The organism is Phytopseudomonas seleniipraecipitans (assembly GCF_900102335.1).
GTDB lineage: Bacteria > Pseudomonadota > Gammaproteobacteria > Pseudomonadales > Pseudomonadaceae > Aquipseudomonas > Aquipseudomonas seleniipraecipitans.
Genome location: NZ_FNBM01000003.1, coordinates 1 through 230,686 on the forward strand (window position 1 = coordinate 1; position 230,686 = coordinate 230,686).

Below are 230,686 nucleotides of genomic sequence, written 5' to 3' on the forward strand. Positions count from 1 at the left end.
TTACAGCAGCCTCATTTCCTGTCAAGCTGTTTTTGAAGAATTTTTTCTTTCTTCTCAACACCTTGCAGCGCCCCACCAGATCATCTTCTCTCCAGCGGGAGGCGCATTCTACAGCGTTACAAACCGCTGTCAACACCCTCTTTACCGCCTTCGATCAAACCTGATCGAACCATCAACAGAGCCACCCAAACCACCCTGTCGATGCCGGCGCATTCTACTCGAATTCGCCGTCCGTGCAACCTTTATTTTCATCTAACTTCTTGTTTTACAAGGAGTTTTCAGATCAGGCCACGCCGGAAGTGGTGCGCATTATAGGCCGCCAGATTCCTAGGTCAACCGTTTATTTCAGGTTTATTCGAATTTCAGCGTAATACGCGCAAAAGCCTTCTTGCCGGCTTGGCAAACGTGAGTAGCACCTACCTTAAATAGGAACGCGCGATCCACGACCTGCCCATCCACCCGCACACCGCCAGACCCCAACAAGTCGCGAGCGACCGCAGCGTTCTTTACCAACCCTGCTTTATTAAGGAGAGCGGCGATCGGCATATCCTCAACCGAGACCAGCTCGACCTCAGGCAGATCTTCCGGCAACTCGCCCTCCTTCATACGGTTGCCGGCAGAACGATGTGCGCTGGCAGCGGCTTCGTCGCCATGGAAGCGTGCCACGATCTCCTCGGCCAGCTTGATCTTGATGTCACGCGGATTAGCGCCGCTTTCAACATCCACCTTGAACTGCTCGATTTCATCCATGGAACGGAAGCTCAACAATTCAAAGTAGCGCCACATCAGCGCATCCGGCATCGACACCAGCTTGTTATACATGACGCCAGGCGCTTCCTGGATCCCTATATAGTTGCCGAGGGACTTGGACATCTTCTTCACGCCATCCAGCCCCTCAAGCAGCGGCATGGTGACCACACACTGAGAGGCCTGGCCGTAAGCACGCTGTAGCTCACGCCCCATCAGCAAGTTGAATTTCTGATCGGTGCCGCCCAGCTCGACGTCAGCACGCAACGCCACCGAGTCGTAACCCTGCACCAGCGGATAGAGGAACTCGTGGATGGCGATCGGCTGATTGCTGGTGTAACGCTTGTCGAAGTCATCGCGCTCAAGCATACGTGCCACGGTGTACTGCGAAGCCAGACGAATGAAGTCGACCGGCGTCAGCTCATTTATCCACGTGGAGTTGAAAGCGACCTCGGTCTTCGCCGGGTCGAGAATCTTGAATACCTGCTGCTTATAGGTCTCGGCGTTATCCAGAACCTGCTCGCGGGTCAGCGGCGGACGAGTCGTGCTCTTGCCGCTCGGGTCGCCGATCATCCCGGTGAAATCGCCAATCAGGAAAATCACCTGATGCCCCAGCTCCTGGAACTGGCGCAGCTTATTAATAAGCACGGTATGCCCCAGATGCAGATCAGGGGCCGTCGGGTCGAAGCCTGCCTTGATACGCAGCGGCTCGCCACGCTTGAGCTTCTCGATCAGCTCCGCCTCAACCAGGACTTCTTCCGCGCCACGCTTGATCAGCGCGAGCTGCTCTTCAACCGACTTCATAAGGACTCACAACCACCGAATGCAAAAGGGAACTAACGATACAAGATCACCGACAAATGACAAGTTTTGCCCAGCGCAATAAAAGAGGTGCACCAGCCATCACCTTCAGGGTTGCCTCAGCCTGGATTTGGTTATATTTTATACAGTTACTGCAGATTCATGATTTTCTTCTTTTCCTCTTCATCTTTTCACTTCAAAAAGCAGCCCTATGACCTCTACAACTAAAGCGCCGCCGCTCTATCCCAAGACCCATATCCTGGCAGCGAGCGGCGTTGCCGCATTGCTCAGCCTGGCCCTTCTGGTGTTCCCCACTCGTGAAGTAGAAGCAAAAAAAACCTACCTTAATCTGGACATGGATAACGGCTCGGAACAGGTTCAACAGAGCCTGCCGCCGACCTCGCCAGAAATCTCCGCAGAACAGCCAGCTTCCGACTCGCCCTTCGCGAATATAGAAGGCGCGGATGACACGCAGAACGCCGCAGCCGACGCACAACCACAGGTGGCCGAGTTGCCGCCGGAAGACCCGCTTAACAAAACCATAGCGGTGGCCAACGGCGATACGCTTGGTACGGTATTCAGCAAGGTTGGCCTGTCAGCCAACACCTTGCATGACGTGATGAACAGCAGCAAAGACGCCAAGCAGCTCAGCCGCCTCAAAGTTGGTCAGGAGCTGCAGTTCACGCTCAGCGAAGACGGTCAATTGGAAAGCCTGCACAGCAAACTCAGTGACCTGGAAAGCGTCAGTCTGAGCAAAACCGACAAGGGTTATGACTTCAAACGCGAGCTGGTCAAGCCGGACGTGCGCGACGCCTATGCTCACGGTGTGATCAACAGCTCGCTGTTCGTGTCCGCCAAGCGCGCCGGTCTCTCGCACAACCTGACCATGGATCTGGCCAACATCTTTGGCTATGACATCGACTTCGCCATGGACATCCGTCAGGGCGACGAATTCGAGGTCATCTATCAAGAGAAGGTGGTCGCCGACAAGTCCGTTGGTACCGGCAATATTCTTTCCGCGCGCTTCACCAATCGCGGCAAGACCTACACCGCGGTGCGCTACACCGACAAGCAGGGCAACGTCAGCTATTACGATGCCGACGGCAACAGCATGCGCAAGGCATTCATCCGTACACCGGTAGACTTCGCCCGCATCAGCTCGCGCTTCTCCAATGGCCGCAAACACCCGATCCTCAACAAGATCCGCGCTCATAAAGGCGTTGACTATGCGGCCCCACGCGGCACTCCAATCAAAGCAGCCGGTGACGGCAAAGTGATTCTCGCCGGCCGCAAAGGCGGCTATGGCAATACCGTGGTATTGCAGCATGGCAGTCGCTATCGCACCCTCTATGCGCACATGCAGGGTTTCGCGAAAGGCGTACGCACTGGTGGCAGCGTGAAGCAGGGACAGATCATTGGTTACATCGGCACTACCGGCCTGTCCACTGGGCCGCACTTGCATTATGAGTTCCAGGTTAACGGCACCCACGTCGACCCCCTGAGCCAGAAGTTGCCGATGTCCGATCCTATCGCTCGTAACGAGAAACAGCGTTTCCTGCAGATGAGCAAACCACTGATGGCCCGCATGGATCAGGAAAAAGCCACCATGCTCGCACTCAACAAGCGTTAAGCCGATGCTATATATCGGCGTGATGTCCGGCACCAGCCTCGATGGGCTGGATATCGCGCTGGTCGAGCAAGGCGAGCACACCCAGTTGCTCGCCCATCATTACCAAGCCCTCCCCGACTCGCTCCGCGACCAATTGCTGGCACTTTGCAGCTCCGGCGCGGACGAACTCGCGCGCGCCGCCATTGCCGAGCAGCAATGGGCAGAGTTGGTCGCTGAGGGTGTGCACAGCCTATTGGCCGAGCAGAACCTCACACCTCAGGCCGTTCGCGCTATCGGTAGCCACGGCCAGACCGTGCGTCATGAGCCCGCGCGCGGCTTCACCATCCAGCTCAGTAATGCAGCATTGCTTGCCGAACTCACCGGCATCACGGTGGTGGCCGACTTCCGCCGCAGAGATGTTGCGGCCGGCGGTCAGGGTGCGCCACTCGTGCCGGCCTTCCATGAGGCGCTGTTCGCCAGCCCCGAGGGGGCACGCGCCATTCTGAATGTGGGTGGTTTCAGTAACCTGAGCCTGCTGGAAACTGGAAAGCCGGCGCGGGGCTTCGATTGCGGCCCTGGAAACGTCTTGATGGACGCCTGGATTCACCATCACAGCGGCCAGTCATATGATCGCGACGGCGCCTGGGCTGCCAGCGGCCAGGTGCAGGAGCCGCTGCTTCATGCACTGCTTGGCGATACCTTCTTCCAGGCCACCGGACCCAAAAGCACCGGCCGCGAGCTGTTCAACCTGCCATGGCTGGTGCAGCAGCTGGATACACAGCCCGGCTACCGACCGGAAGACGTGCAGGCAACACTGCTCGAACTCACTGCCACAAGCATTGCCGCTTCATTGCGACAGGCTCAACCCCATTGCAGTGAATTACTGGTTTGCGGCGGCGGTGCACATAACAAGGCGCTGGTTGGCCGACTGCAGGCGCTGCTTAGCACCGTCAAGGTTAGCCGCACTGATGATCACGGCGTGCCAGCCGATTGGGTAGAAGCGATGGCGTTTGCCTGGCTGGCCCATTGCTGCCTGAATAATATTCCCGGCAATCGACCCGAAGTCACCGGCGCGCGCGGCCTGCGTGTTCTGGGTGCGATCTATCCAGCCTAAGCGATACGGGCTAAACGAAAAACGCCGCGCAAATGCGCGGCGTTTTCATAGGTAATGCAGCTTAGATCGAGAACGACGAACCGCAACCACAGGTTGTCGTGGCATTCGGGTTCTTGATGACGAAGCGCGAGCCCTCGAGGCCTTCCTGATAGTCCACCTCGGCGCCCACCAGGTACTGGAAGCTCATGGGGTCAACGACCAAGCTGACACCCTCACGTTCGATGATGGTGTCGTCATCGGCAACGTCTTCATCGAAGGTAAAACCGTACTGGAACCCGGAGCAACCGCCACCAGTGACGAATACGCGCAACTTCAGACGTGGGTTGCCCTCTTCATCCACCAGGTTCTTAACCTTGCTAGCCGCCCCGTGCGTAAATTGCATCGCTGCTGTGGGGGTGAAGGTTTCGACGCTCATGTTCTATCTCCCGGCGCCAGGCGCCATACTGCGTTGTAGCGCTATATTATCCGCTTACCCTACAAAAGCGGTCAACTATTGTGAGTCGTCCACGCTTTCCGGCAGCTCCAGTGGCCTGCCCTGCTCCTTGATCGGTCGCAAACCGCCCTCTACTTGAGCGCCCATGGCCATCTCCATCAACCCATAGTAGAGATTGCCGCGAACGCGCGCACGCGGGCCAAGCTCGACATGCTGACTGGCATAGACATCGCCGATGATCTCGCCATCTATGATGATATGGGGAGCACGCACCTCGCCTTCAACCAGCCCGTCGACACTCACACGCACCAGCCCTTCCAAGGTAAGAAGATTGCCCAGCACTTTACCGTCGATCTGCACAGCGCCCTGAAATTCAAGATCGCCACGAAACGCTGCGCCTGCGGCGATCAAACTGGTTTTGCCAGTAAAACGCTGCATATCTGCCTTACTCTTGCCTTTATTCCACATCGCGTACCATCACTTATCAGTCAGTCCATTCGATTAGCCGCTCAACGGGTTTGCCACCCTCGACCTCGGCCTTGATACGTATTTGTACGGGTTCGAAACCTTCCGGGAGCCGCAGCTCGCCCAAACGACCGCCTTCTGGAATGACTTGCAAGTGCTTGAAGGCGAAAGGAATCGATTGTTCGGTCGCGCCACTCGGCAGATCATCGCTCAATTGCCGCAATTGCAGGCTTTTCGCCTCGCCAGCCTGACGACCATCCACTTGTACATGCAAGCGCCCCTTCATCGGTTTGTCATCCTTGCCGACGCGGCTGAGCATGATCTTGAAGCGGAACAAACCCGCCTGTTCGGTGGGGTGAATGTCGACACTCCGGATGAGCAACCCATCGGCCCGACTATCCGGTGCCAGAACGCCTTTATAGAAGGCTAGCTCCTGTTGCTGCTTGAAGTTCTGCTCTTCGAGTAATTTGATGGTCTGCCGGCTCTGCTCATTGGACTGCTGCGCCAGTTGTTCGCCGCTGCTGAGCACTGCCATGCGCTGACGTAACTCATCCAGCTCGCGCGCCTGCTCATCGAGCCGAACCTGCAATGCTTGCGAGTCGACACCCTCAACCTGCATCTCTCTGGCCTGCCACCAAGTTCCAAGATAAAAAGCGCAGGGCGCGGCGACCAAAAGAAGAATCAGCGCACTACGGAGACGCCGCTCATTGGAGCGGTTGCTGGGGCGCACTTCCCAACCCGACATCAGCGGTCGTTTCCTTGAAGGCAGCGCCAGCAGGCGGCCGAAGTGATTGAAAAGGTAATGGGTGCGGGCATCAGCTGCCTCTTGCAAGGTGCGTAAAGGTGACGATCATAAAGGTGCACCCGGCTGCGGCCAACCGCCATCATGACTATTGAGACCTCGCACACTAGTATCGAAGCCCCTATCACGTTTGAGGAATAGCAATGCTTTACCTGTGGATCAAAGCCTTACATATCATCGCCATGGTCTGCTGGTTTGCGGGACTGTTTTACCTGCCACGGCTATTTGTGTACCACACCATGAGCGAAGATGAAGCCAGCCGCGAGCGTTTCAGCGTGATGGAACGCAAGCTGTACCGCGGGATCATGACGCCGGCGATGATCGCCACGCTGGTGTTCGGCATCGCCCTGCTGGTCCTGGTACCCGGTTGGATGAGCCAGGGCTGGATGCACGCCAAGCTGACCTTGGTGGTGTTACTGGTCGGTTATCACCACGTCTGCGGGGCAATGTACAAACGCCTGGCCCGTGGCGAGAACACGCGCAGCCACGTGTTCTATCGCTGGTTCAACGAGGCACCGGTATTGCTGCTGATCGCTATCGTCATTCTGGTGGTGGTCAAACCGTTCTGAGGGTGCTCGGAGACCTATCTCGGCATCGCGCCTGCTTATGAAGCGAGACAACCCCTGCCAGGGATCAACGCCAGGTGACCCAGGATTGACGAGCATCAGCGATGCCGTAACGACGAACCGTTCAGCGAGCTGAGAACCACTGCCCAACTGCGGATGAAAGTCTCTACGGGCGTCTTGCCGATGGTCAGGCTGCGGGATAGGGTCGGCGGCATTCCTCCCGTGCAGACAAGGACGCGCGCATGAGCCAGCTTCGCTACAAAATCGTTTTCGATGGCAGTCTGATGCCCGACGCTTCGCTGGACGGGGTCAAGAGCAATCTCGCCAGTCTGTTCAAAAGTGATCTCACGCGTATCGACAGCTTGTTCGGCAAAGGTCCCATCGCGTTGAAGCGTGACCTCGCCGAAAGCGAAGCTAACCAGTATCTGAGTGTCCTGCAGCGAGCGGGCGCCCGTGCGCGCAAGGAGCCGGATCTTGCTGCTGCCCTGAGCCTCCTCGAGACGGACGAGGAAAAAGCTGCCATCGCCACCCCTGCCGAGCAAGCCTCACAGTCGATGGACTGCCCGAAATGCGGTCATCATCAGCGCGCCGCCGCTGAATGCTCAGCGTGTGGCGTGATCATCGAGAAGTATCTGGCACGCCAGGCACTGTTGGCTGAAAGCGCGCCTGCGCTAGCGACGACGCGTAGACCCGATACACAGCCAAGCCCGTACATGCCGCCACGTGCCGATATCGATCCGCAGGCGGGTCAGGTCGGCAGGTTGAAGGCCAATTCATTCAATGGCCGTATCGGCCGCTTACGCTATCTGGCCTGGTCACTGGTGCTGATGGCCGGGTTCGCTGTCGTTTTCGCCGCGCTGTCCGCCGTTACCCTGGTGTCGGAAACCCTCGGTGGCATCCTGGTGATCGCTGCCAGCGTCGGCATGTTGGTGATCAGCGTCCAGATCGGCGTGCAGCGGCTACATGACATGGGCTGGACGGGCTGGCTGTGGTTGCTCAATCTGGTACCGATCGTCAACAGCCTGTTCTGGATCATCATGCTGGTGGTGCCGGGCAGCGCCGGCAGTAACCGCTTTGGTCCCCAGCCACCGCCCAATAGCCTGGCAGTCAATATACTGGCTGGTTTGTTTCTCCTCCTGATAGCGGGCGGCCTGCTGGCAGTGTTCGCGAGCGGCTTCGCCATCCTGGCGATCCTTGGCCTGTTCTTCGATCAGCTCGTGAGCGGGTCATAGCCAGGCTGCATTTATTTGTGCCAGATGACGTTGCCAGTGCAGCGCACACCGGTGCGTTGCGGATAGGCTATACGCCCGTCATGGATCGCATCAGGAGTACCCCATGCCCCGCTACGCCCTGGTCACCGGAGCTTCCAGTGGTATTGGCCTTGCGCTGGCCGAAGCATTGGCACGCCGCGGGCGTAACCTGATCCTCGTTGCCCGCCAGCGCGATGCGCTCGAGAGCATCGCCTGTGAGCTGACTCAGCGATTTTCTGTCGACGTGCTATTTCGCACCTGTGATCTCAGCGAGCCCATGCAGCTGTCCGGGTTGCTGCATGAGCTGGAGCAGAATGGTCTGGTCATCGAGCTGCTGGTCAACAACGCGGGTATCGGTAGCGGTGGCGCCTTCGTCACCCAGGATTGGCGCCAGGAGCAACGATTGCTGGAAGTAAACGTTCTGGCCCTTGCGCGACTGTGCCATGCGATTGGCACGGTGATGGCAGGGCGGGGTCATGGCCAGATTCTCAATGTGGCCTCGATCGCCGCATTCCAACCGGGGCCGTGGATGAGCAACTATTACGCGAGCAAGGCGTATGTCCTGCATTTCTCCGAGGGCTTGCGCGAAGAGCTGCGGCCTTACGGCGTGAAGGTCTCGGTACTGTGTCCGGGCCCCACTCACAGCGCGTTCTTCCGCACAGCTAAGCTGGACGCCAGCTCATTCGAACAAGGCAAATTGATGCTCAGCGCCGAAGAGGTTGCCTTGATCGCCCTGCAGGGTTTGGCAAAAAACCGCGCAATCATCATTCCGGGCTGGCGTAACCGTTTACTGTGTCTGGCACCGCGCTTTTCCCCACGGTTTCTAGTCCGGCGCCTTGTCGCTCGCCTCAACCGGCGCTTCGGACGCCCCTGAAGAGACCTCTCAGTTCGCGCTGACCGTACGCCCCCGTGCCCAGTCGCGCAGCTCTGCCAAGCGCTCCGCCATGATCACCGAAAGCGGCGACGTCGTCTGGATTCCGCGCATCAACAGACCATGATCCACCGATTGCTGCTGCGCCTGGGCGGCATACAGCGCGCTGACCACAACCTGCTCGATCTCCGCGCCGGAGAATCCATGGCTGGCAGCGGCCAACTGGGTCAGGTCGAATGCGGAAGCCTCTAGCTCACGGCGCTGCAGATGGATACGAAAGATCTCGGCACGGACGTCGGCTTCGGGCAGGTCGACGAAGAAAATTTCGTCGAAGCGCCCCTTGCGCACCAGTTCCGGCGGTAAGCGGCCGATGACGTTGGCAGTGGCGACCATGAACACCGAAGATTTCCGCTCGGACATCCAGGTCAGCAGCGTGCCGAGCACGCGTTGACTGACACCGCCGTCCTGATCACCGCTGGCCAGGCCCTTTTCGATCTCGTCGACCCACAGCACGCACGGCGACATTTGCTCGGCAAGCTTCAATGCCTCACGCAGATTACGTTCGGTTTCGCCAAAGAACTTGTTGTACAGACAGGCGAAGTCCAGCCGCAATAACGGCAACCCCCACAACCCCGCCACCGCTTTGGCTGCCAGGCTTTTGCCTGAGCCCTGCACACCGACCAGCATCATCCCCTTGGGCAGATCGACGCCGGCGCCGTCGAAGAATATCCGCTGCCGCTCACCGAGCCAGCGCTTCAGATTGTTCAAGCCACCGACGTCGGCAAAGCGTGCCGTGTCGTATTCATAGCTGAGCACGCCATCGAGATCGAGCAGCTCGAACTTGGCTTTGTTGAGTTCTGGCAGGTCTTCCTGGGTGATGGCGCCGTCATCGCAGATCAGATTGCGCGCCAGCAGACGGGCTTCGGCGTGACTCATGCCACGCAGGTTTTTCACCACCTGCTGCAGGGTGCGGTTATCGGTACGCACGCGACGATTGCGGTTGCGCTCGCTCCAGCGTGCCGCCTCGTCTCGGACGATGCCCAACAGCTCATCCTCGCTCGGCAAGGCGAGGTTGAAGCGCGCCGCGTAACGCTGCACTTCCGGCGGCAACTTGCACGCATGAGACACCAGCACCACGGTGGGCGCGTGGCTGCCGTCGGCCATGGCGATTTCCTTGAGCAGGCGCACCAGCTTGGGATTGTCGACCAGGAAGGGATGCAGGTCGCAGAGCACGTAGAGGTTCGCCTGCGGATCTGCCTTGATCAGGCGCAGCGCCGCCTCTGGCTCCTGGCTACCACTGTCAGCATAGGCTTCGCCAGCGAAGCCGCCGCGCTGCAAGCCTGCCGTGATAGACCAGGTGAACAGCCCAAGCCCGCGGCGCACCGCCAGGCTGGTCAGCGTTTCCAAAACCCGGCGCTCATCCCACGACTCGATCAGCACCAACTTGACCTTGGAATCGAGCACTAGGCTCAGGTCGTGAATATCGTTCTTCACAGCAACTCCTTATGCGTTAGGCAGCAGCATAGTCCCGCCTGGCGGCAGGCCGGGCAAGCAACGGATTCTGCTGGGGAGACGCAGCACACGCTAGCAGGCGTTGGCCGCACCAGCTGCCGAACACGCCCGACCTTTTACGGTAAACTGGCGGCTCATATCTTCGCCGGAGAAGCCCCATGGCCAACGACCGCCATTATTCGCCCGTCGACCGCCTGCTGCTGCAAGCCGATATGGCGCTGCGCACCCTGCTGCCCTTCAGCGGCCAGCCGAGTCGCCCGTCGCCCGCCATCGTCGAACCCGAAGCCGAACTCGACAGCAAGCAGACGCGCCACATCGCTGGTCTCATGCGCATCAACCATACCGGTGAAGTCTGCGCCCAGGCGCTGTATCAGGGCCAGGCACTGACGGCCAAGCTACCCAAGGTTCGCGCGGCCATGGAGCACGCAGCGGACGAGGAAGTTGACCACCTGGCCTGGTGCGAACAGCGTATCCGCCAGCTCAACAGCCATCCGAGCGTACTCAATCCGCTTTTCTATGGATTGTCATTCGGTGTCGGCGCCGTGGCCGGGCTGGTCAGTGATCGCGTCAGCCTGGGATTCGTCGCTGCTACGGAAGACCAGGTGGTCAAACACCTGGACGAGCACTTGCAGCAAATCCCCGAGGAGGACGGCAAATCCAGAGCCATCCTTGAGCAGATGCGCAACGATGAGCAGGAGCACGCCAACAGCGCCCTGAACGCCGGCGGCGCTCGCTTCCCCGCGCCCGTCAAACTGGGCATGACGATGCTGTCCAAGGTCATGACCAAAACCGCTTATCGAATTTGACGACTAGCAGAAGGGCGGCCCGCGGGTCGCCCTTTTGCTTCAAGCACCGAGTTCGACGATCTCGTAGTCGTGGGTAATTTCCACACCTGCGCGACCGAGCATGATCGACGCCGAGCAGTACTTCTCTGCAGACAGCTCCACAGCACGTTTGACCTGAGCCTCTTTCAGACCGCGCCCCTTCACCACGAAATGCAGATGGATCTTGGTAAATACCTTGGGATCCTCACTGGCGCGCTCGGCGTCGAGAAAGGCTTCGCAGCTTTCGACCGGCTGACGGGACTTCTTGAGAATGCTGACGACGTCGAAGTTGCTGCAGCCCCCCAGGCCGATCAACAGCATTTCCATTGGCCGGACGCCGAGATTGCGGCCACCATTTTCCGGCGGGCCGTCCATTACCACGGCGTGGCCACTGCCCGATTCGCCGAGAAACAACGCTTCGCCTGCCCACTGAACACGCGCCTTCATCGCTGCCGCTCCTCTTAACTGAAAGCCGCAAAGCTTATCACAGGCCCGCGATTTCGCTGCTCACGGCGACGATGACTAGAGTTCCCCGCCGGAACGTGGCACGTCTCACAAAACGGACCAATGGCCGCTCACCTGCCCAATAATGATGCCGAATCAATGGCACAATCTGCCGGCACCGAGATAAACCGGTTCGTTACCTCGGTTATAAGAACAAGACAGTTACCAACGCGCTATCGACTCCACTACGTTGCACACAACGTCATTTCGCTACAGAACAGGTAAGGTTCTTTTGCTTTCATGGCCAATCCAGCCATCGCCTGAGAACCCACATCCCATGCGAAATAGTCGAGCATTTGGGTCTGGACAGCGTCACTCATCACGCCTGTCACGGGCTTATATTTCTATATTCGGGATTCAGGCATGGTCGCAATTACCCTCACTCCGAAAGTCAAAAACCTCGACAAACTTCTCGCCCATTGTCATCGCCGCCGCTATACCGCCAAGAGCACCATCATTTACGCAGGCGATCGCAGCGAAACCTTGTACTTCATCGTCAAGGGATCGGTCACCATCCTGATCGAAGACGACGACGGCCGCGAGATGATCATCGCTTATCTCAACCCGGGAGATTTCTTCGGTGAGATGGGCCTGTTTGGTAAGGAAGGCGCAGAGAAAGAGCGCAGCGCCTGGGTCCGGGCAAAAACCGAATGTGAGGTCGCGGAACTGACCTATACCAAGTTCCGCGAGCTGACCCTGCAGGATCCCGACATCCTGTTCGCCCTGGGCACGCAAATGGCCGAGCGCCTGCGCAATACCACCCGCAAGGTAGGTGACCTCGCATTCCTCGACGTTACCGGACGTGTCGCGCGCACCCTGCTGGATCTGTGCAAACAGCCAGATGCGATGACCCATCCCGACGGCATGCAGATCAAGATCACCCGTCAGGAAATCGGCCGCATCGTTGGTTGTTCGCGAGAGATGGTTGGCCGTGTGCTCAAGGCACTGGAAGAGCAGGGCCTGGTCCACGTCAAAGGCAAGACCATGGTGGTGTTCGGTACTCGCTGAATCGTCGGCTCGGTATTCAAGAATACCGGGCTCCCTTCTCAGGCCTTGGCGGCAACCGTCAGGGCCTCGACTTCAGGCCGCTTGATCAGCGCGTAGACCACGCCGGTCACCAGGCTGCCCGCCACGATCGCCAGCAGATACAGCAGCGCATGATTGATCGCGTTGGGAATCAGCAGCACGAACAACCCACCGTGCGGGGCCATCAGCTTGCAGCCGAAATACATCGACAGCGCGCCGGTCAGGGCGCCACCAGCGATGCTGGCCGGGATAACCCGCAGCGGGTCTTTCGCGGCAAAGGGAATCGCCCCCTCGGATATGAAGCACAACCCCAGCACCCCTGCAGCCTTGCCGGCCTCTCGCTCGGTCTGGCTGAACTTGCGTCGCGCCAGCACCGTAGCGATGGCCATACCAATGGGCGGCACCATGCCCGCGGCCATGGTAGCAGCCATCGGGGCATAGCTCTGCGATGCGAGCAGGCCAACAGAAAACGCATAGGCCGCCTTGTTGATCGGCCCACCAAGGTCCACGCACATCATGCCGCCGAGTAGAAGCCCAAGCAGGATGGCATTGGTGGTGCCCATGTTTTGCAGGAACACCTCCAGCGCCGCCATGATCCCGGCGACCGGGGTGCCGATCACATAGATCATTGCCAGCCCCGTGACCAAACTCGCCAACAATGGGATCAGCAGGATCGGCTTGAGCGCTTCGATGCTCTGCGGCAGGCGCAACCAGCGATTGAGCGCCAAGGCCAGATACCCGGCGAGGAAACCGGCAATGATGCCCCCGAGGAAACCGGTACCCAGAGCGCTGGCCAGCATGCCGCCAATCATCCCCGGCGCTAGCCCCGGACGGTCCGCAATCGAGTAGGCGATGTAACCGGCCAGCACCGGAATCATGAGTGCGAAGGCAGCCTCGCCACCGATTTTCATCAATGCCGCAGGTAGCGTACCTTCCTGCTTGAACGCCTCGATGCCGAACACGAAGGACAGAGCGATCAACAGACCACCCGCCACCACCATCGGCAGCATGAACGACACGCCGGTTAATAGATGCTTGTACGGCCCGCTCTTGCTGCCCGACTTGGCACTGTCGGCAGTTTGCGACTGCCCTGTGCCCTGTAGCGGCGCGGCTTCGGCCAAGGCTTTTTGCAGAGTCTGCTTAGGCTGTTTCAGCGCGACACCGGTGCCACAGCGGTAAACTTTCTTACCGACGAAGCGATCCGTCTCGACTTCGATGTCAGTCGCCAGCAGCACCACATCGGCGGCCGCGATGCTGGCCTCGTCGAGCAGGTTGCGCGCACCGACCGAACCGCGAGTCTCCACCTTAAGGTCGAAGCCCAATTGCTCGGCAGCTTGTTGCAACGCCTCTGCCGCCATGAAAGTGTGGGCGACGCCGGTCGGGCAGGCAGTAATTGCTACCAGTCTCGGTTTGTCCGATGCCGATGCAGCAGCCACCGGTGCCACGTTCTCCAGTACCTGAGCCTGTTCGGCAGCGACCCGTAAAAACTGCTTGGGGTCGGCCAGCGCTTCGGACGGCGTGGATTGCACCACCCGCTTGCCGACAAAGCGCTGCAGATCCAGCTCACCGGTCTTGACCACGAGCACCAGCTGCGCCGCGGCAATATCGGCGTCACTCAGCGGCGAGCCGATGGCCTTGGGGTCATGCACTTCAACCTGGGTCGACCAACCCAGACGCTCCGCAGCAGCCTGCAGCAGGCGCGAACAGAGAACGCTGGTGACCTGGCCGTTGGGGCAGGCAGTAATGATCAGCACATTCATTGCAACGACCTCTTGTTATTGTTTCGACGTCACAGCCACCGCCGCTTCCAGGCGGGCGAGCTGTTGCCGATCATGAATACCGAAACCGATTTGCGTGACCGCCTGAGCCGCCACTGCCGTCGCCAGGCGCAGCGTGCGCTCGGCCGGCCAATCGCTGAGAAGACCGTGCAGCGTCGCGGCAAGCAGCGAGTCGCCGGCTCCCACGGTGCTGACCACCTCGACCTGTGGCGGCTGCGCATGCAGCACGCCATGAGGGCCGAACCAATCGGCGCCCAGGGCACCGCGCGACAGCAGCACATGGTCGATACCGCCATCACGCAACGCACGGACGGCGTCATCGAGACGCTCCGTTGAAGGCGACTCCAGGCCGCAAACCTCAGCCAGTTCTTCCTCGTTGGGTTTGATCAACCAGGGACCGGCGGTCAGTCCGACACGCAACGCCGCCCCACTGGTATCCAGCGCCAGCGGCAAGCCAAGCCCCGCCAGGCGCTTCAGCAGCGCACCGAACCACTCGACCGTCACACCGCGCGGCAGGCTGCCAGCGACGACCACCGCGTCGTGCCCTAAGGCAATCTGCTCGAGCTGCTCCAGCAACTGCGCCTGGTGCGCTGCGTCGACGTCCGGCCCCGGGCCGTTGAGATCGGTAACGCAGCCGTCCCGCTCGGCAAGCTTGATATTGCTGCGGGTCTCGCCTGGCACACGCACGAACGCATCGATGAATCCGCGCCGGTGGAACAGCTGCTCGAACGGCGCAGCATTGGCCTGGCCAAGAAAGCCACTGACGGTGACCTTGTGACCGAGATCGGCCAGCACCTGGGAGACATTGAGCCCCTTGCCTGCGGCATGGCTGGTCATGCCCAGGCTGCGATTGACCGCTCCGGGCTGCAGGGTGTCGAGGCTGACGGTAAGGTCCAGCGCCGGGTTCAGGGTCAGAGCAAGAATGCGCGCCATCAGTGGGTCTCCTCGACCAGCGCACGCACTGCGGCGGCGCTGCCCAGCGTCAGTGCCTGCTGAGCCTGAACCTGGCTGTGATGAAGATCCAGCTCGCGCACCCGCGCTTTGACCAGGGGGATACTACGAGCCGCAACGCTCAGTTCATCCACGCCCAGACCGACCAGTAGCGGAATGGCGAGCATGTCAGCCGCCAGTTCACCGCACACGCCAACCCATTTGCCTTCGGCATGGGCCGCTTCGACAGTCATGCCTATCAAACGCAAAACTGAGGGATGCAGGCCGTCCGCCTGGGCCGACAGCGTGGGATGGCCACGGTCGATGGCCAGGGTGTATTGGGTCAAGTCATTGGTGCCGATACTGAAAAAATCCACCTCGCGGGCCAGGACCGGGGCCATCAGGGCAGCTGAGGGCACTTCGATCATGATGCCCAACTGCAGGTCATCCAACGGAATATCCTGACGCAGTTTCTCGACCATCTCACGCGCCGCGCGCCATTCTTCAAGCTGCCCGACCATCGGGAACATGATCCGCAAGGGGCGACCGTCGGCCGCCTGCAGCAAGGCACGCAGCTGGGTTTCCATGATATCCGGGCGCTGCAGGGTCAGCCGGATGCCACGCACCCCGAGGAAGGGATTTTCTTCTTCCGGCATCGGCCAATAAGGCAACGGTTTGTCGCCGCCAACGTCCAGCGTGCGCACCACCAGCGGTCGGCCTTGCAAGGCATCGAGTACACGACGGTACTCGGCCTCCTGAGTTGCCACGTCCGGCGCCTGGGCGTGGTCCATGAACACCAGTTCGGTGCGCAGCAGGCCAACCGCTTCGGCGCCCAGCTCGACCGCGGCAGCAGCCTCACCACTGGCACCGATGTTCACCGCGACCTCGACCGCATGTCCATCACGTGTGCGCGCGGGGTGCATGCGCTCGCCATGGGCACGCTCGCGACGCAGCTCGCTGGCCTGCCGCTCACGGTCGGCCTGTGCCAGCGTGGCGGCGTCTGGCGCCACCCACACATGGCCTCGTTCACCGTCGAGCAGCAGCGAAATACCTTGCGACAGAGCCAGCAAGCCTTCACCGGCGCCGACCACACAGGGAATGCCCAAGGCGCGAGCGATAATCGCGCTGTGCGCAGTGGCCCCGCCCCGCGCGGTGACGATACCGGCGACGCGCTGGCGGTCGAGACTGGCGACATCCGAAGGGCCGACCTCGCCCATTACCAGGATGTAGGGCTCGCTCGGTTCCTGAGGCGCCTCGACGCCACACAGCTGTGCCAACACGCGGCGGCCAACATCACGAAGGTCGGCGGCGCGCTCGGCGAGCAGCGCATCGTGCAGGGATTCCTGCTGTGCAGCGGCTGCCTCGATCTCGGTGATCCACGCTGCCTGAGCGCTGGCCCCCGCAGCCAGCCGCGCGTCGACATCCTCACGCAGGGCCGGATCACGCAGCATCGCCTGATGAGTAACAAAGATATCGCGAATGCTGGCTTCCTGGCTGCGCTCGACCAGACGCTGAATCTCGCCATCGATATGCGCCAGAGCAGCATCAAGACGCGTGCGCTCGACAGCCTCGCCCTCACCCTCAGCGGGATAATCAAGGCGCGGCACGCGCCGCACAAACGCCGGACCGCTGGCGATACCAGGCGACGCCGGCACCGCCTGCAACCGTGTGCCGGCCGCTGGAGCGAGCGATGCTTTGGCGGTTTCGGGTACGGCGGTTTTTTCGACGACCGCCTCGCCAGTCTGCGGCGGCAGCGGCTCGACCTCTTCACCCAGGCCAGCGCGAACCGCCGCCTCGATGGCTGGTAGAGCATCGTCAGCGATAGACGGGTCGGCGCTGAACTCCAGCACCTGACCACGGCGCGCACCGAGGGCCAGCAGCTTGCTCAAGCTCTTCGCCGAGACACCGGAGGCAGCACCCTCAACGAGACGAACGCGAATGTCGGCGCTGTATCGCTGAGCGAGCTCACTCAACGCCTTGGCAGGGCGCGCGTGTAGCCCATGAGCGTTGGCCAAGGTGATGCGCAGCGCGGGCCAGTCGGGCGGCAGCTCGGCGCCAAGTGCTTCGAGCACGCCACGGCTGCTGCTGGCATGTGCCAGCGCGTCACCCTGACCGGCAATCAACAGATCGCAAAGACGCTCGAGCACCTTACGGTGCCCTTCACCCAGGCATGCGAGGCAGAACAGCCCGGCCACCGGCTGACCGCCGTGTTGCAGCGGTTGCACCGGGGTAACGAACGCCAGCCCTGGGCGTTCGACACTCTGCTCGCTGCTCAGCCACCACAAGCCATTGCCCAGCGGCAAGGGTTCACCTTGCACCAGGCTGCCGGAAAAGCCGGAAGACGTGCAGCCTGCTTTCTTCAACAAGCGAGCGCCCTGCCAGGCCAACTCGTCGAAATCCTCAGCGCTGACGCCCAGCCCTACCAGCTGGCTATCCAGCGCCAGTTCCTGAGGAGCACCCTGCAGCAAGGCGAGGATAGCGTCGGCATCCTTCGCGTCGCGCAGGGCCTGGCTCAAGTCACCTTCGCCAAGGGCGCGGGTCAATAGCTGCAACAATCGCAGGTGTTCATCAGAGCGCGCGGCAATCGCAATGGCCAGGTACACACGCTGTCCGTCGCCCCAGTCCACACCCTCGGGATACTGGATCAGGCGCATACCGGTCTGAAACACCTGGTCGCGGGTTTCCGGCGTGCCGTGGGGAATGGCGATGCCCTGTCCCAAATACGTCGAGCCCTGCTGCTCGCGAGCCTGCATACCGGCCAGGTAACCGGGTGCGACCAAGCCATCGGTGACCAGGCTTTCGGCCAACTCGGCCAACGCCTGCTGTTTGTCTGTGGCTTGCCTGCCCATCTGGATTTGCGAAGGGTGTAGTTCGAGCATGGTGTTCTCCTCGAGCAAGGCCGTCGTGGTGGGCGGGCTTGGCGGACATTCTTGTTAGCTTAGTCGACTTGCTTGCTGAATCGTTTCATCTAGTACTGGCACGTTACCTGATAATGGGTAATCCTTGAAGTCTGCCAGAGGAGACGCTTCGTGAAATTGACCGATATTGCCCGCCTGGCTGGCGTCTCGTTGACCACCGCCAGCTATGTGATCAATGGCCAGGCTGTCCAGCGCCGTATCAGCCCGGCCACCGTGCAACGGGTGCTGGAAGTGGTCGAGAAACACGACTACCGACCCAACCCCCAGGCCGCCGGACTGCGCCGCGGACAAAGCCGTTGCCTTGGTTTCATCCTGCCGGATCTGGAGAACCCCAGTTACGCGCGCCTGGCCAAACTGCTCGAACAACGCGCACGGGAAGCCGGCTACCAATTGCTGATCGCCAGCTCCGATGATCGCCCTGACAGTGAGCGGCAATTGCTCGAACTGTTCCGCTCACGCCGCTGCGATGCACTGATCGTCGCCAGTTGCCTGCCACAGGACGCACCGGAGTATCGTCAGCTACTCGCCTCCGGCACGCCCGTCATCGCGGTAGACCGCGCCCTCACGCCGGAACACCTGTATTCGGTGATCAGCGATGACCGCCAGGCTGGCGAACAATTGACCCGCAGCCTGCTGCAACCGGTACAACATCGAGCAGCATTGATTGGCGCACGCCCGGAGTTACCGATCAGTCAGGCGCGTGAGCAGGGCTTCCGTGACGCATTGGCGGGTTTCGATGGTGAGATAAATGTCAGCCATGGTGAGCAGTTCAGTCGCCAGTGGGGCTACCGGCAGATGGTCGCGTTGATGACTGAAGGCGAGTTACCTGACGTACTGGTAACCACTGCCTACGTGCTGCTCGAAGGCGTGCTCGATGCCCTCCAAGAACGCCCCGAAGCGGCTACCAAACGCTTACGGCTCGGCACCTTCGGTGATGCCCAGCTGCTGGATTTTCTGCCCATGCGCGTCAACGCCATCTCACAGCAACATGAGCAGATCGCTGAACGGGTCTTTCAGCGTCTGCTCGAGGCGCTCGAGGGCACCTATGCGCCTGGCCTGGATGCCATCGAGCGTAACTTGAAGGTCCGTTTCAACGGCTAGCGCCTTGACGCATTTGCTCGAGCAGCGGCGCACATTCGTTAGGCTCATCACCGCTGGGCACGACCAATGCGACCAGCGCGGCGGCAGGCGCCACCAAGGCGCCCAACGCCAGCATACCGGCACCGCGCAGCACCAAAGGACCGGCCTCCACGCCTGGGCGCGGGTTCTTGAAGGTCCCACGCACATAGAGCGGCGATCGCAATGAGAACACCCGGAAGCCCTTGGACTCTGGGGTAATGGTCAGGTCGAGCTGCTCGTTAGCGAAGTTCACCGTGCCGTCCATGCCGATCAAGGCATTTTCGGTATCGATGACCATCAGCTCCGGCTTCAACACCCCCTGTTTGATATTCAGGTTGGCGGCGGCGCAATTGATCTCCACCTCGTTATCACCGAACAGACGGCCGACCACGTAGTTGCCCACATTCAAACCGGCAATTTCCATCAGGTTGCGGCTGACCCGACCGTCGTTGATCAGCAGTTTGATCCGGCCGTTGGCGCTGCCCAGCAGGGTCGCCACCGAGTTGCCGGTACCGCTGATCGTCGCATCACCGTTCAACGCACCCAAACTGCTCTGCATCACTTCTACGCTGGGGAACAACTGGCGCAAGCGGAAATTGCGAGCACTTAGCTGGGCCTGGGCCTTGAGCGGAGTGCCGCGGCCATCCAGACGCAGGCTCGAATCGAGACGCCCTCCGGCTACGCCGAAGCGCAACGGTTCAAGGCTGAGTTGGCCTTCGTTGAGCACCACATGGGTGTACAGGTCGGTGAACGGCAAATCGTCGCTGTGCACGATACGCTTGCCGGTGAAACTGACGTCAGCATCCATGTCACGCCAGCGCTCGGTCTTGAATTCCTCGACCGGCAGTACCTTGTCGCTCGGCTGCGTACTGGCGGCGCCTCGCTGTTTTTTCTCGGTGTTCGAATCGGCACCGATCAGCGGGGCCAGGTCGGCGAAGCGCAGCTGGTTGGATACCAGCGCACCGGACAGTTTTGGCCGCGGCTCACGCGCCACGAATGTCAGGTCACCATGAATATCGCTGTCACCGATACGCCCATTGAACTTCTCATAGCGAAACAGCGGGCCATCCGGGTCCTGCAATTGAGCGATCAGTCGGCCATCGGTCGAGTAGGCTGGGGTGTCCGGCAGCGTCACGCCGGTCAATGGGTGCAGGTTGCCCAAGCTGGTGCCGGACAAGCGCAGGCGCAGATCCAGCGCACCCAGGTTCTTCGGGTCGGTCAGCGTGCCGGCAACCTGCACGCGGGTGGTGCCGGCGCGCACGTCGGCCTGCACCGGGAATGGCTGGCGAGCATCCTGCAACGCCAGCAAACCGCCAATGCGGCCATTACCACTGAGCGCCTGCCCTTTGTAGCGTCCCTTGGCTTGCCAGGCGAATGCGTAGTCTTGCGGTGTCACGGCGGTGTCATCGCCTGGCTGGCTAGCGGCTTTAGCAACGATTTCATTGAACGCGATGGGTTCGCCAAGTGGCTCGACCTGTAGGTTGACGCTGGCCGGCAACGTCTGGTCGTCGAAGCGCACCCGCGCCGTATCGAATCCGATGGTGCCGATGTCCATGACCCACGGCGACGCCGGCGCTTCCTCGGGTTGTTCCTGTTCGCCAAGATCCAGCGTCCAATTGTCCCGACCGTCAGCGAGTCGCTCCAACGCCGCATCGGCGCCAGTCAGCTGAATACGCGGGATCGACACGGTTTTCCACAGCAGCGGCAATGGTGAGAGGCTGGCCTCGACACGCTGCAGGCTGACGAAATGCTCGCCCTCTGCCCACTCCGGGTTGCCCAGACTGAGCTGCTCAGCTGATACGTGGGGCCAGGGAATCCAGGCGCGCAGACCGGGCTCATCGCGCTCGCGCTGCCAAGTCACGGCGAGGTTGCCTTCAATGGCGAAAGGACGGTTGAGCGCCTCGGATACGCGCGCGTTGATTGTCGGTTTGAGCAGGTTCCAGTCGAACAGCACCAGAAATAACATCAGCGCTGCGATCAATAACAACAGGCTGGCAAAACACCAACCTACTATCTTACGAAGACGCGTCATGCGGTCGCCCCTTGCTGTTGGCGATCCCCACAACCGCCTTGCCTAGAGATTCGACTGGCCAAGACCGATAATGACTCACCGAATCTTGCATCAGATATGTACACCGGCCCTCATTATCCAACTATCCGTCACCCTGGTAGCGCGCCATGAATCTGATCGACACCCACACCCATCTCGACTTTGAAGACTTCGACGCCGACCGCAGCGACGTTATCGGCCAGGCACGCGGGCGTGGTGTTCAGCGCATGGTGGTGCTGGGCGTCGCTCAGGACAATTGGCAGCGCGTGTGGGATCAGGTTCAGCAGCACGACGGCCTGTATGGCGCATTTGGCCTGCACCCGGTTTACCTCGACAAGCATATGCCGGACCACCTGCAGGCATTGCAAGGCTGGCTGGAACGCCTCCACGGCCATGCCAAGCTCTGCGCAATTGGCGAGTTTGGTCTCGATTACTACGTGGAAGAGTTAAACCGTGAGCGCCAGCAGACATTATTCGAAGCGCAACTGGCTCTCGCCGAGCGCTTCGAACTGCCGGTATTGCTGCACGTACGGCGCGCTCATGCGCCGGTGATCGCCACCTTGAAACGCTTCAAGCTGCAGCGCGCCGGAATCATCCATGCTTTCGCGGGCAGCTATGAGGAAGCCAGGGAATACCTCAAGCTAGGATTCAAGCTTGGCCTGGGCGGTGCGCCAACCTGGCCACAGGCCAAACGCCTGCGTCAGATCATTACCCGGTTGCCGCTGGAGGCGCTGGTGCTGGAGACCGACTCACCGGACATGGCGCCGGCCATGTACCCGAATGTGCGCAATAGCCCCGTTCACCTGCCTGACATTTGCAGCAACCTGGCGCAGTTACTGGACATTGCGCCAGAACGGCTGGCCGAGGCCAGCAGCCGGAACGCGATGGAGCTTTTCGGCTGGCGCAGCCTCTAGGCGAGCCTCAGGAAAACAGCGTCCACAAGGCGATAGCCGCGTACCAGAGGATCGCCGCGCGCACCAGCAATTGCCAGAGGCTGTCGAGGGTCGCGACACCCGCCTCACCGAGCGTCGGACCTGGTGTTTCGGCTGCGGCGCGGGCAGCGCCGGACGCCAGTTGCGCTGCGGAGATATCCCAGCTCAACGCCTCGTGAAGAAGTGCGCGGCTCACCGCAATGAAATTGCCGACCAGTGCAAAGCTGGCCGCCAGCACCCGCACTGGCAACCAGTCGAAGGCATGCCGCAGCTGCCCTGCCCGCTCACGCAGTGCATCGGCCTGCGAATGCTCGACGAGCAACGCCAGCAATCGATAGGCAAGCGCAGCCACCGGGCCAAGCAGGACATACCAGAAGATCACCGCAAAGAAGCTCTGGTAGGCCTGCCAGACCATGAACGTCTGCACGTTTGGCAACAAGGTAGCCTCACCTTCGCCATCCACGCCGAGATCACGCTGCGCTACCAGATAAGCCGCCTCACTGTCACCGCGCCGCCAGCTGTCGCGGAAGGGCCCCAGAGCGGCCAGCAGGTCGCCACGACCCAGGCTGTAGATCACCACCAGCAGATGCACCGGCAGCAACAGCCAGCCATAGGCCAACGGGGCCAGCAGCTTCAATAGCAGCGCAAGTAATACCAATGGGATGCCGACCAGCAAAACGATCGCCAGCCAGGGCGAATCGCTCGTCGTGCCGCTCCGCTGCAGACGCCCGAGCGCGCGCAGCCAGGGCTCATCCTGCTGAACACGCTGGCGCCAGGATGAGAACTTTTCAATCCACACCACCAACAGCAACACCAGGAAACTCATCATGCCTCCTTATCAGTCATCAATGCCGAGCGCAGCCGCGCCCAGTCGAATTCGGGCCCGGGATCGGTCTTGCGCTCGGGCGCGATATCGCTGTGCCCGCAGATGCGCTGGTTGGTAATCGCCGGATAGGCACGCTGCAGCGCACGGGTCAGTTCTATCAGGGCAGCGTACTGGGCGTCCGTGAACGGCAGGTGATCGGTGCCTTCGAGTTCGATTCCCAGGGAAAAGTCGTTACAGCTGTCTCTGCCCTCAAAGCAGGAAACACCTGCATGCCAGGCGCGATCCAGACAGGACACGAACTGAGTGACCGTGCCGTCACGCTCGATCAGGAAATGTGCCGACACCGTCATGCTGGCGATACCGGCGAAATACGGGTGAGCATCGGCCTGCAGGCAGTTACTGAAGAACGCCTGCACCTGCCCGGTACCGAACTGGCCAGGCGGCAAGCTGATGTTGTGAATCACCAGCAGGGATATTTCACCCAGCGGGCGCTCATTGAAATTGGGTGAAGGACAACGCTGAATCCCGTGATACCAGCCGTCGTCGAGTGACCTGTGCATAAGCGCTCCCGAACGAGCGCACACTCTAGGGGCTGATTGCATTTCAGCGCAAGCGGCGTGGCAGCGGCATTAACAGGTGGTCTGAAACGACTCGCGGCCCGATTAGGCCGCGAGGGAGTGACACCGAGCAATGGCAAGAGCCTAACGACTCATGCGCCCTTGAGGCGACGCAGATTGCCAATCACCGACTCTAACGCACGGTCGAACAGCAAGGCATCGTCCAGCAGGCGGATGGCATCGCGACGGAACTCGAGAGCCAGGCCTGTGCGAGTCTTTTCCAGCACCTTCATACCTGTGCGGTTAACGAAGATGAACTTGCCGGTCGGCTTGATGATGGCTGCAAGCTTGCAGCGCAGCTTGTGCTCTTCATCTTCCTGGAACTCGACCCAGCTCCCCACGCGCAGGGAATCGACCTGCTGCAGTGCTTCGTCGTCATCGGCCAGAACGGGCTCGTCTTCCTGGGCGCAGGCCTGACCAGGCGCCAGCAGGACAATCTGATCAACCACCTCGACCATCGCCGAGACGCTCTCTTCGTCTTCAGGTGGCAATTCCAACAGCGGCAATTCCAGCCCCAGGGAAGACAGCGCTGAGCGCTGAACCTCTTCGGAGTCGTTAGACGCAGAGCGCTCGCTGTCGAACTGGGCACGTTTGAAGCGCTGGAAGGCCTGAACGTGCAGCGCTTCCAGCTGGGCGAAAAATTCGCTGGTAGAGAACGGATCGAATGCCGCGCTGGTCATGCCTTCGCGTAACGCTTTCAGCAAGCCGGGCACCAGTTCGAGCAAGCGCAGGCGAGCTTCGGGGCTTTCCTGAGGTTCGACGCTCCAGATCAGCTCATCCATGGTCGCCAGCGAAGCCTGCCATTGCTCGGAGTCGGTGCCGTGCTTGAGGCAAGTCAGCATCATCACCTTGCTCCACGCTTCGCGCAGCAGACGCACCACTACTTCTGGCAGGGTCTTGCCGAGCAGGCGTTCGTTCAGCGCATGCTCAACTTCGCGGCGGGCAAGCTCCGCACGGGCACTGCCCTCTTCGGCATCCCGGGTGCGCTGCTCGAGCAGCTCACTACGCCGACGTTCGTCGCCGATAAAGGCAAGGAAGTCGGTCAACAGTTCGGAGAAGATCGCAGGATCATCGGTGAAGTCGTTGAGCAGCCGCTGCACCACCTGTTCGATCTTCTGATAAAGGCTGTCACGCTGGTTGTGATCATGATCACCCCAACCCAGTGCGGCCGTCGCAATCTCATTGAGCAGGCGACGCGCGGGGTGGCTTCCGCGGCTAAAGAAGGTTTTGTCGAGCACCGCGACCTTGAGCATCGGAATCTGCAGACGCGCGATCAGCGCCTTCAGCGAGTCGGGCAGGCTGCGGTCGTCGAGAATGAATTCGAACAGCATCGATACCAGGTTGATGACGTCTTCGTCGACCTCACCGACCACCCGCACGCGACCGCTCTTGACGCTGGCACGGGTTAGCAGATGCTCCAGCTGTGCGCGCAGATCAACATCCATCGGCGCTTGAATCGGCGCACGCTGTTGCATGTGCGACAGCAAGCGCATCAGGTCATTGGTGGAAATCGGCATGGCGTCTGCCGGCGCCTGGCGGCGCGAGGGCAGGCCATCGCGGCTCTGCGAAAGCAGTTCCTGCAACGCGCCGAACACTTCACGCACATCATCGTCCAGGTAAGCGGGCGAAGCGCGCTCCGCGCTATCTGCCTGCTCGTGACGATCGGGACGGGAATGGCTGGAACTGCGGCGCGGTGGCGCAGATTTCAACTCGGGCAACACCCCGGCTTCGACAAGCATTGCATTAGCGTCGCTGTACAGCTGCTCGAGTCCGCTGAGCACGTATTTCTCGAACAGCTTGAGGATGATCAGCTTGACCTTGATCTCGACGCCCAGACCGCTGCAAGAATCCAGGAACAGCTCGCTGAGCGAGACAGGGCCAAGCGGATTGGATTTATCATCGAGTTTCTTGCTGACCACGACGTTGAGCCGCGTGGTCAGGTGCGTCAGCGCGACATGATCACGGCTAAGCACCTTGGCGATCATCGAGTCCAGCGCGACGGTTTCTTCCAGCTCATCGTTCTGCACCAGAGACAGGCTGTCGAACGACACCGCGTCGAGCGTCGGCGGCTTACCGACTACATAGTGATTGAGGCTGGAAAAGGATTCGAAGACCTTCTGCAGGAAGCCACGCTCGATGCCCTTGCGCTTGAGACGCAAGTCGCGCATGGCTTCAAAGAAGGCGTTCTGTTCAGCGTTGCTGGTGGCACGGTCGGCCATGTCGAACAGGGTGTCGTCGGCATTATCGAACAACGCCTGCAGCGCCTGCTTGAGCTGATTGGCAGCCCGGTCCCGAACCTGAATCAGAGACGCGGGTAGCCTGCCGGCAGCGGAGTGAGCCGTATCAGAAACCATTTTGTTCAGATGCACTACGTTGGCATCGGTTTTCATCACGATCTCCTGCGCACGGCGCTGGCGGAGCAAGCTGTAACGGGGATGCGAACATCAGATTGGCGACCTCATGTCGCCAATACTTCCGTATTAAAACATTATAGGAATGCCGCAAGACTACAAAGCCGGATTTCCGCAAATATGACCAGCGTCACACGCGCGCGGAAAGCGGGCGTGTCAGGCTCCGGCATGTGACCAAAGGTTACCATCAGGGTTCATTTTTAGCCGATGAACGTAACAACCCTACCCACTGCCTCTATAATCGGCTCCCTCATCTATGGGAGGCCCCATGCCGAATCTAGTGCTTACTGAGCTCAGCGCCGAAATCGAGGCCAACGTCCGCCGCAGCCTGCGTGAGGATATTGGCAGTGGCGATATCACCGCACAGCTGATTCCCGAATCGCGCCTCGCCCATGCCACGGTGATTACCCGGGAAGATGCGGTGATCTGCGGTACCGCTTGGGTAGACGAGGTGTTCCGGCAATTGGACCCACGCGTGGCGGTGCATTGGCAAGTCCAGGATGGGCAGCGCGCAAGCCCAGATCAGGCGTTGTTCCACCTGGAAGGACCGGCGCGTGCGCTGCTGAGCGGGGAGCGCAGCGCCCTGAACTTCTTGCAGACCCTGTCGGCCGTGGCAACTCGCTGCCAACACTATGCGAATCTGGTGCACGGCACCGAGGTAAAGCTGCTCGATACCCGCAAAACTCTGCCCGGCCTGCGCCTGGCACAGAAATACGCCGTGACCCAGGGAAGCTGCCACAACCACCGGATCGGATTGTTCGATGCCTTCCTTATCAAGGAAAACCACATTGCTGCATGCGGCGGCATTGGCGCCGCAGTGAGCGCTGCGCAGCAAATCGCACCTGGCAAGCCGGTGGAAGTGGAAGTCGAAAGCCTTGACGAACTGGAGCAGGCGCTGACCGCGGGTGCCGATATCGTCATGCTCGACGAGTTGTCGCTGGATGATATGCGCCGCGCCGTGGCGATCACTGCCGGCCGCGCCAAGCTCGAGGCGTCGGGTGGGGTGAATGAAAGCACCTTGCGCAGCATCGCCGAGACGGGGGTGGACTACATTTCCATCGGCACCCTGACCAAGGATGTGAAGGCGGTGGACCTGTCGATGCGCCTGTCGCTGTAAGCAGCAGATGAAACAACAACGGCGCCTTAGGGCGCCGTTTTGTATTCAATCAATTAATCCACGTCGGGACTGACGACAAACCGCTTACGTTCGGGGAAAAACAGGCGTTCCAGCTCAGCGCCGGGATTTTCAGCGCGCATGAACGCTTCCCCCACCAGAAACGAATAGACGTTGCTGATTTCCATCAGCTCCACGTCCGCCCTGTTGAGGATACCGCTCTCGGTCACCACCAGACGATCACGGGGAATGCGCGGCAGCAGGTCCAGGGTGGTTTCCAGGCTGACCTCGAAGGTGTGCAGGTTACGGTTGTTCACACCGACCAGCGGCGTATCCAGCACGTTGAGGGCGCGTTCGAGTTCATCGCCGTCATGCACCTCAACCAGCACATCGAGATTGAACGCCTTGGCCGTGGCCGCCAGCTCGCCCATCTGTGCATCGGACAATGCCGAGACGATCAGCAGCACGCAATCGGCGCCCAATGCCCGCGCCTCGACGATCTGGTAAGGATCGATCATGAAATCCTTGCGAATCACTGGCAGCGAGCAGGCGCTGCGGCCTTCCTGCAGGTAGCGGTCGGCGCCCTGAAAAAAGTCGATGTCGGTAAGGATCGACAGGCAGGTTGCCCCGCCATCCTCGTAGCTTTGGGCGATTTCTGCCGGTACGAAGTTTTCGCGCAGCACACCCTTGCTCGGCGAAGCCTTCTTGATCTCGGCGATCACCGCCGGCTGCTTGCTCTTTGCCTTCTCGATCAGCGCGGCAGCAAAACCACGGGGCGCATCGGCCGCGCGCGCTTCGCGCTCGACTTCAGCCAGACTGACGACCGCGCGTCGGGCCGCGACTTCCTCGGCCTTGCGAGCGAGGATCTTCTCCAGAACGGTGGGAATGCTCACCCTTCATTCTCCTGTTTGAATACGGCGGTAAAGGACACCAGCTCTTCCATTTTCTCCCCGGCCAAGCCGGTGTGCAGCGCGTCGTGGGCGAGGCTCATGCCATCACGCAGGTTATCGGCATGGTCGGCGGCGTAGAGTGCTGCACCCGCATTGAGCACAATAATGTCCGCAGCTTTCTGGCCGACTTCGCTTTTGCGCCGGCCGAGGGCATCGCGGATCAGCTCCAGGGACTGCCCGGCACCCTCGACGGTGAGACCAATCAGGCTCTGGCTCTTGATGCCGAAGTCTTCAGGCTGGATGCGGTATTCACTGACCACGCCATTCTTCAGTTCGGCCACAAAGGTCGGCGCAGCCAGGCTGATCTCGTCGAGGCCATCCTGCGCATGTACCACCAGAACGTGCTCGCTACCGAGCCGCTGCAGCACTTCGGCCATCGGCCGGCACAGCGCCTGGCTGAACACGCCCACGACCTGATGCTTGGCGCCTGCCGGATTGGTCATCGGGCCCAACATATTGAACAGCGTACGCAGGCCGAGCTCACGGCGCGGGCCGATGGCATGCTTCATCGCGCCGTGATGCGACGGGGCGAACATGAAGCCAACGCCGACGGTCTCGACGCAGCGCGCCACCTGCACCGGCGTGAGGCCTAGATAAACGCCGGCCGCTTCAAGCAGGTCAGCGCTACCGCTCTTGCCCGACACCGCGCGGTTGCCGTGCTTGGCCACCTTGCCACCCGCCGCGGCGACCACGAAAGCAGCCGCGGTGGATACGTTGAAGATGTTCATGCCGTCGCCACCGGTACCGCAGGTATCGACCAGCCGCTCGGCAGCGATCTCGACCGGTGCCGCCAGTTCACGCATCACACTGGCGGCCCCGACGATTTCGTCGATGGTCTCGCTCTTCATGCGCATGCCCATGAGAAATGCGCCAATCTGCGCGTCAGTGCATTGCCCGGTCATGATCTCGCGCATCACTGCACGCATTTCCTCGGTGGAAAGGTCGAGCTGGGCAACGATGCGATTGAGGGCTTCCTTGATATTCATGCGCGCACGCCTCCAGTCTGCTTGAGGAAGTTGGCGAACAGTTCATGGCCCTGCTCGGTAAGAATCGACTCGGGGTGGAACTGCACGCCTTCGATGTTCAGGGTCTTGTGACGCAGGCCCATGATCTCGTCGACGGAGCCGTCTTCAGTACACGTCCAGGCGGTGATTTCCAGACAATCCGGCAGGGTATCGAGCTTGACCACCAGGGAGTGGTAACGGGTCACCGTCAGCGGGCGATTGAGGCCGGCGAATACGCCTTTGTCCTCATGAAAAACCGGGCTGGTTTTGCCGTGCATCACCTGACGGGCACGCACCACATCGCCGCCGTAGGCTTGGCCGATACTCTGGTGGCCCAGGCAGACGCCAAGAATTGGCAGCTTGCCGGCGAAGTGTTTGATGGCCTCGATGGAAACACCGGCTTCGGTCGGTGTACACGGGCCAGGAGACACGACGATGCGCTCGGGCTTGAGGGCCTCGATCTGCGCGATGGTCAGTTCGTCGTTGCGGATTACGTGAACGTCGGCACCCAGTTCGCCCAGGTACTGCACCACGTTGTAGGTAAAGGAGTCGTAGTTATCGATCATCAGCAGCATGTTGTAGTTAACCCTTTGATGTACTGCTCTTCAGCCAATCGCCTTGTTTTCAAAGCCCTCATTCGCACCGACCTGCGGGGAAGTCGGAAGCGTCACTGTGTGGGGCTGTGCAAGGCAGAGAGAATCGTCCGGCATAGCCGGAGAACAAAGATCAGGCGCGCCAACGCCAACGGGCGTGGGCTTTGATGACTCGCATCAGAAGGGTGCTGCTGGCATTCACGGGGAAGTCTCGCGTTTATCTGCCCGCACAGTAGCCCACAGCGCTATCGCGTGCAATATCACCCTGCCGGTTCGCAGGCCGATCAGCGGCCCTCGCGCCACCGACGTACGGTGCCTTGGCCACTGTAAAGTTCGGTGAGACGAAAAGGCGACTGCTGTACCCTGAGCGCTTTGCAATCGGAACGGCCAAAATGTCGACGATAAATTTTGGCCCCGACCTTCGCGCAGTGGCGAAGATCGAGGCGGTTCCGATGATTCTGCGCATGGTCAAGCACGTCACCGGCATGCGCTTTGCGGCAGTTGCCCGGGTGACGAACAAACAGTGGGTGACCTGCGCGGTCGATGATTCGATCGAGTTCGGCCTCGCGCCGGGTGATGAGCTCGCCCTCGAGACGACCATCTGCGACGAGATCCGTCAGCACCGCACGCCCGTCATCTTCGGGCATGCGAGTGAACACCCGGTGTTCTCCAAGCACCACACGCCCAAGCTGTATGGCCTGGAAAGCTACGTGTCGATCCCGATCGTGCGCGCCAACGGCGACTTCTTCGGCACGCTCTGTGCGATCGACCCCTCCCCGGCCGACCTCGATGTGGCCACGGTCACTGAAACGCTCACGCTGTTCGCGCAACTGATCGCGGCCAACCTGGACATGCAGGCATCCGTTGACCAGAGCCGTAGAGCACTGGAAGACGAGAAGGAAACCGGACACCTGCGCGAGCAACTGATCGCGGTGCTCGGCCACGACCTGCGCACACCGCTGAGTGCCATCCGCATGGGCGCCGACCTGCTGGAATCCAAGCTGGTGGAGCGCCCCGAGCGTCGCCTTGCCGTGGCGATTCAACGCAGTGCGAAAAGCATGGGTTCGCTGATCGAGAACATCCTCGACTTCGCCCGGGGCCGTCTGGGCGGCGGTATTCCGGTCGAGCCACGCATCGTGGACACTCTCCAGGCTGACCTTGAGCGCGTCATTGGCGAGATCGCTACCGCCCACCCGCTCGCCAGCATCGAGCACTCGGTGCAGGTGCCGCCACTCAACCGTTGCGACCCGGTACGCGTCTGCCAACTGCTGTCCAACCTGCTGGCCAACGCAGTCACCCATGGCCGTCGCGGCGCACCGATCAAGGTCATGATCAGCTGCGACGATTATCAGTTGGTGATCTCTGTCTGGAACCAGGGCATGCCGATCGAACCGGCACTGATGCCACGCCTGTTCCTACCGTATACCCGGTCGGAACTGGGCCAGCGCGAAGGACTGGGTCTGGGGCTGTATATCGCCTCGGAAATCGTCAAAGGCCACAAGGGCACCATTGCCGTCACATCCAGTGAAGCGGACGGCACCCGCTTCACTGCCACGCTACCGAGCGCAGCGCCTGATCAGCCGCAGGCGCTCATCGCACCGACCGAGCCCAGCACGCCGGACTCTCACCCCTAGCCGGGATCGTGACTGACCGCCTGCACATACGCCTGGCACATGCCTAGGGCGATGATGGCGCGGTCGCCGCGCTCGGCGATGCCGACAATTCGTTGAGCAGCACCTCTGTCAATGTCGGCTCGACCGCCGCCATCCACCAGGCATCCGGCGTGGGCGGCGGCAGGCAGTCGGCCGCGATGATGTGCGCCGGCGGCGTCTGGGTTGGCGAGAAGGACTGACAGCCGTAACTCAGCAGTAGCGAGACGGTCACGCAGACGGGCAGCAATCTGTTCGGCATCGGTGAGCTTCCTGTGCTGGTGTTGTGATGAAGCCTGCAGCTGATGTTCCAGCGTAAGGCGTTTTTCCTGCGCACGGCGGGCCTCGCCAATGGCGGCGTTCTGAGCCACCGCCAGGCTGTCGGCATGGCGCTTGTCGCGCACCGATATCTGCCGCTCAAGCTCCCGGCCCTGATCGGCCAGCTCCTCACCCAAGCGCCAGCCCTGGACAAGCCAGCCAACAGCTGCGGCGCTGAGCAGCGCCGTCACTGCCAGACTGCCGATGACCACCACGCGGTAATTGAGCGGGGTCAGTGGCAGGCCGTTCACGCCGCCGCCCGACCGCCGTACGCGGTATACATGGCCAGCAGATCGTCCGGGGCGCAGGTATCGACGCCGCGCTCGGCGTTATAGATACCCAACAGCGCGCGGAGTGGATGCTCGTTCTGACCATAGCCAGCGCCGGGCAGGCTGGCCCAGATTGGCGCAGCGGCAGCAATCGCCCGTTCGATATGGCCGGTTTTGATCGCGACAAGCGCAGCGCATTCATCCAGTAGTTTCACGGCAGCGAGATCCTGAGCCTGGGGCGTGAAACGCCCATGGAAGCCGTAAAGCCTGACGATGGCATCCCAGGTGCGGGCAAGAAATTGGTAGCGCCCGGCTGCCGAGGACTGAATACCGTAGCGCGGCAAGGCGATCAGTCTTCGCGGGTGCGCGCTGTAGTCGGTGAAGAGCGTTCCTCCCACCAGTACGTTGTAGCCGTCGTCGCTGTGGGTGACGGTCGAGGTGCCTTCGCTCCAGGCGAGCATGTCGAGAAAGGCGAGTACGTTGGTGCCACCCGCCTGGGTAGCAGTAAGACGTGCCATGAGGGATTCTCCGGAATGGAATGGCCCGCCGAAGCGGGCCATACGGGTGGGTTAGCGGGGCCCGTAGGCCGTGGTGGTATTGCCAATGCGGGCCATCAGCGACCGCGTGTTGGGCTTCAGCGTGCCGTCGTTACGGTCCATGCCGTTGGGGTCGTCGTCGGCATCACCCGGCCCGGCGAGCCACTGGAAGCGCAGCATGTGGTTGTCGTCGAAGTACTTGTGCAGCTCGGTGAAATAGGTGCGCATGCCCGGCACGTGATCCGGCCCGCCGTATTCACCGGCGATGCCGCGCTTGCCGTTGGCCTTGAGCCAGTTGATGAAGGGATGCCAGTCAGCCACCCGGTCCCGGTAAGTGATCGATTCGCTCGCCTGGGTCCACTTGCCGCCGCCCTGCCCCGCCTTGTCTGGGTACTGGTGCGCCTCGTAGAGCAGCCGGCCTCCAGGGTCCTGAAGATTCTTGAGCATGTCGGAGCGGCGCGGCCATTCCAGGGCCGAGCTGAATGCATTGCCCGCCACGGTGATGAAGTGCCGAGGATCGACCGTGCGAACCGCAGTGATGAGGCCCTGCACGTTGCTGCTCCACAGTGCTTCGACGTTGACGCCGCCGTCAGGCACGCTGCCCATGTTGTGGGGCTCATTCATCAGCCCGTAGCCGAACAGCCCCGGCTCATCGCGGAACTCGCGGGCGATGGCCGCCCAGATGCGCCCCAGCAGCCCGTAGTTGACCGGGCAATCGGCCGCGCCGATCGCCGTCCACAGGGCGAAGCCTCCACCCCAGGCCTGCACCACTCGACCGCTTACCGGGCCATTGGCCCGCACGTACCAGCGACAATAGTTGTGCATGTCGAGCAGCGAGAAACCGCCCCAACTGTGCACATGGCGGATGGCGCGGCGAATCTCCTCGACATAGCCTTGGCGCAGCGTAAAACCGCCTGCACCGTCGAGAATCACCATGCGCTCACCCGCGAATGGCAACCGAACCGCGAAGGGCTTGCCGCCAATGCCACCCGCGTAGGACTTGATGTAGTCCGGCTGGTGGCCACGGGGAGCGATGGTGCGGTAATGGGTGTCCAACCGCGCAGTGGTGATGGGGTCGACATACGGGTTGTTGCCCAACCCTGCCGCGTTGAAGCCGATCAGCGGGAATTCGCCGGCAGCGGCCATTTGGTCAAAGGTTTTGATAGCCATGGGTGTTTCCTCCAGACATGAAAAAGCCCGCACGATGGCGGGCCAGGTTTTTTCCAGCGGCACGGGTGCGCCGCTGGACGGGTTCGGAAATCAGTACGTGCGAATCGGGTAAACGGTCGAGTTATTCCTCCCCGCCTTTCGGCGCTTTGTTGCGCGGCGCATCGGCACGCCGGCGAATTGCCGCGAGCATCAGCGTGACCACCAGGCCGGCACCAGCGAAGCCGGCGGGCCCTGGGTAGGCGAACGGGTGAATGCCGTAGAACTGGAAGTCGGTAATCGCCGGGGCACACAGATAGCCCATCACCGCCGACGTCATAAAAAACGCCAGGCGATTCCAGGTAGGCAGCTCTTGTGTGGTGGTGAAATACACCAACGCTCCGCATAACGCCCCCAGCGCTGCTTCGCGGTCGATGGCCGCGAGCAGCGCTGAGAGGTTGGCGCCAAGCATGCTTAGCAGCGCGCTGCTGCTGAACTCGTTCATTGTTGTTGTCCTCCCCGCGGCCCCGTGACCGCGACGAAATTAGGGTTACCCCGCCCCCTGAAACGACAAAGCCCCGCACGGTGGCGGGGCTTTGCTAACGGAGGGTCGGTTTGTTGCAGCGCGCCTTTAGAGCACGCAATCAGCAGAACGCTGTCGCAAGGCTGGCTGACTGCTCGCCCACCTCGTTGACGTTGATGACTTTATATCTGCCGATTCTCACGGTCACAAGAGACCGGGAGCCATCAGCGGAAACGCACCGAGAAACAGCGGAAACGATCGGGGTTGAAGCATCACCTGGGCAATTGAACGGGCACAGTAACGTGCTGGGCGCAGCGACGACTCCTTTCGGGGCAAGCACATGAACAGAGCATGAGCCAACATTGCGGCTGGCTGCCGCTGGCAATCGGTAGCGTGCAGAACTGAGGCATATGGAATTAAAAAGCGCGCTCAGGCGGCGCGCTTCAGGAGCTGGAGTTGGATGGCCTTGTGGGCCTGACTCAGCCTTCGATAGTACTGGGCGCGGCTGCAGCCACAGGCCGCCCACTTCTGTGACGGCGAGGTCGAGTGGCCACAATATTGCTCGATGACTACCTGCCTTTGCTCGGGCGCCAAGTGCTTATCGACGATCCATTCGATCTCCGCAGATCTGTCGAGCAGCACACGGCTGCCGCGAGCTCCGCGAATCAATACGCCCTGTGATGCCATCAGCGAGGCAATCACATTGCCGCCCAGCCCCAAGGCAGGATCGTTAGCCCCGCGTTCGTCAGCCCAACGCTCTAATGCTTCATCAATATAGGTAATCATGCTGCCCCTCCCCGCCGCCCTAAGACGGCGTCATTGCTGGTGGCGCCTTCAATGCTGTAACGCGCCGAGTTGATGACAGGCGCCACCGCCCGGTGATCGCCTAAAAGAAAAATAATCACGATACGTGTTTTATTCAAGGCACGAGTTGCGCTATAAATATTTCACAACGTGATTAACGGAGAACCGACATGGAAACCCTTGGGCAACGCATCAAGCACCTGCGCAAAAGCCGGGGCCTCAGCCAGCAGGCACTGGCCGAAGCGTGCGGCTGGTCGTCCCAGTCGCGTATCGGCAATTACGAAAGTGATCTGCGCGAGCCCAGCCTGGCGGATCTGCTGCTGCTGGCTCCTGCGCTTGGCGTGAGCATCGCCGAACTCGCCGGCAGCGAGGCGCTGCCAGTGGCGACGGACACCCTGGATGTGGGCCACGCCCGCGGCGGAGCAGTGCCCGTGGTGGGTCATGCGCAGCTGGGTACTCAAGGCTATTTCGAGGAAATCGATTTCCCTGTCGGCCACGGAGACGGCTACCTGCGCATCCACAGCGATGACCCCAATGCCTACGGCTTGCGGGTCAGCGGAGACAGCATGCACCCGCGGATCAAGAACGGCGAATACGTACTGATAGAGCCGAACAAGCCCTTCCACGCAGGCGACGAGGTGATGGTTCGCACGCTGGATGGCCAGGCGATGATCAAGGAATTCATCTACCTGCGTGACGGCATGTACCGCTTCGATAGCGTCAACCAGAATCACCCACCGATTCACATCCCCCAGGGCGAAGTCAGCAAGGTTCACCTGGTCGGCGGCATCCTCAAGTCGTCGCGCTTCGCCGAAGAATGATCACCAGTCCCATCAACTCGATCGAGCGTACTTACCCATACCGAGCCCCTATCATGACCACTCAGCCTGAGCAGCCACTGCCGCTCCAGACGCTGGAGCTCCTTTTCCGCACCCACGGCGACGTGCTGGTGCCCATCGACCGGGTGCGCGCGGTGTATTTTCGTCACCTGAGCCCCGACAACTTTATCCGCGCCATTGCCTCCGGGCGACTGAACCTGCCGGTGACCACCCTGGACAGCAGCGCGAAAGCGCCGAAGTTCATCGAGTTGCATCACCTGGCGACCTACATCGACAGCTGCGCAACGGCCGCCAACGGCGCCGGGGCGCTATGCGCCGAAGAGCGCAGCACCTACGCGGTGGACTGACTCTCAGGCGCCGCGCCGCGCATAGGCCGCGAGGATGGTGCGCTCGGACTGCACCAAGTAGGCATCAAGGGCCTTGGCTGCCTCGTCCGGGCGCCCGGTCTCCAGGTGTTGAAGGATCGCCGCATTCATGTCGATGTACGGCGCATGCAGGAACTCAGCGTCGTTGAGCAGCCCGAATACCAGGCGCAATTCAGCGGACAAATGCCCGTAAAAGGTATTCAACCGCTGGCTGTCGGCCAGCTCGACGATAGCGGCATGGAACGCCATGTTGGCAGTACCCACCGCTCCCCATTCGGGCACCTCGGCGCTGCGTTTGGCGGCGGCAACGGCCTCGCGCATGCGCTTGACCGCTGGATGCTTGGGATACGCCTGGGCCAGCGCCTGGCACTCGACGAAACGGCGCGCACGGTAGATCTCGATAATCGACGCCATGTCGGGCACCGACACGAACACGCCGCGGTTGGGCTCGTGCTTGAGTAACCCTTCCTGAGTCAGCACGCGAAAGGCCTCGCGAAGGGTATTGCGGGAGATAGCCAGGCTCTCGCTAAGCGCCGCCTCGGACAGCCGCTGTCCGGGCACCAGCTCGCCATCGACCAGCTTGCGGCGGATCTCCGCGGTCACGGTTTCACCGAGAGTTCGCGGATTGTCAGGTAGTTGTTTATTCATCAGTGTTTCACCAGGTACTAGCCGCGCTCCACACAGACACATGAGAGCCATAGAGCACCGATGGTCACCGAGCGGAACGCTTCAGGCAAGCGAATGCAGTGTCACCTGCCGCACCAGAAGCAATCACAACTGGGTAATGAGGTAACAAAATGGTGCGCTTCAACCACCAATACATTATTGATTGTTGAACAATATATGCGCCTAGAATCAACAAATGAGGCAATTTGGTCTGATCTGGCATGCCGATTGCCTTATCCATGTAGCACGTTACCCAGCCATCAGGAGTGTTCCATGCAAGCCCAGACCACCGGCGAATTCGCCCGATCACGTCGTTCCTCCTTGCTCGCGGCCATCTTCCTGATGGCGACTTCGGCCATTGGCCCGGGCTTCATTACGCAAACCGCTACCTTTACCGCCAACATGGGCGCGGCATTCGCGTTCGGCATCCTGGCGTCGATCCTTATCGACTTCGTGGTGCAACTGAACGTATGGCGCATCGTCACCCTGACACGCATGCGCGCTTCCGATATCGCCAACGCGGCAATTCCTGGCAGCGGCTATCTGCTCGCCGTACTGGTGATCTTCGGCGGTCTGGTGTTCAACGTGGGCAATATTGCCGGTGCCGGATTGGGCCTCAATGCCTTGATGGGGCTCGATACCAAATGGGGCGGCGGCCTGAGTGCCCTGCTGGCCATCGGCATCTTCATGTCGCACCGTGCCGGCGTCGCCATCGACCGCCTGATCGTGGTGCTCGGCGTGCTGATGATCGTGCTGACGCTGTTCGTGGCCTTCGCGTCCAACCCGCCATTGGGTGAGGCGCTGCGCCAAACCGTACTGCCGGATGAAATCAACTTCGCCACCATCACCACCATCGTCGGTGGCACGGTGGGCGGCTACATCACCTATGCAGGCGCTCACCGTCTGCTCGATCGCGGCCTGGTCGGCAAGGAGCATGTCGGCGAAGTTACTCGTGCGGCCCTTAGCGGCATCGCGGTAACGGGCGTGATGCGCTACGTGCTGTTCCTGGCAATTCTCGGTGTGGTTGCCAGTGGCGTGGTCATCGACACGTCGGGCCAAGGTGCAAACCCGGCGGCCCAGGCATTCCAGGCTGCCGCGGGCGACCTCGGCCTGCGCACCTTCGGCCTGGTGCTCTGGTGCGCGGCGATTACCAGCGTGATCGGCGCGGCCTACACCTCGATGTCGTTCATCACTACCTTCAAGCCCGGTATCGGCGAACGCGGCCGCAACCTGGCCACCGTAGGGTTCATTGCCGTGTCCATGAGCGTCTACCTGGCGCTCGGCACGGCGCCTGCGGCCCTGCTGCTGTTTGCCGGTGGTTTTAACGGCCTGATCCTGCCCATCGGCCTGACCATTTTCATCTACGTGGGCTGGCGCCGCTCCGACCTTATGGGTGATTACCACTATCCACGCTGGCTGCTGGTTGTCGGGGCTATCACCTGCATCCTGACCTGGTACATGGCCATCAAGTCGGTTGGCCCTATCCTGGCCTTCGTGAATCTCTAGGAGACCCAATATGCCCACCATCGATCTGAACAGCGACCTGGGCGAAAGCTTTGGCCAGTGGCGCATGGGCGACGATGCCGCAATGCTCGACATCGTGACCAGCGCCAACGTCGCCTGCGGTTTTCACGCCGGCGACCCGGCCGGCATCCTGCGCACATTAAAAGCCGCCAAGGCCAAGGGCGTGACCATCGGTGCACATGTTGCCTACCCGGACCTGGTCGGCTTTGGCCGCCGCAACATGGACGTAGCCAGCGACGAGCTGACTGCCGACGTGATCTACCAGATCGGTGCGCTGCAGGCACTGGCCCACGCAGCCGGCACCCCGGTCCGTTACGTGAAGCCCCATGGCGCGCTGTACAACACCATCGCCCACGACAAGCGTCAGGCCTTGGCAGTAATCGAGGCGATTCGTGCCGTCGACCCAAATCTGGTGCTGGTCGCCCTGGCGGGTTCCAGCCTGATCGAGCTGGCCCGCAATGAAGGCCTGACCTGCATCGCCGAAGCCTTTGCCGACCGCGCTTACACGCCACAGGGCACTCTGGTATCACGCCGCGAAGCGGGCGCCGTGCTGCACGACGCCGAGCAGGTCGCCCAGCGCATGCTGCGCCTGGTGAAAAGCGGTACGGTTGAAGCCATCGACGGCAGCATCACGCGGATCGAGGCCGAGTCGATCTGCGTGCATGGCGACAGCCCTGGTGCCATTCAAATGGCCCGCGAAGTACGCCAGCTGCTGGAGCAGTCCGGCGTGTCCCTGCAAGCCTTTGCCGGAGCCTCCCAATGAATGCCCTCCAACGCGCCCAGCAGGCGGCGATTGCTGCTGCCCGAGAAGCCCGTGCCGAATACCGTAACGGCCGCGTCGCGCCGTCGGCCGGCGTCGCCCCCGGTATGACCCAGGCCAACCTGATCGCCCTGCCCCGCGACTGGGCCTATGACTTTCTGCTCTACGCCCAGCGCAACCCGAAAGCCTGCCCGGTGCTGGACGTCAGCGACGCCGGCAGCCCACACACGGTATTGGCCGAAGGTGCCGATTTGCGCACCGACATTCCGCTGTACCGCATCTGGCGTGACGGCAAACTCGCTGAGGAAGTCAGCGATGCGACCCAGGCCTGGGCCGAGCATCCGGACCTGGTGGCGTTTCTGATCGGCTGCAGCTTCACCTTCGAGACTGGCCTGCAGGAAGGCGGCATCGAAGTGCGCCACATCGCCGACGGTTGCAACGTGCCGATGTACCGCACCAACCGTGCCTGCCGACCAGCGGGTCGCCTGCATGGCGAAATGGTCGTGTCGATGCGGCCGATCCCGGCGGATCGGGTCGCCGAAGCGGCTGCTATTTCCGGGCGCTACCCCTCGGTGCACGGCGCCCCGGTGCATGTCGGCGAACCGCAACGCCTGGGCATCGCCGACCTGCAGCAACCGGACTTCGGCGACCCCGTGCGCATCGAGGCGGGTGAGATTCCGGTGTTCTGGGCCTGCGGCGTGACGCCCCAGGCAGCGGTCATGGCGTCCGGCGTGCCGTTCGCGATCACCCACTCGCCAGGTCATATGTTCATCACCGACGTGCCCGACAGCACGTACCACGTGTAGGAGCTCCCAGTGCGTTTTCTCCCCGTCAATCTGGATGCGCTGCTGGTGGAACTGGCCGATCTGGACGAAACCCTGGCGCTGTTCGACTCTCTGCAAGCCGAGCCCATTGCCGGCATCGAGGAAATCGTCCCCGCTGCACGAACCCTGTTGATCCAGTACCGGCCCAGCGCGGTTGATCGCCAGGTGCTGATCAACACCATCGCCCGCCGCGACCTGAGCACCCGCAGCACGCGGGAAAGTCGCCGCGTGGAGATTCCCGTGCATTACAACGGCGAGGATCTCGATGAGGTGGCCGGTTTGCTGGGCATCAGCCGTGAAGAAGTAATCAGACGCCATACCAGCGCAGACTACGAGGTCGCCTTCTGCGGCTTCGCGCCGGGCTTCGGCTATCTCAATGGCGGCGCGGGCTTTGAAGTGCCGCGTCGGCAAACCCCGCGCACGCGCATCCCGGCGGGTGCCGTGGCGCTGGCGGGCAACTTCAGCGGCGTATACCCCAAGGCCAGCCCCGGTGGCTGGCAGATCATCGGTGTTACGCCGCTGCAGATGTGGGACCTGCAGCGCGCCGAACCGGCCCTGCTACGCCCCGGCTTCAAAGTGCGCTTTCAGGATGCCGGGCCGCTGCCAGCTGGTGGTCTGCCTATGCACCCGCAGCCGACTGCCAGCGAAACCCCCACTGGCAACCACCTGGAAATTCTCACGCCAGGCCTGCAAAGCGTGCTGCAGGACCTCGGCCGCGCTGGCCACACCGACCAGGGCGTATCGATGTCCGGTGCGCTGGATCGTGGTGCGCTGCGTGCGGCCAATCGCGTGGTGGGCAATGCGTCGTCCAGTGCCTGCCTGGAGGTGGTGCTGGGTGGTCTGAGTTTCGTCTGCCATGGCCGCGCGATCGTCGCCGTCACCGGTGCGCAGACACCGGTCACCGTCACCACCGCCGGCGGCCTGCAATGGCAGCCCGGTAACTACCAGCCCATCGAGCTGGACGATGGCGACCAGGTCAGCCTCGGTGCGCCCAACGCCGGGCTGCGCAGCTACCTGGCGATTCGCGGCGGCTTCGCTGTCGCGCCCGTGTTGGGCAGCCTGGCCACCGACACCCTGGCCCAGGTCGGCCCGCCGGCCCTGGCAGCGGGCGACCGGCTGGGCTTCAACGCCAGCGCCGCCGGCCCCAGCGTGTCGGTGACTGAGGCGCCTGCCTTCTCGCCCCCAACGGCCGCCGACATCGTCACCCTCGACGTGGTGATGGGCCCGCGCAGCGACTGGTTCACCCAGGCCGCCATCGAACGCCTGAGCAGCCAGCTATGGCGCGTCACCCCGCAGTCCAACCGGGTCGGTATTCGCCTGGCCGGTGAGGTGCCACTGGAACGTCGCAACCATGATGAGCTGCCCAGCGAAGGCACCTCACTCGGCGCCATCCAGGTGCCGGCCAGCGGCCAGCCGGTGCTGTTTCTCGCCGACCATCCGCTGACCGGCGGCTACCCGGTGATCGCCGCCGTGGCCAGCCATCACCTGGACCTGGCCGGGCAGATACCGATCAATGCGCAGATCCGCTTCAACCCGATCGATGCGTTTGCCGACCTGCAGGCCGACGCCCTCCTTTCCACTGCCGACGCGAAAGAGATCCCATGAAAAAAGTACTGATCGCCAACCGTGGTGAAATCGCCGTGCGCATCGCTCGCGCCTGCCGCGACCATGGCGTGGCCTCGGTGGCCGTGTATGCCAATGCCGACATCGACGCCCTGCACGTGCGCCAGGCCGACGAAGCCTATGCCCTGGACGGTGAGCGCCCCGCCGACACATACCTCGACATTGGCAAACTGCTGGCCATCGCCAAGCGCGCCGGCGCCGATGCTGTCCATCCTGGCTACGGCTTCCTCTCCGAGCGTGCCGACTTCGCCCGCGCCGTGCAGGCCGCCGGCCTGATCTGGATCGGCCCCAACCCGGAAACCATCGATGTGCTCGGCGACAAGGTTGAGGCGCGCAAGCTCGCCCAGCAGGTCGGCGCGCCCCTGGTCGCCGGCACGCCCGGGCCGGTGGAAAGCGCAGCCGAGGTATTGGCCTTCGCCGAGCAGCACGGCCTGCCCATCGCCATCAAGGCCGCGTTCGGCGGTGGCGGGCGTGGCATGAAGGTCGTCTGGCGGATGGACGAAGTCGCCGAGCTGTTCGCCTCGGCGGTACGTGAAGCGGAGGCGGCGTTCGGTCGCGGTGAGTGCTTCGTCGAACAGTTCCTCGACCGCCCACGGCACATCGAAGCGCAGGTGATCGCCGACACCCACGGTACCGTGGTAGTGGTCGGTACACGCGACTGCTCGCTGCAGCGGCGCAATCAGAAGCTGGTGGAAGAAGCGCCAGCGCCGTTCATCAGTGACGAGCAGCGCCAGCGCATCCACCAGTCGGCCCACGACATTTGCGCCAAGGCCGGTTACATCGGCGCCGGCACCGTGGAGTTCCTGCTCAGCGCCGACGGCACCCTGTCGTTCCTGGAAGTGAACACCCGCCTGCAGGTCGAACACCCGGTGACCGAAGAAACCGCCGGCGTCGACCTGGTGATCGAACAGCTGCGCATTGCCGATGGCTTGCCGCTGTCGTTCAGCGAGACGCCAACGCCGCGTGGCCACAGCTTCGAGTTCCGCATCAACGCTGAAGATGCCGGCAAGGGCTTTCTGCCCACGCCGGGAAAAATCGACGCGTTCCGCCCACCGTCCGGTCCTGGCGTACGCCTGGACAGCGGCGTGGAAAGCGGCTCGACAGTGCCCGGCACCTTCGATTCGATGATGGCCAAGCTGATCGTCACCGGTGCCACCCGCGAGCAGGCCATCGTCCGCGCCCGTCGCGCATTGGCCGAGTTCCAGATCGAAGGCATTGCCTCGGTGCTGCCGTTCCACCAGGCGGTGATGGATCACGATGATTTCACCGGCCCCGAGCGCTTTGCCGTGCATACGCGCTGGATCGAGACCGACTTCGCCGAGCAGATCACCCTCGCGCCGCGCAGCCTTCCGGAGGCGGGTGAGACGGTGCTGCGCACCTTTATCGAAATCGACGGCAAGCGTCATGAGCTGGGCCTGCCCAGCGCCCTGCTGCAAGGCCTGGCGCCGTTGGCCGGCGGATCGCAAGCGGCTCCCCAGCCAACAGCACCTGCAGTGGAAAAAGGCCTAGTGACAGCACCGATTTCCGGCAACCTGCATGCCTGGCTGGTCGAAGACGGCGCGAAGGTCAGCGCCGGCGAGGTAATCGCCGTGATGGAAGCCATGAAGATGGAAACACAGATCACCGCACCCGCCAGCGGCAAGCTGGCCATCCGCGAACAGGCCGGCGCGTACCTGGATGCAGGCGCAGCGCTGGCCAAGCTGGAGGGCTGAGGCCGACGCTGCGGATCGGGTGACTAGCCGTAGGGTGGATCGGGGCGCGTAGCCGACGCTCTTTTCATCCACCGCCTTGCACCTCATGGTGGACGGATAAAGCGACGTCCACCCTACGGCCTGGGGTGAAGCGCCGCAATACCCGGGAAGCCAAACGCAAAGGGGCAGCCTAAGCTGCCCCTTTTTACATCTGCCCGGATCAGTGCGAACCCTGCTCCGCCAGCGCCACGGCGCGGAACATAGCGCGGCGCTTGTTAAGGGTCTCTTCCCACTCCAGCGCAGGAACCGAGTCGGCGACGATGCCGGCACCAGCCTGCACATGCAGTTCGCCGTCCTTGATCACCGCAGTGCGGATGGCGATGGCGGTGTCCATGTTGCCGTTCCAGGCGTAGTAACCGACCGCGCCGCCGTACACGCCGCGCTTGACCGGCTCGAGCTCGTCGATGATCTCCATCGCCCGGATCTTCGGTGCACCCGAGAGCGTGCCGGCCGGCAGGATGGCGCGCAGAGCGTCCATTGAGGTGAGGCCCTTCTTCAGCTCGCCGGTGACGTTGGAGACGATGTGCATCACGTTGGAATAACGCTCGATGACCATCTTCTCGGTCAATTTCACCGAGCCGATTTCCGAGACGCGGCCGGTGTCGTTGCGGCCCAGGTCGATCAGCATCAGGTGCTCGGCGACTTCCTTGGCATCGGAAAGCAGGTCTTCTTCCAGCGCCAGATCGGCCTCTTCGGTGGCGCCGCGCGGCCGGGTGCCGGCGATGGGCCGCACGGTGACCAGGTTGTCTTCAACGCGCACCAGCACTTCCGGCGAGCTGCCCACCACGTGGAAATCACCGAAGTTGAAGAAATACATGTACGGCGTCGGGTTGATGCAGCGCAGCGCGCGGTACAGGTCGATCGGCGCGGCCTTGAAGGGGATCGACATGCGCTGGGAAATCACCACCTGCATGCAATCGCCGGCGAGGATGTAATCCTTGATGGCATTGACCGAGCGCTCGTAGTCCTCGCGGCTGAAGCTGGAGCGGAACGCCGGCTCTGCGCCTGCGGCCTTGTTCAGGTCCACGCCCAGGCGCGGGGTGAACGGCTGGCGCAGCTTGTGAAGGATGTCCTGCAATTGCGCCTGGCCGCGTTCGAACGCCTCCGGCTCGGCCGGGTCGACGAGCACGATGGCGTGCATCTTGCCGGCCAGGTTGTCGAACACCACCACGGCATCGGACACGTTGAGCAGGATATCGGGGGTGCCCAGCGCATCCGGGTTGACCCCGGCGGCCAGCTTGGGCTCCACGTAACGAACACTGTCATAGGCGAAGTAACCGACCAGCCCGCCGTTGAAGCGCGGCAGCCCGGCTATCGTCGGCACCCGGTAACGGGCCTTGAAGGCCTCGACGAAGTCCAGCGGATCGGTGCAGTGGTGGCGCTCGACCTCGACGCCGTCGGTGCTGATCACCACATCATGGCCGTGCACACGCAGCACGGTGCGCGCTGGCAGGCCGATGATCGAGTAACGGCCCCACTTCTCGCCGCCCTGTACCGATTCGAGCAGGTAGGAATTGGGCGCGTCGGCCAGTTTCAGGTAGATCGACAGCGGCGTGTCGAAGTCCGCGATGGTTTCGCAGGCGAGCGGAATGCGGTTGTAGCCTTCAGCGGCTAAACGCAGGAATTCTTCATGGGTCATGATCAGCCTCGTGGCTTGGAAAATCGGTCAGTGCGAAACGAGCCGCCAGGTGCGGCAGAAGAATGTCAGGTGCGCCAACGCCAACGGGCCAGGGCCTTGATGACCTTCATCCAGAGTTTGCAGGTGACCGCCACGGGAGCATCTCGAAGAGGGGAAATAACGAGCGGCCAAGGTAGCTTAGCCGCTCGTTTCAGGCAACCACATGGCGCAAGCGCCCGCTCAGTTTTCAAGCCCGCTCTTACAGCAGTTCAGCAAGGCTATCGACAACACGATCCGGCTCTTCCTCGGCCACCGGGCGGCCGTGGTTATAGCCGTAGCTCACTGCCACGCAGGGCACGCCGGCCGCGCGAGCGGCCAGCACGTCACTGCGCGAATCGCCGACGAACAGCGACTGCAAGTTGCTGACGCCAGCCAGGTGCATCACCTGCAGCAAGGCGGCCGGGTCTGGCTTTTGCTGTGGCAGGGTGTCGCCACCGATGATCCAGCGGAAATACCCGCCTAGGCCAACCTGCTCGAGCAGCGGCGCGACGAAACGCTCCGGCTTGTTGGTGACCACGGCCAGCTCGACGGCGGCGGTGCTCAGCGCTTCCAGCAATTCGTGCACACCGGGATACAGCGTGATCAGCTCATGGCAATCGGCGTAGATGTCGAGAAAACGCGCCAGGGCGACCTCCGTCTCGGCATCACTGACCGCGCCATGCTCGATGCCGCCAGCCAGCGCCCTGCGTACCAGCACCCGCGCGCCGTTACCGACCCAGCGGCGCACCTGTTCGACGCCAGCCGGCTCACGCCCCAACTCGGCCAGCATGCGGTCGACGGCGGTGGCCAGATCCGGCACCGAATCGACCAGCGTACCGTCCAGGTCGAACATCACCAGCCGCGGCAGCTCACCGGCGCACAGCGCGCGCAGCGGTTTCATCCACGCACCTGGGCCAGCTCGGCACGCATGGCGTCGATCACGGTTTTGTAGTCCGGCTGATTGAAGATCGCCGAGCCGGCGACGAAGGTATCGGCGCCAGCTTCGGCGATCGCGCGGATGTTCTTGGCACTCACCCCACCGTCGATCTCCAGGCGGATATCACGGCCGCTGGCATCAATCAGCGCGCGGGCTTCGCGCAGCTTGTCGAGGGTACCGGGGATGAACGCCTGGCCACCGAAACCGGGGTTGACGCTCATCAGCAGGATCATGTCGACCTTGTCCATCACGTACTTCAGCGACTCCAGCGAAGTCGCCGGGTTGAACACCAGGCCGCACTTGGCGCCGCCATCCTTGATCAACTGCAGGGAACGGTCGATGTGCAGGGTGGCTTCGGGATGGAAGGTGATGTAGCTGGCGCCAGCTTCGAGGAAGTCGCCGATGATGCGGTCCACCGGGCTGACCATCAGGTGCACGTCGATGGGCGCGGTCACGCCGTGCTTGCGCAGCGCCGTGCAGACCATCGGGCCGATGGTCAGGTTGGGCACGTAATGGTTGTCCATCACATCGAAGTGAACGATATCGGCGCCAGCGGCGAGCACGTTATCCACTTCCTCACCCAGGCGGGCGAAGTTGGCGGAAAGGATCGACGGGGCGATGGCGAAGGGTTGCATGGCGCACCTCTTGGGGGGCATGGATCACGGTGGCGCGCATTGTACCGACTGGCACGCCGTTGATCGACAGGCACTCGGCTCGAGCCTGCACCGCTCGTAGCCTGTGGTTGAGCGAAGCGATACCCAGGAGCGCATTCCCGGGTGTCGCTGCGCTCTACCCGGCTACATGCTGGCAAGCCAGATCCTACGGGGCGCGATCCGAGTCGTAGGGTGGACGACGCGTTACCCGTCCACCGCGCACCACCCACGAGGGTGGATGAAAAGAGCGTCAGCTACGCGCCCCGATCCACCCTACCTGCTAGCGCAGCCGTGATTGGCGTTCTTCGACGGGGCGCGCCATGCAACGATGGCCTCTACAAGAACCTATGCCCGTAGCCTGTGGTTGAGCGAAGCGATACCCAGGGCGCTCCCGGATTGTCAGCGCGCTCGATCCAAGCTGGCTTTTCTATCAACGCCTCGAAAGAGCCGCTCAAATACCCAGGCAGAGGTACTTGATCTCCAGGTACTCATCGAGGCCGTACCTGGAGCCCTCGCGGCCCAGCCCGGAGGCCTTCATGCCGCCGAACGGCGCCACTTCGTTGGAGATCAGGCCGGTATTGATACCGACCATGCCGTACTCCAGCGCCTCGGCTACCCGGAAGGTACGGCCCAGATCACGGGTGTAGAAGTAACAGGCCAGACCGAACTCGGTGTCGTTAGCCTGGCGTATCACGTCGGCTTCGTCACTGAAGCGGAACAGCGGCGCCAGCGGGCCGAAGGTTTCCTCGCGGGCCACGCACATCTCGGTGGTCACACCGGTCAGCACGGTCGGCTCGAAGAAGTTGCCGCCCAGCGCATGGGCCTTGCCGCCCTGCAGTACTTTTGCGCCTTTGCTCAACGCGTCGGCCAGGTGCGCCTGCACCTTGGCCACCGCATTGCCATCGATCAGCGGACCGGTGGTTACGCCCGCCTCGTCACCGTGCCCCACCTTCAACGTGGCCACCGCCGCGGCCAGCTTCTCAGCGAAGGCGTCGTACACCGCGTCGTGCACGTAAAGCCGGTTGGCGCATACACAGGTTTGCCCGGCATTGCGGTACTTGGACACCATGGCGCCTTCCACGGCCGCATCCAGGTCGGCATCTTCGAAGACGATGAACGGCGCGTTGCCGCCCAACTCCAGGGACAGCTTCTTCAGGGTGGGCGCGCACTGCTCCATCAATTTGATGCCGACACCCGTAGAGCCGGTGAACGACAGCTTGCGCACGGTGGGGTTGGCACACAGCTCAAAGCCTACCTCTCGGGAGCGCTCGGTGTCGGCTGGCAACACACTGAACAGCCCTGCCGGAATGCCGGCACGCTCGGCCAGCACAGCCAACGCCAAGGCGCTGAAAGGCGTTTGCGGCGCAGGCTTGAGCACCATCGCGCAACCGGCAGCCAGGGCCGGCGCCACCTTGCGGGTAATCATCGCGGCCGGAAAATTCCAGGGCGTGATCGCCGCCGTCACACCGACCGGTTCCTTGGTCACGATCAGGCGTTTATCTGCCTGATGGCCGGGAATGGTGTCACCGTAGACGCGCTTGGCCTCCTCGGCGAACCACTCGATGAACGAGGCGGCGTAGAGCACTTCGCCCCGCGCTTCGGTCAGTGGCTTGCCCTGCTCGGCGGTCATGATCTGCGCCAGGTCTTCCTGATTGGCGAGCATCAGCTCGTACCAGTTGCGCAGGCGCGCAGCGCGTTCCTTGGCCGTCAGTGCCCGCCACGCCGGCTGGGCAACGCGGGCGGCCTCGATGGCGGCGCGGGTCTGCTCGGCGCCCAGGTTCGGCACGCGGCCGAGGGAATCACCAGTGGCCGGGTTGAAGATTTCCGTGGTCGCGCCGTCGACGGCGTCGCACCACTGGCCGTTCATGTACGCCTGATGGCGCAGCAGATCCGGATCGTTGAGATGCATAGTCACTCCTGTAGCCGGGGCGCTCGGCTCCCGGCGCTGGTCTCTAGTCTTTAGCAGCCGGCTCGGTCGGCAGGTCTTTACTGAAGGTCTGGTCGTTCTCGCCGCGGAAGAAGCGGGTGCCGTAGATCAACAGGCACAGACCAAGACCGATGGCGAACGCCCAGCCGGCGCCCTTGATCGCCAGCACGGCGCCGATCACCCCGGCGATGCCCAGATCACGCTGGCTGCGTGCTTCCATGATGCCCAGGCGCACGCTCACGTAGCCCTGGATCAGCAGGGTAAGTGCCAGGGCCACGCCAAGAATGGGCTGCACAAAGGTCACCACCGGCAATAGCAGCAGGCCGGTATTGGTGCCCCAGCGGAACGAGCCGACGCCGCCGTAGATGGACTTCATCGCCTTCGGGCCACCCTTGAAACGTTCGGTAATCACCACCTGCATGGCCGACCATTGCGGCCCGCACATGGCGACATCGGGGCCGAAGAAACTCATGAAGGCATTGCGCCCGCCAAATATCAGGTGGGAGCGATTGGGGTCGAAATCGACTTTCTCGTCGCGGCGAACGTCATCCGCCTCGGAGAGAATGGCCTTGGCGCCCAACACATCACCGAATACCACTAGGTAGGCTGCAAATACCGTGGGAATGGCCGTTACGAACATCATCAACGGCGGCATACCCAGGCCGAATACCGTGTACTCGTTCCACAGGGTGACGAAATCCGGCCGGCTGAAGCCCCACTCGATGCTTGGCCAGGCCGCTTCACCGAAAAGGGGAGCGACGATCACCGCCAGCAGAATGATCGGAAAGATGCCCAGCTTGGCGAAGTTCCACCAGAAGCGGTTGCGCTTCTTCAGCTCCTGGAAGTGGATGGAGAACACCAGGTAGAACGCAATGCCAATGGCAATCGAGATGGTCCAGGGGAAGCTATCGAAACGACCGCCTTCCTTGAACACGGTGACCACCGCGCTGAGCCCGGCCCCCATGATGATCCCGGCCTTGAGTGCTGACGGCACCAGCGACACCACCTTGCGCGCCATGCCGGTCATGCCCAGGCCGATGGAAAATACTCCCAGCATCAACTGGAAGGCGATTAGCGCATGCACCCGCTCCGGGCCCTCCGGAAACTGGCTGCAGTAGGCCATCAACAGGGGAATCGCCGGGGTAATCCACCCCGGCACCACCGGATCGCCCAGCAGATGGTGAGTGAGGTACAGCAGGCCATTGAGCATGACCACCGCCAGCGCCACCTCGAACGGCATGCCAAGAAATTCGGTCATCAACGGGATGGCCGCCAGGTCCACTGCACACATGAGCAAGCCCTGCATGTAGTCGGAAATCTCGAAACGGTAGTGAATGAACGGCAGGCGAAGTTTGAACGGGCCAAGTGCGGTGTACGGCGCTTCCGGGCCTTGTTGTTGGAGTTCGGACATGTGGATTACCTGGAGTTATTAGTATTGGTCGTAAACCAGCGCGCCCCGGCGGATCACCGGGGCGCTTCATCGCGTGTTGCTGAATCAGTAGGCAGCGCGGTAGATCTGCTCGATGTCGCCGGCCGTCAGGCGGCGCGGATTGTTGCGCATGAGGCGATCAATCTTGCTGGCCTCTTCGGCCATTGTCGGAATCGCCTCTTCCGGCACGCCAAAACTGCGCATGCCCTTGGGAATGTCGACGCTGGCACACAGCTCGGCCATGGCCTCGACCGCAAGATCGGCAGCGGCCTTGTCACTCAGCCCATGTGTCTGCACGCCCATGGCGGTGGCAATCTCGGCCATGCGCTCGACGCACGCCAACTTGTTCCAGGTCATCACGTAGGGCAGCAGCAAGGCATTGCTGATGCCATGAGCGATGTTGAAACGCCCGCCCAATGGATAGGCCAGCGCATGCACCGCACCCACGCCCGCGTTGCCGAAGGCCATGCCGGCCATCAGGCTGGCAGTGGCCATGTCTTCGCGCGCGGCAAGGTCCGCCGGATTGGCATAGGCCTTGGGCAGCGCCTTGGCGATCAACTTGATCGCACCGATGGCCAGGGCGTCGGTGATCGGCGAAGCATTCACCGACAGGTACGACTCCACGGCGTGCACCAGGGCATCGACACCACTGGCGGCCGTCACGCTGCGCGGGCAGGTCAGGGTCATCAGCGGGCTGACCAGGGCGACGTCGGGCAACAGGTAGTCACTAACGATGCCTTTTTTCAGTTGCGCCTTCTTGTCGGACAGAATGGACACATTGGTCACTTCCGACCCGGTACCGGCCGTGGTTGGGATAGCGATCAGCGGAGGGCCTTTGCGTTTGACCTGATCGACGCCGAACAGCTCTTCCAGCGCGCCGTCATGACCGACGTAACCAGCTACCGCCTTGGCGATGTCGATGGCGCTACCACCGCCGACGCCGATCAGGCCATCGTGGCCGCCAGCCCGATACGCCTTGGCGCACGCCTCGACGATGGCGATTTCCGGTTCCGGTTCGACACCATCGAAGATGCCGTAGGGTCGCTCGCCCAACTGTTGAAGAACGTGATCGACGGTACCGGACTTGATCAGGATCGCATCGGTGACGATCAGCGGGTTGTGCATGTTCAGGCGGGGCAGCTCGTTCGCCAGTTGCTCGACGGCACCTTGGCCGGTCAACAGCTTATTGGCGATCTTGAAGGCGGCAACACTCATCATCAGGCCCTTTTTTGTGATGTCTAACTGGACGGGTTCGGGCCTGTCATAGCGATTCCTGTGCCAGCCTGACGAAACCCTCGCCGTAGACGGGTTGCGTCGATTTGCCACAGGCTATCGGAGCATCGCAGCGATCAGCAAATGGATCAAAAAGCCATCGCTTGATCCATTTTCCAATCAGCCTTGCTCCCAACGTTTCATCTTCTGCACCAGGGTGGCCTGGCTCAGACCGAGCGCACGGGCTGCTTCACGGGTGGTCTTGTGCTGCACCAGGGCCTTGCGGATCAGGCGCCGCTCGAGCTGTTCGACCTGCTTGCGCAACGGCAGCAGGCTGTCGTCATCGGCGTCTCGCGCACGGCTACGCATCTCTTCGGGTAGGTCGAACAGCTCCACGACTGCGCCGCTGCAGGTGACCACCAGGCGCTCGACCAGATTGATCAGCTCGCGGATGTTGCCCGGCCAGCAATAGTCGGTCAGCGCATCCAGGGCCTCCAGCCCCCACTCGAGCTCGCGCCCGTAGCGCTGATTGAATTCGGCCAGATAAAAGTCGAGCAACGGCTGAATTTCCTCGCGCCGCTCGCGCAAGGCGGGAATGTGGATCGGTACCACATTGAGCCGATAATAGAGGTCGGCGCGGAAGCGCCCTTCAGCCACCATGGCGCGCAGGTCATGGTGGGTGGCGGTGATGATGCGCACGTCCACTTCCTTCAGCTCCAGGCCGCCGACTGCAATGAAGCGGCTTTCCTCGATGACCTTGAGCAGCTTCACCTGCAGCGCCAGCGGCAGGTCGCCGATCTCGTCGAGAAACACCGTGCCGTGGTTCGCCAGCTCCAGCAACCCGCGCTTACCCTTGCTGCCGGCGCCCGTGAACGCGCCTGGCACGTAGCCGAACAGCTCAGCCTCGATAAGGTTCTCCGGCAGCGCACCGCAGTTCAGCGCCAGGAACGGCTGCGCGGCCCGCGGACTGCTTTTGTGGATGTACTGGGCGATCAGCGTTTTACCCACACCGGTTTCGCCCTGCAGCAGGACTTTCACATCGCTGGCCGCGACTTGGCGGGCCTGGGCAAACACCCGGCCCGAGACCGGCAGGCTGGCGACCGGCGATGCATCGAGCAGATCGTCACGCTGGCCGGCATGCAGCTTCGCGGTGCTGTTGCGCAGCTGCTTGAGCTGTTGCAGCTCGTCGCGCTCGTGCTTCATGCGCAGCAATTCGGTCATGTCGCGCACGGTGCTGACCACGTAACGCACCCGGCCCTCAGTAGTGAAAATCGGCGTACCGCTGACCAACAGGCGCTTGCCCTGGCTGACGCTCTGCATCAGCGACAGCGCCCTGCCCTCCTTGAGCACGCGCAGCGACACCGACTGGGAAATTACGCCCTGTTCGACCAGCGCCTGCATGTGCTGACCAACCACATCCTCACTGCGCAGCCCGGTGAGCCGCTCATAGGCGCTGTTGACCTTGAGGGTAATGCCATCGGCATCGGTGATGTAGACGCCGTCGTGCAGCGCATCGAGCAGCTCGCGAAAACTGGGATCGTCGAAATCCATGGGGCTTTCCGGGAAACGCGGGAGAGCGCGCAAGTTTACTCCGCTCGATCCCCGGCCATAAAAAAACCGCCGCAACCGAGGGTCTGTTGGCGTTTCAGCGCGAGCCGTGTTGCTGCGAGAAATCTCGCCAGGCTAGGCGGAGGACGCAGGGAATGGTTGTTCCCTTGCCAAGTCCTCCAACGACGCATGGCGAGATTTCCCGCGCAACCCGCAGGGCCGGGCCCGTTTTGCCGCGATGCTGCGTTTCTCGCCGGCTCATTTAGCCAGCTAAACTTCACGGCTCGCGCCTTGCCTCGCGACAAAACGGGCTCCGGCGCGGCCGTGCGTGAAACGTCAACAGACCCTAGAGGGTGCGGCGGTTACGGCAGCGCCGTATAACCTTATTCAACCTGGGTGCGCAGCTTCTCGCTACGCCCGCGCAGCCATTCCAGCGTCAGCAGCAGCAGGATCGAGAAGCCGATCAGCAGGGTCGCGGCGGCAGCGATGGTTGGGCTGAGGTTCTCGCGAATGCCACTGAACATCTGCCGAGGCAGGGTGACCTGCTCGGGGCCGGCGAGAAACAGGGTCACCACCACTTCATCGAACGAGGTGGCGAAGGCGAACAGCGCACCGCTGATCACCCCGGGCGCGATCAGCGGCAGGGTTACCCTGCGAAAGGCGGTGATCGGCGAGGCGCCGAGGCTGGCAGCGGCGCGCACCAGGTTGTAGTTGAAGCCCTGCAGCGTGGCGGACACGGTGATGATCACGAACGGCACGCCCAGCACCGCGTGCACCACGATCAGCGACAGGTAGCCGTTGGCCAGGCCCAGCGGCGCGAAGAACAGGTAGCTGGCAACGCCGACGATCACTACGGGCACCACCATCGGCGAGATCAGCAGGCTCATCACCAGTGCCTTGCCGCGGAATTCCGAGCGGGTCAGGCCGATGGCCGCCAGGGTACCGAGCACCATGGCCAGAACGGTCGCCGCCGGTGCAATGATCATGCTGTTCTTCAGCGCACGCATCCAGCCAGCCGAGCCAAAGAAGTCCTCGTACCAGCGCATCGAGAAGCCCTGCATCGGGTAGATCAGGAAGGTGCCGGAGTTGAACGACAGCGGCACGATCACCAGGATCGGCAGTACCAGGAACAACAGCACCAGACCGCAGAGCAGCCGTAGGCCGTAGTACCAGGCGCGCTCGACGGGAGACATATAGGGACTCAGCATTTTCTATTCTCCGCTCATTAACCCAGACGCAGGCGACCAGCGCCCACCAGCCAGCTGTACACCACGTAAAGCAGCAGCGTGGCGACCAGCAGCAGGCCGCCCAACGCGGTGGCCATGCCCCAGTTGATGGTGGTGTTGGTGTAGAAGGCAACGAAGTAGCTGACCATCTGATCGCTCGGACTGCCGAGCAGCGCCGGGGTGATGTAGTAGCCGATGGACAGGATGAACACCAGCAGGCAACCGGCACCGACACCGGCCAGGGTCTGCGGGAAATACACTCGCCAGAAGCTGGCGAACGGGTGACAGCCGAGGGAAATCGCCGCACGCATGTAGCTCGGCGAGATGCCCTTCATCACGCTGTAGATCGGCAGGATCATGAACGGCAGCATGATGTGCACCATGGAGATGTACACGCCGGCGCGGTTGAACACCAGTTCCAGCGGTTGGTCGATCAATCCCAGCTTGATCAGCGCCGAGTTGATCAGGCCGCCCGACTGCAACAGCACGATCCAGGCGGCGACACGCACCAGGATCGACGTCCAGAACGGCAGCAGTACCATGATCATCAGCAGGTTGCCCTGGCGAGTCGGCAGATTGGCCAGCAGGTAGGCCAGCGGATAGGCCAGCGCCAGGCAGATGGCGGTGATCACCGCGCCCATCCAGAACGTGCGGGCGAAGATGTCCAGGTAAATGGCCTGGTCCGGGGTGGTCTTGACCACGGCGCCGGTGTCGTCGACGCGATGGTCGAGCGAAGCCAGCAGGTAATAGGACGTCCAGGAACTGGTGTTGCGACGGATCACCTGCCAGTAGGCGGGGTCACCCCAGCGTTCGTCGAAGGATTCCAGGGCGTCCTTGTAGGATGCCGGCTCGGCTTCGAACGGCAGTGCACGTCCCGTCTTGGCCAGCAGGCTGCGGTAACCCGCCAGCTCCATGTTCAGGCGCTTGGACAGATCGCCCAGCTTCTGCTGTTCACGGGCCTCTGCCAGATCCAGCGCCAGCGCCTGGTACACCGGCTCCGCCGGCAGGCCACGGCCATCCCACGACTCGATGGCGGTGACGGTTCGCGGCATCGAGCCGATCACGTCCGGGTTATCCACGCTGCGATTGAGCAGCGCCACGATCGGCACTAGGAAGGTGAAGACGAGAAACAGCACCAGCGGCAGGATCAGCGCCTGCGACTTGAGGCGGTTCATCCGCTCGGCGCGCGCCAGACGCTGCTTGAGCGAGGGGCCGGCGACCTCGGCATGGGGCACTGCTAGGGCCATGGGGCTAACTCCGGTGAAGCGAATAAGGAATTCGGGGGTGAAGCCAGAGCGCCTGCACGCAGGCGCTCCTCACAACCTTGCTCGTGTAACGACGACTTGCTCAGGCGTTACTTGGCAGCCCAGGAGTTGAACCGCTGCTCCAGCACTTCACCGAAGTCAGCCCAGAAGGTCACGTCCATGGCCACCTGGTTGGCAATGTTCTGCGGGGCGGTCGGCAGGTCGGCAGCGACCTTGGCGTCCAGCAGATCGACGGCTTTCGGATTGACCGGGCCGTAGGCGATGTTTTCCGAGTAGGTCTTCTGGTGCTCGGCCTGCAGGGTGAAGGCAATGAATTTCAGGGCTTCGTCCTTGTTCTTCGCGCCCTTCGGGATGGCCCAGGCGTCGAAGTCGTAGATGCCACCGTCCCACACCACTTTCAGGCTGCTGCCTTCTTTCTGGGTAGCGGCGATGCGGCCGTTGTAGGCCGAGCTCATGACCACGTCACCGGAAGCGAGATACTGCGGCGGCTGAGCGCCGGCCTCCCACCACTGGATGTACGGCTTGAGTTCGTCGAGTTTCTTGAACGCGCGCTCCTGGCCGTCCTTGCTCGCCAGCACCTTGTAGACGTCTTTCGGCGCAACGCCGTCGGCCATCAGGGCGAATTCGAGGGTGTATTTGGCGCCTTTGCGCAGGCCGCGCTTGCCGGGGAATTTCTTCACGTCCCAGAAATCCGCCCAACTGGTCGGCGCGGTGGTCAGTTTGTCGGCGTTGTAGGCCATGACGGTCGACCAGACGAAGAAGCCGACGCCACACATCGACGCAGCACCTGGCACCAGGGCGTTCTTGTCGCCGACCACCGAGTAGTCGATTTCTTCGAACAGGTCTTCGTCGCAACCGCGAGCCAGCTCGGGGGATTCAACCTCGACCAGGTCCCACGAGACGCTGTTGGTGTCGACCATGGCTTTGACCTTGGCCATTTCACCGTTGTATTCGCCAGCGATGATCTTGCCGTTACCCGCCGCTTCCCACGGCTGGTAGTAAGCCTTGACCTGGGCGTCTTTGTTGGCGCCCCCGAAGTTGACGACAGTGAGGTCCGCGGCGTGAACCTGTGCAGCACAGACCAGCCCAAGGGTCAGCGCGGAAAGGGAGAATAGCTTCGACATTTTTATGTTGGCTCCGAGTGCTGTGGTAAAGCGGATAACGCCGATCATTCCGCCAACTGCGGATCAAGGGCGCGAACGTGCTCGACCTGCCAGCCGAGCGGGATCACATCACCGACGGCGAGCGCAGTATCGAGCTCGGCAATCGGTTGTTTGACGAAGAAGTCGGTCTTGCCGCACACCTCAAGGCGCACGCGCACGTGGTCACCGAGGTAAATGAACTCCGATACACGACCGGAAAACCGGTTGTCGCAGCCTTCGGCCGCGGCGTTCAGGCGAATGCGCTCGGGACGGATCGACAGGCTGACCGAGTCACCCGGCTGACCGACGTTGACGGCCAGGGCCTGAACCTTCTCGCCGCGGCTCAACTGCACGGTGCAGTTGTCGCCGTCGCGCGACACCAGCTCGCCGGCGAAGCGGTTGTTCTCGCCAATGAACTGGGCCACGAAGGTATTGCATGGCGCCTCGTAGAGTTCGCGCGGCGGAGCGATCTGCTGGATCTCGCCCTGGTGGAACACGGCGACGCGATCGGACATGGTCAGCGCTTCGCTCTGGTCGTGGGTCACGTACACCACGGTCACGCCGAGGCGCTGGTGGATGTGCTTGATCTCCATCTGCATGTGCTCGCGCAGTTGCTTGTCCAGCGCGCCGAGGGGTTCGTCCATCAACACCAGTTGCGGCTCGAACACCAGCGCGCGGGCCAGGGCCACACGCTGCTGCTGACCACCGGAGAGCTGCGCCGGGTAACGGCCGGAGAAAGCGTCGAGTTGCACCATGGACAAGGAGCGCTTGACCTTCTCGGCGACGTCGGCCTTGCTCATGCCGCGCACGGTCAGGGGAAACGCCAGGTTCTCGGCCACGGTCATGTGCGGGAACAGCGCGTAGTTCTGAAACACCATGCCAATGTCACGCTTGTGCGGCGGCACGTTGTTGAGGCGCTTGCCAGCCAGGGTGATTTCGCCGGCCGTGGGCGTTTCGAAACCGGCCAGCATCATCAGGCTTGTGGTCTTGCCGGAGCCGGACGGCCCGAGCAGGGTCAGGAACTCGCCTTTGCGAATATCCAGATTGAGGTCTTTGACGATCAGGTTCTCGCCGTCATAGCTTTTCTGCACGCCACGAAAGCTGACCAGGATGTCGTTCGAAGAAGTGTCGCCCATCACCGCACCTGCCTGTTTTTCTACCGTGGCTCAAGCCTAGAACCGGGGTTAGAGCCTGAAAATCGGGCGTGCTGACAGTTTGATATAAGGCGGTCGGACACCTGACTGTAGGGCGATCCCTACAGCGATGTCGTGGATGGGCAAGAAGCAGACGCGCAGACCTCATGGGCCGGCAGCGCGGCCCGAAAGGTGTGTCGCGAACAGATATGCCGGGCTGTCAGACCAGCTTGTGCTCGACGGCGTAACGCACCAGGTCGGCGACCGAGTGCAGGTTGAGCTTCTGCATCAGCCGCGCCTTGTGGGTGCTGATGGTCTTGCTGCTGAGCGCCAGGTGCGCGGCAATCTCGTTGACGCCCTCGCCCTGCACCAGCCGCTCGAACACCGAGAACTCACGCTCGGACAGGCGCGCGTGGGGCGGTCGCGAGTCGGTCAGCCCCACCTCGAAAACCATCCGGTCGGCCAGGTCCGGGTCGATATAGCGCCCGCCTGCCGCCACCTTGCGGATCGCGGTGAGCAGCAGCGCCGGGTCGCTGTCCTTGGTGGCGTAACCGGCCGCGCCAATCTTCAGCGCACGGGCGGCCATCTGCGCCTCGTCGTGCATCGACAGCACCAGGATCGCCGGTGGCTGGGCCAGGGCGCGAATCCGCGGAATCGCTTCCAGGCCATTGACGCCAGGCATAGAGATATCCAGCAGCACCACCTCGCAGGGCGTATTGCGCAGGGTTTCCAGCAATTGCTCGCCGTTACTTGCCTCGCCGACTACCTGCAGGTCGCGGGCCATGCCGATCAGCTGCTTGATGCCCTCGCGGACGATGGTGTGGTCTTCCGCCACCAGTACTCGGATCACGTGCTCAGCCTCTGCTCAGTCATTGGATACACACTCCTGCAGCGGCACCCTGACGCGCAACAGCGTACCTTCGCCAGGGCGGCTGTCGAGGGTCAATTGCCCACCCAGCATCAACACGCGCTCGCGCATGCCCACCAGGCCGAAGGAATCGGCGCGCACCGCGGCGGGATGAAAGCCACTGCCGTCGTCGCTGATCGACAGATGCAGGCTGTCGCCCAGCCACTCCAGACGCACGGTCACGGTGTGCGCTTGGGCATGGCGCATCACGTTGGTCAGCGACTCCTGCAGGATGCGAAACAGCCCGGTCGCCTTGGCATCGCTGAGTGGCGGCAGGTGTTCGGGCACCTCGACCAGGCAGGGAATCTGCGTGCGCGCTTCGAAGCGCCGCGCCTGCCATTCGATGGCCGAGGCGATACCGGCATCGAGAATCGGCGGGCGCAGCGCAGTGGCCACGTCACGTACCAGCTGGAACAACTGGGCGATCAGCTTCTTCATGTTGTCCAGGCGCTCGCGCAGCCCGGGATCGAGATCGGCAAAGCCCAGCTCACACATCGAGGTCTCCAGCTTGAGCACGGTCAGCACCTGGCCCAGCTCGTCATGCACCTCACGGGCAATGCGCGCCTTTTCCTCTTCGCGCACGCTCTCCAAGTGCGCCGACAGATCGCGCAGGCGCACCTGGGAGTCGGCCAGCGCCAGCTCGTTGCGCTTGTTGTCGCTGATGTCCCAGACCACGCCATCCCAGATCAGCCGGCCATCGGCCATGCGCCGGGCCATGGCCTTGATGTCGACCCAGCGCGACTCGCCAGTGTGGGTCAGCATGCGTCCCTGCCAGTGCCAGTCGCTGTCGCTATCGAAGGCCTGGTCCTGAACACGGTGGTAGTCGGCCTTGTCATCGGGGTGCACCAGGCTGCGCAGGCCATGATCCGGCGCCAGCAATGTCGCCGCCGGATAACCGACCAGGCTATCGCTGCCCTCGCCGATGAACGCGAACAGCGCCGGGTCGCCCGGGCGGGCGCGCTCCAGGCGGAACACCACGCCAGGGACGTTGGACGCGATGCCCTGCAGCCGTGCCTCACTCTCCTGCAACGCGGCCAGGGCGCGGCGGCGCTCGGTGACATCGGTGATGAACACCACCAGGTATTCGGTATCGCGGTACTGCAGAAAGCTCAGCGATACGTCCACCGGCAGGCGGCTGCCATCAGCGCGCAGGCACTCGGTTTCGAAACGTGGCGGTCGCTCGTCGCCCTTGCGCGCCAGCCGCCACAGGTTGAGCCAACGGTCCATGTTCAGGCTCGGCTCGAAATCGCTCAGCGGCCGGTCGACCACGCCACCACTGCGACAACCGAGCATCGTCTCGGCAGCGCGGTTGGCGTACCGCACGTGGCTGTCCCAGTTGACCCAGAGGATGCCCACCGTGCTGTTGTCGATGGAGAACTGCGACAGCCGCAGCGCATCGCGGGCCACCTCGCGCAGCTCGATTTCGTGGCGCGCGGCGAGCAGGCGAAACTCCAGGGTGTCCCGCTGGCGGCGCATCCATAGCGCCAATAACAGCGCGAACACCAACAGCAGGCCGAGCAGCAGACTGATCCCGCGCCAGAAGCTCGACGAGTTCTCCTGCTGCAGATAACTCGGCGGCAGCCAGCGGTTGTGCAAGTCGTCCAGCTCGCGGGCCGATACACTGCGCAGCGCGACATCGACGATGCCGGACAGCGCCGGCCAGTCACGCCGGGAGGCGACCCGCAGCAACTGCGGAAAGCCGATATCGCCGACGATGGCCAGGCCGAGGAACTCCGGCTCGCGGGACAGCCGCCCCAATTGCGCCTCATCGAGCACCGCGTAGCTGGCCTGCTGATTGAGCACGCGCTGCAGCGCCTGACGCGGTGAGCTGGCGATCTCCAGCTTGAGCCTCGGGTAGCTGCTGCGCAGGTAATCGAGCACGGCGTCGGATACCTTCAAGGCCACCGGCGAGCGGCCGTCGAGCTGTTCCAGATCGACCGAGCCGCCGCTGTCACGCTCGCCAATCAACAGGTGCGACACACGCAGGAAGGGATCGGAAAACACCCATCGGCGCAGCCCGGAGGGCGTCTGGCCAAGACCGCTGGCCAGATCGATCTGGTCGTTGTGCAGCGCCTGCTCCAGCTCCTCGACGCTCTGGAAGGTTCGCCAGCGCAGCTGCACGCCCATCAGCGTGGCGAGGGTGTTCATCATCTCCACATTGGCACCGGTAAGACGATGCAATCGCCGGTCGAGCTGGGCGTACGGCGCCTGCAACACGACGCCGGCACGCAGTACCGGATGCTCGGCGAGCCACTGCTGCTGGGCAGCATCGAAAATCGCCGCAGGTGCGGGCGGCGGCTCGTCGGCCCACAACGCAGGCGACGCGCTCAGCAGCAGAAGAAACAGCCAGCGGTGGATCATGCTCGGGCACCGAGAAAGCGCAGGAAGGTAGCGCGGCGAGACCGCCGCTAAAGCCGCATTAAGCTACACCAGCAGCAAACAAATCCACGACAACGTGCTGCCGCCCGCGTATCGCCAGCGGCCGTCTTGTAGCTTGCACTGCAACGCCAACAGCCCCTAGGCTCATCACCATCCATTATTCGGGCAACACGATGACGCGCTTTCGATATTCGCCCCGCCACTTGCTGGGCCTGACGCTGCTGAGCACTGCCCTGGCTACAGCGGGCGAGCAGCCTCCAGCGACCGAAACAGGCAAGAAAGATGATGCCGCTGTCGAGCAGCGTGCGCCGCTGGCCGAGCGCAGCGAACTCGAGGCGCTGGCGCTCGAACGTCAGCTGGCGGCCGCTGAGCAACAGCGTCTGGATGCCGCCGGAGCGCCATTTCTCGCCCTCTGGTTGCCGGCCAACGACCCGGCGCCCAAGGGTGCGGTGATTTTGCTGCCGGGCGATGAGGAAAACGCCGATGCGCCGCGGACCATTGGCCCACTGCGGCACAAACTGCCGGATGCCGGCTGGCACAGCCTGAGCCTCAGCCTGCCTGATCCGCAAGGCGCCAGCCTGCCGGTGCGGGTCGCCGAGCCGCCAGCAGCCAAGGTTGAAGCCACCGCCGAGCAATCGCCAGAAGCAGCCGCAGCCGCCGAACCGGCGCCACCAGTCGAGTCAGCCCCCAGCGCCGAGGCCGTGCGTGCCGCTCATGTCGAGCGGGTGTTCGCCCGCATCGACGCCGGCATCGCCTTTGCCGAGCAGCAACAGGCCAAAAGCGTAGTGCTGTTGGGGCATGGCAGCGGCGCCTATTGGGCTACCCGCTACATGGCCGAGCGCAAGCCGGCGACCATTACCCATTTGCTCTTGGTGGACATCCGCCAGCCAGAAGGCTTCGCGTCGCCGATCAATGACCTGTTGGCACAAATCACCGCAAGCGTGGGTGATTTCTACTACCGGGACAGCGTGACAGCACGTGAGGCGGCACTGCAGCGCAAGCAGCTCAGTCAACGGCAGAAGCAACCCACCTTCGTGCAGGTTGGCCTGGATGCGTTACCAGGCAACCCCGCAGTCGGCGAGGAGCAGCTGTTCCGTCGCCTGCGCGGTTGGCTCGACAAGCAGACCGGCGGCAACAAGTAGACGCCCGTCTCGCCTCCGCCCCTGCTATCCCATATGAGTGACACTGCACTCAGCGGAAGCCCTGACGCTGGCGGATCAGGGCATAGGCGTTGTGTAGCTCGCGGGTTTTCTCGGTGGCTTCGCGGACCTTATCGGGCGCGGCACCGCTGCCGGCCAACTTGTCCGGATGATGACGACTCAGCAGCCGCCGGTAGGCCTTCTTGATCTGCTGCGCGTCGCTGTCGGCGGTCACACCCAGCAGGCGCAGCGCCTGCTGGTAGCTGTCCGGCGCTGCGGTCGGCGGGCCTCGACGGGGTGAGTAAGCGGCATTGAGCGCTTCTTGCGACTGCGCCGAAACACCCAGCCATTGGCCCCATAACAGAATCAGCTCGCGCTCGGCCTGCCCGACCCGCCCGTCCGCCCAGGCCATGCGCCAGCAGGCGCGTAGCAGCGCATCCGCATCGCTACGTCGACGCTGCAGGGCGCCACGCAGGTTGTCCTGACCGGTCTTGCCGCGGGAAAAGGCCTCGATGGCAGCAGCCTTACCCGCCTCACCAGCAGACAGTCGCTGCATTTCGGCACGCGCCTGACGGATATGCGCCTGCTGCACCACACCGTCACTTTTCGCTAGGCGACCCAGCATCACGAACAACAGCTGCTCATCGTCCACCGCCGGCCGACTGCGCAAGCGTTCACCCAGCGCGCGCCAGCCGCGCAGGCCAAGGCGCCGGTCAAGCACCTGCCCCAGCAAGCCACCGAGCAACAGGCCAGGAATACTCGCCAGCGCATAGCCTGCCACGGCGCCGAGCAACGTCAGGGGCCAGTACATTTCAGGCCTCGTCCCGGAGCAGGCGTTCGACCTCGGCCAACCGCTCATGAGTGCCGACATCCACCCAGCGACCGGCGAAACGCTCACCGCTCACCGCCCCCGCGGCCATGGCCGAACGCAGCAGCGGCGCAAGCTTGAACGCCCCCGGCTGGATGCCCGCGAACAGCATCGAATTGAGCACGGCAATACCGCTGTAGGTCAGGCTCGCGTGGCCTGCCACGGCATCCGCGACCTGCCCGTCCTGCAGCAGGAAATCCCCGCTCGGGTGATGGGGCGGGTTGTCCACCAGCACCAGATGCGCGCGACCCTGCAATGGCCGCCGCAAGTTGGCGAAATCGTAGTCGGTGAAGATGTCGCCGTTGACTACCACAAACGGCTCCGCACCCAGCAAAGGGAGCGCCTTGAAGATCCCGCCACCGGTTTCCAGCGGCTCGCCCTCCGGCGAGTACTGGATACGCAGGCCGAAACGCTCGCCATCGCCGAGATAATCCTCGATCTGCTGGCCCAGCCAGGCGTGATTGATCACCACATCCGTGAACCCCGCCCGCGTCAGCGCTCGCAGGTGATACTCGATGAGCGGCACGCCCGCCGCGCGCACCAAGGGCTTCGGCGTATGCAGGGTCAGCGGTCGTAGGCGCTCGCCTTTGCCCGCCGCGAGGATCATGGCCTTCATTGCGCAGCCTCTGACGCGCGCTTGAGCTGGTCGATCAACTCGCCCAGTTCGGCCAGCTCCGGCCGCCGCTCGAGCACTGCCTCTATATAGGTGAAGAACCGAGGCACATCAGCCAGGTAGCGGGGCTTGCCGTCACGGTGGCAAATGCGCGCGAAAATGCCGATCACCTTGAGATGGCGCTGCACACCCATCAGGTCGCTGGCACGCAGGAAGTCCTGCAGATCGCCGTGCACGGGCACGCCGGCGACCCGGGCCTGCTGCCAGTAGCCTTCGAGCCAGCTGCGCACGCGCGCTTCCGGCCAACTGAGGAAGGCGTCCTTGAACAGGCTGGTGATGTCGTAGGTGACCGGACCGTAGACCGCATCCTGGAAATCCAGCACGCCGGGATTGGGCTCGCTGATCATCAGGTTACGGGGCATGTAATCGCGGTGCACCAACACCTTGGGCTGCGCCAGGGCACTGTCGATCAGCAGCGCACAGATGCGTTCCCAGGCGGCCTGCTGCGCGGCATTGAAGGTGATACCCAGCGCCTTGGCAACATACCAGTCGGGAAACAGCTGCAGCTCGCGGCGCAGCAAGGCGTCATCGTAGTGCGGCAGCGGTGTGTCCATCGGCAGTTGCTGGTAGGCCAGCAGTGCATCGATGGCCGGGCTGAACAGGCTGTCTGCATTACCGGCGTCGATCACATCCAGGTACGTTTGCCGGCCCAGGTCGCTGAGCAGCAAAAAACCCTGTTCAAGATCCGCGGCATGGATATACGGGACATTGAGATTGGCGCGCGCCAGCAGGCGGGCAACATCGACGAACGGTCGGCAATTCTCCTGCGGCGGCGGCGCGTCCATCACGATCAGGCTGCGACCCTCGGCCTCCCAGCGGAAATAACGACGAAAGCTGGCATCACTGCTGGCCGGCTGCAAAGCAGCCTGGGGCACCTCCCCCCAGAGTTTGGAGGCGAATAATTCTCGCAACTGCGGCTCGAGCCACTGCTGCAGGCGTTGCAGACGTACATCTTGATCAGGCATTACAAGGGTCTCCGACGGCGCTAGCCGTTGTGCGGGTCATGCTTTATTATCCAGCATCTTTTTCAGCCCATCGAGAGGCGTGCGGCCCCTGGGCCAAAAGCGCACAGGAAGCCCGGAAAACAAGATGGCAGTAAAATACCCCGCTTTTCGAAAGAAATTCCCGCTTCTGGTAACGGGCGGCCTGTTGGCCCTACAGCCCTTCGCCAGTCCATTCGCCACCGCTGCCGAACAGTTCGACTGCCAGGCATCGCCAACTGGCGGCTGGGCCTGTGCGCCGAAATCCAGCGCTGCCAATCTGCCTGTTCGACCGACTCATAGCAGCAATGCGGTGAGTGCCGGCACGGCGGGCACGGCGGTTGCCAAGCCTGAGACCAAGGCCGCGCCAACGCAAGTCACCGAAAGCGGTGGCCGAGCATTGGCGTCGCGTAGCGCCGACTACAGTCACCTCGACTGGGTGCCACGCGAGCAATTGACCAGCGCGCAGTTGGCCGAGATCGGTCCGTCCTGCTCCGGTGCTTATATTGAGCCGAGCCGCCCGGGCATGAATGACACCACGCCGATGAGCGAAGCGCCGATGTTCGTATCGGCCAAGGCCTCTCGCTATCAGCAGGAAGAGCAAGTCGCCACGCTCGCGGGCGATGTGGTCGTGCGCCAGGCCGGCATGCAGGTCGAGGCTGACGAAGCCAACCTGCATCAGGCAGAAAATCGCGGCGAGTTGATCGGTAATGTGCGCTTGCGTGACAAGGGTGCACTGGTCGTCGGTGATCGTGGCGAGCTGCAGCTCGACAATGGCGAGGCGCGCATCGACAACGCCGAGTACGTGATGCACGCTGCGCACATTCGTGGCAGTGCGGCTTACGCCAAGCGTGAAGAAACCGCGATCATCCGCCTCAAGGACGGTACCTACACCAGCTGTGAACCGGGCAGCAACGCTTGGCACCTGACGGGTAACAACATCACTCTGAATCCGGCCACCGGCTTCGGTACCGCGACCAACGTCACGCTGCGGGTCAAGGATTTCCCGGTGTTCTACACACCGTACATCTACTTCCCGATCGATGACCGTCGGCAATCCGGCTTTCTGCCGCCGAGCATCGGTAGTTCGAGCGACAACGGACTGACCCTGCAGACACCGTACTACTTCAACCTGGCGCCGAATTTCGACGCGACCCTGTACCCGACGTACATGTCCGATCGCGGCCTGTTAATGGAAGGCGAGTTCCGCTACCTGACGCCAAACAGCGAAGGTCAGGTTGGGGCTGCTTATCTCGACGACAGCAATGACGATCGCAAGCGCCAATCTGATTACAAAGACCAGCGCTGGATGTATAGCTGGCAGCATAAGCAGGGGCTCAATGACCGCTTGCTGGCAGAAGTTGATTACACCGACATCAGCGATCCTTACTATTTTCAGGACCTGAAGACTGATCTCGGTATCGAGACGTCTACCTATGTAAATCAACGAGGTACGCTCACCTGGCGTGGTGATAGCTATACGGCGCGGCTTAACGCTCACGCCTATGAGCTGGCTACGATCACAGATGTAACGCCGTATAACCGCCTGCCACAGCTCACGCTCGATGGTAAGTTGCCGTTCGAGCCGCAAGGCTTGAACTTTACCTACGGCACTGAGCTGGTGCGGTTTGACCGCGATCTGCGTAGCGGCAACTTCACCAATGAGGATGGCATTGATGAAGGCCCTTGGAATGATGCCAACATCCAAGGTATAGCTCGCGCCAACGGCACGCGCATGCACGTCGAACCTGGGGTCAGTTTGCCGCTGGACTGGACATGGGGTTTCATCAAGCCTCAAGTCAAGTACCTGCAAACCAACTACGATCTGGATCTCGATCAGCAGGGGAAAAATACCCTGCTCGCCGATGAACAGTACAGCAGCAGCCAGAACCGCGGAGTCGGCATGTTCAGCGTCGACAGCGGCCTGTACTTCGACCGCAACACCTCGCTGTTCGGCCGTGAAGCTCGCCAGACCCTGGAGCCTCGACTGTTCTACCTTTATGTGCCCGAGGAAGACCAGACCGATATCCCGGTATTCGATACTGGCGAAAGCAGTTTCAGCTATGCCTCACTGTGGCGCGAAAATCGCTTCAGCGGCAAGGATCGCATCGGTGACGAGAACAAGATCTCGCTTGGTGTGAGCAGCCGCTGGATTGAGCCGAACGGTTTCGAACGCCAGCGTTTCAGCATTGGCCAGGCGTTCTACTTCGAAGACCGCAAGGTACAGATGCCCGGTATCGACTACCGCACCCGTGATGAAGCGCAGTCGTCAGTATCGCCCTACGCCCTGGAATATATGTATCGCTACAACCAGGACTGGCGCTTCACCTCTGACTTCAACTGGGACCCGGATGCTCACCGCACCCGCTCCGGCAGCGCGATGTTCCACTACCAACCTGCTGATAACCCACGCAAGATCGTCAACGCCGGCTACCGCTACCGCAACGACACCCTTAACTACGACCAGAGTACCGGTCGCTGGGGCTTCGGTACTGATTACGGAACGCCAGGCACCGACACCTACATCAAGGACTACTACAAGATCAGTCAGCATGACTTCTCCGTCATCTGGCCGCTCGGTCCGCAGTGGAGCGTGATCTCTCGCTGGCAGTACGACTACGGTCGCAATCGTACGCTGGAGGCCTTTGGCGGCTTCGAGTACGACAGCTGCTGCTGGAAACTGCGCGTCATCAACCGCTACTGGATCGACTACGACGAGGTCAGCCTCAACCCCTCGCGCAACGACGAGCCGGATACCGGCATCTTCCTGCAGATCGTCCTCAAAGGCCTGGGCGGCGTGACGGGTAGCAACGTTGAGACATTCCTCGACCAAGGCATTCAAGGTTATCGTAAACGTGAAGATGAAGCTTTCTGATTGCGTGCGCCCGCTGTTGTTGGGCGCGCTGTTTCTGGGTACCGCGGCACATGCCGAGGTACAGCCCCTTAACCGCGTGGTGGCGATCGTCGATAACGACGTGATCATGCAAACCCAACTCGACGCCCGCGTCCGCGAGGTTCAACAGACCATCGCCAAGCGCGGTGCCGAGGTACCGCCAGCCAATGTGCTGACTCAGCAAGTGCTGGATCGCCTTATCATCGAGAACATTCAGCTGCAGATGGGCGAGCGCTCCGGCATCCGCATTAGCGACGAAGAGCTCAACCAGGCCATCACCACCATCGCCCAGCGCAACGGCATGAGCATCGAGCAGTTCCGTGCAGCACTGGCACAGGATGGCCTGTCGTTCAACGAGGCTCGTGATCAGGTCGCTCGCGAGATGGTCATTAGCCGTGTACGCCAGCGCCGCGTGGCGGAACGCATTCAGGTGACGGACCAGGAAGTGAAGAATTTCCTGGCCTCCGACCTGGGCAAGATGCAGCTGTCCGAAGAGTTCCGCCTGGCCAACATCGTTATCCCAGTGCAGGAAGACGCCTCCTCCGATGCACTGCAGACGGCTGAGCGTCGCGCTCGGGCTATCTATGAGCAAGCGCGCCAGGGTGCTGACTTCGGCCAGTTGGCGATTGCCAACTCGGCCAGTGAAACTGCACTGGAAGGCGGCGAAATGGGCTGGCGTAAAGCCGCTCAGCTGCCGCCACCTTTCGATAGCATGCTTGGCGCGATGAGTGTGGGCGATGTCAGCGAGCCGATCCGCACGCCGGGCGGTTTCATTCTGCTCAAAGTGCTGGAGAAGCGTGGCGGCGAGTCAGCTGCGGTACGTGACGAAGTGAACGTGCGCCACATTCTCATCAAGCCCAGCGAAATCCGCAGCGACGATGAAGCCAAGGTTCTGGCTGAGCGTCTTTATCAACGCATTCAGGCGGGCGAAGACTTCGCCGAACTGGCGAAAAGCTTCTCTGAGGACCCAGGTTCTGCCCTCAACGGCGGCAGCCTGAGCTGGATCGACCCTAACGCGCTGGTGCCCGAGTTCCGCGAAGTGATGAACAACACCGCCAGCGGTGAAGTCTCCAAGCCGTTCAAGAGCCAGTTCGGCTGGCACGTGCTGCAAGTCATGGGCCGTCGCGCCACCGACAGCAGTGAGCAGATGCGCGAGCAACAAGCTCTCAACCTGCTGCGCAACCGCAAGTACGAGGAAGAGCTGCAGACCTGGCTGCGCCAGATCCGCGACGAAGCCTACGTGGAGATCAAGCTGTAACAACAGCTTGATGCTGCACCAGGAAGCCCGGCCGATGCCGGGCTTTTTCATTTGTGCCTGCGCTAGAATCGCCAGCGCCCTACCTTCGAGATACCGATCATGCCCCCTAGCCTGCGCTTCGCCCTCACTCCCGGAGAACCCGCCGGCATCGGCCCGGACCTGTGCCTGCTGCTCGCCCGCGAGCGCCAGGCGCATCCACTGATCTGCATCGCCAGTTCAGCGCTGATGAAGGAGCGCTCGATGCAGCTGGGATTGCCTATCAAGTTGATCGAAACAGGTCCGGGCGACTGGCCTGCACAACCCGCACCCGCCGGCAGCCTGTATGTCTGGGATACGCCACTGGCACGGCCGGTAAAAACGGGTCACCTGGACCAAGCCAACGCCGCTTATGTACTGCAGACTCTGACCCGTGCAGGTCAGGGCTGCCTGGACGGCAACTTCGCCGGCCTGATCACCGCGCCGGTCCATAAAGGCATCATCAATGATGCTGGAATCAGTTTTTCCGGCCACACCGAGTTTCTCGCCGAGCTGACGCAGACCGAGCAAGTGGTAATGATGCTGGCGACACGCGGCCTGCGCGTTGCCCTGGTGACCACCCACCTGCCGCTCAAGGATGTGGCGAGTGCGATTACCAGCGAACGCCTGGAGCGGGTGACGCGCATCCTGCATACCGACCTGCGCGACAAATTCGCTATCGCGGCTCCGCGCATTCTGGTCTGCGGTCTGAATCCGCATGCGGGTGAAGGCGGTCACCTCGGTCGCGAGGAAATCGACATCATCGAGCCGGCGCTGCAACGCCTGCGTGACGAAGGGATGAACCTGATCGGTCCGCTGCCAGCCGATACACTGTTTACTCCCAAGCATCTGGAGCACTGCGATGCGGTGCTGGCCATGTATCACGACCAAGGGCTGCCGGTACTCAAGTACAAAGGCTTTGGCGCGGCCGTGAATGTGACCCTGGGTATACCGATCATCCGCACCTCCGTGGACCACGGCACTGCCCTGGATTTAGCGGGCACTGGCCGGATCGACTGCGGCAGCCTGCAAGTCGCGCTGGAGACCGCCTATGAAATGGCTCAGAGCAGTCTCACGGCGAAGTCCGCGCGACCATGAGCGGCTAGTGGGCGAGTGGCGACGCGCTTGGTGGTCGTTCCCTGCTAAACTGCGGGTTTTCGCCTGATCGCTTTACGCGCTTGCTTGACGCTTGCAGCTTGAAGCCTGGAGCTGCTTTTCCGATGTCCGAGCCTTACCAACACCGTGCGCGCAAACGCTTTGGCCAGAATTTTCTTCACGACGCCGGGGTGATCCACCGCATCCTGCGCGCTATCCATGCACGCGATAGCGACCACCTGCTGGAGATTGGCCCAGGTCAGGGCGCATTGACCGAAGGGCTACTCAACAGCGGCGCTCAGCTCGATGTGATTGAGCTGGATCTTGACCTGATCCCCATTCTGGAAGCCAAGTTCGGCAGCGAGCCGCGCTTCCGCCTGAATCAGGGTGATGCCTTGAAGTTCGACTTCTCCCGCCTGGAGGCCGAGCCCGGCAGCCTGCGCGTGGTCGGCAACCTGCCCTACAACATCTCCACGCCGCTGATTTTCCACCTGTTGGCCAATGCCCACCTGATTCGCGACATGCACTTCATGCTGCAGAAGGAAGTGGTCGAGCGCCTCGCAGCGGGCCCTGGTGGTGGAGACTGGGGACGCCTGTCGATCATGGTGCAGTACCACTGCCAGGTGGAACACCTGTTCAACGTCGGCCCCGGTGCCTTCAATCCGCCGCCCAAGGTCGACTCGGCGATTGTCCGCCTGACGCCGCACAAACAGCTGCCACACCCAGCCAAGGACCACCAGCTTCTCGAGCGCGTGGTGCGCGAAGCCTTCAATCAGCGTCGCAAGACCTTGCGCAACACCCTAAAAGCGCTGTTGCCGGCCAGCGAGATAGAAGCAGCCGGTGTCGACGGCAGCTTGCGCCCCGAACAACTGGATCTGGCCGCCTTTGTGCGCCTGGCCGACCGGTTGGCAGAACAACCCGCCCCTTCGCTCACCTGACTTGCCGAGTGCCCATGTCCGACCCTCGTTACCAGATCGACGTCAGCATCGTCACCCGCTACCTGGCGGAGCAATCACAGCCGCAGCAGAACCGTTTCGCGTTCGCCTACGACGTAACCATCGCCAACAACGGCAGCCTGTCCGCACAGCTGCTGTCGCGCCACTGGTTGATCACCGATGGCAATGGTCAGGTTCAGGAAGTGCGCGGCGCCGGCGTGATCGGCGAGCAACCGCTGATCGAGCCAGGCGACAGCCACAGCTACAGCAGCGGCACGCTGATGGCGACGCAGGTGGGCACCATGCAAGGCAGCTATCAGATGATTGCCGACGATGGCCAGCGTTTCGACGCCCCCATCGCGCCCTTCCGCCTCGCCGTCCCCGGTGCCCTGCACTGATGACGACTTACTCCGTTGGTGATCTGCACGGCTGCCTGAAGCCGCTGCAGCGCCTGCTCGAGCGCGTCGCTTTCGACCCTCGGCATGACCGTCTGTGGCTGGTCGGTGACCTCGTCAACCGCGGCCCTGAGTCACTGGAAACCCTGCGCTTCCTGTACCGCATGCGTGACTCGCTGGTTTGCGTGCTCGGCAACCATGACCTGCACCTGCTCGCCGCGTCTCGCCATATCGGGCGCTTGAAGCGCGGCGATACGTTGCGCGAAATTCTCGAGGCGCCGGACCGTGACGACCTCCTCGACTGGCTGCGTCAGCAAAAGCTGCTGCATTACGATGAGCCACGCAATATGGCCCTCGTGCATGCCGGCATTCCCCCGCAATGGAACATCGCAAAGGCGCTCCGACGGGCAGCGGAGGTCGAACATGCCCTGCGCGATGACGCGCTCTACCCGATGTTCCTCGATGGCATGTATGGCAACGAGCCGGCCCGCTGGGACAAGGAACTGCAGGGCGTCACGCGCTTGCGGGTGATCACCAACTACTTTACCCGCATGCGCTTCTGCAAGCCGGACGGTACTCTGGACCTGAAAAGCAAAGAAGGCCTAGGCACCGCGCCCGTCGGCTACCTACCCTGGTTCAGCCATACCCAACGCAAGACTCGCGGCCAGAAGATCCTTTTCGGCCACTGGGCTTCGCTGGAGGGGCGCTGCGACGAGCCGAATGTTTTCGCGCTGGATACCGGATGTGTGTGGGGCGGCAGCATGACGCTGATGAATATCGACAACGGCGAATACCATCGCTGCGACGCTAGCGAGGAGACAATATGAGCGAGTTCAAACGAATCCCCCCGGAGCAAGTCCAGGCTCTACGCGAGAATGGCGCAGTGGTGGTCGACATTCGTGACCCACAGAGCTTCGCTGCAGGGCACATCAGCGGGTCGCAGCACCTGGATAATTTTTCACTGCCCGATTTCATCGCCAAGGCCGATCTCGATGGGCCGGTTATCGTCGCCTGTTATCACGGCAACTCCAGCCAAAGCGCTGCGGCGTACCTGGTCGGCCAGGGATTCTCCGACGTATATAGCCTGGACGGCGGCTTCGAGCTATGGCGTAGCACGTTCCCTCAGGAAACTGCCTCCAGCCAGCCGGACTGAAAAACGCCACCGACGCCACTTTCCAATGTCGCTTGCGACCCTCCGCTGAGCGCCTTCAAGCGACGACCGGCTATAAAAAATTTCCACAGCCAAGCCCGCGTCGATGCTGGGCTTGGCTGGTACGTGAGCGCTGCAATGGCGCTACGGTTGTCGATTGCGCCTTGACCTTGGCGATTCCGAACTATCCTTACCTCAGGCCATCCCAATTCAGGTAGCCGGCCAATCGGCCGAACGGGCCATCGGTAACCACCTTCAGCAGACAGTCAGGCCATGCAATGTTTGGTCATGGCGGGAGAAGGCAGCCGATACGCCGCGGGTTACACACCCGGCGGCGGCTGTCCTAACCTGCTTACGCCACGGACGGGCTGACCACCAGGTTCTGACCAGCTGCGGGGTGCTCGGGGGATTCATCCCGGTTGCGCAAGCGCCGGAGCTGCATGCACCCGCTCGACCGATCCCGGCCGGTTCCAAGCATCGAGCGAGGTGAAGTCATGAGCATTTTCAGTCACTTCCAACAACGATTCGAGGCGACCCGCCAGGAGGAGTACTCGCTGCAAGAGTACCTCGAGCTGTGCAAACAGGATCGCAGCGCCTACGCCAGTGCTTCCGAACGGCTGCTGATGGCGATTGGCGAACCGGAATTGGTCGACACCTCAAACAACTCACGCTTGTCACGGGTCTTTTCCAACAAGGTGATCCGCCGGTATCCCGCATTCGCCGACTTCCATGGGATGGAAGAGTGCATCGAACAGATCGTGTCGTATTTCCGCCACGCGGCCCAAGGTCTGGAAGAGAAGAAACAGATCCTTTATCTGCTCGGCCCTGTCGGGGGCGGCAAATCGTCGCTGGCAGAAAAGCTCAAGCAACTGATGGAAAAGGTGCCCTTCTACGCCATCAAAGGCTCGCCGGTATTCGAATCACCGCTTGGGCTGTTCAATGCTGCGGAAGATGCGGCGATCCTCGAAGAGGACTACGGCATCGAGCGGCGCTACCTGGGCAGCATCATGTCGCCATGGGCCAGCAAGCGCCTGGCCGAATTCGGTGGCGACATCAGCCAGTTCCGCGTGGTCAAGCTCTACCCTTCGATCCTTAACCAGATTGCTATCGCCAAGACCGAGCCGGGCGACGAGAACAACCAGGATATCTCCGCACTTGTCGGCAAGGTGGATATTCGCAAGCTTGAAGAATACCCGCAGAATGACGCCGACGCCTACAGCTATTCGGGCGCGCTGTGCCGGGCCAACCAGGGCCTGATGGAGTTTGTGGAGATGTTCAAGGCACCGATCAAGGTGCTCCATCCGCTGCTCACCGCGACTCAGGAAGGCAACTACAACAGCACCGAAGGCCTGGGGGCGATCCCCTACAGCGGCATCCTGCTGGCCCACTCCAATGAGTCGGAATGGCACACCTTCCGCAACAACAAGAACAACGAGGCGTTCATTGACCGTATCTACATCGTCAAGGTGCCTTACTGCCTGCGCGTCAGCGACGAGATCAAGATCTACGACAAACTGTTGATCAGTAGCTCGCTGGCTAACGCCCATTGCGCGCCAGACACCCTGAAGATGCTTGCGCAGTTCTCGACACTGTCGCGCCTCAAGGAGCCGGACAACTCCAACATCTATTCGAAAATGCGTGTCTACGACGGCGAGAATCTCAAGGACACCGACCCCAAGGCCAAATCGATTCAGGAATATCGGGACGCGGCTGGCGTCGATGAGGGCATGAACGGCCTGTCGACCCGCTTCGCCTTCAAGATTCTTTCCAAGGTGTTCAACTTCGACCCCCATGAAATTGCTGCCAATCCGGTACACCTGCTCTATGTGTTGGAACAGCAGATCGAGCAAGAGCAGTTTCCCGGCGAAGTGCGCGAGCGTTACCTGCGCTTCATCAAGGAATACCTGGCGCCGCGCTACATCGAATTTATCGGTAAAGAGATCCAGACTGCTTATCTGGAGTCGTACAGCGAATACGGCCAGAACATCTTCGACCGCTACGTGCTGTACGCCGATTTCTGGATTCAGGATCAGGAGTACCGTGACCCGGAGACCGGCGAAATCCTCAACCGCGTGGCCCTTAACGAAGAGCTGGAGAAGATCGAGAAGCCGGCCGGCATCAGCAACCCGAAAGACTTCCGCAACGAGATCGTCAACTTCGTGCTACGCGCCCGGGCCAACAACAATGGCAAGAACCCGACCTGGCTCAGCTACGAGAAGCTGCGCGTGGTGATCGAGAAAAAAATGTTCTCCAACACCGAGGACCTGCTTCCGGTCATCAGCTTCAACGCCAAGGCCAGCAAGGAGGATCAGCAGAAGCACAACGATTTCGTCAACCGTATGGTCGAGCGCGGCTACACCGAGAAACAGGTGCGCCTGTTGTCCGAGTGGTATCTGCGCGTACGTAAATCGCAGTAAGCGGCCTCGGACGCCGGGCCACTGTGCTGTTGTGGCCTGACGTCTGCAGTGCCCGGAGGGCTTGTATGAGCTACGTGATCGACCGTCGCCTGAATGGCAAGAACAAGAGCACGGTGAACCGCCAGCGGTTCATCCGTCGTTACCGTGACCACATCAAGAAGGCCGTGGAAGAGGCGGTCAGTCGCCGCTCCATCACCGACATGGAGCATGGCGAGCAGATCAGCATCCCCGGCCGCGACATCGATGAGCCGGTGTTGCACCACGGCCGTGGCGGCAAGCAGACCGTCGTGCACCCCGGCAACAAGGAGTTCGTTGCTGGCGAACGCATACCGCGGCCGCAGGGTGGCGGCGGTGGTCAGGGCGCCGGCAAAGCCAGTAACTCCGGCGAAGGCATGGACGAATTCGTCTTCCAGATCACCCAGGAAGAGTTCCTCGACTTCATGTTCGAAGACCTTGAACTGCCCAATCTGGTCAAACGTCACCTGACCGGCGCCGAAACATTCAAGACCGTTCGCGCCGGCATCAGCAACGAGGGCAACCCGTCACGCATCAACATCATCCGCACCCTGCGCTCGGCTCACGCCCGGCGTATTGCGCTGTCCGGCAGCAGCCGTGCAAAGCTGCGTGAAGCCAAGGCTGAGCTTGAGCGCCTGCGCCGCGAAGAGCCAGACAACTTCGGCGACATTCAACTTATCCAGGCAGAAATTGAACGCCTGAGCGCACGCATTCACCGCGTGCCGTTTCTCGATACCTTCGACCTCAAATACAACCTGCTGGTCAAACACCCCAACCCCAGCTCCAAGGCTGTGATGTTCTGCCTGATGGACGTATCCGGCTCCATGACCCAGGCCACCAAGGACGTCGCCAAACGCTTTTTCATCCTCCTGTACCTGTTTCTCAAGCGTAACTACGACAAGATCGAGGTGGTGTTTATCCGCCACCACACCAGCGCCAAGGAAGTCGACGAGGAGGAGTTCTTCTACTCACGGGAAACCGGCGGCACCATCGTTTCCAGCGCCCTGAAGATGATGCAGGAGATCATGGCCGAGCGTTATCCGGTCAACGAGTGGAACATCTACGGCGCCCAGGCTTCCGACGGCGACAACTGGAACGACGATTCGCCGGTGTGCCGCGACATCCTGATCAAGCAGATCATGCCCTTCGTCCAATACTTCACCTACGTGGAAATCACCCCACGTGAGCATCAGGCGCTGTGGTTCGAATACGAGCGAGTCTCCGAAGCCTTCGACGAAACCTTCGCACAGCAGCAACTGGTATCGGCAGGCGATATATACCCCGTGTTCCGCGAACTGTTTCAGCGGAGGCTATCGACATGAACGCCAGCAGCAAGAAACGTCAGCCCCTCTCCACCGGGTCGGAATGGACGTTCGAGCTGATCCGTGACTACGACCGGGAGATCAGCCGCCTCGCCGAGCGCTATGCGCTGGATACCTACCCCAATCAGATCGAGGTAATCACCGCCGAACAGATGATGGACGCCTACGCCTCCGTCGGCATGCCGCTGGGCTATCACCACTGGTCATACGGCAAGCAGTTCCTCAGCACTGAGAAATCCTACAGCCGCGGGCAGATGGGCCTCGCCTACGAGATCGTGATCAACTCCGACCCGTGCATCGCCTACCTGATGGAGGAAAACACCATCACCATGCAGGCGCTGGTGATCGCCCACGCTTGCTATGGGCACAACAGCTTTTTCAAGGGCAATTACCTGTTCCGCACCTGGACCGACGCGGCGTCGATCATCGACTACCTGGTGTTCGCCAAGCAGTACATCACCCAGTGCGAAGAACGCCATGGCATCGATGCGGTCGAGGACCTGATCGATTCCTGCCACGCGCTGATGAACTATGGCGTGGACCGCTACAAGCGCCCCTACCCGATCTCCGCCGAGGAAGAGCGACGCCGCCAGAAGGACCGCGAGGAACACCTGCAACGGCAGATCAACGACCTGTGGCGAACCATTCCCAAAAGCGCCAGCAAGACCGGCGACCAGGACAGCAAGCGCTTTCCCGCCGAGCCCCAGGAAAACATCCTGTACTTCCTGGAGAAACACGCGCCGCTGCTCGAACCCTGGCAGCGCGAGGTGATCCGCATCGTGCGCAAGATCGCCCAGTATTTTTACCCGCAACGCCAGACCCAGGTGATGAACGAAGGCTGGGCGACGTTCTGGCACTACACCCTGATGAATGATCTCTACGACGAAGGCCTGGTCACCGATGGCTTCATGATGGAGTTTTTGCAGTCGCACACCAGCGTAGTGTTCCAGCCGTCATTCGACAGCCCTTACTACAGCGGCATCAATCCCTACGCCCTGGGATTCGCCATGTACCGGGATATCCGTCGCATCTGCGAGGAGCCTACCGAAGAGGACCGCCACTGGTTCCCGGACATCGCTGGCAGCGACTGGCTGAGCACCCTGAAATTCGCCATGACCAGCTTCAAGGATGAAAGCTTCATCCTGCAGTACCTGTCACCCAAGGTGATCCGTGATTTGAAGCTGTTCAGCATTCTCGATGATGATCAGAAAGACGAACTCAGCGTGCCCGCCATCCATGACGAGCCCGGTTACCGCACCATTCGCGAAACCCTGGCCGCTCAGTACAACCTGGGCAACCGCGAGCCTAATGTGCAGATCTGGAATATCGACCGCCGAGGTGACCGCTCCCTGACCCTGCGGCATTTCCAGCACGACCGCAAACCGCTCGGCAGCTCTACCGAAGAGGTGCTCAAACATCTGCATCGCCTGTGGGGTTTCGATATCCACTTGCAGACGTTGCATGGGGAGCAGATCGTCAATACCCAGCACGTACCGCCTAAGAGCGACAAAGCGGCCGACCCTGAATTCCCACGCCTCGACCTGCACATTCCACCGCTTTGAAACCGGGCCCGAGATGGACCCGGTACCTCCACGCAACGACAGCCTCCGGCGCAGCGGTTATTCTTTGCCCATGACGGAGAACCCTATGCACATCTACAAAGTTGGCGGCGCCGTGCGCGACCGCCTGCTCGGCCGCCCGGTTACCGAAGTGGACTGGGTGGTTGTCGGCACCACTGCCGAGGCCATGCTGGAACAGGGCTTCCGCCCAGTTGGCGCGGATTTTCCAGTTTTTCTGCACCCGCAAACCGGCGAGGAATACGCCCTGGCGCGTACCGAGCGCAAGAGTGGCCGCGGCTATGGCGGCTTCACCTTCCACGCCAGCCCGGACGTGACGCTGGAACAGGACCTGATTCGCCGCGACCTGACCATCAATGCCATTGCCGAAGATGAGCACGGGCAGCTCATCGACCCCTACGGCGGGCAACGCGACCTGGCCGACAGGCAATTGCGCCACGTATCCCCGGCGTTCGCAGAAGATCCACTGCGGGTGCTGCGCGTAGCCCGCTTCGCCGCTCGCTATGCCGAGCTGGGCTTTGTCGTGGCGGGCGACACGCTGGCGCTGATGCGCCAGCTTGCCGAATCGGGCGAGCTGGATGCACTGACACCCGAGCGCAGCTGGAAGGAAATCTCCCGAGCCCTGATGGAGCCGCGCCCCGATGTATTCATTCAGGTGATGCGCGACTGTGGTGCGCTCGCAGCCCTGCTGCCGGAGGTCGACGTGCTTTTCGGCGTGCCGCAGCCGCCGGCTCATCACCCGGAGATCGACACCGGCGTTCACGTGCTGGCCGTACTGCAGCAGTGCGCCGAACATCAGCAACCGCTACCGGTGCGCTGGGCCTGCCTGCTCCACGATGTGGGCAAAGGGCGGACCAAGCCTGCCGACTGGCCGCGGCACATCGCACACGAGCACCGCGGCGTCCCGCTGATCAAGGCGATCAACAGCCGCTGCAAGGTGCCCAGGGAATGCCAGGAGCTCGCCGAGCTGGTTGGCGAACTGCACACCCATGCCCACAGAGCGCTGGAGCTACGTGCGACCACGCTGCTGGAGCTGATGCAGCGCTTCGACGTGTTCCGCAGACCGCAGCGTTTCGAGGCGTTCGTCTCGGCCTGCGAGATGGACGCACGCGGCCGTCATGGGCTGGAGCAGCGCGATTACCCGCAAGCCGCTTATCTGCTGGACGCCATGCACGCAGTACGCAAGGTGGCGGTGCAACCGCTGCTAGAGCGCGGCTACAAGGGCGCAGAGCTCGGCGAGGCGTTGAATCGTGAACGCCTGGCTGCACTCAAGGTGTTCAAGCAGTCAGCTCAGGCGGGCTAAGGCGAAGGCAGCAGATCGGCGGGTGTCAGCTCGGCACCGCGCCATTGGAAGGCCACCGGCCACAGTTGCTGCTCGATGCGCGCCTCACGCCACAACTCGCCGAAGCTGCGTTGCACGCCCGGATGCAGCGCATCCGGCACCAACAACGCCAACGGCCTGAGCACGAAGGCGTTCTTGAGAATTTCTTCGCGGGGCAGCACCAACCCATCGAAGCTGCCAACCAGCCCGTCGTACATCAGCACGTCGATATCCAGCGGCAAGCCCTTGCGGTCAGGCGCATAGCGGCCGTTATCGGCCTCGATGAACTTCAATCGGCGGTCCAGCTCGGGCAGTGGCAAGGCCGTTCGTCCGGCGATCACCAGGTTGAAGAACGGCCCACTCTTGATGCCGACAGCCAGACTCTCGAAGACCGGCGAGCAGCGCATGTCAGTGACCATATCGGCCAAAGCATCGAGCCCGGCACGCAGATGCACCTCGCGCTCGATGTTGCTGCCCAAGCCCAGCAGTATCGGGGTTAGCGACATCCGCGCTCGATCTCCACGCCGACACCGCCACGGGCCGCGGGCACAGCACCCGGTTTGGTCAGCCGCAGGCGCACCCAGGGAATGCCGAACTCGTTCATCAGCAACGCAACCAGGCGCTCGGCGAAAGTTTCCACGAGGATGAATTGAGACTCGCTGGCGAACGCCTGGATGCGCGTGGAGACCGACGCATAATCCAGCGCCTTGCTCAAGTCGTCACCCTCGGCTGCGGGACGGTTGTCCCAACCCAGCCATAAATCCAGTTGCAGGCATTGGCGGATGGTGCGCTCCCAGTCGTAAGCACCGATGACGGTATCGACTTCCAGGCCCGCGATAAACACTGTGTCCAAGCACGCTCTCCACGGCACGACAAGCTGGCCGTACCTCGTTAGAATCGGGCATCCCCCGGCGCGGAATGGATACCATGTTTTGGTTACTGGCGATCCTCGCCTACCTGCTCGGCTCGCTGTCCTTCGCTATCCTGCTCAGCCGCATGAGCGGTCTCGCAGACCCGCGCGCCAGTGGCTCGGGCAACCCCGGCGCAACCAATATGCTTCGGGTAGCCGGTAAACGCCTGGCCATTCTCACGCTGATTGGCGATCTATTCAAAGGTTTGCTGCCGATCATGGTTGCCGCGCACCTCGGTTATGGGCTGCAGCAGCAGGCCTGGTTGGGGCTCGCGGCGGTGGTCGGCCACCTGTATCCGCTGTATTTCCGCTTCCGCGGCGGCAAGGGCGTGGCCACCGCCGCCGGCATGCTGTTGGGTCTGTACCCACCAGCCGCACTGTTGGCCCTCTGCACGTGGCTCCTGACCTTCGTACTGACCCGCACCAGCTCCCTCGCCGCCTTGACCGCCGCACCACTGACACTGCCCCTACTCGCTTGGCAGCAACCGGCCGCGCTGTTGCCGATGTGTGTGCTCAGCGGGCTGATCGTCTGGCGGCACCGCAGCAATCTGCGTGACCTATGGGCTGGCCGTGAGCGGCATTTCTGAATCCATCTGATGAGCGGATCTGATGCGATGGCCTGCAGCGCGCTCACAGCGGCGGCAGTTGCTCCATCGGCCAGCGCGCCTGCACGGTGATGGCCAGCCCCTCATGCTGCCCGGCCAGCAGCCGCTGGCAACCGGCGTAAGCGATCATTGCGCCGTTGTCTGTACAGAATGCCGGACGAGCATAAAAAACCTTGCCCTTCAACGCTGCCAGCATGTCCTCCAACGACAGACGCAGCGCCTTGTTGGCACTTACGCCACCGGCGATCACCAAGCTGTTCAGACCGGTCTGCTTGAGCGCCCGGCGGCACTTGATGGTCAATGTCTCGACCACTGCCTGCTGGAACGCGAGGGCCACGTCGCAGCGGGTCTGCTCGCTGTCGTCGCCATTGGCGCAGCACTGCTGCCAGGTATTCAGAGTGAAGGTCTTCAAACCACTGAAACTGAAGTCGAGCCCAGGGCGATCGGTCATCGGCCGCGGAAAAACGAAGCGCCCGGGCGTGCCGCGTTCAGCCAGCCGAGCGATTTCCGGGCCGCCGGGATAGCGCAGGCCCATCAGTTTGGCAGTCTTGTCGAAGGCTTCACCGGCCGCATCGTCAAGCGACTCACCGAGCAACTGGTATTCACCGATGCCGTCGACGCGGACCAGCTGGGTGTGCCCGCCCGACACCAGCAGCGCTACGAAAGGAAAAGCAGGTGGCGTTTCTTCCAGCATGGGTGCCAGCAGGTGGCCCTCCATGTGGTGCACACCGATTGCCGGCACATCCCAGGCAAACGCCAGCGCCTGCGCGCACGAGGCGCCAACCAGCAGCGCGCCGACCAGGCCGGGGCCTGCGGTGTAGGCGATCGCATCGATGTCGGAAGCCACGCAGCCGGCCTCGTCCAGCACCTGGCGGATCAGCGGCAGCATGCGTTTGACGTGATCCCGTGAGGCCAGCTCGGGCACTACACCACCGTAGGCACGGTGCAGATCGATCTGGCTGAACAGTGCATCGGCGAGCAGCCCGCGCTCGCTGTCGTAGAGCGCGACACCGGTCTCGTCGCACGAAGTTTCCAATCCCAGCACCAGCATGGTTTCGCCTTGAATTAAACAGCCCACAGGGCGTGAAAGGCCGGCATAATAATCGCCGCCAAGCGGCACAGACCAGTGCTTTTCGATCAGAGGCTTTGCATTCCGCTTGCGTAGGCGGTAACATCCGCAACCCTTAAAAACCTGTGATCTTTCCGCGCTGTTGCCAGGAAGACACAAACCTCCGTAATAAAGAAGGTAGCCCTGGATGCCAGCCGTCAAAGTTAAAGAGAACGAACCCTTCGACGTAGCTCTGCGTCGTTTCAAGCGCTCCTGCGAAAAAGCCGGTGTTCTGGCTGAAGTTCGTAGCCGTGAATTCTACGAAAAGCCGACTTCCGAGCGTAAGCGTAAAGCAGCTGCTGCTGTTAAGCGTCACGCTAAAAAAGTGCAGCGCGAACAGCGCCGTAGCGTTCGCCTGTACTAATACAGTACTCGCAACGTCTGAATGCCCGGCTTACGCCGGGCATTATCGTCAAAGACTCCGCATCGCCTTCCGGCGAATGATCGGAGTTTTTGCGTTTTTGCCGCTACTGTTTCGCACAGCTCTGCGGCACTATTGAGCACCTATGGCCGGCCTTATCCCGCAGTCTTTTATCGATGACCTGCTCAACCGCACCGACATCGTCGATGTGGTGAGTTCGCGCATCCAGCTGAAGAAAACCGGTAAGAATTACAGCGCCTGCTGCCCGTTCCACAAGGAAAAATCCCCCTCCTTCACCGTCAGTCCGGACAAGCAGTTCTATTACTGCTTCGGCTGCGGCGCTGGCGGCAACGCCCTGGGCTTCGTGATGGATCACGACCAGATGGAGTTCCCCCAGGCGGTCGAGGAACTGGCCAAACGCGCCGGCATGGATGTTCCGCGCGAAGACGGAGGGCGCGGTGGCAAACCCCGCCAGCCTTCCGACTCGCCGCTCTACGCCCTGCTCCAAGCCGCTGCGGACTATTATCGCCAGGCACTAAAGAGCCATCCGCAACGCCGCGCCGCGGTGGATTATCTGAAAGGCCGTGGCCTGTCCGGTGAGATCGCCCGCGATTTCGGCCTCGGCTTCGCGCCACCGGGCTGGGACAACCTGCTCAAACACCTGGCCGGCGACAGCCTGCAGCACAAGGCGATGATCGATGCCGGACTGCTGGTAGAGAATCCCGACAGCGGCAAACGCTACGACCGCTTCCGTGACCGGGTGATTTTCCCCATTCATGACAGCCGCGGTCGGGTCATCGCCTTTGGCGGTCGGGTGCTGGGAGACGACAAGCCCAAGTACCTGAACTCGCCGGAAACGCCGGTGTTTCACAAGGGCCAGGAGCTGTACGGGCTGTTCGAGGCGCGCAAGCACAACCGTAACCTCGATGAAATCATGGTGGTCGAAGGCTACATGGACGTCATCGCTCTCGCCCAGCAGGGCCTGCGCAACGCCGTTGCAACCTTGGGCACCGCGACCAGCGAAGAGCACCTCAAGCGCATTTTCCGCCTGGTGCCCAGCGTACTGTTCTGCTTCGACGGCGACCAGGCCGGCCGCAATGCGGCATGGCGCGCTCTGGAGGCAGCCCTGCCGAACCTGCAGGATGGCCGCCGGGCACGGTTCCTGTTTTTGCCTGACGGCGAAGACCCGGACACCCTGGTGCGCAGCGAAGGCACCGACGCTTTTCGTGCGCGCATCCAGCAGCACGCTCAGCCACTGGCGGATTATTTTTTCCAGCAGCTCAGCGAGGAAGCCGACCCACGATCACTGGAAGGCAAAGCGCACTTGGTCACCCTGGCCGCGCCGCTGATCGACAAGATTCCCGGCAACACACTGCGCGCACTGATGCGCCAGCGCCTGACACAGATTACCGGCCTCAGCGTCGAGGCCCTGAACCAGATGTCAGCACCTGCAGGCCGACCAACGCACGCCCCAGCCCAGCAAGCCGACACCAGCTTTGCGCCACCCCTTGAAAACATCCCGGATAGCGCCTATTACGATGTGGCGCCAAGCTATGAGGCGCAGCCACCCGCATCGGCTTTCGAGCGCCCAGCCAGAAAACAGGGCAAAAGCGAGTGGAAAAAGGAAGGCGGCAAGTGGAGCAAGAAAGGCCGCGACGACTATCATCCGCCGCGTACGGCAGTGAGTGTCGAGTCGCCCCACCTGGCTGCGCTGCGCAGCCTGCTGCATCATCCCGAACTCGCGCAAAGAGTCGATGATGTCAGCAACTTTGCCGCAGAAGGCGATACGTACGCTCAATTACTTGTAGCACTGGTGGGCACCCTGCAGAAACAACCAGGGCTGCGTTCGCTGCAGCTGATCGCCCGCTGGCACGGCACCGACCAGGGTCGCCTGCTCAAGGTACTGGCAGAAAAAGAATGGCTAATCGATCACGACAACCTTGAACGGCAGTTTTTCGACACCATTACTACACTTGCCCATAGCCAGTCGTTAAGACGACGCGAAACCGCTCTGCGCAGCGTCATGCAGAAAAGCCCGAGCGAACTCACCGACGAGGAAAAGGCACTGCTCCGTGAGCATTACAGCAGCCTTAACTCGCCCAGCAAGACCCCAACTGGCGCCTGAGCGCCGAGCTGAGGTATAATCCTCGGCTTGTTTTCAGCCCGCCAAGACCTTCAGTGGATAGGGTGTTATGTCCGGAAAAGCGCAACAGCAATCTCGTATCAAAGAGTTGATCACCCTGGGTCGTGAGCAGAAGTATCTGACTTACGCAGAGGTCAACGACCACCTGCCTGAGGATATTTCAGATCCTGAGCAGGTGGAAGACATCATCCGCATGATCAATGACATGGGGATCCCGGTACACGAGAGTGCTCCGGATGCAGACGCCCTGATGCTGGCTGATGCCGACACCGATGAAGCCGCCGCTGAAGAAGCTGCTGCTGCGTTGGCTGCGGTTGAAACCGATATCGGTCGCACCACGGACCCAGTGCGCATGTACATGCGTGAAATGGGCACCGTGGAACTGCTGACCCGTGAAGGCGAGATCGAAATCGCCAAGCGTATCGAGGAAGGCATCCGTGAAGTCATGGGTGCCATCGCTCACTTCCCCGGGACCGTAGACGGCATTCTTGCCGAATACACCCGCGTCACCACCGAGGGCGGCCGTCTGGTCGAGGTACTCAGTGGTTATATCGATCCGGATGACGGCATCGTTCCTGCTGAAGCTGCTGCACCCGTGCCTGCCACGACTGATGCCGCTACTGAAAAGGACGATGAAGAAGAAGACGGCGATAGCGACGACGAGGAAGAAGAAGGCGACGGTGGCCCGGATCCTGAAGAGGCCCTGCGCCGCTTCACCGCAGTCGCTGATCAGCTGGAAATCGCCAAGAAAGCGCTGAAGAAGCACGGCCGCAGCAGCAAGCAGGCGATCGCCGAGCTGCAAGCGCTGGCCGAGCTGTTCATGCCGATCAAGCTGGTGCCCAAGCAGTACGAAGCGCTGGTTGTGCATGTTCGTGGTGCACTGGATCGTCTGCGTGGTCAGGAACGCGCCATCATGCAACTGTGTGTGCGTGATGCCCGCATGCCGCGTGCCGACTTCCTGCGCCTGTTCCCAGGCAATGAAGTGGACCTGGGTTGGGCTGCCAGCCTGGCCAAAGGCAAGTCCAAATACGCAGAAGCCATCGGCAATCTGGAAGCGGATATTCAGCGCTGCCAGCAGAAGCTGATTGCCCTGCAGGACGAGAGCGACCTGACGCTTGCAGAGATCAAGGACATCAACCGTCGCATGTCGATCGGTGAGGCGAAAGCCCGCCGCGCGAAGAAAGAGATGGTCGAAGCCAACCTGCGTCTGGTGATCTCGATCGCCAAGAAGTACACCAACCGTGGCCTGCAATTCCTCGATCTGATCCAGGAAGGCAACATCGGTTTGATGAAAGCGGTAGACAAGTTCGAATACCGTCGCGGCTACAAGTTCTCGACCTATGCCACCTGGTGGATTCGTCAGGCGATCACTCGCTCGATCGCTGACCAGGCACGCACCATCCGTATTCCGGTGCACATGATCGAGACGATCAACAAGCTCAACCGCATCTCTCGTCAGATGCTTCAGGAGATGGGCCGCGAGCCTACTCCGGAAGAGCTGGGTGAGCGCATGGAAATGCCTGAGGACAAGATCCGTAAGGTATTGAAGATCGCCAAAGAGCCGATCTCCATGGAAACCCCGATCGGCGACGACGAAGATTCACACCTGGGCGACTTCATCGAGGACAGCACCATGCAGTCCCCGATCGACGTAGCCACCGTGGAAAGTCTCAAGGAAGCCACGCGCGACGTGCTTTCCGGTCTGACTGCCCGCGAAGCCAAGGTCCTGCGTATGCGCTTCGGTATCGACATGAACACTGACCACACCCTTGAGGAAGTGGGCAAGCAGTTCGACGTTACCCGTGAGCGTATTCGTCAGATCGAGGCCAAGGCGCTGCGCAAGCTGCGTCATCCGACCCGTAGCGAACACCTGCGCTCGTTCCTCGACGAGTAAGGATTCACGGGCAGAAAAAATGCCGGTCAGCGTGAGCTGCCCGGCATTTTTTTCGTCGGCTTATAGCAGGGTCTCAGGCTGTGAGCGCTGCAAAGCTTTCCTGAATCGCCTCGTTAGGCAGGCTGTCGCCGATGAAGACGATCACGCTCTCGCGCGCCTCATCGACGCCCCACTCCTCGTCCCAGTCGAAGCCATACAGCTGCAATACGCCCTGAAACACCATGCGCCGCGACTCTCCGGCGATATCGAGCACGCCCTTGTAACGCAGCAGAGCGTTGCCGTGATCGTGTAAAAGGGTCTCCATAAAGCCACTGAGCCGCTGCAGATCGATTGGCGTGGTGGTGGTCAGCACCAGTGTAGCGATGCGGTCGCTGCTTTTGCCAGCCGCCACGGGGCGCAGCCTTGGCGTGGCGTTACCGTTCAACTCGAAGCCCTGTACACCAAACAACTCGCCCAGGTCGACAGCCCCGTGCTCGACCACATGGATAGGCGCCTGCCGATTGATGCGTTGCAGCCGCGCACTCAATGCCTCAAGGGTCGCCGCATCAACCAGGTCGGTCTTGCTCAGCAGGATACGGTCAGCGAACCCAACCTGAGCCTGGGCGATGGGTTCCTGAAGGTGGCGCCCGGCATTGACGGCATCTACCAGGGTGATGATGCCGTCCAGGCGGTAGCGCTCGCAGAGCTCCGGCGTGGCGAGAAACGTCTGGGCTACCGGCGCGGGATCAGCCAGGCCGGTGCACTCGATCACCAGCCGATCAAATTGCAGCTCACCGGCATCACGCTTCTCCAATAACAGCAACAGCGCCTTTTCCAGTTCGCCGAGAATGGAACAGCACACGCAACCGTTGGCGAGCGTCATGACCTTGACCGGCGCATCGCCCAGCAAACGACTGTCGATCGGCGTATCGCTGTATTCGTTTTCGATGACCGCAAGCCGCAGCCCATGCTCGGTTCTCAACATGTGGCGTAACAGGGTGGTCTTGCCAGCCCCGAGAAAACCACTGAGCACGGTGACCGGGATGGGCGTAACAGGCATAAACACAGCTCTCTGAATGAAGGGTGCAGCAACCCGGGTGCCGCAAAAAAAGGTGAGCCTCGTGAGCATGCCGCTGATAAGCGAGGCCTAAAACCTAGCGATCAAACATCAACGTCTGCTCGCAGCAAAGGTCTGATCCGCATGCATCATCCCTGCGAAGCGGGTTCACGTCACTCATCCCCCACTGAACAATTGCACGATGAGTGCGCTTCATCAGCGTCGTCGCGCTCACTTGGCTATAGTGAGCGAACCAATAGAGGACATTTTTCCATGAGCGACAACCACGAACGCCGGCGCTTCCAACGCATCGCTTTCGATGCCCCTGCGGAAATCATCCAGGGCGAGCAGACCTGGCAGGTAGAACTGCACGATGTTTCCTTCAAGGGCGTGCTGGTACGGCGCCCTTGGAACTGGGAAGGCGAGACTGGCCAGGACTACCTACTGCGCATCATCCTTGATGACAAGCTGCAGGTGAGCATGCAGGTGGAGTTGGTGCATCGCGAGGAGCGCGTGCTCGGTTTTCTCTGCCACCACATCGATCTCGACTCCATGAGCCACCTGCGTCGTCTGGTCGAGCTAAACCTGGGCGATGAACAATTGCTTGAGCGCGAGCTGGCTGCGTTGTGCGAGGAAGACTGAGGGTGTGCGGCGTACTGCCGCGGTGGCGCTGCGGCGATTATTGACCTCGATCAAACGCCGGCAAGGCGGCAGGTCGCAGGATAAAGACGAACCCAACAGGGGAACATTCCCCAGGAGGCACCGTCATGATCAGCGCCGCGCTTACCCAAGCAGTCAATTTTCCCTCGCCTCGCCCTGCCAAATCCCAACAGGGTGCAGCGCGCCCGGCGCGGGCCAGCAGCTGGCTGGCGCTGATCGGCCAGCGTGTAGAACGTCGCAAGCAGGCCGATGCCAACTGCCTGATTCACTGACCAGGCAATGAATGCCGGACGCGCCTATTCGAAGAGCGCGTCCAGCGCCTGCTCCAGACGCGTCACAGCCACAACCTGCAAACCAGCCGGTGCTTCTTTAGGCGCGTTGCCCTTTGGCACGATGGCGCGCTTGAAGCCGTGCTTGGCGGCCTCCTTGAGACGCTCCTGACCACTCGGCACGGGACGTATCTCGCCAGACAACCCCACCTCACCAAACACCAGCAAATCGTGCGGCAGCGGCCGGTTGCGCAAGCTGGAGATCACGGCCGCCATCAGTGCCAGATCAGAGGCGGTTTCCAGCACCTTCACACCACCCACCACGTTGAGAAACACATCCTGGTCGTAGGTGGGAATGCCGCCGTGGCGATGCAGCACGGCCAGCAACATGGCCAAGCGGTTTTGATCCAGACCGAGCGTGACCCGGCGCGGATTGCCCATATGGCTGGTATCGACCAGCGCCTGAACTTCTACCAGCATTGGCCGCGTGCCTTCCCATGTGGCCATGACGATGCTGCCCGGCACTTCCTCTCGCGCTCGTGTGAGGAAGATTGCCGAGGGATTGCTGACTTCCTTGAGGCCCTTGTCGGTCATGCCGAACACGCCAAGCTCGTTGATCGCGCCGAAACGGTTCTTCACCGCGCGCAGCAGGCGCAGACGGCCATCGGGGTCACCTTCGAAATACAGCACGGTGTCGACCATGTGCTCGAGCACTCGCGGCCCGGCCAGCGCGCCTTCCTTGGTGACGTGGCCGACCAGAAAGATCGCCGTACCGCTCTGCTTGGCAAAGCGCACCAAAAGCGCAGCACTCTCGCGCACTTGGGCAACTCCGCCGGGCGCCGACTGCAGCTGTTCGGTGAAGATGGTCTGGATCGAGTCGATCACCATCACCTTGGGCTTTTCCTGGCGAGCCGTGGCGATGATGCTTTCGATGCACGTCTCGGTCATCACCTTGAGCTTGTCTTCAGGCAGGCCCAGACGCCGGGCGCGCATCGCCACCTGCTGCTGGGATTCTTCACCGGTGACGTAAAGCGCAGGGAACCGCTGGGCAATATTGCACAACGTCTGCAGCAGGATGGTCGACTTACCGATGCCTGGGTCGCCGCCGATCAACACCACCGAGCCATCGACCAGGCCGCCACCGAGCACTCGGTCGAGCTCTGCAGACGCGGTGGAAAAGCGCGGCGTCTCCTCGACACTCACCTCGGCCAAGGTCTTCAGCTGAGCCTGCGCACCCGTCCAGCCGCCTCGCCCGCTGGGGGTCGCCGCGCCCGCGTCGATCATGGTTTCGGTTAGCGTGTTCCAGGCGCCGCACTCGCCGCACTGCCCGGCCCATTTGGGGAAGGTCGCGCCGCACTCGGTGCAGCCATACAAGCGTTTGGCCTTGGCCATGGGGGTCGTCCTGCTGAAAAGCGAAGGTCGAAACGATACCGAACAACTGGATAAATTTACAGACTTTCGGCAGCCGGGCTACCCGCTGGTCCCGCGTCCATCGATAATGCGCCGCTCACCTGCGAGATACCCACCATGTCGATCGAACTCGTTCCTGTCAGCGCCGAGCAATTGCCGCTGATCCGCAACCTGTACCAGTTCTACGCCTATGAGTCGTCGGATTGGGAGCAGGAGGATGTCGAGCTCGACGGGCGCTTTTACGTCCACGAGCCGCACCTGCAGCGCTACTGGCAGGACGCCGGCTGGAGCGCGCAACTGATTGTGGTCGATGGCTTTATTGCCGGCTTCCTGCTGCTGGAAACCAGCGAAGACCTGAATATCGCCGAGATGGAGTTCGCCGATCTGTTTCTGCTGCGCAAATACCGCCGCCTGGGCATCGGCCGCGCGGTGCTGCAGCAAACGGTCAGCGATGGGCGCCGCTGGCTGATCTGCTGCTACGAGCAGGATGCCCTGGCCACGGCCTTCTGTAGCCAGGTACTCGCGGCGTTGCCCTTGAAGATGCAAACGCTGCACGCCGATAAAAACGAACCCGGGCTGCACCGCTTCGTCCTGCATCCGTAGCCTGCGAGAGGGATTGCGCCGCCGAGAAATCCCCAGCGGCGCGGTTTCATAGCCTGCGGTTGAGCGTAGCGATACTCAGGAATCGCTATCGATCAGGCGACCTGCCAAGCCCCAGGGATTACTGCGTTCAAGGCAGGGCTACGTTAGTGATCGCTGGAGCGAGGCCATCAGGCCGCTGTCAATTGCTGGACGATCTTGTCCTTGAGTAGCACGCGCTCGCGGCGCAGCCTCCCCAGCGTTTCGTCATCGAACGGCTGGTCGCCGGATTCGAGATCGACGATCTGCTTGTCCAACTCCTGATAGCGGCCTACCAGGCCATCGAAGCCCGGATCGCTTTTGCGCCGCTCGGTCAAAGCGTCTCCGTACTCACGAAATTCCTCACGTAGATTGTGCTCGGCAGTCATGGGTCACTCCTGTTCACAGAGGGTGTTCAAGGATTGACCTCAGGCTACCGTGGCCTATTCAGCCCCCCGACGAGCTGCGTCAGCCCGCGCAGTTCTTGCCGCAATTGCAGCAGCCGCTCTCGGACTTGCGCAGGTGTCGCGCCAAGTCTTCGCGCAAGCCGGAACGCCGCAGTTTAAGCGCAGCAAGCGGCAACCCGTCGGACCGCTCAATACCGTTTTCGATGCGCGCGATACGTCGGTCGACATCATCGTACTGCTCGGCCAGCGCGGCATAGGTCGGGTTGTCGCGGTACGCCTTTTCTGACTGAGCGGAATAATCGATGTGCATGGCCGAGCCTCGGTTAATGGGTTTGAGGCGACTTTAATCGTGCCACTGGTATCCGATGTTGACCCGCATCAACGCAGGCGAGGTCAGGTCCGTCACGCCAAATAGGCTAACGGCCAACCTTGCGCGAAGAACCAGCCCTGTAATGAATTCGGACAATTTCACAACGACGGGGTCACAAGCGATACGCCTGGCCCGGCAGCGGCGCATGGCAAACGAGCAGGAGTGACTTACACTTCAGCGCACGAATTAGACCAGTGGGAGTTGCACATGGGCATGATCAATGAATTCAAGGCGTTTGCCGTCAAAGGCAATGTCGTCGACATGGCGGTCGGTATCATCATCGGTGCCGCGTTCGGCAAGATCGTCTCATCGTTCGTCGGTGACGTGATCATGCCGCCATTGGGCCTGCTGATCGGCGGCGTGGATTTCTCCGACCTGGCGATCACCCTCAAGACGGCCGAGGGCGATCTGCCTGCCGTGGTGCTGGCTTACGGGCGCTTCATCCAGACGGTTCTTGACTTCGTGATAGTCGCGTTCGCCATCTTTATGGGCGTCAAGGCCATCAACCGCCTCAAGCGTCAGGAAGCCGTGGCACCGTCGGTGCCGCCAGCACCGAGCACTCAGGAAGTCTTGCTGACGGAAATTCGTGACCTGTTGAAAACCCAGCAGCACAAGGACTGACCGTACCGCACAACGAAAAACGGCGCCCCATGGGGCGCCGTTTTTGTTCAGCCAATGATCGTCACTGGATGGTTTCGCTATCGACACGCTTGAGCAGCACGCGTGTAACCCGACGCTCCTTGACCTCGATGACCGTCAACTCCCAGCCCAGGTACTCGACCTTGTCACCAATCAGCGGCAGACGATCAAGCAGGCTCATGGCCAGGCCCGCCAGCGTCTGATAGTCGTCGGTCGGCCGTGCAGAAAACTCCAGGCGATCGCGCAGCACCGCCAGATTGACCGCGCCATTGACGCGGAAACCACCCTCCACTTCCTCGACGTCGGGGCCATCCACTTCGCTGGCGTCGGGCAGCTCGCCGGCAATCGCCTCGAGAATGTCAGTGAGGGTCAGCAACCCTTCAAAGCCGCCAAACTCGTTGACCACGAAGGCCACGTGGGTAGACGCCTGGCGCATCTGCTCCAGGGCCGTAAGCACGGTCGAGCTGTCCGGCAGGTTGATCGGTGCACGTACCAGGCTCTCGATATCCGGCTGCTGGCCCTTGAGCAACTCCTTGAACAGCTCCTTCTTGTGGATATAGCCCAGCGGCTCATCACGGGAGTCGTTACGGGTGACCACGAGGCGCGAATGTGGCGAGTCGAGCAGCGCCTGGTGGATCTTCTCTGGCGCGTCGTCGAGGTTGATGCGGTCGACTTCCATACGGTCGGTCATGACCTTCTGGATCGACAGTTCGGCCATGTTCAGCACACCGCTGATCATCACCCGCTCACGGCGGTCGAACAGCGCGGTTTCGCCCTGCTCGCCGTCGAGCATGTCGGCGATGTCCTCACCCACTTCGTCGGCCTGCACCTTGCCGCCGAGCATGCGCATTACCGCGTGTGCCGTGCGGTCACGCAAGCCACGCTGGCCCTGCAGGCTGCGCTTGCGGCGCGAACGAGCGATCTGGTTGAACAGCTCGATCAGAATCGAGAAACCGATGGCCGCGTACAGGTAGCCTTTCGGAATGTGAAAGCCCAGGCCTTCAGCAGTCAGGCTGAAACCGATCATCATCAGGAAGCCCAGACACAGCATGATCACCGTCGGGCGCGCGTTGACGAACGCAGTCAGCGGCTTGCTGGCGACGATCATCAGACCCATGGAGATCACCACAGCGATCATCATCACCTGCAGGTGTTCAACCATGCCCACAGCAGTGATCACCGCGTCCAGCGAGAACACCGCGTCGAGCACGATGATCTGCGCCACAACCGGCCAGAAACGCGCATAGACCTTACTGCCACCATGCTGGTGGGTGCGGCCCTCGAGGCGTTCGTGCAACTCCATGGTGGCCTTGAACAACAGGAACACACCGCCGAACAGCATGATCAGGTCACGGCCGGAGAAGGTCTTGCCGAATACGTCGATCAGCGGCTCGGTCAACGTGACCAGCCACGCGATACTCGCCAGCAGGCCCAGGCGCATGATCATCGCCAGGCTCAGGCCGATCAGACGGGCACGGTCACGCTGCTCGGGGGGCAGCTTGTCGGCGAGGATGGCGATGAACACCAAGTTGTCGATGCCCAGGACAATTTCCAGGACGATCAGGGTCAACAGGCCCAGCCAGGCCGTAGGATCAGCGATCCATTCCATTTAGTGTGTAGCTCTCTTTAGGGGAAAACGAAGGCAGCCGAAAGCATCGCGCAGGCACAAGGCAAGCGCGTGGAAGCTCGACTGAAGGGAAATAGGCGCAACGTTCTGCTGCGCGGAAGACTGGCACCGGGCGGCGCTGCCTTTGGGAAGTAACGCCCTCGTCCAAGTTGGCGAGGGCGGTCGTCTACTGTCGCTGTCCATGAAGACCGAAAAATGGGAAACAGACTCGGCAATCTACTGGAGCGCGAGTCACACTGAAAGCGGCAAGTTTGTAACCGCGCTTTACCAGTAGTTTTCCACCGCCACCTGACCGGGCCGCCGCGTCAGGCTTAGGTTGAGGTTGCGGGCCTTCAGGCGCTGGCGAATGTCGTCGATCATCTGCGGGTTGCCGCAGATCATCAGCCGTGAATGCTCGGGCGTCAGCTCCAGACCGGCGGCACGCTCCAGCTCGCCACTGTCGAGCAGATCGGTGATACGCGCGTTCAGGCAACCCGGCGCCTGCTCGCGCGTCACCACCGGCAGGTAGGTGAGCTTGTGGGTGTACTCGGCCAGGTGTTCCAACTCGGCGAAACCGTGGATCATCGGCTGGTAGGCCAGCTCGTCGAGCGACCTCGCGCTGTACACCAGCACGATGCGCTCGAAACGCTCCCAGACCTCGAAGTCCTGCAGCATCGACAGGAACGGCGCGATGCCCGTGCCGCTACCGAGCAGCCAGAGGTCCCAGCCATCGACAAAGCGATCAAGGGTCAGGTAACCGGTGGCCATCTTCTCCACCAGCAGCGTATCGCCGACGCGCAAGCGGCTCAGTTCGCTGGTGAACTCGCCGCCAGGCACCACGATGGAAAAGAACTCCAGGTGCTCGTCATGGGGCGCCGACACCAGCGAATACGCGCGCCAGACCACCGAACCATCGGCCTTTTCCACGCCCAGACGCACGAACTGCCCGGCGCGAAAACGAAACCCGGCGTCACGGGTGGTGCGCAAGGTGAACAGACTCGGGGTGAGCGTCTGCACCTCGAGCAAGGTCTGGCGGGTGAATTTTTCTTCGCTGACGCTCATACGGGGCTCCTGGGCGATCATGACGGCAGTGTCGCGCAAAAGCTGCGCAACAAAAACCGCTAAATCGCAAGGACATCCACTGTAGAGCGTTCCCAGGCTACAGCGTGGGAACGCAGCTCAGGACGCTCTGCGTCCGTGTGCCTGGCAGCCGAGCCGCAACATGACATGACACGGAGCGTGATTGACGAGACTCCCGTACAGCGCATGGGAATACTCATCACTGGTAGGGGTCAGGCACGACGGGCGAGCAGATCCAGCGCGACATCGACGATCATGTCTTCCTGGCCGCCGACCATGCGCCGTTTGCCAAGCTCGACGAGGATGTCGAGAGTTTTCAGCCCATACTTCTCGGCAGCCACTTCAGCGTGACGCAGGAAACTGGAGTAGACGCCGGCATAACCCAGGCCGAGGGTTTCGCGATCAACCCGCACCGGGCGATCCTGCAGCGGACGCACCAGATCATCAGCGGCGTCCATCAGCTTGTAGAGGTCGGTACCGTGGTTCCAACCAAGGCGCTCGGCGGCGGCGATAAACACTTCCAGCGGCGCGTTGCCAGCGCCCGCGCCCATGCCGGCCAGGCTGGCATCGACGCGATCACAGCCTTCTTCTACAGCGACGATGGAGTTGGCCACGCCGAGGCTGAGGTTGTGGTGGGCGTGCATGCCGGTCTGAGTTTGCGGGTTCAACGTCGCCTTGAACGCACGCATGCGGTCGCGGATGTCGTTCATGTTCATGGCGCCACCGGAATCGGCCATGTAGATGCACTGCGCCCCGTAGCTCTCCATCAGCTTGCCCTGGCGGGCCAGCTCGTCGGCCGGAATCATGTGGCTCATCATCAGGAAGCCTACGGTGTCCATGCCGAGCGAACGGGCGTATTCGATGTGCTGTTTAGATACATCCGCCTCGGTGCAGTGGGTGGCCACCCTTACGGTGCGGGCACCTGCATCGTAGGCGGCTTTGAGGTCATGCACGGTGCCGATACCCGGTAATAGCAATACGGCGATACGCGCATGTTCGATGACATCGGCCGCCGCTTCGATCCACTCAAGGTCGCTGTGGGCGCCAAAGCCGTAGTTGAAGCTGGAGCCTTGCAGACCATCGCCATGGGTGACTTCGATGGAGTCGACCTTGGCTTGGTCCAGGGCACGGGCGATGTCCTGCACGTTCTGGATCGAGTACTGGTGGCGGATTGCGTGGCTGCCGTCGCGCAGGGTCACGTCGGAGATATACAGTTTCTTGCTCATGCCGAGGCTCCCATCGACAGCGCCATACGCTCGGCGGTGGCCAGCGCAGCGGAGGTCATGATGTCGAGGTTGCCGGCGTAGGCCGGCAGATAGTGGGCGGCGCCTTCCACTTCGAGAAAGATCGAGGTCTTCAGCCCGCTGAAGCGACCATGGCCGGGAATGTTCAGCGGCGCCGATTCGGGGATCACGTCGAACTGCACCCGCTGCTTGAGGCGATAGCCTGGCACGTACGCCTGCACGGCGGCCGCCATCGCCTCGACGCTGGCTTCGACCTTGGCCTGATCCACCGCCTCCGAAAGCACGAATACGGTGTCGCGCATCATCAGCGGCGGCTCGGCGGGGTTCATGACGATGATCGCCTTGCCCTTGGCCGCGCCGCCGATCACTTCGATGGCCTTGCTGGTGGTTTCGGTGAACTCGTCAATATTGGCGCGCGTGCCGGGGCCAGCCGACTTGCTGGCGATCGAGGCGATGATCTCGGCGTAATGCACCTTGGCCACTTGAGATACGGCAGCGACCATCGGGATGGTCGCCTGGCCGCCGCAGGTGACCATGTTGACGTTGAGCTGCGCCAGGTTCTGCTCAAGGTTGACCACCGGCACGCAGTAGGGACCGATAGCCGCAGGCGTCAGATCGATCAGGCGGATACCGGGCTTAACGCTGCGCAGAAAGGCATCGTTCTTCACGTGGGCACCGGCGCTGGTGGCATCGAAGACGAAATCGATGTCGGCGAATACCGGCAGCCGGGTCAGGCCTTCGACGCCTTCATGGGTGGTGGCAACGCCCAGGCGGGCGGCACGCGCCAGGCCGTCGGAGTTGGCGTCGATGCCAACCATCGCCCCCATCTCCAGATATTTGGCGTTGCGCATCACCTTGATCATCAGGTCGGTGCCGATATTGCCCGAGCCAACGATGGCGACTTTCAGCTTTCTGCTCATTTATATTCTCCAGAACACGGGCGTCCTGCCCGCCGGTAATTAGGACGTCTGCTCGACCGCCACGCCAGGAGCGCCAGGGCTTTTCTTTTCGAGCTTGCGGTAGACGATGTAGGTCAGCAGCACACCGCTAATCATCACGAGCGAGAGGAAGTACAGACCCGAGGACAGGGTGCCGGTGTACTCCTTGAGAGCACCGATCCCGAAGGGACCAATATAGCCGCCAAGGTTGCCGAAAGAGTTGATCAGGGCAATGCCGGCTGCCGCGCTGGCGCCTGTGAGGAAGCGCCCTGGTAGCACCCAAAAGATCGCGGTGACCGAGAATAGGCTGAAGGCAGTCAGACACAAGGCGGCCAGTTGCAGCACAGGCGAGGCCAGCCAGGCGCTGAGGAACAGTCCAGAGGCGCCAAGAATGTAAAGCAGGGTCAGGTGGCCATAACGGTCGTTCAGACGATCCGAGCTACGCGGCACGACCAGCAGGCCGATGATCCCGAAGATGTACGGAATAGAAGAGATGAAGCCAGTTTTCAGGTCACTGCCGCCAAACTGGTGGACGATGGTCGGCAGCCACAGGCTTAGGCCATAGGTGCTCAGCGTGCTGGGCAGGTACAGCAGCGCCAGCAACAGAACCCGTCGATCGGTCAGCGCACGTAGCGGATTAGTGTGCTCGGTTTGACCGTACTCCTTGCGATCCTTACCCAACTCCCCCTGCAACCACTGGCGATCCGACTCGGTCAGCCAGGTGGCGTCTTTGGGCGTATCTGGCAGCACCCGCAGGGTGGGCCAGGCCAGTATGACGGCCGGCACGCCGATGATGATGAACAGCCACTGCCAGCCGGCCAGACTCCAGATACCATCCATGCCCAGCAGCGCCCCGGCCAGAGGTCCGGTGACCATCAGTGCGATGGGCTGCGAGAGGATGAAGAAGCCAAGCACCTTGCCGCGATGGCGTACCGGATACCAGCGGGTGATGTAGTAGAGCACGCCTGGGAAGAAACCTGCCTCGGCCGCACCAAGCAAAAAACGCATCAGGTAAAAGCTGTACGGCCCGGTCACGAAGGCCATGCCGACGGTGATGACGCCCCAAGTAATCAAGATGCGGGCGAACCAGCGACGCGCACCAAAGCGTTCAAGCATCAGGTTGCTGGGTACTTCGAAGATGAAATAGCCGATGAAGAACAGGCCGGCACCGAAGCCGTAGGCCATGTCGCTGAGGCCGATGTCCGCGTTCATGTGCAGTTTGGCGAAACCGACTGCGGAACGATCAATGAAGGCGACCAGGTAGAGCAGGATCAGGAAGGGAATCAACCTGAGTGTCAATGTACGAATAATCCGAGCTTCCGCATTCATGGCGGCTCTCCATATTGTTTTTGTTATGGACTTTTGTCAGTCAGACCAAGGGAAACCTCAAGCCGCCAACTGACACGGACAATATAGTAATACTTTTTAAAGCACAACTATTTGAAATTCAGTCTTTATAGGGTAGATTCGATCAACCAAAACGAATTAGTCATACTAATAAGAGTTGACCGCGCCATGACTGAGAAGAAGACCAACCTCCGCTCCGCCCAGTGGTTTGGCACCGCCGACAAGAACGGCTTCATGTATCGCAGCTGGATGAAGAATCAGGGCATTCCCGATCACGAATTTCAGGGCAAGCCGATCATTGGTATCTGCAACACATGGTCGGAACTGACCCCCTGCAACGCGCACTTTCGCAAGATCGCCGAACATGTGAAGAAGGGTGTGCTGGAGGCAGGTGGCTTTCCTGTCGAGTTCCCGGTGTTCTCCAGTGGCGAATCGAACCTGCGCCCCACAGCCATGCTCACCCGCAACCTGGCCAGCATGGACGTCGAGGAAGCTATCCGCGGAAACCCGATAGATGCCGTGGTGCTACTCACCGGTTGCGACAAGACCACCCCTGCTCTGCTGATGGGTGCCGCCAGTTGTGACGTGCCAGCCATCGTGGTCACCGGCGGGCCGATGCTCAACGGCAAGCACAAGGGCAAGGATATCGGCTCAGGCACCGTGGTCTGGCAGATGCATGAAGCCTATAAAGGTGGGCAGATCAGCCTCGACGAATTTCTCAGCGCCGAAGCCGGCATGTCGCGCTCGGCCGGCACCTGCAACACCATGGGCACCGCTTCCACCATGGCCTGCATGGCTGAAGCTCTGGGCACCTCGCTGCCTCATAACGCGGCAATACCCGCAGTGGACTCGCGTCGCTACGTGCTGGCGCACTTGTCCGGTATGCGTATCGTCGACATGGTGCATGAGGACCTGCGCCTGTCGAAAATTCTCACCAAGGCCGCCTTCGAGAATGCCATCAAGGTCAACGCCGCCATCGGCGGGTCGACCAATGCGGTGATTCATCTCAAGGCCATCGCCGGGCGTCTCGGTGTCGAATTGGATCTGGAAGACTGGACACGGGTAGGCCGTGGCACGCCGACGCTGGTCGACCTGCAACCGTCCGGGCGTTTCCTCATGGAGGACTTCTACTACGCTGGCGGCCTGCCCGCGGTGATCCGCCGTATCGGCGAAGCAGGCCTGCTGCCTAACCCCGAAGCCCTCACTGCCAACGGCAAAAGCCTGTGGAGCAATTGCCAGGCCTCGCCGCAGTACAACGACGACGTAGTACGCCCGCTGGACAACCCCCTGGTTGCAGACGGCGGCCTGTGCATTCTGCGTGGCAACCTGTCGCCACGCGGTGCAGTGCTCAAGCCTTCAGCAGCCACCCCGGCATTGATGCAACATCGAGGTCGCGCCGTGGTATTCGAGAACTTCGATGACTACAAGGCACGCATCGCCGACCCGGATCTGGATGTCGACGAAACCTGCATTCTGGTCTTGAAGAACGCCGGGCCCAAGGGCTACCCAGGCATGGCCGAGGTCGGCAACATGGGCCTGCCGCCCAAGGTACTGGCCAAGGGCGTGACCGACATGGTGCGGATTTCCGATGCCCGCATGAGTGGCACCGCCTACGGCACCGTGGTACTCCACGTGGCCCCGGAAGCCGCCGCCGGTGGGCCACTCGCAGCGGTGCGCAATGGCGACTTCATCGAACTGGACTGTGCTGGCGGTCGCCTGCACCTAGATATCAGTGACGAAGAGCTGGCTGGTCGGCTGCTCGACCTGAAACCCGATACCAGCGCCAAGATATTCGACAGCGGCTATGCGCGCCTGTACGTCGACCATGTATTGCAGGCCGATCAGGGCTGCGACTTCGACTTTCTGGTCGGCTGCCGGGGGTCTGCAGTGCCTCGCCACTCGCACTGATCACCCATGCAAAACGCGCAACATTGACGCGCGCCTTAATCTGGACAGGACGTCCGGCGGGTGCATGGAGCGGTGCTATGATGCGCGGCATTCAGTCGGATCAGTGTCGGATACATGGATTACCAGACCCCCAAGCCGCGCAAGAGCATGCACGCCCAGATCGTTCAGGAGCTGGGCGTTCGTATTGTTTCCGGGCGTTTCAAACCAGAAGAGAAGCTGCCTCTGGAAGCGTCGCTTTGCGAAGAGTACAAGGTCAGCCGACCGGTATTACGCGAGGCCACACGAGTACTCAGCGCAAAGGGCCTGGTCCACTCCAAGCCACGCGTCGGCACCGTGGTACGCCCACGCAACGAATGGCACCTGCTCGACCCCGATGTACTGTTCTGGCTGGTACAGAGCACCCCACAGAGTCAGTTCTTCAATACCCTGGCCGGCGTGCGGCGGATTCTCGAACCGGAGATCGCGGCCCTGGCAGCGACTACTGCCACCGAGGAAGATATCGCCGCTATCGAAGATGCCTACCTGCGCATGGAACGGGCACAAACCCGCCAGGAACTGCTGCAACCAGACATCGACTTCCACCGGTGCATCGCCGAAGCGACCCACAACGACCTGCTCGCCTATATGTGCAACATGCTTTCGTCACCATTGCGCGAATCGATCAATGTCACCAACTTGCGCCCGAACACCCAGCAACTCAGCCTGCCGCGGCACAAAGCAATTCTCACCGCTATCAAGAACCGCGATGCTCTTGGCGCCCGGCACGCCTCTCTGGTACAGCTCGACGACACTCGTCTCGCCCTCGACACCGTGATGAACGCGCTTACGCCGTTGTAGCGTCCAGCTGGGACTGTTTCAGAAGGAGCCTGCCATGAATGCCCACGCCCCACTTCTCCCGTCCCGCGAACTGCCCGTAGCGTTGCTCGAAGCCCTGACGCAATTGCTCGGCGAGCGCTTCAGCACCGCCCAGGCGGTGCGTGAACACCACGGCCGCGATGAATCCATGTACGACCCGGTACCGCCGGACGCCGTGGCCTTCGCTCACAGCCAGAACTAAATCAGTGCGGTGCTGCGCCTGTGCAATGAGCACCGAGTGCCGGTGATTCCCTACGGCAGCGGCTCGTCCCTGGAAGGCCATCTGCTGGCAGTCAACGGCGGCATGTGCGCCACCCGTGCCTCGGGCACCAACGCCGTGCGCTACGGCACCATGAGCGAGAATGTACTTGGGCCTGACCGCAGTACTAGCCAGCGGCGAAGTGATCAAGGCCGGCTCGCTGGCCAAGAAATCCGCTGCCGGTTATGACCTCACCCGATTGTTCATTGGCAGCGAAGGCTGCTCTGGGCGTCATCAGCGAGATTACCCTCAAGCTGCATCCGCAGGCCGAGGCAATCAGCGCTGCGGTGTGCAGCTTCCCCAGCATGCATGCCGCCGTGCAGACAGTAATTCAGACCATTCAGATGGGTATTCCGATTGCCCGCGCTGAACTGATCGACACGCTTACCACACAGGCGCTGAACGGCTACTTCAAATTGGGCCTGACCGAAGCACCGACCTTATTCTTCGAGTTTCACGGCAGCGAAGCCGGGCTCGCCGAGCAGGTCAGAATGGTCGAGGCGCTGGTCGAGGAGAACGGCGGCAGCGGCCTGCAGTGGGCCACCGCCCAAGAAGATCGCAACAAGCTGTGGAGCGCCCGACACAATGCGCTGTTCGCCATCTTACAGCTCAAGCCCGGCAGCCGAGCGTGCTCCACCGATGTCTGCGTACCGCTGTCACACCTGGCCGACTGTGTAGTAGCGACCGACGAGGATGTGCGCTGGTCGAACATTCCGGCACCGATCTTCGGCCATGTCGGCGACGGCAACTTCCACGTCTGCCTGCTGCTCGACCCCCGCAATGCCGACGAACGGGATGAAGCCGAACGCCTCAACCGTCGTATCGTCGAACGCGCCCTGGCCGTCGGCGGCACTTGCACTGGCGAACACGGCATCGGTCTGCACAAGATCGACTACCTGATACAGGAACACGGCGAGCCAGCTATCGACGTGATGCGCTCGATCAAGCGCGCTTTGGATCCGCATAACCTTATGAACCCGGGCAAGATCTTTCGCACGGAGTGATTGCCCTGAGTGCAACGAAAATGCCGACCCGAAGGTCGGCTTTTGTTTGCTGCCTGCGGCCAGAGCCTTTTAACGCCGCAGAGCCGGCGCGCAGCAGACTTTAAATGAACACCTACAGCATGTCGCGGCTACTGGCCCCATCCACCAGACGGGCGATGCCCAGCGGGTTGGCGTTCTTCAGCGCATCGGGCAGCAGAGCGTCCGGGCAGTTCTGGTAGCACACCGGCCGCAGGAAGCGGTCGATGGCGAGAGTGCCCACCGAGGTACCACGGGCATCGGAAGTCGCCGGGTACGGGCCGCCGTGCACCATCGAATCGCAAACTTCCACACCAGTCGGGTAGCCGTTGAACAGCACGCGGCCAACTTTCTGTTCAAGCAGTGCGAACAGTTCTTCGCTGCCTGCCAGATCGCCCGGTTCGGTGATCAGCGTGGCGGTCAGTTGGCCGTGCAGGCCCTTGATGGCAGCCAGCAACTCAGTCCGATCAGCCGCTTCGACGACGATGGTAGTCGGGCCGAAAACCTCTTCCTGCAGCCGCTCGTCACCGTTCAGCAACAAGTTGACATCGGCCTTGAACAACTGCGGTCGAGCCTGGCTGCCTTCCTGCGTGGCGCCACTCAAATGGGTGATGCCAGGGTGCGCGGCAAGTGCAGACACACCTTTGCCGTAGCTTTCCAGGCCGGCGGCGTTGAGCAGGGTCTGGGCCGGTTGTTCGGCCATGCGGGCAGTGAGGTTCTCCAGAAAAATGCTGAATTCTGGCGAACGTATACCAATCACCAGGCCCGGGTTGGTGCAGAACTGGCCGGCGCCCAGCACCACCGAAGCGGCCAGCTCGCTGGCAACCTTGTCGCCACGAACCCGGAGGGCTTCGGGCAGCAGGATCACCGGATTGATGCTGCTCATCTCGGCGAACACCGGGATCGGCTGCGGGCGCGCCGCTGCCATGTCGCACAGCGCGCGACCGCCACGCAGCGAACCGGTGAAGCCGACGGCCTGAATGGCCGGGTGCTTGACCAGTGCCGCACCAACGCTGCCACCGTAGATCATGTTGAACACGCCCGTCGGCATGGCGGTTTTCTCGGCAGCGCGAAGCAGCGCCGCACCAACCAGCGCGGTGGTGGCCATGTGGCCAGGGTGCGCCTTGAACACCACCGGGCAGCCGGCAGCCAGGGCGGAGGCGGTGTCGCCGCCAGCGGTGGAGAACGCCAGCGGGAAGTTGCTGGCGCCAAACACGGCCACCGGGCCGAGGCCGATGCGGTACTGGCGAATATCCGGGCGCGGCAATGGCTGGCGATTCGGCAACGCACGGTCGATACGCGCGCCGAAGAAATCGCCACGACGCAGCACGGTGGCGAACAGGCGCATCTGGCCGCTGGTACGGCCACGCTCGCCCTGAATGCGGCCGGCAGGTAGCGCGGTTTCGCGGCACACGGTGGCGACGAATTCGTCACCCAGGGCGTCCAGCTCGTCGGCGATGGCGTCGAGGAAATCGGCGCGCTTGGTGGCCGGCAGGCTGCGGTAAATCGGGTAGGCCGCCGCGGCCGCTTCGGCAGCAGCGTCGACTTCATCGGGGGTGGCTTCGACGAATGCGTAAGGCAGCGCTTCGCCGGTCGTGGCATCGACGCTCTGCAGGTTCACCAAGCCTCGGGCACTGTAGGCGCCGCCGATGATGTTATGGCCGTTAACGGACATGAATATTCCTCCAGTGCAGAAACCAAGCGGGGCCTGAAGGCCCCGGTGAATGCTGTTTAGAGGGCGGTAACACCGCCCGGCTCGAGCGGCTCGTCGGCCGCCACCAGCCCGTTGCGCAAGGGTGCGCCGAACTCGTTCATTTCGATCTCGAAGGTATCGCCAGGCTGGGCCTTGATACCGTCGGCATAAGACAGCGTAGCGGTTCCGAAGTAATGCACATGCACATCACCCGGGCGCAGGAACTGCTGGTACTTGAAGTGGTGGAACTCCAGGTTCTCCAGGCTGTGGCACATGTTTTCCTCACCGCTGAGAAACTCCTTTTCCCACAGCACGGCGCCATCGCGGTGAATGCGGCTGGTGCCGGACAGGTGCGCCGGTAGCTCACCAACGCGCAACTCCGGGCCGTAGGCGCAGAAGCGCAGTTTGGAATGCGCCAGGTACAGGTAGCTGCGGCGCTCCAGCACGTGGTCGGAGAACTCGTTACCCAGCGCGTAGCCGAGGCGATACGGCTTGCCGTCGTCACCGATCACATACAGCCCGACCAATTCGGGCTCCTCGCCACCATCCTCGGCGAACACCGGTACTGGCAGGTCGGCTCCGGGGCGCACGACGATGCTGCCATCGCCCTTGTAGAACCATTCCGGCTGCGCGCCAACTTTGCCCGCGCCCGGTTTGCCACCGTCGACACCCCAACGGAACATGCGCATGGTGTCGGTCATGGTGGCTTCGTCCTGGCCCTTCTGCTGGTGCATCTTGTCGCGGGTCGAGGCGCTACCGAGGTGGGTCAGGCCGGTGCCGGTGATCAGGCAATGCGCCGGGTCTTCATGATCCAGCGGCGGCAGGATGTGGCCGCCTTTCTGCAAATCGGCATATGCCGGCCCCGTGTCGGTGCCGCGGCTATCGACTTCGCCCTGCAGGCTGCGCCCGGCGCGGATCGCCGCCAGCGCCAGCTCACGGGTGCTGGCAACACCATGCACGGTACGGATGGTGTCGCCATCGACAACGCCAACCTGGCGCTGGCCTTGGGTGGATTCGAACTGGATCAGTCGCATGGCTTATCTCTCTTGTTTGGCGGTTGGCCCGAACGGGTATGAAGCAGACTTTACGAACTGCGCGCCAGCCTGCCTAATGACAGGCTCTGATCAAGCAATAACTACTGGTTATCCCCATGATCGCTTCCCTGCCCGCCCTGGTTTCCCGACTGCGCCTGAAACAGCTGCGCCTGCTGATCGCCCTCGACGAGCAGGGCTCGCTGCACAAGGCCGCAGAGGCCGTCGCCATCAGCCAACCCGGCGCGACCAAGGCGCTCAACGAGATCGAGTCGGCGTTCGGCATGCGCCTGTTCGTCCGCACCAGCCAAGGGCTGGAGGCCAATGATCTGGGGCGTTGCGCGATCCGCTACGCGCGGCTGATCCACAGTGATCTGGCGCACCTGCGCGAGGAGATGCTGGGCATCCTGCAGGGCCAGGGTGGGCGTTTGGTGGTGGGCGTGATCATGGGCGCGGTGCCGCAGCTGACCCGCGCACTGTCACGCTTGCGGGCGCGCCAGCCGGAGCTGTCGGTGGAGATCGTTGAAGACACCAGCGCGCGGCTGCTCAGCCTCATCGACCAAGGCCGCCTGGATCTGGCGATCTGCCGTACTAGCGTGAGCCGCCGGCCGGACGACTACGACTGCCTGAGCCTGCATCAGGAACAACTGAAGGTGGTGGCCAACCCACGGCATCCGCTGGCCGCCAGCAGCAGGCTGACCCTGGCACAGTTGGCCGCCTACAGCTGGGTGGTATTCCCGGCGAACATGCCGATGCGCCTGGTGCTAGAGCGTGCATTCAGCGACGCCGGCCTGGAGTTTCCGCGCTACCCGCTGGAAACCGCCTCGACCTTTGCCACGCTGATGCTGCTGCAGGAAGATCCCAACCTGGTCGCCCTGATGCCACGGGAAACCGCGCAGTCGGCGGCGCGCTTCGGCACGCTGGCGTGCCTGGAGCTGGATCAGGTGTTGCGTAGCGAGCCCTACGGCGTGATCAGCCGGCGCGGCGCGCCGCTCTCATCGCCAGCACGCTTGCTGCTGGAAGAGTTGCGCGCTTCGTAGTTGTAGGGTGGATGACGCTTTTTTCATCCACCATTACGATTGCAGCGGTGGACGGGTGAAGCGTCGTCCACCCTACGAACTGCGTGCCGAGCCGACAGAGGTGCTCAACGCCGATTGACGGTCTGCGCCGCACGCAGCACATCAGCCCCGATCTCCGCCTCGAACCGCTGCCACACCGGGCGCATCGCTTCGCGCCAGGCGTCGCGCTGCTCCGGGGTCAACGACAAAATTTGCGCGCGACCGGCGGCAGCGATCTGCTCGCGACTCTTGCGGTTCAGCTCTTCGGCATCCTGGTTCACCTTGAAGCTGACTTCCTCGATGATCGCTTCCAGTTGCGTACGCACCTGATACGGAATGCTGACCCAGAACTTGGAGTTGCTGATCAGCATGTAGTTGAGCGAGCCGTGATTGGTTTCGGTGATGAACGGCTGCACGCTGTCGAGCTTCTGGCTGGCCAGGTTCGACCAGGGGTTTTCCGCACCCTGCACGGTGCCCTTCTGCAGCGCCGCCAGGGTTTCACTGAAAGCGATCTTGCTGGTAGTCGCACCAATCTGCGCGAACTGCGTCTCCAGCACTGGCGACGGCTGAATGCGGAACGCGAGGCCCTTGGCATCGGCAGGCAGCTTCAGCGCGCGATTGGCGGAGAGCTGCTTCATGCCGTTGTTCCAGTACGCCAGGCCATAGATGTCATAGGCGGCCATGGAGCGCAGCAGTTCGCGGCTCTTTTCGCGTTTCTGGAAGCGCTTCACGGCCTCCAGGTCATCGAACAGGAACGGCAGGTCGTACACCTGCAGTTGCTTGGTGTAAGCATCGAACTTGGAGAGCGACGGTGCCAGCAGCTGCACCTTGCCATCGCGCAGGGCCTGCAGCTCATCGTCGTCACCGAACAGCGTGGAGTTCGGGTACACCTCGACCTTCACTTTGTCGCCCAGGCGCTCTTCCACCAATTGTTTGAACAGCAGGGCGCCGCGGCCCTTGGGCGTGTCGTCGGCGACCACATGGGAGAACTTGATGACGATGGGTTCGGCGGCAACAGCCGAATTCGTGCAGACCAGCATCAACGCTGTCAGGGCAATGTAAATAACGGGCTTGAACATGCAATACCTTGGCAATGGCAGACACAGGCGCATGCGCGAGGCAGGCACCTGAAGGAAATGGGGTTATCGAGTGACCTCAAGCGAGGCATCGGTTAAGCGCTGTCGGCTGCGCCCAGCGCATGGCGCAGGGGTCCGACTATTATTGGAGGGGCTGCGGCAACGGCCCGGGCTAACGGGTGCGTTTTGGCAGGGGCGCGATTCTTGTCGATCCCCCGCCGCCGAACAAGCTGCAATTACGCCAACTGCTGCACAGCTTGAAGATTCAATAGCCGTGCCGTGGCAGAATGCGCGCCGCCACACCATCACGAGATCAGCATGTCGTCGTCTTTCGTCACCCCGTTCGCCACCCTGGAACTGCAGCGTCAGCCCGAGCAGCCCGGCATGCCGCTGCAGGCCTTCGACGCCGCCGACGCCTACCTGCTCGAGCAGGCTCAGGCGCTGCCTGCCACCACCCGCGTGCTGGTGCTCAACGACAGCTTTGGCGCACTGGCCTGCGCCCTGGCTGGGCGCGCCCAAGTCACCAGCAGCGGTGACTCGCACCTCGGCCACCTGGCGCTGCGCCTGAACCTCGCGCGCAACGGCCTGGCCGATGATGCCGTGACCTTCGTGCCGGCCAGCGAGCCGATACGTGGGCCCTTCGATCTCGTACTGATCCGCGTGCCGAAAACCCTGGCACTGCTGGAAGAACAGCTGATCCGCCTGCACGGCCAACTGGCGCCGGACGCCCAGGTGATTGCCGGCGGCATGATCAAGCACCTGCCGCGTACGGCGGGCGATCTGCTGGAAAAATACATCGGCCCGGTGCAGGCCTCGCTGGCGGTGAAAAAAGCCCGCCTGTTGCATGCCACGCCAGAAGCCAAAGCCGCGCCGACATCCCCCTACCCGACCCGCTACCGCCTCGACAAGCCGGCGCTGGAACTGAGCAACCACGCCAACCTGTTCTGCCGCGAAGGCCTGGATATCGGCACCCGTGCTTTTCTGCCTCACGTGCCAAAGCATCTGGACAACCGGCGAGTGGCCGACCTGGGCTGCGGCAACGGTGTGTTGGGCATCGCCTACGCACTGAGCAGCCCTGGTGCCGAGCTGACTTTGGTGGACGAGTCCTACATGGCCGTGCAATCCGCCACTGAGAACTGGCGGGCCGCGCTGGGCGACCGCCCGGTAACCGTGCGCGCCGGTGACGGCCTGGCCGAACAGCCGGCCGACTCGCTCGACCTGGTGCTGTGCAACCCGCCGTTTCACCAGCAACAGGTAGTCGGCGACTTCCTCGCCTGGCGGATGTTCCAGCAGGCGCGTAACGCCCTGGTCACTGGCGGCGAGCTGTGGATCGTCGGCAACCGCCACCTGGGTTACCACGCCAAACTGGCGCGCCTGTTCCGCGGCGTCGACCAGGTAGCGGCCACGCCGAAGTTCGTGGTGCTGAGGGCGACCAAGTAAGCGCGTCGGGTCAGCTTGCCGACTGGGTTTCACTGCGCTCGATCCAGGCTGCAGTTCGAGCTCGAATGTTTGGCGGACTCACTACCGCTCCCCGGGTATCGCCGACCTACAGCGTCAAGGTAAAGCGCGACAGCAACGCCCCCGGCAACGCCATCGAGCCGGCCGGGCTACCAGAGTCATCGCGCAGTCGTAGCCTGCGGTTGAGCGCAGCGATACCCAGGAGCGTGCACCGCCGACCTACAGCGTCAAGGTAAAGCGCGACAGCAACGCCCCCGGCAACGCCATCGAGCCAGTCTGCCGGGCGCCATAGGTGCCGTTCGGCAACAGAAGCTCCGGCTCACGGGTCAACGCTTCCAGATTCGGTCCGAGGAAATCGAACAGCGAATCGTCGAAACGCATGGTGCCTACCGGCGCCTGGATACGGCCGTTTTCGACCCAGAAAGTGGCGAAGCGGGTCATCCCGGTCAGGCGCCCGGCCGGCAGGTCGGAGAAGTTGCTGTACCAGAGGTTGCCGATATACAGCCCGGTGCCGAGGCGTTGCAGGATCTCGCCCTCCTCCAGCTCGCCGCCGTGCAGGTGTAGCGCGAACGGGTACTCGCCGCTGCCCGCGCCGTTGGCGATCAGCCCGTGTTCGGCGGCGCTGCGTGAGCTGACCAGGCGCTCGCCCGGCTGCCCCTGGCTAAGCAACCGCAACCGCTGGCGCGGCCCTTCGCGGGTAAAGGCCGGCGCCAGGCCGCCTTCGATGCGTTCATCCAGCGTCACCTTGTCGCTCAGGCTTGCGCTGCCGGCGAACAGCCGCTGCAGCGGGCTGCCACCGGTGGCCAGCGCTTCGGCGGAAAAGCCCCAGGCGAACAGCCCGAACAGTTCCTCCAACGCCGCTGGCGTCAGGTAGGCCCGGTAAGCGCCGGGCTTCAGCTCATGGGCAGGCTTGCCCAAGTGTTCGAGCTGCTCGCGGGCGAACGACAGTTTGCGGGCAAAAGCCTGAGCATCCCACTGCTCGCCGGCGTAGATACTTTTCACTGCCTGGCCGTTCTGGTGGAACAGGCTAAATTCGAAGTTGAAGCTGCTCGCCGCGTGCCAGCCAAAGGCGCCCCAGGAACTGGCGAAACCCTGGTACTGCGGCCCGGCGGCGTAGAAGCCGACCAGATCCAGCCCGGCCGAGGCCTCGACGATTTGCGCGATGGCCGCCTCGCTGTGCTGAACAGCCTCGCCCGCCGCCGTCTCGCTGCGCCAGGCCTCGCGGTTCAGGCGCAGGTAAGGGTCGTCAGCTAGCGTCGGCAATACCGCGCGCAGCCGCTGCAGCGCCAGGTCGAGGTGCGGGCGGTCATCGTCGATAGCCCCGCTCAGGGCCAGTTCGAAGTCGCCATGCCGTTCGCCCTGATACAGCGCCAGCGTGGCGTACACCTGCTGCACCTGGCCGGCCTGGCGCACGCGGGCGTGGTTGAAGCGGATAAAGTCCGACGCCTCGGCCTGGTACTCCAGGGTGAACCCTTCGCCGGCCTGCAACTGGGTTTTGATGTAAGTGAGCAAATCCTCGAAATGCTGACGTGCGTTCATCAGGCGGCCCCTCCAAATACATCGATATCGGCGAACACGCATGCTGGCGTGGCGTGCCCGACGCGGATCACCTGATTCGGTTCGCCCTTGCCGCAATACGGCGTGCCCAGCACCTCGAAGGTACTGGCGTCGCCGACCGCCTTGAGGTTGCACCAGAAGCGCGCGGAGATGCCGCGATAATTGGGGTTCTTCACCACGCCCTTGAGTTCGCCGTTCTCGATCAGCTGGCCCCACTCGCAGCCGAACTGGAATTTGTTGCGCGCATCGTCGATCGACCAGGAGCGGTTATTGCTCATCAGAATGCCGCGCTCGATGCCGCCGATCAGCTGCTCCAGGCGCTGCGTGCCGGGCTCGACATTGAGGTTGGCCATACGATCCAGGGTCGGCCGGTTCCAGCTGCAGGCACGGCTGTTGGCCACGCCCTCAAGCCCGCTGCGCCACTGCGACAGCGCGCCACCGAGCGGTCGCTGCAGGATGCCCTCGCGAATCAGGTAGTCGCGCTGCGCCGCCGTGCCGTCGTCGTCATGCCGGTAGCTGGCCAGCTCGCCCGCCACCGTCGGGTCGAAGGTCACGTTGAGCAGCGGCGAGCCGTACTGGTAGCTGCCGAAATCTTCCTGGCGGATAAAACTGGTACCGGCAAAATTGCGCTCGTCACCGAGGATGCGATCCAGCTCCAGCGGATGGCCGATGGACTCGTGGATCTGCAGGATCATCTGGTCCGGCATCAGCAGCAGGTCGCGATGGCCACTCGGCGTATTCGGCGCCAGCAACAGCTGCAGCGCCTCGTCGGCGATACGACCGGCAGTGCCGACTACGCCCAGCTCATCGATCACCTCGGCACCGCCCTGGCGCGCCAGGTGAGTGCCGCCGAAGCTGCGGCTCTGGCTGTCAGCGCCATCGCTGGCGGTGACGCCTAGCTGCGGGAATACATAGTGCTGAGCGCGGCGCAGACGGGCGCCGACGCTGTTCAGGTAGATTTGCTCGGTGGCGGTAAAGCTCAGGCCGGCGTACCAGTCCACCAGCCGTTCGTCCCGCGGCACCCGCGCCGACTCGGCCGCCAGCAACTCGTACCAGTGCGCCGGGCTGGCCAGGCTGCGTTGGTAGCCGGGCATCACGTCATCGGCCTGCTCATGGGGCACCGGCAGCTCGTGCAGATCGAGCAGATTGCGCCCCGCCAACTGCCGCGCCAGCCGCTCGGCCTTGTCGAGCGCCGCCTGCAAGCCGGCCTGACTGAGATCGCTGGTCGCCGCATACGCCTCCACCCCGGCCACCCGCACACTGAGCATGGCGCCAGCATCGTCACCGAACGACGGCGCCCGCGCCACATTGCGGCGCACCCAATAGCGCTCGGTGGTTTCCCGCACATGGCGCAACGACCAGAAATCGGCGGTGGAATGCAGGGCGGCGAAGCGGCGTTCTAGGGTCTCGCTGAAGGCGAACATGGGGGCTCCCTTGGTAGGCGGCATTAAAGAGGCAGTATGGGAAGGATTGGCGGGATGGGGCAACCAGAGCGGCGGGCATGGTATCGACAGACGGCTATTTGAGGGCGCACTGTCGGAGCCGATTTTGTATTCAGCTCGATTAACAACAGGTCGCGCCTTGTAGCGAAGGTCTATCTGTTATCGCTATGGTGGATGAGAAAAGCGTCATCCACCCTACTTGCTCAAAGTACCTACGTCAGAATAACAACTAAAAATTCCCCGCCTTCCTCTAGGTCTTGCCCCACCAAGCCCCAGTCCTTACCTTGTCCCCTCGCTACCCCCGCCTTCAATCGCGAGTTCGACCCACCATGAAAAATCTAAAAATCAGCGCTATCACCACCTTGCTTATCGGGCTATCGGGTTTTGCCCAAGCTCAGGAAACGCCTTCACACCTAGACAAGGTGCTGGAGAAGGGACAGCTGGCGGTGTGCACCACCGGCGATTACAAGCCCTACACCTTCCTGCGCCAGGACGGCGGGTACGAGGGTATCGATATCGAGATGGCCCAGTCGCTCGCACAGAGCCTTGGGGTGAAGGTGCAGTGGGTGCCGACCACTTGGAAAACCCTGATGCCGGATATGGTGGCGGGCAAATGCGATATCGGCATGGGCGGTATTTCGGTGACGCTGGAGCGCCAGAAGAAGGCCTTTTTCAGCAGCATGCTGGATGTCGACGGCAAGATTCCGCTGGTGCGCTGTGAAGACGTTTCGCGCTACCAGACCATCGAGCAGATCAACCAGCCTTCGGTGCGTTTGATCGAACCGGCCGGCGGCACCAACGAGGCCTTTGCGCGGGCCTACCTGCCAAAGGCTCAGCTGAATTTCCACGATAACAAGACCATTTTCCAGGAACTGCTGGATAAGCGTGCCGATGTGATGATCACCGACTCGTCCGAGGCCCTGTATCAGCAGAAACGCATGCCCGGCCTGTGCGCCGTCAACCCGACGGACTACATGCAATACGGCGAGAAGGCCTACCTGTTGCCCCGCGACGATATGGCCTGGAAGAGCTATGTGGATCAGTGGCTGCACTTGAGCAAGGCCACCGGCGCCTATCAGAAAACCCTGGGGCACTGGCTGGCGGTGCCGGGGCAGTAACGGGACACCGGATCGTTCCCACGCTCTGCGTGGGAATGCATCAGCAGGACGCTCCGCGCCTGACTCCTCGGTAGCCAAGCCTGCATATGCGGCGCGGAGCGCCACGGGAGGCGTTCCCACACGGAGCGTGGGAACGATCAATGGTGGATGGATAAAGCGTCATCCACCCTACGCCCTACCGACAAGTAGGGTGGACAACGCGAAGCTTGTCCACCATTCGTAACCCGAACAGCCCCACTGAGACCGCTCCTAAGCGGAGCGTGGGAACGATCAGCCCTCCTACGGGGTACTCAACCCCGCCGCATTCATAAATAGCCGCAGCAGATACGACACCAGCCCCAGGCTCAGCACGCTGACCGTCCAGATGCCGGCCAGCCAGGCGATGCGTTGCCAGAGGGGTTTCTTTTCGGTGGGTTTGCCTAGCATCAGTGGTACCCCTGATCCGGTGTGACCTTGCCGCGGAACACGTAGTAGCTCCAGGCGGTGTAAACGAGGATGATCGGGATGATCAGCAACGCGCCGACCAGCGCGAAGCCCTGGCTTTGCGGCGGTGCGGCGGCCTGCCAGATGGTCAGCGAGCCGGGCACGATGTTCGGCCACAGGCTTATACCCAGGCCGCTGTAGCCGAGGAAGATCAGCGCCAGGGTCAGCACGAACGGCTTGCTGTTGTCGTAGTTGGCCACCGAGCGCAGCAGGTAGAAGAAGCTCGCCAGCACCAGCAGCGGCACCGGGGCGAACCAGAACAGGTTGGGCAGGGTGAACCAGCGCTCGGCGATGCTCGCCTGGGACAGCGGCGTCCACAGGCTGACGATGCCGATCACCGCCAGCAGGGCCAGCGCCAGCGGGCGGGCCATGTCGTGCATCTGTTGCTGCAGGCGGCCTTCGGTTTTCATGATCAGCCAGGTGCAGCCGAGCAGCGCGTAGGCGGCGATCAAGCCCAGGCCGCTGAACAGCGGGAACGGCGCCAGCCAGTCCAGCGAGCCACCGGAAAACGCCCGCTCCTCGACCGGAATGCCTTCGATGAAGGCGCCGAGCGCCACGCCCTGGAAGAAGGTCGCCGCCACCGAGCCGCCGATAAAGGCTTTGTCCCAGATATGCCGCTTGTGGTCGCGTGCCTTGAAGCGGAACTCGAAGGCCACGCCGCGGAACACCAGCCCCAGCAGCATGAAGATCAACGGCAGGTACAGCGCGCTGAGCACCACCGAATAGGCCAGCGGGAACGCTGCGAACAGCCCGGCGCCGCCGAGCACCAGCCAGGTTTCGTTGCCGTCCCAGACCGGCGCCACGGTGTTCATCATGATGTCGCGCTCGCCCTTGTCCGGCACGAACGGGAAGAGGATGCCGATGCCCAGGTCGAAGCCGTCCATGATCACGTACATCATCACGCCAAAGACGATGATCACCGCCCAGATGATCGAGAGATCGATACCCATGGTCATGCCCTCCCTTCTGTGTTTTCACCACCGTGGTCACTGTCGTGCGTCCCCTCCTTGGGTGCAGACAGCGGCCGCGCGGGCGTATGCCGAGTGCCCGGCCCGCCTTCGTGCTGATGGTCACCTTCGCCGGTGACCGGGCCTTTGCGCACCAGGCGCATCACGTAGCTCATGCCGGCGCCGAACACCGCGAAGTAGATGACCACGAAGAGCACCAGGGTCAGGCCCAGCTGCCCGGCGCTGTGCGCCGACACCCCGTCGGCGGTGCGCATGATCCCGTAGACCACCCACGGCTGGCGGCCGATCTCGGTGGTGAACCAGCCGGCGAGGATGGCGATCAGCCCAGAGGGCCCCATCCACAGGCAGAAGTACAGAAACGCCCGCGACTCGAAGAGCCCGCCGCGCCAGCGCAGCCACAAACTCCACAGGCCGGTGAGGATCATCAGCATGCCCATGGCGACCATGATGCGGAATGACCAGAAGATGATGGTCGAGTTGGGCCGGTCTTCCTTGGCGAACTCCTTGAGCGCCGGCACTTGCTTGTCCAGGCTGTGGGTGAGAATCAGGCTGCCCAGGTAGGGCACCTCCACCTTGAAGCGGGTTTCCTCACGCTCCATGTCCGGCCAGCCGAACAGGATCAACGGGGTTGGCTCACCGGAGCTGTTGTCCCAGTGGCCTTCGATGCCGGCGATCTTCGCGGGCTGGTGCTCAAGGGTGTTGATGCCATGGAAGTCGCCGATCACCGCCTGCACCGGCGCGACCAGCAAGGCCATCCACAGCGCCATGGAGAACATCTTGCGCATTGCAGGCGTGTTGCGGCCACGCAGCAGGTGCCAAGCCGCCGAGGCGCCGACGAAGAACGCGGTGGCGAGGAACGCGGCGGTGGCCATGTGCGCCAGGCGGTACGGGAACGAAGGGTTGAACACCACGGCGAACCAGTCCACCGGGATCACCCGGCCGTCGACAATCTCGAAACCCTGGGGCGTCTGCATCCAGCTGTTGGAGGCGAGAATCCAGAAGGTCGAGATCAGCGTGCCAACCGCCACCATGATCGTCGAGAAGAAGTGCAGCCCCGGCCCGACGCGGTTCCAGCCGAACAGCATGACGCCCAGGAAGCCCGCTTCGAGGAAGAACGCGGTAAGCACCTCGTAAGCCAGCAGCGGCCCGGTCACCGAGCCGGCGAAATCCGAGAAGGCGCTCCAGTTGGTACCGAACTGGTAGGCCATCACCAGGCCGGAGACCACGCCCATGCCGAAGTTGACCGCGAAGATCTTCGCCCAGAAGTGGTAGAGGTCGCGGTACACCGTTTGCCCGGTTTTCAGCCACAGGCCTTCGAGCACCGCCAGGTAACTCGCCAGGCCGATGGTGATGGCCGGAAAGATGATGTGGAAGGAAATGGTGAAGGCGAACTGGATGCGCGCAAGATCCAAAGCCTCTAGGCCGAACATGTAGGCGTCCTCATCAGGTTTGTCGTTGACCGACTTCTGGTTGTCTGCAACGGCTCGAGCAGGTCCGGCAAATGCCGCCTTGACCTGGATCAACCGCTCTGCAGAAGACTACGCCCCACCGCGCGTCTTGCCGCCGTGGTGGGTTGCCGCGCGACAGGCCGTCACGTGCGGCGTTCTGACTTAGTTCCATGAGCCTGGTCGCTGTGCGGACTATCGGACGAAGGGAAGACGTGGCTTATCCTGCGCGGCGGCCGTCCTATCCGGCGCTGCCTGCTACAACCGCTGCCAGCTGTTCCCATGGAGATTCCCGATAATGCGTTCCCTGCCCCCCTTTGCCCTGCGCCCGTGCCACCTGCTGGCAGCCAGCCTGCTGACCTGTGCGGCGCTTCCCGTCGCCCATGCCCAGACCACACCGGGCGCCCTTCAACTGGACGGCATACGGGTATCCGACCAGCCGCTGACCGAACAGCAGGCGGCCGAGGAGCAGCTCAAGCGGGTACCGGGCGGCACCAACCTGGTTGATCTGCAGCGCGTCGAAGAAGGCCGCGTGGCTGGCGATCAGGATGTATTGGCCTACCAGCCGGGCGTGTATGCGCAATCGCCCGGCAACGAGGGCATCAAGATTGCCATCCGCGGCTCGGGCATCAACCGCGGCACCGGCTCCCACGCCTCCGGTAACCACATCATGCTCGACGGTCTGCCGTTGACCGGTTCGGGCGGCACGCCCTATGAGTTGCTGGAGCCGCTGTGGCTGAGCCGCGCCGAAGTGCTGCGCGGCGCCAATGGTTTCGACAAGGGCTCGCTGGCCCTGGGTGGCGCCATCGACTACATCACCCGCACCGGCCGTGATGCCGACAAGTTGCAACTGCGCTATGAAGCCGGCAGCCACGGTTACCAGAAACGCAGCATCAGCTCCGGCCAGGTGCTGGGCGACTTCGATTACTACATCAATGTTACCGACAGCCGTTACGACGGTTATCAGGATCATTCGTCGGGCAAAGGCCAGGGCGTTGCCGCCAACGTCGGCTATCGCCTCAACGAGAACCTGGAAACGCGCTTCTACCTGCGCTACCGGGAGACCGAACACGAAGTACCAGGCCGCCTGAGCAAGGCACAGATCGAGCACGATCCACGGGCAGCCGCCGCCAACAACCTGCGCATCGACGCGCACCGTGACCAACCTGGCAGCACCTGGCTGGCCAACAAGACCACCTGGCAGATCGATGACGATTCCACCCTGGTGGCCGGCCTGGCTTATCACCATTACCCGATGGATATCGTCGAAAACAGCTCGCCCAACGGCAACACCTACCGGGTGCGCGTGGACTACAGCGATGTCAGCGGCACCCTGAACTACACCCGTCGCCACAGCCTGTTCGGGCTCGACAGCACCACCACCGTCGGCTTTCGCAGCACCACCAACCTGCCGAGCAGCAAGTCCAAGGAAAATGCAGCGCTACCGATCAGTGTCGGTGGCACCGATTACCCGGCCGGCACCCTGATGCGCGCTTACGAGCACCTGGGTTCGGACAACGTGCTGCACATCGGCAACGAAACCGAACTGGCGCCCGATCTGTGGCTGACCAGCGGCCTGGCGTTGATCTACACGCGCCGTGAAGTACAGGTGACCTGGCCGGCCACCGACGACAAGCTTAGCGAACATACGTGGGACTACGCGCCGCGCATCGGCCTGCGCTACCAACTCAACCCGGACGTACAGCTGTACGGCAATATCAGCCGCTCGGTCGAGCCGCCTCACGCCTGGTCGATGCTCTGGAGTTCGCCGCTGCGCTTCCCGAACAGCAATCAGCCCTACAGCGCTCGCCAGCGCGCGCCGATCTCGCTGGACAATCAGACGGCTACGACCTTTGAAATCGGCGGCCGTGGCGACTCCGTGCTGGGCCAGTGGGATCTCGCTTACTACTACTCGCTGGTGCGCAACGAATTGCTGACGGTGGAAATCACTCCTGGGATTCCTCCCTCTGAGGCCAACGCCAGCCCGACCATCCACCAGGGCATCGAACTGGGCCTCGACAGCCCGCTGTGGAACGGCGGTGCGGCGGGCGCCCTGGCCCTGCGCCAGGCCTACACCTTCAGCGACTTCCACTACCGCGACGACGATGCCTTCGGCGACAACCGTCTGCCGGGCCTGCCGCGCCATTACTACCAGGCCGAGCTGCGCTACGACCACCCGAGCGGCTTCTACGCCGGGCTCAACAGCCAGTACGCCTCCAAGGTCGCGGTGGATTACGCCAACTCCTACTACGCCGACGCGTACGCGATCTTCGGTGCGACCTTTGGGTACGCCTCGCCGAAAGACGACTGGCAGACCTGGCTGGACCTGCGCAACCTGACCGACAAACGCTACGCCGCCACCGTCACGCCGGGCTACAACGACAACGGCGCCGACGTTGCCCGCTCGACGCCGGGTGAGGGCTTCGGGGCGTTCGTCGGCGTGTCGTACAGCTTCAATTGAGCCCGGCGCCCTACCCAGTAGCCTGGGTCGAGCGCAGCGACACCCGGGAGCGTTTCCCGCATAGCGCGACGCTTCACTAGGCGCCGCGCTATGCGTTGGGTTGATCAGAAATCCAGGGTGGCCGATACCTTCAACGTACGCGGCTCGCCCTGAGTCAGATAACCGCCATTGGTGGACGCCCAGTAGGCCTTGTCGGCAACGTTTTCGAGGCCGGCGCGCAAGGTCAGCTGGCGCTCTTCATCCAATTTCAGGGCGTAGCGGGCACCCAGGTCCACGCGGGTCCAGGCGGGGATGCTCAGGGTGTTGGCGGTGTCGTAGTACTGCCCGCCGGTACGCAGTAGCAGGCCGTTGAAACTCAGGCCGGCAACGCCAGGCACGTCCCAGTCAGCGCCCACGTTGTACTGAAACTCGGGCACGCCAACGGCGCGGTTACCATCATTGGCGCCATTGGCCGTACCGCTGAGTTCGGTGTCCATCAGCGTCGCGCCCGCCAGCACGCGTAGCCCGGGAAGTGGCTCGCCAAACAGGTTGAGTTCCACACCGCGGTTACGCTGCTGGGCGTCCACGCTGAAGGCGCCGTTCTGGGTCACGCCCTGCGGCTGTTCGATCCGGTACACGCCAAGGCTGCCGCCAAAGGTGCCCCAGTCCAGTTTGACGCCGGCCTCGATCTGCTTGGTGCGATAGGGCGCGAACATCGTTCCGCGGTTGCTGGCGGCAGCCGGCGCAGTCGGCCCCTGCTGCAGAGACTCGATGCGGTTGGCATACAGCGACACGACATCGGTCGCCTTGAACACCAGGCCGTAAGCAGGCGTGGTGATGCTGTCCTGGTAGTTGGCGGTGCGAGCGCCGGTGCCCGCGCTCCAGGCATCCGCGCCGATGGATTGGCGGCGCAGCCCCAGCGTCACCAGCAGCCGGTCATCGAAAAAACCCAGCGTGTCGGAAACGGCCACACTGCGAGTGATCACCTTGGCGGTCTTGCGCGGGTCGTGTAGATCGCCACTGACGCTGGCGACCGGTTCGCGCACCGGTTGCGGATCATAAAGATTGCCGGGCACACGGTTGTTGACTGGGGTCGTTGATGTCGATTCAAAAGCGTTGCGCCGCTCTTGCCAAAGCCCATTCATGGAAACGTTAAGCTGATGGCTCACCGGACCGGTCTGCAGGTTGCCACGCAGGCCAGCCACGCTGCTGAAAGTTTCCTGATCGAGGGGCGAATACAGCCGGCCAACCTGACCGCGGCCATCCGGTGATGCCACGTACACCGAGGAATACACACCGTTCTCACGCGTGTATTTGCCGCCACCAGCCAGGTACGCCGTCCAGTTTTCACCCAGGTCGTATTCGGCGTTGAACATGCCGTAGGTGTCTTCCAGCTGCGACCAACTCCAGGGCTGCGAATAGTTGGCGTCGGAGTCAGGCACCTTGGGCACCTTGCCGCCCAACCCGTCCGTGGTCAGGTAGACCACCGAGCGGCCTTCGTTGATGCGCTGTTTCTGGTAGCCGAAATCAGTCGACAGGCGCAGACGCTCGCCGCGGTAGTCCAGGCCGACGGTGGCCAGGCTGAAGTGCGAATGCTCGCCGTCGACGGCCGATTCACCGTCGCGCTTGGCCACATTGACGCGGGCCCCGAAACGGTTGTCTTCGCCGAAACGGCGGCCAAGGTCGACATGGCCGCCAGTGCGCGAGTCGCTGGCGTAGTCCAGTGTGATGCTGCGGTTGGGCGTGTCCTCGGCCCGCTTGGAAACCACGTTGATGGCCCCTCCCACCCCGCTACCACCTGGCGCGACACCATTGAGAAAGGCGTTGGCGCCCTTGAAAACCTCAACGCGTTCTACTGCTTCGGTGGAGATGATCTGCCGCGGCAAAATGCCGTACAGGCCGTTGAAAGCAATATCGTCGGTGTACAGCTGAAAGCCGCGCACCACGAATACCTGGGAGAAATTACCGAAACCATTGGACTGGCGAATCGCCGGGTCGCTGGCCAGCACCTCGCCGAGGCTGCGCGCCTGGCGGTTCTCGATCAGTTCGTTGGTATAACTGGCGGCGCTGAACGGCACGTCCTGCATATCCTGATTGCCCAGCATGCCGATGCGCGCACCGCGGGCGACCTGGCCACCGGCGTATTCCACCGGCAGGTCGAGGCGCCCCTCGGCCTGGCCGTTGACGGTGGTGGCATCGAGCTGCAGTGAAGTCGCGTCGCCGCTGAGTGGCACCAGACTGACCGTGCCGTCGGTGCCGATCAGGTAGCTCAGGCCACTGCCCTGCAACAGCCGCTGAAGGCCTTCGGCAACCGAATAGTCACCCTGCAGCGCCGGCGCCTGACGGTCGCCTTCGGTCAGGCTGGCGTCGTAGAGCAGGCGTACATTGGCCTGCTCGGCGAAATCGGTGAGCGCCACGTCGAGGCGCTGGGCCGGAAGGTCGAACTCCACTGCCGACGCGCTGGCGGCGGCGAGCAACAGGTGGGCGGCAGCCAGTGCCTGGAAAAGAGGAGAACGCGTCATACGCATGCGGGTGTCCTGTTCTGCGAAGGTTCATGCGAAAAAGTCGCATTTGCAGAAACGGAAGACGAAACAGCCAGGCACTTCTGAACCGCCAATGAAAACTATTTTTCATCGCGCGCGCTTCAGAGGCGCGCAAAGCCGCTCAACTGCGGCTGACCAGCAGCAGACCAGGCAGGCGCACGAGCCGCACCGGCAGGTTGCTTTCGATGGCACGCAGCACCGCCTGCGGGTCATCGTGGGCGAATACGCCAGTCACCTTGAGGTCGCGCACACTCTGGTCGAGAAAGATCACCCGCTGGCGCTGGCTGCGCTCCAGCTCAGTGAACACCTCGCTCAGCGGTTGCGCGCGAAACACCAGCTTGCCACGCTGCCAGGCCAGTTGCTGACGGGCATCGAGGGCTTGTAGCGGCTGCAAGCGCTCGCCGCTCCAGCGCACCTGCTGGCTGGCACCGACCAACAGCGGCGGCGCCTGGGCATCGCTGGCCTGCACCTGCCCTTCGGTCACTGCAAGCAAGACGTCCTGGCCGTCGTAGTCGACATCGAACCGCGTGCCGGTGACGCGAATGCGCGCCGGGCCGGCCTCGACGAAAAAAGGCCGCGTGGAATCTTTGGCCACCTGGAAGTCCGCTTCGCCGCGGTACAAACGAATCTCCCGGCGGCCCTCGCTGATCGTCCAGTCCAGCGCGGTCGCGCCGTTGAGGGTGAGGATGGAGCCGTCTTCCAGTTCGACGCTGCGTATCTCGCCCGGCGCGGTGGCGAAGTCGGCGTTCCAGCTCATCCACGCGCCCTGCGGCAGCCAAAGCGCCAGCACCAACAGCGCGGCGCTCGCCAGCGGCACGGCCCAGCGCAATGATCGTCGCCGACGCAGCGGGCGCACTTGCGCAGCGGCTGGTTCGCTGGCCGGTTGTTCACCCAGCTGCCCAAGCAACGCCCACAACCGCTCCACGTCCATGGCGGCCTGCTCGTGCGCAGGCGAGGTGCAACGCCAGGCACTGGCGGCGGCGCGATCAGCGGCAGTGGCGCGGCCGGAATGCAGCAGCACGTGCCATTCCCTGGCCTGGGCGAGAAGCGACGAATCGGCGGTCACGGCATCACATCCATTTTTTGCTGACACTGCTCCAGGGCCTTGAGGATATAGCGCCCGGCCATGCTTTCGGAGACGCCGAGACGCAGGCCGATTTCCTTCTGGGTCAGGCCCTCGAGGCGGTTCCACAACAGGGCCTGACGCAGGTGGGGTGGCAGATCCTGAAGAATATCCTGCAGGCGGGCAAGCTGTTGGCCGCCTTCGACGATCTGTTCGGGCCCTGGCTGATCCGACTCCAGTTCGACCGACACGCTTTCCTGCACCGGCCGCGCCTGCTGCTGGCGCCGGTGGTCGATGATCAGGTTACGGGCGATGCGGTAGAGAAACGCGCGCAGGTTCTCCACATCGCCGCTGCCACGACGCTGAAAGCGCAGCCAGGTTTCCTGGCGCAGGTCAGCGGCCAGCTCGTCGCACTTCACCTGGCGGGTAAAGAAGCGCAGCAGCTCACCGGCATGGCGCTGAAACTGGCCGTCCTGGGCATCGGAGTCGTGGGGCGGACGCACTCGAGAAATCTCGTGCAGGGGAACGGGTTGCGAACATATCGCCGCTGATAACTATTTTCAACAAAAGGCGACCGCCAACCGCTTGCATGAGCGCTGGGGCACCGGGCGCCGCATCCAGGCGCCCGGTGCCCAACGGCTCAATCGACCGCGTACCCCAGAACCCGCGGCAACCACAGCGCGATTTCCGGAAAAACGGCGACCAGCACCAGCGCACAGCCCATCACCGCAACGAACAGCAGCGCCCAACCGATGGTCTGCTCGAGGCGAATCTTCGCCACTTCGGCGGTGACCATCAGGTTGATCGCCACCGGCGGGGTGAACTGGCCGATAGCGATGTTCATGGCCAGCAAAATGCCGAACCACACCGGGTTCCAACCGAAGTGCTGCATCACCGGGATGAGGATCGGCATCAGGATCAGGTAGATCGAGATGGCGTCCAGCAGCATGCCGGCCAGCAGCACGGCGATCATCACCAGCACCAGCAGCACCGTGCCGTTATCGGACAGCGAGATCAGCCACTCGGCCATGTGCCGGAATGTGCCAAGCATGGTGCCGGCCCAAGCGAAAATCCCGGCCAGGGCGATGATCAGCATCACCACCCCGGAAATCACCGCGGCCTCACCACACAGGCGCCACAGGCTGCGCCAGTCCAGTTCACGGGTGACGAACAGCCCGACCGCTACACCGTAGGCAACGCCTACCACGGCAGCTTCGGTGGGTGTGAACAGGCCGCTGCGCAGGCCGCCGAGAATCAGTATTGGCGCGAACAATGCCGGTAATGCCTGCTTGAAGCTCGGCCACAACGGCGGCCGCTCGACGCCTTCAGGCGACTCCCAGCCGTAGCGGCGCGCCAGCAGCCAGACCGGCAGCAGCAGCACCGCACCGGCGAGGATGCCGGGAAACAGGCCGGCCGCGAATAGCGCACGCAAGTCGACGCCCGGCACCACGATCGAATACAGAATCAACGCGATCGACGGCGGAATGAGGATGGCGGTCGAGGCTGATGCGGCGATCAGGGTCGCGGAAAACGGCTTGGGGTAGCCCGCCTTGGTCATGCTCGGCAGCATCACCATGGCCACCGCGGCCGCGTCCGCCGGACCGGAGCCGCTCATGCCGCCCATGATCAGACAGACCAGCACCGCCACCATCGCCAGGCCACCGTGGCGCGGACCGATCATCGCCTGGGCGAAACGCACCAGACGCAGCGCCACTCCGGCCTTCTCGAATACCAGGCCGGTGAGAATGAACAGAGGGATGGCGATCAGCGGGTATTTGGCCACGCCGTTGTAGGTGTTGGTGCCGAGGGTCGCGAGCATCTCCGGCGACAGCCCGGCGATGATGCCGATAGCGCCAGAAAGCCCTAGGGCAAACGCCACCGGCACGCCGAGCAGCAGCAACACCAGAAAACTGGCGATCAACCACAGATCAGGACTCATCGTGTTCGCCCCCGCGCAGCCGCTCCAGGGTCATCTGGCACAAGCGCACGAACATCAGCAGGCTGAGCACCGGTAGCCAGACCACGTACCACCAGTTCGGCAGCCCCAGGCCTGGCGACTCGGATTGCCACTGGTATTCCTCCAGCGCGAATTGCCCGCCGAACCACAGCACCAGCCCCAACACCAGCGTCGCCGCCAGCCATTGCAGGATGATCAGCGGCGTGCGCAGCGCCGGGCACAGCCGTTCGAGAAACCCGATGCGAATATGCCGATTGCGGCGCAGCGCCACCGAGGCGCCCGCGAACGTCAGGACGACCAGAAGGAACACCGACAATTCTTCGGTGAAGGCAAAAGAGGCGTTGGTGAAGTAACGCACCACCACGTTGGCCAGGCTGATCAGGCCGATGATCAGCAGCGCCAGGGTGGCGAGCCCGCGCTCGAGCGGCGCGTCCGCTTGTTTGTTCATGAGGTTCTCGCAGCAAAACGGGAGCCGGGGCCGGCTCCCTCACACTTATCAGGGCTGGGCAATGGCGCTGCGGGCAGTGTCGAGCAACTTGTCACCGATTTTCGGTGCCCACTTTTCGTGGACGCTCTGGGTCGCATCGACGAACGCCTGGCGTTCGGCCTCACTGAGCTCGACCACTTCAACGCCGCGGCTGCGGATGTCTTCCAGGCGCTTCGCCTGCTGACCACGCGACAGCTCGACTTCCCACTTGCCGGCATCGATCGCCGCCTGTTCGAGCAATTCACGGTCGGCTTCCGGCAGGGTTTTCCACACGCGCTGGTTGACCGCGAAGATCAGCGGGTCGGCCATGTAGTGCCACAGCGTCAGGTACTTCTGGCCGACCTGATCGACCCGCGCCACGTCGAACACCGACAGCGGGTTTTCCTGGCCGTCGACGGCGCCGGTGGTCAGCGCTGGCTTGGCATCGGCCCAGCTCATCTGCGTCGGGTTGGCGCCCAACGCGCTGAAGGTATCCTGGAACAGCGGCGAGCCGACCACACGGATCTTCAGGCCCGCCAGATCAGCCGGCGCACGCACGGGCTTGCGGGAGTTGGAAACTTCACGGAACCCGTTCTCGCCCCACGCCAGCGGGACGATGCCGCGCTGCTCGATGGCGGCGAACGCCAGCTTGCCAGCCTCGCCTCCGGTAATGGCATCGAGATCCGCGTTGTCGCGCATCAGAAACGGCAGGGAGAACAGGTTCAGCTCAGGCACTTGTGGCGACCAGTTGATGGTCGAGCCGACGGCCATGTCGATCAGCCCGGAGCGCATCGCCGAAAACTCCTTGGTCTGGTCACCGGCGACCAGCTGGGCGTTGGGGTAGACGCGCAGAGTGACGCGCCCCTCGGATCGTTCGTTGACCAGATCTGCCCATTTCTGCGCAGCCTGGCCCCATGGGAAAGCATCCGACAGGACGGTAGAAACGGAATATTCGCGAGCCTGGGCAGCGAAGCCGGCCGACAGTGCAGCAGTTGCGGCCATGGCCGCAAAGAAACGAGTGAATTTCATGGGGCATCCTTGAATGGATCGCGGTTCTAGTTGTTTTAAGTGCGTGCGCCTCGACCAAGGTCAACAGCGCAGCAGATCCAGCGGCGAGCGGATGGTTCGCCAGACGTGCCGGGGTCGGCACGGAGAACGGCACCCTGGGGCGCCAGCGCAGCCAAGTCGTCTTGTGGACGAGCGGGCCACCTTGCAGTGATACGACGTGTGGCAACTATCCCAGAAGCGCGGCGTGCATGCCATATCATCGTGAGCGCTGCATGCGCACCACCAAGCCCGCGGCATGCGGCGGTTCTGCCCCTATAATGCGCAGCCCAAAGGAAGCCCTGCATGTTTCGTGATGCCTGGCGCGACGCGCCGACCCACCGCAAGGTGTGGGCGCTCGCCGCGCCGATGATTCTCTCCAACCTCTCCGTGCCGCTGGTGGCACTGGTCGACACCGCTGTGGTCGGCCACCTGCCCCACGCCCATCAGCTGGGCGCGGTGGCAGTGGGCAGCAGCCTGTACATCCTGATCGTCGGGCTGCTCGGCTTCCTGCGCATGGGCACCACCGGGTTTGCCGCGCAGGCATGTGGGCGCGGCGATGGCGGCGCGTTGCGCCAGGTGTTGGTGCAGGGTCTGCTGCTCGCCGCAGTATTGGCGCTGACCCTAGGCGCGCTGGCAGTGCCGTTCAGCGGCCTGGCCCTCGGGCTGATGAACCCGTCGGCGGAGCTGGATGCGCTGACCCGCGAGTTCCTGCAGACCCGCCTGCTCGGCCTGCCTGCTGCGCTGGCCAACTATGCGCTGATCGGCTGGCTGCTCGGCGCGCAGAACGCGCGCGCGCCGCTGGTGATGCTGCTGGTCACCAACCTGCTGAACATCGTGTTGTCGCTGTGGTTCGTGCTCGGCCTGCATTGGGAGGTGGTCGGCGCGGCGCGCGCTGCGGTGCTCGCCGAGTGGGGCGGCCTGCTGGTCGGCCTGGCGCTGACCCGCGGTGCGCTGCGCCGTCACCCTGGCCGTACGCAGTGGGCGGCGATGGGCAAGTGGCAGAGCTGGCGAGCACTGCTGGCAGTCAACCGCGACATCTTTCTACGCTCGCTGGCGCTGCAGGCGGTGTTCCTGCTGATCACCATCCAGGGTGCGCGCCTCGGCGATGCCACGGTGGCGGCCAATGCGCTGCTGCTCAACGGCCTGCTGGTCACCGCCTACGCGCTGGATGGCCTGGCCCACGCGGTCGAAGCGCTGTGCGGCCACGCCATCGGCGCGCGTGATCGCCTGGCGCTCAGGCGCAGCCTGATCGTCGCCGGTCTCTGGTCGCTGCTGGCCAGCCTGCTGTTCGCGCTGTTCTTCGCCGCGGGCGGCCACCTGTTCGTGGATCTGCAGACCAACATTCCCGCCGTGCGCGAAACCGCCATGCAGTACCTGCCCTATCTCGCCCTGCTGCCCCTGTTCGCGGTGTGGAGCTACCTGCTCGATGGCCTGTTCATCGGCGCCACCCGCGCCCGCGAAATGCGCAACGCGATGCTGGTGGCCCTGGCCCTCGGCCTGCCCATTGCGCTGGCGCTACAGGGCTTCGGTAACCACGGACTGTGGATCGCCTTCCTGATCTTCATGGCACTGCGCGGCCTGGCACTCGGCGCCCTGGCCTGGCATTTGGCGCGTCGCGATCGATGGCTGGCGGCGCCCGGCGGATAAGCGCGCCACGCCCGCAGCCGCCTACCCATAAAAAAGCCCGCCTGAAGAGGCGGGCTTGCGGGTCACGCTGCAGGGCTCAAGGCACCAGCGGCAATTCGCGCTTGTGCTGGGTCTTGTCGTAGGTCTGCACGATGGCCTGGTAGACCGTGTCGCTGACCGGCTTGCCTTGCAGGAAGGCGTCGATGTCTGCGTAGCTGACGCCGTGCACCTGCTCGTCGGGGATGCCCGGGCGCTCGTCTTCCAGGTCGGCGGTCGGCACCTTGGAGAACACCGCGGCAGGTGCGCCGAGGCGCTCGGCGATCTGCCGCACCTGGCCTTTGACCAGGCCGCTGAGCGGCGCCAGGTCACAGGCGCCGTCACCGAACTTGGTGAAGAAGCCCATCACCGCTTCGGCCGCGTGGTCAGTGCCGATGACCAGCCCGTTACGGGCGTTGGCGACCGTGTACTGGGCCAGCATGCGCATGCGCGCCTTGGTGTTGCCGAGCACGAAGTCGCGGCGTGACGATGCCAACTCTGCCAGCTCACCGATCTGCCCCGCCAGCCCCGCTACCGCCGGAGCGATGTCGATGGTCTGCACTTCGTCGGCGGCGATGAAAGTCAGTGCGGCCTGGGCGTCGGCCTCGTCGTGCTGCACCTTGTGCGGCAGGCGGATGGCGATGAAGCGGTAGTCCTGATCCTGTTTTTCATCACGCAGCTGCTCCACCGCCAGCTGGGCCAGGCGACCGGCTGCGGTGGAATCCACCCCGCCACTGATGCCCAGCACCAGCGCCTTGGTGCGCGAGGCGATGAGGGTGTCCTTGATGAAGGCGATGCGCCGGGCGATCTCGGCGTCCACGTCGGCGTCCGAGGTGAACGGGGCGATGACGCCCAGGGCGTTGGCGATTTCAGCTTGTCGATTGCTCATGGTGTCTCCCTTGGTTCGCTTCAGTTGGCTTCGAGGCGAAAAACATGTTTCAGGTAGGTCACGAAGTTGGGATCGCGGCACTGGGTCTTGCCGGGCGTATCGGAGATCTTCGCCACCGGCTGGCCGTTGCAGTCGATCATCTTGATGACGATATTCATCGGCTCTACGCCGGGGACGTCGCAGGTCAGGTTGGTGCCGATACCGAAGCTGACGTTAATGCGATCATGCAGCGCGCGATACAGTTCAAGCGCCTTGGGCAGCGTCAGACCGTCGGAGAAGATCAGCGTCTTGCTCTGCGGGTCGATGCCCAGGCTCTCGTAGTGGGCGATGGCCTTTTCGGCCCACTGCAGCGGGTCACCGGAGTCGTGGCGCAGGCCGTCGAATAGCTTGGCGAAGTACAGATCGAAATCTTCGAGAAAACTCGACATGCCGATGGTGTCGGTCAGCGCGATTCCCAGCAGGCCACGGTACTCCTTGACCCAGCATTCCAGCGCCGCCTTCTGGCTGTCGATCAAGCGCGGGCCGAGCTGCTGGTGCGCCATGAACCATTCGTGGGCCATGGTGCCGATCGGCCTCAGATCGAGCTCACGCGCCAGGTGCACGTTGCTCGTACCGACAAAGCGACCTGGGAAGTCACGCTTGAGGATATGCAGCACTTCCTCCTGCACGCGGTAGGAAAAGCGCCGCCGGGTGCCGAAATCGGCCAGCTGGAAGCCCGCCAGTTCGGACGCGGTGGCCTCACCCTTGAGCCAGTCGAGCTTCTCGTACAAGCGCTCGCGCACCTGCTCGATCACCACTTCGCGGTAGCGATAACGGTTGCGCACTTCCGAGACGATGGCCAGCAGCGGGATCTCGTAAAGAATCACGTGCAGCCACGGTCCGCGCACGCGAATCGCCAGTTGGCCGGCGTCGTCGGTGCCGACGTGCACGTAGCGCATATTGAAGCGAAACAGGCTGAGGAAGCGGATGAAGTCCGCCTTGATGAAAGGAATCTTCTCCAGGTAGGCCAGTTGATCCGGGGTGATCGAGGTGTTGACCAGTTGCTCGATCTGGTAGCGAATCTCTGCCAGATACGGCGTCAGGTCCTCGTTGCTGCGGCAACGGAATTCCCACTCCACTTCGGCGTTGGGGTAGTTGTGCAGCACCGCCTGCATCATGGTCAGCTTGTAGAAATCAGTGTCCAGCAGGTTCTGGATGATGCTGGGGGCGAATACGCTCTCACTCATGGTCACTCTCCTCGAGGCGGGCCAGCTCGCTGTCGAGCGCTCCGCTGCCTTCGCAGATGATGATGCCCTGCGCGCGCATCTGGTCGATGGCTTGCGTCGCGCCGGCCTCGGAAATGGCCCGGCACGCCGGAAGATACAGCAACACCTGAAAACCGGCGCCGCGCAATTGCAGCGCTGTGTTCTTTACGCAGAAGTCCAGCGCCAGGCCACCAACCACCACCGCGCCCACGCTGGCGACCTTAAGGTATTCGATGACGCCGGTGCTGCGCGCGCCCGCCAAATCATGGAAGCAGGCGCCGTAGGGGTGCAGGTCGGGCTCGACGCCCTTCCAGACAAAGAAATCGTAGTCGATCGGTGCGGGCAACTCGTCCAGCAGCTCGAAGCCCGGCGTGCCCGGTACGCAGTGGCTGACCCACGTCAGGTCGGCGTTGGCGTGGGTCAGCGGCTGGAGCATCTGCGCATGGCTGTCCACCACCCAGATGGCGTTGGGCGCGTGGGCGTCCTTGCTGCCCAGACGCAGGGTGCCACGACGCGCCATGTCGTTGAGCGGCGCGGCGATCTCATGGCCGCCGGCCACTGGCAGTTCGTCGGGGCACAGGCTGGTGAAGCCTTTCTGCGCATCGACATCGAACGTGGCGATCTTCATCTAACACCTCCTGCTGGTGGAGCCGCATCGCTGCGGGGTGGAAACATATTCCACCAGGTGTATTATATCTGTCAACACCTTCCCTTCAGGAGCGTCGCGATGCTGCCGTCATCCCTTCATACCTTCGCTGCCGATTGCGCCGAGCCCGCATCACAGCGCTTTGCCGTGGCCGTCTATGGCGGCGCCTTCGACCCGCCTCATGCGGGCCATGCCAGCGTGATCCGCCGCACCCTGGAGACTTGCGATCACGTGGTGGTGGTACCGAGCTATCGGCACGCCGATGCCAAGCGCATGGCCGACTTCGATTTGCGCTGCGCCTGGGTCGAGCGTATGGCCGCGCGCTTTGGTGGGCGGGTAACGTGCTCGCCCGTGGAGCGCGAGCTGGGCGCTGACGGTCGGGTGGTCTACAGCTACGACCTGATGTGCCGGATCGCTCAGGATCACGCCCTGACCTCGCAGCGTCTGGCGCTGGTGATCGGCGAGGATAACCTGACGCGGCTCGGCACCTTCCACCGCGCCGCCGAACTGCGCGAGCGTTTTGGCCTTCTGGTGGCGAACGAGGAGATGACCGTGCACAGCAGCGCGATTCGCGCGATGATCGCCAGCGGACAAGCGATTCCCGCGGCCTGGCAACTGCCGGAAATCCAGGCTGACATGACGATTTACAGGAGGACGATGTGAGTGCTGCGGAAGTATTGGCGAGTGTCGACCTGGTCGCCCTGCGCATGGATGCCGAGAGCCGGCAATTGCACCTGTTGCTGCACTGCCGTGAGCGCGATCCCTTTGTCGGCCAGTGGGCATTGCCGGGGGTGATCGTCAATGGCAGCACCCGCGATGCCAACCTCGAAGAAGCGGCCCACCGCGTGCTGCGCGACAAGGCCCAGGTGATGCCGCGCCACCTCGAGCAGGTCGGCACCGAAGGCAGCGCCAGTCGCGATCCGCGCGGCTGGTCGATGAGCACCTATTACCTGGCCCTGCTGGCGCCGGAGACCGAAACAGCGGATGACGGCCTGCGCTTCGTGCCACTGGCCGAGGTACTGGACGGGCGCATCGCCCTGCCCTTCGACCACGCGGCGCTGACCCGATTGAGCGTCGAGCGCCTGGCTGGCAAGGCGGTGTATACCAGCCTGCCGCTGTACCTGGCGCCGCCGCGCTTCACGGTGCTCGACGCCCTGAACGCCGCCCAAGCCTGCCTGGGCACGACAATCAATAACACCTCACTGCGCAAGCGCCTGGAGCGGATGAAAGACGCCAACTGGATCCGCGACACCGGCGAAAAGAACTTCCCGAAGATGGGCCGCCCGCAGCAGCTCTGGGAGCTCACCGAGCAAGCCAGCGGCGTGTTTATCTTCGACCGCAGCCTGCTGGCGGACCGCGCCGGTAGTTGATCGTGCTGCTCGAAGCGACTGCGATGCTGCAGATATGAAGGGCAGCAGAGCGGCGATAGTGGACGGTCGTAGGGTGGACGACGCCTCACCTACGCGGCCCGACCCGTCCACCGCTCTGCGATTGCAATGGTGGATGAAAAGAGCGTCATCCACCCTACGGTTGCTCTCGCTTTTTAGCGTCTCTGCGAGCTACTGGCGCATGCCGATCGCCAGCCGGTTGAAGGCATTCATCAGCGAGATGGCGAAGGCCAGGTCGCTGATCTGCGCATCATCGAAATGGGCTTTGAGCGGCTCGAAAACTTCGTCCGGCGCGTTGGTTCGTGCCACCTCCGTCAACGACTCGGCCCACGCCAGGGCAGCTCGCTCGGCCTCACTGAAATGCCCGCTGATCCGCCAGCCGGCCAGACTGTCGAGTTTGCCCTGGGCCATGCCGCCCTGGCGCAAGGCCTTGGCGTGCATTTCCAGGCAAAAGGCGCAGCCATTGATCTGTGAAATGCGCAGGTAGACCAGCTCGATCAGCGGCAACCCCAGGCTGCTGGCAGCCAGGGCGTTCTTGGTGGCCAGCAGGCCCTTGTAGGCGTCTGGTGATAACTGGCTGTAAGGCAGGCGCAAGGTGCTCATGAGGCGATCTCCGTGGACAGGCTGAGGGGAAAGTAAGCGGTGCGTTCCAACTGCGCCAACGCGCCCTGCAGAGCAGCATTCGCCGCATCGGCACCGTGGGCCATGCCCTGCAGATGGATGAACTCGACCTGCGTGATGCCCAGCGTGCCGAGCACGTGGCGCAGGTAAGCGGTGAGAAAATCCGGCTGCCGCGCACGCTCACCCTGGTAGAAACCGCCTGCGCTGACCAACACCAGCGTCGGTCGATCCTCGAGCAGGCCGACTTTGCCCTGCGGCGTGGCGGCGAATGTGCGGTGGATGCGCAACACGTAATCGATCCACAGCTTGAGCGCCGCAGGCACCGTAAAGTTGTGCATGGGTGTGGCGATGATCAGGCAATCGCTGCGCTCCAGCTCCCCAATCAACGTCTCCGAACAGGCGAACGCCGGGTCATCGAAGGGCGCGGAGCCGGTAAGCGCGGTTGCGTAGTCGCCGCTCAAGGGCGGCAGCGGTTGGGTGGCCAGGTCGCGCTCGATCAGTTCGGCGGCTGGCCAGCGTTGCTCGATTACCTGGCGAGCCAGGCGATTGCCGCGCGCATGCTGCCCATGAGGGCTGCATTCGAGTAACAGGATGCGTTTCATGCGCCGATCTCCTGCAGCGATTGGGCGAAGTGCATGCCGCGCGCCAGCAAGCCGTTCCGAAAATAGAAACGTTGCGCCAGCGCATTGCCCAAGCCGGTATCCAGTACCAGATATGCACAGCCCGCACGCAGCGCTTCGCCGCGCACCGCCTCGATCAACTGCTGACCGACGCCGCTGCGCTGTTCCGATGCGCGGGTCACCAAGTCATCAAGATAGACGAACCGCCCGTAGAGGGTGTTTTCCTGCAGCCGGTAGCCTGCCAGGGCGACCACTTCATCGCCTCGCCAGGCAGCCAGCAGCCGATAGCCCTGAACAGCCTGACGGCCGATCTGCTCGACGAATGCCTGCGCATCGTGAAGGTGGGGTCGTAGTTCGCACATGACCGCGAAGCACGCGAGGGTTTGGGCCTCGTTCTCCACGGCCTGAAGGGTGATAGGGCTCGACATGGCAGCGTCCTCGGTAATCGATGGACGCTACTTTAGGGAGAGACTGGACTTGCCAATAGAGCCAAGATTGCGCAAACGCATTGATCCATCAGCAGATCATTCACTCTGGCGCATCGGCATGCGGTCGATGGTATTGAAGATTGCCTGCAGGTCGGCATCGGCGCCTTCCTGAATCTTCTTACCGCCGTCCTTGCCGACCAGAATCACTTGCGGTCGGTTGTTGCCGGCGTCCAGCGCCAGCAGCAGGCGCTTGGTGGCGATGCTGTCCAGCGGCTGGTCGTTGCGGCTGCCGTGCTGGCCAACCACGGTGTACAGCACCATGTCGCGTTCGACGAACGCCTCACGGTTGGCAGGCTCTTGCAAGGCCTGCCGCACGCGCGCCAGCAAGGGATCATCGGCAGAGGCAGCCAGCACGATCAGCGGGCGGGTTTTCCAACGTTCGGCCTGCAGCGGGTCGTCAGCCGCTTGCGCAAGCAATGGCAACGCCGCCGACAGTAAAGCCACAAAGGTCTTCATCACGGGTCTTCTCTCCTGTGTTGGGCGCCTGAGTGCTGCCGCCGTGCCTGAAGCCGCCAGCGCCTGCTCGACCGAACATCCGCGTCGGTCGAGCAGGCACCGCCGTGTCAGTACGACAGGTACGAGGAGCGCGTCAGGCCCAGGCGCAGCGCGTCGAGGTACTGGGTACGCTCACGCGCGGTGATCTTGGCGCTGGCCACTTTGTCGCGGTAATGGGTCATCAACTCCTCGGGCGACAGGTGCACGTAGCGCAACATGTCCTCGATGGTGTCGTGGGTCTCGATACCGGCGTGGTAGATGCTGCCGTCGGCGTTCTGGTAGATGTTTACCGAATCGGTGTCACCGAACAGGTTGTGCATATCGCCGAGAATTTCCTGGTAGGCGCCGACCAGGAAGATGCCCAGCACGTAATCCTCGCCGTCGCGCAGTTCGTGAACCGGCAGGCTGGTTTCGATGGACTGCTCGTCGACGTACTGGTTGATCTTGCCGTCCGAGTCGCAAGTCAGGTCCTGCAGCACGGCACGGCGCAGCGGCTCCTCGTCCAGGCGGTTGAGCGGCAGGATCGGCAGAATCTGGCCGATCGCCCAGGTGTCCGGCAGGCTCTGGAACACCGAGAAGTTGCAGATGTACTTGTCGGCCAGCTTGTCGTTGAGCTCGTCGAGCACCTGGCGGTGCGAACGCTGGCGCGCCTTCAGCTGGTTGTACAGACGACGGCAAATGGCGAAATAGCATTGCTCGGCCAGGGCTTTTTGCGGCAGGTCGAGCTTGCCCGCGGAATACTGCGCGGCCACTTCACTGACGTAATGGGTTGCGCGCCAATAGCTTTCAGCGACCATTTCCGGATCGCTGTCACCGAGCAGATCGATCAGTACCTGCAGCACTTCCGGCTGCTCGATGCTGCGATCGATTTCCGGCACGTCGTCGTTGTGGCGCTCGACGTCGGTCACCTGCACCAGCAACACGGCGTGGTGCGCGGTCATCGCCCGGCCGCTCTCCGAGAAGATGTGCGGATGGGGGATTTCCTGGCGGTCGCAGAACTCCTTGAGCATGTCGACCACCGCGTCGGCGTAGTCTTCCATGTCGTAGTTGATCGAGCTGGCGTTGCGCGAGTGGGTGCCGTCGTAGTCCACGCCCAGGCCGCCGCCGACATCGATGTGGTCGACTGGCAAGCCGAGCGCGCGCAGCTCGCCGTAATAACGAATCGCCTCACGGAAGCCCTTGCGATAATCCGCGATGTTGGCGATCTGCGAGCCCATATGAAAGTGCAGCAGGCGAATGCCCTGATCCAGGCCGGCCTTGCGGAAACGCTCGACCACCGACAGCAGCTGCGCCGCGGACAGACCGAACTTGGACTTCTCGCCACCGGTGTCGGCCCACTTGCTTGAAGCCAGCGACGACAGGCGTACACGCAGACCGATCTGCGGCGCGACTTTGAGCTCGGCGGCCTCTTCGATCACCAGGGAAACTTCCGATTCCTTCTCGATGACGATGAACACGTTGTGGCCGAGCTTCTGGCCGATCAGCGCCAGGCGGATGAACTCGCGGTCCTTGTAACCGTTGCAGACGATGGTGCCGCCCTTCGGCGCCAGCGCGAGCACAGCCAGCAGCTCGGGCTTGGAGCCGGCTTCGAGGCCGATGGCGACGTTCTGCGTGGCGATGATGTTCTCGACCACCGCTTCCTGCTGGTTGACCTTGATCGGGTACAACGCGGTGTAGCGATTGTTGTATTCGAGGCGCGCGATGCTGGCATCGAACGCGCCGGTCAGCTTGCGTACGCGGTCTTGCAGAATGTCCGGGAAACGCACCAGCAAGGGCAGCGACAGGCCGCTCTGGCGCAGCTCGTCGACCTGCTCGTAGAGGTCAATGGGTGTGCTGTCCGGCCCGTTGGGGCGAACTTCGACACGGCCTGCGTCATTGATCGAGAAATAACCCGCGCCCCAATGGCGGATGCCATAGACACTGCGGCTGTCGGCCACGGTCCATTGGCTTCCATCGTCCTTGCGTGTGCGTCGTGCGGCCATCGAGGTCTCCCCTGTAGCGGATTGGCTGATGCGGTCGATCAGGTCGACGAGCATAAGGCCTGAAAATGACGGTTGCTCGGCAATGGACTGGCCGGACAATCGGTAAGTTTAGAACGTTGCCTGCCGGCGGCTTTCAGCCACCGGATTTCTTGGCCTTGAAGCCGCGCTTGAGCAGCTCGGCGAGCAGCAATTCAACATGGTCGCCCTGAATCTCGATCACCCCGTCCTTGAGCGAACCGCCGCAACCGCAGCGTTTCTTCAACGCGGTGGCCAGCTCCTTGAGCGGCTCTTCGGCCAATGGCACGCCGCTGACGGTGGTGACCGTCTTGCCGCCACGCCCCTTGGTCTCGCGGCGTACACGGGCAATGCCGTCGCCTTCCGGGATCGCCGTGCGCGAGCAGATGCAGGCATCCACAGGCTGACCGCAATCAGGGCAATGCCGTCCGGCATCGGTGGAATACACCAGGCCACCGAGACCGGCGAGTGAAGACGTTTTCTTGGCCACCGCGTTTTTCCTCAGTGGATTGGCAAAGCCGCGCAGTGTAACGACAAAGGCCGCCCGTGCTAAGAAGCGAAATGCGCCACTGGCTGATGGATTGGCGACCCGCCAGGCCTCGCGCCGCGGTGACGGAGTTATCGACGCGCCAGATAATGCTGCAGTGCCTGCAGCGAGTCAGGGCAATAGGGATTGTTGCGGGTATCTTGCAGCGCTGCCTGCACCGTCACGAAACGGGCTTCGAGCACTTCCTCGGGCTGCAGCACCAGCGGTGCATCGGACACGGCAGTGAACACCGCGCACCACAGACGGTTGTCCGGTTGTTCGAAATAGAAGCGGCCCTGGTCATGCAACACCGCGTCACGGATGCCCAGCTCTTCGGCCAGCTCACGCTCGGCCGACTCCAGATAACCTTCGCCCGCCGCCACCATGCCGCCCGCCGCCACATCCCAATACCCAGGATAGACCGCCTTGCTCAGGGTGCGCCGATGCACACAGAGTTCACCGGCAGCATTGAACAGCAGGATGAACGTGCCGCGACCGATCAAACCACGATTACGTAATTCGGCGCGTGGCAGTGCACCGAGGAGTTGATCCTGCTCGTCGACCCAGGCGATCAGCTCGGCGTCCGAGGCGGCGCGGTGCGCCACCTCGGCTTCGGCGATGGCCATCAATCAGCCCTGGGACAGCAGTTGGCGCAGGTCGATCACTGCGGCATTGGCACGCGAGATGTAGTTGGCCATGACCAGCGAGTGGTTGGCGAGAATGCCGTAGCCGCTGCCGTTAAGCACCATCGGGCTCCACAAGGTGGCTTGCGCCGCCTCCAGCTCGCGGATGATCTGTCGCACGCTGACGGTGGCGTTCTTCTTCGCCAGCACATCGGCAAAGTCCACTTCGATGGCACGCAGCAGGTGCGACAGCGCCCAGGCCTGACCACGCGCCTCGTAGAAGACGTTGTCGATCTGCAGCCACGGCGTTTCGTAGGTGCGCTCGGTCACTTCCGGCACCTGGCCTTCAGCCAGCTGCGTGGTTTCGGTGATTTCGGTGTTCAGGCGTACCTGACCGACACTGGCCGACAAACGCTGGGACAGCGAGCCCAGGCGCGTGGCGACGTCACCAAACCAGTTATTCAGGTTGTCGGCGCGGGTATAGAAGCGCGCACCACCCTGGCCCTGCTCGGACAGCCTGCCCAGGTAGCGATCCAATGACTTGATGCCTTCGCGGTACTCCGACTCGGCCGCTGGCAACGCCCAGCTGCGGTGGTCAAAGTTGAAGCGCGGCTCGGCACGAGCCAGGTCGCCATCTTCGGTCGACTGCGACTGCGAACGGGCGAAGTCCTTGCGCAACGCGCGGGAGAAATCACGTACCTGGACCAATACGCCGTATTCCCAACTCGGCATGTTGTCGAGCCAGAGGCCCGGCGGCGCCAAATCGTTGGCCAGATAACCGCCCGGTTTGTCGAGCAGGGTTTCAGCCACCTGCTTGAGCGTTTCCACCGTGGTGTAGCCGGCCACCACCTGGCGTCCACTGCCTTCGGCCGCCGCCTGGATGCGCTGCTGGACGGGAAACAAGCCCGGCTCCTGGCTCCAGTACCAGCCAACCACCAACGCGACCAGCAGGTAGACGCCCAGCAGAACGCCGACAAGGCGACCCACTCGACCACCGACACGGCGGGACCCGGGCGCAGCGCCGTCGTCGGCACTGCGCGTGCCGGAGGTGCGGTTTTTCCAATCGAGCATGGCGTTTATCCTTTGATCTGCGACGTACAGGGCTTCGACCACAGGCCGTTAGCAGGGTTGCGCTAATACTTACCGGTCTGAACGGAGCCAGCCTACGCCGGCCACTATAAGGGAAGGCTACTTCACTGCGCAGCGCAGCAAGCTGTTCACGACGTGACGCGTAACAAATCCATTCAGCGCCACGGCACGGCAGCGGACGGCATCTCTGCCCAGCATGCGGGGCGATTCACAGCTTTGCCGGCCCGAGAGTGGCAAAATGCGCCACTTGATAGCAGGAAGCCACCAATCGGTAGCGATCACCGCCCCATATAGATTGAAGGCCAATGAGCGACCACGAAGATCCCAGCCGCGACCGACTCAAGCAGCATTTCGCGCAGCGCGTGATCCATCAGGCCCGTCAGGTACTCGAGGTCTGGCAACGCCTGCAGCGCGTGGAATGGAACGACTCCGGTATGCAGGAGCTGCGCGAGGCCGCGCAATTGCTGCAGCGTTATGCCGAGCGCTTCGAGCAGACCGAGCATTGCCAGCTGGCCCTGCAGATCGTCGCTTGCCTGAGCACCGTAGGTGCCAACCGCGGCCGCCTCAGCAGTGAGGTGATCAGCGAGCTCAACCAGTTGATGCAGCGCCTGTCGCGCACCGGTCTGCGTCACGGCGACCGCTTCGAGCAGACCACCTTGCCACCTCTGCGCAAGCCGGTGTACCTGGCGTTGCAGCACTTGGAGCGCGCCGAGCGCCTGGCGCAGCAGCTGGATTTCTTTGGCATGAACGCCAAGCCACTGGATACCGCCAACGCGTTCCGCGCCGCCATGCTCGAACGTCATCCAGCGGCCATTCTCATGGAGATCGACTTCGCCGGACCCGGTAACGGGCTACTCCTGGCGCAGGCCGTGCAGGAAGGGCTGCAGGAGAAAATCCCGCTGTTGTTCTACAGCCATGAAGACACCGATACGCCGACCCGCCTGGCTGCCGTGCGTGCCGGCGGCCGCGAGTTCTTCACCGGCACGCTGGATGCTTCCAGCCTGCTGGAGCGTATCGAGGTGCTGACCCACGTTGCCCAGTACGAGCCCTACCGGGTACTGATCATCGACGACTCCCGCGCTCAGGCCACCCACACCGAGCGTGTACTCAACAGCGCCGGCATCGTTACCCGCACCCTGACCGAGCCGATCCAGGCGATGGCCGAGCTGGCTGAATTCCAGCCAGACCTGATCATTCTCGACATGTATATGCCGGCCTGCAGCGGTACCGAGCTGGCCAAGGTGATCCGCCACAACGACCGCTACGTCAGCGTGCCGATCATCTACCTGTCGGCCGAGGACGATCTCGACAAGCAGCTTGACGCCATGAGCGAAGGCGGTGACGACTTCCTCACCAAGCCGATCAAGCCGCGTCACCTGATCGCCACCGTGCGCAACCGCGCCGACCGCGCGCGCAACCTGAAGGCACGCATGGTCCGCGACAGCCTCACCGGCCTGTTCAACCATACGCATACCCTGCAGTTACTTGAGGACGCGCGCTTTCGCGCCGAGCGTGACGGGCAGCCGCTGAGTTTCGCGATGCTCGATATCGACTTCTTCAAAAAGGTCAACGACAACTATGGCCATCCCATGGGCGACCGGGTGATCAAAAGCCTGGCGCTGTTTCTCAAGCAACGGCTGCGCAAGAGCGATTGCATCGGCCGCTACGGTGGCGAGGAATTCGCGGTGGTGATGCCCAATACCGACGCCCGCACAGCCGCCACCGTGCTTGACGAAGTGCGCAAACGCTTCGCTGAAATCCATTACCCGGCCCAACCCCACGACCTCAGCTGTACCTTCAGCTGCGGTATCGCCGAACTGCGTGACGGCTTGGATGGCAAACATCTCTCTCAGCAGGCCGACGAAGCGCTGTATCGCGCCAAGCATGCGGGCCGCAATCGCGTCGAGGTGCATGGCTGAGGCGCGAGATCGCCTTTACCACTGCCGCCCGGATAGGCGGTTGCCGTCCGATCGCGTGATCAATACGGCGACCGCCAGTCGCCTGTTTGACGCCATAAGGGTGACGCATAGCTCGTCGTCATAGCCCTGTAATGAAAGCGCAATAACTTACCGACTTCGCGGCACTGCATGGCGCAGTGCCAGCACCGTTAAGCCGTCGGTCGAGCCCTCATGCGCCTTAAATCGCTTACCAATCTCAATACGCTGCTGCTGGTCGGTGTCGGCATCGCCCTGGCCTGCACGCTGTGGTGGTCGCAGCGGGCGCTGGAGCGCCCATATGTACTGATGGAGCAGTATCTGGGGCTTTCCCAGCACTTCCAGCGCGAGGCCGCAGGCAACATCCTGGGCTATCTGGACAGCGGCGATGCGCTGCGCCACAGCGCCGCCGTGCAGAGTCTCGATGCGCTGCAACAGGACGTCGCCCAGTTACCTGCCAACCTCACCGGCGACCTGATCAGCAGCCTCGGTGAACTGAAAACCTTCGCTGCCGACCAGTTGCTCGCCGCCGGCAAACTCTCGGGTGATCCGCAAGGCCTGTTGATCCAGGCGGAGCGCGAACTGGCTGGCGCCCTGTCGCAACTCGCGCGCTATGCCGACGACGGCCAGGGCGAGGCGGCGCAGGCTTACCGCCGACCGCTGTTCGAAGCGGCCCAGCACCTCGCGCGGCTGGCTCTGGCACGCGACAAGCTGGTCAGCAGCGGACGCGGCGAGCTGGCGGCCGAAGTCGAGCGCGAAGTGCAAGCCTTGCAAGAGCAGGCGAAAACACTCGATGGCCTGGCGCTGCTTGGCGTCAGTGATGAAGCCGCGTCAGGCGGCAATGCCTTTGCATCGTTGATGGGCCTGGAAAGCGACAGCCAGGCAACCGAGACGGGAGATCGCGGCATCGCCCTGAAACGCGAGTTCAACAGCCTGCTGAGCCGCTACCCGGCAGAATTGGCCCGCACTCGCACGCTTATCGAACAACGTGGCCAGCTCGCCGCAGCCACACGCGCCCGACTCGATGCCGTGCAGCAGTCATTCAATACGCTGGAACCGCAGGTGCGCGGCGAGCATGGCCGCATCCAGGGTGAGGTGCGCCTGATCCTCGGCGTCATGGTGGCGCTGATTTTGCTCATCGCGCTGATCATCGACACCTTGCAGCGTCGTCTCAGCCGCTTGTTAGAACGCCTGGTGCCAGCACTCTCGGCCTGGGCCGCTGGGGATTTCAGCGGCGAGATTCATCTGGATACCAACACCCGCGAGCTGCGCGATATCGAAGAGTCGCTCAATCGCCTGCGCGCCTATCTGGTCGATCTGGTCGGCACCATCCGTCAACATGCCGGCCAGGTCTCGGCGTCCAGCCACACCTTGGCCGACCTAAGCGGCGGCCTGCATGAGGGTGCAGAACGCCAGGCCAGCGATACCGCGCAGATCCGCGACGCCCTTGGCGAACTGGAAGCGACCATCCTGCAGGTCGCCGACGATGCCAGCCAAACCGCTACCGCGAGCAGCGACGCCGACCGCGCCCTGGCGCGAGGCCAGCTGGTAATTGGCAACAGCCTGACCGGCCTGCATGCGCTGGTCGAGGAAGTACAAGGCAACGCCCAGACCATTGAGCGCCTCGCCGAAGAGACGGGCACCATCGGCAGCGTGCTGACAGTGATTCACAGTATCGCCGAGCAGACCAACCTGCTTGCCCTCAATGCGGCCATCGAAGCCGCACGTGCCGGTGAGGCCGGCCGGGGGTTCGCCGTGGTGGCGGACGAAGTGCGCACGCTGTCGCTACGCACCAGCGCGGCTACCACGCAGATTCAGGATGTGATCGGCCGCCTACAGAAAGCGGCGAATGGCTCGCTGGTAGCGATGCGCAGCCAGGTCGAACATGCCGAAGCCACAGCCAGCCAGGCGAAAGCAGCCGATGGCGCGCTGGATGAAATTGTCGGTGCGATTCGCACCATCATCAGCATGGCCGGGCGTATCGCCGATGCCACCGCCTACCAGGGCGGCGCCGTCAGCGAAATCCGCGACCACAGCGAACGCATCCACCAGTTGGGCGGCGACAACCTGCAGCGCATCAGCCGGGGCCGCGAGCAGAGCGGCGAACTGCAGGAGCTGAGTGGCCAGTTGAACCAGGCGGTACAGGCGTTTCGGGTGTAGGCCGGCAAAAGGCGAGAGTAGCCGTAGGGTGGATGACGCTCTTTTCATCCACCATTGCAATCGCAGAGCGGTGGACGGGTCGGGCCGCGTAGGTGAGGCGTCGTCCACCCTACGACCGGCCGCTCTCGCCTTAAACCAGCCAACGCTATTTCGGATAATGCTCGCGGCCTTATGCCGCACAATTTCCCCTCAGGCCAGGCGACACCCCGCCAGTGCAACGCTCACTTACCGCGTGGTTCATGCCGCAGAGCGCCAGCTCCGCTATCATGCTGCGATTGCCGCCTCACGAGATGCCCATGCCACGCTTCCTTTGCCTGCTGCTGTTGCTCGTCGTTCTGCCCGCGAGCGCCGGGGTTTTCGACAGCCGCCCGAATGCCGCGCCACTTGGCCAGGCGCTGAACAACAGCGCGGACTTCCTGCCGGTGCGCGAAGCGTTCAAGCTGAGTGTGGTCAACAGCTCGCCGACCTCGGCGACTCTGCGCTTCGTCGCCGCCGAGGGCTATTACCTCTATCGCCACCAGTTCAAGTTCAAGATCGAGCCCGCCGAACTGGCAGGCGCTGCGGTCGAGGTGCCGGAAGGGCTGCACAAGAACGATCAGTACTTCGGCGATGTGCAGGTGTTCTACGAAGTACTGGATGTCGAGGTACCACTCAACAACCCGGACAACAGACCACTCAACCTGGCCGTCACGTACCAGGGCTGCGCCGACAAGGGTCTGTGTTATCCGCCGGAAACCGAGACGCTGGCCATCAATGGCGGTGTAGCCAGCGTGGCGAGCGCAACCGTGCCGGCCAAGGCAGGTTGGAACTGGGTCGACCTGGCGCTGATGTTCGCCGCAGGTTTGACGCTTACTTTCACCCCTTGCGTGCTGCCGATGCTGCCGATCCTTTCCGGCGTGGTGTTGCGCGGCCGACCGAGCAGAGGCCGCGGCCTGGCGCTTTCGCTGGCTTACGTGCTGCCGATGGCCGCCTGCTACGCCGCCCTCGGTGCGCTGATGGGGCTGTTCGGTGCCAAGCTCAACCTTCAGGCGATGCTGCAATCGCCGTGGATTCTGGTGCCGTTCGCACTGTTCTTCGCAGTGTTCGCGGTGGCCATGTTCGGCGTATTCGAACTTCGCCTGCCGGCGTTCATTCGCGAGCGCCTGGACCGCAAAGCGGCGCAGACCCAAGGCGGCACGCTGGCTGGCGCAGCGACTCTGGGCGTGCTGTCCAGCCTTATTGTTTCGCCGTGCATAACCGCGCCGTTCACCGCGCTGCTGCTCTATATCAGCAGCACGGGCGATGCAGTAGGTGGTGCCCTGCAACTGTTCGCGCTGGGTTTGGGCATGGGTACGCCGCTGGTGATTTTCGCCGCAGGCGGCGGTGCGCTACTGCCGAAATCCGGCACCTGGATGGTCGCGGTGCGCAATGCCTTTGGCGTGATGCTGCTGGCAGTGTCGGTGTGGCTGCTTGAGCGCGTGCTGCCCGGCAACCTGGCCTTGGCGCTGTGGGGCCTGCTGGCCGCCGGTATCGCGCTGTTCCTCGGTGCGCTGGAGTTCACCCCGAAATCGTCGCGCGGCAAGCTGGCGCAACTCGCCGGCCTGGCGCTGCTGGTCTATGCCCTGGCCGCCTGGACAGGCGCTCTGCAAGGTCGTGACGATCCGCTACGGCCTCTCGGCAGTGGCTTTGCAGCCGCTCAGCAGGGCAGCGCAACGGCCGGCAGCTGGCAGACCGTCAGCGCCCCCGCCGAGCTGGATGCCGCCCTGGCGCAGGCGAAGAATACCGGCCAGCCACTGCTGCTCGACTGGTATGCCGACTGGTGCATCAGCTGCAAGAAGATTGAGCGCGAGGTGTTCAACTCACCGCAAGTCGGCCCGCAACTGGCTGACTATCATCTGGTGCGCTTCGACATGACCGACAGCACCGCCGCGCAACGCGCGCTACTCGATCGCTACCAGCTGTTTGGTCCGCCAGCCATTCAGGTATTCGCCGGTAACGGCGAGGAAATGCACGACCTGCGCGTGGTCGGCGAGATCGACGCTGCGGGGTTTTCCGAGCGACTAAGTCGGGCCCGAGAACGATTTTAGGCAATTCGGTCACATATCCGGCCAACCCTGCACTGATCGTGCTGACTACTCCCGAAAACTGGACAGCCCTACGGCACTTCTGGCAGAGTCCGCGCAGCTAAAAAGAAGGAAGCCCGGATCATGTCGACCCTGTTGGTTTTGCACGGCCCCAATCTGAACCTGCTCGGTACCCGCGAGCCAGGCACCTATGGCGCCACGACCCTCGAGCAGATCAACCTCGACCTGGAGCAACGTGCCCGCGAGGCCGGCCATCACCTGCAGTATCTGCAGAGCAATGCCGAGTACGAGCTGATCGACCGCATCCATGCTGCCAGGGGCGAGGGTGTCGACTTCATCATCATCAACCCGGCCGCCTTCACCCACACCAGCGTCGCATTACGTGACGCATTGCTGGCGGTGAGCATCCCATTCATCGAAGTGCACCTCTCGAATGTGCACAAGCGCGAGCCTTTCCGGCATCACTCCTACTTTTCCGACGTGGCAGTGGGCGTGATCTGCGGTCTTGGCGCCAGCGGTTATCGGCTGGCCCTGGATGCCGCTTTGGAAAACCTGGCAAGCAAAAACACCTGAAACCGGCGCCATTACAGATCGTGTGAAAGCATCGCGAGCGAAGGTCAGGCAAGGCAAAAAACGGCGAGAAAGCGCAGTTTACGAGGTGTAAATGAGCATTTTGAGCCGGTTTTTAACGCAGCATGACCGAGCGCAGTAGCTTTCACACAATCTGTTCAAGCGGCGGTTCATTCCCACAACTTGAACGACCCTGACCAGACTGGGAGTTGAACACCTATGGATATTCGCAAAGTCAAAAAACTGATCGAGCTGCTGGAAGAATCCGGCATCGACGAACTGGAAATCAAGGAAGGCGAAGAGTCCGTACGCATCAGCCGTCACGGCAAGCAGCCGACCTACGTGCAGCCTAGCTATGCACCAGCTCCTGCGCCAGTCGCTGCCGCCGCTCCGGCTGCCGCTGCTGAAGCTGCTGCACCTGCCGCTGCCAAGCTGAACGGCACCGTCGTACGCTCGCCAATGGTCGGTACCTTCTACCGCGCCGCTTCGCCAACCTCGGGCAACTTCGTTGAAGTCGGTTCGACCGTGAAGAAAGGCGACATCCTCTGCATCGTTGAAGCGATGAAGATGATGAACCACATCGAGGCCGAAACCAGCGGCACGATCGAATCCATCCTGGGCGAGAACGGCCAGCCGGTGGAATACGATCAACCGCTGTTCACCATCGTCTGATGCACGGGGAACCCGTAATGCAGAAGCTGGAAAAAGTTCTGATCGCCAACCGCGGCGAGATCGCTCTGCGCGTCCTGCGTGCCTGCAAGGAACTGGGCATCAAGACCGTAGCCGTGCACTCCACTGCCGACCGTGAATTGATGCACCTGGCCCTGGCCGACGAGTCGGTCTGCATTGGCCCGGCGCCTGGCAACCTGTCCTACCTGAACATCCCGGCGATCATCAGCGCCGCGGAAGTCACCGGCGCGACCGCCATCCACCCCGGCTACGGCTTCCTCGCGGAAAACGCCGATTTCGCCGAGCAGGTGGAAAACTCCGGTTTCGCCTTCATCGGCCCGAAAGCCGACACCATCCGCCTGATGGGCGACAAGGTGTCCGCCAAGCACGCCATGATCAAAGCCGGCGTACCGGTAGTCCCCGGCTCTGACGGCCCGCTGCCGGAAGATGAAGACACCGCGCTGGCGATCGCCCGCGAAGTCGGTTACCCGGTGATCATCAAGGCCGCTGGCGGCGGCGGTGGCCGTGGCATGCGCGTGGTCTGGAAGGAAGAGGACCTGATCAAATCGGCCCGTCTGACCCGCAGCGAAGCAGGCTCGGTGTTCGGCAACCCGATGGTCTACCTGGAGAAGTTCCTCGGCAATCCGCGTCACGTGGAAGTCCAGGTACTGTCCGACGGCCAAGGCAACGCCATTCACCTGTATGACCGCGACTGCTCGCTGCAGCGCCGTCATCAGAAGGTACTAGAAGAAGCGCCAGCGCCGATGATCGACGAAACAGCCCGCGCCGAAGTACTGCAGCGCTGCGTCGATGCCTGCATCGAGATCGGCTACCGCGGTGCCGGCACGTTCGAGTTCCTCTATGAAGATGGTCGTTTCTACTTCATCGAAATGAACACCCGCGTGCAGGTCGAGCACCCGGTTACCGAAATGGTCACGGGTATCGATATCGTCAAGGAGATGCTCAGCATCGCCGCTGGCAACAAGCTGTCGTACAAACAGGAAGATGTGAAGCTTCTGGGCCACGCCCTGGAGTGCCGCATCAACGCCGAAGACCCGGATACCTTCATGCCTTGCCCCGGCAAAGTGAAGCACTTCCACGCACCAGGCGGCTTCGGCGTACGCGTCGACTCGCACCTGTACAGCGGCTACACCGTACCGCCGAACTACGACTCGCTGATCGGCAAGCTGATCACCTACGGCACCACCCGTGACGAGGCCCTGGCCCGCATGCGCAACGCCCTGGAAGAGATCGTCGTCGACGGCATCAAGACCAACGTGCCCCTGCACCGCAATCTGGTTGTGGACAAGGGCTTCTGCGAAGGCGGCGTGAATATCCACTACCTGGAAAAGAAACTGGGTATGGATAAGCACTAAGCAACGAGCAGTATGTTGTGTGCATGACAGGGAGCGGCCAAGGCCGCTCCCTTGTTTTTTCCGGTCGTATTATCATTGACCGCCTATTTTTTGCAGCCCGAGCCTCAACTCTCGGCGCTGCCCTCACGGGAGTCTTCCATGCCCTGGTTACAGCTGCGCCTCGCCATCACCCCAGAACAGGCGCCGACCTATGAAGACGCCCTGCTGGACGTCGGCGCGGTATCGGTGACCTTCATGGATGCCGAGGATCAGCCAATCTTCGAGCCCGACCTGGGCACCACCCCACTGTGGAGCAATACCCACCTGCTGGCGCTGTTCGAGGCGGACACCGATGCCGACGCCCTGCTCGCCCACCTGCAACTGCTGACCGGCGGCGCACTGCCCGAGCACCAGGTGGAGCACATCGCCGATCAGGATTGGGAACGCAGCTGGATGGACGGCTTCGCGCCGATGCGCTTTGGCCAGCGGCTGTGGATCGTGCCGAGCTGGCACGAAGCGCCGGAGCCGGATGCCGTCAACCTGCTGCTCGACCCTGGCCTGGCGTTCGGCACCGGTACGCATCCGACCACCTCGCTGTGCCTGCAATGGCTCGACGGGCAGCCGCTGGACGGCTGCAGCGTGCTCGACTTCGGCTGCGGTTCGGGAATCCTGGCTATCGCCGCGCTGCTGCTCGGCGCTCCGCACGCCGTCGGCACCGATATCGATCCTCAGGCCCTGGAAGCTTCCCGCGATAACGCCGGGCGCAATGGCATTGCTGCCGAGCGTTTCCCGGTCTACCTGCCGGCGGACCTGCCGCAGGAGCCGGCTGATGTAGTGGTCGCCAACATCCTCGCCGGCCCGCTGGTCAGCCTGGCCCCGCAGATCACCCGGCTGGTGAAGAGCGGCGGTCGCCTGGCGCTGTCGGGCATTCTCGCCGAGCAAGCCGAAGAAGTCCGCGCCGCCTATGCAGCCGACTTCGTGCTCGACCCCACCGCTACGCAGGACGGCTGGGTGCGCATCAGCGGTATTCGTCGCTGAGCCAGCGCCCGCTTTGAGGGCGCGGCACTTAATGCTGCATTTGCAATCTGTTGGGTTAGACTATCGCCCCGTTTTTGCCGCCCCGCGGCCGTCGGAATACGCATGACCGAAAGCTTCGTCACCCAATGCCCGAACTGCAGCACCAGCTTCCGCGTGAACCTGGCGCAGCTCGGTATTGCCCAGGGTTCGGTGCGCTGTGGCGCCTGCCTGCAGGTGTTCAATGCGGCTCGCCAGCTGCGCGAGCAGGGTCATCACATTCCCGACATGCGCGCGGCCGCGCCGGCAGCTGCCAAGCCACCTGCACCTGCACCTGCACCTGCACCTGCACCTGCACCTGCACCTGCACCTGCACCGAGCGTTGCCCCAGAAGCGGCGCCTGCCAAGCCGACCGGCAAAGCCGACGACGAAACCCTGTGGATTCACGACGATCTGGACCTCGATGACCTGGACCTGGATGAAGAGCTGGCCAAGCTCGAGGCCCAGGAGCAGCAGTTGTCCCGCCAGTTTCTGGAGCTGGATCAGCCCTCGCGGCAGACGCCCCGCTTCGAGCAGCCAGAAGACGATGACGAGCCGACCGATGACGAACGCTGGGCCGAAGCCCTGCTGCGCGACGATCCTCCGGCCGGCAAACTGGCGCTCGAACCGCTGACCGAGCAGCCGTCACTAAGCTCGACCGACTTCGGCCAGCCACCGCCCAGCACCTACAAGCCGGAAGACCTGCCGCCGATCCCCAAGACACCGGGCATTCGCGACCTGGTCGATGCGCCAAACAAGGCGACCGTGACGCGTGAGGATAACGAGCCGACGTTCAGCCTCAGTGCCCAGCGCGACGAAGAGCCAGCAACCATCGAGCCGCTGCCGGAACACGACGATGCGGATGAACCGCCACCGGCAAAGGCGAAGCCTGCCGCACGGGGGCGCTCACGCAGCGAGCCGAACCTGCGCGACGATCCCCTCTTCGAGCTTGAAGAGGAGCCCCTGCAGCTAGACTGGCAACCCGCGCGCAAGCCGTGGGGGCGCTGGTTCGGCTGGGCTCTGCTCAACCTCTTGGCCGCTACCGCGCTGGCCGGCCAATACGTGATTTATCACTACGCCGAACTGGCTCGCCAGGACCAATACCGGCCGTGGTTCGAACAGGCTTGCCCAGTGATCGGCTGCACGCTGCCGTCCAAGGTGGATATCGAGCAGATCAAGAGCAGTAACCTGGTTGTGCGCAGCCATCCAGAGTTCAGCGGGGCGCTGGTCGTCGATGCGATCCTCTACAACCGCGCGCCCTTCTCCCAGCCGTTTCCGCTGCTGGAGATGCGTTTCGCCGACCTCAATGGCCAACTGATCGCCAGCCGGCGTTTCAAGCCCAGCGAATACCTGGCGGGCGAGCTGGCCGGCCAGGCAGAAATGCCGCCGCAGATACCTATCCATATCGCCATCGACATTCTCGACCCTGGCGCCCGCGCAGTGAATTACAGCCTGAATTTCCACTCGCCGGAGTAGTGCGCGGCTCCCGGATAAACGGCACCTGCGCGGCAGCCGTCTGCAATGCGCTCGCTGGCTAGCGCGACCAGAGACCACAGGTCAACTGTTCAGATTTTGTTCAAAACGATCTTTATCCGGTCATTCAGAGCGGGTATGATCTCCACCCTTTTTCGCACTCTGTTAGGGTCTTTTTCCATTTCGGCACGACCGCGCCGGAGCCAGTTTTGCCGCGAGGCAAGGCACGAGCCGCGAAGTTTGGCTGGCCGAATGAGCCGGTGAGAAACGCAGCGTCGCGTCAAAGCTGGCCCGGCTCTCCGGGTTGCGCAAAAAATCTCGCCATGCGTTGTTGGAGGACTTGGCAAGGGAACGCCATTCCCGGCGTCCTCCGCCTAGCCTGGCGAGATTTTGTGCAGCAACTCGGCTTGCGCCGAAATGGAAACAGACCCTAATGGCCTCAACAGTACTGCTCTTGAGCAGGGAAGCCCTATGTCGGCGCTAAGCATCGGCCCCTACACATTGCCCAATCGACTGATCCTGGCCCCCATGGCCGGCGTCACCGATCAGCCATTCCGTCAGCTTTGCCGCCGCCTGGGCGCCGGCATGGTGGTGTCGGAAATGGTCACCAGCGATGTACGCCTGTGGAATACGCGAAAATCGAGCCTGCGCATGATCCACAGCGGTGATGCGGAGCCACGCTCCGTGCAGATTGCCGGTGGCGACCCGCAGATGCTCGCCGAGGCAGCCCGCGCCAATGTGCAACTGGGCGCCCAGATCATCGACATCAACATGGGTTGCCCGGCCAAGAAGGTGTGCAACAAGGCCGCTGGCTCCGCGTTGCTCAAGGATCAACCACTGGTCCAGGCCATCCTCGAAGCAGTGGTAGCCGCCGTCGATGTGCCGGTAACCTTGAAGATCCGCACCGGCTGGGACCGCCAGAACAAGAACGGTGTAGAGGTGGCGCGCATCGCCGAGCAGTGCGGCATCGTCGCCCTCGCCGTGCATGGCCGCACCCGCGCCGACCTTTACACCGGCGAGGCCGAATACGACACCATCGCCGCGATCAAGCAGGCCGTGTCCATTCCGGTACTGGCCAACGGCGACATCGACTCGCCGGAGAAGGCTGCCCATGTGCTGGCTGCGACTGGCGCCGATGGCCTGCTGATCGGCCGCGCGGCTCAGGGCCGCCCATGGATTTTCAGAGAAATTGAGCATTACCTGCGCACCGGCGCCCACTGCCCCGCCCCTGCGCTGAACGAGATTGAACGCATTCTGCTCGAGCACCTGGCCGCCCTTCACGTCTTCTATGGCGACGTGATGGGTGCGCGCATCGCCCGCAAGCACGTCGGCTGGTACCTCGCGACGCTGCCCGGCGCCCGTGAATTCCGAGCCGAGTTTAATCGTCTGGACAGCCAGGAGGCGCAGTGTGCAAGCGTTCGCCAGTTCTTCGGTGAGCGCTACAACGACGAAAAAGGGGTGGCCGCATGACCATGTTGAACGAGACTTTAGGAAGTGGGATTGCACCCGTGAGCGACAACGCCAGTTTGAAACAGCACCTCAACACACCGAGCGAAGAAGGCCAGACCCTGCGCGGCAGTGTCGAGAAAGCCCTGCACAACTACTTCGCTCACCTTGAAGGGGCTGACGTCACCGACGTCTACAACCTGGTGCTCACCGAAGTGGAAGCCCCGCTGCTGGAAACCGTCATGAATTATGTGAAGGGTAACCAGACCAAAGCCTCGGAGCTGCTCGGCCTGAACCGCGGCACGTTGCGCAAGAAGCTCAAGCAGTACGATCTGCTCTGATCCCGAACTCCTGAAAAGGGCGGCTCTAACGAAGCCGCCTTTTTTGCTAATACTCTGCTCTGATGGATTCTGAAATGACCGACCAGACCACCCGCCTCCCCGTCCGCCGTGCGTTGATCAGCGTCTCCGACAAGACCGGCATCCTTGAATTCGCCCGCGAGCTCGTTGCCCTCAACGTGGAAATTCTCTCCACCGGCGGCACCTACAAGCTGCTCAAGGACAATGGCGTGGCGGCAGTGGAAGTGGCCGATTACACCGGTTTTCCAGAGATGATGGATGGCCGGGTGAAAACCCTACACCCGAAGATCCACGGCGGCATCCTCGGTCGTCGCGCCCTCGACGGCGCGGTGATGGACGAGCACGGCATCAAGCCGATCGACCTGGTGGCAGTCAACCTGTACCCCTTCGCCGCCACCGTGGCCAAGCCGGGTTGTGACCTTGCCGACGCCATCGAGAACATCGATATCGGTGGCCCAACCATGGTGCGTTCGGCTGCGAAAAACCACAAAGACGTGGCCATCGTGGTCAATGCCGGCGACTATGCCGCGGTCATCGACTCCCTGAAAATCGGCGGCCTGTGCTACGCGCAGCGCTTCGACCTGGCCCTCAAGGCCTTCGAGCACACCGCGGCCTATGACGGCATGATCGCCAACTACCTGGGCACCATCGACCAGGGCCGCGACACCCTGTCCACCGAAGACCGCAGCCTGTTCCCGCGCACCTTCACCACCCAGTTCATCAAAGCGCAGGACATGCGCTACGGCGAGAACCCGCACCAGAAGGCCGCGTTCTATGTCGAGCATGCCGATGAGGCGTGCGTGGCCACCGCCGTGCAGCTGCAGGGCAAGGAGCTGTCGTTCAACAACGTGGCCGACACCGACGCCGCACTGGAATGCGTGAAGAGCTTCGTCAAGCCGGCCTGCGTGATCGTCAAGCACGCCAACCCGTGCGGCGTGGCCGTGGCCCTGGACAGCGAAGGCGGCATTCGCAAGGCCTATGACCTGGCTTACGCCACCGATACCGAGTCGGCATTCGGCGGCATCATTGCTTTCAACCGCGAGCTGGACGGCGAGACCGCCAAAGCCATCGTCGAGCGTCAGTTCGTCGAAGTGATCATCGCCCCGAAAATCAGCGCCGCCGCCCGTGAAGTGGTTGCCGCCAAGGCCAACGTGCGCCTGCTCGAATGCGGCGAATGGCCGACCGATCGCGCCCCGGGCTGGGATTATAAGCGTGTCAACGGTGGCCTGCTGGTACAAAGCCGCGATATCGGCATGATCACCGCCGATGACCTGAAGATCGTCACCCAGCGCGCACCGAGCGAGCAGGAAGTCCACGATTTGATCTTCGCCTGGAAAGTGGCCAAGTTCGTTAAATCCAACGCGATCGTGTACGCCAAGAATCGCCAGACCGTTGGCGTCGGCGCCGGCCAGATGAGCCGTGTCAACTCGGCGCGCATCGCAGGCATCAAGGCCGAGCACGCTGGCCTACCGGTACCGGGTGCCGTGATGGCCTCCGACGCCTTCTTCCCGTTCCGCGACGGCATCGACAACGCCGCCAAGGCCGGCATCACCGCGGTGATCCAGCCAGGCGGCTCAATGCGTGACAACGAAGTCATCGCTGCCGCCGACGAAGCCGGGATTGCCATGGTGTTTACCGGCATGCGCCACTTCAGGCACTAAATCGGCCTCACTCGGACAGGCATCTGCCGCGTTGCAGCTGGCTCCGATCGCGACCTCGGAATTCGTAGGGCGGATAACGCTTCGCTTATCCGCCGAAAGGGCACTCGGCCCGCCTCCATAAGGAGAGAGACATGAACGTATTGATCATCGGCAGCGGCGGTCGTGAGCACGCCCTGGCCTGGAAAGTGGCACAGGACAAGCGCGTCGAGAAGGTCTTCATCGCCCCCGGCAACGCGGGCACGGCCACCGAAGCCAAGTGCGAGAACGTCGCCATCGACGTGCTGGATATTCAGGCACTGGCCGATTTCGCCGAGAAGAACGTGCAACTGACCATCGTTGGCCCGGAAGCGCCGCTGGTCAAAGGCGTGGTCGACCTGTTCCGCACCCGCAAGCTGGATATCTTCGGCCCGACGGCAGCCGCCGCCCAGCTGGAAGGTTCCAAGGCGTTCACCAAGGATTTCCTGGCTCGCCAGAACATCCCAACCGCCGATTACCAGAACTTCACCGAGATCGAGCCAGCGTTGGCTTACCTGCGTGAGAAAGGCGCACCAATCGTGATCAAGGCCGACGGCCTGGCAGCGGGCAAAGGCGTGATCGTCGCCATGACCCTGCAGGAGGCCGAAGACGCGGTACGCGACATGCTCGCCGGCAATGCCTTTGGCGAAGCCGGTTCCCGGGTGGTGATCGAGGAGTTCCTCGATGGTGAGGAAGCCAGCTTCATCGTCATGGTCGATGGCGAGAACGTGCTGCCGATGGCCACCAGCCAGGACCACAAGCGCGTAGGCGACGCCGACAGCGGCCCGAACACCGGCGGCATGGGCGCCTACTCGCCAGCCCCGGTGGTGACTGCCGAGGTGCACAAGCGGGTGATGGACGAAGTCATCTACCCGACGGTGCGCGGCATGGCGGCCGAAGGCAACGTCTACACCGGCTTCCTGTACGCTGGCCTGATGATCGACAAGGCTGGCAAGCCCAAGGTCATCGAGTTCAACTGCCGCTTCGGCGATCCGGAAACCCAGCCGATCATGGTGCGCCTCGAGTCGTCGCTGGTATTGCTGGTGGAAGCCGCGCTGGCCAAGGCGCTGGACAAGGTCGAAGCCCGCTGGGACCCACGCCCGACCGTTGGCGTGGTGCTGGCTGCCGGTGGCTACCCGGGCGACTATGCCAAGGGTGATGTGATCGAAGGCCTGGACCACGCTGCAGCGCTCGACGGTAAGGTATTCCACGCTGGCACCGCCTTGAAAGACGGCCAGGTGGTCACCGCTGGCGGCCGCGTACTCTGCGCCACCGCCATTGGTGCCAGCGTCGCCGATGCACAGCAACAGGCCTACCGCCTGGCGGAAAAGATTCGCTGGAACGGCATGTTCCACCGCAACGACATCGGCTATCGTGCGATCGCTCGCGAACGTGGCGATAAGTGATGTAACAACGCGGCGGCACAGTTGAGTGCCGCTGGTCAGCAATACCCGGGCCTCGTTGACCTTCAACTGTGCCCGGCGGTCAGGATAGCGTCTAGGTTTCATCGTCTGCGTCACTACGGCTGGCTATAATTCAGCGGTATCACCTAAAGGGACTGCCACGTGCGACGGCTCAGGATCGCCATAGGTTTACTCGTCAGCCTGCTGTTGGCCGGTGCATGCATATCGAGCACCGCCGCCGAACAGCGGGTCGCGGCACCCTATGCCACTGGCTGGTCGGTGTTCACTGACGACAGCGCGCAGATGGATCTCGACGACGTGCGCAGCCGACGCAACCAGTTCCTGCCCCTCGACACTCTCGCCTTTACCTTTCCGCCCAGCGAAAAAGCCGTCTGGCTGCGCTTCGATGTGCCCGAACACCAGGCACCCTACTGGCTCTGGGTGTTCGCACCGCGGGTGCAGTTTCTCGATTACTACTTGCTGCAAAACAATCAGGTCGCACAAAGCGTGCATACCGGCGAGTCGATGCCGCTGAGCTCGCGACCGCTGCCCTCACGCGCCTACCTGATGGCCTTGCCGAATGACGGCCAGGCGCGTGAAGTCTATGTGCGAATGACCTCCAATCATCCGCTGATGGCCTGGTTCAAGGTCATCGACGAAAGCGAACTGGTCAGCCTGGAAAAACCTGCCTACCTGTTTGGCGCGCTACTTGGCGCCCTGCTGCTGGTGGTGGTCTACAACCTGATTCGTTTCGCCTATGCCCGCTCGATCTGCAGCCTCTGGCTGGCCGGCCTGCATGCCGGGCTGGCGGTCTGCGCGGCGGCGAACCTGGGCATACTGGCGGCGTGGGTGCCGAGCCTCGGCTACAACCAGTCGTTGATTGCCGATATCAGCGCGCTGCTCGCGGCCTTCTGCCTGTCGTCCTTCGCACTCGGTTTCTTTCACAGCACCCCGATGCAGCGCAGCAAACTCAACTGGCTGCTAACCGGCCACGCGCTGCTGACCCTGATGCTGGGCCTGACCATTCTGCTCACCGGTTTGCTCTGGTACAGCGCGCTGGTCTACCTGACAGTCTTCGTCGGCACGCTGATCGTGCTGCTGGTGAGCGGCGTGCATTGGCACAACGGTTACCAGTCAGCGCGACTGGTGGTCAGCGGCATGGTGGTGTTCAACGTCGGCTTTGGCTTGTTCATCCCGATTCTGCTTGGCTTCGACCAGCTTGATCCTGGCTGGCTGGTCACCGGTGTATTCACCATCGCCACCCTCAGTGGCGTGGTGCTTAGCGCCGCGCTGGCCGAGCATCAGCGGCATATTCAGCGGGCTGCCGCACGAGCGCGAACCGCACTGGCCGCCAGCGACGCAGAGCTGAAGGCCAAGGCCGAATTCCTGGCCAAGATCAGCCATGAAATCCGCACGCCTATGAACGGCGTGCTGGGCATGACCGAGCTGCTGCTCGGCACGCCGCTATCGGCCAAGCAACGCGACTACGTGCAGACCATCCACAGCTCCGGCAACGAACTGCTCAACCTGATCAACGAGATTCTCGACATTTCCAAGCTGGAATCCGGGCAGATCGAGCTGGATGACGTGCAGTTCGACCTCAATGCCCTGACCGAAGACTGCCTGGATATTTTCCGCGCCAAGGCCGAATTGCAGAAGATCGAGTTGATCAGCTTCATCCAGCCGCAAGTGCCGCGAATCGTCAGCGGCGACCCGACCCGCCTGCGCCAGACCCTGCTCAGCCTGCTCGATAACGCCTTCAAGCAAACCAGCGAAGGCGAGATTCTCCTGGTGGTGGCGCTGGACACCAGTGGCGAGCAGCCGCGCCTGCGCTTCGCCGTGCAGGACAGCGGCCTGCCGCTGAACGCCACCGAGCGCGATGCACTGCTCAACACTGAACTGCAGAGCCGCGACTTTCTCTCGGCCACCCGCCTCGGCGGGCGCCTGGGACTGATCATCGCCCGTCAGCTGATCCATTTGATGGGCGGCGAGTTCGGCATCCAGAGCGGCGGCAGCCAAGGCTCCACCCTGTGGCTGACGCTGCCGCTGGATGACGCGCGCCTGCAGCAGCCAGGCACCGATATCGACGGCACCCTGCAAGGCACCCGGTTGCTGGTGGTGGACGATAACGACACCTGCCGCAAGGTGCTGTTGCAGCAGTGCAACGCCTGGGGCATGAACGTCAGCAGCGTACCGTCCGGAAAAGAGGCGCTGGCCCTGCTGCGCACCAAGGCGCACATGCGTGAGTACTTTGACGCAGTGCTGCTCGATCAGGAAATGCCTGGCATGAGCGGCATGCAGCTGGCTGCCAAGATCAAGGAAGACCCGAGCCTCAACAACGATATTCTGATCATCATGCTCACGGGTATCAGCCATGCACCGAGCAAGATCATCGCGCGCAACGCGGGTATCAAGCGCATTCTCGCCAAGCCAGTAGCCGGATACACGCTCAAGGCCACCCTGGCCGAAGAGCTGGCCCAGCGTCAGCGTGGGGTTAAAACCCACGCGCCGGCCAGCACCCCTTCACTGCAGGTGCCGGAGGACTTCCGCATCCTGGTCGCCGAAGACAACAGCATCTCCACCAAAGTGATCCGCGGCATGCTCGGCAAGCTCAACGTGCAGCCCGATACCGCCAGCAACGGCGAGGAGGCGCTGAGTGCGATGAAAGCGCAGCGCTACGACCTGGTGCTGATGGATTGTGAAATGCCGGTGCTCGATGGCTTCTCGGCGACCGAACAACTGCGCGCCTGGGAGATCACCGAGCGCCGCCCACGCACACCCGTGGTGGCGCTGACTGCGCACATTCTCACTGAACACAAAGAGCGCGCGCGGCAGGTCGGCATGGACGGCCACATGGCCAAGCCGGTGGAGCTGTCGCAACTGCGTGATCTGATCGAATACTGGGTTGGCGAACGCCAGGCTCAGCCCGAGGACGACACGGTTCCGTCCTGATCGGGCTGCTAAACTGTCGCCACCAACTGCCCGACAGGCGGTTTCCGCGCCGCAACAGCGCCGCCCACGCCCGACTAAGCGCCCATGGACATCAAGCAACTCAAGTTTCTGATCGCCCTCGACGAAACCCGCCACTTTGGCCAGGCGGCCGCGCGCTGCCACGTCACTCAGCCGACGCTGTCGATGCGCCTGCGCAACCTGGAAGACGAACTGGGTCTGGAACTGGTGCGCCGCGGCCAGCGCTTCGAGGGTTTCAGCGCCGAAGGCGAACGCATCCTCGCCTGGGCACGCAGCGTGATGGCTGCGCATGACGGCCTGTATGCCGAGGCGGCGGCCTGCCGCGGGCAACTGGTCGGTACCTTGCGCCTCGGCGTGGTGCCACTGTCCGGCTTCGACCCGATGGACCTAGTACAGCTGTTCGCCGAACAACATCCGGGGCTGCGCTTCCAGTTGTTCGCACTGAGTAGCGACCAGATCCTCGAACGCCTCGGCAGCAACCAGCTCGACCTTGGCCTGTCGTACCTCGACCGCCTGGATCGCGAGCATTTCGACAGCCTCGAGCTGGCCGCGACGCGCATGGGTCTGTTGTATGACCGTCGTCACTTCCAGTTCACGGAAACCACTCTGCGCTGGGAAACTCTCATCGACCTGCCGCTGGGCCTGCTGTCCGCTGGCATGCACTTTCGCCAGTCAATCGACCACAGCTTCCGCTCCCGCGGCCTGACGCCGCTGCCAAAGCTGGAAACCGATGCCGTTCACCAGTTGCTGCAAGCGGTCAGTGCCGGCCTGTGCTGCTCGATCATGCCGCTACAGAACGGCCTGGCCGAGTTCACCAACGACCTGGTGCTAACGCCCATCGAGGATGCCCACACCCTGGCCCCGCTGGGCCTGATCATGCGCCGCAGCGCGCCCCGCTCGGCGCTGGCCGAAGCCTGCTTCGCCGAAGCGCGCACGCTGATCAACGCGTGATGGACGCCTCGCTGTCGTCACCTGGCGGCGGCAGCCCGGTGTCGCCCCGATCAGCGCGGCCACCCAGGTACCAGCCGAGCAGCCCCCAGATGGCCGCACACAGCGCGCCGATCACAGCGATCAGCGCCACACCGTAGCCGAGCAGGTCGATCAGGCTCTTGGCCCAACCGCTGAGCGCATCGCCGCCACGATAGACCACGGTGTCGATGAAGTTCTTGGCCTTGTACTTGCTCTCGGCATCCAGCGGCGCGAAGAGCATCTCGCGGCCCGGGCGCACGAACGCGTATTCACCGATGCGCCGCACGATCATCAGGCCGGCGAGCACGGCGAACGTCGGCGCCAGCGCCAGAGCAAGAAACCCCACGCACATCAGCAGAGGCACGGCGGCCAACAAGGCGCGCACGCCCAGCCGCTGGGCTACGCGCCCGGTGACGAACAGCTGGGCGAGCAGCGCGCCGGCCTGCACCACGAAATCGATCAGGCCGAACACCCGCACCTGCTCGTCACGATCCGGGAACAGCTCGGCGACCAGCCGGGCCTGCTCGAAATACAGAAAGGTGGTGACCGTGGCGAGCAGGATCACGAACGCGGAAATACCCAGCAGGTAGGACGAGCGGAACACCCGGGTCATGCCGCTGAACGGATTGCCGGCAACCGGCCGCCGTGGGCTTTCCGCCTGGCTGGCACCTGGCCGCCCGGCCCCGGCACGCTCGCGCCAGCCCATCAGGTAGTGTTTCAGCGCCAAGGCTCCGGCCAGCAGCAGCGCGGCCAGCAACGCCAGGCCGCTGGCACCGAGCGCGCCGACCAACAACGCACTCAGCGCCGGCCCGGCCAACCCGCCGACGCTGGCGCCGGCGGCAATGAAAGCGAACAGCCGTTTGGCCTGGGGCGAGTCGAACACGTCGGCCATCAGGCTCCAGGCCACGGACACCACGAACAGGTTGTAGACCGAGATCCACACGTAGAACACCCGCGCCATCCACAGGTTCTCGGCCATCACGCTGAACGCCACGGCGAAAGCCAGCAGGTTGAGGCAGAAGAAGCCGTAGACCCAGTCGATGAAATGGATGCGCGGCACCCGGGAGTTGAGCCAGGCGAACAGCGGCACAGCCAGCAGCATGACCAAGAAGGTCGCGGTGAACAGCCACTGCAGGTTTTCCACGCCGGCCTGAATGCCCATCGACTCGCGGATCGGCCGCAGCATGAAGTAGCCGCAGAACAGACAAAAGAACAACGCGAAGCCCGCCAGCGCCGCGGCTAACTCGCCTGGCTGCGCGTTGATCGCACGGGCTACACGCTGTTGCAGAGGCAGAATCATGGCAGCACGGGCTCCTCACTCGAAGCCTTGCAGTATGGCCTACTCGGCTGCAATGAATCGCGTGACGGAGCTCAAGCCGTGTTCAGCCATATCCGTATGTCGCCGTACGGGTAGTCCTCCAGCGCTGCGAAACCAGGGATCTGCCGGGCCTTGAGGCGGGTGAACAGCGGCACGCTGATGCCGCAGAGAAAGCGTGCAAGGCATTCGTTACTGGGCAATTCACCACCGCGCGCGGCCTGGTATCGCTCGATGAACGCGCCACACAGCGCGTTGCAATCCAGCGTGGCCAGCGGCGTGAGCGAAGGTAGCTCGGGCAGCCGCGCGACCTGGCCGCGGCACACTGAACAGTGCCCGCACTGGCGGGGTGCCTGCTCGTCACCGAAGTACTGCGCCAAGCGGTGACTCAGGCATTGCTCGCTGGCGAACAGCTCAAGCATCGCCTGGATGCGGCGGATTTCGCTGCCCTCCTGCGCCACGAAGTAGTCGTGCAGCTCAGCCGCCAGCGCCTGCCCGTCGAAATCAGGCTTTAGCAGCGCGTAGACATCGGTCATCTGCTTGCTTTCCAGCTCGATCCAACCGCGCTCCTGGAAGAAGTCCAGCGCTTTGACCACCCGCGAGCGCTCCGCCTGGTGTGCGCGATACAGCGCATCGAAATCCACGGTGCACCAGGTGCGCGCCCGTGTCGAAGCACTGACGATGGCCTCGACGAATTGCCGCCGCTCACCCTCGAAGCGCGCCAGCAAGGCATCCGGCTCGATCAAGTACTTGAACCGGTATTCGGCGAAATACGCATAGCGCGGCGCGATGATGCCGCGCAACTCCAGCTGCACGAGCAATGTCTTGAGCGGCAGCTGGCGGATGTTGCTGTGGTCACTGAGCGCATTGAGGGTCATTTCCCACTGACCGTCCCTGGCGTTACTGCGGATCTCCTCAAGGACGCGCTCGATACCGTCGCGCTCCGGCGTGTCACCATAGACGAAGTTTTCCAGCACGTTGAGGCTGTCGCGGTTAGCCAGTACCAGGCAGTCGGACGGCTCGCCATCACGGCCGGCACGGCCGATTTCCTGGCTGTAGTTCTCCACCGACTTGGGCAAGTCGAAATGCACCACATTGCGGATGTCGCGCTTGTCGATGCCCATGCCAAAGGCGATGGTGGCGACGATACAACCCAACTCACCGGCCATGAAGCGACGCTGGATCGCCTCGCGTACGTCGTGCGCCATGCCGGCATGGTAGGCGCTGACGGAAAGCCCCCGCTGGCTCAGCTGTTCGGCAACCTGCTCGGCAGTCTTCTGCTGGGTGACATAGACGATGCTCGGCTCACCTTGCCTGGCGCCGAGCCACTGCTCCAGGCGCCGCTGCTTGTCACGCCCGGCCACCGGTTCGACCAGCAGATTCAGGTTGGGCCGGTAGAAACCGGTGGTGACCACGTCATCGGCGGCGATGGCGAATTTCTTCTGCATATCCGCGATTACCGGCGGTGTCGCCGTAGCGGTGAGCAGCAGCACCTGGGCGATGCCGAACTCGCGCTGATAGTCCGGCAGTTTCAGGTAATCGGGGCGGAAGTTGTGGCCCCACTCGGAAATGCAGTGGGCTTCGTCAACCACCAGTAGGGAAATCGGCACGCCGGCGATGAAATTGCGGAAGCGCTCGTTCTTCAGGCGCTCGACCGAAATCATCAGGATTTTCAGCTCCCCGGATTTGGCCTTGGCCATGGTTTCGCTGATCTGCTCACGGCTCTGCGCCGAGTCGATGCTGGCCGCACTGATAGCGTGCCGGTGCAGGAAGGCCAGCTGATCCTGCATCAGCGCCAACAGCGGCGAGACCACCACTGTGAGGTGCGGCAGATGCAGTGCCGGCAGTTGGTAGCACAAGGACTTGCCCGAACCGGTGGGAAAGATCGCCGCCGCCGAGCGGCCGGCGAGCACTGCGCTGATCACGGTCTCCTGGCCAGGGCGTAGCTGGCTGAAACCAAAAACACGTTGCAAGGTAGTCATCGCGGGTCACTCCTTTGACTGTGCTCTGAGCCGCAAGAGTCTAGTCGGTAAGGCGGGCATCGTTTTTGTACGCGCGCATTGTTCTGCACCATAAATGACAAAGCCGCCCGAAGGCGGCCTTGTCGAACACGGCGCGAGCTTACAGCTGCGGGCCGGCGCTCTTGATCGCATCGCTGACATCGAACTTGGTGAAGTTGTCGATGAACAGCTTGGCCAGACCTTTGGCGGCCTCGTCGTAGGCATTCTGGTCAGCCCAGGTGTTGCGCGGGTTGAGCAGGTTGGTCTCGACGCCTGGAACGGCCTTCGGCACGCTCAGGTTGATGATCGGCAGGTGCTCGGTTTCAGTACCGATCAGCGCGCCGCTCTGGATAGCCGCGATCACGCCACGGGTGGTCGGGATATTGAAACGCTTGCCGACGCCGTAGCCACCGCCAGTCCAGCCGGTGTTGACCAGATAAACCTTGGAGCCGAAGGCCTGGATGCGCTTGATCAGCAGCTCGGCGTAAACGCCAGCTGGACGCGGGAAGAATGGCGCGCCGAAGCAGGTGGAGAAGGTCGACTTGATGCCAGGACCCGAACCCATTTCGGTGGAGCCGACCAACGCGGTGTAGCCGGACAGGAAGTGGTAGGCCGCCTGCTCTTCGTTGAGGATCGACACCGGCGGCAGTACGCCAGTCAGGTCGCAAGTCAGGAAGATCACTGCGTTCGGCTCGCCACCGAGGTTCTTCTCGCTGCGTTTTTCAACGAACTCCAGCGGGTAGGCGGCGCGGCTGTTCTGGGTCAGGCTGTCGTCGGTGTAATCCGGGGCGCGCTGCTCGTCGAGCACCACGTTTTCCAGAACGGTACCGAACTTGATGGCCTTCCAGATCACCGGCTCGTTCTTCTCGGACAAGTCGATGCACTTGGCATAGCAACCGCCTTCGATGTTGAACACTACGCCAGTGCCCCAGCCGTGTTCGTCGTCACCGATCAGGTAACGGCTTTCGTCAGCGGACAGCGTGGTCTTGCCAGTGCCGGACAGACCGAAGAACAGCGTCACGTCGCCTTCTTCGCCGATGTTGGCGGCGCAGTGCATCGGCAGCACGTCGGCGGCCGGCAGCAGGAAGTTCTGCACGCTGAACATGGCTTTTTTCATCTCGCCGGCGTAACGCATGCCAGCGATCAGCACCTTCTTCTGAGCGAAGTTGATGATCACGCAACCGTCGGAATTGGTGCCGTCACGCTCAGGCACGCATTCGAAGTTGGCAACGTTGAGTACTTGCCACTCCTGCTTGCCAGACGGGTTGTACTGGCTCGGTTCGATGAACAGCTGACGGCCGAAGAGGTTCTGCCAAGCGGTGGCAGTGGTCATCTTGACGGGCAGGTAGTGGGCTTCGGCGGAACCTACATGAACGTGGGAAACGAAGCTGTCCTGGGCGTTGGAGAACGCTTGCACGCGATCCCACAGGGCGTCGAACTTGTCCGCCGGAAACTTGCGATTGATCGGGCCCCAGCCGATGTCGGCCGAAGTACTCGGCTCATCGACGATGAAACGGTCGACCGGAGAACGCCCGGTACGGTGGCCGGTGCGTACAACCAGAGCACCAGTGGACGCCAGTTCGCCCTCACCGCGACGAAGCGCTTCCTCGACCAGTTGAGCGGTGCTGATGTCGGTGTACACAGCGTTGTTGGCTTGCGTCATGTAAGTCCCCGTCGGCCGAACGGCCGAGTCTTCCAAACGTTTGTAGTCATGCCAAAAGCAGACTACAGCTAAAAAAGTGCGCGGATTATGCCAGAAAAGCGGGCCACGGGTGCAGCCCCCAATCAGAACACCCTACGCGTTGCTGGCAGGCCTCAATGACGGGTGTCAGAGGGCTGCTGGCTGCCTCCACCGGCGAACAGCTGGGCGATGTCGGCGGCATCAAACCCATAGCGCTCATTGCAGAATTGGCAGTCGATTTCCACGCGGCCGTGATGCTCGCTGAGCAGCAGCTCGGCATCGGCCTGCCCTAAACTGACCAGCGCTTTGGCAGAGCGTTCACGCGAGCAGCTACAACGGAACTGAATAAGGCGCGGATCGAACACGCGCACCGTCTCCTGATGATAGAGACGGTGCAGCACGGTTTCATTGTCCAGGCCCAGCAACTCCTCGTTTTGCAGGGTATCGGCAAGAGCCACCAGGTGCTCCCAGCTGGCAGCGCGCTCTTCATCATCGGTAAGGCGATCGGCAGGCAGTTGCTGCAGCAGGAAACCGCGCGCGCGCATTCCGTCGGCGCACAGCCAGAAACGCGTAGCCAGTTGTTCAGAGGTGGCGAAATAGTTGGTCAGGCAATTTTCCAGGGTGTCGCCTTCCAGCGAGACGATGCCCTGGTAGCGCTGGCCCTGCTTGGGATCGACGGTCATGGCCATCACGCCGTTGGGCATCAGTTGCAAGAGGCCGTCGCCATCGGCGATGCGCTCGGCTTCATAGCGGGCGATACCGCGCACTTCGCCTTCACTGGAGCACTCCACCATCAACAGCGGCACCGGGCCTTCCGAGCGCACTTGCAGCACCAGCAGGCCGTCGAACTTCAGCGTACCGACCAGCAGCGATGCCGCAGCCAGCAGTTCGCCGAGCAACTGCGCAACCGGGCGCGGGTAATCATGCTTGGCCAGCACCTGTTGGTAACTGCCGGACAGCCCGACCAATTCACCGCGCACATCGGTGTCGTCGAAAAGAAAACGTTGGGTGAAGTCGGACATAACGGATCGCCTGCTTATAGATGCGAGACAGACCGGCGGTTTTACCGACGGGCCTGGGGGCGGGCAATTTTAGGCGCAAATGTGACGTCTACCAAGCTGAATGCGAAGAACGGCCTTGCTGCGCGAGCCTGAACCCGCGCTGAACAAGTCCGTGAAAGCCCACAGCATGGCGAATCGGCTGCCTAAAATCGGCGGTTTTCCTTGTAAGCCCTTCGCCATGCACCTCGCTCTAAACGCTCAATGGCGCCCTCGCGCGCTGATCATCAGTCACCTCTGCATTGCCGTGTTGTTTGCCAGCTGGCTGTGGCCGGTAACCCGCGTCTACTGGAATCAATTCGATCTCTGGCTGTTCCACCTGCTCAACGACCCGGTGCATGCCGCCGGCGTGTGGGCGCACGTCTGGGCCATCGGCAGTATGCGACCGGTGGACGCCGGTGTTGGCGTGGTGATGCTGGCCATCATGCTACGCGCCGGTCTGATATTCCCGGCGGCGCAGGTACGCACCGGGCTGTATGCCTTCCTTGTGGCGCTCATCGTCATGTTGTTGATGCGCGTCGGGTTCGCCGACCTTGTCGAGTACATGGGCTGGCAGCACGCCAGTCCTTCGCTGCTGATAGAAGGCAGCGCTCGACTCACCGAAATGTTCCCGGCCTGGGAAGAACGTTGGGACCTGAAAGACAGCGCCAGCCGTAGCTTCCCCGGTGACCACGCCTCGGTGCTGATGGTTTGGGCGATGTTCTGCAGCTTCTTCGTGGCCGGCTGGCGCCGAGCGCTGGTCTGGGTGGTTGCGGTGATCGGCATGCTGCCACGCCTCGTCGCGGGTGCCCACTGGGGTGCGGATGCGCTGGTCGGCGGCGTACTGCTCAGCGTGCTGGGTATCGCCTGGAGCTGCTACACGCCCCTGGCCTTCCGCGCCAGTGCTGCGCTGGAGCGACTGACCGCACCGCTGGCACGCGGCCTGGCCAAGCTGCCGCTGCTCGGTTCGATCAGCCTGATTGGCGGGCGCTGACGCCCTACTCCACCCAGTCGCCGGAGCCGCCGCGCAGATAGAACAGCTGCCGGCGCTGCTTCTTGCTCGGCCGGCCCTCGGTCTGTACGCCGAGGGCGCCAGCCTTGCGCTGCTCGGCGGCGCGCTCACGGCGCACGATGCTTTCGCCAGTTTCGGCATACAACGCCTGCGCTTCCGGCGCTCCGCGACGCACCACCGACAGCGCTTGGACGACCACCGTGCGCTCGTCGAAACCAGTGCGAATCACATATTCCTCACCCACCTTCGGCTCCTTGCCAGGTTTGCAGCGCTCGCCACGGCAGTGCACCTTGCCGCCCTCTATCGCCGCCTTGGCCAGCGCGCGCGTCTTGAAGAAGCGCGCAGCCCATAGCCACTTGTCCAAGCGTACCTTGTCATCGGTATCCTGCTTTGCCACCATCACCTCACCGCTGAATGAATTGCCGTCATAATTTGCTGGTACATCAGCCTGTCTCTATTGTCACAACGACACAAGTATTTGATCGAGCACCAGCCGTTGCGGAGTTGCAGTGACCCATTTTCCCAGTGACCTGACCCATCCCGAAAAATGCCGCGGCTGCCAGGCCAGCCCCGAGCTGGATTTCGCGTTCAATTTCGCCTTCCAGCCCATCGTCGACATCCGCACCCGCGACGTGTTCGCCCACGAAGCGCTGGTGCGCGGGCCCGCGGGTGAAGGCGCGCTGAGCGTGCTCGACCGGGTCAACGACAATAACCGCTACCGATTCGACCAGCGTTGCCGCACCCAGGCGATTGCCGAAGCGATGCAGCTGGGCATGCAATCGTTTCTGTCGATCAACTTCCTGCCCAACGCCGTGTATCGCCCCGAGCTGTGCATCCGCAGCACCCTGGAGGCGGCCCGGCAGCACAACTTTCCGCTGGATAAGCTGATCTTCGAGACCATCGAGAGCGACCACCTGCCGGATAGCCGGCACCTGACCAACATCCTGCGTCAGTACCAGGAGTTCGGCTTCAAGACAGCGATCGACGACTTTGGCGCCGGTTATTCAGGCCTCACGCTGCTGGCTGACTTCCAGCCCGACCTGATCAAACTGGACATGGCGCTGATTCGCGGCGTCGATCAGGACCGGCCCCGCCAGGCCATCGTGCGCGCTATCGTCGCCATGTGCAGCGACCTCGGCATCCAGGTTATCGCGGAAGGCATCGAGACCCCGGGCGAGCGGGATTTTCTCGCCGACAGTGGGATCGAACTGATGCAGGGCTACCTGTTTGCCAAGCCGCAATTCAAGGGGCTGCCAGTGATTGCCGACGCCGCCTGGCGCGCAGCCGATACCGCTCACTGACAGGCGCGCATCTCAGCGCATTTCAGTACCATGAGCGCCATCGCCATCGCGCCAGATCCAGCAGCCACGGAAGCCTTTCTTGAAGACATTCGACCACCTCAACGTGATCGGCCTGCGCGAATGGGTCAACCTGCCTGACCTCGGCATCATCGGCCTGCGCGCCAAGATAGACACCGGAGCCAGCACATCCAGCCTGCACGCCAGCGACATCCAGACCTTCGAGCGCGAGGGTGAAGAATGGGTGCGTTTCACAGCCTACATCGGCACCCAGGTGCAGCGTCGCCATCGTTGCGAAGCGCGCCTGGTCACGGTGAAAAGCATCAAGAGCTCCAACGGCCAGGCACAAAGCCGCTACGTTATTCGTACCAGCCTGATGCTCGGTGATTTGTCATGGCCGGTGGAGTTCACACTGGCCAGCCGCAAGACCATGCGCTACCGCATGTTGCTCGGTTCCAAAGCGCTGATCGACGGCCAACTGGTGGTCAACCCGGCGCTAACCTACGTGCAAGAAAAACCTTCGCTTACCGACCTTAGCGGTGCCCAATGAAAATCGCTGTGCTGTCGCGCAATCCGCGCCTGTATTCCACCCGCCGCCTGGTTGAAGCCGGGCAGCAGCGCGGCCATGAAGTGGTGGTTATCGACACCCTGCGCGCCTATATGAACATCGCCAGCCACAAGCCGCAGATCCACTATCGCGGCAAACCGCTGGAAGATTTCGACGCGGTGATCCCGCGTATTGGCGCCTCGGTCACCTTCTACGGCTGCGCGGTGCTGCGCCAGTTCGAAATGATGGGCGTCGTGCCGCTCAACGAATCGGTGGCCATCGCCCGCTCGCGGGACAAGCTGCGCTCGCTGCAACTGCTGTCGCGACGCGGCGTCGGCCTGCCGGTGACCGGGTTTGCCCACTCGCCAGACGATATTCCCGACCTGATCCAGATGGTCAACGGCGCACCCCTGGTGATCAAGGTGCTGGAAGGCACCCAGGGCATCGGCGTGGTGCTGTGTGAAACCGAGAAGGCCGCCGAGTCGGTGATTGAGGCGTTCATGGGCCTCAAGCAGAACATCATGGTGCAGGAGTACATCAAGGAAGCCGGCGGTGCCGACATCCGCTGCTTCGTGGTCGGCGACAAGGTCATCGCGGCGATGAAACGCCAGGCCAAGCCGGGCGAGTTCCGCTCCAACCTGCATCGCGGTGGCACCGCCAGCCTGATCAAGATCACCCCCGAGGAACGCATGACCGCGATCCGTGCGGCCAAGGTCATGGGCCTGTCGGTGGCAGGCGTCGACATCCTGCGCTCCAACCACGGCCCGCTGGTCATGGAGGTGAACTCCTCGCCCGGCCTGGAAGGCATTGAGGTCACCACCGGCAAGGATGTGGCCGGGATGATCATCCAGTACCTGGAAAAGAACGGCGGCCCCAACCTGACCCGCACCAAGGGTAAAGGATGAGCACGCCATTCGCTGGCCGCCTGGCCCTGATCGCCCCCGCCTCGGCCGTTGCCGATGAGGTGTTCGACGCGACCTTGGCGCAGCTTGAGGTGCAGGGCATCGACTACCACCTGGGCCGCCATACGCGCGCCCGTCACCGCTACCTGGCCGGCACCCCGGCGCAGCGCCTGGAGGACTTGCATGAAGCCTTCTCGCTGCCCAACATCGATGCCGTCTGGTGCCTGCGTGGTGGTTACGGCTGCGCGCACTTGCTGCCGGGTATCGACTGGTCGCTGCTGCAGAACGCCAGCCCGCGCCCACTGATCGGCTACTCCGATCTGTCGCTGCTGCTCGATGCTTTCGGCCGTCATGGGCTGCCTGCCATCCACGGGCCAGTCACTACCGCGCTTGGCTTGCAGGCGCTGTCCGCGCCAACCGGTCAGCGCGAGCGGCTGGCCTCCATGCGCTCGTTGTGGGATGTGCTGCAGGATCGCGGCCAGCCCCTGCCGGTACGCCACATCAGCGGGCCTGAAGCGCAGGTAGAAGGCCCGCTGGTTGGCGGCAATCTCACTGCCCTGGCCAGCGGCTGCGGCACGGTCGCCGGTATGCAGTTGCCGGATAACGCGATTCTGATCCTCGAAGACGTCGGCGAGCCCTACTACCGCCTGGAACGCAGCTTCTGGCAGCTGTTCGAAAGCTTCGGCGAGCAACGCCCGGCCGCGGTGTGCCTGGGCAGCTTCACCGATTGCCCCCGGCGCGGCGTGCTGCACAGCATCGAGGAAATCATCGGTGAATACCTCGCACCCTTCGGCATCCCGCTCTACGGCGAGTTGCCCAGCGGCCACGGCGACGCCAACTTCGCCTGGCCGTATGGCCGTTTGGCGCGGTTGGAGCGCAATACACTCGCCTGGTAGCGCAACCCACTAAGGCGTGGGCGACTGCGCCTCTAGCCAGACCTGGAAATCCGCCTCGGCCATAGGCCGGCCAAGCAGGTAGCCCTGGCCGAATTCGCAACCCAGCGTTTTCAGATGAGCGAGTTGCTCGGGCGTCTCTATCCCTTCGGCCACACACTCGAGGCCGAGATTGCGGGCAATCATGAGGATGGTTTCGACCAGCAGCGCGTTACTGCTGGTCTCGCTGTCACCTAGGTCCTGGGTGAAGCTGCGATCGATCTTCAGTCGATTCAGCGGCAGCCGTTTGAGGTAGGTCAGCGATGAATATCCCGTTCCGAAGTCGTCGATGGAAAAACGCATGCCCAACACCTTGAGCGCCTGCATATTGGCAATGCACTGCTCGACATCCTCGAGGAGCACGCCCTCGGTGATTTCCAGCTCCAGTGCGGCGGCCGGCACGGCATAGCGCTGCAGGCAATCGCGGATCCGCGCAACGCAGCCGCGGCTGCGCAGCTCGCGCGGGCTGAGGTTCACCGCCAGTACCAGTTGTGGGCGTTCCGGCAGCCAGCGTTGCAGGGTTGCACAGGCTTGCTCAAGCACCCAGTTGCCAATCTCCTGGATCAGCCCGGTTTCTTCTGCCAGCGGGATGAACTGCCCCGGCGGTACTTCGCCGCGCTCAGGGTGGTGCCAGCGCGCCAGCACTTCGGCGCCGATAACGCGCCCACCGCTGAGCTGCAGCTGCGGCTGAAACGCGAGATAAAGCTGGTTACGGGCGATGGCCTGGCGCAAGTCACCCTGCATCTGTAATCGCTCATCGATGGCTGCCTGCATCGCTGGCGCAAAGAAATGCAGAGCATTGCGGCCCGCCTGCTTGGCCCGGTACATGGCGGTGTCCGCTTGCTTCATGACGTCGGCAGCGTTCTGCTTGCCAAACGGATGCAGGGTGATGCCAATACTGGCACTGACCGATAACTCGTGACCATCCACCAGACACGGCGACTGCAGGCTCTGCAACAGCCGCTCCGCCGTCATAGCGGCCTGCTCTCCCGCCAACTCCGGATTGACGCCCAGTGCTTCGAGCAGCACCACGAATTCGTCTCCGCCCATACGCGCCAGCGTATCTTCGGTACGCAGCTGACCTGCTAGGCGCGCCGTGACCTCCCGCAATAAGCCGTCGCCCACCACATGCCCCAGGCTGTCGTTGACCGTTTTGAAGTGATCGAGATCGATGAATAGCAAGGCCCCCAGGTTGCCCTCGCGCATTTCCCGGTCCATGGCGTGCTGCAGACGGTCGAGCAGCAGCCGGCGATTGGGTAGTCCGGTCAATTCATCGCTGAAGGCGAGGCGTTCGATTTCTCGCTGGTAGCGCTGACGCTCCGATATATCCGTAATGCTGCAACGAATCAGCGCAGCTTCCCCAGGCAGACGTACCAGACGCACCTCGCAAGGAAAGTGCCGCCCGCTGCTGTCTCGATGCGTCCACTCGAACACTGGCACCTCACCGCTTAACGCGGCCGCCAGATAACCCTTTTCCGCCTCGACCGAGAGCACGCCGTTTGGCTGCCTCAACGGGCTCAGCTCGAAGGGCCGGCGGCGCAGCAGCTCCTCCCGGCGGCAGCCGAACAGGCGCAGTGCGTTCTCGTTGAAATCGACCATACCGCCGTCTTCGGTATACAGCAGGATCGCTTCAGGGGCGTGCTCGACAATGGTGCGATAACGCGCCTCAGCCTCGAAGCGCGCACTGATATCCTCGACCAGCAGCAGAAACATACTGATTCCCGCGCTGCCCCGGCGCACGGCACGCAAGTTGAGCCGAGTGTGCACTTCGCTGCCATCCGGGCGGATAAAACGCCGATCGCGCTCGAAACCTTCACGCCTTCCCTGTAACACATCATCGAACAGCCATCGCTCGGCGTTGAGATCGTCCGCCACGCTGATGCTTTGCCAACTGCTCTCGAGCAACTGTTCGCGGCTGCGGCCGAGGATGCTGCACAGCTTGAGGTTGACTTCCTCCCAGCCGAAAGTAGGGGTAATCAGCGCCATGCCGATCAGTGGTGCCTCGAAGAATAGCCGCAGACGATCATCGCGCTCCCGAAGCTGTTGCTCGGTGCGGCGCCGCGTGGTGATGTCCTGGACGGCGCCATACAGACGAACCAGCTCGGCGCCATCTCGCTCTGCCGCTCCGCGCAAACGGATCCAGCGTGTCTTGCCCAGAAAGGTGGTAACCCGCACCTCGATATCGAAACGTTCACCGCCCTCGATCATCGCCTGCAGGGTCTTGTGAATCAGGGCCTGGCCAGCCGCATCGAACTGGCCGACCGATTGCTGGAAAGTAAGCGGCGCATTTCGTGGATCAAGCTCGTAAATCTTGAAGCAGCCGAGACTCCAATACATGCTCATATCCTGCAGGTTGAGCACCCAGCCACCAATGTCGGCGATGTCTTCGGTCTGGCTGAACAGGTGACTCTGCTGCAGCAGCTCCTCGCGCTGGCGAGCCACCTCCTGGGCCAACTGCTCGCGAGCGGTGACATCCTGCTGCATGACGATGAAGTGGCTGAGGCCCTGCTCGTCGTGCATGGGCGCAAGGATCACCTCGCTCCAGAACGGCTGTCCGTCCTTGCGCTGCAGCTGCAGCACCGCGTTGCCAGGCGTGCCGCGGCGGATGGCGGTTTCCAGCACCCGCATATCTTCATAGCGCTGCTCGTCCCGCAGCAGACGGCGCAGGCCCTGGCCGAGGCTGCCCTGAGCGTCCTGCCCGGTGATGCGCTCGAACGAGGGGTTGCAGTAGATAAGCGGCAACTCTTCACGGCGCGCATCGGCGATCACCACGCCCAACGGGCTGGCGTCCAACGCCAGATTGGCCAGTGCCAATTGTTGCTGCATCGCTGCGCTGCGGCTCAGCGCCAAGCGCAGATCGCTGAGGCTACGCCCGACCAGTAGCGCCGACACGGTGAACAACAGGACGCTGAAATGCAGTTCCAGTTGCTGCGGGTCTATCCACCGGGCGCTGCTGTAGACGTCACGAAACCACGGCAAGGTGAGGACGCTCAGCACACTCACCGCGGCGCCACACAACGCGCCTGAGAAGCCCCACACCATCGCCAGGCTCAGCATGACCAGACCAATCAACGGCAGTTTCAACGTCAGCGGTAAGAATGCCAGCAGCACCGGTATGCCCACCAATATTGCCAGGAGCAGCAGCTTCGGTGGCAGGGTGCGCAACAACGCAGGCACTTCCTGCTGCGGCACCGCAAGGCCCTCCTGTGGCTGCAGCCAGCCACGGCGGCGCAACCACGGGCTCAGGTACGTCAGCAGCGGGATGGAAATCATCAGGGCGGTCAGGCTGTCTGCTAGCCACAGCGCAATAGCTACCCGCGGAGCTTCATGGGCTGGCAGCCCACCCAACACCAACAGGTTGCACAGCAGCGCCAGGCTGGTGAGTGCTGCCGGCAGCAACACCCCCAGCAGCGTGAAACGCAGCAGGTGGCTGATATCCGGCAAGGCCGCATCGAAAGGTCGCCAACGCAGCAGCAGGTAAGAGAGCGCAACGCCCAGCATCTCCGGCAGGGCGTGCACAGGCGCCCAATGCCAATCAAGCCCCCACAGAGGCGTACAGATAATTGAATTGACGTACAGCGCCGCCAGCACCCGCGGGCCCCACCAGAGCGCGAGCGCCAATCCCAGGGCAAATGGCAGATAAAAGATCGCCAACCCACCTTCAACTTGGGTAACAAGGGAAAGCAGGGTGGCCAGGTGGAATACCGGGAGTGGCAACCACCAGGTCCAGAAAGGCAGCTGTTGGGATGTGCGGGGCATGCGAAATCTCTGTCAATACGCCAGCACAGCATAGAGCAGCGTGTATGCGCTGTGCAGTCACATGCCGTGAATCACCGGCTAGGCGAGAATCACACCGCGTCGCGCGGCAGCAGCAGGCCCAACGGCAGACAGATGCGTGCCTCCAGCCCACCACCGGAACGGTTGCGCAACTCGACACTGCCACCGTGCAGAGCGGCGATGCGTTTGACGATAGCCAGCCCCAAACCGGCGCCCTGCCCGCCCCGGGCACGGTCGCCGCGAATGAACGGGTTGACGATATTGCCGAGTTCGCTCGGGTCGATGCCGGTGCCCCGATCCAGCACGCTCAGCACCACATAAGGCGCGCTGCTGTCATCGGCGACGGAGAGGACAATCTCCACAGCACTGCCGCCATAGCGCAAGGCATTCTCGAGCAGATTGACGATCAGCCGCTTGATCGACACGCGACGTAGCGGAAACGCAGGCACGGCTTCGAGGCACAGGCGTACCTGCTCCTGCTTCTGGTTGTAGGGCGCGACCACCTCGCGGATCAGCCCAGGCAGGCTTACTTCTTCAACCGGCTCGTCACGCCCATCGCGGATAAAGGCCAGGAACTGGTCGAGGATGGCGTCCATGTCCTCGATGTCGCGCACCATGTCGTCGGTCAGCTCGGAGTCGTTATCGAGAAACTCCAGGGACAGGCGCAGCCTTGTCAGCGGCGTGCGCAGGTCATGGGAAACCCCGGCGAGCATCAACTCACGTTCGCGGGCCGCCTGCTCGACATCCTCGGCCATCTGGTTGAAGGCCCGGTATACCTCGGTCATCTCGCTTGGAGTGTCGCTGACCGGCAAGCGCACGCTGCGTCCCTGGCCCAACTGCCGGGCTGCGACTACCAGACGCTTGAGCGGCGCACTGAGCTGTCGAACGAAAATCCATGCGGCTGCCGTCGACAGCAAACCGATGCCGAGGAACCAGCCGAGTACGCTCCAGATGCGCTGGCCTCGTAACGGATGGGGATAGAGCGGCACACGAATCCAGTCTTCGCCGAGCGTTGGGGCATGCACCCACAAGGCTGGCGGGCTCTTCGCGCGCACCCGCGTCTCGGTAAGCGGGCCGAGCTCGGACTGCATCTGACGCTGGAAAATCTCGCTGTAGGGCCAGTGTTCCTCACTGGCCGGCACCTCGGTACGCGGCACTCGCTTGAGCCCCGCAGCGTCGGCGATGGTGGTTCGCACCTCAGGATCAGCCGCCCAGTAGGCGCGCAGCGTCAGGGCCGCGCCGTGACTGTACTGCCGGTCAACGAGCACATCCTCGTTCATCAGCAGATAGACCAGGGTGAGCGCCTTGGAGAACAGCACGACGATCAGCACCAACCAGAGGGTGCGCGAGAAGAAGCTTTGTGGGAACCACAGCGGGGCTTTCATAGAGTAACGGCGCAATCCATCGACGGGTCGGGCGGGGCGGTGCCAAGCCTGACAGAACGCAGGCTGGGTGGATGCTGGACGGCAAGCACGCCGCCCAACCTACAGGAAGAAAACTACTTGTTGCCGTCCGGCACGAATACGTAGCCCACGCCCCAGACCGTCTGGATATAGCGAGGTTTGGAAGGGTCCGGCTCGATCAGTCGACGCAGACGGGAAATCTGCACGTCGATGGAGCGCTCCAGGGCGTCCCACTCACGGCCGCGGGCCAGGTTCATCAGCTTGTCGCGGGTCAGTGGTTCACGGGCATGCTGCACCAGCGCCTTGAGGACGGCGAACTCACCCGTGGTGAGCATGTGTACTTCCTCGCCCTTCTTCAGTTCGCGGGTAGCCAGCGACAATTCGTAATCACCAAAGGTGACACTCTCGTCTTCGCTGCCCGGCGCGCCTGGCACGACCGGCGCTTGGCGCCGCAGCACGGCCTTGATCCGCGCCAGCAGCTCACGGGGATTGAACGGCTTGGCCAGGTAATCGTCGGCGCCCAGCTCCAGGCCCTGAATACGGCTGCCCTCGTCGCCCTTGGCGGTGAGCATGATGATCGGCACCTGGTTGTTGGATGCGCGCAGGCGGCGGCAGGCACTCATGCCGTCCTCGCCGGGTAGCATCAGATCGAGCACCACCAGGTTGAACAGTTCGCGCGACAGCAGACGATCCATCTGTTCGACGTTCTCCACCGCACGCACGCGGTAGCCTTGCTCGTCGAAGAAACGCTCGAGCAGACGCCGCAGACGGGCATCGTCGTCGACAATCAGGATCTTCTCACCTTCGACCGGTTGTGCTGCTGTGCTGCTCATAGGGGCTCCTTGACCGAGAATCCGCGACGCGGCGCGTCCGATTCCAACGGCGGCATTATGGCTCAGAGGCCGTATAGACCACGTATTGTCCATTGTTAGCAGATTTTTCGCTGCCCTTGGCGCACTTCAACCCGTTTCGGGGTCTGACAGCAGCGCGCGGCGGGTGGCATGCGCGCCTTCAGGCGTGGCTATAATGCGCCGCTTTATCGTCCGGCCATCATGAGCGAGGCCGGTTCTTGTTCGTTTCAGGGTAGGTTTATTCTTTCTATGCTCAGCATCAACAACCGTATCGCCGAAGAACTGGGCGTGCGCCCGCAACAGGTCGCTGCCGCCGTCGCACTGCTCGACGAAGGCTCCACCGTGCCGTTCATTGCGCGCTACCGCAAGGAAGTCACCGGCAGCCTCGACGATACCCAGCTGCGTAATCTGGAAGAGCGCCTGCGCTACCTGCGCGAACTCGATGATCGCCGCGCCAGCATCCTTGCCAGCATCGAGGAACAGGGCAAACTGACCCCTGAGCTGACCCGCGAAATCAACCTCGCCGACACCAAGACGCGTCTCGAAGACCTCTACCTGCCGTACAAACAGAAGCGCCGCACCAAAGGCCAGATCGCTCTGGAGGCCGGTCTTGGCGAGCTGGCCGACGCACTCTTCAACGACCCGAACCTGGCCCCGGAAACCGAGGCGGCACGTTTCGTTGATGCAGAGAAAGGCTTCGCCGACACCAAGGCCGTGCTGGAAGGCGCCAAGTACATCCTCATGGAGCGCTTCGCCGAGGACGCCAGCCTGCTCAGCAACCTGCGCGGCTACCTGAAGGACAACGCCACGCTCAGCGCGCGGGTTGTCGCCGGCAAAGAAACCGAAGGCGCCAAGTTCCGCGACTACTTCGAGCACGACGAAAAGCTCAAAAGTGCTCCGTCGCACCGTGCTCTGGCGATATTCCGCGGTCGTAACGAAGGCATCCTCAGCGCCAGCTTGAAAGTCGGCGACGAGCTCCCTGGTACCCTGCATCCGTGCGAGGGCATGATTGCCGAGCGTTTCGGCATCTCCAACCAGGGCCGTGCCGCGGACAAGTGGCTGGGCGAAGTGGTGCGCTGGACCTGGAAGGTCAAGCTCTATACCCACCTGGAAACCGACCTGCTGGGTGAGCTGCGCGAAGGCGCCGAGAACGAAGCCATCAGCGTCTTCGCCCGCAACCTCCACGACTTGCTGCTGGCCGCCCCGGCTGGCCCACGCGCGACCCTGGGCCTTGACCCCGGCCTGCGCACCGGCTGCAAGGTCGCCGTGGTCGATGCCACCGGCAAGGTGCTCGATACCGCTACCGTTTACCCGCACGCGCCGCGTAACGACTGGGACGGCACCCTCAACGTGCTGGCCAAACTGTGCGCCAAGCATGGCGTTGATCTGATCGCCATCGGCAACGGCACCGCCAGCCGCGAGACCGACAAGCTGGCCATCGAGCTGATCAAGAAGTACCCCGGCCTGAAGATGACCAAGATCATGGTCAGCGAAGCCGGCGCCTCGGTGTACTCGGCCTCGGAGCTGGCGGCCAAGGAATTCCCTGATCTCGACGTGTCCCTGCGTGGCGCCGTGAGCATCGCCCGTCGCCTGCAGGACCCGCTGGCCGAGCTGGTGAAGATCGACCCGAAATCGATTGGTGTCGGCCAGTACCAGCATGACGTGTCCCAGCTCAAGCTGGCGCGCAGCCTCGACGCCGTGGTGGAAGACTGCGTGAACGCCGTGGGCGTGGACGTCAACACCGCATCCAGCGCCCTGCTGGCACGTATTTCCGGCCTCAACACCACCCTGGCGCAAAACATCGTCGCGCACCGTGATGCCCACGGTGCGTTCAAAACCCGTGACGCGCTGAAGAAAGTCCCGCGTCTGGGCGACAAGACCTTCGAACAGGCGGCCGGCTTCCTGCGCGTGATGAACGGCGACAACCCGCTGGACGCCTCGGCCGTGCACCCGGAAACCTATCCGCTGGTGCAGCGCATCGCGGTCGATACCGGCCGCGATATTCGCTCGCTGATTGGTGATGCAGGCTTCCTCAAGCGTCTCGATCCGAAAAAATTCACCGACGAGACCTTCGGCCTGGTGACGGTCGGCGACATCCTCAGCGAACTGGAAAAGCCCGGCCGCGACCCGCGCCCCGAGTTCAAGACCGCCGAATTCCAGGAAGGCGTGGAAACCCTCAAGGACCTCGAACTGGGAATGATCCTCGAAGGCGTGGTAACCAACGTCACCAACTTCGGTGCTTTCGTTGATATCGGCGTTCACCAGGACGGCCTGGTGCACATCTCGGCGCTGTCCGAGAAGTTCATCAAGGACCCACACGAAGCGGTCAAGGCCGGTGACGTGGTCAAGGTCAAGGTCATGGAAGTGGACATCCCCCGCAACCGCATCGCCCTGTCGATGCGCATGGGCGACACGCCCGGCGAGAAAGTCGAAGGGCCACGTGGTGGCGCTCGACAGGGCGGCGGCAAAGGCGCTCAGGCGCCGCGCAGCGAGCGACACTCCGGCCAGGAAAAACCGGCGCCGGCCAATGCGGCAATGGCATCGCTGTTCGCCAACGCCAAGCAACTGAGGAAGTAGACGGTGAGCGAGCCCCTGGAACAAATCGGCAAGAGCAGCGCCTTCGGGCGCCTGCTGGGCCTGCAGATCGTCAAGGCCGAAGGCGGCGAGGCGATCATCGCGCTGAGCATGCACGACGGTCTGCGCAACCTGCACGGCAAGCTGCACGGCGGCGCGCTGTTCTCGCTGATCGACACCGCCATGGGCCAGGCCAGCCATAGCCTCAGCGATGGCGAGCCGACCAGCGTTACCCTGGAGTGCAAGGTCAACTACATCCGTGGCGTCACCGACGGTGATCTCAGCTGCCGCGCCTGGGTGGTCCACGCCGGGCGCCGCACCCAGGTGATCGAAGCCGAAGTGCACCAGCACGACAAGCTGGTGGCCAAGGCCCAGGCGACCTTCGCCTGCCTCTAAGTACCTGTTCATGATCTTTCAGTAGCGATTCGTCGATTTTGGCAGCTCGTAGGGTGGACGACGCTCCATCCGTCCACCGCCCCGTGATCGCAACGGTGGATGAAAAGAGCGTCATCCACCCTACGTCCGCTTCTGCCTTGTAGCTGCCGCGTCATGCTCATAAAGATCATGAACAGACTCCGAGGCCCCATGTCCACGGGCAGCGGCGGCGTGAAAGCCGTCTGCGCGTGTCGCTAAAACGTACATGCCTTTCGCCAGACGACCAACGTCAGCCATTCGCCCCTTGTAGAGTCCAGCGTCCACCCCCATATTGGGGCGACCGCTGCGTGAAGGAATGCAATCTTGAGCGACCTGTTCTCCCGCCGTCTGGCCCTGCTCAACGAGCACGCCAACCTTTCCCTGCTGTCCCAGTGCCTGCATGGCATCGAGCGCGAATGCCTGCGTGTCGATGACACAGGCGAACTGGCGCTGAGTGGGCATCCGGTCGCCCTGGGCTCTGCCCTGACCAACGGGCAGATCACCACGGATTACTCCGAGTCGTTGCTCGAGTTCATCACCTCGACCGCGGTCGACCCGAGTGTCACGCTGGCCGAGCTGGATCGCATCCACCGTTTCGTCTACAGCAAGCTCGACGGTGAATACCTGTGGAGCCCGTCGATGCCCGGCCCGTTGCCGGACGAAGAGACGATTCCGATCGCGCGCTACGGCCACTCGCATATCGGCCAGCTCAAGTACGTGTACCGCAAGGGCCTGGCCCTGCGTTACGGCAAGACCATGCAGTGCATTGCCGGCATCCACTACAACTTCTCTCTGCCGGAGCAGCTGTGGGCCGTGCTGCAACAGGCCGAAGGTGACACGCGTAGTGCCCGCGACTATCAGTCGTCGCGCTATATCGCATTGATCCGCAACTTCCGCCGTTACAGCTGGCTGCTGATGTACCTGTTCGGCGCCTCGCCGGCGCTGGACAAGAATTTCATGCGCGGCCGTGCACACCAGTTGCAAGAGCTCGATGCCGAAACGCTCTACCTGCCCTACGCCACCAGCCTGCGCATGAGCGACCTGGGCTACCAGAGCGAGGCCCAGGCCGGGCTGACGCCCTGCTACAACGACCTGGCCAGCTATACCGACAGCCTGCGCCAGGCGGTTGGCACGCCCTACCCGCCTTATGTCGACATCGGCACCAAGAAGGATGGCGAATGGCTGCAGCTCAACACCAACGTCCTGCAGATCGAAAACGAGTACTACTCGAACATTCGTCCTAAACGCGTCACTTACAGCGGCGAGCGCCCCATCCAGGCGCTGATGGCGCGTGGCGTGCAGTACGTGGAAGCCCGCTGCCTGGACATCAACCCGTTCCTGCCGCTGGGCATCGACCTTACCGAATCACGCTTTCTCGACGCCTTCCTGTTGTTCTGCGCCTTGCAGGACAGCCCGGCGCTGAGCAACGGCGAGTGCGGCAACTGTTCCGACAACTTCCTCAAGGTGGTCAAGGAAGGCCGTCGCCCCGGCTTGCACCTGCAGCGTCAGGGCGGCCCGGTGGTGCTGCAGAGCTGGGCTCATGAGCTGCTCGACGGCATCGAGGCCATCACCCTCCTGCTCGACAGTAGCCAGGGCGGTAATGCCTATGCGGAGGCCCTACAGGCGCAGCGCGCGAAGATCGATGACGCCAGCCTGACGCCATCGGCCCAGGTGCTGGCAGAGCTGCAGAAAGGTGAAAGCTTCTCGGCATTCTCCCTGCGTCAGAGCAAACGTCACGCCGAACACTTCCGTGCGCAGCCACTGAGCGCTGAGCAGCAAGCTGAATTCGAACTGGCAGCGCAGCGCTCGCTAGACGAGCAGGCAGAGCTGGAAGCACATGAAGACGGCGACTTCGACAGCTTCGCCGCAGCCTATCAAGCGAGCATCCTGGCGCTCGCGGTCTGAGCGGATACACCGAAAACGGCCGGAATAGACCGGCCGACGCGTCAACTGCGTCACAAAAAAAACCAGCGGTCATAAATCCGAGACCGGTGGCCCGGTTCTTGGCGCTGGATTTGGCTAGCATTGTCGTCAGGCACTCATTGCGAACCCATCTCATGCCCCACCGCGAACAAAACCAGCACTGGAGCCTGGAAAGTCTTACCAAGGCTTACCAGCAGGGCTACATGGCAGGTCTGGCTGGCCATGCTTCACACACCCAGCCGTTCAGTGCGAGTGTACCCGCTGCGGCCTGGGAAGCCGGCTGGACCGACGGCGAAGGCCAACGACGGCTCAGCGAAGAAAAACTCAATCGCCCAGACGCCGACGGCAGCCCCTCAGACGCGAAAAAAAGCGCCTGACCCGAAGGTACGAGGCCGCAGCCGCCACCCCGTAGCGGCTACTCGGCTGTCGCCTAGATAGTCTTTTCGAAAATCTTCGAATTACGCTGAAAGTTGTAAAGCGACGCCCGCGCTGTCGGCATGCGGTCGACGCTGCTCGGCTCGAAACCGCGCTCACGAAACCAGTGCGCCGTGCGCGTGGTAAGCACGAACAGGGTGTTGATGCCCATTGCCCTGGCGCGCCCTTCGATGCGTTCGAGCAATTCGTCACCACGACCGCCGTGTCGGTATTCCGGATTGACCGCCAGGCAGGCCAGCTCGCCGCAGTTGGAGTCGGCGATCGGATACAGCGCCGCGCAGGCGATGATCATGCCGTCACGCTCGACGATGCTGAATTGACCGATCTCGCGCTCCAGCACTTCCCGGGAGCGGCGCACCAGAATGCCCTGTTCTTCCAGCGGGCTGATCAGCTCGATCAAGCCACCGACGTCTTCAATATTCGCCTCGCGCAGCGATTCAAACTGCTCGGGGTCGACCATGGTGCCGCCACCGTCGCGGGTGAACAGTTCGGTGAGCAGCGAGCCGTCCCCCGCGTAGCTGACGATATGGCTACGCTTGACCCCGCCGCGGCACGCCTGAGCCGCGGCATCCAGCAGCTCGCCCTGATAATCGCTGCCCAGACGCGACACATGCGCCGGGACCTGCTGCGGGCGCAATTCGCGGATCAGCTTGCCGTCGTCGTCGAGCAGCCCCTGCTGGCTGCTGAACAGGATCAGCTTGTCAGCGGCCAGGTCGATGGCGGCGCGCATGGCGACATCTTCGCAGGCCAGGTTGAATATCTCGCCAGTTGGCGAATAGCCCAGCGGCGACAGCAGCACGATATTGCGCTCGTCGAGTTGGCGATTGATGCCCTTACGGTCGATACGCCGCACCTCGCCGGTGTGGTGGTAATCGACACCATCCAGCACGCCGATCGGCCGCGCGGTGACGTAGTTACCGCTGCTTACCCGCAGGCGTGAGCCCTGCATCGGCGAGGCGGCGATGTCCATGGACAGCCGCGCTTCGATGGCGATGCGCAGCTGACCCACTGCATCGATCACACATTCCAGCGTCGGGCTGTCGGTAATGCGCAGGTCGCGATGGTAATGCGGCGTCAGCCCGCGACCGAGCAGGCGCGCCTCGATCTGCGGGCGCGAACCGTGCACCAGCACCAGGCGCACGCCGAGGCTGTGCAGCAGCACCAGATCGTGAACGATATTGCCGAAGTTGGCATGAGCAACCCCTTCGCCCGGCAGCATGACCACAAAGGTGCAGTCACGGTGAGCATTGATATAGGGCGAAGCGTGGCGAAGCCAGTTGACGTAGTCGTGCATGTGCAGCGGAACCCTTGTGAAAACGAAAGAAGCATCAATGGGCGCGAAGCACGGCGCTTCGCAGGCGGACTCGGTGCGTTATCGTCGTCGCAACGGCATCAGGGACCTGCTCCTCATATCAAGCTGGGGTCAGGCAGTAATGCTGGATCAACTGGCGCAGCAGGTGCACCGTTGGCAGCAGCCGGTCGGTGTCCAGATACTCACCTGGCTGGTGGGCGCAATCGATATCGCCTGGGCCGAGCACCAGGGTCTCACAGCCCAGTTGCTGAAAATACGGCGCTTCGGTGCCAAAGGCCACTGCCGCAGCAGTATGCCCGGTCAGGCGTTCGGCAAGGCGAACCAGTTCGGCATCGGCAGCTTGCTCGAAAGGCGGCACCGCAGGAAATAACGGTGCGAAGTCGATGCTCACCTGATGCTGCTCGGCCAGCGGTTGCAGCTTTTGCAGGATTGCCGCGCGCAGAGCTTCCGGTTGCATGCCCGGCAGTGGGCGCAGGTCGAACTCCAGTGAGCATTGCCCGCAGATGCGATTGGGGTTATCACCGCCATGGATGCAGCCGAAATTGAGCGTCGGTTGCGGCACGCTGAATTGCGGATTGCGATAGTCCTGCTGCCACTGCCGGCGCAGTTGCATCAGCTCGCCCATGACGCCGTGCATGGCGTCCAGGGCGCTGTGGCCGAGCGATGGGTCGGAGGAATGACCGCTCTGCCCGAGGATATCGATGCGTTCCATCATCACCCCCTTGTGCAGGCGGATCGGCTTGAGCCCGGTCGGCTCACCGATCACCGCGGCGCGGCCGAGCGGCCGTCCGGCTTCGGCTTCGGCCAGGGCGCGGGCACCGGACATTGAGCTTTCTTCGTCGCAGGTGGCAAGAATGATCAGCGGTTGCTTGAACGGTTGGTCCAGCAGACCCTGCAGCGCCTCGATGATCAGCGCGAAGAAGCCCTTCATGTCGCACACACCCAAGCCGACCCAGCGATCACCGGTATCGGTCAGTGTGAGCGGGTCGCTCTGCCACAGGGCTTCGTCAAAGGGAACCGTATCGCTGTGCCCAGCCAGCACCAGGCCGCCGGGGCCGCTGCCGTAGGTGGCGATCAGGTTGAATTTGCCCGGTTCGACCTGCTGTTTCTCGCAGGCAAAACCCAGCTCGCTCAGCCAGTTGGCCAACAGGTCGATAACCAGCAGATTGGATTGATCCAGCGCAGGCTGCGTGCAGCTGACCGATGGCGCGGCTATCAACGCCGCGAAGCGATCCTTGAGGGGGAGAAATGACATGGCGGCTCTCTCGGGTCGGTCGCTTCATCATAGAGTGAAGCAACGCCCGGGAGAACCGCCAATAGAGAATCGCCGCGTGCTTACAGGAAAATCAGCATGAATACTTCGAAGTAGATGATCGCCAGCACCGCACCGACCGGCAGGGTAATCACCCACGAGGTAAAGATGCGCCCGACCACGGCCAGGTTCAGCGCGCCGATACCACGAGCCAGGCCAATGCCCAACACAGCGCCGACCAGCGTATGGGTTGTGGAGACCGGCAAGCCGATGCCCGAGGCGGCAACCACGGTAGCCGCCGTCGCCAGCTCGGCCGCGAAGCCTCGGCTTGGGGTCAGCTCGGTGATGCCCTTGCCGATGGTGGCGATCACTTTCCAGCCGTAGGTCGCCAGGCCGATGACGATACCCACCGCGCCCATCAGCAACACCCAGCCCGGAACGGCTGATTTGCCACCGATGACCATGTCGCCACCGGCTTCGATCACACCCACGACGGCCGCCAGCGGGCCGACGGCATTGGATACGTCGCTGGCACCGTGAGCGAATGCCATGGAACACGCGGTGAAGATCATCAGCACGGCGAAGACCCGCTCCACGCTGGCGAAATGGAAGTCCTTGTCGGCCTCCGGATCGAGCTTGATGCGCCGCAGCAGCAGAATCCCCAGGATCGCCACCAACAGGCCAACACCGGCTGCCAGCACCACGCTCTGGCTGGTAGTGAAGTCCAGGCCGACGTGCTTGAGGCCTTTGGTGAAGGTCATCAGGGCCAGCATGAAGCCGGTCAGGAACATGTACACCGGCACCCAGCGCTTGGCATTTCGGAAGGGGTCTTCGGTGTCAATGATCAGCCACTGCACACTCATGAACAGGCCAAAGGCAAGCAGGCCGGAGATAAACGGCGTGACCACCCAGCTCGACACGATGGGAATCAGCCCGGACCAGTTCACCGCATCGACCGACACACCGACCGACGCGAAACCAATGATGGCGCCGACAATCGAGTGGGTGGTCGAGACCGGCCAGCCCCGCGTGGAGGCGACCATCAGCCAGGTACCGGCAGAGAGCAGTGAAGCCATCATGCCCAGCACGAACATGTCGGCAGGAATCACCGACGCGTCGACGATGCCGTTCTTGATGGTTTCGGTGACCTGGCCACCGGCCAGATAAGCACCGCAAAACTCGAAAACCATGGCGACGAGAATCGCCTGCTTGATAGTCAGCGCTTTGGCGCCCACCGAGGTGCCCATGGCATTGGACACATCATTGGCACCAACGCCCCACGCCATGAACAAACCAAAGCAGCAGGCCATCACGAGGAGTACGAAACCGTAGTCCGCGACAAGAGACATAGAGATTTACCTGTAGACCCAGAAAAGGATGCTGGCGGCTTAGCGCGCCAGCAGTTGTTCCAGCCGGTTGCCAACGCGCTCTGCGCGATCGGCAATGTCACCGACCCAATCGATGATCCGATAGAGGAACATCACATCGACTGCGGGAAGATCCTTTTCCAGTTTGAACAAGGCGCGGCGCACCCCGATCTGCTGGCGATCGGTTTCGCGCTCGATTTCTTCGAGCTCCTCGACCATGCGCTCGACCAGGGTGGCCTCACGGCCGGCGAAACCGGCCTCGAGCAGCGAATCCAGCTCCTTCATCGCTTTCAGCGCCTGCGCACTGGCATCCACACAACGCTGCACGTACGCCAGCATCAGCGGTTGCAGGTCGACGGGGATGGTCATGCAGCGGCCCAGCATCAACCCGGCAATATCCTTGGCGCGGTTGGCGACCTTGTCCTGCGTGCTGAGCAACTCCAGCAGATCGGAACGCGGCACGGGCAGAAACAGGCTCTTGGGCAGGTGCATGCGCACATTCTTCTTGAGTTTGTCCGCTTCGTTCTCGAGGCGAACCATCTCTTGCTGCACCTGCTCGACGCGGTCCCAATCCTGGGCCATCACCGCCTCGAAGAAAGGCACCAGGTTGGCGGCGCATTCATGAGCCTTGGCGATATGCTGCTGCATCGGCCCGATCGGCGAGCGGCCAAACAGGCTGCTGATGAACGGATTGCTTGGCATGGGGGTGAGCCCTGTCTGTCAAAGAGGCGGCAAGTATACGGATGACATTGGAGGCAAGCCAGCACGTGTCATCGTTCGGTCACAATGTTGCATTTAAGACGGTTTTCTCAGTGATCGCCGGGGAAATCACCACGAAACTCGTCAACACATCCAGTCTATATCCTCTCCCGCCGACAGCCAGTGCCGTTCGCCGACCTGCATCCGACGCGCTTTTCCACTACCCTGTACGGCCAAAGGTGCCGGGCAGCGTCCCGCACCGTGCATTTCCCGCCGCAGTCGCCGCTTCACCGAGCCCTCGCTATGAATAAAGAAACCGAAATCAAACTGCGCGCCAGTCGCGAAACCCTGGCCGCCCTGCAAACCCATCCCCTGCTGAAGAAACGCAGCAAGGCCGGCTGGGAGACAAGCGAGCTGTTCAACCAGTATTTCGATACCGAAGCGCGCGACCTCGCCGGTGCCAAAGTCGCTCTACGCCTGCGCAAAGACGGCGATCAGATCATCCAGACCCTGAAAAGCCGCGGTCAGAGCGTAGCCGGTCTGTCCGAGCGTAACGAGTGGGATTGGCACCTGGCCAAGGCCAAGCTGGACCTCAAGAAACTCGACGACAGTTGCTGGCCCGCCAGCCTTGCCGAGATGGACAAGAAACAGCTGAAGCCGATCTTCACCACCGACTTCGTTCGTCAGCGCGCCGAGATCGCCTGGGGCCGTGGCAAGGCCCGCGTAATCATCGAGGCGGCCCTGGACCTGGGCAAGGTCGTAGCTGGCAAGCAGCAGGAAGAAATCTGCGAGCTGGAGCTGGAGCTGCGCCAGGGTGAACCTGAAGCGCTGCTCGAACTGGCCGCCGAATTGGCTGCAGACCTGGCCTTGATGCCTTGCGACATCAGCAAGGCCGAACGCGGCTACCGCCTGTTCGACGAAGGCAGCTACAGCCTGCAGCTGCCAACCCCGGAGTTGCAGCCCGAGCAGAGCCTGGACGATGCAGTTGCCGCCATCGGTTGGTACCTGCTGGGCAGCAGCCAGCGCCTCGCCGAGCAGTACCGTCATAACGGTCACTGGCGTCTGCTGGTCGACTGGCAGAATTGCTTGGTGAACCTGCGCGCGCTGCTGGGCAGCCTCGGCCAGGCAGCTCCGCGTGCCAGCAGCAGCGAGCTGCGTAAAATCCTCGACGCGCTGCTCGACGACTGGCGCCCGCGCGTACTCGCCGGGCAGGACGAAGACGCCGCGCGCCAGGATGCGCCTGCGCAGTTCGCCGCTGAATTGATGGACACCCGCTGGGGCCTGTTCTCGCTGAATGCCTCGCGCTGGCTGCTGGCTCGCACCTGGACCGCCTCGCGCAACAAGCGTGGCGATCGTCAGGGTGCTGCTGCCCTGCAAAGCTGGCTACCGACCTTCATTGCCGAGGAAGGCCGCGATCTGCAACTCAAGCGCTACCAGCAGCAACCTGAAGACCTCGCAGAGCAACTGCCGCGTATCGAACGCCTGCTGCTGTGGCTGCACTTGGCGCGCAACGTTCTTGAAGTCGCCGAAACCGACCGTCTGTTCGGCGAGCTGAACAAACTGGCTGAACTGGCCAAGCGCCCGCTGAGTCCAGAAGAGCTGGAGCCACGCATGACCCAGGCGCAGATCCTGATGAGTTTGAAACCCTGGAAGACCCTGCTGAAAAACGGCTGATGGAAGTGGGTAGATGGCGATTGCCATCTACCCACCTTGAGATAGGACGACCACCGATGTTCAAACACAGCCTGAAATCCATCATTGCGACCTGGCTGACCGGCCTGTTGGCGTTGTTGCCCCTGGCTTTAACCATGGTGTTGCTGACCTGGATCGTCAGCCTGCTGAACAACCTGATCGGCCCCTCGACTGCCATTGGTCGCCTGTTCGCGGCACTCGGCACGCCGTTCGCCAGTAATCCGTTCCTGGCCTATGTACTCGGCACTCTGGTGTTGCTGATCAGCCTTTACCCCCTTGGCCTGGCCGTGAAGCTGGGGCTGCGCCGGCCGCTCGGCTGGCTTATCGACGTGACGTTGCGGCGTACGCCGCTGATCGGCAACTTCTACAACCTGGCCGACCGTTTCGTGGGCCTGCTCGACAAGAAAAACACCGATATCACCAGCATGCGCCCGGTATGGTGTTTCTTCGGCGGTGATGGCGTTGCCGTTCTGGCCCTGCAGCCCAGCTCGCAGCCGGTTATTCTGGAAGGCCGCCCGCACTACGCGATTCTTGTGCCGACCGCGCCGATTCCGATCGGTGGCGGCCTGCTCTATGTGCCAGCCGAATGGGTCAAACCCGCCAATATGGGCGTGGATGCGCTGACCAGCATCTACGTGTCCATGGGTTTGACGCCACCCCCCGCGCTGCCTGCGCAGAGCCTCGAAGATGGCAGCAACGACGAAGACCAACTGCAGCCGCCCCGGCAAGGAAATCTGCCACTGAGCGGCGGACCGTCCGTCTCGGGTTCCTGACGGGCACGTCAGCCCTGCCCGGCCGATTCTCGTTGGGCTTTGCCGGGCGAGCTCGGCAAAGCTTGAACAGGCGCTTAGTCAGCCTCAGCGTAATCAGGCATGCTGAACGCCGCACTGAGCATGTCTTTACCGCCGACCAGGAGCCTGCATGGCCAGCCTTACGCCTTCCGCACCCGACCGTTTGCTGGACCTCAACGAGCTGTTGCGTGAGCTGGTTGCCCAGGGGCGAATCGCTCAGGAAAGTGCCGAGCAATGCCTGGCCATCCGCCGCAGTGGCGCCAGCAATGATCTTCACCCGCTGGAGTTTCTGGCCGCCCAGCAACTCGCCGACCTGTCGCGACCGGGCCGCACGCTCGACCTGGAAAGCCTCACTCAGTGGTTGGCGCAACAGGCGGGCCAGCCCTACCTGCGCATCGACCCGCTGAAGATCGACGCCGCGGCTGTCACCCCATTGATGTCCTACGCCTTCGCCCAGCGCCACAAGATTCTGGCCGTGGCGGTCAACGCCGAGTCGGTGACCATCGCCAGCGCCCAGCCGTACATGCACGGCTGGGAAGCCAACCTTACTCATGTGCTGAAGCGCTCGATCAAGCGCGTGGTCGCCAACCCGGCGGACATCCAGCGCTTCACCGTCGAGTTCTATCGCCTCGCCCGCTCGGTCAGCGGCGCTACCAACAGCGACGCGAAAATCAGCAATGTCGGCAACTTCGAGCAATTGCTCAACCTCGGCGCTCAGGACCAGGAACCGGACGCCAACGACGCCCACGTGGTGAACATCGTCGACTGGTTGTTCCAGTACGCCTTCCAGCAGCGCGCTAGTGACATTCATATCGAGCCACGGCGCGAACAAGGCAGCGTGCGTTTTCGCATCGACGGTGTGCTGCACACCGTCTACCAGTTTCCCGCCCAGGTCACCATGGCCATCGTCAGCCGCCTGAAAACCTTGGGCCGCATGAACGTGGCCGAGAAGCGCAAGCCCCAGGATGGTCGGGTGAAAACCAAGACGCCGGCCGGCAACGAAGTGGAATTGCGCCTCTCGACCCTGCCCACCGCGTTCGGCGAAAAGATGGTAATGCGCATCTTCGACCCCGACGTACTGCTGCGCGGTTTCGATCAGTTGGGCTTCAGCCCGGACGACCTCAAGCGCTGGGAGAGCATGACCCGCCAGCCCAATGGCATCATTCTGGTCACCGGCCCCACCGGTTCGGGCAAGACCACCACGCTGTACACCACACTCAAGCAACTGGCGACGGACGAGGTGAACGTCTGCACGATAGAAGACCCCATCGAGATGATCGAGGGCGCCTTCAACCAGATGCAGGTGCAGCACAACATCGACCTGACCTTCGCCAGCGGCGTGCGCGCCCTGATGCGGCAGGACCCGGACATCATCATGGTCGGCGAGATCCGCGACCTGGAAACCGCCGAGATGGCCATCCAGGCGGCGCTGACCGGCCACTTGGTGCTGTCCACTCTGCACACCAACGACGCGCCCAGCGCCATCACCCGCCTGCTCGAACTGGGCGTGCCGCATTACCTGCTCAAGGCCACCCTGCTCGGTGTCATGGCGCAGCGCCTGGTCCGCACGTTGTGCCCACATTGCAAGGCGCCGTTCGACCTCGACGAGGCGGATTGGCAGGAGCTGACCAAGCCCTGGAACGCACCGCTGCCAACCGGAGCGCACCGCGCGGTGGGCTGCGTCGAGTGTCGGGAAACCGGTTACCGTGGCCGTGCCGGGGTATACGAAATCATGGTGCTTAACGACGGCCTCAAGCCGCTGATCAGCGCCGACACCGACCTCTCGCCGCTGCGCCGTCAGGCCTTCAAGGACGGCATGCGTAGCCTTCGCCTGTCCGGCGCCCAGAAGGTCGCGGCAGGTCAAACCACCATCGAGGAAGTGCTGCGCGTGACGCCGCAGAGCGAACAGCGCTAATCTGCAGGAAGCGAGGCTTGCCCGAGCTCGATATTCCTGCCAGGAGCGGCGCCATGAATATCCGCCAGAAGATGATTGCCTGTGGGGCCGTCAGCATCATCGTCACGCTTCTGGTCGGGGGCATCGGCCTCTGGAGCCAGGCGCTGCTGGGCAATGCGCTGATTGCCACTGAAGTGAATGCCAACGCACTGCGCCATCATATGGATGGCGACATGATGCACGACGCCCTGCGCGCCGATGTGCTCGCCGCCTTCCTCACCCCGCCCGGAGACAAGGCCGCCGCGGCGCAGGTACGCGAAGACCTGCACGAACACAGCGAGCGCTTCCGCCAAGCCATGGCGGAAAACAGCCAGCTACCGCTGGCGGCTGACATTCGCCAGGCCATCGACCAACTAGGCCCGGTTCTGGAGGCCTACATTCAGTCCGCTGAACGCATCATCGATCAAGCGTTGGTCGATCCTGCAGCGGCGCGCGCCTCGATGGCAGAATTTTCGCGCAGTTTCGCCGAACTCGAAACGCGCAACGAAGCGATCAGCGCGCAGATCGAAGCCAGCGTGGCGCAGACCCGAACGGACAGCCAAACCATGGTGCGCCAGGCTGCCTGGTGGCAATGGGGCAGCCTCGGCCTAGGCTGCCTGCTGATTCTGTGGATCACCCGGCGCCTGCTGCAAACGGTGCTGCAGCCGCTGGCGAAAATCATCCACGCTGCAAAGGCCATGGCCAAGGGCAACCTGCGCACCACCATCAGCGTCGACAGCAACGACGAGGCTGGCCAGCTGCAACAAGCGCTGGCGGACATGCAGGCAGGTTTGCGCCGCATGATCGAGACCATTCGCAGCGAGAGTGAAGAGCTGCGCAAGGCCTCGCACAGCCTCAGCGAGACCTCCAGCGAGGTCGCCCGTGGCGCCAGCGAGCAGGCCGATGGCGCCACCAGCATGGCCGCTGCCATGGAGCAGATGATTGGCAACATCGCGCAGATCGCCGAGCACACGCGCAGCGCCCGCGATATTTCCGAACAGTCGGAGCAGCTCACCACCAGCGGCGGGCAGGTGATTCTCGGCGTGGTCGACGGCATGAACGGTATCGCCGATGCGGTCAATCAGTCCTCGCAGACGATAACCGCACTCGGCCAGTCCTCCGAGCAGATCAACTCGATCATCCTGGTGATCAGGAGCATCGCCGAGCAGACCAACCTGCTTGCCCTCAACGCCGCCATCGAAGCCGCGCGTGCCGGCGAGGCAGGTCGCGGGTTCGCCGTAGTGGCCGACGAAGTGCGCAGCCTGGCGGCGCGCACCGCGCAATCGACCCAGGAAATCACTGTAATGATCCAGCGCATCAGCGAATCCACGATCGTTGCGGTGAAGAGCATGGACGCCGGCGTCAGCCGCGTGAGCGACGGCGTAACCATGGCTCAGCAAGCCAGTGCATCGATCAGTGAAATCCGTCGTGGCGTGCAGCGCTCCGCGCAAATGGTCGACGAGATTGCCCACACCATTACCGAGCAGTCCAAAGCCAGTAACGAAGTCGCCGAACGGGTGGAGATGATCAGTGAGGTAGCCCAGCGTAATAATCTGGCCATGCAGGACCTCGCCAGCATGCTCGCGCAGATGGACAACTCGGCACAGGCCATGGAGGCCTCAGTGCGACGATTCGAGCTTTGAGACAACAGTCAAACAGACGAGACACAGGACAGGTATCATCCGTTTTCGATAGTCACTCACAGGGATCTTCTTGCACATGGAAATCGGTACAGCAGTAGTTTTTCTATTCGTCGGCCTGGCCTTTGCCGTGCTGTTCATGGGCTTCAAGGTGGTGCCGCAAGGCTCGCAGTGGACGGTCGAACGCTTCGGGCGCTACACCACTACCCTGCGCCCAGGTCTCAACATCATCGTGCCGGTGATGGACCGTATCGGTCGCAAGCTCAATGTCATGGAAAGCGTACTGGATATTCCGCCTCAGGAAGTCATCACCGCCGACAACGCCACCGTGCAGATCGATGCGGTGTGCTTCTTCCAGGTGATCAATTCAGCCCAGGCCGCCTACGAGGTGAACAACCTCGAACACGCCATCCGTAACCTGCTGCAGACCAATATCCGTACCGTGCTCGGTTCCATGGAGCTGGACGCCATGCTCAGCCAGCGTGACGGCATCAACGAGAAGTTGCTGAGAACCGTTGACGAGGCTACCGCGCCCTGGGGCATCAAGATCACCCGGATCGAGATCAAGGACATCAGCCCGCCTGCGGACCTGATGGCGGCAATGTCGGGGCAGATGAAGGCCGAACGTATCAAGCGTGCGCAGATTCTCGAAGCGGAAGGCCTGCGTGCCGCCGCCATTCTCACGGCGGAAGGCAAGAAGCAGGCACAGATTCTCGAGGCGGAAGGTGAGCGTCAGGCCGCCTTTCTTGAGGCTGAAGCCCGCGAACGAGCTGCCGCTGCTGAAGCTGAAGCGACGCGCGTGGTGTCCGTGGCGATTGCCGAAGGTAACGTCCAGGCGGTCAATTACTTCGTGGCGCAAAAATACATCGATGCTCTCGGCCGACTGGCCAGTGCCAACAACAGCAAGGTCATTCTGATGCCGCTGGAAGCCAGCCAGATGATCGGCGCAGTTGGCGGCATTGGCGAGATCGTCAAAGCCACGTTCACCGACAAGAAGGCCTGAGTCATGCTGGCTTATCTGCAGACCCTGACATTCTGGGACTGGCTGGCGCTCGGTACTGTGCTGCTGATTCTTGAAGTGTTCGGTACCGGCGGCTATCTGCTGTGGATTGGCCTGGCAGCAGCCGCCGTCGGCGTGTTGGTCTACCTGATCCCCGATACGCCGTGGGCGCTGCAGTTCATCCTGTTTGGCAGCCTGTCGCTACTGACCGCGGTGCTGTGGTGGCGTCGCCAACGCAGCAGTGATGAGCGGTCCGAACAACCGGGCCTCAATAGCCGCGGGCATGAGCTACAGGGGCGCCAGTTCGTGCTGCACGATGCCATTGTCGACGGGCGCGGCAAGATCAAGGCCGGGGATTCACTGTGGCTGGTGGCGGGCCCGGATCTACCGGTCGGCACACACGTCGAAGTCATCGGCCAGGAGGGCGTAGTGCTCAAAGTGCGCCGGGTAATCGCATAGCGTGGCACGGCTCGATCCGCATGATCGACCTGCGATGGTCGATCAGTGGAACCAGTAACAAGGTGGTGCACTCCTAAGCAATAGGAAAATCAACAGGAGTTACCGCTATGCGCCGCTTGAGTCCGCTGTTGTTTGCCGGCCTGTTTCTGGCCATTTCATCTCAGACCTACGCTGCCGGTCTGCGCGATATTCTGTCCTCGGGTGCGACCACCGCGTCGACTTACCTGACGTTCAAGGACAACAAGATGATTATCCCTGCGCAGGATGACGCCAGCAGCTACGTGGCCAGCAACGGCGAAATCCGTGGCCCGTACCTGGAAGCTGCACTGCAGAAGATCCGCGCGGATCATCCGGATCTGCAAGCCAGCGATCTGGAACTGGCAACCGCCATTCTTACCGCAGAACAGTGATGAAAAAGCCGGCCTAAAGGCCGGCTTTTTCTATGCATCGAGGGCAGCTCAGCCGTCGATGCTGGCGCCGTAAGCAGCGCTGTCGAGCAGCTTCTCCAACTCCGCGGCATCACTGGGCTGCAGCTTGAAGAACCAGCTGCCGTAGGGGTCGTTGTTGACGCTTTCCGGGCTGTCAGCCAGCGCTTCGTTGATCGCGATGACTTCACCACCAACCGGTGCGTAGATGTCGGACGCAGCCTTCACCGACTCAACCACTCCGGCTTCCTGACAAGCATTCAGTGCCTTGCCGACTTCCGGCAACTCGATGAACACCACATCGCCCAACGCTTCCTGAGCATGGTCGGAAATGCCCACGGTTACGCTGCCGTCGGCCTCCAGGCGCGCCCATTCGTGGCTGGTGGCATAACGCAGATCGGCGGGGATAGAACTCATGTTGTCGTTCCTCATCAGACAGGACGGCGACCGGGCCGTCGGGGAAATTTAGCAGGCGTACGGGGGCTACGTCAGATCAACACTTTGCCATGGCGCACGAAACTTGGCTTGACCACTCGTAGCGGGTACCACTTGCCACGAATTTCGACTTCAGCGCGATCCCCAGTACTCGCTGGTACGCGGGCCAGGGCGATCGACTTGCCGAGCGTCGGCGAGAAGCTGCCACTAGTGATTTCACCCTCGCCTACGCCATCCACCCGCACCACCTGATTAGCACGCAGCACCCCGCGCTCCTCAAGCACCACGCCAACCAGGCGCGAGTGTGAGCCCTCCTGCCGCTGACGCTGCAATGCTTCGCGGCCGATGAAGGCGCGCTCGGCTGGCTCCCAGGCCACTGCCCAGGCGAGGTTGGCAGCCAGTGGCGAAACCTGCTCGTCCATGTCCTGGCCGTAGAGGTTCATGCCGGCTTCAAGGCGCAAGGTGTCGCGGGCGCCCAGACCGATCGGCGAGATGCCCGCGCCCACCAAATCATTGAAGAACGCGACCGCTTCGCCAGCTGGCAGCATGATTTCCAGACCATCTTCGCCGGTGTAGCCGGTCCGCGCGATGAACCATTCGCCGTCAGCCAACCCCTGGAACGGCGCGAGGTCGTGAATCAGCTTGGCGCGCGACTGACTGACCAGCTCGGTAGTTTTGGCGCGCGCTTTGGGACCCTGGATGGCGAACATCGCCAGGTCGCTGCGTTCACGCAACTCGACCACGAAGTCGCCACTCTGCGCGCGCATCCAAGCCAGATCCTTGTCACGCGTGGCCGCATTGACCACCAGTCGATAGGACGGCGCAGGCGATGAGTCGAGCAGGTAAACGATCAGGTCGTCGATAACCCCGCCGTGTTCATTGAGCATGGCGCTGTACAGCGCCTTGCCCGGCGCCTGCAGGCGCGCCACATCATTAGCGAGCAGGCGCTGCAGATAATCTTTGGCTTCGCTGCCGAGCACATCGACCACGGTCATGTGCGAGACATCGAAAACCCCGCAATCGCGGCGCACCTGATGGTGCTCCTCGACCTGCGAGCCGTAATGCAGCGGCATGTCCCAGCCGCCGAAATCGACCATCTTCGCGCCGAGTGCGAGGTGCAGGTCGTAAAGAGGTGTGCATTGTCCCATGGGATCTCCTTCCGGGCGTTGCAAGGCTGTAGCGCGCGCGGATAGGGCCATTCCAGATGATTTTGGAAGTGGCTGCATGGCGGGCCGCAGCGAATGGCGCGCATTGTAGCCGCATGGCCGGGGCCGGTCATCTTGGACATTGGCAGCCCTTGTAACAAAGCCAGCAGGATGGCTCACCAGACGCCCTGGCATCTGCCTGATGCCGTCTATCCGATTCGATGCGCAGAGCGGCGAATCAGCACGATCACAGGCAACAGACCGACCAGCACCAACGTCAGCGCCGGTAATGCCGCGCGGGCCCATTCGCCTTCACTGGTCATTTCAAAAATCCGCACGGCGAGGGTGTCCCAGCCGAACGGCCGCATCAGCAGCGTGGCGGGCATTTCCTTGAGTACATCGACGAACACCAGCAGCGCGGCCGACAGTGCGCCGGGCGTCAGCAGCGGCAGATACACACGCAGAAATAGCGGCGCACCGCCCACGCCCAGGCTGCGTGATGCCTGCGGCAGTGTCGGGCGAATGCGCGCCAGGCTGGCTTCCAACGGCCCGTAGGCCACCGCCAGGAAGCGGATCAGATAGGCGAGCAGCAGCGCGCCGAGACTGCCGAGCAACACGGCCTTGCCAGCGCCGCCCAGCCAGCCCGACAGAGGGATGACCACCCTGTTATCCAGCGTACTGAAGGCCAGCATGATCGCCACCGCCAGCATCGAACCTGGCAGCGCGTAGCCCAGGTTGGCAAGGCCCACGGTGGCGCCCATCACTCGCGTTGGCGCCATGCGCCGAGCGAATGCCAACAGCAATGCCACCGAGACGGTGATCAGCGCCGCGATCACCCCCAAGTACAGCGTGTGCTGGATCAGCGCTAGGTAACGCTCATCCAGGTCGAAGCGGCCACGCTGCCAGAACCACACCAGCAACTGCAGCAACGGAATGACGAAGGCGCAGGCGAACACCAGCAGGCACCAGGCGCTCGCCGCGACCGCGCGCAGGCCGCTCAGGCGATACAACGGGCCACTACGTGCACGCTCAGTCGAAGGCCGCGTGGCGCCTCGGGCACGACGTTCACCGTAAAGCACCAGCATCACCGCGAACAGCAGCAGGCAGGCCAGCTGTGCGGCGCTGCCGAGGCTGTAGAAGCCGTACCAGGTCTTGTAGATGGCCGTGGTGAAGGTGTCGTAGTTAAACACCGACACGGCGCCGAAATCCGCCAGCGTCTCCATCAACGCCAGCGCCAGGCCGGCGCCGATAGCCGGACGAGCCATCGGCAAAGCGACCCGCCAAAACGCCTGCAAGGGCGTATGCCCAAGCGTACGCGCCGCTTCCATCAGCCCTCGGCCCTGAGCGAGAAAGGCATTGCGCGCGAGCAGGTAGACGTAGGGGTAGAACACCAGCACCAGAACGATAATCACCCCGGCCGTGGAACGCACCCGGGGAAACCGTACGCCCGTGCCAAACCACTCACGCAGCAGGGTTTGCACCGGCCCGGAGAAATCCAGCAGGCCGACGAACACGAACGCCAGCACGTAGGCGGGAATCGCGAACGGCAGCATCAGCGCCCAATCCAGCCAGCGCCGGCCGGGAAACTCACACAAACTGGTCAACCAGGCAAGGCTTACGCCCAGCACCGTCACGCCGACACCCACCCCGAGCACCAGCGTCAGGGTATTGCCGATCAGCCGTGGCAATTGGGTCTGCCACAGGTGCGACCAAATCTGCCGATCCACCTCGTGCCAGCTGGACAGCAGCACTGCCAGCGGCATCAGCACCAGCAGGGCCACGGCGAAGGCGATGGGGTACCAGCGGCGCTGGGCGGGGTGGGCCACACAAACTCCTAGAAAGCGCAAAGCACGACGCCCCGGACCAGCCGGGGCGTCGTAGTCAGCACCTGAAGAACGCTCAGCAGGGAGCTCAGGCGCAGCGGTCGGTAATCAGTTCCAGCCGGCGCGATCCATCAGGCGAATGGCTTCGGCCTGGCGCTTACCGGCCACTTCCACGGCAATGCTGTCGGCCTTGAATTCACCCCAAGAGGCTACTTCAGCAGACGGCTTCACGTTCGGGTTGGCCGGGAACTCCTTGTTGGCGTCAGCGAAAATGTTCTGCGCCTCGGCACTGGTCATCCACTCGACGAGTTTTTGAGCAGCTTGCGGGTTCGGCGCATGCTTGGTCAGGCCAACACCGGACAAGTTGACGTGCACGCCGCGATCCTGCTGATTCGGCCAGAACAGCTTGGCTTTAAGGTCCGGTTTCTGTTCATGCAGACGACCGAAGTAGTACGTGTTGACGATCCCCACGTCGCACTGGCCAGCGGCAACGGCGTTGACCACCGAGTTGTCATCGGGGAATACGTCGGTGGCGAGGTTGTTGACCCAGCCCTTGATGATTTCTTCGGTCTTGGCCTCGCCGTGGGCTTCGATCAGCGTGGCAGTCAGCGACTGGTTGTAGACCTTCTTGCTGGTACGTAGGCACAGGCGGCCTTCCCAGTTCTTGTCGGCCAGCGCTTCGTAGGTGGTCAGCTCGCCATCCTTGACCCGCTCCGGGGAGTACACAATGGTCCGCGCACGCAGCGACAGGCCGGTCCACGCGCCACTGGCTGCGCGGTACTGGGCGGGAATATTGGCGTCGACGACGCTGGACTTCATCGGCTGCAGAATGCCCATCTGCTCGGCCTGCCAGAGGTTGCCGGCATCCACGGTGAGCAGCAGGTCCGCCGGCGTGTTTTCGCCCTCGGCCTTGATGCGCTCCATCAGCGGCGCTTCCTTGTCGGTGATGAACTTGACCGCCACGCCAGTCTTGGCGGTGTAGGCATCGAACACCGGCTTGATCAGTTCATCGATGCGCGAGGAATAGACAACCACCTCATCGGCCGCCTGCACGGCGCTGGACAGAGCACTCAGGGTAAATACTGCTAGCAGCGCGCGACGTACCGACATGACAACGACCTTGTTGGAGTGAAAGAAGCGAGGATGATAGTTACTCGCATCTAAGACGCACACCAGCAGGTCGTTGCCAGATATTACCGTTCGTCCCAAAACCACGTGCCGCCGGCGCACGCCAATCCTGTGCAAGCGCGTGGCAGCGGCTGAGGCTGGGTCAGTAGGTGTATTGCAGGCTGGTCATGACGTTGCGCGGCGCGCCATACAAGCCTGCCGCTGTGGTGGTGAGGTACTCCTTGTCGAACAGGTTGTTGAGGTTCACCGCTGCCGACAGCGCAGGCGTGAGCTGGTACCTCGCCATGAGATTGACCAGCGCGTAGCTGCCTTGGGTGGTCGCATAGCTGAGGTCGTAGCCGCTCTCGCTTTGCCAGTTCACCCCGCCGCCGACGGTGAGTTTGTCCAGCGCGCCGGGCAACCGGTAGCTGGTGAACAGCTTCACGCTGTTGCGCGGAATTTCGGTGACGATACGTCTGTCGTCGTCATTGAAACTCACGCTGTAGGAGTAGCCCCCGGTGAGCTGCCAACCGTCGGCCAGCTCACCATTGACCTCCAGCTCCACACCTTCGCTGGTGGTGCCATTTTCCGCCTTGTAGGCCTGGAAGCCGTTGGGCTGCAGCAAGCTGCCGTTGGCCACCGCGAGGTTGTCCTGCTCGACACGAAACACCGCCAGGCTGCCATTGAGCCGCCCGTCGTAGAAACCGGCCTTCAGCCCGACTTCATAGCCAGTACCTTCCTGAGGATCCAGCGGCGTGCCGTTGACGTCGCGGATGTTGGCGTTCTGCGGGTTGAAGATTTGCGTGTAGCTGGCATAGGCCGTCCAGACGTCACTGAGATCGTAGACGAAGCCGGCATAGGGAATGACGATGCCGGTTTCGGTGCGCTCCGTTTTGCTGGTGGCGCCGCCATACAAGCGGCTTTTGCTTTCGCGATTCCAGTCCACCACACGCGTACCGAGGATCAGGCTGGCCGCATCGGTCAGGTGCCAGCGCGACGTCAGGTAGGCGGCGTACTGGGTTTCGGTCAGGTCGCTCTCGCCGATCTTGTTGAATACCGGCTTCGGCGCCTGGCCGTCCCAGCCGTAGATGTTGTCGATGCTGCCGGCATAACCGGAGCCCGGACGCTGCCAGCCGCCATAGTTGGAGGTTCCCCGCTCCTCGAGGCGCGACAAGGTCACCCCACCGATAAGCTCATGCTCGCGCCCCAGCAGCGGGAAGAAACCCGTGAGGTAGGCGTCGAGATTGTCCTGCTCGGGCGTCGCTTCCCAGCGGGTCGGCATGATGTAGGCACCTGAGCCAGTAGCCGGATTGATCAGGCCATCCATGTAGCTGACCACGGTGTCGTAATCGTTGCGCGCGTGGCTGTACTCCACCTTGCCGCTCCAGCCATTGGCGAACTGCTGCTCGACGGAGGTGAACAGCGTGCTCTGCTGGCGATCGTAGTACGTCCAGTCAGGCGAGCTGTTGAACGAGCGCTTGATGTCGGTTCTTTCGCCGCTGGTGGTGAACAGCGGAAAGCCGGTACGCATCGGTGCGTTGCTGTTGGTCGTTTGATGGCTGAAGCCCAGGGTCAGCAGGGTGGATTCACTCAGATCCAGCTCGGTGATGCCGTACAAGGTGCTCACCTCCTGGCTGAAGCGGTCGATCCAGGCATGCTGATCCTTGTGATCGACGACGAAACGCCCGCGCACATTGCCACTCTCGGTCAACGCGCCGCCGACATCCACACCCAGGCCATAACGATCCCAGCTACCGGCTTCGGCCGACAACTGCACCTTGGGCTCGATGCCCGGGCGTTTGCGGATCAGGTTGATGGTCGCAGACGGGTTGCCCAGGCCGCTGACCAGCCCGGTTGCGCCACGCACCACCTCTATCCGGTCGTACATGGCGGTGTTCTGGGTGTAGTTGTCCATGCCCGCCGACGTCGGTACGCCGTCGATGGCGAAGTTGCGGATGGCGAAGCCGCGCGACAGATAGGTGGTGCTGTCAGCGCCCAGGCTTTCGCGAATCACGGTGATGCCAGCGGTGGCATCCAGCGCATCGGTCAGGCTGTCGAGGTTCTGGTCATCCATACGCTGGCGGGTCAGCACGGTGACCGATTGCGGCGTTTCCTTGAGGGACAGGTTCAGGCGTGTCGAGCTGCTGGACGACTCCGTGGTGTAGGAGCCCGTGCCCTCAGTGGTCGACCCCGGCGCCTTGCCAGAAATGCTCAATGCGGACAGCTCCAGTCCTTTCCCCTGACCTTGGCTGGTCGGCACCAGCACATAACTGCCGTTGCCCTGGCGCTGGGCCTGCAAGCCGCTGCCCTGAAGCAGGCGCGCGAGCCCTTCGTCGACGCCGTAGTCGCCCTGCAGGCCCGGCGAATCCAGCCCCTCGGTCTGCACCGCTGCGAATGAAAGCGTCACCCCGGCGACCGTCGCGAACTGGCTCAGCGCGGTGCCCAGCGAGCCTGGGGCAATGCGGTAGCTCAGTACCGCCGCCTCCTGCGCCAGAACCTGGCCTGGCATTGCAAAGAGAAGAGGTATCGACGCGCAGGTCAGCCCGAACAGGGCCAGGTGAACGGCGCGGGCCATCGGCTTGGCCGGCGAGAGAAAGCGGGGCATGGTCATTTCCTTGTCATGAGCTGGGCAAATCCGCGGTGATGCAAAACCGCTTCATGTGCTTGGCCGAATGAGAATGAAAATCGGCAACCCCCAATAGCTGTTTTTTTGCAAAACCGTTCAGGCAGGCTCGATACGCGCCCAATAGCGACTCAGGTAACGCACCCGAATGGGCAACGAGGCGCCCAGGTTTTCCAGAATGATGTCCGTGTCGTCGACCCGAAAAGCGCCAGACAGGCGCAGACCAGCCACCGCATCAGCACACTTCAGATAACCGGGACGGTAGCGCGCCAACTCGGCGATGAAGGCATCTAGACGCCAGTCGATCACCGTCAGCATGCCCTGGGCCCAGGCACCCGCTCCCGGCGGCAATGTGTCGGGCGTACCGACAGCAGCGGCCTCGACAGCGACCCGTTGATTGGCGCCGATGCGCACCGCCCGATTGGGCTGCCGGGCGGCACGTACCTCGACCGCATCCTCCAGCACCGCAACCTGAGTGCTGTCGCCCTCGCAGCGCACGCTGAAACACGTCCCCAGCGCGCGTACGCTGCCCTGCGCGGTATGCACCACGAAGGGCCGTCCAGCCGGATCGGCAGCGGTACGCACGAGTATCTCGCCGCGATGCAGCTGCAATTGCCGCAGGTTGGCGTCGAAACGGATATCCACTGCCGTCGCGGTATTCAGATCGAGCACGCTGCCATCGCTCAGTTGCAGGTGGCGGCGCTCGCCGGTAGCCGTGCGCTGATCGGCAAGCCAGCCCTGCTTAGGTGCGAGGTCGAAGGACGCCCAGCCCGCCGCCCCGGAGGCGAGCAGCAAGCCCAGCGTCTTCAGCACCACACGCCGGCGCGCCCGCACGCCGTCCAGCGCCGGTAGCGCGACATCGGCAGGCAAGCCGCCGAGCTGATGCTGCAAGCGCTCCACCCGCGCCCAGGCCTGGCGATGCCGGGGGTGCTGCGCCAGCCACTCACGGTGCGCCTTGCACTCGGCTTCGCTCGGCGGCGTGGCGTTGAGCTGCACGTACCAGGTGGCGGCCGCTTCCAGGGTCTGGCGATCCATGGCTCAGTCTTCCATCAGCAACAGGCAATGGGTCATGGCGCGGATCATGTGCTTCTTCACCGTGGTCACCGACACGCCCAGGCGCTCGCCGGTGGCGACATAGCTGAGCCCTTCCAGCTGCACCGCCAGAAAGATCCGCCGCGTGCGCTCGCCAAGACCGTCGAGCATGGCGTCGACCGCAGTGAGGGTTTCGAGGATCAGCAGACGGGTTTCCGGCGAAATGTCCATCGGCTCCGGACGCAGTGCCAGCACATCGAGATAGGCCTGCTCGACGGCCTGGCGACGGAACTTGTCGATCATCAGCGCGCGGGCAATGGCGCTCAGGTAGGTGCGCGGCTCGCGAATGGCCTGCACGTCACGGGCACTGAGCATCCGCAGGAAGGTGTCCTGAGCCAGGTCGGCAGCATCGCTGGCATTGCCCAGGCGAGCCCGCAGCCAGCCCTTGAGCCAGCCGCTGTGTTCTACGTAGAGAAGATGCAACTCGGAATGATCCGGGCCGGACATGGCAGCACCAGCGACTAAAGATGATAATGCATCGCATTGTCATGCAGTAATCAACGTCACGCAAGGGATGAGAATCCCCAGGATGCTTAGCGGGCCTTGGCCAGCTCCGGCAGATCACCGCTCAGACCCAACGCCTGGCGCACGAACAGCGCTTTGGCCTCATCCAGGCCATCGACCAGCCCCAAGCCAGTGTTGCGCAACAAGCGCAACGTCAGCGAGTCACTCTGGAACAGCCGTTGGAAGCCTTCCATCGCCGCCATCATCGCCAGGTTGTGCGGCATGCGGCGGCGCTCGTAGCGACTCAGCACGCGCTCGTCGGCCAGGCGTTCACCGCGACCGGCGGCTTGCCCCAGCACCTCGGCGAGTACCGCTGCGTCGAGGAAACCCAGGTTGACGCCCTGCCCCGCCAGCGGGTGAATGGTATGAGCGGCGTCACCGATCAGTGCCAGCCCGGGCTCCACATAACGCTTGGCATGGCGCTGCCGCAGCGGAATGCACAGCCGGCGATCCGCCTGCAAAACCTCACCGAGGCGGTGCTCGAATGCCTGCCCGAGAGCGCTGCAGAACGCCTCATCGGAGAGCGCCATCAGTTCGCTGGCTTGCTCCGGCGTGGTCGACCAGACGATCGAGCACCAATGTTCGCCGTTGCGCTCGCCCAGCGGCAGAAAGGCCAGCGGGCCGTCGTCGGTAAAGCGCTGCCAGGCAGTGGCCTGGTGTGCAGCGGCGCAGCGCACGCTGGTGACGATGGCATGGTGCAGGTAGTCCCACTCGCGTGTTTCGCAGCCGGCCAGACGGCGCACTGCAGAATTGGCGCCGTCGGCGGCCACCACCAGCGGCGTGCGCAGCTCTCGGCCATCGGCGAGGGTCAGCAGCCACTCATCACCGGAATGGCGCAGCCGCTCCAGCCGCGCGGTGGCAAGCAGGGCCACGTCGCTGTCATGCAGACGTTCGAGCAACGCATCCTGCACCACACGGTTTTCGACGATATGTCCAAGGGTATCGGCATGCACGCTGGCTGCGCTGAAATGGATGTTGCCGGTGCCGCTGCCGTCCCAGACGTACATGTCGCGGTAGGGGCAGCTGCGCCGCGCCAGCACGCCAGGCCAGGCGCCGAGGCGCTCGAGAATGCGCTGACTGGCCATCGACAGGGCGCTGACCCGGGGCTCGTAGGCGGAAGCGGCGTCAAATGGCTCGGCCTGCAGCGACCCGCCGTCCACCAGCAGGCACTCCAACCCCTGCTGGCGCAAGGCAAGCGCCAGGGCGCTGCCAACCATTCCGGCACCGACGATGATCAGGTCTGCACGCATCTCGTCCATTTCCTCAGGCTGCCTGCTGCAGGCGCGGTTTGCGCCGCACGTAAAGCGTCTTGTGTACCCGCGCCACCAAGGCGCCCTCGCCGTCACGCACTTCCACCTGCAGCTCCGGCAGGTATTTGCGTCCCGCCGCCGTGCACTGCCGGACGTCATCGATAAAAGCCTGGTCGATAGCGAACGACGCATACACCGGGCCGCGGCCCGGTGCGATGAAATCAATGCTGGCGGCCTTGTCCCAGACCACGTAATCGCGACCAAGGTTCTCCATCAGCATCAGCATATAAAACGGATCGGTCATCGAATACAGGCTGCCGCCGAACTGGGTGCCCACGTAATTGCGGTTGTACCAGCGCAGTGTCATTTTCACCTCGACCTGGCGAAAGTCCGAGGCGATGCGGCGGATCCAAACGCCGGCGCCCAGATAGGGCGGGTAGACGTTCATGACCCAGCGCAGCAGGCGCGCCTTGCGTGCCAGCCGGCGAGCATTCATTGCGGCGTACCGCGAGTGCCCATACCCATTGCCTGACGCGCGAACCAGCGCTTGGCCGGCGGCAACAGTTCCAGGCCGAGCAAGCCGAGGTTGCGACCAGCAGCAAGCAGCGGCTGGTCGGTGCTGAACAAGCGGGTCACCTGATCCGAGAAGCCGACTGTGACAGCCTGATCACCGGCCTGCGCGGCGGCATAGCGCTGCAGCGTGGCCAGATCACCGAGCGGCGCGGCGCTTGCCAGCAGGGTATCGGCCAGGGCGCGCACATCGCGCAGCGACAGGTTGAAGCCCTGCCCGGCGATCGGATGCAGGCTGTGGGCCGCATTGCCGAGTACCACCAGATTGGCGCGCACCTGTTCGGCCGCCTCGACCAACACCAGGGGATACGGCACGCGCGCGCCGACCTGGCGAAGCGCCCCCAGGCGATAGCCGAAAGCTGCTTGCAATTCAGCGAGGAAGGCGCGCTCGTCGAGGTGCAGCAACCGCTCGATATCGCGGCTCGGGTGGGTCCACACCAACGCGCAGCGATTGTCGGAAAGCGGCAGCAGCGCCAGCGGGCCGGACTCGGTGAACCGCTCGAAGGCCTCGCCGCCATGGGCAAGCGCCGGGGTGATGTTGGCAATCAGCGCGGTCTGGCCATAAGGCCGCTGGTTTACCGTGATGCCCAGCTGCTCGCGCAGTGAAGAACGTCCACCATCGGCCAGCACGGCCAATGAACAGTCGATCAGGGTCTCATCATCAAGGGTCAGGCGGTAGCCATCCGGCAGTGCTTCCATGCGCTCCACCTGCGCCGGACAGCGCCACTGGATCACCTCGGCATCCAGCGCTTGCCACAGGCATTGGCCGAGCCAGGCGTTTTCCACCACGTAACCGAGGGCCGGAACGTCCTCCTCGTCGGCACTCAACCGCGCGGCAGCGAAGCGCCCGCGATCGGACACATGGATCTGCTCGATGGCCGTTGCCCGCTCGGCAATCGCCGACCACACGCCGAGGCTTTCGTAGATCAATCGCGAGCCGTAGGACAGCGCCGTGGAGCGGGCGTCGTAACTTGGCTGGTAGGCTTCACCGGGCGCGAACGGCTCGATCAACGCAATGCGCCAGCCGCGTTTGCGCGCCTCGGGCTGCAGCGCCAGCGCCAGGCTGGCACCGACCAGCCCACCACCGATAATCGCCAGATCGACCCGAAGCATGGCGTCAGGCGACCTGGGTACGGGCAGCGGCCATCAACGCCTCGATCTCGGCGACGGTCTTGGGCACGTCGCCGGTGAGAATTTCGCAGCCGGTCTTGGTCACCACCACATCGTCCTCGATACGGATGCCGATACCGCGCCATTTTTTGGCAACGTTCTGGTTGTCTACCGCAATGTAGATGCCCGGTTCGACGGTCATCGCCATGCCGACTTCGAGCACGCGCCACTCACCGCCGACCTTGTACTCGCCGACATCGTGAACGTCCATGCCCAGCCAGTGCCCGGCGCGGTGCATGTAAAACGGCTTGTAGGCTTCGGCGGCGATCAGCTCGTCGACGTTGCCCTTGAGCAGACCCAGCTCGACCAGGCCAGCGGTGATCACCCGCACAGTTGCTTCGTGGGCTTCATTCCAGTGCCGCCCAGGAGCGATGTACTTGAATGCCTCCATGTTGGCCGCCAGGACGATCTCGTAGATGGCCTTCTGTTCGGCCGTGAACGTACCGCTGACCGGAAAGGTGCGGGTGATGTCGCTGGCATAGCAGTCAATCTCGCAGCCGGCGTCGATCAGCACCACGTCGCCGTCCTTGAGCAGGGCATCATTCTCGCGGTAATGCAGGATGCAGGCATTCTTGCCCGCCGCGACGATGGAGCCGTAGGCCGGCATCTTCGAGCCACCCTTGCGAAACTCGTAATCCAGCTCGGCTTCGAGGTGATATTCGTACAGCCCGGCGCGGCTTGCCTGCATCGCACGCACGTGGGCACGGGCGGAAATCTGCGCAGCCTCGCGCATCACTTTCACTTCACCGGCCGATTTGTAAAGCCGCAGGTCATGCAGGAAGTGGTTCAGCGCCACGAACTCTTTTGGCGGCGTGGCGCCCTGGCGAGCCTTGGAGCGGATCACGTTGACCCACTCCATCAGGTGGCGGTCGAATTCCGGGTTGGTGCCCACCGCGTAGTAGACGCGCTCACGCCCCTCGATCAGCCCCGGCAGGATGTCGTCGATATCGCCGATGGGAAAGGCATCGTCCGCACCGTAGCGGCTGATGGCGCCTTCCTGACCGGCGCGCAGACCATCCCACAACTCGCGCTCGGGATCACGCTCACGGCAGAACAGTACGTATTCGCCATGCTCGCGACCGGGAATCAGGGCGATCACCGCCTCGGGCTCGGGAAAGCCGGACAGGTACTGAAAGTCGCTGTCCTGGCGATAGACGTGCTCGACATCACGGTTGCGGATGAACACCGGGGCCGCCGGCAGAATGGCGATGCTGTTGGGTTCCATCAACGCCATCAGCGCCTTGCGGCGACGGGCGTATTCCGCTTTGGAGATGCTGGTCATGGGCACGCTGGGTTCCGGTCAGTCGAATGGAGGTGGTATCAGTGCAGCGACGGCTTCGGCGCAGGAGCCACCGGTTTGTTGCACTCGGCGAACAACAGCAGGGGCGCCACACGCAGGTACTCGGTGACCTCCATGTAATCGTTCTCGCCGTCCTCGGATTCGTCCAGGGCATTTTGCACCTGGGCAATGGCAGACAGATCCTGCAGCACTTCCATGGCTTCGGCGCTCAGAGCGGCGTCCCCGGAAGTCAGCCCGAAACCGCCAAGGAAACCCTGACACCACTGCCCCAGCGCGGCAGCACGTTCGGCCAGCGGCGCATCGTCGGAGGGCAACAGCAGCACCACGGTGACATCATCACCGGTCAATTCGCCGCACACCATCTCCTGCAGGCCGATCAGCGCCTGACGGACATTTTCCGGCGGCTCGCTGCCCAGCAGCTCAGTGGCATCGACCAGCCAGGGGCCAGCCTCGAAGCCTGCGCCAGCGCAGCTGCGGCCCAACAACAGGCCGTGCAATTCGGCGGGGGAAACGGAAGAGCCGCCACTGGCGAGCAGGGTGGCGAATGCAGCGTAGGGAGAACTGGAAGTCGGCATTGATCACTAGGCGCCAAGAGGCGCAATCACTAGAATAGAGGCCTTGTATCCTAGCACCGGCAGGCGCGCCAAGACCATCAGCGGGTTTGACCACTGCTGACCTCGCGCCTATACAGTCCGGACAACCCTGCCAAAGCGAGAGCCAATGGAAGACGCCGATCTACAAGCCCTGACGGCCAAGCTGGAGCTGCTGATCCAGCGGGTCGAGCGACTCAAGGCGCAAAACCGTCTCCTGCTGGAAAGCGAGCAGGCGTGGCGTGAAGAACGCGCTCATCTGATCGAAAAGAACGAAATGGCTCGGCACAAGGTCGAATCGATGATTTCGCGCCTCAAAGCCCTGGAGCAGGACTCATGACCCAATCGAATACCGTTACCGTCCAGATTCTGGACAAAGAATATTGCATCGCTTGCCCTGCGGATGAGCGCAGCAACCTGCAGAGCGCCGCCCGCTACCTGGACGGCAAAATGCGCGAGATTCGCAGCGCCGGCAAAGTCATTGGTGCCGACCGCGTTGCGGTGATGGCCGCCCTGAACATCACCCACGACCTGCTGCACAAGCAGCAGCACCTTGATCAGCAGGCCACTGCGACGCGTGATCATGTGCGTGACCTGTTGGGCCGTGTCGACAATGCCCTGGTCGATGATGCAGATGGCCGCGGCGTCTGACCAACGGTCGTCAGTTTGCGTTATACTGGCCGCAGCTCCCTGGAGTGTGCGCCAGTCGGTGGTGTCCCTGAGCCGATACGCACAACCCCGGGGGTTGTCAGTTGAGGCCGGTGTGCATGTCCGCTTGACGGAAAGCCTTAAGGTTTCCTGCAACCTCCACCTTGAACTTTCGGGTTCAAGGGCTAAACCGACAGCGGCATGCTGGGGAGTCACAATTTATAGCCCGTTGCTGGCTTCGGCTGGCAACGGGTTTTTTATTGCCCGCGATTCCTACATGCACCGCCGTGCGGCTACTCCTTCCCAGGTTGCCGCTCACCCATGATCGATGCCAGCGACCTTACGCGCAGCCAGCTGCGTCGCACCTTGCGCCAGCAGCGTCGCAACCTGCCTGCCATGGCGCAACGGCGAGCCGCTTTGGCGCTGTATCGCCAGTTGGCTCAGCATCCACTGTTTCGCCGCGCCCGGCATGTCGCGCTGTACCTGGCCAATGATGGGGAAATCGATCCGCATCTGCTGATCGCAGCAGCACATGCTCATGGCAAGCAGGTCTACCTGCCCGTGCTTAAGTCATGGCCGCGCACCAGCATGGTGTTCCAGCGTATCGATGCGCACGAAAAGCTCGCCCGCAATCGCTTTGGCATTCCCGAGCCGCGCCGCGACAGCAAGCGTCAGCGCAAGGTATGGGCGCTCGACCTGATTCTGCTGCCGCTGGTGGGCTTCGATAGCCATGGCGGGCGACTCGGCATGGGTGGCGGTTTCTATGACCGTAGCCTGAGCTACCGGGCGCGGCGCAAGAATTGGCACAAACCGACACTGCTCGGTCTGGCTCACGACTGCCAGCAGGTCGACCGGTTGAGTATGGCCAGCTGGGATATTCCGCTGGACGGCACGGTGACCGACCAGGGTTGGTATTAGCGCGCGGAAATGTCCGTCTCGGCCACAGCGGATGTAGCGGAACCGCTTTGCCACTGACTTTGCGTATAACCGGTAGTCACCATCCCCAGGCTGAACACCACCACCAGCACCCACAACAGATCCGGTTTGCGCCTCATGTATCGCCCCCTTCCGGCTCTCTCGTCCGGGCCTAACAAGGTATTATTCATCGAATATCGCTGCGTAACCGCGCTGTCGGCTACGTTCACCGCCCGATCCGAGAGCAAAGTTCATGCCCTACTGGCTGATGAAATCCGAACCCGACGAACTCTCCATCCATGACCTGCAGCGCCTGGGCAAGACGCGCTGGGACGGTGTGCGCAATTACCAGGCGCGCAACTTCATCCGCAGCATGCAGGAAGGCGATCAGTTTCTGTTTTATCACTCGAGTTGCCCGCAGCCAGGCGTAGCCGGCATTGCCCGCATCGAAGGCAGCCCGTACCCGGACCCAGCGGCACTGGACGCCAAGAGCCACTATTTCGATGCCAAGGCGAGTGCCGAAAAGAACCCCTGGACGGCCATCGACGTGGCATTCGTCGAGGCCTTCCCACAGGTTATAGAACTGGCGGAATTGAAAGCTCAGGGCGCGCTGCAGGAGCTACCGCTGGTGCAGAAGGGTAGCCGGCTTTCGGTGATGCCCGTCAGCGAAGCGCAGTGGACTGCGATTCTGCTGCTGAGGTGATCAGCCCTGCAGAATCAGGTTGTTGAACAGCAGGTCCTCGACCAGCGGCTGGCCCTCTTCATCGCTGAGCACCTGTTGCACCTGCTTGAGCGCTTCCTGGCGCAGCTTTTCCTTAGCATCCGGGGTGGCCAGGTTTTCCTCGGTCTGCTGGGAAAACAGCATCACCAATTGATTACGAATCAGCGGTTCATGGTGAGTGACCTTGGCTTCGGCCTCGGCGCCGGTGACGCGCAGGGCAACGTCGGCCTTGTAATACTTGAGCTTCGGCCCGGCCCCGAAGTTGCCGACCAGCGCGGGCGTCAGGCTGTGATAGATCACTTGGGGCGCGGCGCCCTCGCCTTCCTTTTTTTCTTCTTCATTGGCGAAGGCAGGCAACGACAACGCACAGGCGAGCAACAGGGTCAGGAAGGTTTTCACGGGCGATCTCCATTGAACTGCCGGCAAGCATAGCAACGCCTGCGGCCGATCCCAATGGTTATGGGCACCCATCAGAGGCGCCGATGCTGATTGACCCGACCGCTGCCGCTCCTAGACTGCATGAAACAGGAGGTGACCATCATGAAAGCGCTGCTCTGCAAGGCCTTCGGCCCCGCCGACACCCTGATACTGGAGGAGACTGACAACCCGCACCCCAAAGCCAACGAGGTGCTGATCGACGTCCATGCCGCCGGGGTGAATTTCCCTGACACGCTGATCATTGAAGGCAAATATCAGTTCAAGCCACCCTTCCCGTTCGCACCGGGCGGAGAAGTGGCCGGCGTAGTCAGCGCAGTGGGCGAAAAGGTCAGCCACCTGCAAGTCGGCGCGCGGGTCATGGCGCTGACCGGCTGGGGCGGCTTCGCCGAGCAGGTCGCGGTGCCCGCCTACAACGTTTTGTCCATGCCGGACAGCATGGACTTCATCAACGCCGCGGCATTCGGGATGACCTATGGCACCTCGATGCATGCGCTCAGCCAGCGCGCTGACCTGCAGCCTGGGGAAACCTTGTTGGTATTGGGTGCCTCTGGCGGCGTCGGCCTGGCTGCCGTTGAGATCGGCAAAGCCATGGGCGCCCGAGTGATCGCCGCAGCAAGCAGCGCTGCCAAGCTGGACGTGGCGAAACAGGCGGGCGCCGATGAGCTCATCGACTACAGCACGCAAAGCCTTAAAGACGAAGTGAAGCGCTTGACCAATGGTCAGGGTGCCGACGTGATCTACGACCCGGTCGGTGGCGACCTGTTCGACCAGGCCGCGCGCAGCATTGCCTGGAACGGCCGCCTGCTGGTCGTCGGCTTCGCCAGCGGACGTATCCCTGAGCTGCCGGTCAATCTGATGCTGCTCAAGGGCGCCGCGGTAGTTGGCGTGTTCTGGGGCTCGTTTGCCCAACGCCACCCCGCCGATAACGCCGCCAACTTTGCACAGCTCTTCGCTTGGCATGCCGCCGGCAAACTCAAACCGCTGGTTTCGGAAACATTCGCCTTGGCGAACGGCGGTGCAGCCATCGATGCGCTCGCACAGCGCAAGGCAGTCGGCAAGCTGGTTGTGCAGGTTGTCGACTAGGCAGCGCTGACCAGCGGGCGATTGCAGCGCTATCACGGTCAGAAGCGTGCATGAGCCCGCTTAACCGCCTGGGATCATGCACGCCGCTCCGCCGCTTGGCCTAATTGCAGGCAGGTAGCCCAGGAACTGCCGTTGCAAGCGCTACTGCTGCGATGGACGCTACGAACGAGCCATTCAGACAGTCGTCAACGCCACGCGCTAACGTGACTGACGTGAGTTCACGGTTGGCGCTGTCTGCTGCCGGTATTCAGGGCTCAGGTTCTCGGCGCGTATGCGAACACGTCGGCGCGCATCTGGTGAGCGTCCATGCCCGCTTCGACCAAGGCGTCCAGCGTGGCGTAGACCATGTTTGGCGAGCCGCTGGCATACACATGCAGTGGGCGCAGATCCGCGAAATCTTCGCGAATGGCTTCGTGCAGCAAACCGCAACGGCCCTTCCAGCCACACTGATCGCTGACCACTTGGTGCAAGAACAAGTTAGGCAACGCCTGCCATTCTTCCCAGTGCGGCAGGCTGTAGAAGTCGTCGGGTCGCCGAGCTCCCCAATACAGATGGACCGGATGCGCGAAGCCGCGAGCGCGGCATTCCTCGATCAGGCTGTGCATCTGCGCCATGCCGGTGCCCGCGGCGATCAGCACCAGCGGCCCGTCCGGCAGGTCAGCCAGGTGCGCATCACCAAATGGCAACTGCACCCGCGCCATGCCTTGCTCGCGCAACTGCTTCAGCAGGCTGAGAGCGCTCGCTTCACGGCCAAGGATATGCAGCTCCAGATCGCGGCCATCCTGCGGCGCCGAGGCCAGCGAAAACGCCGACTTCTCACCATCCTGGCGCTCGATCATCAGATACTGCCCGGCGTGGTAGCGCGGCGGCTTGCCGGCCGGGGCGCGCAGGCGCACTCGCCAGACATCGCCGCCAGCGTCGATGCATTCCAGCACCTGGCAGCTCACACTCCGCACCGCCAGCTCGCCCGGCACCAATACACCATCCCAATGCAGCACGCAGTCTTCCAGCGGTTCGGCGATGCAGGTGTACAGCTCACCATGATCAAGCTCCGCGCCGTCCTGGCGCACGCGCCCTTCGACCAGCAATGCCATGCACACATGGCAGTTGCCGTTGCGACAGCTTTGCGGGCAGGTGTAGCCCAGACGGCGGGCCGCATCGAGGATGCGTTCGCCCGCATCGACGTCAAGAACGGCGCCTGACGGTTGCAAGGTGACTTTCATCAATCGATTCCCAACTGGCTCCAGATTTCATCCACACGGCGCGTGACCGCCTCATCCTTGACGATCGCCCGCCCCCATTCGCGGCTGGTTTCGCCTGGCCACTTGTGGGTAGCGTCGAGGCCCATCTTCGAACCAAGGCCGGAGATCGGCGACGCGAAATCCAGGTAGTCGATCGGCGTGTTTTCGATCATCACCGTGTCGCGTTTGGGATCCATGCGCGTGGTGATGGCCCAGATCACGTCGTTCCAGTCGCGGGCATTGATGTCGTCGTCGGTGACGATAACGAACTTGGTGTACATGAACTGTCGCAGAAAGGACCATACACCGAGCATGACGCGCTTGGCATGGCCGGGGTACTGCTTCTTCATCGTCACCACCGCCATGCGGTAAGAGCAGCCTTCCGGCGGTAGGTAGAAGTCGGTGATCTCGGGGAACTGCTTCTGCAAGATCGGCACGAACACTTCGTTCAGCGCCACGCCGAGAATCGCCGGCTCATCGGGCGGACGGCCGGTGTACGTGGAGTGGTAGATCGGGTCGCGGCGCCGGGTGATGCGCTCGATGGTGAACACCGGAAAGGTGTCGACCTCGTTGTAGTAACCGGTGTGATCGCCATAGGGCCCTTCCGGCGCGGTCTCGCCTGGATGGATAACGCCTTCGAGGACGATTTCAGCGCTGGCCGGCACCTGCAGGTCACTGCCGATGGCCTTGACCAGCTCGGTGCGATGGCCACGCAACAGGCCGGCGAATGCGTACTCCGACAGCGTATCGGGCACCGGTGTCACCGCACCGAGAATGGTCGCCGGGTCAGCGCCCAGGGCTACGCAGACGGGATACGGCTTGCCTGGGTGCTTCTCGCACCACTCGCGATAATCCAGCGCACCGCCACGGTGGCTGAGCCAGCGCATGATCACCTTGTTACGACCGATGACTTGCTGGCGGTAGATACCGAGGTTCTGGCGCTCCTTGTTCGGCCCCTTGGTGATCGTCAGGCCCCAAGTGATAAGCGGCGCCACATCGCCTGGCCAGCAATGCTGAATAGGCAGTTTGGCAAGGTCGACGTCATCGCCCTCCTCGATCACCTCATGGCAGGGCGCGTCCTTGAGCACCTTGGGCGCCATGCTGATGACCTTCTTGAAGATCGGCAGCTTGTTCCAGGCGTCCTTCAGCCCCTTCGGCGGCTCGGGTTCCTTGAGGAACGCCAGCAGCTTGCCGATTTCGCGCAGCTCCGAGACCTCCTCGGCACCCATGCCCAGCGCCACGCGTTTGGGCGTGCCGAACAGGTTGCCAAGTACCGGCACGCTGTGCCCAGTGGGGTTCTCGAACAGCAGCGCCGGGCCGCCCTTGCGCAGGGTGCGGTCGCAAATCTCGGTCATTTCCAGGATTGGCGACACGGGCGCCTGAATACGCTTGAGCTCGCCGCGCTGTTCCAGGCCGCGGATAAAGTCGCGTAGATCGCGATACTGCATGCTGGAGCCTCTCGAATCGGGGCGCAAAGTTTAGCGCCGAAGTCGGTCTTGCAATACGACAGACAGACAAAAGCCGGGTTTCCCCGGCTTTTGTCGTGCCACCAGACGTTACTTGCGCTTCATGGACATGAAGAACTCGTCGTTGGTTTTGGTCGCTTTCAGCTTGTCGATGAGGAACTCGATAGCGGCGATCTCGTCCATCGGGTGCAGCAGCTTGCGCAGAATCCACATGCGCTGCAGCTCGTCTTCGGCGGTCAGCAACTCTTCGCGACGGGTACCGGCGCGGTTGATGTTGATGGCCGGGAATACGCGCTTCTCGGCGATACGACGATCCAGGGGCAGTTCCATGTTGCCGGTACCCTTGAATTCTTCGTAGATCACTTCGTCCATCTTCGAGCCGGTTTCGACCAGCGCGGTAGCGATGATGGTCAGCGAACCGCCTTCTTCGATGTTACGCGCGGCACCGAAGAAGCGTTTCGGCTTCTCGAGAGCGTGGGCGTCGACACCACCGGTCAGTACCTTGCCGGAGCTCGGGATCACGGTGTTGTAGGCACGCGCCAGACGGGTGATGGAGTCGAGCAGGATGACTACATCCTTCTTGTGCTCGACCAGGCGCTTGGCCTTCTCGATCACCATCTCGGCAACCTGCACGTGACGGGTTGGTGGCTCGTCGAAGGTCGAGGCAACCACTTCACCGCGCACGGTGCGCTGCATTTCGGTCACTTCTTCCGGGCGCTCGTCGATCAGCAGAACGATTAGGTGGCACTCGGGATTGTTACGCGCAATGTTCGCTGCGATGTTCTGCAGCATGATGGTCTTACCGGCTTTCGGCGGTGCGACGATCAAGCCACGCTGGCCCTTGCCGATCGGCGCACAGAGGTCGATCACACGGCCGGTGATGTCCTCGGTGGAGCCGTTGCCGGCTTCCATGGTCAGGCGCTTGTTCGGGAACAGCGGTGTCAGGTTTTCGAACAGAATCTTGTTCTTCGCATTCTCGGGACGATCAAAGTTGATCGTATCGACCTTGAGCAACGCGAAATAACGCTCGCCTTCCTTTGGAGGGCGGATCTTGCCAACGATGGTGTCACCGGTGCGCAAGTTGAAGCGACGGATCTGGCTAGGCGAGACGTAGATATCGTCTGGGCCGGCGAGATAGGAGGCGTCTGCAGAGCGGAGGAAGCCGAAGCCGTCCTGGAGAATCTCCAGCACGCCATCACCAGAGATTTCCTCGCCGCTTTTCGCATGCTTTTTCAGCAGGGAGAAGATCACGTCCTGCTTGCGCGAACGGGCCATATTTTCTATGCCCATCTGTTCGGCCAGTTCGAGCAGTTCGGTAATCGGCTTTTGCTTGAGTTCAGTCAGATTCATATAGGAATGACGTAATCGTATAAGGAGGGGATGGTAAGCATTGAGCTTGAGAGGCCGCAGCGCAGATAGGCGACAGGCGCCCGCTTTATTGTCGAATGTTCGATTAGGAATGCGTCGGCAGCGGCGTGCAGGGGGTCACTTAGGAAAAGCAACGGCCCGAATGTAACATCGGCTTTACGAATGCGTCTAGCCTTTAGACAGAAAAAAGCCCCGCTGTCTACGGGGCCTTTAGGACGCTTTTAGATGTTGGCGTCGATGAAGGCAGCCAGCTGCGACTTGGACAGCGCGCCAACTTTGGTGGCCTCTACGCTGCCGTTCTTGAACAGCATCAGTGTCGGGATGCCACGCACGCCATACTTCGGCGGGGTGTCCTGGTTTTCGTCGATGTTCAGTTTGCAGATCTTCAGCTTGCCCTGATATTCCTTGGAAATTTCATCCAGAACCGGGGCGATCATCTTGCACGGGCCGCACCACTCAGCCCAGTAGTCGACCAGTACCGGGCCTTCTGCCTGGATGACATCCTGGTCGAAGCTGGCATCGCTGACGTTGGTGATGAATTCACTCATGGGAAGTCTCCGTGTTCACAGGCATAACGATAAAAGTGGCGACCATCATAGCCCGGCTAGCCTGACACAGGAAGGCGCTGCCCATTGAGCGTAGCTATATCGCCTATCGACGGCACCGATGGAAAACACCGCTGGCAGACGGCTCGCCGGCCCCAGGCACGACCCTCTGCCGACCTGATTCAGCTGCCCTGCCACGGCGTTATGCGTTGGCGCCAGCGCCCTATCGTGGCACGATGACGGGGTTCTGCCTCGAGATTGACTGATCATGCCGCATTCCCATGCCGAGTCCTTCCCCCTGGTCGCCGCCATCGACCTGGGCTCCAACAGCTTTCACATGGTATTGGCCAAAGCCGATCACGGTGAGATCCGCATTCTTGAACGGCTGGGAGACAAGGTGCAGCTGGCAGCGGGCATCGACGAGCAGCGCCAGCTCAGTGAAGAGGCCATGCAGCGCGGTCTCGACTGCCTGAGGCGCTTTGCGCAACTGACCAACAGCCTGCCCCAGGGCGCCGTACGCATCGTCGGTACCAACGCCCTGCGCGAAGCGCGTAACCGCGCCGAATTCATCCGCCGCGCAGAAGCATTGCTGGGCCATCAGGTGGAAGTCATTTCCGGGCGCGAAGAAGCACGCCTGATCTACCTCGGGGTTTCCCACACCATCGCCGACACGCCCGGCAAGCGCCTGGTCGCCGATATCGGCGGGGGCAGCACCGAGTTCATCATCGGTCAGCGCTTCGAGCCGTTGCTGCGCGAAAGCCTGCAAATGGGCTGCGTGAGTTACACCCAGCGTTACTTCAAGGACGGCAAGATCACCCCGGCCCGCTACGCCCAGGCGTATACCGCCGCGCGCCTGGAAATCATGGGCATCGAGCACGGCTTGAACCGCCTCGGCTGGCAAGATGCCGTCGGCGCCTCGGGCACCATCAAGGCGATCGGCCTGGCGATTCAATCCGCCGGGCTGAGCACCAATGGTGAAGTCACCAGCGAAGGCCTGGCCTGGCTGAAGCGCAAGGTATTCAAGTACGGCGATGTCGAGCGCCTTGAACTCGATGGCCTCAAACCGGATCGCCGCCCGATCTTCCCGGCCGGCCTGGCAATTCTCGAAGCCATTTTCGATGCCTGCGAGCTCAATCGCATGAGCCACTCAGAGGGTGCACTGCGCGAAGGCGTACTCTATGACCTGCTTGGCCGCCACCAGCATGAGGACGTCCGCGAGCGCACGCTGTCGGCCTTCATGGAGCGCTACCACGTCGATCAGGAACAAGCCGCCCGCGTCGAGGCCAAGGCGCTGTCTGCGCTGGATAAGGTTGCCAAGGACTGGGAGCTGACCGAAGACTGGCACCGTGAGTTGCTCAGCTGGGCCGCCAAGGTGCATGAGGTCGGCCTGGACATCGCTCACTACCAGTACCACAAGCACGGCGCCTACCTGATCGAGCATTCGGATCTTGCCGGCTTCTCGCGCCAGGATCAGCAGATGCTTGCCCTGCTGGTGCGCGGCCACCGCCGCAACATTCCCAAGGACAAGCTCATCGACTTCGGCGATGACGGGGTAAAGCTGGTTCGTCTGTGCGTGCTGCTGCGCTTCGCCATCCTGTTCCATCACATTCGTGGCAGCCAGAACATGCCGGCCGTGCGACTGAAAGCGGGCACCAGCAGCCTGGCGATCGAATTTCCTGACGGCTGGCTGGCCGCCAACCCACTGACCCACGCCGACTTCGAGAGCGAAGCCGAGTGGCTCAAGCGTATTGACCTGACACTCACCGTTCGCTGATCACCCTTGGGCACCGCAAACGGTGCCCTAACGTCGCGCGGGCCTTTTCCCTGCGCCACGCTCTGCCAGCTGATCATGCGTACATTCGTGCCGCGAAGCGCTTTCAAGGTCATCCACGCGATGCCGACTCGGGTGGAAACAGCCCAGCACAGCCCTGTAAACGGCATGGCGCCAATGTTTGGCGACACCTATTATTGACACCCGCGCGCCCTGTCACGATAGTATCGGGTTCGACTTAAACTGACTGATGCGAGATGCCGTTGGAAAGCACCACCGTTAACAGCCTGTTCTTGATTGGTGCCTTGATGGTGGGCGCCAGCATCGCCGTCAGCTCCTTTTCTGCGCGTCTTGGCGTTCCGATTCTGGTGATTTTCCTGGCGGTGGGCATGGTCGCCGGCGTCGATGGCATCGGCGGCATCGTGTTCAACGATTACTCGCTCGCCTACTTGGTCAGTAACCTGGCGCTGGCGGTGATTCTGCTCGATGGCGGCATGCGCACGCGCAAGGCCACATTCCGGGTGGCGCTGTGGCCGGCATTATCGCTGGCGACCGTCGGCGTCGCGATTACCGCAGGCCTTACCGGTCTAGCGGCAGCCTGGCTGTTCAACCTGACGCTCATCGAGGGCCTGCTGATCGGCGCGATCGTCGGTTCGACCGACGCTGCTGTGGTGTTCAACCTGCTCAATGGCAAGGGGCTCAACGAACGTGTCGGCTCCACGCTGGAGATCGAATCGGGCAGTAACGACCCGATGGCCATGTTCCTCACCGTGTCGTTGATCGCCATGCTCGCCAGCGGGCAGACCAGCTTCAGCTGGGGGCTGCTGACCGATCTGGTCTGGCAGTTCGGCCTGGGCATCGTGCTCGGCCTCGCCGGCGGCTGGTTGCTCCTGCAACTGATCAATCGTCTGACCATTGCCGATGGCCTGTATCCACTCCTGGCCGTCAGCGGCGGTATTTTCATTTACGCCCTGTCCGGCTACCTGGGCGGCAGCGGTATTCTTGCCGTGTACGTGTGCGGCCTGCTGCTGGGCAATAAGCCGATCCAGAACCGCAATGGCATCCTGCACATGTTCGATGGCCTGGCCTGGCTGAGCCAGATCGGCATGTTCCTGGTGCTCGGCCTGCTGCTCACGCCAAGCGACCTGCTGCCAATCGCCATACCGGCCCTGGCGCTGTCGCTGTGGATGATCCTCTTTGCGCGGCCTCTTTCGGTGTTCATTGGCCTGCTGCCGTTCAGGGCATTCCATCTGCGCGAGCGGCTATTCATCTCCTGGATCGGCCTGCGCGGTGCCGTGCCGGTGATTCTCGCGGTGTTCCCATTGATGGCCGGCCTGGAGAACGCCCAGCTGTTCTTCAATGTCGCGTTCTTCATCGTCTTGGTTTCGCTGCTGCTGCAAGGCACCTCGCTGGGTTGGGCAGCGCGCAAGGCCAAGGTAGAGGTGCCACCGCTACCCTCGCCTATTTCGCGCAGCGGCTTGATGATTCACAAGACCAGCCAGTGGGAGATGTTCATTTACCGCCTGGGCGCCGAAAAATGGTGTATCGGTGCGCCGCTGCGCGAGCTGAATATGCCCAAGGACACGCGCGTTGCTGCGCTGTTTCGCGACCATCAGTTGTTGCACCCGTCCGGTAGCACCCGGCTGGAAGCAGGCGACTTGCTGTGCGTAATCGGCCACGAGCACAACCTCAAAGCGCTCGGCAACCTCTTCAGCCAGGCGCCCCAACGCAGCAAGGACCTGAGGTTCTTCGGCGATTTCGTGCTCGAGGGCGATGCCCAGCTCGACGCAGTTGCGGCGCTCTATGGCCTGCCGGTGGACGAAAAAGACCACGGTCTGTCGCTGGCCGACTTCATGAGCCACCTGATTGGCGGCGAAACCGTCATTGGTGATCAGATCGAGTGGCGCGGCCTGACCTGGACCGTCGCCGAGATGGACGGGAACAAGATCCGCAAGATCGGCGTCAGATTCCCGGAAGGCGCCACCCCGGGGCCGACGCTGCTTCTTTGACCGGTCGCTAGGCGCGGTAGGGGGCGGCCTGTAGACTCAGCCGGACGCTCCCCACGACAATGACCATGCGCTCTCTCCGTCGTTTTCTCGCCCTATCCCTTCTCGGCCTGTGCCTTGCACAGGCGCCCGCCTGGGCCGATGCCAACCCGACCAGCGCAGAGGTACAGCGCAGCCTCGACACGCTTGCCGAACGCAAGCTGGTGGAGCCGGAGCAGTCGCAGGTCCGCCAGATGCTCGAAAAGACCCTGGCCTCCCTCACCGCTCAGGCGGAAAGCCAGCAGAAGCTCGCCGCTCTGGAGAAGCAGCTGGCGCAAGCGCCGCGCCAGACTCAGGACGCACAGCGCGAGCTGGAAAAGCTCAAGGCCAGCAAGATCGTGCCGGTGGCCCAGCGCTACGCCAACAGCAGCGTTGCGCAGCTTGAGCAGATCCTCAGCGATCGCAGCGCGCAGTTGAGCGAGTGGCAAAAACAGATCAACGATGCCAACACCCTGGTCATCACCGCGCAGACCCGCCCCGAGCGCGCTCAGGCGGAGATCAGCAGCAACCAGACACGCACCCAGCAGATCAACAACCTGCTCAAGAATGGCCGCGAAGACGGCAAGCGGCTGAGCACCGAACGCAGCAATCAGCTCAAGGCCGAGCTGGCCCAGCTCGGCGCACAGACGCAATTGCGTCGCCAGGAAATGGCGGGCAACAGCGTGCTGCAGGACCTGGGCACTGCTCAGCGCGACCTGCTCGATGAGCAGATCAAGCGCCTCGATACCGAGCTGCAGGAGCTGCAGACGCTGATCAACGACAAGCGTCGCGACCAGTCCCAGCGCACCGTCGAAGAACAGTCCATCGAGGCCAAGAAGGCCGGCGACTCCGACACCCTGCTGTCGCGCGAGAGCGCGCTCAATCTCAAGCTGTCCGACTACCTGCTGCGCGGTACCGATCGCCTCAACGAGCTGACCCAGCTCAACCTGCGCACCCAGCAGCAGCTCGATGCGTTGAACCAGACCGATCAAGCCCTCGACGAGCAAATCAGCGTACTGCAAGGCAGCCTGCTGCTGTCGAAAATCCTCTATAAACAGAAACAGGCGCTGCCCAAACTCAAGCTCGACAACGGCCTGGCCGACGAAATCGCCGACATCCGTCTGTACCAGTTCGAGCTCAACCAACAGCGTGAGCAGATTTCCAACCCGGGCGCCTATGTAGACAAGCAGCTGGCCGCCGAGGCGCCGGAAAGCGTGACGCCGGAGCTGCGCAAAGCGCTGATGGACCTGATCGATACCCGGCGCGCGTTGCACGACAGCCTCAACCGCGAGCTGAATGCGCTGCTCAACGAATCGATCACCCTGCAGCTCAACCAGAAACAGTTGCAGGACACATCCACCGCGCTGCGCGCCACCCTTGACGAGCAGATGTTCTGGATTCCCAGCAACAACCCGCTCAATCTCGACTGGTTCAAGAACGTCCCAAACCAACTGCAGCGGCAGATAGCCGATCTGCCGTGGCTCGACAACCTCAGCCAACTCGGCGCCGGCCTGACGGAACGCCCGCTGCTGTTCCTGCCGCTGCTACTGGTAATCGGCCTGGTGCTCTATAACCGCCGCTACCTGAGCCACAAGCTCGCCGACCTGCACAAGGACATAGGCCACTTCAAGCGTGACAGCCAGCTGCACACGCCGATGGCGATTTTCCTCAACGTACTGCTGGCACTGCCCGGCACGCTGTTTCTGGCGCTGTGCGGCTTCGCCCTGCAGATGGATGCGCGCGGGCTCAACGTCAACCTCGGTTCGGCGTTTCTCGGCATGGCTCAGGCGTGGCTGGTGTTCTACACCGTGTACCGCATCTTCACGCCGGGCGGCGTAGCCGAACTGCACTTCCATTGGGCCCGCGCCCATGTGGCTTACCTGCACCGGCAAATTCGCTGGCTGGGCGTGGTGGTAGTCGCGCTGGTGGCTGTGGTCACGGTGGCCGAGCACCAACCCTCTAGCCTGTCCGATGACGTGATCGGTATTGCCGTGGTGCTGACGTGCTACGGCCTGATGATCTGGCTACTGCAAAAGCTGCTGCTGCGCGGCCCTGCCCGCGAAAACGCCTCGACCTTTCGCATGTTCATCGGCGTGCTGTTCAGCATGCTGCCGCTGGGCCTGTTCCTGGCCGTGTGCTTTGGCTACTACTACACCGCGTTGAAGCTGAGTGACCGGCTCATCGACACCCTGTACCTGCTGCTCGTGTGGCTGGTGGTGGAGGCAGTGTTCGTGCGCGGCCTGGCCGTGGCAGCGCGGCGCCTTGCCTACCAGCGCGCCACCGCACAGCGCGCGGCGCAGACGGCAGAAAACAGTGAAGGCACAGAGATTCAGCTGGAAGCGCCGACGCTGGATATCGAGCAGGTCAATCAGCAGTCGTTGCGACTGATTCGCCTGGCCCTGCTGGGCAGCTTCATTGCCGCGATGTATTGGGTGTGGGCCGATCTGATTTCAGTGTTCGCCTACCTCGATAACATCACCCTCTACGAGTACAACAGCAGCAGCGTAGTCGGCAGCGCCGCCTCGCTGATCCCTATCACCCTGCTCGACGCCTTGTATGCACTGATCATCGCCGCATTCACCCTGATTCTCGGTCGCAACCTGCCTGGCTTGCTCGAGGTTCTGGTGCTGTCGCGCCTGCGTCTGGCCCAGGGCAGCGCCTACGCCACCACCACGTTGCTGTCCTACGTGATATTCGGCACCGGCATCGTGGTCACGCTGTCGACCCTTGGGGTGAGCTGGAACAAGCTGCAGTGGCTGGTTGCTGCGTTGTCCGTGGGGATTGGTTTCGGCATGCAGGAGATTTTTGCCAACTTCATTTCCGGGCTGATCATCCTCTTCGAGCGCCCCGTGCGTATCGGCGATCTGGTGACCATCGGCACAGTGACTGGCACGGTTAAGCGCATCCACATCCGCGCCACGCACATCATCGACAGTGATCGCAAGGAAGTGATCGTGCCGAACAAGACCTTCGTCACCAGCCAGTTGATCAACTGGACGCTGACCGATACGGTGACCCGTATCGTGCTGACCTTCGTGGTCAACCGCGGCTCGGACCTGGAGAAGGTTCGTGACCTGCTTCTGCAGGCCGCCCAGGAAAACTCACGCGTCATGCGCGATCCGGCGCCGACAGCCCAGTTGAGCCTGTACACGCCCAGCGGCCTGACCCATGAATTGAAGTTCTACGTGAAGGAACTCGGCGACCGCGGCGCAGCCACCGACGAACTCAATCGGCGCGTCGATCAACTGTTCGCCGACAACGACATCAACCTGTCCGGCACGCCGAAGATGGATATCGTGCTGAGCCGCGCCAGCGCGCCGCACGACACGCTGAAACTCGACGAGGCGCAGCTAGCGGCCGCTGACAAAGATGGTGAGGCCAAACCGTGAAAACCCTCGACACGCTGACTTTCGACAACCGCTTTGCCAGGCTGGGCGACAGCTTCTCAACCGAAGTGCTACCCGAGCCTATCGCCGAGCCGCGCCTGGTGGTAGTCAGCCAGGACGCCCTGGCGCTGCTCGACCTCGACCCACAGGAAGCGCAACGCGAGGTATTCGCCGACCTGTTCTCCGGCAACCAGCTGTGGAGCGATGCCGAGCCGCGCGCCATGGTTTATTCCGGCCATCAGTTCGGCGGCTACAGCCCACGCCTGGGGGACGGCCGCGGCCTGCTGCTCGGCGAAGTACTCAACCACGCGGGCGAGCACTGGGATCTGCACCTCAAGGGCGCCGGCCTGACGCCCTACTCGCGCATGGGCGACGGCCGCGCGGTGCTACGCAGTTCGATCCGCGAGTTTCTTGCCAGCGAAGCGCTGCATGCCCTCGGCATTCCCAGCTCACGGGCGCTGTGCGTCACCGGCTCGAGCACTCCGGTATGGCGTGAGAAGCAGGAAACCGCGGCCATGCTGGTACGTCTGGCGCAGAGCCACGTGCGCTTCGGCAGCTTTGAATACTTCTACTACACCCGCCAGCACGATCAGCTGAAACAACTCGCCGATCACGTGCTGGCTTGCCATTACCCCGAGTGCCTGCAACAGCCGCAGCCTTACGAGGCGCTGTTTCGCAGCGTGCTGGAGCGTAATGCCGAGTTGATCGCCCGCTGGCAGGCCTACGGTTTCTGTCACGGCGTGATGAACACCGACAACATGTCGATCCTCGGCATCACGTTCGACTTCGGCCCCTACGCCTTCCTCGACGACTTCGATGCCAACCACATCTGTAATCACTCCGACGACACCGGCCGCTACAGCTTCAGCAATCAGGTGCCCATTGCCCACTGGAATCTCTCGGCGCTGGCCCAGGCGCTGACGCCGCTGATCGAGGTCGACAAGCTGAAGGAAATCCTCGAGCTGTTCCTGCCGCTGTACCAGGCGCACTACGACGACCTGATGCGCAAGCGCCTGGGCTTCACCACCGCCGAGGACGGCGACGAAGAACTGATCCAGCGTCTGCTGACATTGATGCAGGCAGGCAAATCCACGGACTACCACCTGTTCTTCCGCCATCTCGGCGAGCAGGCGCCAGCCGATGCACTGCAGGTAGTACGCAACGACTTCGTCGACCTCCAGGGCTTCGACGCCTGGGGCGCCGACTACCTGGCCCGCAGCAACCGCGAGGGCAGCGATCAGGCCGCCCGCCAGGCGCGCATGCACGCCGTCAACCCGCTCTACGTGCTACGCAACTACCTCGCCCAGGAAGCCATCGCAGCCGCCGAACGGGGCGACTACGCGCCGGTGCGCGAACTGCACGAAGTGCTGAGCCGCCCCTTCGAGCAACAGGCCGGCAAGGAGCGCTATGCGCTGCGGCCGCCAGATTGGGGCAAGCATCTGGAAATCAGCTGTTCGTCATAGCTCGGATAAGAAACACACGCTCAGGGCACTCGATCATCCGCCGCGAGCTCGCTGGGCAGATCCGTCGGATGAAGCCTGCCAAGTTGATCCACAGGGAAAGTTCATCGTGCGACTGAAGCTGCTGCTTATCATGCTTGTGCTGACTGGCAGTCACCTCGCCATGGCAAGCGACGTGGTGCTGCTGGGAGACGAGGCCAGGCTGACGCTGGCCGGCTATCCGAATACAGACGCTCCCGCACGAAACGCATCCGCTGCGGAAGTGGCTGACATGATCGCCAAAGCCCGGCATGCCATTTTCGTCGTCGATGCAGCGAACGGCCCGATGCAAGTCACGCGCGAACACATCATTATCGCGCGGCAGGCGAGGATTCCCTCGCTGTCGATGTTGTTGGTCAACACCGAGGCCGTTAATCAATCGGCATTGATACAGCAGGTCATCACCGAGATGCGTGAGCTGTTCGATGCCTACGATACCGATGGCAGCGCCGTGCCGCTGTTCATCGGCAAGCAAGGCCTGAACGCCGCTCTCGGCAAGGTCGCTGCATTGCCACGCAGAGAACCGGAACACCTCGATTCGACGATGCACAACGAGATCGCAGGCTTCATTTATCTACTGAGCAAGCCGGAGTCCCCAGCCACTATGGTTCTGGGAAATGGCGAGCCGGTAACGATCTGGCTGGGCGGGCAAACGGTTCAGGTCAGAGGCAAAGCCGAGCCGGCCTTACAGCCCGGCGACTCCAAGCCCATCCGTTTGATCACGGAAGCGCCCGTAACAGCAGGCCCGGGGCAACGGTTCTTGCTGCAGAGTCAGGGGCGGATAATAGCCGCCGGGGTTGTCGCCGAATAATACCGGCGGCTCTCACCACACCACCCTCAAGCTTCACGCCCACTACCATCAGCTCCAACGGATGAGGCGGCGGAAGACGACCTGTCGGAAACCTGAAGCCCGGACGCTGCCGAACGAACGCTTGCCGTCGCCGATGGCATGGTGGGCATGGCACGGCCCTGACGTCGGTTTCCCCAACGCGGTAAGACGGAAAATAACCCGTAGATGGATCGAGGTGCGTAGCCTAGCCGAGGCGTAATCCGCCGTTTACCGCGAACCGCTTCGTCGATTCCATCTAGCGGATCATGCCTTGCGAGTACGCCCTACACCTCGGGCGCTTTGCTCAAATACCGGTTATGAGCAGATCAAGCGCCGCGATGATTTCGTCACGCCGCGCAGCTAAATTCGCCACCTTGGCGCCCAACTGTTTGTTGGCAATACCGGCCATTTGCGGCGTCATCATCACGTAAAGCTCGCCCTCGATATCAAACTGCGGGGTGAGGGTTTTCAGTATTTTCCCCTGCATGGTGCTGGCTACATAAAGCGGTACGACGACCCGCGTACCGAGTTCCGCGAGCAGATCGCTCTGCACATTGAGCAGCAAGGGCACGGCGGCGCTGGTGGCAGGATTGATGTTCTTGTAAACGGCAAACTGCGCCATCAGAAGCTCCGCAATTCGTCGCTGAACAGGCCATTGAACTCTACGTGCTCATTGTATGCTGTGATGGCCTGGCGGTTGTCTGCCAGCCATTGTTCACGCTGCTTTTCCTTTAGCGCCTGGGCCAGAGCCTTCTCCAGAGTGGCAGAGAGGTTGATGTCGAGAGACTTGGCCTTGTTGAGCAGATCCTCGTTGACACGAAGGTTGGCGGCTCGTTTCGGGGCGTTCAGATCGTACGAAGACAGCATGAGAATTTCCTTGCCAAGTAATACGCACAATTTATGCGCATAAAAGATCTTGGTAAAGCGGCTTTCCGATGCATTCAGCTAACGGGCCACCACTTAGCCGCCAACCCCGCCACGCACAAGACTTCCTGGCGAAAACCCGGATAATGCCGGCCATTCGTTTTACTCGCTGGTGCCCGCTCATGGAAATCAAGGTCAATTTTCTCGACAACCTTCGCCTCGAAGCCAAGTTCGACGACTTCACGGTGATCGCCGATCAGCCCATCCGCTACAAAGGCGATGGCTCGGCGCCGGGGCCGTTCGACTATTTCCTGGCTTCGTCGGCCTTGTGCGCGGCCTACTTCGTCAAGCTGTACTGCCAGACGCGGGACATTCCCACCGAGAACATTCGCCTGTCGCAGAACAACATCGTCGATCCGGAAAACCGCTACGCGCAGATTTTCAAGATTCAGGTCGAGCTGCCTGCTGATATCTCGGAGAAGGATCGCTTGGGCATCCTGCGCTCCATCGACCGCTGCACGGTCAAAAAGGTGGTGCAGCAGGGCCCCGAATTCATCATCGAGGAAGTCGACAACCTCGACGCCGATGCCCAGGCGCTGCTGATGCCAGTGTCCGATACCACCACCTACATTGCGGGCAAGGATCTGCCGCTTGAGCAGACCATCGCCAACATGTCGGGCATCCTCGCCGACTTGGGGATGAAGATCGAGATCGCCTCCTGGCGCAACATTGTGCCCAACGTCTGGTCGCTGCACATTCGCGACGCGCAGTCGCCGATGTGCTTCACCAACGGCAAGGGCTCGACCAAAGAAAGCGCCCTGGCCTCGGCGCTGGGCGAGTTCATCGAACGGCTGAACTGCAACTTCTTCTATAACGACCAGTTCTGGGGCGAGGACATCGCCAATGCCGAGTTCGTCCATTACCCCAACGAGCGCTGGTTCAAGCCGGGCCCGAAAGATGCGCTGCCCGAAGACATCCTCGACGCGCATTGCCTGGCCATCTACAACCCGGATGGCGAGCTGCGCGGCTCGCACCTGTACGACACCAACTCGGGCAACACGCTGCGCGGCATCTGCTCGCTGCCCTTCGTGCGCCAGAGCGATGGCGAGACGGTGTATTTCCCCTCCAACCTGATCGAGAACCTGTACCTCTCCAACGGCATGAGCGCCGGCAACACGCTGGCCGAAGCGCAGGTGCAGTGCTTGTCGGAGATTTTCGAGCGGGCGGTGAAACGCGAGATTCTTGAAGGCGAGCTGTGCCTGCCGGATGTGCCGCAGGACGTGCTGGCCAAATACCCAGGCATCGTCGCCGGCATCCAGGGCCTGGAAGAACAAGGCTTCCCGGTGCTGGTGAAGGACGCCTCCCTGGGCGGGGAATTTCCGGTGATGTGCGTGACCCTCATGAACCCGCGTACTGGCGGTGTGTTCGCCTCCTTCGGCGCGCACCCGAGCCTGGAAGTGGCGGTGGAGCGCAGCCTCACCGAACTGCTGCAGGGCCGCAGTTTCGAGGGCCTCAACGACCTGCCGCAGCCGACATTCGACAGCCTGGCGCTGACCGAGCCGAACAACTTCGTCGAGCACTTCATCGACTCCAGCGGCGTGGTGTCCTGGCGCTTCTTCGGCGCCAAGGCCGATTTCGAATTCGTCGAGTGGGATTTCTCCGGGCAAGGTGCCGACTCCAACGAGCAGGAGGCCGCCACCCTGCTTGGCATCCTCGAAGACCTCGGCAAGGAAGTGTACGTTGCGACCTACGGCGACCTCGGCGCCAACGCCTGCCGCATCCTGGTGCCGGGTTACTCGGAGATCTATCCGGTCGAAGACCTGATCTGGGACAACACCAACAAGGCGCTGCTGTTCCGCAAGGACATCCTCAACCTGCATGCCCTGAGCGACCGCGAACTCAAGTCGCTGCTGCGTAACCTGAACAACACCGAGGTCGACGACTACACCGACATCAGCACATTGATCGGCATCGAATTCGACGACAACACGGTGTGGGGCCAGCTGACCATTCTCGAGCTGAAGCTGATGATCCACCTGGCGTTGAAGAAATACGACGATGCCAAAGAGCTGGTCGAGGCCTTCCTGCAGTACAACGACAACACCGTCGAGCGCGGGCTGTTCTATCAGGCGGTAAACGCGGTGCTGGAGATCCAGTTGGAGGACGATCTCGAGCTGAGCAACTTCGAACACAACCTGCGGCGCATGTTCGGCGGCGAGCGCATGGACGCGGCAATCGGCTCGGTGAACGGTAGCGTGCGCTTCCATGGCCTGACGCCGACCAGCATGAAACTCGAAGGCCTCGACCGGCATCTGCGCCTGATCGACAGCTACAAGAAGCTGCATGCGGCACGGGCCAATGCAGTGGCCTGATTCGGCTGATAGCGTTAACCGAAAGAGCCTTCTGATCAATAGCGACCAGAGGGCTCTCAAGGAACAGTGCCTCTACAGAAGAGCGGTAAACGCCGCACGCGTAGGAGCGTCGACCTCGGCGCGAACAAGTGTGGCCATACCGCGACTTTCGCGCTGGCCAGACAATTCGCCGCGGGGTCGCGGCTCCTACAGGGCCCGCCTTGCACTCGCCAACCCGAACTACTGTCTGGGCGCCTCGAACCCGGCATGCTCTACCAACCGCTCGACCAGATACGGGTAGAACGGGTTGGACGTCACCCGCTGTAACGCTTCCATGTTGACCAGCAGCACGCCGCGCTCGCCGCGCACCGACAGCGCGCCGAGGTGCACGCCATAGTCTTCCGGCTCTTCCGGCTGCAGACCGTACAGCGAATCGCTCAGCGGAAATGGCAGGGCGACATGGGACAGTGAGAACACTTCGCGCGGGAATGCCAGGCCGAGCGGCGTGAGCTGTTCGTCCGTAGCGCCGGCTTCGGTGATGCGCGCAGATGCCTGCAATGTCTGCGACGAGGCATTGCCAATCAGCGTGGTGCGGTAACGTCGCGGCATTGGAGGCAGCAGGTCTGCAGGCGATTTGGCGTGGGCGCCGAGTAGCGGGCCGAAGTCGACGACCCGGTTGAGATCGAACAGCACCAGCTCGCTGCCATTGGCGGGCAAATGGGCATACAAGGCGTCGACCACCGCAGGCGTGCTGACCGTGTAATCGACCAGCGACTGGAAGGTCAGCAGCGGCGGCAGATCCTGCAGGCCGCCGCGCTCGCTCAACGTGGTGATCTGCTCCTGCAACGCCGACGTAAACAGATAGGACTGGCGCGCGGCGTTGAGGGCGAAGGAGTTGTACTTGAACGGGTTGTACTCGGGCAGCACATCCAGCCAGGCGGCCTTGGCGAAAGCCGGGAATATGGCAGGTAGCCCCGCCAGCCCGGCGAAGCGGGCATAACCGGCCACGCCGATCATTGGCGAAATCAGTGTGAGCCGATCCGCACGGGCCAGTTCATCGTTGCCCAGCGCATCGAGGGCGTATTTCAACGCCAGACCGCCACCGGCCGAGTAGCCGACCAGATGCAACGGCGCTGCATCGCCGCTCAGACGCCTGGCTTCACGCACGGCCAGGCGCGTGGCGGCCAGCCAATCCTGCCAGGTCACGTCAGTGAGCGCCCCCGGGGTAGTACCATGGCCCGGCAGACGCAAGCCGACAACGACGAACCCGGCGTCGCGGTAAAGTCTGGCGATATGCCGCAAGCTGTAGGGCGAGTCGGTCAGCCCATGGAGCATCACGGCGGCGCCTTTCGGCGCGCCATCAGGCTCCAGCACGTAGGAGCGGTTCCAGTCCCACTCGAAGCGCGAGGCGTTCAGCGGGCTGTCGGCAAAGTAGCGGTTATCCGCCACGCGCTCGGCGTCATCGAGACGCTGGTATACATTGTCCGGCAGCGAGGCGAACAGTGCCTGCTCGGCCAGCAGATAGTCCTGCCAGCTGGCGGCATCGAGTTCGTCGGCATCCAGTTCATGGGGCACGAAGGTATGCCACGGGCTCAGATCTGGCTTGCTCTGGGCGTCGTAGATACGCAGTGCGAACGCGGTCAATGCCACCACGGCCATCACCAGAATCGCCAACCGCAACCCCTTGCCCACTGTCCTGTTCATCCACCTGCTCCGGTCCTGATTGCGCCGCGCCGATAATAGCGCCGCAGCGCCCGTGACGCCCGCTTCCGAGCAATAGCACCAGGTCGATCATTAACTGCAGGGCGTGCCTTATCGGGCAAATCGATAAGGCATATAGACCTTTCCAAACGTTCTTAGACTAAGCCCGTGACTATCACTATCTTGGCGCCCCACGTGGCCGCTACAGCTTGCGGCCGCCGATACCTCACACGAGATTCGACGCGTTAAGGATGCTCATGTCTTCGGCTTCCCTGCCCCTGCTGTTTGTCGGCGCCCTGCTGATCTGGGTGCTCTATGCCTTCGTGCGCGAGAAATGGAGCCCGGACATCGTCGCCGCGATCGCCGTTGCGGCGTTGCTGGTAACCCAGCTGCTAACGCCCGCAGAAGTGCTCAGCGTGCTGTCCAACTCGGCACCGGTGACCATCGCCTGCATGTTCGTGCTCTCCGCTGCGCTGGAGCGAACCGGCTGCATCGATGCACTCGGCAACTGGCTGGGCGACCTGGTCGGCACCAGCCCGATACGCGTGCTCACCGGCCTGACGATCACTGCCCTGGTGATTTCCGCCTTCCTCAACAACACCCCGGTGGTCGCCATCCTGACGCCAGTGGCCATTTCCCTGGCACGCCGCGCGGGCACCTTCCCTTCCAAGCTGCTGATTCCGCTGTCGTACGCCACCATTCTGGGCGGCACGCTGACCATGATCGGCACCTCCACCAACATTCTGGTCGACGGCGTGGCGCGCAAGGCCGGCATCGAGCCGTTCGGCATGTTCGAGATCACCGGCGCCGGCTTGATTCTGGCGGCGGCGGGCATGCTCTATCTGCTGACAATCGGCCGTCATCTGCTGCCGGAACGCGAGACCTTGTCGCGCCAACTGCGCCCCGATCTAGGCCGCACCTTCATGAGCGAGCTGCTGGTCCCCCATGCATCGCCGATGATCGGCAAAACCCTGGGTGAAGCCAACCTCAACGGCGGCAGCGGGCTGCAGGTGCTCAAGCTGTTTCGCGAGCAGACCGAGCTGACCGAACCCGGCAGCGACACGGTGCTGAGAGCCGGCGACCAGCTGGTGATACACGGGCAGGTCAAGGACGTGGTCGAGCTGCGCGGCAGCGGTCATCTGGTCTTCAACCGCAGCGAAGCGTTCGAAACCATCAGCAGTAACGATGTGGTACTGGCCGAGGCCATCGTCGGCCGCAACTCACGCTACAGCAACCGCCCCATGCGCGACCTCGACCTCACTGCACGCTACGGCATCGCCGTACTGGCCGTGCACCGTCAAGACGAAAACATCTCCGGCAACCTAGACGACTTCCAGCTGCAGTTCGGCGACGTGATGCTGGTTGAAGGCACCCCTACGCAGATCAAGCGGTTCGCTGACAATGGTGAGCTGATCAGCCTCAATACTGTGCAGGAACGCGCTTTTCGCCGCGACAAAGCGCCCATCGCCATCATCGCGACGCTGGCGGTGATGCTGCTCGCGGCAGTCGGCGTGATGCCCATTGAGGGCTTGGCGATCATCGGCGCGGTAACCGTGCTGGCGACCCGTTGCCTGGACGTCGAAGATGCCTACAAGGCCGTCGACTGGAAAATTCTCAGCCTGATCTTCGGCATGCTGGCGATCAGCATCGCCATGGACAAGGTTGGCCTGGTGAAGATCATGGTGGAAAACGTCATGGGTCTGATGCCCTGGGCCGGCCCGTTGCTGATGCTCTCGTTCATCTACCTGCTGACCTCGATCCTCACCGAGTTGCTCTCGAACAACGCCGTGGCGGTGCTGGTCACGCCCATCGCCATTGGCATGGCGCAGCACCTGGGCGTAGACCCGAGGGCCTTCATCGTCGCGGTGATGTTCGCGGCCAGCGCCAGCTTCGCCACCCCCATCGGCTACCAGACCAACACCTTCGTCTACAACGCTGGTGGCTACCGCTTCACGGACTTCATGAAAGTGGGCATTCCGCTGAATCTGCTGCTCTGGATAGTCGCCAGTTTTGTGATCCCATGGTTCTGGCCGCTGGTGCCGATTTGACCGAATAAGGCAGACTGACGGCCGATCACAGCTTTTTCAGGAGCGCACACCATGGCTGATTCCCTCGTCATCCCCTGCCCCATCTGCAGCAGCCTGAACCGCTTGCCCGCCGCCCGTTTGCAGGAAGCGCCGCGCTGCGGCCATTGCAAAGCCGAGGTACTGCCCGGCGAGCCATTCGAAGTGAATCAGGGCAATTATGCGGCGCAGCTCAAGGGCGACCTGCCGCTGTTGGTCGACGTGTGGGCCGCCTGGTGCGGGCCGTGCCGCAGCTTTGCGCCCACCTTCACGCAGGCAGCGAAGGAGCTGCGCGGCCGCTGCCGGCTGGGCAAACTGGACAGCGAAGCCAACCCACAACTATCCGCCCAGTTGGCGATCCGCTCGATCCCAAGCCTGATTCTGTTTCGTAACGGCCAGGAAGTGGCCCGACAAAGCGGCGCGCTGCCACTGCCGCAGCTACTTGCCTGGCTCAACACTCAGGGCGTTTGACGGGCAGCGCCTGCGACTTGATCCCAGGCGTCGTCGCGATCAGCGCTGCTGCAAGAGGTCGTGCAACTCGACGTACTGCTGGGTGAGTTTGTGCCGCGGGTCGAGGTAGATCAACGGCATGCAGGCCTGATGGGACTCGCGCATTTTCACCGAGCTCATCAGGTTGACCGGCAACACCGGCAAGCCCTCGGCGATAAGCTCGTCGAGCAGCTGTTGCGGCAGTGCTGCACGAGGCTGGAACTGGTTGACCACGATGCCTTCCACCTCTAGGG

At 62.5% G+C, this 230,686-nt stretch carries 199 protein-coding genes, 1 other RNA gene and 1 pseudogene (1 of these 201 cut by a window edge); 92 read left to right on the forward strand and 109 right to left on the reverse strand.

Annotated elements, in window-relative coordinates; translation table 11 throughout:
* Window positions 1–351: 351 nt before the first annotated feature.
* Window positions 352–1,551 carry a tyrosine--tRNA ligase gene (tyrS, locus tag BLS60_RS07705; protein ID WP_092366587.1) on the reverse strand — a complete coding sequence of 400 codons (1,200 nt, stop codon included), beginning with the start codon at window positions 1,549–1,551 and terminating at the stop codon, window positions 352–354.
* 208 nt (window positions 1,552–1,759) lie between these two features.
* Here tyrS and BLS60_RS07710 point away from each other — a divergent pair, with 208 nt between their 5' ends.
* A complete protein-coding gene (locus tag BLS60_RS07710; protein WP_092366590.1) occupies window positions 1,760–3,178 on the forward strand; it encodes a peptidoglycan DD-metalloendopeptidase family protein in 1,419 nt (472 codons plus the stop codon).
* A gap of 4 nt (window positions 3,179–3,182) precedes the next feature.
* Window positions 3,183–4,271: an anhydro-N-acetylmuramic acid kinase gene (locus BLS60_RS07715; protein ID WP_092366593.1), complete on the forward strand. Its 1,089-nt coding sequence runs from the start codon at window positions 3,183–3,185 to the stop codon at window positions 4,269–4,271.
* A gap of 61 nt (window positions 4,272–4,332) precedes the next feature.
* Here BLS60_RS07715 and erpA read toward each other — a convergent pair whose 3' ends face one another.
* From erpA to BLS60_RS07730, 3 genes are all read right to left on the reverse strand, one after another.
* Entirely contained in the window at window positions 4,333–4,686 is a 354-nt protein-coding gene (gene erpA / locus BLS60_RS07720) for an iron-sulfur cluster insertion protein ErpA (protein ID WP_070880028.1), read from the reverse strand.
* 75 nt (window positions 4,687–4,761) lie between these two features.
* Window positions 4,762–5,172: a bactofilin family protein gene (locus tag BLS60_RS07725; RefSeq protein ID WP_092366595.1), complete on the reverse strand. Its 411-nt coding sequence runs from the start codon at window positions 5,170–5,172 to the stop codon at window positions 4,762–4,764.
* Window positions 5,173–5,188: 16 nt separating this feature from the next.
* Window positions 5,189–5,788 (reverse strand): DUF6776 family protein, encoded by a 600-nt coding sequence (locus tag BLS60_RS07730; protein ID WP_244153385.1) that lies wholly within the window; start codon window positions 5,786–5,788, stop codon window positions 5,189–5,191.
* A gap of 326 nt (window positions 5,789–6,114) precedes the next feature.
* Between BLS60_RS07730 and hemJ the strand changes: the two genes are divergently transcribed.
* The 3 genes from hemJ (at window position 6,115) to BLS60_RS07745 (ending at window position 8,661) form a co-directional block, all read left to right on the forward strand.
* The gene (gene hemJ / locus BLS60_RS07735; RefSeq protein ID WP_070880031.1) at window positions 6,115–6,540 is read left to right on the forward strand and encodes a protoporphyrinogen oxidase HemJ; all 426 of its coding nucleotides are present in this window, start codon (window positions 6,115–6,117) and stop codon (window positions 6,538–6,540) included.
* A gap of 239 nt (window positions 6,541–6,779) precedes the next feature.
* Window positions 6,780–7,769, forward strand: coding sequence for a DUF805 domain-containing protein (locus BLS60_RS07740; RefSeq protein ID WP_092366601.1), 990 nt, complete (start codon window positions 6,780–6,782; stop codon window positions 7,767–7,769).
* A gap of 103 nt (window positions 7,770–7,872) precedes the next feature.
* Complete coding sequence (locus BLS60_RS07745) at window positions 7,873–8,661, forward strand: SDR family NAD(P)-dependent oxidoreductase (protein WP_092366604.1); 789 nt, start codon at window positions 7,873–7,875, stop codon at window positions 8,659–8,661.
* 9 nt (window positions 8,662–8,670) lie between these two features.
* On the opposite strand, the gene BLS60_RS07750 is transcribed toward BLS60_RS07745, so the two are convergent.
* Window positions 8,671–10,152, reverse strand: coding sequence for an AAA family ATPase (locus BLS60_RS07750; protein WP_070880034.1), 1,482 nt, complete (start codon window positions 10,150–10,152; stop codon window positions 8,671–8,673).
* Between the two features lie 176 nt (window positions 10,153–10,328).
* Here BLS60_RS07750 and coq7 point away from each other — a divergent pair, with 176 nt between their 5' ends.
* Window positions 10,329–10,976, forward strand: a complete 648-nt coding sequence (gene coq7, locus BLS60_RS07755) for a 2-polyprenyl-3-methyl-6-methoxy-1,4-benzoquinone monooxygenase (protein WP_070880035.1) — start codon at window positions 10,329–10,331, stop codon at window positions 10,974–10,976.
* A 39-nt stretch (window positions 10,977–11,015) separates the two neighbouring features.
* On the opposite strand, the gene BLS60_RS07760 is transcribed toward coq7, so the two are convergent.
* Complete coding sequence (locus BLS60_RS07760; protein WP_070880036.1) at window positions 11,016–11,441, reverse strand: OsmC family protein; 426 nt, start codon at window positions 11,439–11,441, stop codon at window positions 11,016–11,018.
* A gap of 420 nt (window positions 11,442–11,861) precedes the next feature.
* Here BLS60_RS07760 and crp point away from each other — a divergent pair, with 420 nt between their 5' ends.
* Window positions 11,862–12,506, forward strand: coding sequence for a cAMP-activated global transcriptional regulator CRP (crp, locus tag BLS60_RS07765; protein WP_070880037.1), 645 nt, complete (start codon window positions 11,862–11,864; stop codon window positions 12,504–12,506).
* Window positions 12,507–12,544: 38 nt separating this feature from the next.
* Here the strand turns inward: crp and BLS60_RS07770 are convergent, their stop codons facing one another.
* Genes BLS60_RS07770 through ptsP form a run of 3 tightly spaced genes read right to left on the reverse strand, consistent with a single transcriptional unit; the run spans window position 12,545 to window position 18,111 of the window.
* A complete protein-coding gene (locus BLS60_RS07770) occupies window positions 12,545–14,284 on the reverse strand; it encodes a fructose-specific PTS transporter subunit EIIC (RefSeq protein ID WP_092366607.1) in 1,740 nt (579 codons plus the stop codon).
* Between the two features lie 15 nt (window positions 14,285–14,299).
* Window positions 14,300–15,235 carry a 1-phosphofructokinase gene (pfkB, locus tag BLS60_RS07775; RefSeq protein WP_092366610.1) on the reverse strand — a complete coding sequence of 312 codons (936 nt, stop codon included), beginning with the start codon at window positions 15,233–15,235 and terminating at the stop codon, window positions 14,300–14,302.
* Complete coding sequence (gene ptsP, locus BLS60_RS07780) at window positions 15,235–18,111, reverse strand: phosphoenolpyruvate--protein phosphotransferase (protein WP_092366613.1); 2,877 nt, start codon at window positions 18,109–18,111, stop codon at window positions 15,235–15,237. The genes pfkB and ptsP overlap by 1 nt, the downstream gene beginning before the upstream one ends.
* Before the next feature lie 150 nt (window positions 18,112–18,261).
* Here ptsP and cra point away from each other — a divergent pair, with 150 nt between their 5' ends.
* Entirely contained in the window at window positions 18,262–19,251 is a 990-nt protein-coding gene (gene cra / locus BLS60_RS07785; protein ID WP_092366616.1) for a catabolite repressor/activator, read from the forward strand.
* Here cra and BLS60_RS07790 read toward each other — a convergent pair.
* Window positions 19,241–21,301, reverse strand: a complete 2,061-nt coding sequence (locus BLS60_RS07790) for an AsmA family protein (RefSeq protein WP_092366619.1) — start codon at window positions 21,299–21,301, stop codon at window positions 19,241–19,243. The genes cra and BLS60_RS07790 overlap by 11 nt on opposite strands.
* 146 nt (window positions 21,302–21,447) lie before the next feature.
* Between BLS60_RS07790 and BLS60_RS07795 the strand changes: the two genes are divergently transcribed.
* Window positions 21,448–22,233 (forward strand): TatD family hydrolase, encoded by a 786-nt coding sequence (locus tag BLS60_RS07795; RefSeq protein WP_092366622.1) that lies wholly within the window; start codon window positions 21,448–21,450, stop codon window positions 22,231–22,233.
* A gap of 7 nt (window positions 22,234–22,240) precedes the next feature.
* On the opposite strand, the gene ampE is transcribed toward BLS60_RS07795, so the two are convergent.
* The 3 genes from ampE to BLS60_RS07810 form a co-directional block, all read right to left on the reverse strand.
* On the reverse strand, window positions 22,241–23,077 hold the full coding sequence (ampE, locus tag BLS60_RS07800; RefSeq protein ID WP_092366625.1) for a regulatory signaling modulator protein AmpE: 837 nt from the start codon (window positions 23,075–23,077) through the stop codon (window positions 22,241–22,243).
* Window positions 23,077–23,637 (reverse strand): 1,6-anhydro-N-acetylmuramyl-L-alanine amidase AmpD, encoded by a 561-nt coding sequence (gene ampD / locus BLS60_RS07805; RefSeq protein WP_070880045.1) that lies wholly within the window; start codon window positions 23,635–23,637, stop codon window positions 23,077–23,079. Before ampD ends, ampE begins: the two co-directional genes overlap by 1 nt.
* A 149-nt stretch (window positions 23,638–23,786) precedes the next feature.
* Complete coding sequence (locus tag BLS60_RS07810) at window positions 23,787–26,084, reverse strand: DUF1631 domain-containing protein (protein ID WP_092366628.1); 2,298 nt, start codon at window positions 26,082–26,084, stop codon at window positions 23,787–23,789.
* A gap of 289 nt (window positions 26,085–26,373) precedes the next feature.
* Here BLS60_RS07810 and nadC point away from each other — a divergent pair, with 289 nt between their 5' ends.
* Window positions 26,374–27,222, forward strand: a complete 849-nt coding sequence (gene nadC, locus BLS60_RS07815) for a carboxylating nicotinate-nucleotide diphosphorylase (protein ID WP_070880047.1) — start codon at window positions 26,374–26,376, stop codon at window positions 27,220–27,222.
* A gap of 53 nt (window positions 27,223–27,275) precedes the next feature.
* On the opposite strand, the gene trpC is transcribed toward nadC, so the two are convergent.
* The 3 genes from trpC to BLS60_RS07830 are packed head-to-tail and all read right to left on the reverse strand — an operon-like array spanning window position 27,276 to window position 29,748.
* Window positions 27,276–28,112, reverse strand: a complete 837-nt coding sequence (gene trpC / locus BLS60_RS07820; RefSeq protein WP_092366631.1) for an indole-3-glycerol phosphate synthase TrpC — start codon at window positions 28,110–28,112, stop codon at window positions 27,276–27,278.
* On the reverse strand, window positions 28,109–29,155 hold the full coding sequence (trpD, locus tag BLS60_RS07825) for an anthranilate phosphoribosyltransferase (RefSeq protein ID WP_070880049.1): 1,047 nt from the start codon (window positions 29,153–29,155) through the stop codon (window positions 28,109–28,111). The genes trpC and trpD overlap by 4 nt, the downstream gene beginning before the upstream one ends.
* Entirely contained in the window at window positions 29,152–29,748 is a 597-nt protein-coding gene (locus BLS60_RS07830) for an aminodeoxychorismate/anthranilate synthase component II (RefSeq protein WP_092366635.1), read from the reverse strand. The genes trpD and BLS60_RS07830 overlap by 4 nt, the downstream gene beginning before the upstream one ends.
* Before the next feature lie 410 nt (window positions 29,749–30,158).
* Between BLS60_RS07830 and BLS60_RS07835 the strand changes: the two genes are divergently transcribed.
* Complete coding sequence (locus BLS60_RS07835; RefSeq protein ID WP_092366638.1) at window positions 30,159–31,400, forward strand: GAF domain-containing sensor histidine kinase; 1,242 nt, start codon at window positions 30,159–30,161, stop codon at window positions 31,398–31,400.
* On the opposite strand, the gene BLS60_RS21465 is transcribed toward BLS60_RS07835, so the two are convergent.
* The 5 genes from BLS60_RS21465 to BLS60_RS07860 form a co-directional block, all read right to left on the reverse strand.
* Entirely contained in the window at window positions 31,397–31,984 is a 588-nt protein-coding gene (locus tag BLS60_RS21465; protein WP_167357659.1) for a lysis protein, read from the reverse strand. The two genes, BLS60_RS07835 and BLS60_RS21465, sit on opposite strands and share 4 nt — an antisense overlap.
* Complete coding sequence (locus BLS60_RS07845; protein ID WP_092366644.1) at window positions 31,981–32,520, reverse strand: glycoside hydrolase family 24 protein; 540 nt, start codon at window positions 32,518–32,520, stop codon at window positions 31,981–31,983. The genes BLS60_RS21465 and BLS60_RS07845 overlap by 4 nt, the downstream gene beginning before the upstream one ends.
* 51 nt (window positions 32,521–32,571) lie before the next feature.
* The gene (locus BLS60_RS07850) at window positions 32,572–33,708 is read right to left on the reverse strand and encodes a glycoside hydrolase family 5 protein (protein WP_092366646.1); all 1,137 of its coding nucleotides are present in this window, start codon (window positions 33,706–33,708) and stop codon (window positions 32,572–32,574) included.
* A gap of 121 nt (window positions 33,709–33,829) precedes the next feature.
* Window positions 33,830–34,189 (reverse strand): putative holin, encoded by a 360-nt coding sequence (locus tag BLS60_RS07855; RefSeq protein ID WP_070880054.1) that lies wholly within the window; start codon window positions 34,187–34,189, stop codon window positions 33,830–33,832.
* Between the two features lie 447 nt (window positions 34,190–34,636).
* Entirely contained in the window at window positions 34,637–34,993 is a 357-nt protein-coding gene (locus tag BLS60_RS07860) for a PA0613 family protein (protein WP_092366651.1), read from the reverse strand.
* Window positions 34,994–35,181: 188 nt separating this feature from the next.
* On the opposite strand from BLS60_RS07860, the gene BLS60_RS07865 reads away from it, so the two are divergent.
* Entirely contained in the window at window positions 35,182–35,832 is a 651-nt protein-coding gene (locus BLS60_RS07865) for an XRE family transcriptional regulator (RefSeq protein ID WP_092366654.1), read from the forward strand.
* Window positions 35,833–35,885: 53 nt separating this feature from the next.
* Entirely contained in the window at window positions 35,886–36,197 is a 312-nt protein-coding gene (locus tag BLS60_RS07870) for a pyocin activator PrtN family protein (protein WP_092366657.1), read from the forward strand.
* A gap of 3 nt (window positions 36,198–36,200) precedes the next feature.
* On the opposite strand, the gene BLS60_RS07875 is transcribed toward BLS60_RS07870, so the two are convergent.
* Complete coding sequence (locus BLS60_RS07875) at window positions 36,201–36,863, reverse strand: GntR family transcriptional regulator (RefSeq protein WP_092366660.1); 663 nt, start codon at window positions 36,861–36,863, stop codon at window positions 36,201–36,203.
* A gap of 291 nt (window positions 36,864–37,154) precedes the next feature.
* Between BLS60_RS07875 and BLS60_RS07880 the strand changes: the two genes are divergently transcribed.
* The 5 genes from BLS60_RS07880 to BLS60_RS07900 are packed head-to-tail and all read left to right on the forward strand — an operon-like array spanning window position 37,155 to window position 43,324.
* Complete coding sequence (locus tag BLS60_RS07880; protein ID WP_070880059.1) at window positions 37,155–38,387, forward strand: NRAMP family divalent metal transporter; 1,233 nt, start codon at window positions 37,155–37,157, stop codon at window positions 38,385–38,387.
* Between the two features lie 10 nt (window positions 38,388–38,397).
* Window positions 38,398–39,168, forward strand: coding sequence for a LamB/YcsF family protein (locus BLS60_RS07885; protein WP_092366663.1), 771 nt, complete (start codon window positions 38,398–38,400; stop codon window positions 39,166–39,168).
* Entirely contained in the window at window positions 39,165–39,971 is an 807-nt protein-coding gene (locus BLS60_RS07890; RefSeq protein WP_092366666.1) for a putative hydro-lyase, read from the forward strand. Before BLS60_RS07885 ends, BLS60_RS07890 begins: the two co-directional genes overlap by 4 nt.
* 9 nt (window positions 39,972–39,980) lie before the next feature.
* Window positions 39,981–41,594, forward strand: coding sequence for a 5-oxoprolinase subunit B/C family protein (locus BLS60_RS07895; protein WP_092366669.1), 1,614 nt, complete (start codon window positions 39,981–39,983; stop codon window positions 41,592–41,594).
* Window positions 41,591–43,324 carry an acetyl/propionyl/methylcrotonyl-CoA carboxylase subunit alpha gene (locus tag BLS60_RS07900; protein ID WP_092366672.1) on the forward strand — a complete coding sequence of 578 codons (1,734 nt, stop codon included), beginning with the start codon at window positions 41,591–41,593 and terminating at the stop codon, window positions 43,322–43,324. The genes BLS60_RS07895 and BLS60_RS07900 overlap by 4 nt, the downstream gene beginning before the upstream one ends.
* A gap of 199 nt (window positions 43,325–43,523) precedes the next feature.
* On the opposite strand, the gene trpE is transcribed toward BLS60_RS07900, so the two are convergent.
* The 13 genes from trpE to BLS60_RS07965 all read right to left on the reverse strand — a co-directional run bounded on the left by trpE (window position 43,524) and on the right by BLS60_RS07965 (window position 60,760).
* Entirely contained in the window at window positions 43,524–45,002 is a 1,479-nt protein-coding gene (gene trpE, locus BLS60_RS07905) for an anthranilate synthase component I (protein WP_092366675.1), read from the reverse strand.
* Between the two features lie 238 nt (window positions 45,003–45,240).
* Window positions 45,241–45,921 (reverse strand): phosphoglycolate phosphatase, encoded by a 681-nt coding sequence (locus BLS60_RS07910; RefSeq protein WP_092366678.1) that lies wholly within the window; start codon window positions 45,919–45,921, stop codon window positions 45,241–45,243.
* Window positions 45,918–46,592 carry a ribulose-phosphate 3-epimerase gene (gene rpe / locus BLS60_RS07915; protein WP_092366681.1) on the reverse strand — a complete coding sequence of 225 codons (675 nt, stop codon included), beginning with the start codon at window positions 46,590–46,592 and terminating at the stop codon, window positions 45,918–45,920. The genes BLS60_RS07910 and rpe overlap by 4 nt, the downstream gene beginning before the upstream one ends.
* A 469-nt stretch (window positions 46,593–47,061) precedes the next feature.
* Window positions 47,062–48,519, reverse strand: a complete 1,458-nt coding sequence (gabD, locus tag BLS60_RS07920; RefSeq protein ID WP_208597288.1) for an NADP-dependent succinate-semialdehyde dehydrogenase — start codon at window positions 48,517–48,519, stop codon at window positions 47,062–47,064.
* Window positions 48,520–48,562: 43 nt separating this feature from the next.
* Window positions 48,563–49,948, reverse strand: a complete 1,386-nt coding sequence (locus BLS60_RS07925) for a hypothetical protein (protein ID WP_092366687.1) — start codon at window positions 49,946–49,948, stop codon at window positions 48,563–48,565.
* Between the two features lie 84 nt (window positions 49,949–50,032).
* Window positions 50,033–51,181: an iron-containing alcohol dehydrogenase gene (locus BLS60_RS07930; protein WP_092367417.1), complete on the reverse strand. Its 1,149-nt coding sequence runs from the start codon at window positions 51,179–51,181 to the stop codon at window positions 50,033–50,035.
* A 177-nt stretch (window positions 51,182–51,358) separates the two neighbouring features.
* Window positions 51,359–52,729, reverse strand: a complete 1,371-nt coding sequence (locus tag BLS60_RS07935) for a sigma-54 interaction domain-containing protein (RefSeq protein WP_092366690.1) — start codon at window positions 52,727–52,729, stop codon at window positions 51,359–51,361.
* A 380-nt stretch (window positions 52,730–53,109) separates the two neighbouring features.
* Complete coding sequence (locus BLS60_RS07940; protein WP_070880069.1) at window positions 53,110–53,934, reverse strand: ABC transporter permease; 825 nt, start codon at window positions 53,932–53,934, stop codon at window positions 53,110–53,112.
* A gap of 17 nt (window positions 53,935–53,951) precedes the next feature.
* On the reverse strand, window positions 53,952–55,199 hold the full coding sequence (locus tag BLS60_RS07945; protein ID WP_070880070.1) for an ABC transporter permease: 1,248 nt from the start codon (window positions 55,197–55,199) through the stop codon (window positions 53,952–53,954).
* A 107-nt stretch (window positions 55,200–55,306) separates the two neighbouring features.
* Entirely contained in the window at window positions 55,307–56,341 is a 1,035-nt protein-coding gene (locus tag BLS60_RS07950; RefSeq protein WP_092366692.1) for an ABC transporter substrate-binding protein, read from the reverse strand.
* Between the two features lie 44 nt (window positions 56,342–56,385).
* Window positions 56,386–57,495 (reverse strand): ABC transporter ATP-binding protein, encoded by a 1,110-nt coding sequence (locus tag BLS60_RS07955; RefSeq protein ID WP_092366695.1) that lies wholly within the window; start codon window positions 57,493–57,495, stop codon window positions 56,386–56,388.
* Window positions 57,496–57,712: 217 nt separating this feature from the next.
* Complete coding sequence (locus tag BLS60_RS07960; protein WP_070880073.1) at window positions 57,713–58,342, reverse strand: response regulator; 630 nt, start codon at window positions 58,340–58,342, stop codon at window positions 57,713–57,715.
* A gap of 15 nt (window positions 58,343–58,357) precedes the next feature.
* A complete protein-coding gene (locus tag BLS60_RS07965) occupies window positions 58,358–60,760 on the reverse strand; it encodes a PAS domain-containing sensor histidine kinase (RefSeq protein WP_092366698.1) in 2,403 nt (800 codons plus the stop codon).
* Between the two features lie 191 nt (window positions 60,761–60,951).
* Between BLS60_RS07965 and BLS60_RS07970 the strand changes: the two genes are divergently transcribed.
* Window positions 60,952–61,920, forward strand: a complete 969-nt coding sequence (locus tag BLS60_RS07970; protein ID WP_092366701.1) for an alpha/beta hydrolase family protein — start codon at window positions 60,952–60,954, stop codon at window positions 61,918–61,920.
* A 49-nt stretch (window positions 61,921–61,969) separates the two neighbouring features.
* Here the strand turns inward: BLS60_RS07970 and BLS60_RS07975 are convergent, their stop codons facing one another.
* The 3 genes from BLS60_RS07975 to BLS60_RS07985 are packed head-to-tail and all read right to left on the reverse strand — an operon-like array spanning window position 61,970 to window position 64,423.
* Window positions 61,970–62,728, reverse strand: a complete 759-nt coding sequence (locus BLS60_RS07975) for a DnaJ domain-containing protein (RefSeq protein ID WP_092366704.1) — start codon at window positions 62,726–62,728, stop codon at window positions 61,970–61,972.
* A 1-nt stretch (window position 62,729) separates the two neighbouring features.
* A complete protein-coding gene (gene murU / locus BLS60_RS07980) occupies window positions 62,730–63,401 on the reverse strand; it encodes an N-acetylmuramate alpha-1-phosphate uridylyltransferase MurU (RefSeq protein WP_092366708.1) in 672 nt (223 codons plus the stop codon).
* Entirely contained in the window at window positions 63,398–64,423 is a 1,026-nt protein-coding gene (locus BLS60_RS07985) for an aminoglycoside phosphotransferase family protein (RefSeq protein ID WP_092366712.1), read from the reverse strand. The genes murU and BLS60_RS07985 overlap by 4 nt, the downstream gene beginning before the upstream one ends.
* Window positions 64,424–64,547: 124 nt before the next feature.
* Between BLS60_RS07985 and BLS60_RS07990 the strand changes: the two genes are divergently transcribed.
* The 11 genes from BLS60_RS07990 (at window position 64,548) to BLS60_RS08040 (ending at window position 78,813) form a co-directional block, all read left to right on the forward strand.
* Window positions 64,548–67,313: an LPS-assembly protein LptD gene (locus tag BLS60_RS07990; protein WP_092366715.1), complete on the forward strand. Its 2,766-nt coding sequence runs from the start codon at window positions 64,548–64,550 to the stop codon at window positions 67,311–67,313.
* The gene (locus BLS60_RS07995) at window positions 67,300–68,589 is read left to right on the forward strand and encodes a peptidylprolyl isomerase (RefSeq protein WP_092366718.1); all 1,290 of its coding nucleotides are present in this window, start codon (window positions 67,300–67,302) and stop codon (window positions 68,587–68,589) included. The genes BLS60_RS07990 and BLS60_RS07995 overlap by 14 nt, the downstream gene beginning before the upstream one ends.
* A gap of 99 nt (window positions 68,590–68,688) precedes the next feature.
* Window positions 68,689–69,702 carry a 4-hydroxythreonine-4-phosphate dehydrogenase PdxA gene (pdxA, locus tag BLS60_RS08000; protein WP_092366721.1) on the forward strand — a complete coding sequence of 338 codons (1,014 nt, stop codon included), beginning with the start codon at window positions 68,689–68,691 and terminating at the stop codon, window positions 69,700–69,702.
* A 122-nt stretch (window positions 69,703–69,824) separates the two neighbouring features.
* Window positions 69,825–70,637, forward strand: a complete 813-nt coding sequence (gene rsmA / locus BLS60_RS08005) for a 16S rRNA (adenine(1518)-N(6)/adenine(1519)-N(6))-dimethyltransferase RsmA (protein WP_070880081.1) — start codon at window positions 69,825–69,827, stop codon at window positions 70,635–70,637.
* A 14-nt stretch (window positions 70,638–70,651) separates the two neighbouring features.
* Window positions 70,652–71,032: a Co2+/Mg2+ efflux protein ApaG gene (apaG, locus tag BLS60_RS08010; RefSeq protein ID WP_092366724.1), complete on the forward strand. Its 381-nt coding sequence runs from the start codon at window positions 70,652–70,654 to the stop codon at window positions 71,030–71,032.
* The gene (locus BLS60_RS08015) at window positions 71,032–71,856 is read left to right on the forward strand and encodes a symmetrical bis(5'-nucleosyl)-tetraphosphatase (RefSeq protein WP_092366727.1); all 825 of its coding nucleotides are present in this window, start codon (window positions 71,032–71,034) and stop codon (window positions 71,854–71,856) included. Before apaG ends, BLS60_RS08015 begins: the two co-directional genes overlap by 1 nt.
* Window positions 71,853–72,182, forward strand: a complete 330-nt coding sequence (gene glpE / locus BLS60_RS08020) for a thiosulfate sulfurtransferase GlpE (RefSeq protein WP_092366730.1) — start codon at window positions 71,853–71,855, stop codon at window positions 72,180–72,182. Before BLS60_RS08015 ends, glpE begins: the two co-directional genes overlap by 4 nt.
* 491 nt (window positions 72,183–72,673) lie before the next feature.
* Window positions 72,674–74,596: a PrkA family serine protein kinase gene (locus BLS60_RS08025; RefSeq protein WP_070880085.1), complete on the forward strand. Its 1,923-nt coding sequence runs from the start codon at window positions 72,674–72,676 to the stop codon at window positions 74,594–74,596.
* Between the two features lie 65 nt (window positions 74,597–74,661).
* Window positions 74,662–75,933: a YeaH/YhbH family protein gene (locus tag BLS60_RS08030; protein WP_092366733.1), complete on the forward strand. Its 1,272-nt coding sequence runs from the start codon at window positions 74,662–74,664 to the stop codon at window positions 75,931–75,933.
* Complete coding sequence (locus tag BLS60_RS08035) at window positions 75,930–77,495, forward strand: SpoVR family protein (protein ID WP_070880087.1); 1,566 nt, start codon at window positions 75,930–75,932, stop codon at window positions 77,493–77,495. Before BLS60_RS08030 ends, BLS60_RS08035 begins: the two co-directional genes overlap by 4 nt.
* A gap of 85 nt (window positions 77,496–77,580) precedes the next feature.
* Complete coding sequence (locus BLS60_RS08040) at window positions 77,581–78,813, forward strand: multifunctional CCA addition/repair protein (protein WP_092366736.1); 1,233 nt, start codon at window positions 77,581–77,583, stop codon at window positions 78,811–78,813.
* On the opposite strand, the gene folK is transcribed toward BLS60_RS08040, so the two are convergent.
* Both folK and folB read right to left on the reverse strand, forming a co-directional pair.
* Window positions 78,810–79,337 (reverse strand): 2-amino-4-hydroxy-6-hydroxymethyldihydropteridine diphosphokinase, encoded by a 528-nt coding sequence (gene folK, locus BLS60_RS08045; protein ID WP_092366739.1) that lies wholly within the window; start codon window positions 79,335–79,337, stop codon window positions 78,810–78,812. The two genes, BLS60_RS08040 and folK, sit on opposite strands and share 4 nt — an antisense overlap.
* On the reverse strand, window positions 79,328–79,684 hold the full coding sequence (gene folB / locus BLS60_RS08050) for a dihydroneopterin aldolase (protein WP_092366742.1): 357 nt from the start codon (window positions 79,682–79,684) through the stop codon (window positions 79,328–79,330). The genes folK and folB overlap by 10 nt, the downstream gene beginning before the upstream one ends.
* 74 nt (window positions 79,685–79,758) lie before the next feature.
* On the opposite strand from folB, the gene plsY reads away from it, so the two are divergent.
* Complete coding sequence (gene plsY, locus BLS60_RS08055; RefSeq protein WP_070880437.1) at window positions 79,759–80,328, forward strand: glycerol-3-phosphate 1-O-acyltransferase PlsY; 570 nt, start codon at window positions 79,759–79,761, stop codon at window positions 80,326–80,328.
* A gap of 43 nt (window positions 80,329–80,371) precedes the next feature.
* Here plsY and tsaD read toward each other — a convergent pair whose 3' ends face one another.
* The gene (tsaD, locus tag BLS60_RS08060) at window positions 80,372–81,397 is read right to left on the reverse strand and encodes a tRNA (adenosine(37)-N6)-threonylcarbamoyltransferase complex transferase subunit TsaD (protein WP_092366745.1); all 1,026 of its coding nucleotides are present in this window, start codon (window positions 81,395–81,397) and stop codon (window positions 80,372–80,374) included.
* A gap of 205 nt (window positions 81,398–81,602) precedes the next feature.
* Between tsaD and rpsU the strand changes: the two genes are divergently transcribed.
* The 3 genes from rpsU to rpoD all read left to right on the forward strand — a co-directional run bounded on the left by rpsU (window position 81,603) and on the right by rpoD (window position 85,852).
* The gene (gene rpsU / locus BLS60_RS08065) at window positions 81,603–81,818 is read left to right on the forward strand and encodes a 30S ribosomal protein S21 (protein WP_003296736.1); all 216 of its coding nucleotides are present in this window, start codon (window positions 81,603–81,605) and stop codon (window positions 81,816–81,818) included.
* A 142-nt stretch (window positions 81,819–81,960) separates the two neighbouring features.
* Window positions 81,961–83,940, forward strand: coding sequence for a DNA primase (dnaG, locus tag BLS60_RS08070; RefSeq protein ID WP_092366748.1), 1,980 nt, complete (start codon window positions 81,961–81,963; stop codon window positions 83,938–83,940).
* A gap of 67 nt (window positions 83,941–84,007) precedes the next feature.
* The gene (gene rpoD, locus BLS60_RS08075) at window positions 84,008–85,852 is read left to right on the forward strand and encodes an RNA polymerase sigma factor RpoD (protein ID WP_070880093.1); all 1,845 of its coding nucleotides are present in this window, start codon (window positions 84,008–84,010) and stop codon (window positions 85,850–85,852) included.
* 73 nt (window positions 85,853–85,925) lie between these two features.
* Here the strand turns inward: rpoD and yjiA are convergent, their stop codons facing one another.
* Window positions 85,926–86,891 carry a GTPase gene (yjiA, locus tag BLS60_RS08080; protein ID WP_092366750.1) on the reverse strand — a complete coding sequence of 322 codons (966 nt, stop codon included), beginning with the start codon at window positions 86,889–86,891 and terminating at the stop codon, window positions 85,926–85,928.
* A gap of 270 nt (window positions 86,892–87,161) precedes the next feature.
* Here yjiA and BLS60_RS08085 point away from each other — a divergent pair, with 270 nt between their 5' ends.
* Together BLS60_RS08085 and BLS60_RS21470 are read left to right on the forward strand one after the other, a co-directional pair.
* Window positions 87,162–87,530, forward strand: a complete 369-nt coding sequence (locus tag BLS60_RS08085; RefSeq protein WP_070880095.1) for a PilZ domain-containing protein — start codon at window positions 87,162–87,164, stop codon at window positions 87,528–87,530.
* A gap of 125 nt (window positions 87,531–87,655) precedes the next feature.
* A complete protein-coding gene (locus BLS60_RS21470) occupies window positions 87,656–87,820 on the forward strand; it encodes a hypothetical protein (protein WP_164090890.1) in 165 nt (54 codons plus the stop codon).
* A gap of 24 nt (window positions 87,821–87,844) precedes the next feature.
* On the opposite strand, the gene radA is transcribed toward BLS60_RS21470, so the two are convergent.
* Entirely contained in the window at window positions 87,845–89,209 is a 1,365-nt protein-coding gene (gene radA, locus BLS60_RS08090) for a DNA repair protein RadA (protein WP_070880096.1), read from the reverse strand.
* 135 nt (window positions 89,210–89,344) lie between these two features.
* Between radA and BLS60_RS08095 the strand changes: the two genes are divergently transcribed.
* Window positions 89,345–89,830: a GNAT family N-acetyltransferase gene (locus tag BLS60_RS08095; RefSeq protein ID WP_092366753.1), complete on the forward strand. Its 486-nt coding sequence runs from the start codon at window positions 89,345–89,347 to the stop codon at window positions 89,828–89,830.
* Window positions 89,831–89,997: 167 nt separating this feature from the next.
* Here the strand turns inward: BLS60_RS08095 and BLS60_RS08100 are convergent, their stop codons facing one another.
* On the reverse strand, window positions 89,998–90,234 hold the full coding sequence (locus BLS60_RS08100; RefSeq protein ID WP_092366756.1) for an HP1242/YdcH family protein: 237 nt from the start codon (window positions 90,232–90,234) through the stop codon (window positions 89,998–90,000).
* 79 nt (window positions 90,235–90,313) lie between these two features.
* Entirely contained in the window at window positions 90,314–90,562 is a 249-nt protein-coding gene (locus BLS60_RS08105) for a DUF465 domain-containing protein (protein ID WP_092366759.1), read from the reverse strand.
* Between the two features lie 267 nt (window positions 90,563–90,829).
* Between BLS60_RS08105 and mscL the strand changes: the two genes are divergently transcribed.
* A complete protein-coding gene (gene mscL, locus BLS60_RS08110) occupies window positions 90,830–91,243 on the forward strand; it encodes a large-conductance mechanosensitive channel protein MscL (RefSeq protein ID WP_092366762.1) in 414 nt (137 codons plus the stop codon).
* A 61-nt stretch (window positions 91,244–91,304) separates the two neighbouring features.
* Here mscL and BLS60_RS08115 read toward each other — a convergent pair whose 3' ends face one another.
* The 5 genes from BLS60_RS08115 to BLS60_RS08135 all read right to left on the reverse strand — a co-directional run bounded on the left by BLS60_RS08115 (window position 91,305) and on the right by BLS60_RS08135 (window position 97,458).
* On the reverse strand, window positions 91,305–92,870 hold the full coding sequence (locus tag BLS60_RS08115; protein WP_092366765.1) for a TerC family protein: 1,566 nt from the start codon (window positions 92,868–92,870) through the stop codon (window positions 91,305–91,307).
* 282 nt (window positions 92,871–93,152) lie between these two features.
* The gene (locus BLS60_RS08120) at window positions 93,153–93,929 is read right to left on the reverse strand and encodes a ferredoxin--NADP reductase (protein ID WP_092366767.1); all 777 of its coding nucleotides are present in this window, start codon (window positions 93,927–93,929) and stop codon (window positions 93,153–93,155) included.
* Window positions 93,930–94,159: 230 nt separating this feature from the next.
* A complete protein-coding gene (gene dmpG / locus BLS60_RS08125; RefSeq protein ID WP_092366770.1) occupies window positions 94,160–95,173 on the reverse strand; it encodes a 4-hydroxy-2-oxovalerate aldolase in 1,014 nt (337 codons plus the stop codon).
* Window positions 95,170–96,111, reverse strand: coding sequence for an acetaldehyde dehydrogenase (acetylating) (locus BLS60_RS08130; RefSeq protein ID WP_092366773.1), 942 nt, complete (start codon window positions 96,109–96,111; stop codon window positions 95,170–95,172). Before BLS60_RS08130 ends, dmpG begins: the two co-directional genes overlap by 4 nt.
* Window positions 96,112–96,150: 39 nt before the next feature.
* Entirely contained in the window at window positions 96,151–97,458 is a 1,308-nt protein-coding gene (locus BLS60_RS08135; protein ID WP_092366776.1) for an MFS transporter, read from the reverse strand.
* Window positions 97,459–97,644: 186 nt separating this feature from the next.
* On the opposite strand from BLS60_RS08135, the gene BLS60_RS08140 reads away from it, so the two are divergent.
* From BLS60_RS08140 to BLS60_RS08150, 3 genes and pseudogenes are all read left to right on the forward strand, one after another.
* Complete coding sequence (locus tag BLS60_RS08140; protein WP_092366779.1) at window positions 97,645–99,384, forward strand: IlvD/Edd family dehydratase; 1,740 nt, start codon at window positions 97,645–97,647, stop codon at window positions 99,382–99,384.
* Window positions 99,385–99,498: 114 nt separating this feature from the next.
* Complete coding sequence (locus BLS60_RS08145) at window positions 99,499–100,221, forward strand: FadR/GntR family transcriptional regulator (RefSeq protein ID WP_092366782.1); 723 nt, start codon at window positions 99,499–99,501, stop codon at window positions 100,219–100,221.
* Between the two features lie 34 nt (window positions 100,222–100,255).
* Window positions 100,256–101,502: pseudogene (locus tag BLS60_RS08150) on the forward strand (FAD-binding oxidoreductase).
* A gap of 112 nt (window positions 101,503–101,614) precedes the next feature.
* Here the strand turns inward: BLS60_RS08150 and BLS60_RS08155 are convergent.
* Together BLS60_RS08155 and araD1 are read right to left on the reverse strand one after the other, a co-directional pair.
* Window positions 101,615–103,192 (reverse strand): aldehyde dehydrogenase (NADP(+)), encoded by a 1,578-nt coding sequence (locus tag BLS60_RS08155; protein ID WP_092366785.1) that lies wholly within the window; start codon window positions 103,190–103,192, stop codon window positions 101,615–101,617.
* A gap of 56 nt (window positions 103,193–103,248) precedes the next feature.
* Window positions 103,249–104,244, reverse strand: a complete 996-nt coding sequence (gene araD1 / locus BLS60_RS08160) for an AraD1 family protein (protein ID WP_092366788.1) — start codon at window positions 104,242–104,244, stop codon at window positions 103,249–103,251.
* Window positions 104,245–104,360: 116 nt separating this feature from the next.
* Here araD1 and BLS60_RS08165 point away from each other — a divergent pair, with 116 nt between their 5' ends.
* Window positions 104,361–105,281, forward strand: coding sequence for a LysR family transcriptional regulator (locus BLS60_RS08165; protein ID WP_092366790.1), 921 nt, complete (start codon window positions 104,361–104,363; stop codon window positions 105,279–105,281).
* 104 nt (window positions 105,282–105,385) lie between these two features.
* Here BLS60_RS08165 and BLS60_RS08170 read toward each other — a convergent pair whose 3' ends face one another.
* Window positions 105,386–106,378 (reverse strand): DctP family TRAP transporter solute-binding subunit, encoded by a 993-nt coding sequence (locus BLS60_RS08170; RefSeq protein WP_092366792.1) that lies wholly within the window; start codon window positions 106,376–106,378, stop codon window positions 105,386–105,388.
* Between the two features lie 315 nt (window positions 106,379–106,693).
* On the opposite strand from BLS60_RS08170, the gene BLS60_RS08175 reads away from it, so the two are divergent.
* Entirely contained in the window at window positions 106,694–107,815 is a 1,122-nt protein-coding gene (locus BLS60_RS08175) for a methyltransferase (RefSeq protein WP_092366794.1), read from the forward strand.
* Window positions 107,816–108,052: 237 nt separating this feature from the next.
* On the opposite strand, the gene BLS60_RS08180 is transcribed toward BLS60_RS08175, so the two are convergent.
* Entirely contained in the window at window positions 108,053–109,372 is a 1,320-nt protein-coding gene (locus BLS60_RS08180) for a TldD/PmbA family protein (protein ID WP_092366796.1), read from the reverse strand.
* On the reverse strand, window positions 109,372–110,814 hold the full coding sequence (locus BLS60_RS08185) for a TldD/PmbA family protein (RefSeq protein WP_092366798.1): 1,443 nt from the start codon (window positions 110,812–110,814) through the stop codon (window positions 109,372–109,374). Before BLS60_RS08185 ends, BLS60_RS08180 begins: the two co-directional genes overlap by 1 nt.
* A 347-nt stretch (window positions 110,815–111,161) precedes the next feature.
* On the opposite strand from BLS60_RS08185, the gene BLS60_RS08190 reads away from it, so the two are divergent.
* Window positions 111,162–111,950: a transporter substrate-binding domain-containing protein gene (locus tag BLS60_RS08190; RefSeq protein ID WP_092366800.1), complete on the forward strand. Its 789-nt coding sequence runs from the start codon at window positions 111,162–111,164 to the stop codon at window positions 111,948–111,950.
* Between the two features lie 279 nt (window positions 111,951–112,229).
* Here BLS60_RS08190 and BLS60_RS08195 read toward each other — a convergent pair whose 3' ends face one another.
* Genes BLS60_RS08195 through BLS60_RS08205 form a run of 3 tightly spaced genes read right to left on the reverse strand, consistent with a single transcriptional unit; the run spans window position 112,230 to window position 114,831 of the window.
* Window positions 112,230–112,379 (reverse strand): DUF2474 domain-containing protein, encoded by a 150-nt coding sequence (locus BLS60_RS08195; protein ID WP_374990497.1) that lies wholly within the window; start codon window positions 112,377–112,379, stop codon window positions 112,230–112,232.
* Entirely contained in the window at window positions 112,376–113,383 is a 1,008-nt protein-coding gene (cydB, locus tag BLS60_RS08200; RefSeq protein WP_092366803.1) for a cytochrome d ubiquinol oxidase subunit II, read from the reverse strand. The genes BLS60_RS08195 and cydB overlap by 4 nt, the downstream gene beginning before the upstream one ends.
* A 2-nt stretch (window positions 113,384–113,385) precedes the next feature.
* Complete coding sequence (locus BLS60_RS08205) at window positions 113,386–114,831, reverse strand: cytochrome ubiquinol oxidase subunit I (protein WP_092367420.1); 1,446 nt, start codon at window positions 114,829–114,831, stop codon at window positions 113,386–113,388.
* A gap of 313 nt (window positions 114,832–115,144) precedes the next feature.
* On the opposite strand from BLS60_RS08205, the gene BLS60_RS08210 reads away from it, so the two are divergent.
* Window positions 115,145–117,307 (forward strand): TonB-dependent receptor family protein, encoded by a 2,163-nt coding sequence (locus BLS60_RS08210; RefSeq protein WP_092366806.1) that lies wholly within the window; start codon window positions 115,145–115,147, stop codon window positions 117,305–117,307.
* 104 nt (window positions 117,308–117,411) lie between these two features.
* Here the strand turns inward: BLS60_RS08210 and BLS60_RS08215 are convergent, their stop codons facing one another.
* From BLS60_RS08215 to BLS60_RS08240, 6 genes are all read right to left on the reverse strand, one after another.
* Window positions 117,412–119,814: a TonB-dependent receptor gene (locus BLS60_RS08215; protein ID WP_092366809.1), complete on the reverse strand. Its 2,403-nt coding sequence runs from the start codon at window positions 119,812–119,814 to the stop codon at window positions 117,412–117,414.
* Between the two features lie 136 nt (window positions 119,815–119,950).
* Window positions 119,951–120,895, reverse strand: coding sequence for a FecR family protein (locus BLS60_RS08220; RefSeq protein ID WP_092366812.1), 945 nt, complete (start codon window positions 120,893–120,895; stop codon window positions 119,951–119,953).
* Window positions 120,892–121,395: an RNA polymerase sigma factor gene (locus tag BLS60_RS08225; protein ID WP_092366815.1), complete on the reverse strand. Its 504-nt coding sequence runs from the start codon at window positions 121,393–121,395 to the stop codon at window positions 120,892–120,894. The genes BLS60_RS08220 and BLS60_RS08225 overlap by 4 nt, the downstream gene beginning before the upstream one ends.
* A 137-nt stretch (window positions 121,396–121,532) precedes the next feature.
* Window positions 121,533–122,831 (reverse strand): TRAP transporter large permease, encoded by a 1,299-nt coding sequence (locus BLS60_RS08230; RefSeq protein ID WP_092366818.1) that lies wholly within the window; start codon window positions 122,829–122,831, stop codon window positions 121,533–121,535.
* Window positions 122,821–123,297 carry a TRAP transporter small permease gene (locus tag BLS60_RS08235; protein ID WP_070880118.1) on the reverse strand — a complete coding sequence of 159 codons (477 nt, stop codon included), beginning with the start codon at window positions 123,295–123,297 and terminating at the stop codon, window positions 122,821–122,823. Before BLS60_RS08235 ends, BLS60_RS08230 begins: the two co-directional genes overlap by 11 nt.
* Window positions 123,298–123,345: 48 nt before the next feature.
* Entirely contained in the window at window positions 123,346–124,344 is a 999-nt protein-coding gene (locus BLS60_RS08240) for a DctP family TRAP transporter solute-binding subunit (protein WP_092366820.1), read from the reverse strand.
* Between the two features lie 321 nt (window positions 124,345–124,665).
* Between BLS60_RS08240 and BLS60_RS08245 the strand changes: the two genes are divergently transcribed.
* Window positions 124,666–126,009 (forward strand): MATE family efflux transporter, encoded by a 1,344-nt coding sequence (locus BLS60_RS08245; protein WP_092366822.1) that lies wholly within the window; start codon window positions 124,666–124,668, stop codon window positions 126,007–126,009.
* Between the two features lie 76 nt (window positions 126,010–126,085).
* Here the strand turns inward: BLS60_RS08245 and nadE are convergent, their stop codons facing one another.
* Genes nadE through BLS60_RS08260 form a run of 3 tightly spaced genes read right to left on the reverse strand, consistent with a single transcriptional unit; the run spans window position 126,086 to window position 128,785 of the window.
* Window positions 126,086–126,913, reverse strand: coding sequence for an ammonia-dependent NAD(+) synthetase (gene nadE, locus BLS60_RS08250; protein WP_092366823.1), 828 nt, complete (start codon window positions 126,911–126,913; stop codon window positions 126,086–126,088).
* Window positions 126,914–126,933: 20 nt separating this feature from the next.
* Window positions 126,934–128,139: a nicotinate phosphoribosyltransferase gene (pncB, locus tag BLS60_RS08255; protein WP_070880122.1), complete on the reverse strand. Its 1,206-nt coding sequence runs from the start codon at window positions 128,137–128,139 to the stop codon at window positions 126,934–126,936.
* Window positions 128,132–128,785 carry an isochorismatase family protein gene (locus BLS60_RS08260; RefSeq protein ID WP_070880123.1) on the reverse strand — a complete coding sequence of 218 codons (654 nt, stop codon included), beginning with the start codon at window positions 128,783–128,785 and terminating at the stop codon, window positions 128,132–128,134. Before BLS60_RS08260 ends, pncB begins: the two co-directional genes overlap by 8 nt.
* A 99-nt stretch (window positions 128,786–128,884) precedes the next feature.
* Between BLS60_RS08260 and BLS60_RS08265 the strand changes: the two genes are divergently transcribed.
* Both BLS60_RS08265 and BLS60_RS08270 read left to right on the forward strand, forming a co-directional pair.
* Window positions 128,885–129,466 (forward strand): adenylyltransferase/cytidyltransferase family protein, encoded by a 582-nt coding sequence (locus tag BLS60_RS08265; RefSeq protein ID WP_092366824.1) that lies wholly within the window; start codon window positions 128,885–128,887, stop codon window positions 129,464–129,466.
* Entirely contained in the window at window positions 129,463–130,173 is a 711-nt protein-coding gene (locus BLS60_RS08270; RefSeq protein ID WP_092366825.1) for an NUDIX hydrolase, read from the forward strand. Before BLS60_RS08265 ends, BLS60_RS08270 begins: the two co-directional genes overlap by 4 nt.
* 189 nt (window positions 130,174–130,362) lie before the next feature.
* Here the strand turns inward: BLS60_RS08270 and BLS60_RS08275 are convergent, their stop codons facing one another.
* The 8 genes from BLS60_RS08275 to BLS60_RS08310 all read right to left on the reverse strand — a co-directional run bounded on the left by BLS60_RS08275 (window position 130,363) and on the right by BLS60_RS08310 (window position 136,632).
* Entirely contained in the window at window positions 130,363–130,794 is a 432-nt protein-coding gene (locus tag BLS60_RS08275; RefSeq protein ID WP_092366826.1) for a carboxymuconolactone decarboxylase family protein, read from the reverse strand.
* Window positions 130,791–131,414, reverse strand: coding sequence for an FMN-dependent NADH-azoreductase (locus BLS60_RS08280; protein ID WP_070880127.1), 624 nt, complete (start codon window positions 131,412–131,414; stop codon window positions 130,791–130,793). The genes BLS60_RS08275 and BLS60_RS08280 overlap by 4 nt, the downstream gene beginning before the upstream one ends.
* A complete protein-coding gene (locus BLS60_RS08285) occupies window positions 131,411–131,860 on the reverse strand; it encodes a GNAT family N-acetyltransferase (RefSeq protein WP_092366827.1) in 450 nt (149 codons plus the stop codon). Before BLS60_RS08285 ends, BLS60_RS08280 begins: the two co-directional genes overlap by 4 nt.
* Before the next feature lie 96 nt (window positions 131,861–131,956).
* On the reverse strand, window positions 131,957–132,376 hold the full coding sequence (locus BLS60_RS08290; RefSeq protein WP_092366833.1) for a DUF4174 domain-containing protein: 420 nt from the start codon (window positions 132,374–132,376) through the stop codon (window positions 131,957–131,959).
* A 107-nt stretch (window positions 132,377–132,483) separates the two neighbouring features.
* The gene (gene speA / locus BLS60_RS08295; protein ID WP_070880439.1) at window positions 132,484–134,397 is read right to left on the reverse strand and encodes an arginine decarboxylase; all 1,914 of its coding nucleotides are present in this window, start codon (window positions 134,395–134,397) and stop codon (window positions 132,484–132,486) included.
* Between the two features lie 133 nt (window positions 134,398–134,530).
* Window positions 134,531–134,902 (reverse strand): translation initiation factor Sui1, encoded by a 372-nt coding sequence (locus tag BLS60_RS08300; RefSeq protein ID WP_092366835.1) that lies wholly within the window; start codon window positions 134,900–134,902, stop codon window positions 134,531–134,533.
* Between the two features lie 128 nt (window positions 134,903–135,030).
* Window positions 135,031–135,564, reverse strand: coding sequence for an NUDIX hydrolase (locus BLS60_RS08305; protein ID WP_092366837.1), 534 nt, complete (start codon window positions 135,562–135,564; stop codon window positions 135,031–135,033).
* Between the two features lie 3 nt (window positions 135,565–135,567).
* A complete protein-coding gene (locus tag BLS60_RS08310) occupies window positions 135,568–136,632 on the reverse strand; it encodes a DUF2333 family protein (protein WP_092366839.1) in 1,065 nt (354 codons plus the stop codon).
* A gap of 323 nt (window positions 136,633–136,955) precedes the next feature.
* Here BLS60_RS08310 and BLS60_RS08315 point away from each other — a divergent pair, with 323 nt between their 5' ends.
* The 14 genes from BLS60_RS08315 (at window position 136,956) to BLS60_RS08380 (ending at window position 156,732) form a co-directional block, all read left to right on the forward strand.
* Window positions 136,956–138,569, forward strand: coding sequence for a diguanylate cyclase (locus tag BLS60_RS08315; protein ID WP_092366841.1), 1,614 nt, complete (start codon window positions 136,956–136,958; stop codon window positions 138,567–138,569).
* Between the two features lie 210 nt (window positions 138,570–138,779).
* Complete coding sequence (locus BLS60_RS21975; RefSeq protein WP_092366843.1) at window positions 138,780–140,744, forward strand: methyl-accepting chemotaxis protein; 1,965 nt, start codon at window positions 138,780–138,782, stop codon at window positions 140,742–140,744.
* Window positions 140,745–141,040: 296 nt separating this feature from the next.
* Window positions 141,041–142,810: a protein-disulfide reductase DsbD gene (locus BLS60_RS08325; protein ID WP_420848441.1), complete on the forward strand. Its 1,770-nt coding sequence runs from the start codon at window positions 141,041–141,043 to the stop codon at window positions 142,808–142,810.
* Between the two features lie 120 nt (window positions 142,811–142,930).
* A complete protein-coding gene (gene aroQ, locus BLS60_RS08330) occupies window positions 142,931–143,380 on the forward strand; it encodes a type II 3-dehydroquinate dehydratase (protein WP_070880135.1) in 450 nt (149 codons plus the stop codon).
* Window positions 143,381–143,596: 216 nt separating this feature from the next.
* On the forward strand, window positions 143,597–144,049 hold the full coding sequence (gene accB, locus BLS60_RS08335; RefSeq protein ID WP_070880136.1) for an acetyl-CoA carboxylase biotin carboxyl carrier protein: 453 nt from the start codon (window positions 143,597–143,599) through the stop codon (window positions 144,047–144,049).
* A gap of 17 nt (window positions 144,050–144,066) precedes the next feature.
* Window positions 144,067–145,422 (forward strand): acetyl-CoA carboxylase biotin carboxylase subunit, encoded by a 1,356-nt coding sequence (gene accC / locus BLS60_RS08340; protein ID WP_070880137.1) that lies wholly within the window; start codon window positions 144,067–144,069, stop codon window positions 145,420–145,422.
* A gap of 138 nt (window positions 145,423–145,560) precedes the next feature.
* Complete coding sequence (gene prmA, locus BLS60_RS08345) at window positions 145,561–146,439, forward strand: 50S ribosomal protein L11 methyltransferase (RefSeq protein WP_070880138.1); 879 nt, start codon at window positions 145,561–145,563, stop codon at window positions 146,437–146,439.
* 102 nt (window positions 146,440–146,541) lie between these two features.
* Window positions 146,542–147,930 carry a DUF3426 domain-containing protein gene (locus BLS60_RS08350; protein ID WP_092366845.1) on the forward strand — a complete coding sequence of 463 codons (1,389 nt, stop codon included), beginning with the start codon at window positions 146,542–146,544 and terminating at the stop codon, window positions 147,928–147,930.
* Window positions 147,931–148,398: 468 nt separating this feature from the next.
* The gene (gene dusB, locus BLS60_RS08355) at window positions 148,399–149,397 is read left to right on the forward strand and encodes a tRNA dihydrouridine synthase DusB (protein WP_092366854.1); all 999 of its coding nucleotides are present in this window, start codon (window positions 148,399–148,401) and stop codon (window positions 149,395–149,397) included.
* Complete coding sequence (gene fis / locus BLS60_RS08360) at window positions 149,394–149,714, forward strand: DNA-binding transcriptional regulator Fis (RefSeq protein ID WP_042554510.1); 321 nt, start codon at window positions 149,394–149,396, stop codon at window positions 149,712–149,714. The genes dusB and fis overlap by 4 nt, the downstream gene beginning before the upstream one ends.
* 74 nt (window positions 149,715–149,788) lie before the next feature.
* Window positions 149,789–151,393: a bifunctional phosphoribosylaminoimidazolecarboxamide formyltransferase/IMP cyclohydrolase gene (purH, locus tag BLS60_RS08365; protein ID WP_092366857.1), complete on the forward strand. Its 1,605-nt coding sequence runs from the start codon at window positions 149,789–149,791 to the stop codon at window positions 151,391–151,393.
* 131 nt (window positions 151,394–151,524) lie between these two features.
* The gene (gene purD, locus BLS60_RS08370; protein ID WP_092366863.1) at window positions 151,525–152,814 is read left to right on the forward strand and encodes a phosphoribosylamine--glycine ligase; all 1,290 of its coding nucleotides are present in this window, start codon (window positions 151,525–151,527) and stop codon (window positions 152,812–152,814) included.
* Window positions 152,815–152,973: 159 nt separating this feature from the next.
* Entirely contained in the window at window positions 152,974–155,763 is a 2,790-nt protein-coding gene (locus BLS60_RS08375) for a hybrid sensor histidine kinase/response regulator (RefSeq protein WP_070880143.1), read from the forward strand.
* Between the two features lie 84 nt (window positions 155,764–155,847).
* Window positions 155,848–156,732: a LysR family transcriptional regulator gene (locus tag BLS60_RS08380; protein WP_092366865.1), complete on the forward strand. Its 885-nt coding sequence runs from the start codon at window positions 155,848–155,850 to the stop codon at window positions 156,730–156,732.
* Here the strand turns inward: BLS60_RS08380 and BLS60_RS08385 are convergent.
* The 4 genes from BLS60_RS08385 to hslO all read right to left on the reverse strand — a co-directional run bounded on the left by BLS60_RS08385 (window position 156,722) and on the right by hslO (window position 162,768).
* A complete protein-coding gene (locus BLS60_RS08385) occupies window positions 156,722–158,050 on the reverse strand; it encodes an NTP/NDP exchange transporter (RefSeq protein WP_092366867.1) in 1,329 nt (442 codons plus the stop codon). The genes BLS60_RS08380 and BLS60_RS08385 overlap by 11 nt on opposite strands.
* Window positions 158,051–158,121: 71 nt before the next feature.
* On the reverse strand, window positions 158,122–160,047 hold the full coding sequence (locus tag BLS60_RS08390; RefSeq protein WP_092366869.1) for a RecQ family ATP-dependent DNA helicase: 1,926 nt from the start codon (window positions 160,045–160,047) through the stop codon (window positions 158,122–158,124).
* 139 nt (window positions 160,048–160,186) lie between these two features.
* Window positions 160,187–161,728, reverse strand: coding sequence for a phosphoenolpyruvate carboxykinase (locus BLS60_RS08395; protein ID WP_092366871.1), 1,542 nt, complete (start codon window positions 161,726–161,728; stop codon window positions 160,187–160,189).
* 152 nt (window positions 161,729–161,880) lie between these two features.
* Window positions 161,881–162,768: an Hsp33 family molecular chaperone HslO gene (gene hslO / locus BLS60_RS08400; protein ID WP_092366874.1), complete on the reverse strand. Its 888-nt coding sequence runs from the start codon at window positions 162,766–162,768 to the stop codon at window positions 161,881–161,883.
* Between the two features lie 217 nt (window positions 162,769–162,985).
* On the opposite strand from hslO, the gene BLS60_RS08405 reads away from it, so the two are divergent.
* Window positions 162,986–163,777, forward strand: coding sequence for a phosphatase PAP2 family protein (locus BLS60_RS08405; RefSeq protein WP_092367426.1), 792 nt, complete (start codon window positions 162,986–162,988; stop codon window positions 163,775–163,777).
* A gap of 4 nt (window positions 163,778–163,781) precedes the next feature.
* On the opposite strand, the gene BLS60_RS08410 is transcribed toward BLS60_RS08405, so the two are convergent.
* Window positions 163,782–164,195, reverse strand: coding sequence for an RNA-binding S4 domain-containing protein (locus BLS60_RS08410; protein WP_070880150.1), 414 nt, complete (start codon window positions 164,193–164,195; stop codon window positions 163,782–163,784).
* A gap of 109 nt (window positions 164,196–164,304) precedes the next feature.
* Here BLS60_RS08410 and rimA point away from each other — a divergent pair, with 109 nt between their 5' ends.
* The 4 genes from rimA to BLS60_RS08430 all read left to right on the forward strand — a co-directional run bounded on the left by rimA (window position 164,305) and on the right by BLS60_RS08430 (window position 167,438).
* On the forward strand, window positions 164,305–165,096 hold the full coding sequence (gene rimA / locus BLS60_RS08415) for a S6 modification regulatory phosphodiesterase RimA (protein WP_092366877.1): 792 nt from the start codon (window positions 164,305–164,307) through the stop codon (window positions 165,094–165,096).
* A 79-nt stretch (window positions 165,097–165,175) separates the two neighbouring features.
* Window positions 165,176–165,643: a retropepsin-like aspartic endopeptidase RimB gene (gene rimB / locus BLS60_RS08420; RefSeq protein WP_070880152.1), complete on the forward strand. Its 468-nt coding sequence runs from the start codon at window positions 165,176–165,178 to the stop codon at window positions 165,641–165,643.
* Complete coding sequence (gene rimK / locus BLS60_RS08425; RefSeq protein WP_070880153.1) at window positions 165,640–166,545, forward strand: 30S ribosomal protein S6--L-glutamate ligase; 906 nt, start codon at window positions 165,640–165,642, stop codon at window positions 166,543–166,545. Before rimB ends, rimK begins: the two co-directional genes overlap by 4 nt.
* On the forward strand, window positions 166,542–167,438 hold the full coding sequence (locus tag BLS60_RS08430; RefSeq protein ID WP_092366880.1) for a S66 peptidase family protein: 897 nt from the start codon (window positions 166,542–166,544) through the stop codon (window positions 167,436–167,438). Before rimK ends, BLS60_RS08430 begins: the two co-directional genes overlap by 4 nt.
* A gap of 9 nt (window positions 167,439–167,447) precedes the next feature.
* On the opposite strand, the gene BLS60_RS08435 is transcribed toward BLS60_RS08430, so the two are convergent.
* The 3 genes from BLS60_RS08435 to ompR form a co-directional block, all read right to left on the reverse strand.
* Entirely contained in the window at window positions 167,448–171,233 is a 3,786-nt protein-coding gene (locus BLS60_RS08435) for a bifunctional diguanylate cyclase/phosphodiesterase (protein ID WP_092366892.1), read from the reverse strand.
* An 89-nt stretch (window positions 171,234–171,322) separates the two neighbouring features.
* A complete protein-coding gene (locus BLS60_RS08440; protein ID WP_070880156.1) occupies window positions 171,323–172,636 on the reverse strand; it encodes an ATP-binding protein in 1,314 nt (437 codons plus the stop codon).
* 113 nt (window positions 172,637–172,749) lie between these two features.
* Window positions 172,750–173,487, reverse strand: coding sequence for an osmolarity response regulator transcription factor OmpR (ompR, locus tag BLS60_RS08445; RefSeq protein WP_070880157.1), 738 nt, complete (start codon window positions 173,485–173,487; stop codon window positions 172,750–172,752).
* 267 nt (window positions 173,488–173,754) lie between these two features.
* Here ompR and BLS60_RS08450 point away from each other — a divergent pair, with 267 nt between their 5' ends.
* The 4 genes from BLS60_RS08450 to rmf all read left to right on the forward strand — a co-directional run bounded on the left by BLS60_RS08450 (window position 173,755) and on the right by rmf (window position 178,793).
* Window positions 173,755–176,082: a Tex family protein gene (locus BLS60_RS08450; protein WP_092366896.1), complete on the forward strand. Its 2,328-nt coding sequence runs from the start codon at window positions 173,755–173,757 to the stop codon at window positions 176,080–176,082.
* Between the two features lie 3 nt (window positions 176,083–176,085).
* On the forward strand, window positions 176,086–176,475 hold the full coding sequence (locus BLS60_RS08455; RefSeq protein WP_070880159.1) for a PaaI family thioesterase: 390 nt from the start codon (window positions 176,086–176,088) through the stop codon (window positions 176,473–176,475).
* Window positions 176,476–176,817: 342 nt separating this feature from the next.
* Complete coding sequence (gene gshA, locus BLS60_RS08460; protein WP_092366898.1) at window positions 176,818–178,398, forward strand: glutamate--cysteine ligase; 1,581 nt, start codon at window positions 176,818–176,820, stop codon at window positions 178,396–178,398.
* A 152-nt stretch (window positions 178,399–178,550) separates the two neighbouring features.
* The gene (gene rmf / locus BLS60_RS08465) at window positions 178,551–178,793 is read left to right on the forward strand and encodes a ribosome modulation factor (protein ID WP_070880162.1); all 243 of its coding nucleotides are present in this window, start codon (window positions 178,551–178,553) and stop codon (window positions 178,791–178,793) included.
* 53 nt (window positions 178,794–178,846) lie between these two features.
* On the opposite strand, the gene argA is transcribed toward rmf, so the two are convergent.
* From argA to BLS60_RS08485, 4 genes are all read right to left on the reverse strand, one after another.
* The gene (argA, locus tag BLS60_RS08470) at window positions 178,847–180,145 is read right to left on the reverse strand and encodes an amino-acid N-acetyltransferase (protein ID WP_070880163.1); all 1,299 of its coding nucleotides are present in this window, start codon (window positions 180,143–180,145) and stop codon (window positions 178,847–178,849) included.
* 118 nt (window positions 180,146–180,263) lie between these two features.
* Entirely contained in the window at window positions 180,264–181,418 is a 1,155-nt protein-coding gene (gene argE, locus BLS60_RS08475) for an acetylornithine deacetylase (RefSeq protein ID WP_092366901.1), read from the reverse strand.
* Window positions 181,419–181,498: 80 nt separating this feature from the next.
* Window positions 181,499–182,764, reverse strand: a complete 1,266-nt coding sequence (locus tag BLS60_RS08480; protein ID WP_070880165.1) for an inorganic phosphate transporter — start codon at window positions 182,762–182,764, stop codon at window positions 181,499–181,501.
* Between the two features lie 39 nt (window positions 182,765–182,803).
* A complete protein-coding gene (locus BLS60_RS08485; RefSeq protein WP_070880166.1) occupies window positions 182,804–183,484 on the reverse strand; it encodes a TIGR00153 family protein in 681 nt (226 codons plus the stop codon).
* 300 nt (window positions 183,485–183,784) lie between these two features.
* Between BLS60_RS08485 and BLS60_RS08490 the strand changes: the two genes are divergently transcribed.
* The 7 genes from BLS60_RS08490 to BLS60_RS08520 all read left to right on the forward strand — a co-directional run bounded on the left by BLS60_RS08490 (window position 183,785) and on the right by BLS60_RS08520 (window position 191,406).
* The gene (locus tag BLS60_RS08490; RefSeq protein ID WP_092366903.1) at window positions 183,785–185,155 is read left to right on the forward strand and encodes a CYTH domain-containing protein; all 1,371 of its coding nucleotides are present in this window, start codon (window positions 183,785–183,787) and stop codon (window positions 185,153–185,155) included.
* A 56-nt stretch (window positions 185,156–185,211) separates the two neighbouring features.
* Window positions 185,212–185,946, forward strand: a complete 735-nt coding sequence (locus BLS60_RS08495; RefSeq protein ID WP_092366905.1) for a DUF502 domain-containing protein — start codon at window positions 185,212–185,214, stop codon at window positions 185,944–185,946.
* Between the two features lie 148 nt (window positions 185,947–186,094).
* Window positions 186,095–187,879 (forward strand): type IV pilus assembly ATPase TfpB, encoded by a 1,785-nt coding sequence (gene tfpB, locus BLS60_RS08500; RefSeq protein ID WP_092366907.1) that lies wholly within the window; start codon window positions 186,095–186,097, stop codon window positions 187,877–187,879.
* 53 nt (window positions 187,880–187,932) lie between these two features.
* Complete coding sequence (locus BLS60_RS08505; RefSeq protein ID WP_092366911.1) at window positions 187,933–189,540, forward strand: methyl-accepting chemotaxis protein; 1,608 nt, start codon at window positions 187,933–187,935, stop codon at window positions 189,538–189,540.
* 76 nt (window positions 189,541–189,616) lie between these two features.
* Window positions 189,617–190,540 (forward strand): SPFH domain-containing protein, encoded by a 924-nt coding sequence (locus BLS60_RS08510; RefSeq protein ID WP_070880171.1) that lies wholly within the window; start codon window positions 189,617–189,619, stop codon window positions 190,538–190,540.
* Window positions 190,541–190,543: 3 nt separating this feature from the next.
* Complete coding sequence (locus tag BLS60_RS08515; RefSeq protein WP_070880172.1) at window positions 190,544–190,996, forward strand: NfeD family protein; 453 nt, start codon at window positions 190,544–190,546, stop codon at window positions 190,994–190,996.
* Between the two features lie 116 nt (window positions 190,997–191,112).
* Window positions 191,113–191,406, forward strand: coding sequence for a DUF2388 domain-containing protein (locus tag BLS60_RS08520; RefSeq protein WP_420831613.1), 294 nt, complete (start codon window positions 191,113–191,115; stop codon window positions 191,404–191,406).
* Between the two features lie 48 nt (window positions 191,407–191,454).
* Here the strand turns inward: BLS60_RS08520 and gcvH are convergent, their stop codons facing one another.
* The 12 genes from gcvH to BLS60_RS08580 all read right to left on the reverse strand — a co-directional run bounded on the left by gcvH (window position 191,455) and on the right by BLS60_RS08580 (window position 205,015).
* Window positions 191,455–191,838, reverse strand: coding sequence for a glycine cleavage system protein GcvH (gene gcvH / locus BLS60_RS08525; RefSeq protein WP_092366913.1), 384 nt, complete (start codon window positions 191,836–191,838; stop codon window positions 191,455–191,457).
* Window positions 191,839–191,909: 71 nt separating this feature from the next.
* Entirely contained in the window at window positions 191,910–193,004 is a 1,095-nt protein-coding gene (gene gcvT / locus BLS60_RS08530; protein ID WP_092366915.1) for a glycine cleavage system aminomethyltransferase GcvT, read from the reverse strand.
* Window positions 193,005–193,210: 206 nt separating this feature from the next.
* Window positions 193,211–194,827: an ABC transporter permease gene (locus tag BLS60_RS08535; protein WP_070880176.1), complete on the reverse strand. Its 1,617-nt coding sequence runs from the start codon at window positions 194,825–194,827 to the stop codon at window positions 193,211–193,213.
* A gap of 105 nt (window positions 194,828–194,932) precedes the next feature.
* On the reverse strand, window positions 194,933–195,934 hold the full coding sequence (locus BLS60_RS08540; protein ID WP_092366917.1) for an extracellular solute-binding protein: 1,002 nt from the start codon (window positions 195,932–195,934) through the stop codon (window positions 194,933–194,935).
* A gap of 160 nt (window positions 195,935–196,094) precedes the next feature.
* Window positions 196,095–198,536: a TonB-dependent siderophore receptor gene (locus tag BLS60_RS08545; RefSeq protein ID WP_092366919.1), complete on the reverse strand. Its 2,442-nt coding sequence runs from the start codon at window positions 198,534–198,536 to the stop codon at window positions 196,095–196,097.
* 117 nt (window positions 198,537–198,653) lie between these two features.
* Window positions 198,654–199,589: a FecR domain-containing protein gene (locus BLS60_RS08550; protein WP_092366925.1), complete on the reverse strand. Its 936-nt coding sequence runs from the start codon at window positions 199,587–199,589 to the stop codon at window positions 198,654–198,656.
* A gap of 3 nt (window positions 199,590–199,592) precedes the next feature.
* Entirely contained in the window at window positions 199,593–200,093 is a 501-nt protein-coding gene (locus BLS60_RS08555; protein ID WP_092366928.1) for a sigma-70 family RNA polymerase sigma factor, read from the reverse strand.
* 86 nt (window positions 200,094–200,179) lie between these two features.
* Window positions 200,180–201,400, reverse strand: coding sequence for a 2-octaprenyl-3-methyl-6-methoxy-1,4-benzoquinol hydroxylase (locus BLS60_RS08560; RefSeq protein WP_092367429.1), 1,221 nt, complete (start codon window positions 201,398–201,400; stop codon window positions 200,180–200,182).
* Window positions 201,401–201,413: 13 nt separating this feature from the next.
* Window positions 201,414–201,896, reverse strand: a complete 483-nt coding sequence (locus tag BLS60_RS08565; protein ID WP_092366930.1) for a DUF4442 domain-containing protein — start codon at window positions 201,894–201,896, stop codon at window positions 201,414–201,416.
* The gene (gene ubiH, locus BLS60_RS08570; protein WP_092366932.1) at window positions 201,893–203,083 is read right to left on the reverse strand and encodes a 2-octaprenyl-6-methoxyphenyl hydroxylase; all 1,191 of its coding nucleotides are present in this window, start codon (window positions 203,081–203,083) and stop codon (window positions 201,893–201,895) included. Before ubiH ends, BLS60_RS08565 begins: the two co-directional genes overlap by 4 nt.
* Window positions 203,084–203,087: 4 nt before the next feature.
* Window positions 203,088–204,422: a Xaa-Pro aminopeptidase gene (pepP, locus tag BLS60_RS08575; RefSeq protein WP_070880181.1), complete on the reverse strand. Its 1,335-nt coding sequence runs from the start codon at window positions 204,420–204,422 to the stop codon at window positions 203,088–203,090.
* Between the two features lie 38 nt (window positions 204,423–204,460).
* Window positions 204,461–205,015, reverse strand: coding sequence for a YecA/YgfB family protein (locus BLS60_RS08580; protein WP_092366935.1), 555 nt, complete (start codon window positions 205,013–205,015; stop codon window positions 204,461–204,463).
* A 145-nt stretch (window positions 205,016–205,160) separates the two neighbouring features.
* Between BLS60_RS08580 and BLS60_RS08585 the strand changes: the two genes are divergently transcribed.
* The 4 genes from BLS60_RS08585 (at window position 205,161) to BLS60_RS08600 (ending at window position 206,596) form a co-directional block, all read left to right on the forward strand.
* The gene (locus tag BLS60_RS08585) at window positions 205,161–205,370 is read left to right on the forward strand and encodes a TIGR02449 family protein (RefSeq protein ID WP_027908823.1); all 210 of its coding nucleotides are present in this window, start codon (window positions 205,161–205,163) and stop codon (window positions 205,368–205,370) included.
* Window positions 205,367–205,681, forward strand: coding sequence for a cell division protein ZapA (locus tag BLS60_RS08590; protein WP_070880183.1), 315 nt, complete (start codon window positions 205,367–205,369; stop codon window positions 205,679–205,681). Before BLS60_RS08585 ends, BLS60_RS08590 begins: the two co-directional genes overlap by 4 nt.
* Window positions 205,682–205,714: 33 nt before the next feature.
* Window positions 205,715–205,893, forward strand: a non-coding RNA gene (ssrS, locus tag BLS60_RS08595) — 6S RNA.
* Window positions 205,894–205,999: 106 nt separating this feature from the next.
* Window positions 206,000–206,596, forward strand: coding sequence for a 5-formyltetrahydrofolate cyclo-ligase (locus BLS60_RS08600; protein ID WP_092366940.1), 597 nt, complete (start codon window positions 206,000–206,002; stop codon window positions 206,594–206,596).
* Here BLS60_RS08600 and BLS60_RS21475 read toward each other — a convergent pair.
* The gene (locus tag BLS60_RS21475) at window positions 206,593–206,733 is read right to left on the reverse strand and encodes a hypothetical protein (protein ID WP_164090891.1); all 141 of its coding nucleotides are present in this window, start codon (window positions 206,731–206,733) and stop codon (window positions 206,593–206,595) included. The two genes, BLS60_RS08600 and BLS60_RS21475, sit on opposite strands and share 4 nt — an antisense overlap.
* A gap of 113 nt (window positions 206,734–206,846) precedes the next feature.
* Here BLS60_RS21475 and BLS60_RS08605 point away from each other — a divergent pair, with 113 nt between their 5' ends.
* Window positions 206,847–207,296, forward strand: coding sequence for an EVE domain-containing protein (locus BLS60_RS08605; RefSeq protein WP_070880185.1), 450 nt, complete (start codon window positions 206,847–206,849; stop codon window positions 207,294–207,296).
* Here the strand turns inward: BLS60_RS08605 and BLS60_RS08610 are convergent, their stop codons facing one another.
* Window positions 207,297–207,713, reverse strand: a complete 417-nt coding sequence (locus BLS60_RS08610; protein ID WP_070880186.1) for a flagellar basal body-associated protein FliL — start codon at window positions 207,711–207,713, stop codon at window positions 207,297–207,299.
* Between the two features lie 141 nt (window positions 207,714–207,854).
* On the opposite strand from BLS60_RS08610, the gene BLS60_RS08615 reads away from it, so the two are divergent.
* On the forward strand, window positions 207,855–208,835 hold the full coding sequence (locus tag BLS60_RS08615) for an NADPH:quinone oxidoreductase family protein (RefSeq protein WP_092366942.1): 981 nt from the start codon (window positions 207,855–207,857) through the stop codon (window positions 208,833–208,835).
* A 254-nt stretch (window positions 208,836–209,089) separates the two neighbouring features.
* On the opposite strand, the gene BLS60_RS08620 is transcribed toward BLS60_RS08615, so the two are convergent.
* The 4 genes from BLS60_RS08620 to trxA all read right to left on the reverse strand — a co-directional run bounded on the left by BLS60_RS08620 (window position 209,090) and on the right by trxA (window position 213,458).
* Window positions 209,090–210,058 carry a CDP-6-deoxy-delta-3,4-glucoseen reductase gene (locus BLS60_RS08620; RefSeq protein ID WP_092366945.1) on the reverse strand — a complete coding sequence of 323 codons (969 nt, stop codon included), beginning with the start codon at window positions 210,056–210,058 and terminating at the stop codon, window positions 209,090–209,092.
* Entirely contained in the window at window positions 210,058–211,524 is a 1,467-nt protein-coding gene (gene ubiD, locus BLS60_RS08625) for a 4-hydroxy-3-polyprenylbenzoate decarboxylase (RefSeq protein ID WP_070880188.1), read from the reverse strand. Before ubiD ends, BLS60_RS08620 begins: the two co-directional genes overlap by 1 nt.
* Window positions 211,525–211,632: 108 nt before the next feature.
* Window positions 211,633–212,892 (reverse strand): transcription termination factor Rho, encoded by a 1,260-nt coding sequence (gene rho, locus BLS60_RS08630; protein ID WP_042552300.1) that lies wholly within the window; start codon window positions 212,890–212,892, stop codon window positions 211,633–211,635.
* Between the two features lie 239 nt (window positions 212,893–213,131).
* Complete coding sequence (trxA, locus tag BLS60_RS08635) at window positions 213,132–213,458, reverse strand: thioredoxin TrxA (protein WP_070880189.1); 327 nt, start codon at window positions 213,456–213,458, stop codon at window positions 213,132–213,134.
* A 265-nt stretch (window positions 213,459–213,723) separates the two neighbouring features.
* Between trxA and ppx the strand changes: the two genes are divergently transcribed.
* The 5 genes from ppx (at window position 213,724) to BLS60_RS08660 (ending at window position 222,946) form a co-directional block, all read left to right on the forward strand.
* A complete protein-coding gene (gene ppx / locus BLS60_RS08640) occupies window positions 213,724–215,229 on the forward strand; it encodes an exopolyphosphatase (RefSeq protein WP_092366948.1) in 1,506 nt (501 codons plus the stop codon).
* A gap of 254 nt (window positions 215,230–215,483) precedes the next feature.
* A complete protein-coding gene (locus BLS60_RS08645; RefSeq protein ID WP_420848444.1) occupies window positions 215,484–217,235 on the forward strand; it encodes a potassium/proton antiporter in 1,752 nt (583 codons plus the stop codon).
* A gap of 65 nt (window positions 217,236–217,300) precedes the next feature.
* Window positions 217,301–220,639, forward strand: coding sequence for a mechanosensitive channel MscK (mscK, locus tag BLS60_RS08650; RefSeq protein ID WP_083328581.1), 3,339 nt, complete (start codon window positions 217,301–217,303; stop codon window positions 220,637–220,639).
* Window positions 220,636–222,099 (forward strand): protein adenylyltransferase SelO, encoded by a 1,464-nt coding sequence (gene selO / locus BLS60_RS08655; protein ID WP_092366950.1) that lies wholly within the window; start codon window positions 220,636–220,638, stop codon window positions 222,097–222,099. Before mscK ends, selO begins: the two co-directional genes overlap by 4 nt.
* Window positions 222,100–222,205: 106 nt before the next feature.
* Window positions 222,206–222,946, forward strand: a complete 741-nt coding sequence (locus BLS60_RS08660) for a GTP-binding protein (protein WP_092366952.1) — start codon at window positions 222,206–222,208, stop codon at window positions 222,944–222,946.
* 322 nt (window positions 222,947–223,268) lie between these two features.
* Here the strand turns inward: BLS60_RS08660 and BLS60_RS08665 are convergent, their stop codons facing one another.
* Window positions 223,269–223,586: a CcdB family protein gene (locus tag BLS60_RS08665; protein ID WP_092366954.1), complete on the reverse strand. Its 318-nt coding sequence runs from the start codon at window positions 223,584–223,586 to the stop codon at window positions 223,269–223,271.
* Window positions 223,586–223,831 carry a type II toxin-antitoxin system CcdA family antitoxin gene (locus tag BLS60_RS08670; RefSeq protein WP_092366956.1) on the reverse strand — a complete coding sequence of 82 codons (246 nt, stop codon included), beginning with the start codon at window positions 223,829–223,831 and terminating at the stop codon, window positions 223,586–223,588. The genes BLS60_RS08665 and BLS60_RS08670 overlap by 1 nt, the downstream gene beginning before the upstream one ends.
* A 179-nt stretch (window positions 223,832–224,010) precedes the next feature.
* Here BLS60_RS08670 and BLS60_RS08675 point away from each other — a divergent pair, with 179 nt between their 5' ends.
* Window positions 224,011–226,200, forward strand: coding sequence for an OsmC domain/YcaO domain-containing protein (locus BLS60_RS08675; RefSeq protein ID WP_092366958.1), 2,190 nt, complete (start codon window positions 224,011–224,013; stop codon window positions 226,198–226,200).
* Between the two features lie 219 nt (window positions 226,201–226,419).
* Here the strand turns inward: BLS60_RS08675 and BLS60_RS08680 are convergent, their stop codons facing one another.
* Entirely contained in the window at window positions 226,420–227,883 is a 1,464-nt protein-coding gene (locus BLS60_RS08680; protein ID WP_092366962.1) for an alpha/beta hydrolase, read from the reverse strand.
* A gap of 254 nt (window positions 227,884–228,137) precedes the next feature.
* Here BLS60_RS08680 and BLS60_RS08685 point away from each other — a divergent pair, with 254 nt between their 5' ends.
* Both BLS60_RS08685 and trxC read left to right on the forward strand, forming a co-directional pair.
* Window positions 228,138–229,928 carry an SLC13 family permease gene (locus BLS60_RS08685; RefSeq protein WP_070880204.1) on the forward strand — a complete coding sequence of 597 codons (1,791 nt, stop codon included), beginning with the start codon at window positions 228,138–228,140 and terminating at the stop codon, window positions 229,926–229,928.
* Between the two features lie 51 nt (window positions 229,929–229,979).
* The gene (trxC, locus tag BLS60_RS08690; RefSeq protein WP_092366964.1) at window positions 229,980–230,414 is read left to right on the forward strand and encodes a thioredoxin TrxC; all 435 of its coding nucleotides are present in this window, start codon (window positions 229,980–229,982) and stop codon (window positions 230,412–230,414) included.
* Window positions 230,415–230,453: 39 nt separating this feature from the next.
* On the opposite strand, the gene BLS60_RS08695 is transcribed toward trxC, so the two are convergent.
* Window positions 230,454–230,686 carry the 3' end of a ParA family protein gene (locus tag BLS60_RS08695; protein WP_070880206.1) on the reverse strand. Its footprint extends 532 nt past the window's final position, so the window shows 233 of its 765 coding nt (coding positions 533–765); its start codon lies beyond the right edge, outside the window; it ends in the stop codon at window positions 230,454–230,456.

Coding starts and splice junctions, on each gene's coding strand:
- BLS60_RS08215 (WP_092366809.1), bottom strand. CDS start 119,814: ATGCGTATGACGCGTTCTCCTCTTTTCCAGGCACTGGCTGCCGCCCAC.
- nadC (WP_070880047.1), top strand. CDS start 26,374: ATGCCGAATCTAGTGCTTACTGAGCTCAGCGCCGAAATCGAGGCCAAC.
- murU (WP_092366708.1), bottom strand. CDS start 63,401: ATGAAGGCCATGATCCTCGCGGCGGGCAAAGGCGAGCGCCTACGACCG.
- BLS60_RS08590 (WP_070880183.1), top strand. CDS start 205,367: ATGACCCAATCGAATACCGTTACCGTCCAGATTCTGGACAAAGAATAT.
- BLS60_RS07835 (WP_092366638.1), top strand. CDS start 30,159: ATGTCGACGATAAATTTTGGCCCCGACCTTCGCGCAGTGGCGAAGATC.
- BLS60_RS07850 (WP_092366646.1), bottom strand. CDS start 33,708: ATGGCTATCAAAACCTTTGACCAAATGGCCGCTGCCGGCGAATTCCCG.
- BLS60_RS08670 (WP_092366956.1), bottom strand. CDS start 223,831: ATGCTGTCTTCGTACGATCTGAACGCCCCGAAACGAGCCGCCAACCTT.
- mscL (WP_092366762.1), top strand. CDS start 90,830: ATGGGCATGATCAATGAATTCAAGGCGTTTGCCGTCAAAGGCAATGTC.
- BLS60_RS08515 (WP_070880172.1), top strand. CDS start 190,544: ATGCTGGCTTATCTGCAGACCCTGACATTCTGGGACTGGCTGGCGCTC.
- trpE (WP_092366675.1), bottom strand. CDS start 45,002: ATGACCCATGAAGAATTCCTGCGTTTAGCCGCTGAAGGCTACAACCGC.
- BLS60_RS07970 (WP_092366701.1), top strand. CDS start 60,952: ATGACGCGCTTTCGATATTCGCCCCGCCACTTGCTGGGCCTGACGCTG.
- ubiD (WP_070880188.1), bottom strand. CDS start 211,524: ATGCAGTATCGCGATCTACGCGACTTTATCCGCGGCCTGGAACAGCGC.
- BLS60_RS08180 (WP_092366796.1), bottom strand. CDS start 109,372: ATGAACGCACGTCAGCATTTCGAGGATTTGCTCACTTACATCAAAACC.
- ampE (WP_092366625.1), bottom strand. CDS start 23,077: ATGAGTTTCCTGGTGTTGCTGTTGGTGGTGTGGATTGAAAAGTTCTCA.
- yjiA (WP_092366750.1), bottom strand. CDS start 86,891: ATGCCTGTTACGCCCATCCCGGTCACCGTGCTCAGTGGTTTTCTCGGG.
- crp (WP_070880037.1), top strand. CDS start 11,862: ATGGTCGCAATTACCCTCACTCCGAAAGTCAAAAACCTCGACAAACTT.
- BLS60_RS07990 (WP_092366715.1), top strand. CDS start 64,548: ATGGCAGTAAAATACCCCGCTTTTCGAAAGAAATTCCCGCTTCTGGTA.
- hslO (WP_092366874.1), bottom strand. CDS start 162,768: ATGTCCGACTTCACCCAACGTTTTCTTTTCGACGACACCGATGTGCGC.
- BLS60_RS07810 (WP_092366628.1), bottom strand. CDS start 26,084: ATGAAAACCGATGCCAACGTAGTGCATCTGAACAAAATGGTTTCTGAT.
- mscK (WP_083328581.1), top strand. CDS start 217,301: ATGCGCTCTCTCCGTCGTTTTCTCGCCCTATCCCTTCTCGGCCTGTGC.
- BLS60_RS08385 (WP_092366867.1), bottom strand. CDS start 158,050: ATGATTCTGCCTCTGCAACAGCGTGTAGCCCGTGCGATCAACGCGCAG.
- BLS60_RS08170 (WP_092366792.1), bottom strand. CDS start 106,378: ATGTTCAAGCCCGTTATTTACATTGCCCTGACAGCGTTGATGCTGGTC.
- BLS60_RS08120 (WP_092366767.1), bottom strand. CDS start 93,929: ATGAGCGTCAGCGAAGAAAAATTCACCCGCCAGACCTTGCTCGAGGTG.
- trxA (WP_070880189.1), bottom strand. CDS start 213,458: ATGAGTGAATTCATCACCAACGTCAGCGATGCCAGCTTCGACCAGGAT.
- BLS60_RS08395 (WP_092366871.1), bottom strand. CDS start 161,728: ATGACGCAAGCCAACAACGCTGTGTACACCGACATCAGCACCGCTCAA.
- pdxA (WP_092366721.1), top strand. CDS start 68,689: ATGCCCCCTAGCCTGCGCTTCGCCCTCACTCCCGGAGAACCCGCCGGC.
- BLS60_RS07925 (WP_092366687.1), bottom strand. CDS start 49,948: ATGTCCGAACTCCAACAACAAGGCCCGGAAGCGCCGTACACCGCACTT.
- accC (WP_070880137.1), top strand. CDS start 144,067: ATGCAGAAGCTGGAAAAAGTTCTGATCGCCAACCGCGGCGAGATCGCT.
- BLS60_RS08485 (WP_070880166.1), bottom strand. CDS start 183,484: ATGCCAAGCAATCCGTTCATCAGCAGCCTGTTTGGCCGCTCGCCGATC.
- prmA (WP_070880138.1), top strand. CDS start 145,561: ATGCCCTGGTTACAGCTGCGCCTCGCCATCACCCCAGAACAGGCGCCG.
- BLS60_RS07795 (WP_092366622.1), top strand. CDS start 21,448: ATGAATCTGATCGACACCCACACCCATCTCGACTTTGAAGACTTCGAC.
- BLS60_RS08105 (WP_092366759.1), bottom strand. CDS start 90,562: ATGCACATCGATTATTCCGCTCAGTCAGAAAAGGCGTACCGCGACAAC.
- BLS60_RS08565 (WP_092366930.1), bottom strand. CDS start 201,896: ATGAATGCTCGCCGGCTGGCACGCAAGGCGCGCCTGCTGCGCTGGGTC.
- nadE (WP_092366823.1), bottom strand. CDS start 126,913: ATGAGCAATCGACAAGCTGAAATCGCCAACGCCCTGGGCGTCATCGCC.
- apaG (WP_092366724.1), top strand. CDS start 70,652: ATGTCCGACCCTCGTTACCAGATCGACGTCAGCATCGTCACCCGCTAC.
- BLS60_RS08265 (WP_092366824.1), top strand. CDS start 128,885: ATGCTGCCGTCATCCCTTCATACCTTCGCTGCCGATTGCGCCGAGCCC.
- BLS60_RS08430 (WP_092366880.1), top strand. CDS start 166,542: ATGAGCACGCCATTCGCTGGCCGCCTGGCCCTGATCGCCCCCGCCTCG.
- BLS60_RS08405 (WP_092367426.1), top strand. CDS start 162,986: ATGCACCTCGCTCTAAACGCTCAATGGCGCCCTCGCGCGCTGATCATC.
- BLS60_RS08025 (WP_070880085.1), top strand. CDS start 72,674: ATGAGCATTTTCAGTCACTTCCAACAACGATTCGAGGCGACCCGCCAG.
- argE (WP_092366901.1), bottom strand. CDS start 181,418: ATGTCATTTCTCCCCCTCAAGGATCGCTTCGCGGCGTTGATAGCCGCG.
- BLS60_RS07955 (WP_092366695.1), bottom strand. CDS start 57,495: ATGGGCGACACTTCTTCGAACGACATCCTGGTCAGCTTTCGTGGCGTG.
- rsmA (WP_070880081.1), top strand. CDS start 69,825: ATGTCCGAGCCTTACCAACACCGTGCGCGCAAACGCTTTGGCCAGAAT.
- BLS60_RS08540 (WP_092366917.1), bottom strand. CDS start 195,934: ATGTCGGTACGTCGCGCGCTGCTAGCAGTATTTACCCTGAGTGCTCTG.
- BLS60_RS08205 (WP_092367420.1), bottom strand. CDS start 114,831: ATGTTCGGCCTAGAGGCTTTGGATCTTGCGCGCATCCAGTTCGCCTTC.
- BLS60_RS07995 (WP_092366718.1), top strand. CDS start 67,300: ATGAAGCTTTCTGATTGCGTGCGCCCGCTGTTGTTGGGCGCGCTGTTT.
- BLS60_RS08085 (WP_070880095.1), top strand. CDS start 87,162: ATGAGCGACAACCACGAACGCCGGCGCTTCCAACGCATCGCTTTCGAT.
- BLS60_RS08130 (WP_092366773.1), bottom strand. CDS start 96,111: ATGAGCAGAAAGCTGAAAGTCGCCATCGTTGGCTCGGGCAATATCGGC.
- ubiH (WP_092366932.1), bottom strand. CDS start 203,083: ATGCTTCGGGTCGATCTGGCGATTATCGGTGGTGGGCTGGTCGGTGCC.
- BLS60_RS07900 (WP_092366672.1), top strand. CDS start 41,591: ATGAAAAAAGTACTGATCGCCAACCGTGGTGAAATCGCCGTGCGCATC.
- rpe (WP_092366681.1), bottom strand. CDS start 46,592: ATGCAACCCTTCGCCATCGCCCCGTCGATCCTTTCCGCCAACTTCGCC.
- BLS60_RS07870 (WP_092366657.1), top strand. CDS start 35,886: ATGACCACTCAGCCTGAGCAGCCACTGCCGCTCCAGACGCTGGAGCTC.
- BLS60_RS08275 (WP_092366826.1), bottom strand. CDS start 130,794: ATGAGCACCTTGCGCCTGCCTTACAGCCAGTTATCACCAGACGCCTAC.
- BLS60_RS08280 (WP_070880127.1), bottom strand. CDS start 131,414: ATGAAACGCATCCTGTTACTCGAATGCAGCCCTCATGGGCAGCATGCG.
- BLS60_RS08240 (WP_092366820.1), bottom strand. CDS start 124,344: ATGAAATTCACTCGTTTCTTTGCGGCCATGGCCGCAACTGCTGCACTG.
- tfpB (WP_092366907.1), top strand. CDS start 186,095: ATGGCCAGCCTTACGCCTTCCGCACCCGACCGTTTGCTGGACCTCAAC.
- pepP (WP_070880181.1), bottom strand. CDS start 204,422: ATGACCAGCATCTCCAAAGCGGAATACGCCCGTCGCCGCAAGGCGCTG.
- BLS60_RS07945 (WP_070880070.1), bottom strand. CDS start 55,199: ATGGCCCTAGCAGTGCCCCATGCCGAGGTCGCCGGCCCCTCGCTCAAG.
- BLS60_RS08545 (WP_092366919.1), bottom strand. CDS start 198,536: ATGCCCCGCTTTCTCTCGCCGGCCAAGCCGATGGCCCGCGCCGTTCAC.
- BLS60_RS07880 (WP_070880059.1), top strand. CDS start 37,155: ATGCAAGCCCAGACCACCGGCGAATTCGCCCGATCACGTCGTTCCTCC.
- tsaD (WP_092366745.1), bottom strand. CDS start 81,397: ATGCTGGTGCTGGGATTGGAAACTTCGTGCGACGAGACCGGTGTCGCG.
- BLS60_RS07830 (WP_092366635.1), bottom strand. CDS start 29,748: ATGCTGCTGATGATCGATAACTACGACTCCTTTACCTACAACGTGGTG.
- BLS60_RS07935 (WP_092366690.1), bottom strand. CDS start 52,729: ATGGATTTCGACGATCCCAGTTTTCGCGAGCTGCTCGATGCGCTGCAC.
- BLS60_RS08390 (WP_092366869.1), bottom strand. CDS start 160,047: ATGACTACCTTGCAACGTGTTTTTGGTTTCAGCCAGCTACGCCCTGGC.
- BLS60_RS07930 (WP_092367417.1), bottom strand. CDS start 51,181: ATGAGTGTTGCCGCCTTCAAGATCGCCAATAAGCTGTTGACCGGCCAA.
- BLS60_RS08285 (WP_092366827.1), bottom strand. CDS start 131,860: ATGTCGAGCCCTATCACCCTTCAGGCCGTGGAGAACGAGGCCCAAACC.
- BLS60_RS07710 (WP_092366590.1), top strand. CDS start 1,760: ATGACCTCTACAACTAAAGCGCCGCCGCTCTATCCCAAGACCCATATC.
- aroQ (WP_070880135.1), top strand. CDS start 142,931: ATGTCGACCCTGTTGGTTTTGCACGGCCCCAATCTGAACCTGCTCGGT.
- BLS60_RS07885 (WP_092366663.1), top strand. CDS start 38,398: ATGCCCACCATCGATCTGAACAGCGACCTGGGCGAAAGCTTTGGCCAG.
- BLS60_RS08095 (WP_092366753.1), top strand. CDS start 89,345: ATGTCGATCGAACTCGTTCCTGTCAGCGCCGAGCAATTGCCGCTGATC.
- hemJ (WP_070880031.1), top strand. CDS start 6,115: ATGCTTTACCTGTGGATCAAAGCCTTACATATCATCGCCATGGTCTGC.
- BLS60_RS08435 (WP_092366892.1), bottom strand. CDS start 171,233: ATGCCCCGCACATCCCAACAGCTGCCTTTCTGGACCTGGTGGTTGCCA.
- BLS60_RS21975 (WP_092366843.1), top strand. CDS start 138,780: ATGCGCCTTAAATCGCTTACCAATCTCAATACGCTGCTGCTGGTCGGT.
- BLS60_RS07760 (WP_070880036.1), bottom strand. CDS start 11,441: ATGAAGGCGCGTGTTCAGTGGGCAGGCGAAGCGTTGTTTCTCGGCGAA.
- BLS60_RS08175 (WP_092366794.1), top strand. CDS start 106,694: ATGTCGTCGTCTTTCGTCACCCCGTTCGCCACCCTGGAACTGCAGCGT.
- BLS60_RS07730 (WP_244153385.1), bottom strand. CDS start 5,788: ATGCAGGTTGAGGGTGTCGACTCGCAAGCATTGCAGGTTCGGCTCGAT.
- BLS60_RS08665 (WP_092366954.1), bottom strand. CDS start 223,586: ATGGCGCAGTTTGCCGTTTACAAGAACATCAATCCTGCCACCAGCGCC.
- BLS60_RS08290 (WP_092366833.1), bottom strand. CDS start 132,376: ATGAAGACCTTTGTGGCTTTACTGTCGGCGGCGTTGCCATTGCTTGCG.
- BLS60_RS08155 (WP_092366785.1), bottom strand. CDS start 103,192: ATGTCCGTTAACGGCCATAACATCATCGGCGGCGCCTACAGTGCCCGA.
- BLS60_RS07890 (WP_092366666.1), top strand. CDS start 39,165: ATGAATGCCCTCCAACGCGCCCAGCAGGCGGCGATTGCTGCTGCCCGA.
- BLS60_RS08510 (WP_070880171.1), top strand. CDS start 189,617: ATGGAAATCGGTACAGCAGTAGTTTTTCTATTCGTCGGCCTGGCCTTT.
- BLS60_RS08230 (WP_092366818.1), bottom strand. CDS start 122,831: ATGAGTCCTGATCTGTGGTTGATCGCCAGTTTTCTGGTGTTGCTGCTG.
- BLS60_RS08140 (WP_092366779.1), top strand. CDS start 97,645: ATGACTGAGAAGAAGACCAACCTCCGCTCCGCCCAGTGGTTTGGCACC.
- BLS60_RS08325 (WP_420848441.1), top strand. CDS start 141,041: ATGCCACGCTTCCTTTGCCTGCTGCTGTTGCTCGTCGTTCTGCCCGCG.
- BLS60_RS07725 (WP_092366595.1), bottom strand. CDS start 5,172: ATGTGGAATAAAGGCAAGAGTAAGGCAGATATGCAGCGTTTTACTGGC.
- BLS60_RS21470 (WP_164090890.1), top strand. CDS start 87,656: ATGATCAGCGCCGCGCTTACCCAAGCAGTCAATTTTCCCTCGCCTCGC.
- BLS60_RS08235 (WP_070880118.1), bottom strand. CDS start 123,297: ATGAACAAACAAGCGGACGCGCCGCTCGAGCGCGGGCTCGCCACCCTG.
- BLS60_RS08620 (WP_092366945.1), bottom strand. CDS start 210,058: ATGAAAGTCACCTTGCAACCGTCAGGCGCCGTTCTTGACGTCGATGCG.
- BLS60_RS08615 (WP_092366942.1), top strand. CDS start 207,855: ATGAAAGCGCTGCTCTGCAAGGCCTTCGGCCCCGCCGACACCCTGATA.
- ampD (WP_070880045.1), bottom strand. CDS start 23,637: ATGCACAGGTCACTCGACGACGGCTGGTATCACGGGATTCAGCGTTGT.
- BLS60_RS08260 (WP_070880123.1), bottom strand. CDS start 128,785: ATGAAGATCGCCACGTTCGATGTCGATGCGCAGAAAGGCTTCACCAGC.
- coq7 (WP_070880035.1), top strand. CDS start 10,329: ATGGCCAACGACCGCCATTATTCGCCCGTCGACCGCCTGCTGCTGCAA.
- BLS60_RS07715 (WP_092366593.1), top strand. CDS start 3,183: ATGCTATATATCGGCGTGATGTCCGGCACCAGCCTCGATGGGCTGGAT.
- BLS60_RS08100 (WP_092366756.1), bottom strand. CDS start 90,234: ATGACTGCCGAGCACAATCTACGTGAGGAATTTCGTGAGTACGGAGAC.
- BLS60_RS08505 (WP_092366911.1), top strand. CDS start 187,933: ATGAATATCCGCCAGAAGATGATTGCCTGTGGGGCCGTCAGCATCATC.
- rpoD (WP_070880093.1), top strand. CDS start 84,008: ATGTCCGGAAAAGCGCAACAGCAATCTCGTATCAAAGAGTTGATCACC.
- BLS60_RS08440 (WP_070880156.1), bottom strand. CDS start 172,636: ATGAAAGCCCCGCTGTGGTTCCCACAAAGCTTCTTCTCGCGCACCCTC.
- gcvT (WP_092366915.1), bottom strand. CDS start 193,004: ATGGGACAATGCACACCTCTTTACGACCTGCACCTCGCACTCGGCGCG.
- BLS60_RS08605 (WP_070880185.1), top strand. CDS start 206,847: ATGCCCTACTGGCTGATGAAATCCGAACCCGACGAACTCTCCATCCAT.
- BLS60_RS08685 (WP_070880204.1), top strand. CDS start 228,138: ATGTCTTCGGCTTCCCTGCCCCTGCTGTTTGTCGGCGCCCTGCTGATC.
- rpsU (WP_003296736.1), top strand. CDS start 81,603: ATGCCAGCCGTCAAAGTTAAAGAGAACGAACCCTTCGACGTAGCTCTG.
- pfkB (WP_092366610.1), bottom strand. CDS start 15,235: ATGGCGCGCATTCTTGCTCTGACCCTGAACCCGGCGCTGGACCTTACC.
- BLS60_RS08350 (WP_092366845.1), top strand. CDS start 146,542: ATGACCGAAAGCTTCGTCACCCAATGCCCGAACTGCAGCACCAGCTTC.
- BLS60_RS08560 (WP_092367429.1), bottom strand. CDS start 201,400: ATGCGTGCAGACCTGATCATCGTCGGTGCCGGAATGGTTGGCAGCGCC.
- ptsP (WP_092366613.1), bottom strand. CDS start 18,111: ATGCTCGAACTACACCCTTCGCAAATCCAGATGGGCAGGCAAGCCACA.
- BLS60_RS08600 (WP_092366940.1), top strand. CDS start 206,000: ATGATCGATGCCAGCGACCTTACGCGCAGCCAGCTGCGTCGCACCTTG.
- BLS60_RS08185 (WP_092366798.1), bottom strand. CDS start 110,814: ATGTTCGCCTTCAGCGAGACCCTAGAACGCCGCTTCGCCGCCCTGCAT.
- BLS60_RS08040 (WP_092366736.1), top strand. CDS start 77,581: ATGCACATCTACAAAGTTGGCGGCGCCGTGCGCGACCGCCTGCTCGGC.
- argA (WP_070880163.1), bottom strand. CDS start 180,145: ATGCACGACTACGTCAACTGGCTTCGCCACGCTTCGCCCTATATCAAT.
- accB (WP_070880136.1), top strand. CDS start 143,597: ATGGATATTCGCAAAGTCAAAAAACTGATCGAGCTGCTGGAAGAATCC.
- BLS60_RS08450 (WP_092366896.1), top strand. CDS start 173,755: ATGCTCAGCATCAACAACCGTATCGCCGAAGAACTGGGCGTGCGCCCG.
- BLS60_RS08680 (WP_092366962.1), bottom strand. CDS start 227,883: ATGAACAGGACAGTGGGCAAGGGGTTGCGGTTGGCGATTCTGGTGATG.
- dusB (WP_092366854.1), top strand. CDS start 148,399: ATGTCGGCGCTAAGCATCGGCCCCTACACATTGCCCAATCGACTGATC.
- BLS60_RS08305 (WP_092366837.1), bottom strand. CDS start 135,564: ATGGCCATCGCCGAAGCCGAGGTGGCGCACCGCGCCGCCTCGGACGCC.
- BLS60_RS07860 (WP_092366651.1), bottom strand. CDS start 34,993: ATGATTACCTATATTGATGAAGCATTAGAGCGTTGGGCTGACGAACGC.
- trpD (WP_070880049.1), bottom strand. CDS start 29,155: ATGAATATCAAGGAAGCCCTCAATCGCATCGTTGCCCAGCTCGACCTT.
- BLS60_RS08035 (WP_070880087.1), top strand. CDS start 75,930: ATGAACGCCAGCAGCAAGAAACGTCAGCCCCTCTCCACCGGGTCGGAA.
- radA (WP_070880096.1), bottom strand. CDS start 89,209: ATGGCCAAGGCCAAACGCTTGTATGGCTGCACCGAGTGCGGCGCGACC.
- folK (WP_092366739.1), bottom strand. CDS start 79,337: ATGTCGCTAACCCCGATACTGCTGGGCTTGGGCAGCAACATCGAGCGC.
- rimK (WP_070880153.1), top strand. CDS start 165,640: ATGAAAATCGCTGTGCTGTCGCGCAATCCGCGCCTGTATTCCACCCGC.
- BLS60_RS08315 (WP_092366841.1), top strand. CDS start 136,956: ATGAGCGACCACGAAGATCCCAGCCGCGACCGACTCAAGCAGCATTTC.
- BLS60_RS08245 (WP_092366822.1), top strand. CDS start 124,666: ATGTTTCGTGATGCCTGGCGCGACGCGCCGACCCACCGCAAGGTGTGG.
- dnaG (WP_092366748.1), top strand. CDS start 81,961: ATGGCCGGCCTTATCCCGCAGTCTTTTATCGATGACCTGCTCAACCGC.
- BLS60_RS07910 (WP_092366678.1), bottom strand. CDS start 45,921: ATGAAACCGCTGCGCGCGCTGTGCGCCGGTGAGCTGCCGCGGCTGGTG.
- BLS60_RS08555 (WP_092366928.1), bottom strand. CDS start 200,093: ATGTCCGGCCCGGATCATTCCGAGTTGCATCTTCTCTACGTAGAACAC.
- BLS60_RS07965 (WP_092366698.1), bottom strand. CDS start 60,760: ATGATCCACCGCTGGCTGTTTCTTCTGCTGCTGAGCGCGTCGCCTGCG.
- BLS60_RS08210 (WP_092366806.1), top strand. CDS start 115,145: ATGCGTTCCCTGCCCCCCTTTGCCCTGCGCCCGTGCCACCTGCTGGCA.
- BLS60_RS07975 (WP_092366704.1), bottom strand. CDS start 62,728: ATGTACTGGCCCCTGACGTTGCTCGGCGCCGTGGCAGGCTATGCGCTG.
- BLS60_RS08115 (WP_092366765.1), bottom strand. CDS start 92,870: ATGGAATGGATCGCTGATCCTACGGCCTGGCTGGGCCTGTTGACCCTG.
- BLS60_RS08015 (WP_092366727.1), top strand. CDS start 71,032: ATGACGACTTACTCCGTTGGTGATCTGCACGGCTGCCTGAAGCCGCTG.
- cydB (WP_092366803.1), bottom strand. CDS start 113,383: ATGGGTATCGATCTCTCGATCATCTGGGCGGTGATCATCGTCTTTGGC.
- BLS60_RS08380 (WP_092366865.1), top strand. CDS start 155,848: ATGGACATCAAGCAACTCAAGTTTCTGATCGCCCTCGACGAAACCCGC.
- araD1 (WP_092366788.1), bottom strand. CDS start 104,244: ATGCGACTGATCCAGTTCGAATCCACCCAAGGCCAGCGCCAGGTTGGC.
- BLS60_RS08675 (WP_092366958.1), top strand. CDS start 224,011: ATGGAAATCAAGGTCAATTTTCTCGACAACCTTCGCCTCGAAGCCAAG.
- fis (WP_042554510.1), top strand. CDS start 149,394: ATGACCATGTTGAACGAGACTTTAGGAAGTGGGATTGCACCCGTGAGC.
- dmpG (WP_092366770.1), bottom strand. CDS start 95,173: ATGAGCAAGAAACTGTATATCTCCGACGTGACCCTGCGCGACGGCAGC.
- rmf (WP_070880162.1), top strand. CDS start 178,551: ATGCCCCACCGCGAACAAAACCAGCACTGGAGCCTGGAAAGTCTTACC.
- BLS60_RS08550 (WP_092366925.1), bottom strand. CDS start 199,589: ATGGATCGCCAGACCCTGGAAGCGGCCGCCACCTGGTACGTGCAGCTC.
- BLS60_RS08585 (WP_027908823.1), top strand. CDS start 205,161: ATGGAAGACGCCGATCTACAAGCCCTGACGGCCAAGCTGGAGCTGCTG.
- rho (WP_042552300.1), bottom strand. CDS start 212,892: ATGAATCTGACTGAACTCAAGCAAAAGCCGATTACCGAACTGCTCGAA.
- gabD (WP_208597288.1), bottom strand. CDS start 48,519: ATGCATCTCAACGATCCGGATCTGCTGCGCCATCAGGCGTACATGAAC.
- BLS60_RS08480 (WP_070880165.1), bottom strand. CDS start 182,764: ATGTCTCTTGTCGCGGACTACGGTTTCGTACTCCTCGTGATGGCCTGC.
- BLS60_RS07740 (WP_092366601.1), top strand. CDS start 6,780: ATGAGCCAGCTTCGCTACAAAATCGTTTTCGATGGCAGTCTGATGCCC.
- BLS60_RS07790 (WP_092366619.1), bottom strand. CDS start 21,301: ATGACGCGTCTTCGTAAGATAGTAGGTTGGTGTTTTGCCAGCCTGTTG.
- pncB (WP_070880122.1), bottom strand. CDS start 128,139: ATGAGTGAGAGCGTATTCGCCCCCAGCATCATCCAGAACCTGCTGGAC.
- BLS60_RS07985 (WP_092366712.1), bottom strand. CDS start 64,423: ATGCCTGATCAAGATGTACGTCTGCAACGCCTGCAGCAGTGGCTCGAG.
- erpA (WP_070880028.1), bottom strand. CDS start 4,686: ATGAGCGTCGAAACCTTCACCCCCACAGCAGCGATGCAATTTACGCAC.
- ppx (WP_092366948.1), top strand. CDS start 213,724: ATGCCGCATTCCCATGCCGAGTCCTTCCCCCTGGTCGCCGCCATCGAC.
- BLS60_RS08410 (WP_070880150.1), bottom strand. CDS start 164,195: ATGGTGGCAAAGCAGGATACCGATGACAAGGTACGCTTGGACAAGTGG.
- BLS60_RS08310 (WP_092366839.1), bottom strand. CDS start 136,632: ATGCTCGATTGGAAAAACCGCACCTCCGGCACGCGCAGTGCCGACGAC.
- BLS60_RS07865 (WP_092366654.1), top strand. CDS start 35,182: ATGGAAACCCTTGGGCAACGCATCAAGCACCTGCGCAAAAGCCGGGGC.
- BLS60_RS08580 (WP_092366935.1), bottom strand. CDS start 205,015: ATGCCGACTTCCAGTTCTCCCTACGCTGCATTCGCCACCCTGCTCGCC.
- purH (WP_092366857.1), top strand. CDS start 149,789: ATGACCGACCAGACCACCCGCCTCCCCGTCCGCCGTGCGTTGATCAGC.
- tyrS (WP_092366587.1), bottom strand. CDS start 1,551: ATGAAGTCGGTTGAAGAGCAGCTCGCGCTGATCAAGCGTGGCGCGGAA.
- BLS60_RS21475 (WP_164090891.1), bottom strand. CDS start 206,733: ATGAGGCGCAAACCGGATCTGTTGTGGGTGCTGGTGGTGGTGTTCAGC.
- BLS60_RS08495 (WP_092366905.1), top strand. CDS start 185,212: ATGTTCAAACACAGCCTGAAATCCATCATTGCGACCTGGCTGACCGGC.
- BLS60_RS07940 (WP_070880069.1), bottom strand. CDS start 53,934: ATGCTGAGTCCCTATATGTCTCCCGTCGAGCGCGCCTGGTACTACGGC.
- trxC (WP_092366964.1), top strand. CDS start 229,980: ATGGCTGATTCCCTCGTCATCCCCTGCCCCATCTGCAGCAGCCTGAAC.
- speA (WP_070880439.1), bottom strand. CDS start 134,397: ATGGCCGCACGACGCACACGCAAGGACGATGGAAGCCAATGGACCGTG.
- BLS60_RS07770 (WP_092366607.1), bottom strand. CDS start 14,284: ATGAATGTGCTGATCATTACTGCCTGCCCCAACGGCCAGGTCACCAGC.
- glpE (WP_092366730.1), top strand. CDS start 71,853: ATGAGCGAGTTCAAACGAATCCCCCCGGAGCAAGTCCAGGCTCTACGC.
- purD (WP_092366863.1), top strand. CDS start 151,525: ATGAACGTATTGATCATCGGCAGCGGCGGTCGTGAGCACGCCCTGGCC.
- BLS60_RS08135 (WP_092366776.1), bottom strand. CDS start 97,458: ATGAATGCGGAAGCTCGGATTATTCGTACATTGACACTCAGGTTGATT.
- BLS60_RS08030 (WP_092366733.1), top strand. CDS start 74,662: ATGAGCTACGTGATCGACCGTCGCCTGAATGGCAAGAACAAGAGCACG.
- BLS60_RS07745 (WP_092366604.1), top strand. CDS start 7,873: ATGCCCCGCTACGCCCTGGTCACCGGAGCTTCCAGTGGTATTGGCCTT.
- gcvH (WP_092366913.1), bottom strand. CDS start 191,838: ATGAGTTCTATCCCCGCCGATCTGCGTTATGCCACCAGCCACGAATGG.
- BLS60_RS08165 (WP_092366790.1), top strand. CDS start 104,361: ATGATCGCTTCCCTGCCCGCCCTGGTTTCCCGACTGCGCCTGAAACAG.
- BLS60_RS07855 (WP_070880054.1), bottom strand. CDS start 34,189: ATGAACGAGTTCAGCAGCAGCGCGCTGCTAAGCATGCTTGGCGCCAAC.
- BLS60_RS08490 (WP_092366903.1), top strand. CDS start 183,785: ATGAATAAAGAAACCGAAATCAAACTGCGCGCCAGTCGCGAAACCCTG.
- BLS60_RS07845 (WP_092366644.1), bottom strand. CDS start 32,520: ATGGCACGTCTTACTGCTACCCAGGCGGGTGGCACCAACGTACTCGCC.
- BLS60_RS08190 (WP_092366800.1), top strand. CDS start 111,162: ATGAAAAATCTAAAAATCAGCGCTATCACCACCTTGCTTATCGGGCTA.
- BLS60_RS07875 (WP_092366660.1), bottom strand. CDS start 36,863: ATGAATAAACAACTACCTGACAATCCGCGAACTCTCGGTGAAACCGTG.
- BLS60_RS07950 (WP_092366692.1), bottom strand. CDS start 56,341: ATGTCGAAGCTATTCTCCCTTTCCGCGCTGACCCTTGGGCTGGTCTGT.
- BLS60_RS08145 (WP_092366782.1), top strand. CDS start 99,499: ATGGATTACCAGACCCCCAAGCCGCGCAAGAGCATGCACGCCCAGATC.
- ompR (WP_070880157.1), bottom strand. CDS start 173,487: ATGAGCAGCACAGCAGCACAACCGGTCGAAGGTGAGAAGATCCTGATT.
- BLS60_RS08645 (WP_420848444.1), top strand. CDS start 215,484: ATGCCGTTGGAAAGCACCACCGTTAACAGCCTGTTCTTGATTGGTGCC.
- plsY (WP_070880437.1), top strand. CDS start 79,759: ATGTTTTGGTTACTGGCGATCCTCGCCTACCTGCTCGGCTCGCTGTCC.